Origin of the sequence: Pseudomonas rhizoryzae, from assembly GCF_005250615.1 — a bacterium.
GTDB lineage: Bacteria > Pseudomonadota > Gammaproteobacteria > Pseudomonadales > Pseudomonadaceae > Chryseomonas > Chryseomonas rhizoryzae.
This window is the reverse complement of the sequence record NZ_SULM01000008.1, coordinates 53,485-279,716: the sequence shown is the minus strand read 5'-3', so window position 1 is coordinate 279,716 and position 226,232 is coordinate 53,485. Positions and strand designations below refer to the sequence as shown.

Genomic DNA, 226,232 nt, shown 5'->3' with positions numbered 1-226,232 from the left:
TGTTCTTCAACCGCTATGTCTTCCTCGAACCGCGCCTGCCGTTGCGCCTGGGACGTAACCTGCGCACCTTCCTGGAATTCGCCGTGCCGGGGATGCTCACTGCCATCTGTGGACCCATCCTGATCTCGGGCGACGCCTCCCTGACCGCCACTCTGCTCAGTCCCTATCTGCTGGCCGGCCTGGCGGCCGTGGGGCTGATGCTCTGGACACGGCGAGTGCTGACCACGGTGGTGCTGAGCATGGGGGTGTTCTATCTGCTGCGTTGGTTGCTCTAGCGCGCTAAGGTGGAACCCGGCACGCTCGGTGCCTAGAGAGCCCCATGAACGGACAACAAGAAAACGCCCGCCTCTGGTCGGCCCGCGGTTTGGGCGGCGTCGAGCTGCTGCACGCCCGGTATCGCCACCAGCGCTTCGCGCCCCATGTGCACGAAGGCTACGTCTTCACCGTGATCGAGCGCGGCGCCCAACGCTTTCGCCACCGCGGCGCCGAGCACCTGGCGGCGACAGGCAGCATGGTGCTGATCAATCCGGACGAGTTGCACACTGGCGCCACGGCGGTGGCGGAGGGCTGGCAGTATCGCGGCTTCTATCCGACCCTGGCGCAACTGGCACCGGTATTCGCCGAGCTGGACCGCCCCCTGCACGCCACCCCGGCCTTCGCCACCAGCGTGCTGCACAATCCCCAGGTCAGCGCGGCCTTCAGCCAACTGCATCAATTGGCCGACCTTGGCGCCGAGGCGCTGGAGCAACAGAGCGCCTGGCGCGAGGCCTTGCTGCTGCTGTTCGGCCGTCACGCACGTCTCGGCGCCCTACCGGAAGCGGGGCGTGAGCCCCTCGCGGTGCAACGCGCCCGCGAATTGCTTGGCCAGCAGTTGCAACAACCGCCCAGTCTCGAAGAACTGGCCCAGGCGGTGGGGCTGTCGCCCTTTCATTTCCTGCGGGTGTTCCGCCGCGCGACCGGTCTGCCACCCCATGCCTGGCTCAAGCAACAACGCCTGACCCGCGCCCAGGGCCTGTTGCGTGCCGGCCGGGCGCCGTTGGAGGTGGCCTTGCACCTGGGCTTCGCCGACCAGAGCCATCTCAATCGCCAATTCAAGCAGGCCTACGGCGTGGCACCTGGTGCCTATCGACGCGCCTGGCACGGCTAGGCGGCTGCCGACGAACGGTCACCCGGCCAGAAGCCGCCATCCAGAGCCCAATAAGCGGCAGCGCCTGCTTGGCGCCCGCTGCCCACGGAGAAACTTTTGCCAACGCTGCCAGCCTAGTCAGGGTAGGAATGGCTCTACCGCCTATTCCCCTGAACTTTGTCTGGAGCCATTCGCCATGAGCCTCGAAGAACGTATCCGCCAACGCGCCTATGAAATCTGGGAACGCGAAGGCCGTCCGCACGGCCAGGATTTCGAACACTGGTTTCGCGCCAATCGCGAACTGGAAGACCAACCCGACGACAACCTGACCCAGGTCGGCGGCATCCAGAGCAGCGTCGCCCCGCCAGCGCCCAAGCCGCGCAGCCGCTCGCGCAAGAAGGCGACCTCAGACAACGCCTGAGGCCACATCCCGCTATTTGCGGATCATGTCGGCTGCGCGCTGCGTCGCCTCGGAAGTACGGGTCGCCAATTTCCGTACTTCGTCCGCCACCACGGCGAAACCCCGTCCTGCCTCGCCAGCCCGGGCCGCCTCGATGGCCGCGTTGAGTGCCAGCAGGTTGGTCTGGGCGGCGATACCCTGGATGGAGCCGACGATCTCGGTCACCTTGTGCAGGTTGTCTTCCATGGTGCGGTGCTGGGCTTCCTGGGCCTCACGCAGGGCTTCCTGCTCGTGGGTGGCGTGGACATCGGCGAGGGCACCCACCACCCGTAGCGGCGTGCCATCGGCGGCGCGCCGGGTCTGGCCGCGGGCGCGGAACCAGCGCACCTCGTTGCTCTTCAGCACCAGGCGATAGGTGACGTCGAAGCCGGTGCGGCCGGTCCGGTCGTTGAGGTGGGCGGCGAAGGCCTCCAGCACCCGTTCGCGGTCTTCCGGATAGAGGCGCGACGCCCAGCTGTCCAGCACATCGGGGAATTCCTGCAGGGTTTCGTAGCCGAGCAGCCGGCGGAATTGCGGCGACCACCAGAAGGGATTCTTGGGATTGATGGGATCGCCGGCGATTACCTCCATGTCCCAGAGGCCATCGTTGAGCATCTCCCGCGCCAGCTCGAACCGGGTCAGGGTGACGTCGAGTTCCTGGTCGCGCAGGCGCTGGTCATGGATGTCGCGCAGCGAACCGGCGACGCGCACGGGCACCCCACGCTCGTCGCGCAGGGTGGCACCCGTGGCCCTCACCCAACGGTACTCGCCGGATTTCAGGGCGATGCGGTATTGCACGTCGAAGGGCGTCTGGCCGGTGCGATCCTTCATGTGCGCGGCGAAGGCATCCAGTACCCAGGCACTGTCCTCGGGATGCAGGCGCTTGGCCCAGCTGCCCAGTTCGCTGGGGAAGTCGCTTTCATCGCGAAAGCCCAACATGGCGCGGAACTGATCCGACCACCAGAAGGCGTTGCGCGGATTGACCGGGTCGCCGGCCACTACTTCCATGTCCCACAGGCCCTCGCTGGAGCCCTGGCTGACCAGTTCGAAGCGGGTACCCAGCCTTCTGGCCTGGGCTTCGCTGTCGGCCACCCGGGCGGTCAGGGCCGCGTTGTCCTGGCTCAAGGCCTGCACCTGTTGCTCCAGTTCGTGCTGCTGCGCCAGCAATCCCTGGATACCGCTGGCCAGGCGCGCCAGCGTGGCGGTCCCCTGGTAGGCGCTGGTATTGGACAGCGGTGTGGCCTGCTCGGTGGCCTCGGCCAATACCCTCAGCGCACGCATGATCGAGTAGTGTTTGAGCAACGCCATGAAGGAATCCTCGGGAAGGGTGAGTCGCGGCAAGGACTGCACGCGACCGAGTGCAGCGTATCGGCCGCGCCGCTTCGCTCTTGAGTGCGTTCTAGAGCTTTTTTGGTCGCAGGAGGGCTCGCGCGATCAGCGCCAATCGTCCAGCAGCCAGACCTCGGGACGGTCGTAATGGGCATCGCCCCGGTGCAGGGTGATGCCAAGGATCTCGCTGCGAAAACCTGCGGCCAGCAGCCACTGGTAAGCACCCAGGCGTGCGGTGTTGACTCCGGCCAGCAGCCGCTGCTGGCCCTGCTGCCGCGCCAGGCCATCGCAGGCGGCGATCAGGCGGGCGAAGCGGTCTTCGACGCCAGGACCCGGCCGGACAGCTGCGCATTTCACATAGCACACCCCGGCCCCCGCCTCACTGCGCGGGCCGAAATGGCAGACGGCGAAGCCTTCCGCCCGCCCCTCTGCATCCCGCAGCACCAGACTCTCGCCCAGTTGTTGCTCCTGTACCGCCGCCATTTCGGCGGAGACGTCGAGGCCGGGGGCATTGGCCTGGCCCAGCTCCGCGCAGGCCGCCAAGAGCGCGGCAGGCTCGGCGGCCAGGGAAAATCTGTGGGCGGGTGGTAGCGCGCATGGCTGCACGGGGCGCGCCATCACCGCCGTCAGGGTACGTGGCCAAAAGCCGAAGCCCTGGTAGAGCCCCAGGTGGCGCGGGCTGTCGGGAAAGGTGAACAGGCCGGCATGGACCAACTGCCAGGCATCGAGTTGTGCCACCGCCGCGCCCATCAGCGCCTTGGCCACCTTGGCGTCCCAGTAGTCGGGATGCACCGCCAGCGGTCCGAGGATCCCGTGGCGGTCCCAGCGGGTCACGCAGACCACACCGACCAGCCGCTCACCGTCCCGCGCCTTGAACCAGGCGGTATGGGGCGCGGCGAAGCGACTGCGCACATAGTCCCGGTCGTTCCAGAACTCCCCCGGCTCGGCGGCGCCCATCCAGGTGGCGAAGGCCAGGCGGACCACCTCGGTGGCGGCGGGCAGGTCGGCGGCGGTGAGGGGGTCGAGACGAAAGGCGGGGACGGACATCGGCGGCTCCTTGGCAGTCCACTTTGGACCCACGCCGCCGCCGCTTTGCGCCCGCTCGGCAACGGTCGGTTACAGCCACAGCACCGCTGCCCAGCCGAACACCAGCATCGGCAGGCTGAAGTGCAGGAAGGACGGCACCACGGTGTCCCAGATGTGGCTGTGCTGGCCGTCCACATTGAGGCCGGAGGTGGGGCCAAGGGTGGAGTCCGAAGCCGGCGAGCCGGAGTCGCCCAGGGCGCCGGCGGTGCCGATCAGGCAGACGATGGCCAGGGGCGAGAAGCCCAGGTGCAGGCACAGCGGGCCGAGGATGGCGGCGAGGATGGGCACGCTGGAGAAGGACGAGCCGATCCCGAGAGTCACCAGCATGCCGAGCAGGAGCAGCAGCAAGGCGCCCAGGGCGCGGTTGTGGCCGATCAACCCGGCGGCGGTGGCGGCCAGGTCCTTGATCTGGCCGGTGGCGGTCAGCACCTCGGCGAAGCCGCCGGCGGTGAGCATGATGAAGCCGATCACCGCCATCATCTTCGCGCCCTCGCTGAACAGGTCGTCCGCCTCGCGCCAGCGCACCACTCCGGTGGCGGTGAAGACCACGAAGCCGACCAGGGCGCCGAGGATCATGGAATCCAGCCAGAGCTGCACGCCGAAGGCGGCGACCACGGCGATCAGCGCCACCGCCAGGGTGCGGCCGTTGTAGGGCCGGTCGGCGCGCTCGGTGCGGGCCACCAGGCTCAGGTCGTAGCGACGCGGCCGGCGATAGCTGACAGACACCGCCAGCAGCAGCCCGACCACCATGCCCAGCGCCGGCAGCAGCATGGCGCGACTGGGGTCCACGCCGCTGACGTCCACCCCGGCACGCGAAACGCTGACCAAGAGGATGTCGTGCAGATAGAGGCTGCCGAAGCCCACCGGCAGGAACATGTAGGGGGCGATCAGGCCGAAGGTCAGGACGCAGGACAGCCGTCGCCGGTCCAGCTCCAGGCGCGTCAGCACATAGAGCAGCGGCGACACCAGCAGCGGGATGAAGGCGATGTGGATGGGCAGGATGTTCTGCGAGGCGATGGACACCGCCAAGAGCAACCCGAGCAGGGCCCAGCGCAACGAACGGCCGTCCTGGGCGGCCTGCCGCTCCATCAGCGCCAGCGCCCGGTCGGCCAGCATGTGCGCTAGACCTGACTGGCTGATGGCCACGGCGAAGGCGCCCAGCAGCGCATAGGAAAGCGCCACCTTGGCACCGTTGCCGAGGCCGGCGTTGAAGGCCAGCAGGGTACCCTCCAGCCCGAGTCCGCCCACCAGCCCGCCGGCGACCGCTCCGGCGATCATCGCCACTACCACATGTACCCGGGCGAGACTCAGCACCAACATGAGCCCCACCGCTACCACCACCGCATTCATCACCGACTCCGCACCACAAAAGGGCGCGCACTCTGCCGCAGCCGGCTACGGGCGTCAAAGGCAAGGGATGGATGGGCGGTGGTGCGGCTTTATCCACAGCAGGCAGCGCGATGCGGGGGTGGAAAAGCTACTGACCCGTTGATGGGATGAACGCCTGAACGGGCCAGATTCCGGCTCACCCAGCGAGATCGCGACAAACTTCACTCACCGGCATGCAGAAATCGTCGCCTCTCAGCCAAGCGGCACTGAACCTTCCGGGTCGCGAAGGCGTCTGAGTCGGACATTTCACGGTCATGACAAGGATGACTTGCCCATGGAACATGCCATCGATGAGCTGATCACCGCCTTCAGCCCACATTCCTGCCTGGCCGTCCCCCGGCGCGCCGACCGGACCCTGTTGTTCACCATCACCGATACCGCCCGAGCGATCACGGTGACCAAGGCCATCCCCTGGTGCAACCTGCAATGCAAGACCTCTCTGGCCACGGTGATCAAGGACCTGCAACGCGACCTGGACCGGGCAGCAGGCACCCTGAGTAGCGAAAGCCTCGCCGACCTGCGCCAGCGCGGCCCACGGGTGCAGCGGTTCGATAACTGAAGGCGCTCTAGCGAAGGGTTGGGAAACGCGGTGGTTTTCTAGGGACAGGGTCTGATCGCGGCCATGGCGGTCCGCCGATGCGGCCGCTTCTAAAGGGCATTGTAGAAGCAACTGTCTTGATCGCGTATCGCGGCCATGGGCCGCTCCTACAGTGGCGTCCGTACCAATAGGAGCGGCCCATGGCCGCGATTGCCGCTGCTAGCCAGGCTCCCTCACCCCTGCCCTCCCCCAAAGGGAGAGGGGGCGGTCAGGAGCGGTGGATAGGTCCGATCAACGCCGGCCGGTTCGGGTGCTGACGTCCACCCACACGGCCAGGACCAGGATGCCGCCCTTGACGATCATCTGCCAGTAGCTGTCCACGTCGAGCATGGACATGCCGTTGTCGAGGCTGGCGATCACCAGGGCGCCGAGCAGGGCGCCGTAGACGGTGCCCGAACCGCCGCGCATGGAGGTGCCGCCGATGAAGCAGGCAGCGATGGCATCCAATTCACCCATGGTGCCGGCCGAGGGCGAACCGGCGGCCAGGCGGGCGGTGTTGACCAGACCGGCCAGGGCGCACATCACGCCCATGAGGCCGAAGATCCCAAGCTTGATCGCCTGGACGTTGATGCCCGACAGCCGGGTGGCTTCCAGGTTGCTGCCCACCGCATAGATGCGCCGGCCGAACACCGTCTGGCTGGTGATGTAGCTGAACACCCCGAGCAGCACCAAGAGGATCAGCACCGGCACCGGGATGCCGTCGTAGCGGTTGAGGGTAGTGATGAAGCCCGCCAGTACCGCCCCGATCACCGCCACCCGCAGCACGTCGCGCCACAGCGGTGCCAGGGCGAGGCCCAGGGCTTTACGCTTGCTGCGCTGGCGCCAGGTGAGGACGATGGCCAGGCCGAACAGCAGCACGCCCAGGACGCTGCCCACGGCCGGCGGCAGGTAGCCCTGGCCGAGGTAGACCAGCTCTGGCGACACCGGGGCAATGGTGACGCCGCCGGTTAGGCCGAGCAGCACACCGCGAAAGGCCAGCATGCCGCCGAGGCCGACGATGAAGGACGGTATCCCGCGATAGGCGCTGAGGTAGCCATTGATCAGGCCGATCAGCAGGCCACCGGCGGCCACCGCCAGCAGGGTGATCGGCAGGGGCACGTGGTAGGTCACGTCGAGCAGGGCCGCCACCCCGCCGAGCAGACCCAGTTGCGAACCCACCGAGAGGTCGATCTCGCCGGCGATGATCACCAGCACCATGCCGCAGGCGAGGATGCCGGTGATGGACATCTGCCGCAGCAGGTTGGACAGGTTGCGCGGGGTGACGAAGCCGCCTTCGGTCTGCCAGCTGAAGAACAGCCAGATCAGGGCCACGGCGATCAGCAGGGCGAGCATCTTGTAACGGGTGAACAGCTGTTTCACGGCGTGCATCAGAAGTGCTCCCGGGCTTGGGCGACCGCCCGTTCGGTGGTGCCCAGGGCGGCGGCCAGTACGCGCTCCTGGGTGAGGTTCTCATTGGGGAAATCGCCACGCAGCCGGCCTTCGCCGAGCACCAGCACCCGGTCGGAGACGCCGAGCACCTCGGCCAGCTCCGAGGAGACCATGACGATGGCCACGCCCTCGGCGGCCAGCAGGCCGATCAGGCGATAGATCTCGAACTTGGCGCCGACGTCGACGCCCCGGGTGGGCTCGTCGAGGATCAGCACCTTGGGCCGCGCCAGCAGCATCTTGGAGAGCACCGCCTTCTGCTGGTTACCCCCGGAGAGACCGGTGATGGGCAGGAAGGGGCTGCTGGTCTTGAGTTGCAGCCGGGCGATCTCGGTGTCGATGCAGGACAGTTCCGCCTCGCTGTCGATGCGGCTCAGGTGGGCGAATCTATCCAGCACCGTGAGGGTGATGTTCGAGCCGACGCCGAGGTCGGGAATGATGCCCTGGCGCTTGCGGTCCTCCGGCACCAGGCACAGCCCGGCGCGGATGGATTTCAGCGGCGTGCGGGTATCGATGCGCTGGCCATTGAGCCAGACCTCGCCCTCGTAGCGCCCTTCATAGGCGCCGAAGATGGCTGAGACCAGTTCGGTGCGCCCGGCGCCCACCAATCCGGCGATACCGAGGATCTCACCGCTGCGCACGGCGAAGGAGACGTCGTCGACGCGCTTGCGCTGGGGGTTGTCGACATCCAGGCAGGTGAAGTGGCGCGCCTCGAAGATCACCTCACCGATCTCGTGGGGGATCTGCGGATAGAGGTTGGTCATGGCGCGGCCGACCATCTGGGTGATGATGCGGTCGATGTCCATCTCGGCCATGGGCGTGGTGGCGATGTGCTTGCCGTCGCGGATCACCGTGATGGTGTCGCAGATGGCCGCCACCTCGTCGAGCTTGTGCGAGATGTAGACGCAGGCCACCCCTTGGGCCTTGAGGTCGCGGATGATGTCCAGCAGCACGGCGATCTCGGAGGTGGTGAGCGCCGAAGTGGGTTCGTCGAGGATCAGCAGCCGGGCATTCTTGTTCAGCGCCTTGGCGATCTCCACCAGTTGCTGCAGGCCGCCGCCGTACTGGGACACCGGCAGGGCCACGTTCATGTCCGGCACCTTGAGCCTGCGCATCAGCTCGGCCGAGCGCTGCAGCATGGTGGGATAATCCAGCCGCCCGCCGAAGCGGCGCGGTTCGTGGCCCATGAAGATGTTCTCGGCCACGGACAGATCGGGTACCAGGGTCAGTTCCTGGTGAATGATGACGATGCCGGCCGCCTCGGACTCGGCGATGGACTGGGCTTCCAGGGGGCGTCCATCCCAGCGGATCTCGCCTTCCCAGGTACCATGGGGGTAGACCGCCGAGAGCACCTTCATCAGGGTGGACTTGCCGGCGCCGTTTTCGCCGCACAGCCCTACGCATTCGCCCGGACGCACCTTGAGATCGATGCCGTCCAGCGCCCGCACCCCGCCGAAGCTCTTGGCGATGCCATGCATTTCAAGCAGATAGTCGGCCATGGCCGCTCCTTACCCAGGGGCCGCCCGACGCCAGGCGTCAGACGGCCAGCCGGTGGCCAGTGGTTATTTGCCGTCGATCTGGGCCTGGGTGTAGAAGCCGTCCTTGACCAGCACGTCGACGTTGTCCTTGGTCAGCTCGGTCGGCGTGAGCAGGATGGTGTCGACCTTCTTGGTGCCGTTGTCATAGCTGGAGTTGAAGGCCGGCTTCTCGCCGCGCACCAGGTCCACCGACAGCTTGGCCGCCTCGGAGGCGATCAGCTTGAGCGGCTTGTAGACGGTCATGGTCTGGGTGCCGGCGATCACCCGCTTGATGGCGGCGAGGTCGGCGTCCTGGCCGGACACGGCGACCTTGCCGGCCAGCTTCTGCGCCGCCAGGGCCTGGATGGCGCCGCCGGCGGTGGCGTCGTTGGAGGCGACGATGCCGTTGATCTTGTTGTCGTTGGCGGTCAGGGCGTTCTCGATGATGGCCAGGGCCTCGGTGGGGCTCCACTCCTTGACCCACTGCTGGCCGACGATCTTGACGTCACCCTTGTCGATGGCCGGCTGCAGGACCTTCATCTGGCCTTCGCGCAGGATCTTGGCGTTGTTGTCGGTGGGCGCGCCGCCGAGCAGGAAGAAGTTGCCCTTGGGCTGGGCCTTGAGCACCGCGCCCGCCTGCATCTCGCCGACCTTTTCGTTATCGAAGGAGATGTAGGCATCGATGTCGGCGTTGAGGATCAGGCGGTCATAGGAGATCACCTTGACCCCGGCCTTCTTGGCTTCGGCCACCACGTTGTTCAGCACCGTGGCGTTGAAGGGCACGATGACGATGGCATCCACGCCGCGGGAGATCAGGTTCTCGATCTGCGACAGCTGGCGCTGTTCGTTGGCGTCGGCGGATTGCACATAGACCTTGGCGCCGAGCTTCTCCGCGGCGGCGACGAAGTAGTCGCGGTCACGGGTCCAGCGCTCCAGGCGCAGGTCGTCGATGGAGAAACCGATTTTGGGGTGCTGGGCGTCGGCGTGGGCGAAACCGGTGGTGCAGAGGGCGAGCAGACCGGCGAGCAGGGTGGTCTTGAAGTTCATGGTGGCATCCTTGGTTATTTTTGTTGTGGAGCGATAGAACGGCTCTGAGTGTAACGATTCAGCTAGGTTGCACAAGCGGATCGGCACGCTTTTCTGCCGACCCGTTCGCGGCGATCAGCGGTACAGGTAACGGTTGACGACACCCTCGAGCAGTTCCTGACGACCGCTCACCGGCTGGGGCGCCAGACCGTGGCTGAAGGTGTGTTCGGCGAGTTGCTCAAGGTTCAGTTGGCCGCCGAGGATGCGCTGGCCCAGGGACTGCTCCCAGCCGGCGTAACGCTCGGCCTTGAACTTGCCCAGGGGGTCGTCCTGCAACAGCGCCGCGGCGCGCTCCAGGGACAGCGCCAAGGTGTCCATGGCGGCCACGTGGCCATGGAACAGGTCCACGTCGTCCAGGCTCTGCCGGCGCACCTTGGCGTCGAAGTTGAAGCCACCGCGGGTGAAGCCGCCGCCCTTGAGGATCTCGTAGATCGCCAGGGTCATTTCCTCGACGCTGTTGGGGAACTGGTCGGTGTCCCAGCCGTTCTGCGGATCGCCACGGTTGGCGTCGATGCTGCCGAAGATGCCCAGGGCCACGGCACTGGCGATCTCGTGCTGGAAGCTATGCCCGGCCAGGGTGGCGTGGTTGGCCTCGATGTTGACCTTGATCTCCTGCTCCAGCCCGAATTGCTGCAGGAAGCCGAAGACGGTGGCCACGTCGTAGTCGTACTGGTGCTTGGTCGGCTCCTGGGGCTTGGGCTCGATCAGCAGGTCGCCTTTGAAACCGATGCGATGCTTGTGCTCCACCACCATCTGCATGAAGCGGCCGAGTTGCGTCCGCTCGCGCTTGAGGTCGGTGTTGAGCAGGGTCTCGTAACCTTCGCGACCGCCCCAGAGCACATAGTTCTCGCCGCCCAGGCGGTGGGTGGCGTTCATCGCCGTGCACACCTGGGTGGCGGCGCAGGCGAAGATCTCGGGATTGGGATTGGTGGCGGCGCCGGCCGCGTAGCGCGGGTGGCTGAAGCAGTTGGCGGTGCCCCACAGGAGCTTGAGCCCGGTCTCGCTCTGGTGGCGTTCCAGCTCGTCCACCAGGCGGGCGAAGTTCTCGCGGTATTCGGCGAAGCTCGCACCCTCGGGGGCCACGTCGGTGTCGTGGAAGCAGTAGTAGTCCACGCCCAGCTTGCTGAAGAATTCGAAGGCGGCGGCGGCCTTGGCGCGGGCCTGCTCCAGCGGCGCGCCGGCGGCGTGCCAGGGGCGCTGGAAGGTACCCTGACCGAAGACGTCGCTGCCCGGCCAGACGAAGGTGTGCCAGTAGCAGACGGCCATGCGCAGGTGCTCGCGCATCGGCTTGCCCATGACCAGGCGATCGGCGTCGTAGTGGCGGAAGGCGAGCGGAGAGTCACTGTCGGGGCCGGCGTAGCGGACCTTTTCGACATTCGGGAAATAAGTCATCGCGTTGTCCTTGTTCTTATCTGTCGCACCCGGCACGGCGTGCCGGCTTGCCCTGATGGTAGCGCTGCCACCTGGGCTGCCTATTGTGAAAATCACCAGAGCCGAGTGCGATTTTGCCGCTTGAGGGACGCCCGTCGCGGTCGTAGTCTGGTCTCCTGCCCCGCACTTCCAGCCGAAACCCCGCCATGCCCAGCCAGCCGCCCGTCCACCGCGTCGCCCTGCTGTTCAACGGTAGCAAGATCTACGACCGCGGCATCCTCGCCGGCATCGGCAACTACTTGAGCGGCACCCGCGCCCGCTGGGACCTGTTCCTGGAAGAAGACTTCCTCTGCCGCCTCAAGGGCATCGAACGCTGGCAGGGCGACGGCATCATCGCCGACTTCGACGACCCGGCGGTGAGCGCCGCCCTGGCCGGCAGCGCCTTGCCGGTGGTGGCGGTGGGCGGCTCCTACGCGGAGGCGGCCCACTATCCGCCTGGCATTCCCTATGTGGCCACCGACAATGCCGCCCTGGTACGGCTGGCCTACGATCACCTCATCGAATCCGGGCTGACCCGCTTCGCCTGCTTCAGCCTGCCCGCCGCCGCCACCAATCGCTGGGCCGGCGAGCGCGAGACGGCCTTTGCCGACTTGCTGCGGCGCGATGGCCTGCCGGTGGAAATCTACCGCGGCCTGGAGACCAGCGCCCCGCTGTGGGACACCGCCGTGGAACAGTTGATCGCCTGGCTGCACGGCCTGCCCAAGCCAGTGGGCATCCTTGCCGTCACCGACGCCCGGGCACGGCAACTCCTGCAGGCCTGCCTCACCGCCGGCATCCCGGTGCCGGAACAGGTGGCGCTGGTGGGAATCGACAACGACCCCCTGGCCCGCACCCTGACCCGGGTACCCCTGACCTCGGTGATCCAGGGGACCGAGGCCATCGGCCGCGAAGCGGCACGGCTGCTGCACCAGCGCCTGCATGGCGTCGAGCTGGGCGCGCCGCGGGTACTGATGCCGCCGGAGGGGATCAATATCCAGGCCTCCAGTCGCCACCAGGCGGTCCACCACCCCCAGGTGATGCGCGCGCTGCACTTCATTCGCCAGTACGCCTGCCAGGGCATCAAGACTGACCAGGTGGCCAGCTACGTGGGTATTTCCCGCTCGGCGCTGGAAGGCTCTTTCCGCCGTGAGCTGGGCCGCAGCGTCCATGACGAGATCCTTGGCTTCAAGCTGGCCGCCGCGGCGGTCGCGCTGCAGGAAGAGGCGCCGAGCCTGGCGGAAGTCGCCCGACGCTGCGGCTTCACCTCGGCGCAATACCTGCACTCGGTGTTCCGCCGCGAATTCGGCTGCACCCCGCGCCAATATCAGCAGCAACCGCGCCCGCCGGCGAGCGTCCAGGAACAGGCGCGCGGAGAGACGGGCCAGGTACTCCTAGGTCAGGCGGCGACACGTCCGCATTGACGCTCCGTTTTGTGATGATGGACGCAAAGCCAGCCAGAAGCCTTGTCCCAGAGCCTTTCCTGCGGCATTTTTCCGGACCTGCAGTTACCGATAGGGAGATCGGTCATGTCCGGAAAACCCGCTGCGCGCCTGGGCGACGCCGTCGCCTGCCCAAAATGTGGGACCACCGCTTTGGTCCAGGGCTCGTCCAACGTCTTCTTCGATGGCCTACCCGCCGCCACCCTGGGCCACGCCTGTGGCTGCGGGGCGACCCTGAGCGGCGCCGTCATCCCCAATGTGTTCATCAACGGCCAACCAGCAGCGGTGCTCGGTAGCGTCAGCAGTCATGGCGGCGTGGTGATCGGCGGCTCGGGGAGCGTGATCATCGGTACGCACGGCGCTGGAGCCAGCACCGGAGTTGGCGCCTGCGCCTCCAGCGGAGAGACTATCCACCCAGCGCCGGGACGAGCCGCACCCCTTGGCCTGCGCGGCCGGGAGCGACCGGGGCCGGGTGGCTCTCCCCGTCGCCTGGTCGAGACTCCAGCAGATCAGGACAAGACGAGTGGCGAGCCTGAACGTCTGGTGGAGCAACGTATCACCCTGAGGATTGGCGTCTTCTTCGACGGTACCGGCAACAACCTCTTCAATGCCGCCACCGGCGACGCCTGCCGGGCGGCAGAACTGGGCTTTCGCCAGGATCAGGCAGAGAGCATCGCCCAGCACTGCGAGAAGTTCATGGGGAGTGCCGATAGTAGCTACGCCAATGCGGAGACGAATATTGCGCGGTTGTACCGGCTCTACCAGGACGATACTCAGCGTACCATCGAGAGGGACGAGAAGACGGCGGTGATTCCGGTCTATATCGAAGGCATCGGCACCCATGCTGGACAACCGGACAGCCGCTTTTCGATGGGCACCGGCCTAGGGAACAGTGGGGTCCTGGCCTGCGTTCGGACTTTTCCAGCTGCCTTCGCGGAACGCTACGATCAGTTCAAACGTGGTAATCCCGAGCTCATCATCGAAGCCATCGAATTCGATCTCTTCGGCTTCAGTCGAGGCGCGGCGGCGGCACGGCACTTCGCCAACGAGGTACTGAAAGCAGATGGTGGGATCGCGGCCACGGGGCTAGCGCCGTGCTTCCCTTGGCAGCGCGCCCGGGTAACGCTGAACTTCATCGGGCTGTTCGATACCGTGGCCGCGATAGCCGATCCCTTACGGGGCGACTTCAGCCCGGCCAATGCCGCCAATCCCGGCCTCAATCTCTATCTGCCGGCCGGATGCGCGCGCAAGGTGATACAGCTGGTCGCCCATGACGAACAGCGCCGCAACTTCGCCCTCACCAAGGTTGCGCCCCAGCACGAGGAGATCGCCCTGCCCGGTGCCCATGCCGATCTGGGTGGAGGCTATCCGGCCGAGATGACCGAACGCCTGCTACTGACGCAACCGCGCGTCTCACGGGAGCACTATGGCACCGACAGTCAGGCTGCCTGGAGCTATCGCCAGGCCCAGCTCGATCTGGCGCATTTCCAGCAAGAGCCTTGGGTCGATCCCGCCCATAGCCGACTCACCCTCGAAACCTGGCGCAACCGGCTGCCCCACCTCCGCGGCGAGCTGCCGGAATCCGATATCTTCGCGGCCGTACGCCTGGAGCGGCAGGTGCGGGGAGCACTGGCTCTGGTCTATCTACGGGTGATGCATCGCCTGGCCAGTGCCTATGGAGTGCCCTTCGCACCCATTCCCGGCACGCCCGACCTGGCCATTCCCGATGAGCTAGAGGGTATCGCCGCCAAGCTTCAGGCGCATGCTCAGGGCGCTCCGCTGGCGCTCGAAGACGCCGAGATTCGCCTGCTGTTCGGTCGCTACGTGCACCTCTCCGCTCACTGGAACGCCGTGCTGGGCAGTGGCCTAGGCAATCTGGAGGCGGTCTTCGTCAACGCCCCCACCGCTGATGGCCGGCGTAACGCCTATCCCAACCGTCCTCAGCCAGGGTATCCGCAATGAAGCGCTGGCTGCTATGCCTCCTTCTGCCCCTCTGTCTGGCAGGCTGCCAATCCAGGGCCGCGACCAAGCTGCCTTATGACGCCTGGTACCTGGGCTTTTTGGCACCCAACTACATGCAGGTCTGGTTGGAGCGGGCCGATATCAGCGACATCAATGGGCGTATCTTTCCCAATGCCATGGGCGGCGTGGTTGCCATGGGGCAACCGGCGAGTCTCTCGGCTACCGCCAAGGGCTGGCCCAAGAGAATCGGTTCTGGCAAAGGTATCTACATGACTGGTCTGGATCTACCCTACGTGGTCTCGCTGCGGTGGCAATCCTTGGTTGAACCCCAGACCTACCATGCGCTATTCACGATGCCGGACTGGGCACGCGCGAAGATGCTCGAACGCTTGCCCGCTGAATGTCCGGTCAGCGGTCGTACTTCGGATTATCGTAAAGATCTCACCATCGGCCTGGCACCCGGTGGCATCGTCAAGGTGTGGATCATGGGCCCTTGCCTGGACCCCATCGAAGTCATGACGCTTCAGGCCGAGATCGAACCCAAGGGGCCCTATCAGGGGCAGATGAAAGGGCAATACGCGCTGCCGTTAACCGAGGTCACCCAAGCCTATATCGCCAAGTACGGGGTGCCCTACGGCAGTTGGTGGGCGCCGATTCCCTACACCAAGGTCGGACCTTGATGTGGCCACGGGCACAGCCCGAGATTCTTCTGCTGTTCGGTCGCTACGTACACCTCTCCGCTTACTGGAACGCCGTGCTCGGCAGTGGCCTGGGCAATGTGGAGGCGGTCTTCGTCAACGCCCCCACCGCTGATGGCCGGCGTAACGCCTATCCCAACCGTCCTCAGCCAGGGTATCCGCAATGAAGCGCTGGCTGCTGTGCCTCCTCCTCCCCCTCTGTCTGGCAGGCTGCCAATCCAGGGCCGCGACCAAGCTGCCTTATGACGCCTGGTACCTGGGCTTTTTGGCACCCAACTACATGCAGGTCTGGCTGGAGCGGGCCAATATCAGCGACATCAATGGGCGTATCTTTCCCAATGCCATGGGCGGCGTGGTAGCCATGGGGCAACCGGCGAGTCTCTCGGCTACCGCCAAGGGCTGGCCCAAGAGAATCGGTTCTGGCGCTGGCCGCTACCTGACCGGCCTGGATCTGCCTTACGTGGTCTCGCTACGCTGGCAATCGCTGGTCGAACCCCAGACCTACCATGCGCTGTTCACGATGCCGGACTGGGCACGCGCGAAGATGCTCGAACGCATGCCCGCTGAATGTCCGGTCAGCGGTCGTACTTCGGATTATCGTAAAGATCTCACCATCGGCCTGGCACCCGGTGGCATCGTCAAGGTGTGGATCATGGGCCCCTGTCTGGACCCTATCGAAGTCATGACGCTGCAGGCCGAGATCGAACCCAAGGGGCCCTATCAGGGGCAGATGAAAGGGCAATACGCGCTGCCGTTAACCGAGGTCACCCAAGCCTATATCGCCAAGTACGGGGTGCCCTACGGCAGTTGGTGGGCGCCGATTCCCTATACCCAGGTAGGTCCTGGAAAGTGAACAGCACGGCAGATGCGTGAACCGTCGAGACGATGGTTGCCGGAAATTGGCGTCACTGCAGAAATGAAATGTCCGCCATGGACGTAATGCTGTTCATACAAACGTTGAGATTTGCCGGGAGCTCTTCAAGAAATCGCTGCCAGCCGCCCGGTTGTCCTCTCTGTAGGCTTTCGCCACTGAGCGGGCCTCTAGCGCCTAAAGTACCCCGCAGCGATGAAAGCAGTTCACGAAAAACGCCGCGGCTCTTATCGAGTCCGCGGCGTTTTTCTTGGTGAACAGCATTACGTCTAACGACGGGCTGCTCGATCTCGACTGCGGCTTATTTGCCGACGGTCTGACCCAGGAACCAGGCACGTTCTTCGGCCTGATCGATCCACTCTTCCAGCAGGCTGGTGGTGGAAACGTCGTTGGCGTCGTCGGTCAGGGTGTGGGTGGTGCGCATGTAGGCGGCCAGCGACTGGTTGTCGTCGTGCAGCTCGGTGAGCATCTGGTCGGCCGACAGGTCAGTGGCGTCGCTGCTGGCCAGGCGCTTGAGCTGCACCATCTGCTCCAGGGAGCGCACGGTGGGCTGGCCGATCTTACGGGCGCGCTCGGCGATCAGGTCGGTGATGCCGTACAGCTGGGTGGCTTGCTCTTCCAGCAGCAGATGGTAGTCGCGGAAATGCGAGCCCTTCATGTGCCAGTGGTAGTTCTTGGTCTTGATGTACAGCGCGAAGACATCGGACAGCAGCACGGCCAGGGCTTCGCCTACCGCCTGCTGGTTCTGCAGGGTGGCGTCCTCGCCCTGATGGGCCTTCTGCTTGACGCTGGAAACGGTCTTCAGTTCTTGCTTGGCATTGGCAACGGCCATGAGAAATCTCCTGTCATTCTGACGTGAGTTGAAGAGGTAGGTCCGCACTCGGCGAACGTCAACGTCTGTAGGAATCGACCGCACCGGACGAAAAAACGTTCATCGAATTTCCATATCGCCACCATGGGCAAGACGAATGGTCGCCAGCGTTGCGATTGCGTTTCATTGCCCGTCCTAGAGGCTGTGCCGGGTCAGGGCCGTCTCGCTTGTAGCTAACCCTGTAGGTAAAACCGTTTGTCAGTTCCAGCGGCAAACCGATGCCGCTGCCGAACCGTCGCTCGCTCACCTCGGTCACCTAAAAGGCAAGGCACACGAACGGTCGCCAAGAGTTCTCTGTCGGCCACGACAAGGTTCTGCACACAGGTACAAGCGTATGACGACGCCCATCGATCCCGCTCAGGGACATCCCTCGCAGACCAAGGACGGTTCCACGGCAAAGGCCCATCTGCACGATTTGAAAGAGGTCGCCCGGGATACGGTGCAAGACGCCAAGCAAGAAGGCGCCGCGCACTATGAACACTATCGCGACACCGCCGCCGACCAGCTCGGCGCCATCGCCCAGAGTGCCCAGGCGGCCGCCGACGAACTCGAGGACAAGGACACCCTGGGCCTGGCGCACTATGTCAGCGACATGGCGCAGAGCCTGACCGGGCTGGCCGAGGATTTGCGCGGCAAGAGCGCCGAACAGCTGCTGCACCAGGCCGGCACCCTGGCGCGGGATAACCCGGCCCTGTTCCTCACCGGCAGCATCGCCATCGGCTTCGGCCTGTCGCGCTTTCTCAAGGCGTCCAGCCAGGCGGATACCGGCAGTACCGCGCAGCACAGCGGTGCGGACGAGCTGCCCACGCTGACCACCCCCTCGGTGGCGGCGGAAAACGAATTAGTGGAGCCGGCGGCCGGGGCCGATGTCATCCATACCAGCGCCATCCCCAAGGGTCCGGACGTCCACGCACCGACCACCACCCGTAGCGGCGACCCCATCGGTGGCGCGGCGATCAATCCAGCCCGTAGCGACCGCGCCCTGAACACCGGCACCTCATCCAGCCAACTGGATCGACCCACCCTGAGCGGAGGCAAGCAGCCATGATCAACGAGAATCCCACTCCGCGTCCCAGCGAGAGCGATACTTCGGTCGTCGGCCTGGTCAAGCAGCTGGTCCACGAGGTACCGGCGCTGTTCACCAAGGAGCTGGCGCTGGCCAAGGCCGAACTGGGCGAATCCCTGCGCACCACCAAGGCCGGCGTTGCTGGCGTAGCGGCCGGCGCCATCGTGCTGCTGGCCGGCTTCATCGTGCTGCTGATGGGTGTCGTCTATTTCCTCTCCCAGTACCTCACGCCCTGGGCCGCCGCCCTGCTGGTAGGCGCCGTGGTCATGGTGATCGGCTTCATCATGCTGCAGTCCGGCAAGAAGCAGTTCGAGCCGTCCCACTTCACGCCCGACCGCACCGTCAACAGCCTGCAGAAGGACAAGGACGCCGTACGGAGAGCCGCACAATGAGCATCACCGATCAGATCGACGCGGAGTCCCGCAAGAATCCCGAAGAACTCGAGCGCGAAATCGACCAGAAGCGCGAGCGCATCGAAGACCTGGTGGGCGCGCTGGAAAGCCGCCTTTCTCCCGGCCAGCTGTTCGATCAGGCGCTCTCCTATACCAAGGGCCACAGTGGTGAATTCGCCCACAACCTGGGCACTACCCTCAAGGCCAATCCGGTGCCCGCGGTACTGACCTCGGTCGGCTTACTGTGGCTGGCACTCGGGCAGAATCGCACGCCGGCACCGGCCACGACGGGCACCCCGCTCAAGGACAAGCTGGCCGGCGCGATGGACTCGGTCGCCAACGGCGCAGACCATACCCGCGATTCCCTGAACCGTGGCAGCCACGATGTGCGCGACAAGGTGACCGGTCTGGGGGAAAGCGTATCGGCCAAGGCCGCCCAGACCGGAGAGCGGCTGAGCGATACCGCCGCTCACGCCAAGGACACCCTGGCTGACCAGGCGCAGCAGCTCAAGGGCTCCTTCGATACCCTGCTGCGCGAACAGCCGCTGGTGGTGGGTGCCCTGGGCATCGCCCTGGGTGCCCTGCTCGGCGCCGCGCTGCCGCGAACCCAGACGGAGGACCGTACCCTGGGCAAGCACAGCGACAAGCTGACCGCCAAGGTGAAACAGGCAGCCAGTGGCGGCTATGAGCAGGTCAGTGCCGCGGGCCGCGAGGTAGTGGACAAGGCCCGTACGGACAGCGCCGACAGGGGTCAGGAGCAGTCGCATGCGACCGGCTCGCCTGCCCGCGACCTGGGTAACGATCCCGATGCGGGCGTTGAGTCCATGGCCGGCTCGCCGCGGCAAGGCACCACCAGCACCCTGGGTGCCACCCAGGGCGCGGCGGGACTCAACGTCGGGCGGACGGCGGCAGTGGGTGGCACACCCGGCGCGGTCGGCGACGAAAGCGGCATGGCGACTCCGCGCAACCGCTGACGGCAGCCAGGCAAGCTAAAAAGGCGCAACGGTCCAGACCGTTGCGCCTTTTTCATCCAGGCCTTTCAGCTGTCAATAACCCGGGTCCGGATTCTCCTTGGGGTGTTCCGGACGTTTGTCGTTCTGCGGGCGCTGCTCTTCGCCGCCCTGGTTGAGTTCCTTGTGGGTCTCACCGACCTTGCCGGCATTTTCCGGCTTGTGGTCGAGATCGTCGCGCTTGGCCATGATCCTCACCTCTTGTGGCTGAATCCTTTAGGCAACGTAGCGGGGCCAGGGTGCCCCACCTGCCGGCATCAACGCAGAGGGGGCGCCATGAACTCCGGCCCCACCGGGTCCTTGACGTGTTCGGCGAGGATACCGTCGATGGCCGCCAGGTCGTCGGCAGACAGCCGCCAGCCGAAGGCCTCGTCCAGCCCTTGCAACTGCTCGGGCTTGCGTGCCCCCCAGAGGGCGATGGTCGGCCCCTGGTCGAGAATCCAGCGCACCGCCAGGGCCAGCACCGACTTGCCGTGCCGTTCGCGGGCAAAGGCGGTCAGGGCGTCCACCGCCGCCAGATACTGGGCGAAGCGCGGCGCCTGGAACTTGGGATCGCCCTGGCGCAGGTCGTCGCCCTCGAAGCGGGTATCGGCGTTCATCCGCCCGGACAGCAGCCCACGGCAGAGGGCGCCATAGGCCAGCACCACCAGGCCGTGACGCTGGGCATAGGGCAGCACATCGGCTTCGATGGCGCGCTCGAACAGATTGTAGGGCGGCTGCACGCTGGAGAGATTGGCGAACTGGCGGAAGACTTCCAATTGCTCGGGCGAGTAGTTGCTCACGCCGATGGCGAGAATCTTGCCCTCCTGCCGCAGTTGCTCCAGCGCGCGGGCGGTTTCTTCGTGGGGCACCTGGGGATCGGGCCAGTGCACCTGATAGAGGTCGATGCGATCGGTGCGCAGGCGGCGCAGGGAATCCTCCACCTCTTGGCGGATGCGCGCGGCGCTGGCGTTGCGGCGTACCTCTTCGTTCGGCCACTCCAGGGCGACCTTGGTGGCGATCACCGCCTGGTCGCGGATGCCTTCCAGGGCCTTGCCGACGATCTCCTCGGAACGACCGAAGCCGTATACCGGTGCGGTGTCGATGAGATTGATGCCGCCTTGCACGGCGCCGCGAATGGTCTCGATGGAGCGGGCTTCGTCGGTGCCGCCCCACATCCAGCCACCGATGGCCCAGGTGCCGAGGCCGATGCGGGAAACGGGGGTATCGATACCCGGAATGCGCAGGGTTTCACTCATAGGGGTCTCCAGGCTGGTAAGGGTTAGCCTTGTGAGGCTAATTCAAAAAGCGTTGAATAGGGCTCAACGAACGCTTGACTCCTAGAGCCTGTTCTAAGGCTCGCGAGCTAGAGCCAAACAAGGCCTAGGCGGCCCCGCGAAAACACCTGAGGAAGCGGATCGGACCCGCGCTCGGGTTTACGAGTGGTAAATGAGCATTCCGACGGGGCTGGCCTTCCAGGGCATTTTCAACGCCGTTTGGCCGACGCGTAGCAGACTTTGAACAGGCTCTTATCGCGCGAGGATTGTGCATGCCAACCCTGAATCGCGGCGAATTGGCCGATCTCAACGTCTTCGTCGCCCTGGTCCGGCGGCGCAGCTTTCGCCAGGCCGCTATCGAATTGGGCGTCACCACCTCGGCACTGAGCCATGCTCTGCGTCAGTTGGAGACCCGCCTTGGGGTCAAGCTGCTCAATCGCACCAGCCGCTCGGTGGTGCCGACCCTGGCCGGCGCGGCGCTGGCGGAAAAGCTCGAACAGGGCTTCGCCCTCATCGGCGAGGCGCTGGGCGAGCTGGACCAGCACCGCGACGCCCCGGTCGGGCGCCTGCGCCTGAGCGTACCGCGGGATGCGGCGCGGCTGCTGGTGACCCCCACCCTGCCCCGCCTGCTGGCCGACTACCCCCAGCTGCAACTGGACATCAGCGTCGAAGACCGCCCGGTGGATATCGTCGCTGATGGCCTCGATGCCGGCATCCGCTACGGCGATACCGTGCCCCAGGACATGGTCGCCCTGCCGCTCACCGACGAACTGCGCTGGGTGGTGGTGGGCGCCCCCGCCTACCTGGCCCGCCACGGGCGCCCGGAGCGACCGGAAGACCTGGCCCGCCATCATTGCATACGCCTGCGCCTGGGCAACGGCGCCCTCTATCGCTGGGAACTGGGCAGCGGCGTCGCGACCCGGGTGGTCGACGTGCCCGGCCCGCTCACCGTCAACGAGACCGAGACCTCGATCCAGGCGGCCCTGGATGGCCTGGGGTTGGCCTATTGCCTGGAGTGGCGGGTGGCCGAGGAGCTGCGCGACGGCCGTCTGGAACAGGTCTTGCCGGCCTGGGCGTCGCCCGGCGCGCCGCTGTGCATCTACTACCCTAGCCGGCGCCAGCCGCCGCCAGGCTTGCGCCAGCTGATCGAGGCCCTGCGCCAGAGCTGGGCGCAAGCGCAGCCCTGAGTCGGCGAACCAACCGGCGTACCTGTGGGTCCCCTGACGACGCCCGTCGTTTCCGTGACCGAGGAGCCGCTTTTGTCCGACGCCACCGTCGCCCCGTCCGCTCTGCCGCTACCCGTGGAGCGCGAACTCAGCCCCCGGGCGCTGTTCACCGGTGCCCTGCTGGGCATCCTGCTGACCCCGGCGAACGTCTATGCCGGCCTCAAGATCGGCTGGTCGTTCAATATGTCGATCATCGCCCTGCTGGTGAGCTACGGCCTCTGGCACCGCCTGGGCCGGCGGCTACGGCAGCCGGGCTGGACGTTGCACGAGAGCAATATCAACCAGACCGTGGCCTCGGCGGCGGCGAGCATCGTCTCCGGCGGCCTGGTGGCCCCCATCCCGGCCTATACCCTGTTGACCGGCCAGGAGCTGCCCACCCTGCCGCTGATGGGTTGGGTATTCGCCGTGAGCTTTCTTGGCATCTGGGTAGCCTGGTATCTCCGGCCGTTGCTGCTGGCCGATGCCAGCCTGACCTTTCCCGAGGGCCTGGCCACCCTGGAGGCGCTGCGCCAGGTCTATGCCAGCGGTGCCGAGGCCCTGGCCCGGCTGCGGGTGCTGCTCGGCGCCCTGGCGCTGTCGGCGATCGTCAAGCTGGTGGACAGCTTCGCCTGGGCGCTGCCACGGGTGGCACCCTCGCCGGCCCTGGAGCGGTTGACCTTCAGCTTCGACCCCTCGCTGCTGCTGCTCGGCTTCGGTGGCATCATCGGCCTGAGAGTCGGCCTCTCGCTGCTGCTCGGCACCCTGCTGGCCTGGGCTGGCCTGGCGCCCTGGTTGCTGGCCAGCGGTATCGCCCAACTGCCCGCGGATGCCAGCGGCCCGCAATACGGGGTGCTGGTGCAATGGCTGCTGTGGCCAGGGGTGAGCCTGATGGTCAGCGCCACCCTGGCCTCGCTGGCGGTGCGCCTGGCTAGCCAGCCGCGCGGTGAACGTCGCCGCCAGGGCTGGCGGCGACCACGTGCCTGGCCGCTGATCCTGCTGCTGGTGGCGAGCCTGTTGGTGGTGGTGCTGCAAGTACTCTTGTTCGGGATAGATCCCTGGCTCGCCCTGCTCGCCATCCCCCTGGCGATCTTTCTCGCCGCCATGGCCGCGCGGGTGGTCGGCGCCACCGGCATTCCGCCCATCGGCGCCATCGGCCAGCTCTCGCAGCTCGCCTTCGGCCTGGCCGCGCCGGGCCAGGTCAACATCAATCTGATGGGTGCCAATACCGCCGGCGGCGCGGCGGGTCAGAGCACCGACCTGATGAACGACTTCAAGGTCGGCAAGGCCATCGGCGCCACCCCGGCCAAGCAGGTGGTCGCCCAGTGCCTGGGCATCGCCCTGGGCGCGGTGACCGGGGTGCTCACCTACCGGTTGCTGATTCCCGATCCCCAGGCGCTCTTGCTCAGCGCCGCCTGGCCGGCCCCGGCGGTGGCCCAGTGGAAGGCGGTGGCGCAAACCCTGACCCAGGGCCTGGGAGCGCTGGACGCGGCGATGCGCCTGGGCATCGTCGGCGGCGCCCTGGCCGGTCTGCTGCTGGGGCTGGCCGAGGCGCTGCTGGCCCCGCGCCGGGCCCTCTGGCTGCCCAGTTCGGCTGCGTTGGGGCTCGCCTTCATCCTGCCGGCCTCGGTGTCCCTGATGATGACCCTGGGCGCCCTGCTCACCGCCCTGGTGCGCTGGCGTAGGCCACGCCTGGCCGAGCGCTTCGCCCTGGCCGCCGCCGCCGGGTTGATCGCCGGGGAAAGTCTGGCCGGGGTCGGGGCGGCGTTCTGGCAGATGCTCTCTTCCTGAACTGCGACATCTTGTCAACTGGACAATAATTTCCAGACGTAATGACGCGAACCTTTCACCAACCTTTCAAATCCAGTAATTTCGCGGGTTTTGGTCCGATTCAGCTTGCCAGCGTTGTTTTGCAACACATAAGGTTACAAATAGCGCGACCCACCCACAGAGGTCTGGGCGCCTTGCGCAAGCTGTCTCCATAACAAACCCAATCCGAGCTAGCACTGATGGCCACCACCTCGAAAGCCAAATCCATCTTCCGCGTCGTCAGCGGAAACTTCCTCGAAATGTACGACTTCATGGTGTATGGCTTCTATGCCACGGCCATCGCCAAGACGTTCTTTCCCGGTGACGACGCCTTCGCCTCCCTGATGCTGTCGCTGGCCACCTTCGGTGCCGGTTTCCTGATGCGCCCCCTGGGGGCGATCTTCCTCGGCGCCTACATCGACAAGCACGGTCGTCGCCACGGCCTGATCGTGACCCTGGCGCTGATGGCCATGGGTACCCTGCTGATCGCCGTGGTGCCCGGCTATGCCACCCTGGGCGTGGCCGCGCCGATCCTGGTGTTGATCGGTCGCCTGCTGCAAGGCTTCTCCGCCGGCGTCGAGCTGGGCGGGGTGTCCGTCTACCTGTCGGAAATCGCCACTCCTGGGCGCAAGGGTTTCTTCGTCTCCTGGCAATCCGCCAGCCAGCAGGTCGCGGTGGTCTTCGCCGGCGTACTGGGCGCCCTGCTCAACCACTGGCTGTCGCCCGCCGAGATGGGTGAATGGGGCTGGCGCGTCCCCTTCCTGATCGGCTGCCTGATCGTGCCCTTCCTGTTCATCATCCGCCGCTCCCTGGAAGAGAGCCCGGAGTTCGCCGCGCGCAAGCAGCGTCCGACCTTCCGCGAAACCATGGCCTCCATCGGCCAGAACTTCGGCACCGTACTGGCCGGCGTGGCCATGGTCTCCATGACCACCGCCTCCTTCTACCTGATCACCGCCTACACCCCCACCTTCGGCCGCCACGAACTGAACCTGACCGCCCTGGACAGCCTGATCGTCACCGCCTGCGTAGGCGTGTCCAACTTCATCTGGCTGCCGGTGATGGGCGCCCTGAGCGATCGCGTCGGCCGGCGCCCGCTGCTGATCTTCGCTACCGTCCTGGCCATTCTCAGTGCCTACCCGGCGATGATCTGGTTGACCAACGCGCCCAGCTTCGGTCGCCTGCTGCTGGTCGAGCTGTGGCTGTCGTTCCTCTATGGCACCTACAACGGCGGCATGGTGGTGGCCCTGACCGAGATCATGCCGGTGCAGGTCCGTACTACCGGCTTCTCCCTGGCCTACAGCCTGGCCACCGCGACCTTCGGCGGCTTCACCCCGATGATCTGCACCTGGCTGATCCAGGAAACCGGCAACAAGGCCGCCCCCGGCATGTGGCTGACCCTGGCCGCCGTGCTCGGCTTGGTCGCCACCCTGACCCTGTTCCGTGGCAAGAGCCACGGCCAGCTCAAGCCCGTCACCGCCTGACGGCAGGTCCCGGGGCGACCGCTCGTGCCGCCCCGGGAACACTCGAAGCCGCTTCCCAGACACATTTTGCAATCTTGCCTTGCTAGGGTCGCTGCGAACGTTCGCACCCCGCGGACGCCGTCGTAGGAATACGTCCCGTATGACCCTTCTTCCCCGTCGTCTGCTCGCCGGCCTCGTGCTCGGCGCCCTGTCCCTCAGCGCACTACCCCTCACCGCCCAGGCCACTGAACTCAAGCACTGGCCCAAGGCGGCGGCTGAGCAACTCGATGCCCTGATCGCCGCCAACGCCAACAAAGGCAACTACGCGGTGTTCGACATGGACAACACCACCTATCACTATGATCTGGAAGAGTCGCTGCTGCCTTTCCTGGAAATGAAGGGCGTGCTGACCCGCGAGACCATGGACCCCTCGCTCAAGCTGATCCCCTTCAAGGACGTCGGCGGTCACAAGGAAAGCCTCAACAGCTACTACTACCGGCTGTGCGAGATCGACGACATGGTCTGCTATCCCTGGATCGCCCAGGTGTTCTCCGGCTTCACCCTCAAGCAGCTCAAGGGTTATGTCGATGAACTGATGGCCTATGGCAAGCCGATCCCCGCTACCTACTATGGCAAGGACGACAAGGTCGAGACGGTGGAGATCCATGCGCCCCAGCTCTATACGGGCCAGCAGGAGCTCTATCACAAGCTGATGGAGAACGGCATCGAGGTCTATGTGGTCAGCGCTGCCCATGAGGAGCTGGTGCGCATGGTGGCCTCCGATCCGCGCTATGGCTACGACGTCAAGCCGCAGAACGTCATCGGTGTCACCACCCTGCTCAAGGACCCCGCCACCGGCGCCCTGACCACTGCCCGCAAGCAGATCGCCGAAGGCAAGTACGATCCCCAGGCCAACCTCAAGCTGCAGGTCACGCCCTACCTCTGGACTCCCGCCACCTGGTTCGCCGGCAAGTACGCGGCCATCCTCACCTACATCAGCCCCTGGAAGAAGCCGATCCTGGTGGCCGGTGACACCCCCAACAGTGACGGCCCCATGCTGTTCCAGGGCGTAGACGCCGCCAAGGGTGGTATCCACCTGTGGGTCAATCGCAAGGCCAAGTACCTGCCCCAGATCGAGGCGATGATGAAGAGCAACGCCGAAGGTCAGGCCGCGAATGGCGTACCGGTGAATGCCGACAAGAACTGGGTGATCGTCAAACCCGAGGACATCCAGTAGGCCAGTCCGTACCTGGCGGGCTAGACTGCAGGCAACCCTGCCTGCTTTGGAGCCCGCCATGGAACACCTGGTCCTGACCGTCATCGCCCCCGATCGCCCCGGCCTGGTGGAAGCCCTGGCCGACTGCGTGGCCGCCCAGGGCGGCAACTGGCTGGAAAGCCGCATGGCCCACCTGGCCGGCCAGTTCGCCGGGATCCTCTCGGTGGAAGTGGAACCGGAGCTGCGCAATGGCCTGGTGGAGGCCCTGCAGCAACTGGCCCTTCCCGGCCTGCGGATTCTGGTGGGCGAACCGGGTCAGCCGGCACCAGTGGGCGCCCCACTGGTGCAGCTCGACCTGCTGGGCAACGACCGCGTCGGCATCGTTCGCGACATCACCCGCGCGCTGCATCAGGTGGGCGTCAACGTCGAACGCCTGTCCACCGAGACCCGCCCGGCGCCCATGAGCAGCGAAGTGCTGTTCCACGCTACCGCCCTGCTGGCGCTACCGGCGGACCTCGAACTCGAAGCCCTGCAGGCGCATCTGGAAACCCTTACCGACGACCTGATGGTGGAGCTGAAGCTCTATCGGCATGGGCATGATTAACCCCGCCCCTTCTCCAATCGCCGCCTGATCCCCTCCGGTACATCCTCAGCCAGTGGCAGCCGGCCGTCCGCCGGCAGGGCCTCCAGGCCGGCTTCCTCCAGCAGCACCAGCACCTCCTCCTTGAGCCGACTCAGGGCGAAGGCCTGCCAGGCCTCGCGTACCGAGGGGAAGAGGTCCAGCTCGTAGTCGAAGGTGCGCAGCGGCCGCCGGCTCTCCAAGGCGGCGCGCAACAGCGGCTGGGCGTGGGGATGGCGCAGCTGGTGCAGGAAGGCTTCGCGCAGCTCCAGGCGATCCTCCTGGGTCAGCCGCGGCAGCGGCAGGTAGCGCTGGGGATCTTCCAGCTCTTCGCGCTCTTCCAGGCTGAGGTCGTCCGGATCGAGCAGGCGCAGGGCGCCGCTTTCGAGATCGATGAAGTGGGTGCCCCGCTCCCGGCTGTCGAGGGCGGCGGCCAGTTGATCGAGGTCGAGGGTGAGGGGGCGCATGGCAGGACTCCGGCACAGGCGAACAGAGGTGAAGACAACCACGTCCTCACCCCTGTTGCGACCCTAGCAATGAAGCCGGCGTTCAGCCCTTCCGCTGATAGGGAAAGAAGCGCCGCTCGCGCAGGTCGTGCTCGATCTGCTCCAGGCTCTTGCCCTTGGTCTCCGGCACCAGGCGCCAGATGAACAGCAGGGCCACCAGGGAAATCCCGGCGTAGAGCCAGAAGGTGTGGGCGGCGCCCAGCTGGGTCACCAGGCTCAGGGTGGTGAGGGTCACCAACAGGTCGAAGCCCCAGTGGCTGAAGGCACCGACGCTGGCGCCCTTGCCGCGCACGAACAGCGGATAGACCTCGGCGTTGATCAGCCAGATGCAGACGCCGAAGCCACCGCAGTTGAGCATCAGGTAGGCGGCCAGGCAGGCCACCACCGTCCAGCGCTCGACATCGGTCTGCGGACCGGCGCCCTGGAACAGGTAGCCCATGATGGCCAGGGCGATGATGGAGCCGGGAATCAGCGTCAGCAGATAGCGGCGGCGGCCGATGCGATCCACCAGGAAGCTGCCGACCACGGTCATGATCACCACCAGGATGGTGCTGCAGCCGGTGGCCAGCACCGCGGTCTGGTCGGAGAAACCGGCCTGGGTGAGGATGGTTGGCGCGTAGTAGATCAGCGCATTGTTGCCGGTGATCTGCGAGAACATGGCGATGCCCGCCCCCACCAGCAGCGCCGGGCGCACCCAAGGCGAGAACAGATCGCTCCAGCTACCCTCGGGCGCATTGCTCACGGTCTTGATTTCGGTCAGTTCGGCCTGGGCCGCTGCCGCGCCGCCCCGCACCCGTTCCAACACGGCCAGGGCGTCTTGTTCGCGGCCCTTGACCAGCAGCCAGCGCGGGCTTTCCGGCAACACCGCCATGCCGGCCAGCAGGATCACGGCCGGCACCAGGCCGAGACCGAACATCCAGCGCCAGTGTTCGTCCAGGGCGAAGCCGGTGAAGTAGGCCACGGTGATGCCGAACACCACCATGAACTGGAACAGCACCACCAGCTTGCCGCGGTGCTCCGGCGGCGCCACCTCGGCGATGTACACCGGGATGATCTGGGTGGAGCTGCCGGCCGACAGGCCGAGCAGGAAGCGCGAGAGGATCAAGAGGGTGACGTTGGGCGACAGCGCCGAGAGCACCGAGCCCAGGGCGAACACCAGGGCCACGCCGATGATGGTCTTGCGCCGGCCGAGGCGATCGGAGATCGGCCCGGTGCCCAGGCAGCCGAACAGGGCGCCGAAGATGATGGCACCGGTCACCAGCTGCTTGACGGTGTCGTCCATGGCGAACTCCCGGCCGAGGCCGAGCAGGGCGACGCCGATGATGCCGGTGTCGTAACCGAACAGCAGGCCACCGAGGGCGGCGATCACGGCGATGAGCACGACCAGCCCCTTGCGCGGGGTGGCCGCCACGGGTGCGGTGAGCGTGGGTGAGGAAGCGAGCATGGGAGGAAATCCTTTCTTGTTCTGCCAGGGCCAGGACTCGCGCTGACGAGTCGTGATCAGCATGACCCAGCGAAAACCCGCGGGGTCCTAGGCAAAGAAACGTTAGGTGAATCGTTTCACCTAACAGCGGTAGTTGTAACAGAACTTGTGAAGACCTTCACGAAAGCTCGCACCCCATCAACTGCCGATGGTCAGCTCCTGGAAACGCCGTTCGGGCAAGGCCGCGGCGCCCTGACCTCGGCGCAGCGCCTGGTCGCTCAGGCGTTCGACGAGAAAGTCGATGAACACCTTGAGCTTGGGCGGCAGATGGCGGGTCGCCGGATAGAGCAGCCAGGCGCCGCCGTAGTAGTGCGGCAGGAAGGTCCAGTCCGGCAGCACCTGGACGATCTCGCCCCGCGCCAGGGCGGCCTGGGCGGTGAAGAACGGCAGGCTGCCGATGCCGATGTGGTTGAGCACCGCGTCCAGTCGCACCCCGGTGTGGTTGGCGGCGTAGCGCCCGCGGACGTTGACGTGGACCACCTTGGCGCCCTGGCGGAATTTCCAGCGCGAATCGGCCGGCTCTTCGCCGAGATAGATGCAGCTGTGCTGGGCCAGATCACGCGGGTGCGCGGGGCTGCCGTACTCGGCCAGGTACTGCGGCGTGGCGCAAAGCAGGTGCTCGATGGTGAGCAACTGCCGACCGATCAGGCCGGGCGGTGGCCGATCGGTGATGCGGATGGCCAGGTCGACGTTGTCGTCGATCAGATCGACATAGCGGTCTTCCAGCAGCAGTTGCACATCCACCGCCGGGTAGCGCCGCAGGAACTCGGGCATGTGCGGATGGATCAGGGTGCTGCCCACCGCCTTGGGCACCGACAGCCGCACGATACCGGCCGGCGCCTGGTTGAACTGGCCGCTGACCTCCAGCACCGCTCGCGCGGCGCCGACCATGTCGCTGCAGCGCCGATATACCTCTTCCCCCGCTTCCGACAAGCGCAGCTTGCGAGTGCTGCGATTGAGCAAACGGGTGCCCAGGGCCTTCTCCAGGCGCGCCACGCTGCGACTGGTGGACGAGGGGGTCAAGCCTAGCTGACGGGCCGCCGCAGAGAAGCTGCCGCTCTCCACGACCCGCACGAAGATGGCCATCTCGCTCAGCAAAGGGAGGGGGAGATTTATGCTCACAGCGCAAAATTCCTTTGGAGGGAGGGTGGATTATCACCCTTCCACCCCCTCATTAGAATGACGATATATCTCGCTTTCCTGGTAGTAGCCGCATGACCGAACGCCTGTATTTCTTGAGCGACAGCTTGATCGCCGAGGTCGAGGTCATTGCCTGCAGCCCCGCCGAAGAGGGCTATCTGGTCGAATTACGGGCGACGCCCTTCCATCCCCAGGGCGGTGGCCAGCCCAGCGACACCGGCTGGATCGGGACCGCCGAGGTCAGCCGCGTGGTGCAGGACGGTGAACGCATCCTGCACCACACCCAGCGCGCCCTTCAACCGGGCACCATGCTGGCGCGGGTCGATGAAGAGCGGCGGCGGCTACATTCGCGGCTGCACTCGGCCGGCCACCTGCTCGGCCATATCGGCGAGACCTATGGCTGGCAACCGGTCAAGGCTCATCACTGGCCGGGCGAAGGCAAGATCGAATTCGTGCCGGGGCTGGAGCCGCGGCCCCTGGACGTCCAGGCCCTGCAAGCCCAGTTCGATTCCCTGGTGGAGGAAGACCTGCCACTACGGATCGAGGTCGATGCCGCGGGCCTGCGCCAGGTGAGCTTCGGCGACGGCGTGGCGCGCTATGCCTGCGGCGGCACCCATATGCGCTCTTCCCGCGCCGTCGGGTCGTTGAGTGCCCTGGGGCTCAAGGAAAAGAAAGGGCGTCTGCTGGTGAGCTACGACATGGCCGACGCCTGAGCAACCGCCCACCTCACCGCAGACAGGAAGCGCCATGCTGCTCGAACTCGACGCTCTCGACACCGAGAGCCTGCACCATCTCGCCACTGAACGCCTGTTGGCCGTGCGCATCCGGGGCTTCGTCCCCCGGCCGCTGGCCGACGACCTCGGCCAACAGATCCTCGGTAACGGCTTCGCCAGCTATGCCAACGCCCCCAGTATCGGCCGCATCGGCATGGCCTTCTACGAGGCGGAGAACCAGCGCGCCCAGATGGACGACTACTTCGCCAGTGTCGCCCGCAACCTGGAAGAACTGCGCCGCCGCTGCCGACCCTATCTCAATCCCATCGACCTGGTGCGCTGCACCCTCGACGAGGCCTGGCCCGCCGGCGCCCAGTTGCAGACCCTCTGGGGCCGCAAGATGTACGTCGGCCTGTCGCGGGTGGTGAAGCCCGGGGTGCGCTTTCTCGCCCACCACGACATCTTCGCCAAGGACGCCCCCGGTAGCACGGAGGCGGAGAGCGTGGTGACCCAGCTGGCCTGCAACGTCTACCTGACCATGCCCAGCGAGGGCGGCGAACTGCAACTCTGGTCGCGCGAGCTGTCGCCGGACGACTTCGATGCCCTGCGCGGCGACAGCTACGGCATCGAGCCCGACCAATTGGGCCCGCCCTGCTTGACGATCCGCCCCGAACCAGGCGATCTGATCCTGTTCAATTCTCGCCGCATGCACGCCGTGACCCCCGGCAACGATCAGCCCCGTCTGTCGCTGTCGTGTTTCGTCGGTTATCGCGGGGTCGCCGAACCCCTGACGTACTGGAGCTGACATGTCCCCCTACCTGAGCGAATTCCTCGCCTTGGCGACCATCCATTTCCTGGCGGTGTTGGCCCCGGGACCGGACTTCGCCGTGACCGTGCGCCAGAGCGTCAGGTTCGGCCGCCTGATCGGCCTCTGTACCGCCCTGGGCATCGGCGCCGGCATCTCGGTGCACGTGCTCTACACCCTGCTCGGCATCGGCGCCCTGATGCATGCCACGCCCTGGCTGCTGGACACCGCCAAGGTCCTGGGCGGCGCCTACATCCTCTGGTTGGGCTTCAACCTGATCCGCAGCAAGCCCACCGCCGCGCCGCTGGACGACAGCCAGTGGCAGGCCGCCGACCTGGAACGCCAGGCACCAGGCAAGGCCTTTCTCACCGGCTTCCTGACCAATGCCACCAACCCCAAGGCCACGCTGTTCTTCCTGGCGATCTTCACCACCGTGGTCAGCGCCGACACACCGCTGGCCATACAAGGCCTTTATGGTCTGTGGATGTGCGGGGTCAACGCCGGCTGGTTCGCCCTGGTCAGCCTGCTGTTTTCCAGCCCCCGTGTTCGCCAGACCTTCCTGCGCCTGGGCCACTGGTTCGAACGAACCATGGGCCTGGTGCTGGTTTTCTTCGCCGGTCGACTGCTGTTGTCGGCGCTTTGACGTCAGCCACCCCTGTTATCTGGAGGTCCGCCATGCCTTACGTCCACCGCGCTCCCGCTGGTATTCCCACGGAAAAGTTCGTCGTCCGCCTGCCCGATGGCATGCGTGAACGCATCGCCGCCGTGGCCCGTACCCATCGCCATAGCATGAACACCGAGATCGTCGCCTGGCTGGAACGCAGCCTGGTGCAGGACGGTGTGCTGGAGCCGGCCAGTCCCGACCAGGACGACGACCTGCTCAGCGCCAGCGAGCAACTGCTGTTGCAACGCTTCCGACTCCTCAACGAACGCCAGCAGAATGCGCTGATCTCGGTACTGGAGCTGGAATTGCCGGTGCCCTTGGCCAGCCACGAAACCGCCTGAGCGCGACCGGCCCTTCCCCTAAGGAGGGCCGGTCGTCGGCTGGCGGGTGCCTGACCGGTCAGTCGCTTTCAAGTCGCCAGCGAGACGGCCGATGAAGGGGTATCTCGAAGCTACCCCGGTGTTCCCATGTCCGTCTCGAAAGCCTCCTGGCTAAGCAACCTCGGCATTTCCAAGAAGCTGGCCCTGGGCTTTGGCGCCCTGCTGATCATGGTGGCGGTCGTGGCCCTGTTCGGCTACCTCACCGCCAACACCCTGCTTGAGCGCATCAACAAGACGCGCTACAGCGGTGAACTCAAGGCCGATATCCTCAATGTCCGGGTCGATGAAAAGAACTATCTGCTCGACCCGAGCGCCGCCAACGTCAGCCAGCAGCAGGCCGATCTGAGCGCCGTGGCGGAAGACATCACCAAGGGCATGTCCCTGCTGACCAACCCGGCCAACATCGCCATCCTGGACAACATCCAACAGGAGATGAAGACCTACCGCGAGCGCTTCGCCACCCTGCAGCAGGCCAACCAAAGCAGCGCCGAGGCGCAAAAGGAGCTGACCCAGGTCTCCGATAACGTCACCAAGACCTTCGACGAGCTGTTCGAGCGCTTCTTCGCCCCCGGTGGCAGCTACAGCACCGCCGACCTCAAGGCCGTGGCGGAGATGAAGGCGCAGATGGTCGGCGTCCGTCTGACCATCCGCCGCTTCCTCGGCGCCCCTGACGACAGCAAGTCCCAGGCGACGCTCAAGGCCATCGACGACCTGCTCAAGACCCTGGCCACGACCCAAGCGCAACTCGATGGCGACACCGCCGCGCGGCTCCACAGCGCGGCTCAGGACGTGACCCGCTATCGCAGCTTCTTCGAATCCATCGTCGTCCAGCATCGCCAGGCCCAGGCGGCCGTCACCAGTCTGCAGGAGCAGGGCAACAAGCTGGTGCAGTTGCTGGACAAGTTGAGCGAAGGTCAACTCAAGTCCGCCGCCGCCGAGCGCCAGGTGTCTCTGCTGAAGCTCCTGCTGAGCAGCCTGATCGCCTTGCTGATCGGCGTCGCCGCGGCCTGGGTGATCACCCGTCAGATCACCCAGCCGCTGGCGACCGCCATGGCCATGCTCAAGCGCGTCGCCGCGGGCGATCTCACCCTGCGCAGCGACGTCGCTCGCCGCGACGAAATGGGCGAACTGCAACGTACCACCCAGGCCATGGCCGACGACCTGCGGCAGCTGGTCGGCGGAATCGCTGGCGGCGTGAGCCAGCTCGCCAGCGCGGCGGAAGAACTGTCCGCCTTCGGCGTGCAGACCAGCCGCGGCGTGACCCAGCAGCGTGACGAGATGCACCAGGTGGCCACCGCCATGAACGAGATGGCCGCCACGGTGCAGAACGTGGCGCAGAACACCTCCACCGCCTCGAACGCCGCCCAGACCGCCGACGCCATGGCCCGTGACGGTAGCCAGACGGTCAAGCGCGCGGCCCAGGAAATCACCCTGGCCGCGGAAGAGGTTCAGTCCCTCGGCGCGGCCATGGAGCGGCTGGACGCCGCCAGCGGGCGTATCGGCAGTGTCATCGACGTGATCAAGGCCATCGCCGAGCAAACCAACCTGTTGGCGCTCAACGCCGCCATCGAAGCCGCCCGCGCCGGCGAGCAGGGCCGCGGTTTCGCCGTGGTGGCCGACGAGGTGCGCTCCCTGGCGCAGCGCACCCAGGAATCCACCCGCGAGATCGGCGAGCTGATCGCCACCCTGCAACAGGGCACCACGGAAGCGAGCGAGCGCATGCAGGCCAGTCGCGACCGCACCCTGGGCACCGTGACCCTGGCCCAGGACGCCGAACGCGCCCTGGACGCCATCTACCAGGCAGTGGCGGATATCCAGAATCTCAACCAGCAGATCGCCACTGCCGTGGAAGAACAGAGCCTGGTGGCCGAGGAAATCAACGCCAACGTGGTCAAGGTCAGCGGTCTCGCCGAGGAATCGGCCACCGCCAATGCCCACGCGGCGACCTCGGTCAACGAACTGGCCCGCCTGGGCGGCGATCTCCAGCAGATGGTCGCGCGCTTCCGCGTCTGAGTGCGGTTGCGGCTACGCCAGGACGGCTAGCGTAGCCGGGTTCAGGCGCGCGGCTCCAGCATCCGCCCCTGGATACCATCGCCGATCACCAGGAAATGGCCGCCCGCGACGTGGTGCAGGGTGCGCAGGCCATCCTGGCCGCTGAAGTCCCAGTGGCCGTCGCGGAACACGCGGGTATCGGCCTGGGCGGCGACCACCTCGCCGAGGAAGAGGTCGTAGCCCTGCTGGTTATGAGCCTCCGGCAGCAACCGGCACTCCAGCCAGGCCACGCAACCGGCGATCAGCGGTGCCGCGACCTGCTCGCCGGCGAGGGTCTCGATGCCATAGGCGGCGAACTTGTCCCGTTCGCGCCCCGTGGTGTTGCCCACCGTCTGCACCAGATCCACCTGGGCGGCGCAGGGTACGTTGAGCACGAAGCTGCCCTCGGCCTCCAGCAGCTCGCGGGTCCAGGTCTGTTTGTCCAGCACCACCGCCACCTTGCACGGCTCGAAATCCACCGCCATGGCCCAGGCCGCAGCCATGACGTTGCGTTGGTCCGCGTGAGCGGCGCTGACCAGTACCGTGGGACCGTGGTTGAGCAGGCGATAGGCCTTGGCCAGGGGGACGGGGGCGAGAATGGTGGTCATGTTTGGGCTCCTTGAAAACCGGCTGCCAGGGTAACGCCTGGACTGCCATTCGGCGCCCAATAGACAAAAAGTTGCCACTTTTTGCTCACGGCGCCAAACGCACCGGGTCATCCAGGGTCTATCGCCCACTCCCTGCCCGGGACCGACAAGAAAATCGTGTTAAGGATGACCTCCATGCCCTCTCGCCCGGCCTGCTTCGCTCTGCTGCTGTCCGCCTGCTGTCTCGGTTTGCCGCTGGCCCAGGCCCAGCCCACTCCGGCGGCAACTGCCCATAGCGCCCAGCCGCTGCTCTCCAGCTCCATCAACGACTTCAGCAACGAAGACTGGGATCGCGGCGTGCTGCGCCGGGTCGCAGGCCTGACCATTCCTGCCACTCCGGCCAACGTCGAGGGCTTCATCAGCGGTCGCCAGGTCCAGTTGGGTGACGGCCAGTGGCGCGCCATCACCGAGGTGCAGCGCGTCGGCGACAACCTGGCGGTGTTCGTCGAGGGCGAGCCGCTGGACGCCGAGACGGTCGGCTATCCGCGGCGCCTGGTGGTGGACGACGCCCCGGGGACCGGACGGCACCTGCAACGCCTGCCCGGACGCTTCAACACCCCGATCAACGACTTCACCAACCAGGACTGGCTCAAGGGCATCTACCGCAAGGCCGCCGGTGTCTCCATCCCGGTCACCGAGCGCAACCGCGAGGAATTCAAGCCCGGCGCCATCGTCCGTCTGGCCGACGGCCAGGACTACGCCGTCACCCACGTCAGCGAATTCGGCCGCAGCATGGGCGTGTTTCTCGACAGCCCGGCGCTGCCCGGCGAGAAGTACGGCTATCCGCGCCAGCTGACCTTCGTCGCGCCGGCGCCCAAGCCCTGAAGTCAGGGCGGACCGCCGCTGGTAGAATCCCTCGCCCAGCGTCGTCACCCCTCGGTCCGCCATGTCCAAGCTCAATCCCCGCCAGGCCGAAGCCGTGGCCTACATCAGCGGCCCCCTGCTGGTGCTGGCCGGCGCCGGCTCCGGCAAGACCAGCGTCATCACCCGCAAGATCGCCTACCTGGTGCAGCAGTGCGGCATCCGCGCCCAGTACATCTGCGCCGTGACCTTCACCAACAAGGCGGCGCGGGAGATGAAGGCGCGGGTGGCCAGCCTGCTCAAGGCCGGCGAAGGCCGCGGCCTGACCGTCTCCACCTTCCACAACCTCGGGCTGAACATCATCCGCCGCGAGTACGTGCACCTGGGCTACAAGCCGGGCTTCTCCATCTTCGACGAGGGCGACATCAAGGCGCTGCTCACCGACATCATGCAGAAGGAGTACCAGGGCGACGACGGCCTGGACGAGATCAAGAACTACATCGGCAACTGGAAGAACGACCTCATCCTGCCGGAAGAGGCCCTGGAAAAGGCGCGCACGCCCAAGGAGCAGACCGCTGCGGTGGTCTACCTGCACTACCAGCGCACCCTCAAGGCCTACAACGCGGTCGACTTCGACGACCTCATCCTGCTGCCGGTGAAGCTGTTCCAGGATCACCCGGAGGTGCTGGAGCGCTGGCGCAATCGCATCCGCTACATGCTGGTGGACGAATACCAGGACACCAACACCAGCCAGTACCTCTTGGTGAAGATGCTGGTGCAGGAACGCGCCCAGTTCACCGTGGTGGGCGACGACGACCAGTCGATCTACGCCTGGCGCGGCGCGCGGCCGGAAAACCTGATGCAGCTCAAGGACGACTTCCCCTCGCTGAAGGTGGTGATGCTGGAGCAGAACTACCGCTCCACCAGCCGTATCCTCAAGTGCGCCAACGTGCTCATCGCCAACAATCCCCACGTGTTCGAGAAGCAGCTGTGGAGCGAGATGGGCCACGGCGATCCGATCCGAGTGCTGCGCTGCAAGAACGAGGACGGCGAGGCCGAGCGCATCGCCCTGGAGATCCTCACCCTGCACCTCAAGACCCAGCGGCCCTACGCGGACTTCGCCATCCTCTATCGCGGCAACCACCAGGCCAAGCTGATGGAGCTGAAACTCCAGCACCACCAGATCCCCTACCGACTCTCCGGCGGCACCAGCTTCTTCGCCCGCCAGGAGGTCAAGGACGTGATGTCCTACCTGCGCCTGCTGGTCAATCCGGACGACGACAATGCCTTCCTGCGGGTGATCAACGTGCCACGCCGGGAGATCGGCTCCACCACCCTGGAAAAGCTCGGCAACTATGCCGGCAGCCGCGATCTCTCCATGTACGCCGCCGCCGACGAGATCGGCCTCGGTGAGCACCTGGACGCCCGCTTCACCGAGCGCCTGGCGCGCTTCAAGCGCTGGATGGACGGGGTGCGGCGGAACTGCGCCGGCGAAGACCCCATCGGCGCCCTGCGCAGCATGGTGATGGACATCGACTACGAGAACTGGATTCGCCAGAACGCCAGCTCCGACAAGGTCGCCGACTTCCGCATGGGTAACGTCTGGTTCCTCATGGATGCCTTGAAGAACATCCTGGAAAAGGATGAAGACGGCCAGATGACCATCGAGGACGCCATCGCCAAGCTGGTCCTGCGTGACATGCTCGAACGCCAGCAGGAGGAAGAGGAAGGCGCCGACGGGGTGCAGATGATGACCCTGCACGCCTCCAAGGGCCTGGAATTCCCCTATGTGTTCATCATGGGCATGGAGGAGGAGATCCTGCCGCACCGCTCCAGCATCGAGGCCGACACCATCGAGGAAGAGCGCCGCCTGGCCTATGTGGGCATCACCCGCGCCCGCCAGACCCTGGCCTTCACCTACGCCACCCGGCGCAAGCAATACGGCGAGTTGATCGACTGCACCCCCAGCCGCTTCCTCGACGAGTTGCCGCCGGAGGATCTGCAGTGGGAAGGCCTGGAAGAGGCGCCCCAGGAACAGAAGGCCGCCCGCGGCAACGACGCCCTGGCGGCGATGCGGGCGCTGTTGAAGAAGGGGTAAGGGCTGCTGCTGGCGGTTACCCTCACCCCAACCCTCTCCCTGAGGGAGAGGGGGCCAAGCGGGTGCAGCGTCGAGCTTAGGCACGCTACCCAAGCCCTGGAGCTGCACCCAACTGCTCCCTGCACTGGAGCAATCCCTCTCCCTCCGGGAGAGGGCTAGGGTGAGGGCCCGCCCCGCTCCGGTTTGACACCTCACCCCCAGAGGGAAAGGGGAGCAAACAGCGGCCCTTGCCAATTCAGGGTTTCAGGTACCAGCCAGCGCCTCCTACACCACTCCGCTCCATCCCCTCTCCCTCCGGGAGAGGGCCGGGGTGAGGGCCCGCCCAACACCCATATCCCCCAAAACGACACCGCCCCCACTCCCCATCAGGCAGCGGGGGCGGTGCAGTTGTCGCTCAGCCTTACTTGGCGAAACCCGTCACCATGTCGAAGATCGGCTTGGGTCGCTTGAGGTCATACATCATCCCGAAATGCCGCTCGTGGACCACCGGGTTGTTCGGCTCGTCGAGCAATTCGTAGACGTTGATCTCGGCCACCACGTCCTTGTAGCTGGTGTTGAGCACCGTAAGCATCTGCTTGACGCTGTCGTAGCAGGCCTGGTCACCGGCGCGACCGCCGTCGGTGTTGCCCTGGTAGACGTTGCCGCAGTTCATCTCGTTGAAGAACACCTTGGTCTTGTACTTGGTGGCCATGGCGCGCATCTGCCCCAGGTACATGTCCATCCAGTAGCCCTTGTCGTCGAAGTAAGGGTAGTAGTGGAAGCTCACGTAGTCGAAGTTGAAGCCCGACGCCTTGGCCTGGTCGAGGAACCACATGGCGCCGTTGCGATCACCCGGGCAGCGTGCGGTGCTGCTCTTGTCATCGGAGTTGCAGGCCATGACGTTGATGGTGGTCTTGAGATTGGCGCCCAGCTCGTCCGAGGCCTGCTTGATGCCGCGGTAGATGCCGACCAGGATGTTGATACGGTCCTGCGCACCGGCCTTGGCGTAGTCCTGCTCGTTGCCGATCTCCCAGATCTTGATGTCGTTGGCGTAGCGCTTGGCCAGGGTATAGGCCTGGGCCTGGCTCAGCTTGTGGGTGATCACCGGTCGCAGGGTGATCTTGTACTTGCGCGCCAGGGCCACCAGCCGATCCAGCCGGTCGAAGTTGGTCACCAGGTACTCGCCGGAGCGGTAGGTGCGCAGGTTGCGCGCCGCCAGCAATTGCAGACGGGCTTCCATCTCCGCATCCGGATAGGCGTCGCTGTTGTCGTGCCCCACCACCCCCAGCGGGATGTTGGCATAGCCGGTCAGCGGCGCCGAGGGAACGCTGCCGGTGGCGACCGGCTGCGTCACGTTCTGCACCGGTTGGGTGGTGGTCGCACCACCCTGGGCCAGAGCCGTGCTGACCTTCTTGTCGAAGGCGGTCTTGTCGTCGCCTACGCTGCTGCGCATGACCTCCAGCGGCAGATTGGCGCGCGAGGTGACGCCGTTGGCCAGGCGACTGGTCCAGTAGGCGCTGCCGCTGCTGTCGGCGCTGCGACCATAGAGGGTCTGGTAGACCTTGTTGACCAGGGCGGCGCCACTCAGAGAGCCATAGAGCGCATTGGATTCGCTGTTGGCAGCGAAGGTGGCTGCCAGTTGCTCGACGCTCATATCGCTGGCCAGGCGCGAGGCCCAGTAGTTCAGGCCCCCGGCATCGGCCGCCCGTCCGTAGTAGGCCAGGTAGAGCTGCTCGACGGTGGTGAGCTTGGACGAGGTCGACGCATTGGCGGCGGTTCCGGTGGTAGCCGTGGTGCCCCCCGTACTCGCGCCGGTCCCCGTGGTGCCCCCGGTAGTGCCGGTGCCGGTGGCAGGCGTTGCACCGGTGGTGGTGCCGGCATTGCCGGTAGTACCGGTAGCGCCCGTGCCGCCGGTGGTGCCCGTGGTCGCGCCGCCGGTGGCGGTCTCGGTCTTGGCCGGGGTGGTGGCGACTGGCGTCACCTGCGGGCCGATGCCGGCGCAGCTGTCCTTGTCGAGGTACTTGGCGAGCACCGCCCACTGCGGCCGCTCCTTGCCATTGATCGGCTCGACCGCCTGGTTGTAGGTGCCCCAACCCGGACCGGCAGCCCAGTAGGTGGCCGGAATGCAGTTCTGCTTCAGGTAGGCCAGCATGGCGTCGAGAATGGGCAACCAGCGCGCATCCGTGTCAGGTACGCCGAAGCCGCCGATGAAGCCGCGCTTGTTATTGGCCTTGAGCCAGGAGACGAAGGGCTTGAGCCGGTCGACGCCATAGCTCGGCGCCAGGCTGGCGACGTTCAGGTTGGTGTCGAAGAAGGCCTGGGCCATGAAGATCAGGTTGTTGGCCGGATCGGTCAGCTTGAGCAGGGCATCGTTCCACTGCGGCCAGCGGGTGGTGTCGGCCCAGCCGTTGCCCTCGATGAAGATCGGGTGGGTCGAATCGGCCACGCGCACGCCGTTGATGCCGTACTGGGCGGCGGTCGGCCAGTTGCTCACGGCGTCGTGGGGCTCGTTCATGATGTCGTAGCCATAGAGCGCCGGATGGGTGCCCCAGCGCTGGGCGACACGGGTCATGAGATTCTGGAAGGCCTCGTAGGGCACTTCGCCCGCGCCGATGACCTTGCCCTGGTAGCGGGCATAGTTGTGCAGATCGAGGATGACCTTGACGCCGTACTTCTGGGCATAGCCCAGGGTCCGATCGATCAGGCCGGCGTAGGTGGGATCGAGATTGACCCCCATGGACGGTTGCAGGCGCTCCCAGAGGATGGGGAAGCGCACCAGCTTCACGCCCTTGGCGCTCCACTGCTGGAAATGGCTCTCGGCCGGGAAGATGTAGTTGCGGTCGTTGACACCGGGCAGGATCTGGGCGGCGAAGGTGGCGCCGGAGAGGTTGAGACCGACCAGGTCAATGGCCTGGGCGGAGGTGGCGAGCGAAGCGGTGGCGAAAAGAGCAGGCAACAGCAACGCCTGACGCGGCAGGCGACGGGAAATGGAGCTAAGGATTGTCATGCAAAGGAACCAGATAGGCCGAGGTGCGCGATTCGATCCGTGCATCCCACCTCGGTACAGCAGGAAAACTGCCGGAGAAGATCGTTTCCCCGACACCTGCAAAGCCTAGTGCAAGCGCTAGACCAATAAGAACCCGTGCCATCATCAAGCAGGGGTGAACGCGACCTTTTGCCAGATGTACGGTGCCGATGATGGCACTTTCGCTACCGTTTATCGGTGACCGCCCAGTCACGAGAAGGGCCGATCTAAGCTTAAAGTCAGACTTGTCGGCTATCTGGCGTCTCGGGAGGCCCCGGCATAGCGGCGAATCAGCGCCATGACCGGTTTCGGCCGGTCCAGATCGTAGAACAAGCCGAAGTGCCGCTCGTGGGGGACCGGGTGGGTCGGCTCGTCGAGCAGTTCGTAGACGTTGATCTCGCGGACGACGTCGCGGTAGCGGCCATTGAGTTCGGAGAGGATGGATTCCAGGCTGTCGTAGCAGCCGCGATCGCCCGGCCGGCCGCCATCGGTGCTGCCGCTGTAGATCTCCCCGCAATTGACCTCGTTGAAGAAGATCCGCGTGCGGTACTTTTCCGCCATGGCGCGCATCTGGCCCAGGTAGAGGTCCATCCAGCGGCCGCGGTCATGGTAGTGCGGGTAGTAGTGGAAACTGATGTGGTCGAAGTCGAAGCCCGCCGCCTTGGCCTGGTCGAGAAACCACAGGGAGCCCAGTGGCTCCCCAGGGCAGCGCGCCTTGGGACTCCGGTCATGGGGATTGCAGGACATCACGTTGATGGTGGTCTCGAGTCCTGCGCCCAGCTCGTCGGACGCCCGCCGAATTCCCCGGTAGATGTCCACCAGCCGGCTGATGCGAATCCCGGCGCCGACGCGGGAAAAGTCCTGTTCGTTGCCGATCTCCCAGATCTTGATGTCCTGGGCATAGCGCTTGGCCAGGGCGTAGGCCTGGGCCTGGGTCAGTTGCTGGGTGATCACCGGTCGCAGGGTGATGCGGTACTGGCGGGCCAGGGCCACCAGGCGATCCATGCGGGGCAGGTCCAACAGCAGGAATTCGCCGGAGCGGTAGCTGCGCAGGTTGTAGCGGTCGAGCAATTGCAGCCGCCGCTCCATCTGCGCATCAGGATAGGCGGCGTTGTTGTCGTGCCCCACCACGCCCAGCGGGATATAGGGCAACTCGGGCAGGACCACCGGCTCGGCGGCCCGCGCCATACCGGCCAAGGCCAGGACCAGCGCCAGACCCAGGCCAAACTGTCGCGAACGACTGTGCATCGCAGGCTTCCTTGCAAGAGGTGAGAGCAGCGTCCGAGCATGGCAAAGCGCTGCCACCCCCTCAATGCCAGGGCTGGCCAGGCTGCGACCCCACGCACATCTGCTCGGGTTACAGTAGGTGTCCAAGCACTCGGCCGAGGAACCGCCCATGACCACCGCCCTGCTGCTGGCCCAGGCGTGCAACAATCGCTGGTCCAATCACCGGTTGCTCACGGCCTGCGCCACGCTGTCCCCCGAGGCCCTCAAGGCGCCACAGCCGGCCGCCTTCTTCGGCTCGCTTTGGGCCCTGCTCGGCCACCTGCTGGACGTGGATCTCTTCTACCTGGACGCCCTGCACGACCAGCCAAGGCCCTACCGCGATCATCCCTGGCCGGACCTGGCGACCTTGATGGAAGCCCAGGCCGCCAGCGACCGGCGCCTGATCGCCCTGTGCCGCGCGCTCGAACCGGCGCAACTGACCCAACTCATCACCCTTCCCCGCGCCACCGGCCCGGTGCGGGAGCGGATCGAACGGACCCTGCAGCATCTCTTCGTCCACCAGCTGCATCACCGCGGCCAGGCCCATGCCCTGCTGCTGGCGAGCGGCGTCGCCCCACCCCAGTTGGACGAATTCTTCCTTGCCCAGGACGAGCCCCTGCGCCGGGCGGAGTTGCAGGCGCTAGGGATAGATGAGGGGGAGTTGTGGGGTACCAACCTGTAGCAGCAGCTGTCTTATCCCAGCCATTTCGGCGATAGAGCGTAGGTTGGATTGATACGGCTCTATCGTCGAAGCCCAACATTGCCTGGGCCCCAAGACACTGTTGGGCTTCGCTGCGCTCAACCCAACCTACGGCGGCCTGGCGCCGATAAAGCCGAACCCCCGCTCGAACAGCCCCCTCTCCCTCCGGGAGAGGGCTGGGGTGAGGGCACCCTTGGCACCGACTTCAACGTGGAAAAGACAGCGTCGTTTTCCACCCTACGACCGCTATAGCGCAAGCGCTCAGAAATTCGCCGGCGTGGTCGCGCTGATCAGCCGCGCGGGGGCGTCGAAGGGATTGCGGAAGCGATGCGGCCGGCTGCTCTCGAAGTAGTAGCTGTCGCCGGGTTCGAGGATGTGCACCTCGCCGCCCACGGTCAGCTCCAGGCGGCCCTCCACCACCAGGCCGGCCTCCTCGCCCTCGTGGGCGTACATCTCTTCGCCGGTGTCGGCACCCGGCGGATAGGTCTCGTCGAGAAAGGCCAGGGCGCGGCTGGGATGGGCGCGGCCGACCAGGCGCATGCGCACGGTCTGGGCGCCGCTGGCGATGTCGATGAGTTCGTTGGCGCGATAGACCACCTGGGTGGGCGCATCCTGCTCCAGATCCAGGGAAAAGAATTCCACCAGCGACATGGGAATGCCGGCCAGGACCTTCTTCAGCGAGCTGATGGACGGGCTGACGCTGTTCTTCTCGATCATCGAGATGGTGCTGTTGGTCACTCCCGCGCGCTTGGCGAGTTCGCGCTGGGACAGGCCCTTGAGGGTGCGGATGGTTTGCAGGCGGGCACCGACGTCCAAGGTGGTGAACTCTCCTCGACAGGGCGGACGGACCGCAGGCTAGCGCCATGAAGGCAGGTGTTCGGCATCATGGCAACGCTGTTCGAGATTTACAACACGTAGCGCACAGGAGGGTGCCTCGCCAAAGACAGCGAACGGCGGCAGCCCTCAGCCCTGGTAGTGACGCGGCACCCGCTTGAGGTTGCACAGCAACTGGTAGGGAATGGTGCCGCAGCGTTCGGCCAGCGCGGCGACCGAGACCTGCCGGCCCCAGAATTCGACTTCGCTGCCTACCCCGGCCTGGGGATGGTCGCTGAGATCGACGGTGAGCATGTCCATGGACACCCGCCCAATCAACCGCCCGGGGCGGCCATCGATGGCCACCGGGGTGTCGTTGGGCGCATGGCGCGGATAGCCGTCGGCATAGCCCAGGGCGACCACGCCAACCCGCGTCGGCCGCTCGGTGACGAAGCGGGCGCCATAGCCCACCGGCTCGCCAGCCGGCAGTTCGCGCACGGCGATCACCCGCGAGGTCAGGGTCATCACCGGCTGCAGTCGTTCAGCGGCGGCCTGGGGCGCGGTGAAGGGCGAGACGCCATAGAGCATCAGCCCCGGTCGTACCCAGTCGCCGGCCGCCTGGGGCCAACCCAGGGTCGCCGGCGAGTTGCGCAGGCTGGTAGGGCCCGGCAGACCCTCGGTGGCCGCGCGGAAGGTGGCGATCTGCGCAGCGGTGGCCGGGCTGTCCGGTTCGTCAGCGCGGGCGAAGTGGGTCAGCTTGACGATGCCGCTGACCTTGCCGCTGGCCAGCAGCCGCCGGTAGGCAGCCGCGTAATCCTGGGGAAAGAAGCCGACCCGGTGCATACCGGAATCCAGCTTCAACCAGACCTGCAGCGGCCGCGCCAGGGCGGTCCGCTCCAGGGCTTCGAGTTGCCAGTCGGCATGGATCACCGTCCACAGATCGTGCTCGACGATCAGCGGCAACTCGTCGGCGGTAAAGAAGCCTTCCAGCAACAGGATGGGCGCGCGGATACCCGCGGCGCGCAGTTCCAGTGCCTCTTCGATGCAGGCCACGGCGAAGCCATCGGCCTCGGGCGCCAGGGCGCTGGCCACCGCCACCGCGCCATGCCCATAGGCATCGGCCTTGATCACCGCCAGCGCGCGGGCGTCGGAGAGTTCACGGGCCAGGCGGTAGTTGTGGCGCAGGGCGGCGAGGTCGATGAGGGCGCGGGCGGGACGCATGGGAGGTCTCGGCAGAGAGAGGGAAAGTTTGGGGGGCGTTGAAAACACCCTCACCCCGGCCCTCTCCCAGGGGGAGAGGGGGAATAGCGGTCTTAGGCTTTTACCGCGGCGATGACGTTCATCTCGACAAGAATGTCCGGCTTGGCCAGCTTGGCTTCCACGGTGGTGCGACCCGGCGTGGCGCCCTGGGCGACCCACTCGTCCCAGGCGCGATTCATGCCCTCGAAGTGCAGGGCGATGTCGCGCAGGAAGATGGTCACCACCAGGATGTGCTGCTTGTCGCTGCCGGCCTCGGCGAGGAATTTGTCGACGTTGGCCAGGGTCTCGCGGGTCTGCTGGTAGATGTCGCCGGAAAAGTCGTCGGCCAGTTGGCCGGCCAGGTAGACGGTGCCGTTGTGGATGTTGATCTCGCTCAGGCGGCGATCAGTGTGCAGACGCTGTACGGGCATTGCGCGGGGACTCCTGGGTAGCGGAATAACGGGAGATGTCGAGACCCTCGGCGCTGATCTGCGGCCGCTTGCGACCGATCAGGTCGGCCAGCAGGCGACCGGAGCCACAGGCCATGGTCCAGCCCAGCGTCCCGTGCCCAGTGTTGAGGAACAGGTTGCGATAGCGGGTGGCGCCGACGATGGGGGTCCCGTCCGGGGTGGTGGGTCGCAGGCCGGTCCAGAAACTGGCCCGGGCGAGGTCGCCGCCGCGAGGATAGAGATCCCCGGTGATCATTTCCAGGGTCGCCCGCCGCCGCGGGTCCAGGTTCAGATCGAAGCCACAGATCTCGGCCATGCCGCCGACGCGGATGCGGTCGTCGAAGCGGGTGATGGCGACCTTGTAGGTCTCGTCGAGGATGGTCGAGGTCGGCGCCATGCTGGCATCGACGATGGGCACCGTCAGCGAGTAGCCCTTGAGCGGATAGACCGGCGCGCGGATACCCAGGGGCGCCAGCAGTTGTGGCGAATAGCTGCCCAGGGCCAGGACGTAATGATCGGCGGTGAGCAGCTCGCCGTCGACCTTCACGCCGTCGATACGGTCGCCACTGGCGCTAAGTTGCTCGATCTGGGCGCCGAAACGGAATTCCACGCCCAGGCGGCGGGCTTCCTCGGCCAGGCGATTGGTGAACAGGAAGCAGTCACCGGTCTGGTCGTTGGGCAGGCGTAGGCCACCGGCCAGCTTGTGCTTGACCGCCGCCAGCGCCGGTTCGACCCGGGCCACGCCGTCGCGATCGAGCAATTCGAAGGGCACGCCGGAGCGCTCCAGCACGGCGATGTCCTTGGCCGCGGCCTCCACCTGCTGCTGGGTGCGGAAGAGCTGGGTGGTGCCCAGCTGGCGGCCTTCGTAGGCGATGCCGGTGTCCTGGCGCAGCTCGTCGAGGCAGTCACGGCTGTATTCGGACAGCCGCACCATGCGCTCCTTGTTCACCGCATAGCGCGCCGCGGTGCAGTTGCGCAGCATCTGCGCCATCCACAGGTACTGATTGGCATCGCCGGTCAGGCGGATGGCCAGGGGCGCATGCTTCTGGAACAGCCATTTCAGCGCCTTGAGCGGCACGCCGGGCGCGGCCCAGGGCGAGGCATAGCCAGGCGAGACCTGACCGGCATTGGCATGGCTGGTCTCCAGTGCCGGACCGGCCTGGCGATCGACCACCACCACTTCGAACCCCTGGCGGGCCAAATAGTAGGCGCTGGTGGTGCCGATGACGCCGCTACCCAAAACCAGTACACGCATTGCTAGCTCCTGACCAGCGAGAGGATTTCGCCGGCTTTCAACGGGATGAAGGCAGATACGGCAAGTATAGAAAGGCGCTGGCAGTGCTAATCACTGAAGAATTGCCTATATTCGGAGTAATTTTCCGGCAAAGCCCTCCTCGGCAGAGACCCCCTCGATGCGTACCCACCACCAGGCCAGACGCGAGCTGGACAAGATCGACCGCAACATCCTGCGCATCCTCCAGGAAGACGGGCGCATCTCCTTCACCGAACTGGGCGAGCGGGTGGGGCTGTCCACCACGCCCTGTACCGAGCGCGTCCGCCGGCTGGAGCGCGAGGGCATCATCCAGGGCTACAACGCCCGGCTGAATCCGCAGCACCTCAGGGCCGGCCTGCTGGTATTCGTCGAGCTGAGCCTGGACTACAAGTCCGGCGACACCTTCGAGGAATTCCGCCGCGCCGTGCTCAAGCTACCCCAGGTGCTGGAATGTCACCTGGTCTCGGGTGAGTTCGACTATCTGGTCAAGGCGCGTATCTCGGAGATGGCCTCCTACCGCAAGCTGCTCGGCGACATCCTGCTCAAGCTGCCCCATGTGCGCGAATCCAAGAGCTACATCGTGATGGAAGAGATCAAGGAGACCCTGAGTCTGCCGGTACCGGATTGACGGCTGTCTGGCCATCCCTGGAATTGGCGTCTAGGCTGCGGTCTTGCGCCTGAATGCCAAGGAGGCACGCCATGGACCCGCACGAACGCCAGCGCATCACCGCCGCCAACCGCCAGGCCTGGGAGCTGTCGGCTCCGCTCCATGCCCAGGGCGAGGAATGGGCGGATCTGCTGAGGCACGCCAGGCAACCGGGCTTCTCGGTGCTGGACGACTGCCTGACCCGCACCCTCACCGAACTGGATATCCACGGCCTGAGCTGCGCCCAGGTCGGCTGCAACAATGCCCGCGAATTGCTCTCCCTGGCCGCGCTGGGCGGGCAACCCGCCCTGGGTATCGATCAGTCGACAGCCTTTCTCGCCCAAGGCCAGCAACTGGCCGCGGCGGCGGGGCTCGCGCCAGCGCTGGTGGCGGCCGATATCTACGCCCTGCCCGAGGGCCTGGGGCAGCATGACCTGGTGCTGATCACCATCGGCGTGCTCGGCTGGATGCCCGACCTGCCGGCCTTCTTCGCTGCGGTACATGACCTGCTGGCGCCGGGTGGCCGTCTGGTGATCTACGAGACCCACCCCTTCCTGGAAATCTTTGAGCCGCAGGCGGATCAGCCCCTGCTGCCCCACTACAGCTATTTCCGCCGCGAGCCCCTGGTTCTTAACGACCTGATCGCCTACGACGGCCAGGATCATGGCCAAGGCGCATCCAGCTATTGGCACATCCACACCCTGGGCGCCATCGTCAGCGGCTGCCTGCAAGCAGGACTTGTCTTGCGCCGTCTGGAAGAACATCCGCACTCCAACCGCGAGGTGGATTACGACCTCTATGAAAACCAGGTCGCTCAATTACCGATGAGTTTCACCCTGGTTGCACAACGTCCGACGGCTTAGGATTGCCCCCTCACCCTGGTCAGTCAGACGCCTCCATGCAGCCCCACGCTCCATCCTATTACGCCGCCACCGCCAACCAGACGCTGACGTTTCCGCCCCTGGAGGGCGAGGTCCAGGCCGATGTCTGCGTGGTCGGCGGCGGTTTCTCCGGGCTCAATACCGCCCTGGAGCTGGCCGAGCGCGGGGCGCGGGTGGTGCTGCTGGAGGCCCGGCGCATCGGCTGGGGGGCCAGTGGTCGTAACGGCGGCCAGTTGATCCGCGGCGTCGGCCATGACGTCGAGCAGTTCGAGCCGGTGGTGGGCGCCGAGGGCGTACGGGAACTCAAGCGGCTGGGTTTCGTGGCGGTGGACCTCGTCCGGGAGCGCATTGCCCGCCACGGTATCCAGTGCGATCTCACCTGGGGCTTCGCCGACCTGGCCAACAAGCCGCGCCACTGGCAGCACCTGCAAGAGGAGCACGCCGCCCTCCAGGCGCTGGGCTATCCCCATCCGCTACGCCTGGTGCCCAAGACCCAACTGGCCGAGGTGATCGGCTCCGAGCACTACCAGGGCGCCCTGGTGGACGAGGGTTCCGGTCATCTGCATCCGCTCAACCTGGCCCTGGGCGAGGCCGCCGCGGCCCAGGCGCTGGGCGTACGACTCTTCGAAGACAGCCAGGTCACCCGCCTGGAATACGGCCCCAAGGTGCGCGTCCATACCGCCCGTGGCCGGGTGAGCGCCGACACCCTGGTGCTCTGCTGCAACGCCTATCTCGACGACCTGCAACCCGAGCTGTCCGCGCAGATATTGCCCGCCGGCAGTTACGTGATCGCCACCGAACCGCTGTCCGTCGATCGTGCCGCACGGCTGCTGCCGGGCAACCGCGCGGTCTGCGACCAGAACGTGGCGGTGGACTACTTCCGTCTCTCCGCCGACCGCCGCCTGCTGTTCGGCGGCGCCTGCCATTACTCCGGGCGCGATCCCCAGGACATCGCCGGCTACATGAGGCCGAAGATGCTGGCGGTCTTCCCGGAGTTGGCCGATGTCCGGGTGGACTATGCCTGGGGCGGCATGATCGGCATCGGCGCCAATCGCCTGCCGCAGATTGGCCGGCTGCGCGAGCATCCCAACGTCTTCCATGCCCAGGCCTATGCCGGCCACGGGGTCAATGCCACCCACCTGGCCGGTCATCTGCTGGCCGAGGCCATCCTGGCCCAGTCGGCCGGTTTCGACCTCTTCGCCCAGGTGCCCCATGCGCGCTTTCCCGGTGGTCGTCACCTACGCTCGCCGCTGCTGGCCCTGGGCATGCTCTGGTATCGCCTCAAGGACCTGCTGTGATCCGTCTGCTCGTCCCCCTGCTGCTGGCGCTGCTGGCCGGCTGCGCCACGCCGATTCCCCGTACGGCCTCCCAGGTGCTGCCCGCGGCGGGCACTGCGCTGGATACCGAGGTACGCGCGGCCGGCGCCAGTCACCCTGGCCTGTCGGGCCTGCGCCTGCTGGAAACCAGCACCGACGCCTTCACCGCCCGCGCCGAACTGATCCGCAAGGCCCAGCGCAGCCTGGACATCCAGTACTACATCGTCCACGACGGCCTGACCACGCGCCTGCTGGTCAACGAATTGCTCAAGGCGGCGGATCGCGGCGTGCGTATCCGCTTCCTGATCGATGACACCAGCAGCGACGGCAACGACTACCAGATCGCCGTGCTGGCCGCCCATCCCAACGTGCAGATCCGCGTCTTCAATCCGCTGCACCTGGGTCGCAGCACTGGGCCCACTCGGGCGCTGGGGCGACTGATGGATCTCAACCAGCAGCACCGGCGCATGCACAACAAGCTGTGGCTGGCCGATGACAGCGTGGCCATCGTCGGCGGCCGCAACCTGGGCGACGAGTATTTCGATGCCCGCCCGGAGATGAACTTCACCGACCTCGACCTGCTCGCCGCCGGTCCGGTGGCGCGCCAGCTGGGCACCAGCTTCGACCAGTACTGGAACAGCCCCCTGAGCCAACCGGCGCGCCGCCTGCGCTGGTTCAAACCGTCGGCCGGCGCCCTGGTGCGGCTGCGCGCGCGCTTGCATGACTATCTCGACAGCGAACGCACCCACAACCTGGCGCTGTACAACCGCCTGCGCCGCTACGCCACCGCCCCGCAACTCGACAACTGGCTGCGGGGACTGACCTGGGCCCCTGCCCAGGCCTTCTGGGATGCCCCGCGCAAGGTGCTGGCCGAGGACGAACCGGATTGGCAACTGTTGCTGACCCACCAACTGCAACCGGTCATGGATGGCGCCCAGCATGAGTTGCTGCTGATGTCCTCCTACTTCGTGCCCATGGACCAGGGCGTGAGCTACCTCGGCGGCCTGGCAGCCCGGGGCGTCGACGTACGGGTGCTGACCAATGCCCTGGAAGCCACCGACGTGCCGGCCGTGCATGCCGGCTACGCGCCCTATCGCACCGCGCTGCTGGCCGAGGGCGTCAAGCTCTATGAGCTGCGTGCCCGCCCGGACCAGCAGAGATCCGCCCTGCCCTACCGCTTCGGCGAATCCGAATCCAGCCTGCACAGCAAGGCGCTGGCCATCGATGGGCGCTGGTCCTTCATCGGCTCCTTCAACTTCGATCCGCGCTCGGTGCTGTGGAACACCGAGGTCGGCATCCTGGTGGACAGCCCGGTCCTCACCGGTCGCCTGCGCCAGCTGATGCTGCAGGGCATGGATCCGAGCGTGTCCTACACCGTGAAACGCGTCGAAGACCGGGGCCGGGCGCACCTGGAATGGGTCACCGAGCGCGACGGCCAACCGCGGGTGCTGCACCATGAACCCGGCAGCGCCTGGCGCCGCTTCAATGCCTGGGTGGTCAAGGCGGTGGGGCTGGAGCGGCTGCTCTAGGGGCCTCCCTCACCCCAGCCCTCTCCCAGGGGGAGAGGGGTTAGCTCGTAGGTTGGGTTGAGACGGCTTTATCGTCGAAGCCCAACAACTAGCGCCATGCCAACCCCGTTGGGCTTCGCTGGCGTTCAACCCAACCTACGCAACTCCTCGGCATCGTAGGTTGGGTTGATAAGGCCTCATCGTCGAAGCCCAACAACTAGCGCCATGCCAATCCTGTTGGGCTTCGCTGGCGCTCAACCCAACCTACGCACTTCCGCGGCACCGTAGGTTGGGTTGAGACGGCTTCACCGTCGAAGCCCAACAAGCGAGGTATCGCCCTGCCTGTTGGGCTTCGCGTGCGCTCAACCTAACCTACGACTCCGTCAATCCCCTGCAAAAAATCCGGCAATTGTTCAATTTATGAACAGTAGTCGACCAAGACTTCGGCTAAGGTCGACCGCATTCTATGGCCCCGCTCCGGCAACCGGCCGTTTTCCGTCTCGAGGATCTCCCATGAGCGCTACCGCCCTGCGTCACGACTGGACTCTCGCCGAAGTCCGCGCCCTGTTCCAGCAGCCCTTCAACGACCTGCTGTTCCAGGCCCAGAGCGTGCATCGCCAGCACTTCGATCCCAATCGCGTGCAGGTCTCCACCCTGCTCTCGATCAAGACCGGCGCCTGCCCGGAAGACTGCAAGTACTGCCCCCAGTCCGGCCACTACAACACCGGCCTAGAAAAGGAAAAGCTGATGGAGGTGCAGAAGGTGCTGGAGGCGGCCGCCGAGGCCAAGGCCATCGGCTCCACTCGCTTCTGCATGGGCGCCGCCTGGAAGCACCCGTCCGCCAAGGACATGCCCTACGTCCTGCAGATGGTCCAGGGCGTCAAGGCGCTGGGCCTGGAGACCTGCATGACCCTCGGCCGCCTGGACCAGGAGCAGACCCGCGCCCTGGCCGACGCCGGCCTGGACTACTACAACCACAACCTGGACACCTCGCCGGAGTTCTACGGCAACATCATCACCACCCGTACCTACGGCGAGCGCCTGCAGACTCTGGCCTACGTCCGCGAAGCCGGGATGAAGATCTGCTCCGGCGGCATCCTCGGCATGGGCGAGTCGGTGGATGACCGCGCCGGCCTGCTGATCCAGTTGGCCAACCTGCCCGAACACCCCGAGTCGGTGCCGATCAACATGCTGGTCAAGGTCCAGGGCACGCCGCTGGCCGAGGAAAAGGACGTCGATCCCTTCGACTTCATCCGCACCCTGGCGGTGGCGCGCATTCTCATGCCCAAGTCCCACGTGCGCCTGTCCGCCGGTCGCGAGCAGATGAACGAGCAGATGCAGTCCCTGGCCTTCCTGGCCGGCGCCAACTCCATCTTCTACGGCGAGAAGCTGCTGACCACCGGCAACCCCCAGGCCGACAAGGACATGCAGCTGTTCGCCCGCCTCGGCATCCAGCCCGAAGCCCGCGAAGAACACGCCGACGAGGTGCACCAGGCCGCCATCGAGCAGGCCCTGGTGGAACAACGCAACAGCGAACTCTTCTACGACGCCGCCACCGCCTGACCCCGCGCCAGATACCCCCTCTCTCCCTGGGAGAGGGCTGGAGTGAGGGGAAACCCTGCCGCCCACTCGTGCCCCGCTCTGCCCCCTCTCCCCCTGGGAGAGGGCCGGGGTGAGGGGCCGTTAAACGCCACCGAGACAGCCCAATGGCCTTCGACCTCGCCGCCCGCCTGGCCCAGCGTCACGCCGCGCACCTCTACCGGCGCCGCCCGCTGCTGGACGCGCCCCAGGGCCCCGCGGTGGTGGTGGATGGGGAAACCCTGCTGGCCTTCTGCAGCAACGATTACCTGGGGCTGGCCAACCACCCCGCGCTGATCGCCGCCCTGCGCGCCGGCGCCGAGCGCTGGGGCGTGGGCGGTGGCGCCTCGCATCTGGTGATCGGTCATAGCAGCCCCCATCACCAGGTGGAAGAAGCCCTGGCCGAACTCACCGGCCGTCCGCGCGCCCTGCTGTTCTCCACCGGCTACATGGCCAACCTGGCCGCCGTCACCGCCCTGGTCGGGCGCGGCGATACGGTGCTGGAAGACCGCCTCAACCACGCCTCCCTGCTCGACGCCGGCCTGCTCAGCGGCGCGCGCTTCGCCCGCTACCTGCACAACGATCCCGCCAGTCTGGCCACGCGTCTGGCCAAGGCCGAGGGCGACACCCTGGTGGTCACCGACGGCGTCTTCAGCATGGACGGCGATCTCGCCGATTTGCCCGAGCTCTGCGCGGTGGCCCAGCGCCACGGCGCCTGGACCCTGGTGGACGATGCCCACGGCATCGGCACCCTGGGTGCCACCGGTGGCGGCATCGCCGAGCACTTCGGCCTGGACCAGAGCCAGGTGCCGGTGCTGGTCGGCACCCTGGGCAAGGCCTGCGGCACCGCCGGGGCCTTCGTCGCCGGCAGCGAAGAGTTGATCGAGACGCTGATCCAGTTCGCCCGCCCCTACATCTACACCACCAGCCAGCCGCCGGCGGTGGCCTGCGCCACCCTCGCCGCCCTGCAGCTCGTCCGCGAAGAGGGCTGGCGCCGTGAGCTCCTGCACACTTTGATCCAGAGATTCCGCAGGGGCGCGACGGCCCTCGGCCTGGACCTTATGCTCAGCGCCACGCCGATCCAGCCCATCCTGGTCGGCGACAGCGCGCGCGCCCTCGCACTTTCCGCCGCCCTGCGCCGGCGCGGAATTCTGGTCACCGCCATCCGCCCGCCCACCGTACCGGCCGGCAGCGCCCGCCTGCGGGTGACCCTGACGGCGGTCCATCGCGAAGCGCACGTGGACCTCTTGCTCGACGCCCTGGCCCAGGCCATGGCCGAATTACCGCCCGACGCGGATAAGTGACCGACCGATGCGCGATACCCTGATCTTGCTGCCCGGCTGGGGCCTGGGCAGTGCCCCCTTGGAGCCCCTGCGTGACGAACTTGCCGAGCAGGCGCCCTTCCTCGACGTGCTGATCGAGCCCCTGCCGGCGCTGGCCGATACCCAGGACTGGTTCACCGACCTGGAAGCCCGTATCGCCGACGGCGTCTGGCTGGCCGGCTGGTCGCTGGGCGGCATGCTCGCCAGCGAATTCACCCTGCGCCGCCCGGAAGGCGTACATGGCCTGGTCACCCTGGCCAGCAACGCCTGCTTTGTCGCCCGCGCCGGCTGGCAGACCGCCATGGCGCGCAGCGTTTTCACCGACTTCTTCGAAGCCTGCTCGCTGGACGCCGATCAGACCCTCCGGCGCTTCACCCTGCTGGTGGCCCAGGGCGCCCGCGACAGCCGCACCCTCGCGCGCCAATTGCAGGTGACCCTGCCCGAGGTCGATCCCGAGGTGGTCCTGGCCGGCCTGGAGTTGCTCGCCCGCCTGGACACCCGCGCCGCCCTGCAAGCCTTCAGCGGCCCCCAGCTGCACCTGTTCGGCGCCCATGACGCCCTGGTCCCGGCCACGGCCGCCCAGGCCTTGCGCGACGAACTGCCCAGCGCCCAGGTCGAGGTCCTGGAGCACGCCAGTCATGGCCTGCCCCTGGAGCGCCCGGACGAGGTGGCCACCCGCATCCGTGAATTCATCTATGCAGGACGAGATGGCTGACGTATTGCCCGACAAGCGCCAGGTGGCGCTGTCCTTTTCCCGCGCCGCCACGCAGTACGACGGCGCCGCCCTGCTGCAACGCCGGGTCGCCGACGGCCTCCTCGCCCGGCTTCCGACCCTGGCCCCCCAGCGCTGGCTGGACCTGGGTAGCGGCACCGGCTATTGCAGCCGGGCCCTGGCCCAGCGTCATCCCCACAGTGAAGGCCTGGCCCTGGACCTGGCCACCGGCATGCTCCGCCACGCCCGCCAGCAAGGCGCCGGCGCCCAGCACTACCTGGCCGCCGACGCCGAGCACCTGCCGCTGCGCGACGACTGCTGCGACCTCATCCTTTCCAGCCTGGCCCTGCAGTGGTGCGCCGACTTGCCCGCCGTACTCGCCGAGGCGCGGCGTAGCCTACGACCGGGCGGTGTGCTGGCCTTCAGCAGCCTGGTCGCGGGCACCCTCGAGGAGTTGCGCCAGAGCTGGGCTAAGGTGGACGACCGGGTCCACGTCAATCGCTTCCGCTCCCAGGCCACCTATGCCGAGGCCGCGGCCGCCAGCGGGCTGCAGGTGCTGACGCTGGAGGTCGCGCCCGAGCGGCTGCACTTCCCCGATCTACGCGCCCTCACCCAGCACCTCAAGGCCATAGGCGCGCACAACCTCAACCAGGGGCGCCCCCAGGGGCTCACCGGTCGGCAGCGGCTGGCCGCCTTCACCCAGGCCTACGAGGGCCTGCGCCAGCCCGCCGGCCTGCCCGCCACCTACCAGGTGATCTACGTCCTGCTGCGCAAGGAATGACCGTCATGCCTGCCTACTTCGTCACCGGCACCGATACCGAGATCGGCAAGACCACCATCGCCGCCGGCCTGCTGCACCGCGCCCGCCAGCAGGGCCTCGCCACCGCCGGGGTCAAGCCGGTGGCCTCCGGCTGCGAACGCACCGCCGAGGGTCTGCGCAACGGCGACGCCTTGGCGCTGCTGGGCGAGACCTCGCTGCCGCTCGCCTATGCCGACATCAATCCCATCGCCCTGGAACCGGCCATCGCCCCGCACCTGGCGGCGCGCGAGGCCTGCATCGACCTCAGCGTCGCCAGCCTGGCCGCGCCGGTACGGCGCATCCTCGCCCTGGGCGCCGACTTCACCCTGGTGGAAGGCGCTGGCGGCTGGCGCGTGCCCCTGGCCGGCCACGAGTCGCTGTCCGATCTCGCCCGCGAATTGGGCCTGCCGGTGATTCTGGTGGTCGGGGTGCGTCTGGGCTGCATCAACCACGCCCTGCTCAGCGCCGAGGCCATTCTCGCCGATGGCCTGCCCCTGGCCGGCTGGGTAGCCAACCTGGTGGCCCCGGCCACCCTGCGCCTGGATGACAACCTCGCCACCCTGCACGAACGCCTGCCCGCGCCCTGCCTGGGCACGGTGCCGAACCTGGCCGTGGCCACGCCGGCCGCGGTCGCCGCGCACCTACGCCTGCCCGGCTGATATCAGTCTTTCGGACGATGGCCGCAGGGCCGGAGCGGCGGCAGACTGCCCTGTCTGCCGCCGCCGGATCGCCCCAGTGCCCATCCCCAAATTCCTCACCTGCCTGGGCCTGCTCGGCCTGACCAGCCCTGCCTGGGCACTGGACAACCAGACCCTCGTGGATCAGCGTGGCGACCAGTTGGGCGCCTTCCTGACCCAGGACGCCGACACCCGTCAGGGCAGGCTGGAGGTGGTCCAGAGCGGCCGCGCCAGCCAGGCCTATCTCACCCAGAGCGCCTCCCAGGGCGACCGCACCCGCGTCGAGCAAGGCGGCCTCGGCAACTTCGCCAACGTCACCCAGGCCGCGGGCGGCGCCCGCGAGGTCGCCATCGACCAGCGCGAGACCAGCCAGAGCCATGCCTACGTCTACCAGGGCCATGGCCAGCGCAACCAGGTGGAAATCGTCCAAGACGGTCTGCTCAACGAAACGCTGGTACGCCAGGGGGGCGACGACCAGCGAATGCTCATCGAGCAGGCCGGGGCGCGCAACGGTATCGAGCTGTTCCAGGACGGTCGCGACAGCGGCAGCCGCTCGCGCCTAAAACAGGTAGGCGACGATCATAGGCAGGACGTGCTGAGCCTGGGCGCGCGCAACGAGGTCGATCTGCTGCAGGGCGGTGCGGCCAACCAGGCTTTGGTCGAACAGCGCGGTGATGACAACTATGCCGGCGCCCGCCAGGGGGCGCGGCAACAGGAGCTCCGGCTGATCCAGACCGGTAATCGCAACGACGCCCGCGTCCAGCAGAACGGGCTCGGGGATCGGCCGCAACGCATTAGCGCTGTCCAGCGCGGCGATGACAATACCGCCGAGCTGCTCGTCACCGGCGTGGGCAATAGCCTAGATCTCCAGCAGCAGGGCAACCGCAACACCGCCGGGGTACTGATCGGTGGCGACGATGCACGCCTGACCCTCGTCAGCACGGGCAACGATAATGCGTTCAGGGCGAATGGGGACGGCGACGACATCGAACTCAGCGTCACCCAACTCGGCGATGGTCACGCCTTCTCCGCCAGCCTGCTGAGCGCCGCCCAGGTCGAGGCGAGCCAGCAGGGCTTCGGCCAGCGCGCCGTCATCAGCCAATTGAGCACAGGCAACAGCCTCAGCTTGCGCCAGAGTGGCCAGGGCAACCAGGCGACGATCCAGCAATAGCGGGATACAGGTGGTCCAGGAGAACGGTGGTTTGTTGGCGTCAAAGATGATTCAATAGCCCTTTGACATCACCGTCGAGGACGCTGTCCATGAACGTGACTTCAAGCAATCCGCTCTACGCGGGCATGCAGGCCTTCCAGAACGGTAGCCGCGCTGTCGACAAGGCCGGTACAGCCCTCGCCTCCCAGACCGCCCGCAATCAGGAACAAAGCCTGGATGCCACCACCAATAGCCAGGCCAAAATGGCCAGCGAACTGGTCAATCTGGATGTCGGCAAGTATCAGGCACTGGCCGGTAGCAAGGTCATGCAGACCGCCCAGGAGACCCTGGGCAGCCTGATCGATACCAAAGCCTAGCGCGCTAGCGCTTCGCCCGGGGCGCCCAAGGCGCCCCTTGGCGTTTCAGCCCAATCGAAAACGAGCCGTCGTGGCCGCCAGGGTCTTGCTGCCACGACCCAAGCCCTCGGCTGCCTGCTGCACCTGACGGGCATTGCCCAGCAAGCGATTGGCCGCCACATCCACTTGCTGGATGTTGCCACTGACCTGGTCGGCGGTGACCGCCTGCTCTTCGGCCGCCGTGGCGATCTGGGTCAGGGTGTCCGACACCCCTTCCACCGCCTGGGTGATCTCTTCCAGTTTCCGGCCCAGGCCGGTGACGGCCAAGGCGTCGTTCTCCGCCTGGCCACAGGCTTCACGCATCAGCGTCACCGCCTGGGTCACGGTCTCGCTGAGACTGCCGACCGTACCGGCGATCTGGGCGGTGGAAGCCTGGGTGCGTTGCGACAGCGAACGCACCTCGTCGGCCACCACGGCGAAGCCACGCCCCTGGTCGCCCGCGCGCGCCGCCTCGATGGCAGCGTTGAGCGCCAGCAGGTTGGTCTGCTCGGCGATGCCGCGGATGACGTCCACCACCTGGCGGATCTGCCCCGCCTGATCGCTGACCTGGCCCATGGCCGTCGCGGTTTCGCTCAAGCGGGTATTGAGTTGCTGGATGCTGGCGGTGGTCTGCCGACTGTCCTGCTGACTGCGCGCGGAGATGTCACGCATCTGCTCGGCGCGCCCGGCGGCCTGTTCGCAGCTCTGGGCGACGCCCTGGGCGGTGGCGGCCAGTTCGTTGGCCGCCGTGACGATCTGGGTGATCTGCTGTTGCTGGTCCTCGACCGCGACCAGCGCATCGCCGGACTGGACCCCGAGTTGCTGGGAGGCGACGCCGAGTTGCTGGGTTTCCCGGTCTACCCCTTGCAAGCTCTGGCGCAGCTGGACCACGGCCGTATTGAGCGAGCGGCTGATGGTGGCCAGCTCGTCGCGGCCCGCCACCTCGCTGGCCTGGGTCAGATCGCCGTCGCGCAGCGAGTCGGCCAGGGTGGTGATGCCTGCGGCACCGCGCCGGATGGAAACCTGCATGCAGAGCAGCATATAGCAGGTCAGCAGCAGCAAGCTGGCGAACAACACCAGGACCAGAGTGAAGTTGCGGACGGTCTGGTTGCCGTAGTAGTCCAGCCGGCTATCCAGCTGGGCCAGCACCTGGCTACGGAAGGTCGCCATCGCCCCGAGGGCACCGTCCAGGGTGCTCTCGAAGTCTGCGGGAGACAGGGTGATCCGCTCACCGAACACGCCGGCATCGAGGGTCTTGAGACTGGACTCCAGGGTAGCCTGCACCTTGCGATAGTCCTGAGCCCAGGACGCCAGTTCCGGCGGCAACTGGCTCTGCAGCAGGTTGCCGGACTTGGTCATGCTGACCAGGGAATCGCCGATCCGGGTGCGCAGGTCACGCAGCTCCAGGCGATTCTGCAGGGAGAGGTTGCCGGCGACCACGCTGGGCTCGCCGAAACTTTCCAGGCGACCCAGCCGCTCACTGAGATCGACGGCCTTGTCGGTGCCCAATTGCATCAGCAGATAGGTTTCCAGCCAGGGGTCCAGGATCAGGCCACTGTCGGTGGCGACCTTTTCCCGCAGGGCCTGGGCAGCACCCAGAGCGGCGGTGAAACGGTCATAGGTCTGTTGCGCATCGAGGCCGCGCAGGCTGGCGCTGTCCAGACCGGCGAGGGCCGTCTTGAGTTGCGCCAGCAGTTGCTCCCGCTCCCGCCCCGGCATCTCTTCGGCGAGCCGCTGGCTGAGGATCGCCATGGCTTTTTCACGCGGCGCCTGCCGGGCCTCCATGGCGGCCAGGGCCTGCTCGGCCGCGGTCGGATTCGTCGCGGCCCAGGCCTTCCAGCGCGCCGCCAGATTGCGCCGCGCCATGACCTCGGTCTCCACCGCATCCAGTGTCTGCAACACGTGCACGCCGGCCCGCTCGCCAGCCACGATGTCCAGCTTGGCCTTGAAATCCAGACCCAGCAGCCAGAGGCTGATCCCCATGGGCACCAGGAAGAGCACGAACAGCAACTGGAACTTGCGCGCGAAACTGAAGCGTCCGAGCAAGCCTATCCCTAGCGTCAGCAGGGCTCCCATTATTCTTCTCCTTGTCTGGTCATGGGCTGCAAGGGCGACCCTTGGAGCTGCCTATGACGCGGATTATCGGCAAATTACCGCCTTTCTTGACGGATAAGGCACAATTCGCGCCCTAACCCGCCCCCTCCGACCCTATGCCGTCGGGCAAGCCGTCAAAGGACCGCTCGCGTGGAACTCCTAAAAGCCAAGATCCGTACCGAAGGCCAGGTACTTTCCGAGCAGGTGCTCAAAGTCGATGCCTTCCTCAACCACCAGATCGACCCCCTGCTGATGCAAGCCATCGGTCGGGAATTCGCCCAACGCTTCGCCGCGGCCGGCATCACCAAGATCGTCACCATCGAGGCCTCGGGCATCGCCCCGGCGGTCCTGACCGGGCTCGAGCTCGGGGTGCCGGTGATCTTCGCCCGCAAGCATCAGTCGCTGACCCTCACCGACCATTTGCTAACCGCCTCCGTTTACTCCTTCACGAAGCAGACGGAAAGCACCATAGCCGTCTCTACCACGCACCTTTCAGCCGACGACCGGGTATTAATCATTGACGACTTCCTTGCCAACGGTAAGGCGGCCAAGGCACTGATTTCGATCATCAACCAGGCGGGTGCCCAGGTCGTGGGTCTGGGTATCGTCATCGAGAAGGCCTTCCAGGCCGGGCGTGCCGAACTGGACGCCCTGGGCTACCGGGTCGAATCCCTGGCTCGCGTCGCTTCCCTGGCCGATGGCCAGGTCACCTTCGCCGAGTAAGCCATGGCCCAGATACTGCGCATTCTCGGCGCCGATCTCGATCGCACCGAAACCTGGATCCGCTACGACAAGGCCATGTGCCTGGATTGCGTCTCCAGTTGCTGCACCCTGCCGGTGGAGGCCCGCCTGTCGGATCTGATCCGCATGGGCGTGGTGGACGAGTTCGAGAAGGGCGAGCCGCTCAAGGACATCGCCAAGCGACTCAAGAAGGATGGGATCGTCGAACGCCTGAACGCCAAGACCGGGTTGTTCACCCTGGTGCGGCTGTCCAACAACGACTGCCTGTACCTGCATCCGAAGACGCGGCTGTGCACCATCTACGATCAGCGGCCGGAGACCTGCCGCAACCATCCCAGGGTGGGACCGCGGCCAGGCTATTGCGCCTACAAGCCGCAGAAGCTGCGCTAGGTCCTGATCGCGGCCACGGGCCACCGTAGGTTGGGTTGAGCGCCAGCGAAGCCCAACAGGGTTGGCCTCGGTGTGCTGGCCATGTTGGGCTTCGACGATAGAGCCGTCTCAACCCCACCTAAGATCTCCTGCCGCCGCCTAGAACTCGCCACTCTCCATCGCCCGCGCCATGTCGGCCCGCTCCTCCAGGCACTCCGGGCCGGCCATGTCGAAAATCCGGCAGACCCAGGGCCGCACTTCGTAGATACTGCAGTTCATCTGCTCACGATCCAGGGCCGCGCACCAGCCGTCGTCGAGGCGCTTCATGCGGGTGCCGGTCCAGTCTTCCTCGATGAAGCGCGCCGGTACGCCCGGATCGTCGAACAGCAGCACTTCCTGGCGACAGCACCAGGCCTGACAACTGTCGCAGGTCACGTTGGGGGTGGTCAGATCGTGCAGCGGGATGTCACTCATGGGCGCAGTGTAGCGCCGTTGACCGCCCAGCGGTTTCCGGCCGATGGCTGGAGCAGTTACCATGCGCGTTTCTCGACGATTGTAACCAGTTGTGACCATGCCCAAGCCTCCTCCTCGCGCCGGAGCCGCCATGACGGCCGCACCCCGCTATCGCTTCTATGTCGTGGTCATCGTGCTGGTCCTGCTGACCTGCGTGGTCGCCGGTCGCATCACCTACCTGAAACTGTTCGACGCTGAATTCCTCGGCGACCAGGGTGATCGCCGCTCGGTGCGCCACATCCCCATCCCGGTCACCCGCGGCATGATCACCGACCGCAACGGCGCGCCCCTGGCGGTCTCCACCGAGGTGGTGACCATCTGGTGCAATCCGGCGGAGATGCAGGACAGCGCCGATCAGTTGGGGCGCCTGGCCCAGGCCATCCACAAGCCCGAGGCCGAGCTGCGCAACCTGATCCTCGAGCATCCGGAGAAGCACTTCCTCTACCTGGCTCGCGCCCTGTCGCCCATCGATGGCGAAAACATCATGGCGCTGGGCGTACCCGGCGTGCACCAGATCAGGGAATACAAGCGCTACTACCCAAGCTCCGACCTGGTGGCCCAGGTGATCGGCATGGTCAACATCGACGGCCACGGCCAAGAGGGCCTGGAGCTGGGCTTCGAGGACTGGCTGGCCGGACGCAGCGGCGTGCGCGAGGTGCTGATCAATCCGCGCGGGTCGGTGGTGAAGAACATCCGCGTGGTGCGCCAGCCGCAGCCAAGCAAGGACGTCGCCCTGTCCATCGACCTACGCCTGCAATTCATCGCCTACCGCGCGCTGCAGAACGCGGTGGAGAAGTTCGGTGCCCAATCCGGCTCCGCGGTGCTGGTCGATCCCAAGACCGGGCAGATCCTGGCGATGACCAACTTCCCGTCCTATAACCCCAACAACCGCGCCACCCTGCAGATTCCCAACATGCGCAACCGGACCCTGACCGACGCCTTCGAGCCCGGTTCGGTAATCAAGCCGTTCAGCATGTCGGCGGCCCTGGCCTCGGGCCGCTTCAACGAGAACAGCACCGTGGACGTGGCGCCCGGCTGGATGACCATCGACGGCCACACCATCCATGACGTGGCCAGGCGCGGCATCCTGACCATGACCGGAGTGCTGCTCAACTCCTCCAACATCGGCATGAGCAAGGTGGCCCTGCAGATCGGTCCCCAACCGATCTACGAACAGCTCGGCCGGGTCGGTTTCGGCACGCCCATGGCGCTGGGCTTCCCCGGCGAAAATGCCGGCTATCTGCCGATGCACACCAAGTGGTCGCAGATCGCCACCGCCAGTATGTCGTTCGGCTACAGCCTGGCGGTCAACGTCGCCGAGCTGGCCCAGGCCTATTCGGTGATCGCCAATGACGGCAAGCTCACCCCCCTGACGCTGCTCAAGGATCAGAAGCAGAAGTCGGTGCAGGCCATGGACCCGACCATCGCCCGGCGCATCCGCGCCATGCTCAACCACGTGGTGGAAGACGAGGGTGGCGTCTATCGCGCCCGGGTGCCCGGCTACCATGTAGCCGGCAAATCCGGTACGGCGCGCAAGGCCGGTTCCGGCAGCTATACCGAGCACGCCTATCGCTCGCTGTTCGTCGGCATGGCGCCGGCCGCCGATCCCAAGCTGGTCCTGGCGGTGATGCTCGACAGCCCGACCAAGGAAGGCTACTTCGGTGGCCTGGTCTCGGCGCCGACCTTCAGCGAGATCATGTCTGGCGCCCTGCGCGCCCTGGCCGTGCCGCCGGACAACCTGCCCGACACCAATACCGCCCAGCAGCCGAAAGCCGAATCCCACTCTCACGGCTAGGGTGGAGCAGCGGGCACAAAAAAGGGCGACCCAAGGTCGCCCTTTTTTGTGCCGCCTGAGCCGTCAGCGATGCAGCACGTACTGACCGGTAAAGCGCACGCCATCCTCGCCGCTCTCGGTGACGATGCGCGACTGCAGGGTGATGCGGGCCCGGCCACGGCGGCGGAAGGTGGTCTCGAAGCGCTCCCAGGCCCGCTCCTCGGGCGGCTCGCCGAAGGCCGTGGCATCGGCGGTGATAGGCCGCGGATAGCTGATCTGGCCTTCCTGGATGAGGATATGGCCTTCCTCGATGCCCGCTTCGCGCAGACGCAGGTACAGCCAGCCCCAGCCGGCGAGGACCGCTACGCAGTAGAGGCTGCCACCGAACATGGTGCTGGCGTGATTGATGTTCGCGTCCAGCGGCGCATGCAGTTGCAGGCGGTGTTCGCTCCAATCGCGGACCTGCAGGCCCAGGGCTTGGGTGATGGGGATGTCGTGGTGGAGCAGGGATTCGAGGTGACGGCAGTCGCGGCTCATGCCGGGGTCCTTACAGACAAAATTTCACTATCTGGAGCAGACGCAAGCCATGACCCGTGGGTCACGTCCTGGCGCCATTGTGCACCAAGGAAGGCCGCTCCGGGGAAATGGCGGCGGGCAGGCGGAAGCGGAAACGGGCGCCGCCCAGGCTCGATTCATCGATGGTCAAACTGCTGCGGTAGCCTTCGAGGATATCCTGCACCACGGCCAGGCCAATGCCTTGACCGGGGTGGCGGCTGTCCATGCGCATACCGCGGCGCAGCACGCTTTCGCGCCGCTCGGCCGGAATACCCGGGCCATCGTCCTCGATGTCGAGGATCCAGTGTTCGGTATGCCGCCGCGCACTGACCCTTACCTGGGTCAGGCAGAGGCGATAGGCGTTTTCCAGCAGGTTGCCGAAGACCTCCAGCATGGCGGCCTCCTCGGCCTGCACGCGCAGATTGGGCGGCAACTCCAGCTCGGCCTGGACGCGCTTTTCGGCATAGACCTTGTCCAGGGTGCTGAACAGCGACTCCAGCAGCGGCGCCAGCTCCAGCGGCCGGCTGAGTACCGCGCTGCCCTGGCGCGTGGCCCGCTGCAGCTGGTACATCACCTGCTGGTTCATGCGCTCGATCTGGGTCTGCAGGGTGCCGACCTCCTGATCCAGCTGCGAATGACGGCGCAATTCCTCGGTCACGCCCTGCAGCACCGCCAGGGGCGTCTTCAGGCTGTGGGCCAGGTCGCCCAGGGTGTCGCGATAGCGCTCGCGCTGCAGGCGCTCGTGGTCGAGCAGCCGGTTGAGCGAGCGGATCAGGCGGCTGATCTCGCTCGGCACGTTCTTTTCGTCGAGCAGGTCGCGCTGGTCGGTTTCCACGGCGTCGAGCTGTCGGCTCAGGCGACGCAACGGCCGCAGGCTCCACTGCATGACCAGGGCGAGCAGCAGCAGCAGGGCACCCAGCACCCCTACCAGCCAGAGGATCACCTGGTGAATGAAGGTGGCGCGCAGCCGTTCGTATTCCTCGGCGGGCTGCATGGTGACCACGCTGAAACCGGCCACTGGCGGATTGCCCAGCAGCACCTCGCGGTCGAAGACGAAGAAGCCGCGCCCCTGGTCATCGGTAGCCTTGACCAGCTTGACCCCGCCGCCATCGAAGGTCGGTCGGTAGTTGGGTTTTTCCTTCATCGCCGAGCGCGAGCGCCAGAGCAGCCGGCCGTTCTGGTCGTAGACGTAGCCGAGGATGGGCGAGCCGGGACGGTCGAAGACTTCCTCGGCGATCATCTCGGGCATCGCCAGGCGCCCGTCGATGGCCCGCGCGGCGCCGATCAGGGTGTTGGCGTTGGCCTCCAGCCGCGCGGCGACGAAGTTCTCCACGGTGCGGTCGAAGGCATTGCGGATCGCCGGCACCATCAGCGCCAGGCAGACGATCACCAGCAGCGCCGCGCTGAGCAGCAGCCGCACGCGGAAGGAACGGATCACTGGCAGCGCTCGGTGAACAGATACCCGCGCCCGCGGACCGTTTCGATGGGTTGCATCTGGCAGTTGGCCTCCAGCTTGCGCCGCAGGCGGCCCACCAGGACTTCGATGACGTTGCTGTCGTGCTCGCCGTCATCGTCGTAGAGCTGCTCCATGAGCCGCTCCTTGGTGATCACCTGCTGGTGGTTGCGCATCAGGTACTCCAGCAGGCGGTATTCGTAGGCGGTGAGCTGCAGCGGCTGCTCTTCGTTGAAGGCCTGCTGGCGGCCCAGGTCCAGCTTGAGCGAGCCGGCGCGGATGCTGGGCTGGACGAAGCCCGCCGAGCGCCGCAGCAGCACGTTCAGGCGCGCCTCCAGCTCTTCGAACTGGAACGGCTTGACCACATAGTCATCCGCCCCGGCGCCCAGGCCCTCGACCTTGTCCTGCCAGCTGCCGCGGGCAGTGAGGATGAGAATCGGCAGGGTGGCGCCCTGGTTGCGCAGCTGGCGGATCAGGTCGAGTCCGCTCATGCCGGGCAGGCCCAGATCGATGATGGCGAGGTCGTGATGGAATTCGCGGGCGCTGTAGAGCGCTTCTTCCGCATCGGCCACGGCATTGACGACATGACCGGCTTCACCCAGACGCACCTTGAGGTGGTGGCGCAGCAGGTTTTCGTCTTCGACGACGAGGATCTTCATGCAGACTCCTGAACAGCTAACGAGACTCTCTCTGGCCGCGACCGCACGTGTCGCACGCTTCGCGCAGCGGCGCCCGGGTACCGATTATGGCGCCTGCGGCGGGCTGACGGCGAGAGCGGAGGATGGATGGATAGGGTCACTCACTTTATTCCAGGCAAAAAAAACCTCTCCGGTTGGAGAGGTAAGGAGCACTTCATGGGGATCGGAAACTGCCGTTGGGGAACGGCTCCGTCGCGAGACGGTTGCAGGGGACCAGAGCTGACTTGGTGACCCTGCAAGGGGTTACAAGGATGAACACGCCAGGTCGGGTCGAAGTGTCCGGACGATCTGCCTTAGCGGGAGCTGCGCTAGGGTGAACATATCCGGGAGACCTCGGCGTTGCTGATCTGACAGTTGCAGATTAGGCCAATGGCCCTGAACGCTCCCTGAACTCGTCCTGAACGCAAGCTGAACAATGTCAAGGGTGGGTCAAGGACGACGGACGGTAGCTCCCCACGTCCATCGCCCAAGGACCTCAAGGTAGCTTGGCCAGGCAGCCGCTCAGGGTATTGGCCACGCTCTGCAACAGGGCCGTATAGCCCTGGCCGTCGACCGGGATGCGGGCGCCGAGCGGGTCCAGCTCCACCAGGGTCACCGGCAAGCCACTGCTCAGGGTGGTGGCGATCTTGGGTTGCAACGGCGGCTCGGTGAACACGCAGGTGGGCCCGGCGGCCTTGAGTTCGTCGCGCATGGCCGCCACGTGGCGCGCACCGGGCTGGACGTCGGCGCCCAGGGCGAAGACGCCGCGATGCCCCAGGCCATAGGCTTCCTCGAAATAGTCGAAAGCCTCGTGGAAGACGAAGTAGGGCTTGCCGGCGACCGGCGCCAGTTGCGCGCGCAGGGCCTGGTCCTTGGCGGTCAACTGCGCCTCGAAGGCCTTGAGGTTGGCGGCGTAGCGCGCCGCGTTGGCCGGATCGGCCTGGCTCAGGTCGGCGGCCACCCGCGCCGCGATGACCCGCGCATTGGCGGGAGCCAGCCAGAGGTGTGCATCCAGGCTGCCGGGGCGATGGTCATGGTCGTGGGCGTATTCGGGCTCGCCACCCTGCGCGTGGCCATGCTCGTCACCGTGCGCTGCGTCGTGGTCGTGGTCGTGGTCGTGGTCGTGGTCGTGGTCATCGTCGCCCTGCTCGTGCTCCGCGCCGAAGCGGCGCAGATGCAGGCCGGGCAGGTCCTGGACCGCCACGCTGGGGCCCTGGCGCTCCTTGAGCACGGCCGGCAGGAAGGCCTCCAGATCGGGACCGATCCAGTAGACCAGGGTAGCGTCGCGCACCTGGCGCAGGTCCGACGGGCGCAGGGCGTAATGGTGCGGCGAAGCGCCCGGCGGCAGCAGCACGGCAGGCTGGCCGGCGCCCTCCTGGATGGCGGCGACGATCAGTTGCAAGGGCTTGATGCTGGTCAGCACCTGCACCTCGGCCCGGGCCGGAAGCAGGACGCCGCTGAGCAGCAGGGAAACGACGAGGGGTAGGAAGCGCAGCACGTGAAAGTCCCGATTCTTAAGAGAGGTGCAATATAATAACGTCCTAGCTCCTAAGGTATCGCTCCATGTCCGACGCCCCCCTGGCCTTTCGACCCCATGATCATTCGCGCTGCGTCGCCCATGCACTGGCCGAGGCCGATGACCTCTGCCGCCGCGCCGGCGTGCGCCTCACCGACCTGCGCAAACGGGTACTGGAGCTGGTCTGGCAAAGCCACAAGCCACTCGGTGCCTACGACATCCTGGCCGTGCTCAGCGAGCAGGACGGCCGCCGGGCGGCACCGCCCACCGTCTACCGGGCGCTGGACTTCCTCGTCGAGAACGGCCTGGTGCACCGCATCGCCTCGCTCAACGCCTTCGTCGGCTGCAACCATCCCGGCGAAGCGCACCAAGGCCAGTTCCTGATCTGCCGCAGCTGCCAGGTGAGCATCGAGCTGGAACAACCGGCCGTGCACCAGGCCATCCTCGACGGCGCCAGCGCCGTGGGTTTCCAGGTGGAAGGCCAGACCGTGGAAGTCATCGGCCAATGCGCCGCCTGCCGGAAGCAGGCATGAGCGAGGCGCTGATCCGGCTGCAGGACGTCAGCGTGACCTTCGCCGGCCAGGCGGTACTCGATCAGGTGAGTCTCACCCTCGACCCCGGCCGCATCGTCACCCTCATCGGTCCCAATGGCGCCGGCAAGACCACCCTGGTGCGCAGCGTGCTCGGCCTGCTGACGCCGGAGCGCGGCAGCGTCTGGCGCCGGCCGCGGTTGCGCATCGGCTACATGCCGCAAAAGCTGCAGGTGGATGCCACCCTGCCGCTGTCGGTGCTGCGCTTCCTGCGTCTGGTACCGGGCGTGACTCGCGCCAGTGCCTTATCCGCGCTGGGCGAAGTGGGCGCCGAGGGGGTGATCGACAGCCCCCTGCAGAGCATTTCCGGCGGCGAGTTGCAGCGGGTGCTGCTGGCCCGCGCCCTGCTGCGCCAACCCGAATTGCTGGTGCTCGACGAACCCGTGCAGGGCGTCGACATCAACGGCCAGAGCGAGCTCTACCGCCTGATCGGCCAGTTGCGCGAACGCCATGGCTGCGGCGTGCTGATGGTGTCCCACGACCTGCACCTGGTGATGGGCGCCACCGATCAGGTGATCTGCCTCAATCGCCACGTCTGCTGCTCCGGCCATCCCGAGCAGGTCAGCGGCGATCCGGCCTACCAGGCGCTGTTCGGCCAGAGCGCGCGCAACCTGGCCATCTACCACCATCATCACGATCACGCCCACGACCTGCACGGCAGCGTGGTCAAGACGCCGCATGTCCATGGAGCCCACTGCAAGCATGGCTGATTTTCTGCTGTATGCCCTGCTCGCCGGTCTCGCTCTCGCCCTGGTCGCCGGTCCGCTCGGCTCCTTCGTGGTCTGGCGGCGCATGGCCTATTTTGGCGACACCCTGTCCCACGCCGCCCTGCTCGGAGTGGCGCTGGGCTTCCTGCTGGATGTCAGCCCGACGCTGACCGTCACCGTCGGCTGCCTGGCGCTGGCCGTGGTACTGGTGGTGCTGCAGCGGCGCCGGGGGCTGGCGGCGGACACCCTGCTCGGCATCCTCGCCCATAGCACCCTGTCGCTGGGGTTGGTGGCGCTGTCGTTCATGCACGAGGTGCGGGTCGACCTGATGAGCTATCTGTTCGGCGATCTGCTGGCAGTGGGTCCCAGCGATCTGCGTTGGATTCTCGGCGGCAGCGCCCTGGTGCTGGTGGCCCTGGCCTGGCTGTGGCGACCACTCCTGGCCATCACCGTGCACGAGGAACTGGCCCAGGTCGAAGGCCTGCCGGTGACCTGGATCCGCCTGGCGCTGATGCTGCTGGTGGCCATCGTCATCGCCGTGGCCATGAAGATCGTCGGGGTGCTGCTGATCACCTCGCTGCTGATCATCCCCGCCGCCACCGCTCAAAGACACGCCCGCAGCCCGGAGCAGATGGCTTGTGGCGCCAGCCTGCTGGGCATGGTGGCGGTGTGCCTGGGACTGACCCTGTCTTGGTACCAGGACACCCCGGCCGGCCCCTCGGTGGTAGTGGCCGCGGCCGGGATGTTTCTGCTGGGCTATCTGTTGCCGCGGCGCGCCTAGTAGCGACAGCTGAATCTAGCGCGGCGCGTGCCAGACCGCCCGGCTGACACCCACCTTGCGCGGAATCAGCCCCTGGTCATAGAAGACATCGGCGGTCTTCTGCTGGGTGGCGATGATCTCGGGGGTCAGCGGGGTGACGCCATAGCGGGTCCGCGCCTGCCAGGTGGCGATCACCGATTCCGGTAGACCGATCTGCTCGGCCAGGATGCGGCTCACCTCCGGCTTGTGGGTGTTGGCCCAGGCCCCGGCCTTGGCCAGCTCCGCCAGCAGCAGCTGGATCACCTGGGGGTGGGCATCGGCGAAACGCCGCGAACCTTCATAGAAACTATTGGGCTGCAGCAGACCTTTATAGTCCGCCAGGACGCGCACCGACTGGCTCTGCTGGATGGCGGCCAGATAGGGGTCCCAGATCGCCCAGGCAGCCACCGAGCCGTTGGCGAAGGCCGCGCGGGCATCGGCCGGTGCCAGGTAGACCGGCTGGATGTCCTTGAGGGTGAGACCGGCCTTGTTCAGGGCGGCGACCAGCAGGAAGTTGGCGCTCGAACCCTTCTGCACCGCTACCTGCTTGCCCTTGAGCTCGCTGACCGCACGGATCGCCGAGCCGCTCGGCACCACGATGGCCTCAACCGACTCGCTGGCCGGCTCGGCTCCCAGGTAGACCAGATCGACACCAGCGGCCTGGGCGAAGATCGGCGGCGGCGAACCGGTGTAGCCGATGTCGACGCTGCCCGCGTTGAGGGCCTCCAAGAGCTGCGGCCCGGCCTGGAATTCACGCCAGGTCACCTGGTAACCCTGGGCCCCCAGGGCCTTTTCCAAGGTCCCCTGGGCCTTGAGTACGGCCAGTAGACCACCGCCTTTCTGATAGCCGATGCGCAGCTGCTGCTCAGCCGCCTGCACCGGTGCCAATATGCCGAGCGCGACTGCCAGCACCACGAAGAGACGTGCGAGACGCCGGAAGGACAACCGCATGGGAACCTCCTTATATTCCATTAAAGAAGGCCAGGATGGATCTTTTATAAAAGAATGTTTAATACGTTTCTCTGCTATGGCTATGCCCAGGTGAAAGCAGCGGTCTGTCGTCCAACAGGCGATTGACGCTGCGCCCAGGATCGCGCCACCCTGCGCCGGCGGCGGCCGCTGGGGCCGCCATCCTTTTCGGAGCCTGCCATGCCTTTTCTGATCGAGACCTTCGACAAGCCGGACAGCCTGGCCCTGCGCCAAGAGCATCGCCCCGCGCACCTGGACTTCCTGCGGGAAAACGCCGCCGCCCTGCTGGCCTGCGGTGCCAAGCTCAGCGACGACGGCGCAACGCCCAGCGGCAGCGTCTACATCGTCGACGTGGAGACCCGCGCCGAAGCGGAAGCCTTCCTGGCCCAGGACCCGTTCAGCAAGGTCGGCCTGCCGAGCGAAGTTCGTATCACCCGTTGGCGCAAGGCCGTACTCGACGGCAAGGCCTTCGTCTAGGCAACCCGGCGGCCGCACTGGCCGCCATCGCTTGGCAACTTGGCTTAAGGAATCCTTAAAACTGGCTAAATGCCACCTTAATCGCCGGGGTTCGCTGCCGTTACGAGTTCACACTTTGAGGAATCACTTCACGGAAAAGTGATGCAGCGCAAGAAAAGCCGGGCTTTTCGGGGCAGCTCTGCAAGCAGGGGAGCGAACTAGCCTAAGCTCACCGGGCTCAGATGATCGATGCGCCGACACCTGTTCCCCGTCACCCTTCGAGGAATCGCTGTCCCGCTTTAGCCAGTACAGAGGACTCAGCATGACCAAGACCACGCCTGAGAAGGATCTGCGAATAGAGACCATTCGCGGACTGGCGCTGTTTCTGATGGTAGCGGGCCACGTGATTGGCAGTTCTTCCACCCTGGGCATGAAGGTGTCCGACGACTCCCTGCTGCGCTATCTCTACGACTCCCTCGTCTATATCCGAATGCCGCTGTTCACGGCGATTTCCGGTTACGTCTATGCGTTGCGTCCGGTGAACACCAACAGCGACCTGTCGCGTTTCTACCAAGGCAAGTTCAAGCGTATCGGCATTCCGCTGCTGGTGGTGTCGACGCTGTTCTTCGCCTTGCAGATGGCCGTGCCCAACACCAACTACAAACCCCAGCTGACCGATATCTTCAGCATCTACTTCTTCAGCTACGCGCACTTCTGGTTCCTGCAGTCGATCTTCTGCATCTTCGTGGTCATCGCCCTGCTGGAGAAAGCCGGCCTGCTGCTGACCCTGCGCAATTTCGGCCTGGTCTTCGCCGTGGCCCTGGCAGCCTCCTTCGCCTGGGAGAGCTTCCCGGACCTGTTCAGCCTGTACAAGGCGGTGCAGTTGTTCCCCTTCTTCCTGCTGGGCCTGGGCCTCTACCGCTTCGGCGAGCAGCTCATCACCCGCCGCAACGTGACCGCCATGGCGGTGGCGCTCGCCATCCTGGTGGCCATCGATCAGGCCTACCTGTTCGAATTGGTCGATCTCGACGAGACCGACATGGCGGTGATCGGCACTGCCCTGGGGCTGGCGGCCATCAGCCTGCTGATCGCCCGCCGCTTCTACTTCAAGCCATTGGCCTGGCTGGGCTACTTCTCCTTCGAGATCTACCTGTTCCACGTCTTCGGTACCGCCGGTGCCCGTATCGTGTTGAACAAGCTGCAGGTACACGACGTCTGGGTGGTCTTCAGCGTCAGCATGGTGATGGGCCTGTTCCTGCCCGTGGCGCTCAAGCTGGTGCTGGAGCGCATCAGCCCGCTGCATTTCCTCAGCGTGGCCTTCTTCGGTGCCAAGACGCGGGTGAACCGCGCTACCCCGCCCTTGCAGAAGAAGGCTACCGCCTAAGGCAACCAGCCATAAAAAACCCACGCCAAGGCGCGGGTTTTTTATGGCTGAGACGGCTAGTCGACGCTGATCACCACCCGTCCCCGGGTAGGGCACTGCTCCATGCAGCGATGGGCCTCGACGTACTGCTCGAAGGGAAAAACCTGCTTGATCTGCGCCTTGAGCAGGCGGTCGCGGGTCAGTTGGTCGAGGTGCTGCAAGGCTTCGCGCACCGCGGCGCAATCCGCTTCCAGGCCCATGTCCGGCTGGCCGGTGAAGTCCTGCACGCAGTGGATATAGAGCTTGAACTTCTTCTTGAAGGCCGCGCAGGCCGGCAGCGGGGTCTGGTTGCCGCCGTTGAGGCCATAGAGCAGCAGCCGACCGCGTGGCGCCATGGCCTCGCCGAGCAGGGCCAACTGCGGCCCGCCCAGGGCATCCAGGGCGACATGCACGCCAACGCCATCGGTGATGCTGGCGATACGGCTGACCAGATCCTCTTCCTCCGCGGCGATGACCTTTTCAGCGCCCAGTTCGCGCAGGTAGTCACGGTCAGCGGCGTCATGGGTGGTGGCGATGACCCGACCGCCCAAGGCCTTGGCCAGTTGGACGGACGCCGGGCCGCAGCAGCGACTGGCATCGGTGATCAGCACCCATTCGCCCGGTTGCAGCCGGGCCTGGTGCATCAGCGCGGTATAGACGGTGAGCAGCGGGTTGTAGTGCACCGCGGCTTCCGCCGGGGTGAGGACGTCCGGGTAGCGCACCAGGGAGGTGGCCGGATAGACCAGCTCATCGCCATAGGCCGGATAGCGATTGATGTCGTGGCCGAGGAAGCTGGCCACGCGATCACCGACCGCCAGGTCGGCGACGCCTTCGCCTAGGGCGGTGACCACGCCGGCGAGTTCACAGCCAAGACCCGCCGGCGGATTGGCCTGTTCGGGGGCCAGATTCTGCCGCCAGAGCACGTCATACCAGCTCACGCCGATGGCCTCTACCCGCACCAACACCTCGCCAGGCCCCGCCACGGGGGTGGGCCGATCGATGCAGGTGAGCACCTCCGGCGGGCCAAACTCGGTGAACTGGATCAGGCGGGACATGGGACTACCTCGCGTTGATGCCGACCCCGGAACGATTGCCGAGGCGGACTGCTTATGGCTAGGACTCTAACCAGCCTTGCCTTAGGATTCTATGCATCCCTATCGATAATGGACATCGGGGGTATCGATCCACTCCCTATCGGGGCCTGAATGAACCGTACCGATCTGCGCCGCGTCGACCTCAATCTGCTCATCGTGTTCGAGACCCTGATGCTCGAACGCAGCGTCACCCGTGCCGCGGAAAAGCTGTTTCTCGGCCAGCCGGCGATCAGCGCCGCCCTGGCCCGCCTGCGTACCCTGTTCGACGATCCGCTGTTCGTCCGCACCGGGCGCAGCATGGAACCCACCCCGCGCGCCCAGGAAATCGCCGCCCTGCTGTCACCGGCGCTGGACCAGATCTCCAGCGCGGTGAGCCGGACCCAGAGTTTCGAGCCGGCCAGCGCCGACCGGGTATTTCGCGTCGGCCTGTCCGATGACGTCGAATTCGCCCTGCTGCCGCCGCTGCTCCGACGCATCCGCATCGAGGCGCCAGGCACCACCCTGGTGGTACGGCGGATGAACTACCTGACCGCCGCCGGCATGCTGGCCTCCGGCGAGATCACCGTGGCGGTGGGCTATACCGAGGAATTGCCAGCCAATTCGAAGAGAAGGCCGGTGCGTCGCTTCGGCTTCAAGGTGCTGCGCGCCGACAGCAAGCCCGGGCGCCTGACCCTGGACGAATACTGCGCCCGGCCCCATGCCCTGGTGTCCTATGCCGGCGACCTCACCGGCTATGTCGACGAGTTGCTGGACAAGCTCGGCCGCCAGCGCCGGGTGGTGCTGGCGGTGCCCCAGTTCAACGGCCTGGGGTCGCTGCTGGCGGAAACCGACCTGCTGGTGATGGTGCCGGACTACACCGCCCGGCTGCTGGCCAGCGCCGGCGGCCTGAGATACGAAGACCCGCCCGAGGAACTGCGCGACGGCGGCCACGAACTGCCCATGGCCTGGAGCGGCGCCCAGGACCACGACCCCGGCGAGCGCTGGCTGAGGTCGCGGATCCAGATGTTCATCGGCGATCCGGACAGTCTCTAGCGACGTTCGCCGCTCACTACACAATAGTGTACGACCCTTTTTCGCCAGCCTTTCCATGACGACGGCTCGCGATAAGGAGCGGACGGCAGAACGGGAAAGCGGCGCCGTCGAACCCGGCTCGAACCGCACCCACGATCAGGCGAGCGGATAGCGCTTGAACAGATCGGTCTGTTCCAGGCGCGCCGCATGGGCTTCAAGGGCAGGGAAATCACCGGCCGGAACGACCTCGGGCACCATCAGTTGCATGAACGACCAGGCCACGGCGGTGGTAAGGGCCGCCTGATCCGGCCGCTCGCCTTGTACTGGCCGGGCGGACCACTGCCTGTCCAGTTCGACACAGGCGGCCCGCAACTGCTGGGTGACGCGCTCGACCCAGGGCAGATGAAGCTTTTCTGCCGGACGCAGCTTGCGCTCATAGACCAGTTGCACGCTTTTCTCGCACACGGCCAATGCGAGTCCCAGGATACGCAGGGCAGCGGCCAGGGCCTGGGGTTGTTGCGGCAACAACTTGTTGGCGGGAGCACTGAGGCTCTCGAAGTAGTCGATGATCAACGTCGAGTCCATCAGTACCGTGCCGTCATCCAACACCAGGGTCGGCGCCTTGACCACCGGATTGATCCGGGAGAACGCCTCGAAGCTACTGAAGACGGACAGGGGCTCATGCTCGAAGCCGACGCCCAGTAGATCCAGGGAAATCGCCACTCGGCGCACATAGGGTGAATCCAGCATGCCAATCAGTCTCATCCATCACTCTCCTGGGTTTGATAGCGATCTCCAACGCCTTTGCCCGACGCCTGAACCAAGGGTTCAGCCGCCATGGAAAAGCCCGGGTGTCATGCGTAGTGGCGGGCGCAAACTGCAGGACACCTTCACCCTCGATCAGGACTAGCCCGGCAGGTAATTTCACCTGTTCGCCAGGACTGATCGCCAGGTCGCCATCCGCGCTACTGAGCCAATGCCTGCCAGTGACGGCACGCGCCTGGATCTCCTGGGCATGGCGTACCGACAACAGCTGCGTGCGGGCCAAGGACACCTGTAGCCAGCGCCATTCATTTCCATAAAAGCTCTCCGCCCACCTCTGGCTTACCCCCGCCGCGATGTCCATGGCGCAATCCCCCTGCACGCCGTGTATTTACCGCTCCTTACATTAGTGAGAGTCTTTAGGCTTACCTATCGTTATTTTCTTGGAATAAACGCAAGAAAAACTTACATGGCGAACATTCCACCCCTCACCTGTCTGCGTAGTTTCGAAGCGGTTGCACGGCTGGGTAGCATCGTCGCCGCCGCCAAGGAGTTGCACGTTACCCACTCGGCCATCAGCCAGCAGATCAAGGTGCTGGAAGAGCTGATCGGCGTCACCCTGTTCATCCGCGAGGGGCGACGCAACCTACGCGTCAGCGAAGATGGGCGACTTTATGCGCTGCAGATCCGCGAATCGCTGGGCGATATCGCCGAAGCCACCCGCTTGATCAAGGCCCAGCCCAAGTCGACCGAATTGGTCGTCGCCGTACTCCCTTCGTTCGGCCTCAACTGGTTGCTGCCGCGCCTGCCGCGCTTCCAGCAGCTACACCCGCACATCAGCGTGCGGCTGCAAGCCAATCTGGCAGTGTCGAACCTGAGCCGAGAGTCGGTCGATGTCGGGATCCGCATGGGCAGCGGAGGCTGGGAGGGCGTGGAGCAGCGGCTGCTGTTCCACGACGAGACCCTGGTGATCGCCGCCCCGCACTTCAATGGCGGGGTCTTGCCCCAGACCCCGGAAGCCATCGTCGGCAGTCCCATCATCTCCAGCATGGAGTCCTGGCAGCCCTGGTGCCAAGCCGCGGGCCTGGCTAGCGAGGTGCCGCGCCTCGGGCTGTGCAGTAACGACTCCAACCTGGTGCTGCAAGCCGTGCGGCTTGGCCAGGGGATCGCCCTCGAACGTCGCAGCCTGGTGCACGACGCGCTCCAACGCGGCGAGTTCGTGCAATTGTCCCAGGTCACGGTCCCTTATCCCTATCCGTACTGGCTGGTGCTGCCCAACCGAAAGCCGTCGGAGGCCAAGCAACGCGTTTTCTCTAGTTGGCTGGCAGGGGAAGTATCCGAATATTTGGATGGACTGGATCAGGATCAGCCCAAAATGACGTGAGTCTGGCACCTGGTCGAGCAGTGCCCAAGAAAGTGCTGGCTTAGATCGCACACCCGATAATATCTAAGCCCGGATCAGCGCGGCTGGGCCAGGCGAATGGGAGCCATGGAAGCGCGGATTCCGCGACTCAGCGCAGCAAGCCAAGGTTCTCGTCAAGGCGGTCCTGGATGGTCGTCAGGGTATCTCGGGTGATGGTTCCAGGATATTCACGCTCGACGAGGGCGGTGAACTGGCTAGCGACCTCGCCGATGCGCTCGATGGTGTCACTCGCGATGGCGGGGGGGACTTCCGCCTCGTCCGCGAGACCGAGCAGCGCAGCTCGCTGGATATCCAAGGACTCGCCCAGCACATCCATCTGGTGATGGCCGTGCGGTCCCTCGCAGAAGGTCACGTCGTAGGCCGGGGCCAAGGTCCAAGTCCCCGTGGCGGACATGAGGTAGGCGAAGTTCTTCGGATGGTCGTCTCTATTGTTGAAGACGACATTGAACACGGCGCGTTCGAAGGCGATCGCCTTCTGACGTACGTCCTTGGTGCAGAGTTGCGTCGCCCGCAAGAAGTTGACGTAGTCCAGCGCCCCTGGTTCCTGATAGTTGGCGCCCGTGAAGGCGGCGAGACTTTGCATCGGCACACGTTGCCCAGCCACCCGGTCGAAACGACGAGTAGCGAAGGCTGCCTGACCGTCGGGCAAGCTAAAGTAGCGGGTGTCCGCCGCCTGGATGCCACAAAGACGCAAACAGTCGGCATAGGCCGCCTCCACGGCACATACTTCAGGATGCTCGTACCTCGCCGGGAACTTGATCAGCCAGGCCTCAAGGTCCGGGCTGGCCACGGTGGTGAAGGTACCCGTGCCTGGATCTCGATAGATCAGCGCCTTCGGTCGGGCCCCCTGGGGCGAGCCGCCCAGCTGCAGCAAGGTTTGCAAAAACTCCCCTCCCTCACCGGCAAGTACCTCCTGAACTTCGGCCAATAGCAGCTCCAAAGGTAGATGCTCCTGTACTGCCTCACCTTCAGGGGCAAGGGGTTCGAAGGTCATGGCACCCATGGCGTTGTCGCCTATGTAGGCCAGCCGTTGCAGTGGCCCGATGCGCGCCGCATTGAGTCCGCGGCGCTTGAACAAGCGATTCATCAACAGCATGCCCCAGCCATCCGGCAAGGCGTCATAGACCGGTCCCGGCAGCCCCAGTTGGTGGGCCGGAAACCCCTGGCGCAAGGCTGGCCCCGCCAAGGGCAACTGAAAAGCCGATAGCTCGAAACCGCGCTGTTTTGCCTGGGCACTATATTCGAACAGGATCTGTGAGCGACCGCCCAGGGCCGTCGTCGCCCTCAGCCGCCCCCACAACCAGCGCTCGCCCCAGCCTTCGTAATAGACGTCCACCTGTTCAGACATCGCTGGATTTCCTCTTGATACGCTGGCGCCTGGCGCTTTCTTCATAGCGGCGGGCATCCTCCAGGCTATTCAGCTGCGGCAGGAACAAACCTTCGAATTCCTGGCTGCGACCGAGCACCATGGCGATTCGTACCAGGCTCTCGAAGCCAACGTTACGACCTGCCTCGAGATTGGACACGGTGTTAGTGCCAAGCCCGGCACGGGCAGCGACCTCCGCCTGGGTCAGTCGCTGGGCCAGGCGCTCGGTGCGCAAGCGCTTGCACAGTTGCTTGACGATCTCACCTGGCTTGCTGAAGCCTAAATCCAACATAGCGTGTCTTATCCCGATAAATAGCATTTAACGCACAGTAAAAGATAATTACGTCATTTCCGAGATAATTCCTAGATGTGGGGCGTTACCCGTCAGAGACAGGCTTTAGTCACAAAATTATGGAATTAAGCGAGTGTTAGGCTTTGTACGAAAAGTCGCCGAGCGAAGGTCAGGCGAGGCCTAGGCGGCCCCGCGAAAAAGGCTGAGGAAGCGGAGTTTACGAGTGGTAAATGAGCATTCCGAATGCCTTTTTCAACGAAGCATCACCGAGCGTAGGCATTTTTCGTACAGAGCCTAGTGTATTCAGCCACTTTCTGTTCCGAACCCAAGGGTTAGCTCCGCCAAGCCTCCCCCGCCTGGGCGCAATCCTCCCGCCCCTTGCATCTTGTTCAGAAACCAGCGTTCCAGACAGTTTCCAATCACCACCAGCGATACCTACGGCGAAACCATCATCGCCATCGATAAATAAGTTCGAGCCCTTCGATTCGTCGCTGCCCGCGCGTGGCGGCAGACTCGCCTCCCTGACCTCTTTCCACCTCGGGCGGACTCGAACATGGATCTCTTCGCGAAAACCCTCGGCCCGCTGGCCCTGACCTCTACCCTGTTGCTCGCCGCCTGCGGCGATTCCCATCCCCAAGCCAGTGCCGCCCCGCCCGCGCCCAAGGTGAGCGCCGCCGAGGTGCTGCGCCAACCGGTGGTGGAATGGGACGAGGTGACCGGGCGCCTGGAAGCACCGGAATCCGTGGTGGTCCGCCCCCGCGTGTCCGGCTACGTCGACCGCGTGCTGTTCCACGAGGGTGCCCGGGTCAAGCGCGGCGACCTGCTGCTGCAGATCGATCCGCGGCCCTTCCAAGCCGAGGTCAAGCGCCTCGAAGCCGAGCTGCAACAGGCCCGCGCCAATGCCAGCCGCACCGCCGACGAAGCCGCCCGCGGCGAACGCCTGCGCAGCAGCAACGCGATCTCCGCGGAAATCGTCGAGGCCCGGCGCAGCGCCGCCCAGGAAGCCAAGGCCAGCGTCGCCGCCGCCCAGGCGCAACTCGACGCCGCCCGCCTGAATCTGGGCTTCACCGAGGTCCGCGCCGCCATCGACGGTCGCGTCGGCCGTGCCGAGGTGACCGCCGGCAACCTGGTCAACGCCGGTGACACCCGCCTCACCACCCTGGTCTCCACCGACAAGGTCTATGCCTATTTCGATGCCGACGAGCGGGTCTTCCTCAAGCAGCAGGCGCTCGCCCGCAAAGGTCAGCGCGGCGCGGCCAGCCCGGTCTATATGGCGCTGTCCGACGAGGACGACTTCTCCCATGAAGGCCACATGGACTTCATGGACAACCAGCTCGATCCGCGTACCGGCACCATCCACGGCCGCGCCGTGTTCGACAATGCCGACGGCCGCTTCACCCCAGGGCTCTACGCCCGGCTGCGGCTGGTGGGCAGCGGCACCTACGAAGGCACCCTGATCCAGGACGCCGCCGTCGGTACCGACCTGGGCAAGAAATTCGTGCTGGTGGTGGACGGCCAGAACAAGGCCGCCTATCGCACCGTCGACCTCGGCCCGCGTCTGGAAGGCCTGCGCATCGTGCGCAAGGGGCTGGAAGCCGGCGATCGCATCGTGGTCAACGGCCTGCAGCGGGTGCGCCCGGGCATGACCGTCGACGCCCAGTCGGTGCCCATGGCCGATGCCACCACCTTGGCCGCGCTCAAGCGCCAGCGCGATGCGGTCCTGGCCAGCCTGCCGGCGCCGACCCAGCCGCTCAAGGTGGGTAGTCGCTAGACCCCAGGCTCCACCCCGTCCCGTTTCAGACTTCTACCCGTCCAGGCATCGCGGTATCGCGGTCATGGACCGCTCCTACGACAGGACCCCCCGTAGGAGCGGCCCATGGCCGCGATGGCTGCGCCTCTGCACGCCTTTCGCTCAAGGACTGCTCCGATGAACTTCTCCCAGTTCTTCATCCGCCGGCCGATCTTCGCCGCCGTGCTCTCGCTGATCATCCTGATCGGCGGGGCCATCTCGCTGTTCCAGTTGCCGATCAGCGAATACCCCGAGGTGGTCCCGCCCACCGTGGTGGTGCGCGCCACCTTCCCCGGCGCCAACCCCAAGGTGATCGGCGAGACCGTGGCCGCGCCCCTGGAGCAGGCGATGAACGGCGTGGAGCAAATGCTCTATCTGTCGTCCCAGTCCACCGCCGACGGCAAGCTGACGCTGACCATCACCTTCGCCCTGGGCACCAACCTGGATACCGCCCAGGTGCAGGTGCAGAACCGTGTCACCCGCACCCTGCCCAAACTGCCGGAAGAGGTGCAGCGTCTGGGCGTGACCGCCGACAAGGCCTCGCCGGACCTGGCGATGGTGGTACACCTGACCTCGCCGGATCAGCGCTACGACATGCTCTACCTGTCCAACTACGCCCTGATCAACGTCAAGGACGAGCTGGCGCGGTTGGACGGCGTGGGCGACGTTCAGCTGTTCGGCATGGGCGACTATTCCCTGCGCGTCTGGCTCGATCCGGACAAAGTCGCCTCGCGCGGCCTGACCGCCAGCGACGTGGTCGCCGCCATCCGCGAGCAGAACCGCCAGGTCGCGGCCGGTGCCCTGGGCGCGCCGCCGGCACCGGGCAGCACCAGCTTCCAGCTGGCCATCAACACCCAGGGGCGCCTGGTGGACGAGGAAGAATTCGCCAACATCATCGTGCGCGCCGGCAGCGACGGCCAGATCACTCGGCTGCGCGACATCGCCCGCATCGAGCTGGGCTCCAACCAGTACGCCCTGAGATCCCTGCTGAACAACCAGCCGGCGGTGGCCATCCCGATCTTCCAGCGCCCCGGCAGCAACGCCATCGACCTGTCCAACCAGGTGCGCGCCAAGATGGCCGAGCTCAAGCAGAGCTTCCCCCAGGGCATGGACTACGAGATCGTCTACGACCCGACCATCTTCGTGCGCGGCTCCATCGAGGCCGTGGTGCACACCCTGTTCGAAGCCATCATCCTGGTGGTGCTGGTGGTGATCCTGTTCCTGCAGACCTGGCGCGCCTCCATCATTCCCCTGGCCGCGGTGCCGGTGTCGCTGATCGGCACCTTCGCGGTGATGCACGCCTTCGGCTTCTCGCTCAATGCGCTGTCGCTGTTCGGCCTGGTGCTGGCCATCGGCATCGTGGTGGACGACGCCATCGTGGTGGTGGAAAACGTCGAGCGGAACATAGGTCTCGGCCTCGACCCGGTGGCGGCCACCCGGCGCGCCATGGGCGAGGTGACCGGCCCGATCATCGCCACCGCCCTGGTACTGTGCGCGGTGTTCGTGCCCACGGCCTTCATCTCCGGCCTCACCGGGCAGTTCTACCGCCAGTTCGCCCTGACCATCGCCATCTCCACGGTGATCTCGGCCTTCAACTCCCTGACCCTGTCGCCGGCCCTGGCCGCCGTGCTGCTCAAGGGCCACGACGCGCCCAAGGACCGCTTCTCGCGGCTGCTCGACCGGCTGTTCGGCGGCTGGCTGTTCGCCCCCTTCAACCGTTTCTTCGACAAGGCCAGCCACGGCTACGTCGGCACCGTGCGCCGCGTGCTGCGCGGCGGTTCCATCGTGCTGGTGCTCTATGTGGTGCTGCTCGGCCTGACCGGCCTGGGTCTGATCAAGACCCCCACCGGCTTCGTGCCGCCCCAGGACAAGCAGTACCTGGTGGCCTTCGCCCAGTTGCCCGATGCCGCCACCCTGGATCGCAGCGAAGAGGTCATCCGCCGCATGTCGGCCATCGCCCTCAAGCATCCCGGCGTGGAAAGCACCGTGGCCTTCCCCGGCCTGTCCATCAACGGCTTCACCAACAGCCCCAACAGCGGCATCGTCTTCGTGACCCTGAAGCCCTTCGAGGAACGCCGCGATCCCTCGCTGTCGGCCGGCGCCATCGCCGCCCAGTTGAACGGTGAATTCGCCGCCATCCAGGAATCCATCATCGCCATCTTCCCGCCGCCGCCGGTACAGGGGCTGGGCAGCATCGGCGGCTTCCGCCTGCAGGTGGAGGACCGCGGCAACCTGGGCTACGAGGAACTCTACACCCAGACCCAGAACGTGCTGGCCAAAGCCCGGCAGTTGCCGGAGCTGGCGCCGGAGTCGCTGTTCACCAGCTACCAGGTCAACGTGCCGCAGATCGATGCCCACATCGACCGTGAGAAGGCCAAGACCCACGGGGTGCCCATCGACGCCATCTTCGACACCTTGCAGGCCTACCTGGGCTCGACCTACGCCAACGACTTCAATCGCTTCGGCCGCACCTTCCAGGTCAACGTCCAGGCCGACCAGCGCTTCCGCCTGGAGCCCGAGCAGATCGGCCAGCTCAAGGTGCGCAACGACCGCGGCGAGATGGTGCCCCTGTCCACCTTCGTCAAGATCAGCGACACCGCCGGCCCCGACCGGGTGATGCACTACAACGGCTTCCTCACCGCCGAGATCAACGGCGCGCCGGCGCCGGGCTACAGCTCCGGCCAGGCCCAGGCGGCCATCGAGCGGCTGCTCAAGCAGGAGCTGCCCAACGGCATGACCTTCGAGTGGACCGAGCTGACCTACCAGCAGATCCTCTCCGGCAATACCGCCCTGCTGGTGTTCCCGCTCTGCGTGCTGCTGGCCTTCCTGGTGCTGGCCGCCCAGTACGAGAGCTGGAGCCTGCCGCTGGCGGTGATCCTGATCGTGCCCATGACCCTGCTTTCGGCCATCACCGGGGTGATCCTGGCCGGCAGCGACAACAACATCTTCACCCAGATCGGCTTGATCGTACTGGTGGGCCTGGCGTGCAAGAACGCCATCCTCATCGTCGAGTTCGCCAAGGACCAGCAGGCCACCGGCAAGGACCGCGTCGCCGCGGTGCTGGAGGCCTGCCGCCTGCGCCTGCGACCCATCCTGATGACCAGCTTCGCCTTCATCATGGGTGTGGTGCCGCTGGTGACCTCCACCGGCGCCGGCGCCGAGATGCGCCACGCCATGGGCGTCGCGGTGTTCTCCGGGATGCTCGGGGTGACCTTCTTCGGCCTGCTGCTCACGCCGCTGTTCTATACCCTGGTGCGCGCCTTCGTGGAGCGTCGCCAGGCCCGTTCCGCCATCGCCCGGGAGGCCCAGGCATGAAGGTCTTCGCTCCCCTGCTGCTGGCGCTGGCGGTCTCCGCCTGCGCCGTCGGCCCGCACTACCAGGCGCCGCAGCCGGCGCCCGCCCAATTCCAGGCCAGCCAGCAGCCCAGCGTCTATGACCAGGGCCGCTTCGAGACCCTCTGGTGGCGCCAGTTCGAGGACCCGACCCTCAACGCCCTGGTCGCCAGCAGCCTGGACGGCAACCGCGAACTGCGCGCCGCCTTCGCCCGCCTGCGCGCCGCCCGCGCCCTGCGCGATGACGACGCCAACGATCTCTATCCGACGGTCACCAGCCGCGCCAGCAGCCAACTTGGCAAGGCCCAGCAACCCGGCTTCACCGAGGAGCGGGTCAACAGCGACCGCTACGACCTGGGCCTGGACATGGCCTGGGAAATCGATCTGTTCGGCCGGGTCCGCCATACCCTGGAAGGCAGCGATGCCCGCGCCGAGGCGGCGGCGTCCGACCTCGCCGCGCTGCAGGTCAGCCTGATCGCCGAACTGGTGGATGCCTATGGCGACCTGCGCGGCGCCCAGCTGCGCGAACGCATCGCCCGCGACAACCTGGGCAACCAGCGCGAGGCCCGCCGCCTGACCGTGACCCTGAGGGACGAAGGCATGGGCAGCGACCTGGACGTGCAGCGCAGCGAAGCGCGCCTGGCCGCCACCGAGGCCAGCCTGCCGGAATTCCAGGCCCAGGCCACCCGCGCGCGCAACCGCATCGCCACCCTGCTCGGCCAGCGCCCGGATGCCCTCAGCGTGGATCTCTCGCCCAAGGCCCTGCCGGCCATCGCCAAGCGCCTGCCCATCGGCGATCCCGGCGAGCTGCTGCGCCGCCGCCCGGACGTGACCGCTGCCGAGCGCCGCCTGGCCGCCGCCACCGCCGATGTTGGCGTGGCCACCGCCGATCTCTTCCCGCGGGTCAGCCTCTCCGGCTTTCTCGGCTTTACCGCCGGGCGCGGTTCGCAGATCGGCAGCAGCGCCGCCCGCGCCTGGGGCCTCGGCCCGAGCATCAGCTGGCCGGCCTTCGACCTGGGCAGTGTGCGCGCCCGCTTGCGCGGCGCCCGCGCCGGTTCCGACGAGGCCCTGGCCAACTACGAGCAGCAGGTACTGACCGCCCTGGAAGAGAGCGCCAACGCCTTCAGCGACTACGGCCGTCGCCAGGAGCGCCTGCAGGCGCTGATCCGCCAGTCGGTGGCCAGCCGCGCCGCCGCCGACCAGGCCGAGATCCGCTATCGCGAAGGTGGTACCGACTTCCTGGTGCTGCTCGACGCCCAGCGCGAGCGCCTGGCCGCCGAAGACCAGCAGGCCCAAGGCGAGATCGAGCTCTATCGCGGCATCGTCGCCCTCTACAAGGCCCTGGGTGGCGGCTGGGACATCCAGCCGGCCCGCTTCGCCCAGGCCCCCGCTTCCCCCGCGCCGGCGCTCTGACCGCCGGCGCTTACCCCCGGCACGCGTTTCTTGCTCCTTTGGCGTGTCGGGGCTTTTTCTTCCCCCTGCATCCGGCGCCCCGCCCAGGGCACGCCGGGTGTGTCTCTCCCGTGGACGTGAGCAAAAGCGCGTTCTAGAGGTCTCATTCAGGCCTGGCAGGCGTTCGCCCCGGCATGCACCCCGGCAAAGGCCGCGTGCGCCCTGTTTCCTAATATTTTGTAAGGGAGACAGGCCTTGGATTTCGTGGTCTCTCTTTTATTATCACCGAAGGTTATTAAACCGGCGGTTCTTGTACGAAACTCAGAGGTCGAATGTTCCACCCTCGTCAGCATGACGAGCCTCAGGTGGACACCTCGAATGCCGCTCGAGACCTCTAGGGAGCCCCCTCTACCAACCGCCGTGAGGCGGCTTAGCGACAGGATGCAGGCATGGTATTGGCGCTGATCATCGCATTGCCCTTGCTGGGAACCTGGCTCGCGTTGGCCACCGACCGCTTCGGTCGTCGCGCCTGCGCCCTGGGCACCGCCGTGGCCCCCGCCCTGGCCCTGGCTCTGCTGGCCACGCAACTGCCGGCGGTCCTGGACGGCGCCGTGCTGCTGCATCGGGTCGACTGGCTGCCCGCCCTGGGCCTAACGCTCAGCCTGCGGCTGGACGGCCTGGGGCTGATGTTCGCCCTGATGATCCTGGTCATCGGCCTGCTGGTGATCCTCTACGCCGCCTATTACCTGGGCAAGGACGAACCGGTCGGGCGCTTCTTCGCCTATCTGCTCTTGTTCATGGGCGCCATGCTGGGCGTGGTGCTGGCGGAAAACCTGCTCCTGCTGATGATGTTCTGGGAGCTGACCAGCCTGGCGTCCTTCCTGCTGATCGGCTTCTGGAGCCACAGCAAGGAAGCGCGCCAGGGCGCGCGCATGGCGCTCACCGTCACCGGCGGCGGCGGCCTGGCCCTGCTCGCCGGGGTGCTGCTGATCGGCCATATCGTCGGCAGCTTCGAGCTGACCGATGTCCTCGCCGCCGGGCCGCTGATCACCGGCCATGCGCTCTATCCGCTGGCGCTGATCCTGGTCTTGCTGGGCGTCTTCACCAAGTCCGCACAGTTTCCCTTCCATTTCTGGCTGCCCCAGGCCATGGCCGCGCCGACGCCGGTGTCGGCCTATCTGCACTCGGCGACCATGGTCAAGGCCGGGGTCTTCCTGCTGGCGCGGCTCTATCCGGCGCTGGCCGATTCGGACTGGTGGTTCTACATCGTCACCCTCACCGGCCTGGCCACCCTGGTGGTGGGTGCCATCCTGGCGCTGTTCCAGCATGACCTGAAAGGCCTGCTGGCCTATTCCACCATCAGCCACCTGGGGCTGATCACCCTGCTGTTCGGCCTCGACACCCAGCTCTCCACCGTGGCGGCGGTCTTCCACATCCTCAACCACGCCACCTTCAAGGCCTCGCTGTTCATGGCCGCCGGCATCATCGACCACGAGACCGGCAGCCGCGACCTGCGCCGCCTGGCCGGTCTCTGGCGCTACATGCCGCATACGGCGGTGCTGGCCATGGTCGCCGCCGCCGCCATGGGCGGGGTGCCCCTGCTCAACGGCTTCCTGAGCAAGGAGATGTTCTTCAACGAGACCCTCAACCACGGCCTGTTCGGCAGTTTCAGCTGGATAGTGCCGGCGCTGGCGGTGCTCTACGGCATCTTCTCGGTGGCCTATTCGCTGCGCTTCATCCACGACGTCTTCTTCAACGGCGAACCGCGCGACCTGCCCCACTATCCGCCCCACGAGCCGCCGCGCTACATGAAGATCCCGGTGGAGATCCTGGTGCTGCTCTGCCTGCTGGTGGGCATAGTGCCCGGCTACACCGTGGCGCCGCTGTTGGCCGTCGGTGCCAGCGCCGCCCTGGGCGGCAGCCTACCCGAATACAGCCTGGCCATCTGGCACGGCTTCAACACCGCCCTGATGATGAGCATCCTGGCCATGGTCGGCGGCGTGGTGGTCTACGCCTGCCGCCAGCCGCTGTTCCGCTGGCAGGCGGGCCTGCCGGACGTGGATGCCCGCCTGGTCTTCGAACACGCCCTCAACCGCCTGATCGGCTTCGCACGAGGTGTCACCCAGCGCCTGGAGAGCGGCTCGCTGCAGCGCTACATCGCGCTGATGCTGCTAGCCACCCTGGTGCTGCTGGTGACGGCGCTGTCCGGCTTGGATGCCCTCGGCGGCGAGGTCGAGCGCTCACCCATCGATCCGCTCACCGCCCTGGGCCTGGGTATCCTCATGCTGACCGCGGTGCTCACGGTGGTCTTCCATCGCAACCGCCTCAAGGCCTTGATGACCCTGAGCACCGTGGGCCTGATCGTGTCCCTGCTGTTCGCCCGCTATTCCGCGCCGGACCTGGCGCTGACCCAGCTGTCGGTGGAGGTGGTGACCATCATCCTGCTGGTGCTGGCGCTGTTCTTCATGCCGGATCGCACCCCCATCGAATCCAGCAGCCTGCGCGGCCTGCGCGATGTGCTGCTGGCCGGCGGCCTGGGGTTGATGGTGGCGCTGCTGGCCTATGCCGTGCTGACCCGGCCCTACACGGGCATCGGCGACTTCTTCCTGGCCAACTCGGTATCCGGTGGCGGTGGCTACAACGTGGTCAACGTCATCCTCGTGGACTTCCGCGGCTTCGACACCCTGGGCGAGATCACCGTGCTGGCCATCGCCGCCGCCGGCGTCTACGGCCTGCTCAAGCACCTGCACCTGCCGCACCCGCTGGTCGATCCCAAGGGCACGCCCTGGTCGCGCGACAGTCATCCGATGATCCTCAACAACGTGGCGCGGGTGCTGCTGCCGCTGGCGCTGCTGGTGTCGGCCTTCATCTTCGTGCGCGGCCACAACCTGCCCGGTGGTGGCTTCATCGCCGGCCTGATCACCGCCATCGCCCTGATCCTGCAATACGTGGCCCATGGCGTGACCTGGACCCAGCGCCGCCTGCCCGTCAGCTACCACACCCTGGCCGGACTCGGGGTGCTGATCGCCGCCCTCACCGGACTGGGCTCCCTGGCGTTCGGCCGGCCCTTCCTCACTACCGCCTTCGACTACTTCGCCATCCCGGCGATCGGCAAGACCGAATTGGCCACCGCCCTGATCTTCGACCTGGGCGTCTACCTCGCCGTCGTTGGCGCCACCCTGCTGATCCTCTCCAACCTCGGCCACGTCAGCCGGGACGAAACGGACACCGACGGTTCCAGCCAGGAGGTGCTCTAGCATGGAAATCCTGTTCTGCGCGGCCCTCGGCGTGCTCACTGCCAGCGGCGTCTACCTGCTGCTGCGGGCGCGGCTCTATCCGGTGGTGCTCGGCCTCACCCTGCTCTCCTATGCGGTCAATCTCTTCATCTTCGCCATGGGCCGGCTGCGTACCGGCGTGCCGGCGGTGATCGGCCAGGCCGCCGAACACGCCGATCCGGTGCCCCAGGCGCTGGTGCTCACCGCCATCGTCATCGGCTTCGCCATGACGGCCTTCGTGGTCGCCCTGTCGCTGCGCGCCCTGGGCGAGTTGCGCACCGATCACGTGGACGGCGAGGAACCGCGCCGATGAAGCACCTGATCATCCTGCCAATCCTCGTGCCGCTGTTCATGGGCGCCTTCCTGCTGATGCGTCCCCGGCTGGCCGCCCGCACCGCGCGCGGGCTATCGCTGTTGGCCACCTGGACGCTGCTGCCGCTGGCGCTGTGGCTGCTGCAGCGGGCCAGTAGCGGCCAGTTGGAGGTCTATGCCCTGGGCGACTGGCCGGCGCCCTTCGGCATCGTCCTGCTGCTGGATCGCCTGGCCGCGCTGATGCTGGTCACCGTGGCGGTGCTGGCCGGCTGCGCGGCGCTCTACGCCTGCCGCGGCGACGACGAACGCGGCCCGGATTTCCATGCGCTGTTCCAGTTCCAGTTGCTGGGCATAAACGGCGCCTTCCTCACCGGTGATCTGTTCAACCTCTTCGTCTTCTTCGAGATCCTGCTGATCGCCTCCTACGCCCTGCTGGTTCACGGTGCCGGTCCGGCCCGGGTGCGCGCCGGGCTGCACTACGTGGTGCTCAACCTGGTGGGCTCGGCGCTGTTCCTGATCGGCATCGGCCTGCTCTACGGCCTGCTCGGCACGCTCAACCTGGCGGACCTGGGCCTGCGGGTGGCCAACGCCGATCCGGCGCAGGCACCGCTGCTGGCCGCGGCAGGCTTCCTGCTGTTGGTGGTATTCGGCCTCAAGGGCGCCATCCTGCCGCTGTACTTCTGGTTGCCCGGCGCCTATTCGGCGGCCAGTGCGCCGGTCGCGGCGCTGTTCGCCATCATGACCAAGGTCGGGCTCTACGCCATCGTCCGCGTCTTTTTGCTGGTGTTCGGCAGCGCCGCCGGTTCCCTGGCGGGCTTCGTGCTGCCCTGGCTCTGGCCACTGGCGGCTCTTACCCTGGCCGCTGGCGTATTCGGCGCCCTCGCCGCGCACCACCTCAAGGCGCTGCTCGGTTATCTAGTGGTGATCTCGGTGGGCATGCTGCTCAGCGGCGTCGCCCTGGGCAGCGTCGCGGGTCTGGCCGCCGCGCTGTTCTACCTGGTGCACAGCACCTGGATCGCCGGCGCCCTGTTCCTGCTGGCGGATCTCGTCGCCCAGCAGCGCGGTCCCCAGGGCGATACCCTGAACAGCGGTCCGCAGCTGGCTAATCCACGCCTGCTCGGCGGGCTGTTCTTTCTCGGCGCGGTATCCGTCGCCGGGCTGCCACCCTTCCCCGGCTTCCTCGGCAAGGTGATGCTGCTGCAGGCCACCGGTACCACCTGGCCGGCGCTGATCATCTGGCCGGTGGTGCTGCTCGGCGGCCTGGGCATGCTCATCGCCCTGTCCCGCGCCGGTACCACGCTGTTCTGGCGCAGCAACAGCGCCGCCCTCGGCGTCCGCCTCGATCGCGTCCAACTCGCCGCCGTCCTCGGCCTGCTGGCGGGTAGTCCGCTGCTGATGGCGCTGGCAGCGCCGCTGCACGACTACGCCCTGGAAACCGCCCGGCAATTGCTGGACGTGGCGCCCTACTTCGCCATCGTCCGGGGAGTTGGCCCATGAAGCGCTGGCTACCGCATCCGCTGCTCACTGGGCTGCTGGTCCTCACCTGGCTGCTGCTCAACAACAGCCTGAGCCTGGGTCAGTTGCTGCTGGGCCTGCTGCTCGGCTGGGGCATTCCGCTGCTCTGCCAAGATTTCCTGCTCCCGGCGCCCCGGCTGCGCCGCCCCGGGCTGCTGCTGCGCTACATGCTGATGGTGGTGTACGACATCATCGTCGCCAATCTGCACGTCGCCCGCCTGGTGCTGGGGCCTACCCGGGACCTCAAGCCGGCCTTCATCGAGGTGCCCATCGATATCGAGGATGAATTTCTCCTCACCCTGCTCGCCTGCGTGGTCTCCCTCACCCCCGGCACCGTGTCGTCCGGCCTCAGCGGTGATCGCAAGACCCTGCTGCTGCACGGGCTCGATGTCGCGGACAAGGAGGCGGTGATCCACCAGGTCAAGACCCGCTATGAAGCCCCGCTCAAGGAGATCTTCGAATGCTCACCTACGTGACCCTGCTGTGTATGGGGATGATGGGCGTGGCCGCCGTGCTCAACGTCTATCGCCTGGTGAAGGGACCGGACATCCCGGATCGGGTGCTGGCCCTGGATACGCTCTACATCAACGTCCTGGCGATCATCATCCTGCTTGGCATCTGGCTGGCCACCGACGTCTTCTTCGAGGCGGCGCTGCTCATCGCCGTGACCGGCTTCGTCGGCACCGTGGCGCTGGGCAAGCATATGCTCCACGGCGAAATCATCGACTGACAGGGAGCTATCCCATGCCCTTCTGGCTCGAATTGCTGATCTGCACCCTGCTACTCATCGGCAGCGCCTTCGCCCTCATTGGCGCCATCGGCCTGTACCGACTGCCGGACTTCTTCATGCGCCTGCACGGTCCGACCAAGGCCACCACCCTGGGCGTGGGCAGCACCATCATCGCCTCGATGCTGTTCTTCAGCGTCCAGGGCGAGGGTCTCAGCCTGCACGAGTTGCTGATCGCCCTGTTCATCTTCATCACCGCGCCGGTCAGCGCCCACATGCTGGCCCGCGCCGCCATCCAGCAGAAGGTCAAGCAGGTGGAGCGTACTGACGGGCGCCCGTGGCAGTGAGGCCCTGAGCTAACCGAATCTGGCTGGCCGACAACCTTCGCATGCTCTAGGGTAGGGCTTTCATCCAGCCGGGATCCCACCCATGCGCGCCGTCACTCCCTGCCTGCTCACCACTGCCCTGTTCGGCAGCCTACTCTTGGCCGCCGGCTGTACCCGCGACGAGCGACCGGCGCACAACAGCTACCAGCTCGCCAACCCGGCGTCCGAATACTGCATCAGCCAGGGCGGCCGGGTGGACATCCGCCAGGACGCCATCGGCAATCAGTACGGTATGTGTCATTTCGCCGATGGGCATGAGGTCGAGGAGTGGGCGCTGTATCGCCGCGCCCACCCCTGAGAGGCTGCTCATAATCTGCTGCGCGTCGGCCAAGCGGCGTTGAAAAGACTTTCGGAATGCTCATTTACCACTCGTAAACTCCGCTTCCTCAAGCCTTTTCGCGGGGCCGCCCAGGCCTTGCTTGGCTCTAGCTCGCCAGATTATGAACAGCCTCTTGACTGCTGCGCGCTAGCGGCCGCCACTGACCTGGCTGAAATCCTGCCGCCCGAAGGGATTGGGCTGGTAACCCTGCACAGTGCTCTTGGCCAGTACCGTAACCGTCGGGTGCGCCAGCGGTAGCCACAGCGCCTGGTCGTGGATGATGCGTTGCGCCTGGTGGTAGACGGTGGCCCGGGCCATCTGGTCGGACAGGGTCTTGCCCTTGGCGATGGCGCCATCGAGGGTCTTGTCGCAATAGCGGGCGAAGTTGAGCCCCGACTGCACCGAGGCGCAGGAGAATTGCGGCGTCAGGTAGTTGTCCGGATCACCGTTGTCGCCGGCCCAGCCCATGAACAGCAGATCATGCTCGCCAGCCTTGGCACGGCGGATCAGTTCGCCCCATTCGATGACCTGGATCTGGGCATCGACACCGATCTTCTTCAGATCGGCCTGCAGCATCTGCGCGCCCAGTTGCGGATTGGGGTTGAGCAGGCTGCCGCTGGGGCGAGTCCAGATGGTGGTCTTGAAGCCGTCCTTGAAACCGGCCTGGGCCAGCATTGCCTTGGCCTTGGCCGGATCATAGGGATAGGCCGGCACGTCCTTGGCATAACCCCAGGTAGTGGGCGGATAGACATTGTCCGCCGCCACCGCCGTGTCCTGGAACACCGCCTTGAGATAGCTCTGCTTGTCGAACGCCAGGTTGATGGCCTGGCGCACCTTGATGTTGTCCAGCGGCGGGTGCGTGGTATTGAGGGCGACGAAGGCGGTCATGAAGGCCGGGGTCTGCAGCACCTGCAGACTCTTGTCCTCCCGGGCGCTCTGCAAGTCCTGCGGCTTGGGCGACAGGGCGATCTGGCATTCGCCGCGCTTGAGCCGCTGCAGGCGTACCGCCGAGTCCGGGGTGATGGCATAGATCAGACCATCCACCTTGGGCTTGCCACCGAAGTAATCCGGATTGGCGGCGTAGCGTATCGAGGCGTCCTTTTGATAGCGCTTGAACACGAAGGGCCCGGTCCCTATGGGTTCGTCATTGAGCTGGGCGGTCTTTCCGGCCTTGAGCAGCTGGTTGGCGTACTCGGCGGAATAAATAGAGGCGAAGCCCATGCTCAGGGTCGGCAGGAAGGTGGAATCCGGCGTGTTGAGCACGATGCGCACACCCAGGTCGCCGGTCTTTTCCACGCTCTTGATCAGCTTGGGCCACTGCATCGACTGCGCATGGGGATAGCCGCTCTTGGCCACCGCATGCCAGGGATTGTTCTTGTCCAGCATGCGCTGGAAGCTGAACACCACGTCGTCGGCGTTCAGGGTACGGCTGGGAGTGAAGTAGTCGGTCTGGTGAAACTTCACGTCCGGGCGCAGGGTGAAATCATAGGTCAGGCCGTCGCTCGACACCGTCCAGCTCTGCGCCAGGCTCGGCACCAGCTTGCCTTCGCGGGCGTCGTACTCCACCAGGCGATTCATCAACACATCGGCCGAGGCGTTGGTGGTGGTGAGCGAGTTGTACTGCACCACGTCGAATCCATCCGGGCTGGCTTCAGTGCATACGCTGAGCGTGGCAGCCTGGGCCAACAGAGGCGCGAAGAGCAGGGGCAAGGCGGCGAAACGCATGGACGATTCCTTGTAGACCTGAAGTGTATAGACGAGGTGCCAGCCGGATGCCGTGGCCGGAGACGTCGCCCGTGGCTGTCGGAGGGTATCCAGCGTACGCGGAGACTGGAGACGTCTGACGTTCAAGCACCCTGCACGCCCGTCCGGCGAACGCACAGCCGCAGTGTTTATTGCTCTAAACTAGACCACCCGCCTGCCCGTCACAATGCTTCCAACCGACGAACGGCAGGTCTTGTGGCTGGCACCGCAGGTATCGCTGTCCTCGGGGATTTCTATCCGTCGCCGCACCTTGTTATCTCGCGGTGCTTCTGGTATAAAACAGCGCTCTTTTTTCGGGGTACCGCCGCCTCAGGCTCCGGCTTCGCTGGCACACTCCCCGTCAAAACAGGAATCAATACAGTTACAAGCGGCCAACCCATGCCGGGTTTGGCATGAGGTTTATGAGGGCTGAGCCATGTCGAGAGTTTGCCAAGTAACCGGTAAGGGTCCGATTACTGGGAACAACGTTTCCCACGCTAACAACAAAACCCGTCGTCGTTTCCTGCCGAACCTGCAGCACCACCGTTTCTGGGTAGAATCCGAGAAGCGTTTCGTGCGTCTGCGCGTTTCTGCCAAGGGCATGCGTATCATCGACAAGCGTGGTATCGAAACCGTGCTGTCCGAGCTGCGTAGCCGCGGCGAAAAATTCTAAGGGGATTTGTCATGCGTGAATTGATCCGTTTGATTTCCAGTGCCGGTACCGGTCACTTCTACACCACTGACAAGAACAAGCGCACCAAGCCCGAAAAGATCGAAATCAAGAAATTCGATCCGGTCGTGCGCAAGCATGTCATGTACAAGGAAGGCAAGATCAAGTAATTGATCTGATCCTTGACGAAAAACCCGCTTCGGCGGGTTTTTTGTTGTCCGGCATTCAGCCAGCCCCCGAGCGCCCAGCCCTGGCTGGACCGGGCGCTCAGGCGGCCGTCACTTGAACTGGCCGGTCAGTTCGCGTAGGGCGGCTTCCGCGCCGAGGATCTTCTGCATGCACTCCTGGGCCTTGGCCGGATCGATGCTCAGGCGCGTATAGAGATCGTCTGGGATCGGCTGGGCCGGGTCGTTGCCGATACCCTCGCGGCGCAGCAACTGCACGGCCAGGAAGATCAGGTTCGGATAAACGGCCTGCGCACCGCGATAGTCCGGATCGCCCTGGAAACGCAGGGCGCTCACCACTTCCTCGGGCATTTCCCAGCAGCGCATCAGGGCCGCGCCGATCTGCTCGCGGGTGATACCCAGCAGGTGGTGCTCGATCACCTGGTGATCCAGCTGGCGGTTGGCCTCCAGATGGCGACAGATCAGCGAGAAGTGCGGCGGGAAGACGTGCGCCAGCACCAGGTAGCCGAAGTTGTGCAGCAGGCCGCCGAGGTAGGCCAGGCCCATCTCCGGGCGCTCGGCGCGCGGCATGGAGCGTGCCAGGCCCTCGATCAGGGCGGCGGTATAGATGGCCTGCTTCCAGTAGGGCGTTTCCTGTTGCGGCTGATCGCTGGGCAGGCTGAGGGTCTTGCCCAGGGCCAGGCCGAGCGCCAGGTTGATCACCAGATCGAAACCCAGCACCCGCACGATGGCGTCTTCCACCGAGCGGATCTTGCCGGGGGCGGCATAGTAGGGCGAGGCCGCCCAGCTGATCACCTGGGCGGCCAGGGCCGGATCGGTCTCTACCACGTTGGCCAGGTCGTCCACGGTGGCCTCGGGATCGACGCGCAGCTTGATGACCTTTTCCGCGGTCTTGGACAGCGGCGGGATTTCCAGGGTCTCCTCCAGGCGCTGGCGGATACGCCGTGCGGTGAAGGCGGTGGCGGCGTGGAGAATTTCTGCCTGGTCCCGTTCGGGATGGCGCAGGTTGGGTTGGATACCTACCGCAGGAATGCCGAACCGACCCGCGGTTGCCTGGCTCAGCAGACGGCGATAGTGGTCGGTTTCCACCTCCAGCAGCAACGAGCGCTCGCCAGACTCCAGCAAGAGTTGCGGCGCCTCCAACAGACGTTCGTCATACAGACAGGGCGAATTGGTCAGCGAAGGCAGCCCCGGCAAGACATCCAGCTCGTAGCGTTCGAGGGTGCGCATCAGCCGCTCCGGCGCTACCACCGTCAGCTCACGTCCGGTGAACTCCACCAGTCGCCGCAGATCCAGTAGCTGATCCTCGGGCAACAACACCAACAGCATGCCGACGCTATCGCTCAACAGCACCGTATGCACCCGATTTGCCTGCGGTTGTCGCCCCGTCACCGGTACCGGCCGATAGGCCAGGCCCAGTTGGGCGAGCAGTTGCTGGATCGAAGGGGGTACCTCGGGAAGGGGCGAAGCGAGCGCTACATCGGTCATGGCGTATTCATCCTCACGTACGCCAATGAGTATAACCATTCAGCCGTGCCTGTATCGTCGTCTGTATAAGCTTTGTCAAACTTGGCCGTATTGCTGCCCGTGGCGCAGCCAGCGTTCGAGCAAGGGACCGGCATGGCTCGGCCAGCGCGCCAGCAGCTCCTGGGCGGCATCGCGCACCGCTGGCAACCAGTGGGCGTCACGCATCAGATCGGCCACCTTGAATTGCAGCAGGCCGGTCTGGCGCGTGCCGAGCATCTCGCCGGGGCCACGCAGCTCCAGGTCCTTTTCGGCGATGATGAAGCCATCGTTGGTCTCACGCATGATGGCGAGGCGTTCGCGCCCGATCTGCGACAGCGGCGGATGGAACAGCAGCACGCAATGGCTGACCGCACTGCCCCGCCCGACCCGGCCGCGCAACTGGTGCAACTGGGCGAGGCCCAGGCGTTCGGGATTCTCGATGATCATCAGGCTGGCATTGGGCACGTCCACCCCCACCTCGATCACCGTGGTGGCCACCAGCAGCTGCAGGTGGCCGGCCTTGAACTCGGCCATCACTGCGGCCTTTTCCGCCGGCTTCATGCGCCCGTGGATCAACCCCACGCGCAACTCGGCCAGGGCCAGCTGCAATTCCTCGTAGGTGGTCTCGGCGGCCTGGCAGGTGAGCTCTTCCGACTCCTCGATCAGGGTACAGACCCAATAGGCCTGGCGCCCCTCGTGGCAGGCGGCGCGCACCCGCTCCACCACTTCCTCGCGGCGACTGTCGGTCACGCTCACGGTGTTGACCGGGGTGCGGCCTGGCGGTAGCTCGTCGAGCACCGAGGTATCCAGGTCGGCATAGGCGCTCATGGCCAGGGTGCGCGGGATGGGCGTGGCGGTCATGATCAACTGGTGCGGCGCCAGGCGGCCGTCGACGCCCTTCTGGCGCAGGGCCAGGCGCTGCTGCACGCCGAAGCGGTGTTGTTCATCGATCACTACCAGCGCCAGGCGGGCGAAGCGTACTTCATCCTGGAACAGCGCATGGGTCCCCACCACCATGGGCGCCCCGGCGGCGATGCGCTCGAGGGAGGCGGCGCGGGCCTTGCCCTTGAGCTTGCCGGCCAGCCAGGCCACCTCGATGTCCAGGGCGGCGAACCAGCGCTGGAAGTTGAGGAAGTGTTGCTCGGCGAGGATCTCGGTGGGCGCCATCAGCGCTACCTGGTAGCCCGCCTCGATGGCCTGCAGCGCGGCCAGGGCGGCGACCACCGTCTTGCCCGCGCCCACGTCACCCTGTACCAGCCGCAGCATGGGCTCGGCCTGGGCCAGGTCGTAGGCGATCTCGCGACCAACGCGCTGCTGGGCGCCGGTGGGGGTGAAACCGAGGTTGGCGAGGTACCGCTCCGGTAGCCGCCTGGCCGCCGGCAGGGGCACGGCGCGCTGGGCCCGTAGGGTCTCGCGCAGCCGCTGCAGGGACAGCTGGTGGGTCAGCAATTCCTCGAAGACCAGGCGTTCCTGGGCCCAATGGCGGCCTTCGGCGAGTTCTTCGAGATCGGCATCTGGCGGCGGCCGGTGCAGATAGCGCAAGGCATCGGCCAGTGGTCCGAGGCGATAGTGCTCGGCCATCTCCGGCGGCAGCCAGTCCGGCAGCGATTCGGGCCCCAGTCGTTCCAGTGCCTGGCCGCTGAGCTGGCGCAAGCGCAGCTGGGTGAGGCCTTCGGTGGTCGGGTAGATGGGCGTCAGCGTCTGCTCGACCGGCGCCGGGGCACTTTCATCCTGGGCGCGGTATTCGGGGTGGTAGATCTCCAGCCCCGAGGCGCCCGGGCGGACCTCACCGTAGCAGCGCAGCAGGGTGCCGCGCTTGAGGCCATCCTTCTGCGCCTGGCTGAAGTGGAAGAATCTCAGTGATAGGGTGCCGCTGCCGTCCTGCAGCCGTACCAGCAGGCTGCGCCGGCGGCCCATGATCACCTCGGCGGAGGCGACCATGCCCTCCACCACCGCATCCTGGCCGGGTCGCAAGGCGCCGATAGGCACGATGCGGGTCCGATCCTGGTAGCGCAGCGGCAGGTGGAAGAGCACGTCCTGCAAGGTTTCCAGGCCGACCCGCGCGAGCTTTTCCTGCAGGGCGGCGCCTACCCCCTTGAGGGCGGTGACCGGCGTCGCGGCCAGCTCGTTCATGCCGGCTGTACGACGCCCTTGGCCTCAGGCCGCGCCACCGAGCACAGCCGGACCGAGTCGGCCAGCACCTCGATGGCCTTGGGCCGCGGAAAGCTGGCGCGCCAGGCGATGGCCACGGTGCGATAGGGCACCGGCCGCTCGAAAGGCCGCACCTCGATGATCCCCGGCGCATAGTGGTGACTCTCCACCGCCGAGAACGGCAGTACCGAGACGCCGAGGCCCGAGGCGACCATGTGGCGAATGGTCTCCAGCGACGAGGATTCCACCGTGGAATTCTTGTTTTCCTCGTGCTTGCGCACCGTCGGGCAGGCTTCGAGGACCTGGTCGCGGAAGCAGTGACCCTCGCCCAGCAGCAGCAGGCTCTTGTCGCTGAGCTGGTTCTGCGGGATGGCCTTGAGCTTGGTCCAGGGGTGCCGCGCCGGCATCATCACGTAGAAGGGCTCGTCGTACAGCGGCATGGTCAGCACATCCGGCTCGCTGAACGGCAAGGCCAGGATGACGGCGTCCAGTTCACCCGTGCGCAGCTTGTCGCGCAGCAGATGGGTGAAGTTTTCCTCGATGTACAGCGGCATCTCCGGCGCCACCCGGTTGAGTTGCGGGATGAGATGCGGGAAGAGATAGGGCCCGATGGTATAGATGGCACCGATCTTCAGCGGGGCGCTGAGCTGGTTCTTGCCGGCCTGGGCCAGCTCGCGGATACCCTGGGCCTGTTCCAGCACCTTTTGCGCCTGGGCGACGATACCCTCGCCGGTGGGGGTCAGGCGTACGGCACTCTTGCTGCGCTCGAAGATCAGAATGCCCAGCTCGTCCTCGAGCTTCTTGACGCCGACCGACAGCGTCGGCTGGCTGACATGGCAACGCTCGGCGGCTCGGCCAAAGTGCTGTTCCTGGGCGAGCGTGACGATATAGCGCAGTTCAGTCAGGGTCATAGTCAAATTCCATGGGTTGCCTGCCAATCTTAGCGGCTGTCTCTATCAACGGCCAAGCGCGACGGGTACGGGTCCGGCCTATAAGTTGGACCCCGAGTCCGCCCAGGCTACCCTGGCCGTCTGTCCAGGCCTTTTCTAGAGAAGGAAACACCGATGAGCACCATCCTGATCGCCGGTTGTGGCGATGTCGGCAGCCGCCTCGGCCTGCAACTGGTCGCCCAGGGTCACCGCGTCTTTGGCCTGAGGCGCAATGCCGCCGCCCTGCCCGCCGAATTGCTAGCTGTCGCGGGCGACCTGGCCGATCCCGAGCCGCCAGCGGCCTGGCCGCGTGAGCCTATCGATCAGGTGGTCTACGCCACCGCCGCGACCGACCATGACGAAGCCGGCTATCGCGCCGCCTACGTCGAGGGTCTGCGCCATCTGCTGGGCTGGCTGGCCGCCTGCGACCAACGTCCGCAGCGCCTGCTGTTCGTCTCCAGCAGCGGTGTCTATGCCCAGCAGGACGGCGCCTGGATCGATGAAACCGCAGCGGCCGAACCCACGCGCTTCTCCGGCCGCATCCTGCGCGAGGCGGAAGAGCTGGCGCTCGGCAGCGGGATTCCCGCCAGCGTGGTGCGGCTGACCGGCATCTATGGTCCCGGGCGCGAGGCGCTGCTGCGCCAGGTCCGCGCAGGCGCCCGGGTGACTCGCCAGCCGCCGCTCTATGGCAATCGCATCCACGTCGAGGACGCCGCCGGCCTGCTGGCGCTGCTGCTGCAGCGGGATCGCGAAGGGGTCGCCCTGGAGGCTCTCTATCTGGGCGTGGACGACGATCCGGCCCCGCTGGACGAGGTGGTCGACTGGCTGCGTGCCCGCCTCGGCATCGACTTCTGGTCCGAGGACGCCGAGTTGCGCCGGGCCGGCAGCAAGAGATGCAGCAACGCCCGCGCCCGGGCCCTGGGCTGGGTGCCCCGCTACCCCAGCTATCGCGAGGGCTACGCGGCGATTCTCGCGGGCTGAAACGACAGAGCCCGGCACGGGGCCGGGCTCTGGATTCGACTCGCAGCTACCTAGTCACGCAAGGCTTCGCCGCGGGTGGCCTGGGGACGCTCCTCGACCTTGGCGCCACCGCTCTTGAGGTGCGGCAGGGCCGCCCAGTAGGCAGCGCCCTTGTCGGCGTCGTACAGGCCTTCCCACTTGGCGATGACCAGCGCGGCCAGGGCGTTGCCGATCACGTTGAGGGCGGTGCGCGCCATGTCCATGATGCGGTCCACCCCGGCGATGAAGGCCAGGCCTTCCAGCGGGATGCCGACGCTGCCCAGGGTGGCCAGCAGCACCACGAAGGAGACGCCCGGCACGCCGGCGATGCCCTTGGAGGTGACCATCAGGGTCAGCACCAGCAGCAGTTGCTGACTCAGCGACAGGTCGATGCCATAGAGCTGGGCGATGAACAGCGCTGCGATGCTCTGGTAGAGGGTGGAGCCGTCCAGGTTGAAGGAGTAGCCGGTGGGCACCACGAAGCTGGTGATGGACTTGGGTGCGCCGTAGGCCTCCATCTTCTCGATGATGCGCGGCAGCACGGTTTCCGAGCTGGCGGTGGAATAGGCCAGGATCAGCTCGTCCTTGAGGATGCGGATGATGCGGAAGATCGAGAAGCCGAACAGCTTGGCCACCAGCCCCAGCACGCCGAGGGCGAAGAAGCCGATGGCGACGTAGACCAGCACCACCAGCTTGGCCAACGGCAGCAGGGAGGCGAAGCCGAAGTTGGCCACGGTCACCGCGATCAGCGCGAAGACGCCGATGGGGGCGTAGTTCATGATCATGTGGGTGACCTTGAACATGGCCTCGGAGATGCCCTGGAACACGCGCACCACCGGCTCGCGGGTGGCTTCCGGCAGGGCGCCGAGGCCCAGGCCGAACATCACGGCGAAGAAGATGATCGGCAGCATCTCGCCGCGGGCGACGGCGGCGAAGACATTGGAGGGGATCAGGTTGAGGATGGTCGCGATGAAGGCGTGGTCATGCTGCACTTCCGCGGTGGTCTTCTGGTACTGGGAGATGTCGGTGGTGCCCAGGGTGCTCATGTCGATACCGGCACCGGGCTGCACGCTGTCGGCGAAGAACAGGCCGACGACGATGGCCAGGGTGGTGACGATCTCGAAATAGAGGATGGTCTTCAGGCCGATGCGACCCAGCTTCTTGGAGTCGCCGACACCGGCGATGCCGACCACCAGGGTGGCGATGACGATGGGCACCACGATCATCTTGATCAGCCGGATGAAGATGTCACCGGCGGGCTTGAGGACGTTCGAGATCCACCAGGCCTTCTCGGCACTGAAGTGGTTGAGCAGTGCGCCGACGGCGATCCCCAGCACGAGGCCGATGAGGATCTGCCAGGCGAGGCTGAGCTTGGGCTTGGTCATGTACCGACACCTTTGTTCTAGTTGCTTGAGTTCGGGACGAACGTCACCGTGCCGGCTCGTGATGCGCAACGCGCATGCGATGCCAGCGGGAGGTCTTCGTTCAGGCTGCGGAAACGGCGCTCAAAAAGGACGGGGAGCGCCAAAGCGCTACACCTTTTGCCAGAGCGTTACCGGACGTGTCTAATGCCGCTGTCGCCTGCCCTATGCCGATCCGGCATGGGGCGCCCCGCAAGGGCCGCGCAGCATACAGGCTCTGGCGCCTTGCGCGCCAGGCATACAGAGGCGCCGCTCATCGCGGCGCCGCGTGGAATCAGCCGTTGAAGGTGGCCGGATCCGGGCCTAGACGCTTGTCCTCGTTGAGCCCGGCGATCTGCCGCAGATCGTCATCGTCCAGGGCGAAGTCGAAGATCTGCATGTTCTCTTCGATGCGCTTGGGCGTCTTGGATTTGGGGAAGATGATGTTGCCGAGCTGGATATGCCAGCGCAGCACCACCTGGGCCGGCGTCTTGCCGTGCTTGGCCGCCAATTGCTGCAGTACCGGGCTACCCAACAATTCGCCGCCCTGGGCCAGCGGACTCCAGGCCTCGGTGGCGATGCCCTTGTAGGTATTGAACTCGCGTAGTTCCTGCTGCTGCAACAGCGGATGGCACTCGATCTGGTTGACCACCGGCACCACGCCGGTCTCGGTGAGCAGGGTCTCGATGTCATCCTGGCGGAAGTTGGACACGCCGATGGACTTCACCCGGCCCTGGTCGCGCAACTCGATCAGGGCTTTCCAGCTGTCGAGGAACAGGCCCTTTTCCGGCAACGGCCAGTGGATCAGGTAGAGATCGACATACTCCAGGCCCAGCTTGGCCAGGCTGGCGTCGAAGGCGCGCAAGGCGCTGTCGTAGCCTTGGTCGGCATTCCACAGCTTGGTGGTAATGAACAGCTCGTCACGCGGCAGCCCGGCCTGGGCGATGGCCTGGGCGATGGCCTGGCCGACGCCCTCTTCGTTGCCGTAGATGGCGGCGGTATCGATGTGGCGATAGCCCAGATCGAGGGCGGTCTTGACCACCTGGGCAGTCTCTTCGGCGGGGGTCTGCCAGACGCCCAGGCCAAATTGCGGAATGTGGTGACCGTCGTTGAGCTGAAGACGGGTGATCGCGGACATGCGTCGCTCCTCTGGAATGTATGGACGTCAGAGGTGTGACTGATGGAGATGGCCTTTTGCTCCCGAGTCGCTAGTCCAGCCGCATGGCTTCGGGCACCCGATAGCTTTCCACCCAGCCCAGTACGGTACGACCATCCTGCTGGAACTCCACGCGCTTCCAACGCTGGAAGGAACGGGTCTCGATCACCCGTATCTGAGTATCGCCGTCCAGACGCACCAGGGTGTTGCGCGCCCGTTCGCGATTGCGGTCGTAGACGAAGGGCCACTTGAGCACATCGACCGGCCCGCGCAGCAACCAGCCCTGCCCTTCTTCGGCGAAGCGAAAGGAGACGCCCCCCTCGGCGCGGACGACGTTACTGCCGAGCAGCAACAGCAGTGCCATGAGCAACGATGGGACGATGCGAGAGAGGGTGGAAAGGACATTCGGAGTCATGCAGGCCTCGTTCGTGGCACCGGGAAAAGCAGCGCCCGGACGGACGCTGCGGAGGTAGACCCTGCGGTGCGCGAAACGACTGCATGGCTCGCCCGAGAAATGCCAAATAGCCAGCATTCCGGGCGAAACAATTAGCGCAGTGCTTAAGCGGCGCTGAACAGCCGGTGCGGATCGATGACGAATTTCTTCGGTACGCCCGCATCGAACTCGCCGTAACCGCGCGGGGCGTCGTCCAGGCTGATCACCTGTACACCGACCACGTCGGCGATCTTGATGCGATCCCACATGATCGCCTGCATCAGCTGGCGGTTGTACTTCATCACCGGGGTCTGGCCGGTGTGGAAGCTGTGGGACTTGGCCCAGCCCAGGCCGAAGCGGATGCTCAGGGCGCCCTGCTTGGCGGCGGCGTCCACGGCACCCGGATCATCGGTGACGTACAGACCGGGGATACCGATCTTGCCAGCCACCCGCACGATGCCCATCAGCGAGTTCAGCACGGTGGCCGGCGCCTCGCTCTTGGCCCCTTCGTGACCATGACCACGGGCCTCGAAGCCGACGGCATCGACCGCGCAATCCACTTCCGGCGTGCCCAGCAGGGCAGCGATCTGCTCGTGCAGCGGGGTGTCCTGGGACAGGTCGGCGATCTCGAAGCCCTGGGCCTTGGCATGGGCCAGGCGCACCGGATTGACGTCACCGACGATGACCACGGCAGCCCCCAGCAAGCGGGCGGAAGCGGCAGCGGCCAGGCCGACGGGGCCGGCACCGGCGACGTAGACGCTGGTGCCCGGGCCGACGCCGGCGGTGACGGCGCCGTGGTAGCCGGTGGGCAGGATGTCGGACAGGCAGGTCAGGTCACGGATCTTCTCCATGGCCGCGTCGCGGTTCGGCAGCTTGAGCAGGTTGAAGTCGGCATAGGGGACCAGTACGTATTCGGCCTGGCCACCGACCCAACCGCCCATGTCGACGTAGCCGTAGGCACCGCCGGCACGCGAAGGGTTCACGGTCAGGCAGACGCCGGTGTCCTGCTCTTTACAGGTGCGGCAGCGACCGCAGGCGACGTTGAAGGGTACCGAGACCAGATCGCCGACCTTGAGGGTTTCGACGTCGCGACCCGCTTCGATCACCTCGCCGGTGATCTCGTGGCCGAGTACCAGGCCTTCGGGAGCCGTGGTCCGGCCGCGCACCATGTGCTGGTCGGAGCCGCAGATGTTGGTGGAGACCACGCGCAGGATGACGCCGTGGTCGATACGCTTGCCTTGCGGGGTTTCCATCTTCGGATAGGGGATGGTCTGCACCTCCACCTTGCCCGCACCCAGATAGACGACGCCACGATTGCCGGACATGTTGCACCTCGCTGTTATTGTTGGAATAGCCGTTCGAGACTAGTCCTCGTGAGGCGAGACGTCTGTGGGGATGGCGTTTTTGGCGAAGCCGATGTCGCCTTGGTAGAGCATGCCACGCCGCCAGGGTCGGCGGCGTGGCAACGGCGATCAGGCGGTCGCCAGGGCGGCGGCGCGGCGCTCGCGGCCGAGCAGGTAGAAGCCGATCCCCACGCCCAGCAGGGCCAGCCCCGTGACGTACCAGGCCGGCCCCAGCGGATGCTGCTTGAGCATCAGGGTGACGACCATGGGCGTCAGACCGCCGAAGATGGCGTAGGCGACGTTGTAGGAGAACGACAGCCCCGAGAAGCGCACCTTGGGCGGGAAGGCCAGCACCATCACCCGCGGCACGCCGCCGATGACCCCGACCGCGCCGCCGGCCAGGGCATAGAGCGGGAACAGCCACTCCGGATGGGTCTTCAGGCCCGCGTACAGGGCCCAACTGGCCACCGCCAGGATCAGGCCACCGACGATGAACACCGGACCGCTGCCGAAACGGTCGGACAGCGCCCCGGAGAGGATGCAACCGAGGGTCAGGAAGACGATGGCCAGGCTGTTGGCCTTGAGCGCCAGGGCTGCCGAGAAGCCGTACTGGGTCTGCAGCAGGGTCGGGGTCATGAGGATGACCACGACGATGCCAGCGGTGAGCATCCAGGTCAGCAGCATGGACAGCACCACGCTGCCGGGATGGTCGCGCAGCACGGCCTTGAGCGGTACCTCTTCGGCCAGCGACTTGTGGATCGCCAGTTCGGCGAACACCGGCGTCTCGTGCAGCCAGCGCCGCAGGTAGACCGAGAACAGGCCGAAGACGCCGCCGATCAGGAAGGGGAAGCGCCAGGCGTAGTCGGCCACTTCCAGCGGGGTGAAGAGGGTGTTGATCAGGGTCGCCATCAGCGAGCCGAGCAGGATGCCGAAGGTCAGCCCCGCGGTGAGGGTGCCGCAGGCATAGCCGACGTGCTTGCCGGGGACGTGCTCGGAGACGAACACCCAGGCCCCGGGTACCTCGCCGCCGATGGCCGCGCCCTGGATGATGCGCAGCACCAGCAGCAGGATGGGGGCGGCCACGCCGATCTGGGCGTAGGTGGGCATCAGGCCCATGCCCAGGGTCGGCAGCGCCATCATGAAGATACTCAGGGTGAACATCTTCTTGCGGCCGAGCAGGTCGCCGAAGTGCGCCATGACGATGCCGCCCAGGGGCCGCGCCAGGTAGCCGGCGGCGAAGATGCCGAAGGTCTGCATCTGCCGCAGCCACTCGGGCATGTCGGTGGGAAAGAACAGCTTTCCCACCACCGCGGCGAAGAAGACGAAGATGACGAAGTCGTAGAATTCCAGCGCACCGCCCAGGGCGGACAGCGAGAGGGTCTTGTAGTCGCTACGGCCCAGGGGGCGCGACGTGAGGGGCGCGGAGGCGGATTGCAGTTTCATCGGAGATCCCGGATAGAAAGAGAAGCGCAAAGGGAATTCGGCCTCTGGCATCCCTCCGGGTGTAGCGGACAAGACGCGGCCCCGAGTGACCTTCCGCTTGGGGCGGAAAGGTGAGGATCGGGCGGGTCGCTGGATAGGCGCCGGACCTGCGCTGCGCCGCACGCACTCTTGTGGAGCTATGTGGCAGCAGGTCGACCGATCGTTACCGGATCACCGGACGTGCGCGACCCTCTGGATTGCCTGGCCGGACACGGGCTCCACGATAGCAAATCCGTAAGGAAATTCCGCTATTCATTAAGTGCACGTTCAGCTGTTATCGATCAATTTCCCTATTTTTCTGGCTGCGAAAGCGGTCGAGTGGCTCTGCCGCTGACGTTATACTTTAGCCTCCTAACGATCCCGCCCCAGGGATTGGCAGCATTCTTGCGTCTGAATGCTGAACGTTACCTACCTATCCGGGCTCCCGAGGGCCCTGTCATGATCGAAGAGCTCGAACAAGAAGATCCCATCCCCCAGGGCGACCTGGCCATGCAGATCACCGCCCTGCCCCGGGAAACCAATGGTTTCGGCGATATCTACGGTGGCTGGCTGGTGGCCCAGATGGACCTCGCCGGCAGCGCCATGGCCAGTCGCCTGGCCGCCGGACGCGTTGCCACCGTGGCCATCGACCGCATGGCCTTCATGACCCCGGTGCCCGTGGGCGCACAGCTCTCCTTCTACACCAACACCCTGGAGATCGGCCGCAGCTCCATCCAGATCCTCATCGAGGTCTGGAGTGACGATCCGTTGTCCAGCGAGTGGCGCAAGGTGACCGAAGCGGTGTTCGTCTTCGTCGCCATCGACGGTAGCGGGCGCACCCGTCCGGTACCGGCGCGGCGCTAGGCGCACGCTAAGGACCTACGGACACCAGCGGCGTCTCCCTGACCTTCGTCGGCCGCCCGTGCTGGATGGCATCGACCTGGCTCAGCGCCTGCTGGACGGCCGCCGCGGTGGGCAACAGGCGGTATTCGAGGGTGAAGTCGCGGCTGCCACCGGCCTCGATACGGGGCACCAGGCCCAGGGCGCGCTGCTGGCTGCGGGGGTAGGAAAAGCTGGTGCCCGGCGCCAGGCCGGTGACGTAGCCCTGGGCCTTGCCGTCGGTATTCTTCCACAGGGTGAAGACCGGCAATTCGTGCACATTGAACGCCAGCGCCACGCCCTGGTGGGCACTGCGGTCATGCAGCACCGCCAGGCTGTGTCCTTGATCGTCGCTCCAGGGATAGAAGTTGTAGAGCGTCTCGCCATAGCCTGGCGTCGGCGCGCGATAGCCCTGCCATTCAGCCAGTTCGCCACGCGCCCGTGCGTCGAAGGGTGACACCTCGCGCACCGGGGCGGCGAAGCGTGCGCCCTCGCCGAGCAGTGGCGGCCCGAAGTTGCTGAGATAGAGCACCTGGTACTCGGCGGCGTGGTCGCCCTGGTTGGTCAGGCGGTCGTGCAGGGTGAAGCTGGTGGCCCCGGCATGGGTGACCAGTTCGGTGTCGATGCGGAAGTCGGCCTGCTTGAAGGCCTCTTCGTACAAGACGCCCTTGAGGCCGATGCGATGGGGCGGTTGCTCATCGATGGTGAGCACCACCTGGCTCGCCGGTAGGTAGCTGGCACGCCCCTGCAGGGTGAGCGGTTGGCCGCGGTCCAGGCCTGGCTGGCCGACCCACTCGAAACCGGCGCGGGCCACCCATTCGTTGAAGCCTTCCAGCCAGCCCCGGCCGCCACGGCTCTCCAGATTGACGAAGGCCGGGTTGACCACCTCGCGCACCGGCGAATCCCAACCTAGCCGCAGGGTCCCGGCCTGGGCGCGCAGGACATTCATGCCCCGGGTAGCGACCACGGTGATCTGCAAGGCCCCGGTGTCGATCTCGATCAGCACCGAGCCCTCCTGGCGTCCGCCGCTCAGGCGGTGCATCCCGACGGTGAAGGCCAGGCCGTCGCGAATACCCAGCCGATCGCTGCTGATGCTCCAGTTCTGTACCGGCTTGTCCGGGGCGATGAGGGTGTATTCCCAGGCCGAAGCCGTGGCGCTGACGAGGAACAGGAGACAGCCAGACAGCAGACGGGCATGGCGGATCATGGAGTCCCCTTGGCGCATCGGTCACCCTGAGTCTAGACCACTGCAACCGGGGTTGCAGCCCTTCGCCCAAGCGCCATGAATCGTGGATGACATGTCTTTCGCGTATAGGTTTCTTCAGCGAAATCAAAGGAATGAGTAAAGGCAACCTTTACCATTCAAACGACTGTTTGGTACTTGCCAGGGCAGCCGTTTTTGCCGAGGATCGGCTCGTCTCTACCACGGAGTGGACTCCATGAAACCTTCAGCCCTGTTCTTGTTGCTAGCCCTGGCGGGCATTGCCCCGGCTTACGCGGGCAATACCGAAGCCGGACTCGGTGGCGCCGTGGGCGGCGTGCTCGGTACGCTGGTCGGCCAACAGGTCGGCGGCAGCACCGGCGCGGCCATCGGTGCCGGCGTGGGGGGTGCAGCAGGTGGTGTACTGGGCGCTGACCGCCGCAATCGGACCGAGGCCGCCATCGGCGGTGGCCTGGGTGCGGCGGGCGGCAACGTGATCGGCAATAGAGTCGGTGGCAGCACCGGCGGCCTGGTGGGCGCGGCCCTGGGTGGCGGCGCCGGCAGCGCCCTGGGCAACAACCTGGGCGACAACGGTCGCGATGATCGCCGCTATCGTGGCGACCATCCCGGCAAGGGTTGGAAGCACGCCAAACACAGACACAAACATTGGGATCGTTGATGAAAACGCCCGGCATTGCCGGGCGTTTTCGTTTCTGAAAAGCGCCCTACACCAAGCCGTTGCCCTGCCTGGACAACAAGATTGCGCACGAATACTCGCGCCTCAAGGACCTACCATGGTGTAAGGGATCGGTGCCCACCAGCTACCGTAGGGCACGCCGTATTTGTCGACATAGGCCTTCACCACCGGTGACAGCGGGCGGTACTTGCCATTGGATTTGCCACCGTAAGGCCCCTTGGGCTCGACCTCGGCTTGGAGGGTCAGGACTTCGATAGGGTCTAGACATGGCCCTTTTATCCATACCTTGACGACGCCGCCGGGTGCCAGACCGATGGTGAGAGATTCGCGGTAATCGAATGCACGACCGCTAGGGCAGTTGGCCGATAGTCGTTCGACCATCTTGCGCCGCGCCCAGTCAGGAATGGTGAAGAGCGCATGATAAGTCTGGGGTTCGACCATAGACTGCCAGCGCAGTGAGACTACATAGGGCAGGTCGAGACCGGTCAGATAGCGGCCTTTGCCCGAGCCTATTCTTTTAGGCCAACCTTTGGCCGTAGCTGAAAGACTCTCTGGCTGGCCCATGGCGACTACCCCACCCATGGCATTGGGAAAAATTTGGCCACTGTTGTCACCGATGTTGACCTGTTCCAACCAGACCTCCATATAGTTGGGCGCCAGAAAGCCCAAATACCAGGCGTCATAGGGTAGCTTGGGCTTGGTGATGGCGCTGGACTGACAGCCCACCAGACCAAGCGTCAGAGCGAGCAACAGTAGCCAGCGACTCATCGCGAATACCCCGCTTGCGGGCGATTGGGATAGATGTTGCGGCGACCATCGAGCATGGGACCGTCGACGAAGACCGCCGCTACATTACCCAGACCGCTGCCGATCCGCGCATTCCAGTGCGCCGAGCGGTGTACGTAACGGCTTAATAGCAGGCGCGCTTCGGCGTGATCGACCTGCAGTGGCGCCCCTTGGGCGCGCGCCTGGAGCTTGGCGGCTATCGGTCGCAACTCATCGGGCAGGCGCAGTTCTGGATCCTCGTCATCGATCAGCGTGAGGGGAACGCCTTGGGCGCTGGCCAGGCGATGCATGACTCGCAGGTACACCAGAGACAATTCCCCGCGCACTTTACGCTCCAGGCGTATCGCGGCGAAGACGTCGATTTCCGCCAGGTCGCCACGAGTACGGGGCAGTTCGACGCGCCAGGTATCGATACTCAAGCGGGTATTGCTGGGATCGAACCAGGGCTCCCGTTGGAGCTGCGCCAGATCCGACTCGGCGTGGCGATAGCTCCAAGCATCATGACTATCAGTACCAAGGCGCTCACGCGAGACTTGCGGTCGGGTCAGCAATAGGCGCTCTTGCATGGCGGGCGGATAGCCTCCACCCAGGTCGGCATGGACACCGGGCAGGGTGATCTCCTCATGCTCGGGCGCCACGCTGATCAGGGCGAAATTGCGGCGGTATTCGTAGCCGGCGGCCAGTTGCACCACCTTGCGCGCGCAGCCTGCCGGCAGATAGAGGTTGAGTCCGGGGTTGTCGGCATTGGCCGGACTGAAGTCGCCCCGTAGGGGATTGGCCACTGCCGCCACGGTATCGAACAGCCCGATGAAATTGAGCGTGACCTTGGCGCGCCACCAGGCGAAGCAGGGTGCCAGGCCCGTCGCCGCGATACCGCCATCGGCCTTAAGCGCCTCATTGGCGAAGTGCCGCGCGGCCGCGGCACCCCGGCTAAAGCCGAAGAGATCGAACTCGACGGCGTCGACAATGACGTCCGGATTGCTTGAACGAAATTCGTCATACCGTTTGGAGAGGGCGGCTGGAAACGTCTGAACGCAGGCTAGAACGCCACTGGAACCTAACCCAGTTCCCATAGACAGGAGGCTATCCGGCTGGCCAGCACGAGTACCGATGCCCTCGATATAGACGGGAATGACCGCTGTCCTTTCGTCCTGCTCGATAGCCCGCTGAGTATCGTCTCGATAGAGCCGATACAACCGCGCAATGTTTGTCTCCGCATTGGCATAGCTGCTCTCGGTGTTCAACATGAACTTGTCGCAGTGCCGGGCGATGCTTTCTGCCTGATCTTCGCGAAAGCCCTGCTCTTCCGCCCGGCAGGCGGCGCCGGTGGCGGCATTGAAGAGGTTGTTGCCAGTGCCGTCGAAGAACACGCCGATGCGCAGGGTGATGCGCTGTTCCACTGGGCGTTCGGACTCGCCACTCGGCCCACTCTGCTCTGCCGAAGCCCTGACCGGACGACTGGACCCGCCACCCGGTCCCGGACGCTCCCGACCGCGCAAGCCAAGGGGCGCCGCCTGCCCCGGCGCCTGATGGGCAGTCGCTCCGCTAGAGGCGCAGGCGTCGGCCGCCACGTGACCAGTAGCCGCCCCGCCACCCGAAGTACCTATGATGACGGTCCCCGAGCCGCCGATCACCACGCCACCATGACTGGTCACGCTGCCGAGCACGGCCACGGGCTGGCCGTTGATGAAGACGTTGGGGATGACCGCGCCACTGATCGCCGCACCACAGCCACAGGCGTGCCCCAGGGTAGCGGCCGGCAGGCCATCGAAGAAGACGTTTGAGGAGCCCTGGACCAGGGCGGTGGTACCGCATTTGGGGCAGGCGACGGCGTCGCCTAGGCGTGCAGCAGGTTTTCCCGACATGACCGATCTCCCTATCGGCGATTGCAGGTGCTGGACGATGCCGAAGGAAAGGCTCTAGAACAAAGCTTTCAGCTAGATTTGCGCCCATCGTCACAAAAGAAGACCCTACCGCAGACGCATCGCCACCCCACATGAAAACGCCCGGCATTGCCGGGCGTTTTCGTTTCCGCTCGAGCCCTACTGACCGAGGTCGCGCAGGCGCTTGCCCTGCATCAGGTTACGCTCGATGCGCTCCAGGGTGACGCCCTTGGTTTCCGGCACCAGCAGGAACACCAGGAAGATGAACACCACGTTCAATCCGGCATAGATCCAGAAGGTGGTGCCCTGGCCCAGGGTGCCCAGCATGGTCAGGAAGGTGGCGCCGACGATCATGTTGGCGATCCAGTTGGTGAAGGTGGAGCAGCCGATGCCGAAGTCGCGCCCCTTGAGCGGCTGGACTTCCGAGCAGAGGGTCCAGATCAGCGGACCGGCCGACATGGCGAAGCCGACGATGAAGATCAGCAGCATGACCACGGTGAAGGTCTGCTGGCCGTGGCTCAGGTTGCCCATGCCGAGCATGGTGCCGACCACGCCCAGGCCCACGGCCATGACCACGAAACCGGTGTAGAGGATGGGTTTGCGGCCCCACTTGTCGACCAGGAAGATGGCGATGAAGGTGGCCAGCACGTTGGTCAGGCCGACGGCGGCGGTGAACCACATCTGGGCGGCGGTATCGTAGCCCATGCCTTCGAAGATGCGCGGCGCGTAGTACATCACCACGTTCATGCCGGTGAATTGCTGCACCACCTGCAAGAGCACGCCCAGCCCCACCGAGCGGCGGAAATTAGGGTTTTCCTTGAACAGCGACCAGCCCTTCTGCGGCACCTTGAGCTGCTCTTCGATCTCCTGGACCTCTTGCTGGATGACCTTTTCGTCACCGCGCAGCCGGTGCAGCACCTTGATGGCCTCCTCCTTGCGGCCGGCCATGATCAGCCAGCGCGGACTGTCGGGTAGGGCGAAGACGCCGAGCAGGAACAGCACGCCGGGGATGGCGATGATGCCGAGCATCCAGCGCCAGGCCTCGTAATAACTGAAGGCGGTGTTGGACAGGAAGGCGAGCAGGATGCCGGCGGTGATCATCAGCTGGTACAGCGAGATCATCGAGCCGCGGATGTTTTCTGGGGCGACCTCGGCCAGGTACAGCGGCGCGGTGAAGGAGGCGATGCCGATGGCCAGACCCAGCAGGAAGCGGGCGAAGATCAGCATGGTCGGCGAGGTGGCCAGACCGCAGAGTATCGAGCCAACCACGAACAGCACGGCGCCCAGCATCAGCGACTTCTTGCGGCCCAGCTTGGCCGACAGCGAACCCGCGCCCAGGGCACCCAGGGCAGCACCGGCCATCATGCTGGAGACGATCCATTCGATCACCTGGTCGGAGATCTGGAATTCCTTCTGGATGAACTGGGTGGCGCCGGAGATCACGCCGATGTCGAGGCCGAACATCAGACCGGCCAGGGCCGCCATCAGGCAGGCGAAGATGGCTTTTGGCTGAGCCTTTTCGGTGACATGGCCATCGGCCGTCGTAGTGGTACTGCTCATGGGAGACTCCTCTCTCGCCTCGTGGGCGATCTTGTTGTCGCGGTGGTTCCGTTGCCGTTTGTTACAGACCTAGCTAACGATTCTTGGTTCGCGGCAGGCCGCTTACCAGAGCCGTGCGGGTTGGGCATTCACATAGGTGGCATAGAGCGAACCGCCGCCGGTGATGAACAGACGGTTGCGCTTGAGCCCGCCGAATTCGACGTTGGAGACGGTTTCTGGCAGGTGCAGGGTTGCCAGCGGTTGGCCGTTCGGATTGAACACCCGCACGCTGTTCTGCTCGGCGCTGCCGGCCCAGCTGCACCAGAGATTGCCGTCGCTGTCGACGCGAAAACCATCGATCACGCCCTGGTCCTTGGCGTCGATCAGCACCTCGCCGCCACCCAGGGTGCCGTCGTCCTTCACGCTGAACGCCCGGACGTGATTGGGCTTGCCGGGATTGCCGCCACCGGCGGTGTCGCTGATGTAGAGGCGCTTGCCGTCGGGGGCGAAGGCCAGGCCATTGGGCCGGCCGAAGTCGCCCACCGCCACCGTGGCCTTGCCCTGGGGATCGATGCGGTAGACGTTGGTGGGCAGCTCGAAGTCGGCCTTGTGGCCTTCGTAGGCGCCGAGGATGCCGTAGCCCGGATCGGTGAACCAGATGGCGCCATCGGCGGAGACCACCACGTCGTTGGGCGCGTTGAGCGGTTTGCCGTCGAAGCGATCGAGCAGCACGGTGACGCTGCCGTCGTGCTCACGGCGGGTGACGCGGCGGGTGTCGTGCTCGCAGCTGAGCAGCCGGCCCTCGCGGTCACGGGTGTGGCCGTTGGCATTGTGCGACTGGTCGTCGTAGACGCTGACGTGGCCATCGTCGGCGCTCCAGCGCATCACCCGGGCATTGGGGATGTCGCTAAAAAGCAGGCAGCGCCAATCGGCCATCCACACCGGGCCCTCGGTCCACAGGCCGCCCGACCAGAGACGCTCGACGAAGGCATTGCCCAGGCGGCCCTTGAAGGCCGCATCGTGGATCTCCCAAGCGGGATCGGGCATGACGATAGGCGGCTTGCCCTCCCAGTTACGGGTGAGACCGAATTTGTCGTCGGCCAGGGCGCGACTGGCGACCAGACCGGCCGAGGCGGCCAGGGAAACACCGAGGAAGGTGCGACGGGCGAGGGGCATGGGGAGACTCCTTTGTTGTCGTTATGAGCACGGCAAGGCCGGTGGCAGAGCGCCGCAGACGGGCGCTCCTTTAGTCGCCCTTATTCGGGCAGACGTTCCACCTTACCCACCACCAGGCCGTAGCACAGCGCGCCGACCAGGGCGGTCACGCCGATGAAGACGATGGCCGGGGCGAAGCTGCCATCCTTGACCAGGAAACCAATGACGATGGGCACGCAGATGGCCGCCAGGTTGCCGATGAAGTTGAACATCCCGCCGGTGAGGCCGATCAGCCGCTCCGGGGCCATGGCCGAGACCAGCGACCAGGTGATGGACGCCAGGCCGTTGCCGAAGAAGGCCAAGGCCAGGCAGGCGATGATCAGCGCCGGGGAGTCGACGAAATTGGCGCCGACGATGCTGGTGGAGATCAGCAGGCCACCGATGATCGGCAACTTGCGCGCCAGGCCCACGGAGGCGCCGCGGCGGATCAGCCAGTCCGACAGCAGGCCCGAGCAGATCACCCCGAGGAAGGCGGCCAGGAACGGCAGCGAGGCGAGGAAGCCGGCCTTGATGAAGTCCATGCCGCGATATTTCACCAGGTAGGTGGGGAACCAGGTGAGGAAGAACCAGAGGGTGGAGTTGAGGCAGAACTGCCCAAGGTAGATACCCCACAGCTTGCGTTTGTTGAGCACGCTCCAGAGGTCGCGCCACTGGAAGGCGGCGCGACTGCGGTTCTTCTGCTCCAGGTCGACCAGACCACCGCCCTGCTGGATCAACTCGACCTCGGCGGCGTTGGCGCCGCGGAAGTCCTTGGGCTCGCGATAGACCAGGTACCAGATGGCCGCCCAGAGGATGCCGACGCCACCGGTGACGACGAAGACCATGTGCCAGCCAAAGGTCTGCTGCAGGTAGATCAGCACCGGGGTGAGAAACGCCAGGCCGACGAACTGGCCGGAGGTGTAGCAGCCGATGGCGGTGGCCCGCTCGCGCTCGGGGAACCAGGTGGTGACCACCCGGTTGTTGATCGGATAGGCCGGCGCTTCCAGGGCGCCCACGGCCAGGCGCAGGACGATCAGGCCGATGAAGCTGCCGACGAAGCCGAGGCCGATGGTGGCCAGCGACCAGAGCGCGATGGCCACCGGATAGAGGATGCGCGGGGCGACCTTGTCCACCAACCAGCCGCCGGGAATCTGCATGGCGGCGTAGGTCCAGCCGAAGGCCGAGAGGATCAGGCCCATGTGCACCGGCTCGATGCCCAGGTCCTGGGCCAGGTGTGGGGCGGCGATGGAGAGGTTGCTGCGGTCGAGGTAGTTGATCACTACGGTGACGAACAGCAGCACCATGATGAAGAAGCGCGCCCGGCTGGGCTTGGCCAGGGTCGGCGCGGCCTTGGCGGCTGCGGCGGCGGCCTGGGTGGGGATGGGCATGGCTCGGGTCCTGTAGTTGGCGTTGTGGCGAGCGTTGTGGGTGTCTGAGGGTCAGGGTGCTGGGGCGGCCCTCTCCCTAGCCCTCTCCCGGAGGGAGAGGGGATGGTTGGTGCGGGGGTCGGGGGCGTTGCTCCTGCAATAACCCCCGTGCCCAAGTGCTTCTACCCCCTCTCCCCCTGGGAGAGGGTTGGGGTGAGGGATCAGCGGTGCCCGGCTATCGAGCGTGCCGCCTTCCCTCTCCCTAGCCCTCTCCCAAAGGGAGAGGGGATGGTCGGTGCAGAGGTCAAAGTCGATGTTTCCGCCCTCACCACTCGGCGAAACTGCCGTCCTTATGCCGCCACACCGGGTTGCGCCAGCGATGGCCGATGGCCGCGCGCTCCTTGACGAACTCCTCGTTGACCTCGACGCCCAGCCCCGGCCCCTGGGGGATCTTCACGTGGCCGTCGCCGTAGTCGAACACCTCGGGATTCTTGATGTAGTCCAGCAGGTCGTTGCCCTGGTTGTAGTGGATGCCCAGGCTCTGCTCCTGGATGAAGGCGTTGTAGCAGTTGGCATCCAGCTGCAGGTTGACCGCCAAGGCGATGGGGCCGAGCGGGCAATGCAGCGCGATGGCGACGTCGTAGGCCTCGGCCATGTTGGCGATCTTGCGCGTCTCGGTGATGCCGCCGGCGTGGGACGGATCGGGCTGCAGGATGTCGACGTAGCCTTCCTGGAGGATGCGCTTGAAGTCCCAGCGCGAGTACAGCCGCTCGCCCAGGGCGATGGGCGTGTTGCTCATCAGGGCGATTTCCTTCAGTGCTTCATGGTGCTCGCTGAGCACCGGCTCCTCGATGAACATCAGGCGGAATTGCTCCAGCTCCTTGACCAGCACCTTGGCCATGGGCTTGTGCACCCGGCCATGGAAGTCCACGCCGATGCCGAAGTGCGGCCCGCAGGCCTCGCGGATGGCGGCGACGTTGGCGAGCACCTGGTCGACCTTGTCGTAGGTATCGACGAACTGCATCTCTTCGCTGGCGTTCATCTTGATCGCGGTGAAGCCCTTGGCCTGGCGCTCCAGCGCCTGGGCCGCGGTCTCCGCCGGGCGATCACCGCCGATCCAGGAATAGACGCGGATGCTCTCGCGCACCTGGCCGCCGAGCAGTTCATGCACCGGTACGCCCAGGGCCTTGCCCTTGATGTCCCACAGCGCCTGGTCGATACCGGCCAGGGCGCTCATGTGGATGCCGCCGCCGCGATAGAAGCCGCCGCGGTAGAGCACCGTCCAGTGGTCTTCGATGTTGCGCGGGTCCTTGCCGATCAGGTAGTCGGCCAGTTCGTCGACCGCCGCCGCCACGCTGTGGGCACGGCCCTCCAGCACGGGTTCGCCCCAGCCGTGGATGCCCTCATCGGTCTCGATCTTGAGGAAGCACCAGCGCGGCGGGACGACGTAGGTAGTGAGTTTGGTGATCTTCATGGTCAGGAATTCTCGATTTGAATTGTTGGATCGAGGAGATTGGATAAATCGCGGCCATGGGCCGCTCCTACGGAAGCATCGGGTGTCTGTAGGAGCGGTCCATGACCGCGATCAGATCAGGAAAGAGCGCGCCACCCCGCCGCGAACGCCTGGGCATTGGCGCTCACCTGGGCCGCGGTCAGGCCTGGCTTGTACAGTGCCGAGCCGAGGCCGAAGCCATTGGCGCCGGCGGCCACGTAGGGGCCCATGTTGTCCGGGGTGATGCCGCCCACCGGCAACAGCGCCAGTTCCTTGGGGAAGACCGCGCGCCAGGCCTTGACCACCGCCGGGCCGAGTTGCTCGGCGGGAAACAGCTTGAGGCTGTCGGCGCCGGCGTCGAGGGCGGCGAAGCCTTCCGAGGGGGTGGCCACGCCAGGGGCGCTGACCAGGCCAGCGGCCTTGCTGGCGCGGATCACCGCCAGGTTGGCGTTGGGCGAGACGATCAGTCGGCCACCAGCGGCATCCACCTCGGCCACCTGGGCTTCGGTGAGCACGGTGCCAGCGCCGATCAGGCAGTCCTCGCCCAGCTCGGCGGTGAGCCGGCGGATGCTGTCGAAGGGCTGCGGCGAATTGAGCGGGATCTCGATGACGCGAAAGCCGGCCTCGTAGAGGGCGCGACCGACCGGGACGATCTCGTCGGGGGTGACGCCGCGCAGGATGGCGATCAGCGGCAGGTCCTTGAGGTAGGTATCAAGCATGGGAGCCTCCAGAAATGGGCAGCAGGCCGGCGGCCTGGGCCAGGCGCCAGAGCCCGGCGCGGGTGGCCTGCTCCAGCAGGCGAACCTGGTGGATGTCGAATAGCGCCAGGGCGTCGCGGTAGCGCTGGCAGAGCGCCGGGTCGCCGATCAGCACCAGGGGTGGACAGGGAGCGCCCTCGAGCGCGGCGACCTGACTGCGTAGCTCTTCGCCGATCAGCAGGCCGGACAGATAATCCAGGCTATGCGCCGCGCCCAATTCGCCGGCCAGCACCCGGCTGCGGGCGGTGAAGAGGCGGCCGAACAGGCCCTCGGCACCGGCGTCGCGCGCCGTGGTGAGGCCCAGGCGAAAGGCCTCGGCGCTGGCTTCGGGGCCGGCCTCGGTGGCTGGGCGACCCAGGATGGAATGCTCGCGCAGCACGGCGAACAACTCGCCAGTCATATAGGTAGCGAAGTCGGTGAGGCGCCCGTCGCGTACCCGCACCCACTTGCTGTGGGTGCCGGGCAGGACCAGCAGGGCTTCGGCGGCCAGATCCGGCTCCAATTCCAGAGCACCGAACACCTGGGTCTCTTCGCCACGCAGGACATTGGGCAGGTCACCGCGCTGCATCACCCCGGGGACCAGATGGAGATCGCCGCAGCCCGTGTCCAGCCGCAGCAGGCCAGCGGCCAGGCTGTGCACATCCGCCGGGCAGTCGGCATAGGGCACCTCGCGCCAGCCGCCACGGCTGCCGACCATGCCGCAGGCGATGGCCGGCAGGTCTGGATGGGCCTCGCGCCAGTCGCCCACCAGGGTGCGATAGGCCGCGGCGAAGTCGCCATCGGGCACGTGCATGATGCCCCAGGGCCGGCTGCAGGTTTCCAGCACGGCGCCCTGGGCGTCGAACAGCTGGGCCCGCAGGGACGAGGTGCCCCAGTCGAGGCCGATGAGGTGCGGGGTGGCGGTCATGCGGGGCTCCAGCCGAGTTCGCGGGAAATAGCCCGGGCGCAGGCAGTGACCTCGGGCTGCAATTCGTGCAGCCGCGCCTCGGGCATGTAGGGGATGGCACTGGCCACGCTCAGTGCCGCGACGATGGCGCCATCGGCACCACGGATGGGCGCGGCCACGCAGCGGATACCCAGTTCGTTTTCTTCCAGGTCCAGGGCGTAGCCGTCGGTGGCATAGCGGCGCAACCGCGCCCGGTAGTCCGCCCAGGGCAGGAAGTCCTCGCGCAGCCCGGGCTGCCCGGCACGCCGCGCCACGCCTTCGCCGTAGAGGGCTTCCCACTCGCCCTCGGCGAGATCGAGCATCAGCGCCTTGCCGACCCCGGTCAGCGCCAGCGGCATGCGCAGGCCGACGCGGGATCTCATTTCCAGGCCACGACTGCCGGGCAGCTTGTCCAGGTAGAGCACGTCGCCGCCCTCGCGTACGCCGAGGTGCACGGTGTCGCCGCAGCGCTGGGCCAGGCGTTGCAGATGCGGCCGGGCCACACCGGTCAGCGGCAGTTGCTCGCGAGCCTGGTAGCCGAGGGCGATGAGGTGGCTGCCGAGGATCAGTCGCCCGCCATCGCTGCGCAGGTAGCCGGCCTGGGTCAGGGCGGCGACCAGGCGATGGGTGGTGCTGCGGGTGCAGCCGATGGCGGCGCCAACCTGCGCCAGGCTGTCGGCGCCGGCGGCCACGGCGTCGAGTACCGCCAGGCCGCGAAACAGCGCCTGGGCCCCGCTGGGCGCTTCGCCCTTGTTGGAATTGTTGTCGTTCATGGCCTTTACTCTAGGAGCATCGCTGGCAAATCTCAATATGTGACACGTAATCCCATATTGTGGGATTTATAAGAGATATGACAGCCTTGTCACATAGCTGCAATATTGGCGCTATCTAATGCACGGCACATTGCAAGGACTCGAGAGGCAGAGCGCTCCATGACGGGTAAATCCATCCTGATCGTCGACGACGAGGCCCCCATTCGCGAGATGATCGCCGTGGCCTTGGAAATGGCTGGCTATGAATGCCTGGAGGCGGACAACAGCAAGGACGCCCATGCCCTGATCGTCGACCGCAAGCCCGATCTCATCCTGCTCGACTGGATGCTGCCCGGCACCTCCGGCCTGGAGCTGGCGCGCCGCCTCAAGCGCGACGAGCTGACCGACGCCATCCCCATCATCATGCTCACGGCCAAGGGCGACGAGGACAACAAGGTCCAGGGCCTGGAGACCGGTGCCGACGACTACATCACCAAGCCCTTCTCGCCCCGCGAGCTGGTGGCGCGGCTCAAGGCCGTGCTGCGCCGCACCGGGCACCTGGAAAACGATGGCCCGCTGGAGGTCAACGGTCTGGTGCTGGACCCGGTCAGCCATCGCGTGACCATCGACGGCACCCCCGCCGAGATGGGCCCCACCGAATACCGCCTGCTACAGTTCTTCATGACCCACCAGGAGCGTGCCTACACCCGCGGCCAGTTGCTCGATCAGGTCTGGGGCGGCAACGTCTACGTCGAGGAACGCACCGTGGACGTGCACATCCGCCGCCTGCGCAAGGCCCTCGGCGAAACCTACGAGAACCTGGTACAGACGGTGCGCGGCACCGGGTATCGCTTTTCCACCAAACTCTGACCGCGCAGGCCATCGCCGCCGTGAATATCAACTGGCGCTCCCGTCTGGCCACCCAGCTGTCGATCGTGGTCGGCGGCTGTGCCCTGGCCGGCTGGCCGTTCGGCCATGTCGGCCTGGCGGTAGCGCTGGGCCTGGCGGTCTACCTGGCGATCACCCTGAAGCACCTGTTGCGCCTGCATGCCTGGCTGGCCAGCGAGGCCCCTGGCGAGCCGCCGGAAGCCGAGGGCCTGTGGGGTGACGTGCTGGATCGTCTCTACCGCCGCCAGCGCAACGAACAGCGTCAGCGCGAGGAGTTGCTCGCCGTGATCGGCCGCGCCCAGGCCTCCACCGAGGCGCTGCGCGACGCCATCATCCTGGTGGATCGCTACGGCAACCTGGAGTGGTGGAACCGCGCCGCGGAAACCCTGCTCGGCCTGCGCCAGCCCCAGGATCTCGGCCAGCCCATCACCAATCTGGTGCGCCATCCGCGCTTCGCCGACTACTTCGTCAGTGGCGACTACGGCGAGCCGCTGGAACTGGCCTCGCCGCTCAACGACGACCAGTACCTGCACATCCTGGTCACCCGCTTCGGCGAGGGCGATCGGCTGCTGCTGGTGCGCGACGTGACCCGCGTCCATCAGCTCGAGCAAATGCGCAAGGACTTCGTTGCCAACGTCTCCCATGAATTGCGTACCCCGCTGACGGTGATCACCGGCTACCTGGAAACCCTGCTGGACAACGCCGAGCACGCCACTCCGCGCTGGCGGCGGGCGCTGGGGCAGATGCAGCAGCAGGCCGGGCGCATGCAGCACACCATCGACGACTTGCTGCTGCTGGCACGCCTGGAAGCCACCGACTACCCCGCCGACAACCGCCCGGTGGCCCTGGCCCCGCTGCTCGGCTCCATCCTGCAGGACGGCCGCGCCCTGTCCGGCGCGGTCGGCCATCGCCTGAGCCTGGACTGCGAAGCGGACCTGGCGCTGCTGGGCAGCGAGACCGAGTTGCGCAGCTGCTTCTCCAACCTGGTGTTCAATGCGGTCAAGTACAGCCCCGAAGGCGGTGAGGTACGGGTGCGCGCCTGGCAGGATGCCAGCGGCGCCCATGTCGCCGTGCAGGACAACGGCCCCGGTATCGACGCCCGGCACCTGCCGCGGCTCACCGAGCGCTTCTATCGCCTCGATGCCAGCCGCGCCTCCAGCACCGGTGGCACCGGCCTGGGTCTGGCCATCGTCAAGCACGTGCTGATCCGTCACCGCGGCGCGCTGGACATCCACAGCGTGGTCGGCGAGGGCAGTTGCTTCACCTGCCACTTCCAGGCCGAGCAGATCGCCCGGCCGGCCGCCATCTCGGCCTGAGTCCTCTACCAGCGGCCATGCTATCGTCCGGCCACCCCCGCCTCGGTGCCCCTCGATGCCCCCTGCCCTACGCCTGCTGCCGGTCCTGTTGCTCGCCCTGCTCGGCGGCCTGCTGGTCAGCGGCCTGGCCTGGCAGCACGCCGAGCGGGCGACCCTGAACGAGGCCAGCCTGGTCGGCCAGGAGCAACTGCGCCTGCACGCCAGCGGCCTGCAGACCCTGATCGACCGCTTCCGCGCCCTGCCGGCGGTACTGGCCCAGGACCCCGAGCTGATCGCGGCCCTCAGTGCGCCGCCCGATGCGGCCACCACCGAGCGGCTCAATCTCAAGCTGGAACGGCTCAACGCCGCGGCCCAGTCCTCGACCCTGGAGCTGCTGGATCGCACCGGCCTGGCCATCGGCGCCAGCAACTGGCGGCTGCCCACCAGCTACGTCGGCCACAACTACGGCTTCCGGCCCTACTTCCGCGAAACCCTTGCCGGTGGCAGCGGGCGCTTCTACGCCGTGGGCGTCACCACCGGCATTCCCGGCTATTTCCTCTCCCACGCGGTGCTGGACGGCCAGGGGCGCTTTCTCGGCGCGGTGGTGGTAAAGCTGGAATTTCCCGCCATCGAAGCGCGCTGGGGCGAGCACCCCGAGGTGCTGCTGGTGAGCGACGCCCGCGGGGTGGTGTTCGCCGCCAATCGCCCCGACTGGCGCTATCGCCTGTTGCGCGAACTGACCCCGGCCGATCGCGCCGAACTGGCCACCACCCGACAATACGATCGCCGCCCCCTGCAGCCGCTGGTCCACCGCGAACGGCTGGCCCTGGGCGAGCAGCGCCAGGTCGCGTATATCGAAGCGCCGGAAGGCACCGAAGACTATCTCTGGGACAGCCTGCCGCTGCCCAGCGAAGGCTGGACCCTGCACCTGCTCCGGCCGACTCGGGATCTGCAAGGCGGCGGCCTGGGCGCCGCCCTGGCCGCCGGCTGCGCCTGGTTGCTGCTGGTCTGCGCCGCCCTGCTGCTGGTCCAGCGACGCCGGCTGCAGCGCCTGCGCCAGCGCAGCCGCCTGGAGCTGGAACGCCTGGTGGAAGCCCGCACCGCGGAACTCCGCACCGCCCAGGACGGCCTGGTGCAGGCCGCCAAGCTGGCCGCCCTGGGGCAGATGTCGGCCGCCCTGGTGCACGAACTCAATCAGCCACTCACCGCCCAGCGCATGCACCTGGCGAGTCTGCGCCTGTTGCTGGATCACGGCCGACTGGACGAGGCTCGCGCCGCGCTGGAGCGCCTCGATGGCTTGCTCACCCGCATGAGCGGCCTCACCGCCCATCTCAAGACCTATGCGCGCAAGACCCCCGCCGGCCTGCGCGAGCGGGTCGACCTGGCACTGGTGGTGGACCAGGCGCTGGAACTGCTAGACGCGCGCCGCACCGAGGTAGGCGCCGAACTGATCCTGGACCTGCCACGCCCGGCCTGGCTGCTGGGCGATCCGATCCGCCTGGAGCAGGTGCTGGTGAATCTGCTGCGCAACGCCCTGGACGCGGTGGCCGAACGACCGACGCCAAGGGTCACGGTCAGCCTGAGGCACGACGGCGACAGCTGGCAGCTGGAGGTGGCGGACAACGGCGGTGGGATCGCTGAGGAACACCTCGGTCAGGTGTTCGATCCCTTCTTCACCACCAAGCCGGTCGGCGAAGGCCTCGGCCTGGGGCTGGCGGTGTCCTCGGCCATCGTCCAGGCCCAGGGCGGCAGTCTGAGCGCCGCCAATGGCACCGAGGGGGCCGTCTTCAGGCTTCGCTTGCCCGCTGCCACCTAGTGCACGCAGAGCGTCACGAGCAGAGCGAAGCCCCACGCCAGCAGACCGCTCACCAGCAGGGTCGCCCCGTCCCAGGGCCCGTGCAGGGCGTCCAGCAGCGGCAATCCCACACCGCCGATGAGCACCCCGGCCAGGATACCGGCGAGGATCTTGACCAGCGGCCAGTGGCTGTCGACCGGCTCATCGAGGGCCGGGACGCGGGGTTCTTCTTCGGACATGGCAGCGCTCCGCCAGGGGGATACCGACTGGGACCCTAGAGGCGCAACCTGAAGCGGCGATGAAGGCGTACTTCAGATTGGCTTCAGTTTGATCGCCAAGACTGAGCGCCGTACTCCCCTGGAGCGGTCGCGATGTTCGACGTCACCTGGCACTCTTCCGCGAGCTTCACCCTGGCCGACCGTGGCGGTTCGCTCCTGGCCCGGCTGGAATCCCACGACGACCCCGCCCGCCCGGCCACCGAGGCCTTCATCGCCACACGCTTCGCCCTGGAACACGGCGCTCGCATCGCCCACTTCCTGCCGTTTCTGCTCACCCTGCGCACGGCCGATCAGAGCCTGCAGGCGGCGGTGGGGCTGCGCCCGGCCCGCGACCAGGCGCTGTTCCTGGAGACCTACCTGGCGCAACCGGTGGAAGCCTGCCTCGCGGCCGCGCTCGGTCAGGCCATCGACCGGAGCGAGGTGGTGGAGGTCGGCAATCTGGCCGCCCTGACTGCCGGCCAGGCACGCCTGCTGATCGTCGTCACCACCTGGCTGCTGGCCCGCAGCGGCCTGCGCTGGGTGACCTTCACCGGGGCGACGCGGCTGATCAACAGCTTCCACCGCCTTGGCCTGGCGCCGCAGATCCTCGCCGCGGCCGATCCGGCCCGCCTGGGCGCCGAGCGCGAGCGCTGGGGCTCCTATTACCGCAACGATCCCCAGGTCTGTGCCGGCGACATCCAGCAGGGTTACCGCCAGTTGCTGCACGCCGGCGTCTTCGCCCGCCTGGGCCTGCCCACACTCCCGGCGGAGGACTGCCATGTCGCCTGAAGCCAATCCCGTCGCCGACTTCTTCACCACCCTGGAACAGCACGCCTGGCACACCGCCCGCCCGGCGCTGGTCGGCAGTCACGAGACCTGGAGCTACGCCCGGCTGCTGCAGGAACTCACCGCCCGCGCCGCCTGGCTGCGCGAGCGGGAGGTGCAGCGCCTGGCGCTGGACCTGCCCAATGGCCCCGAGCTGCTGGCCTGGGACCTGGCCGCCCTGCGCGCCGGTATTCCCTGCGTGGTGCTGCCGGACTTCTTCAGCGCCGGGCAGCGCGCCCATGTGCTGGGTGACAGCGGCGCCGACCTGGTACTGGGCCGCGCCGAACGCAGCCCGGAATGGACCGCCGCCGGCTTCAGCCCGGTCGACGGCGCCTGGCGGCGGCCCGCCAGCGAGCGCCGCCCGCTGCCCGCGCGCACCGCCAAGCTCACCTACACCTCCGGCACCACCGGTACGCCCAAGGGCGTCTGCCTGCGGGCCACCGCCCTGCTGCGGGTGGCCGCCAGCCTGGAAGCCGCCAGCCGGCCCCTGGCGCCCCGGCGTCACCAGGTCCTGCTGTCGCTGGGCATCCTGCTGGAGAACCTCGGCGTCTACGCCGCCCTGCTGGCTGGCGCCGAGGTGCTGGTCCTGGACGGCGCCGAGCAGGGCATCACCGGCTCCACCGGTATCGACTGGGCACGCCTGGCCGGTTGTCTGCAGCAGCGCCAGGCGCACAGCCTGATCCTCATGCCGCAATTGCTGCAAGGCCTGGTGGAACTGGGCGAGCGCGGCCTGCTGCGGCTGGACGAGCTGAGCTTCGCCGCCGTGGGTGGGGCGCCGCTCAGTGAGGCCCTGCTGGCCCGCGCCGCCGCCCTCGACCTGCCGGTGTTCCAGGGCTACGGCCTGTCGGAGTGCGCTTCGGTGGTGGCCCTCAACCGCCCCGGTGCGACCCGTCTGGGCAGCGTCGGCCAACCCCTGCCCCACGTCCGCCTGCGCCTGGCCGCCGATGGCGAGGTGCTGGTCGGCGGCGCCGACTTCGCCGGCTACCTGGGTCAGCCCGACAGCGCCAGCGACGAGATCGCCACCGGTGACCTCGGCCACTTCGACGCCGACGGCTATCTGTACCTGCGCGGACGCAAGAAGCACCAGTTCAGCCTGGCCTCGGGCCGCAACGTCGACCCCGGCTGGATCGAGGCCGAACTCACCCAAGGTGGTCCCATCGCCCAGGCCTATGTCCAGGGCGAAGGCGCCCACCACCTGGTGGCGCTGCTCTGGCCGCGCCAGCCGGAGCTGCCCGACACCTTTCTCGCGGATCAGGTCGCCCGCCTCAACCAGCGGCTGCCCGACTATGCCCGCATCGGCGCCTGGCACCGGCTCGCCGAACCCTTCACCCCCGCCAACGGCCTGCTCACCGCGACCGGACGCCTACGCCGCGACGCCATCCAGGCGCACCACGCGGCCCTGCTCTCGGATCTTCTGGAGGTACACCCATGAGTTTCTTCGCCACCCTGCAAGCCGAAACCGCCGCGGAGCGCCAGGCGCTGTTCGAGGTGCCCATCATCCGCGCCGCCCTGGTCGGTGACGTCTCCCTGGAGAGCTACCTCGCCTTCCTCGGCCAGGCCTTTCACCACGTCCGCCACACCGCTCCCCTGATGATGGCCTGCGGCGCGCGGCTACCGGCGCGCCTGGAATGGCTGCGCGGCGCGGTCTGCGAATACATCGAAGAGGAATACGGCCACGACCAGTGGATCCTCAACGACATCGCCGCCTGCGGGGGCGACGCCGACGCCGTACGCCTCAGCCGCCCGGAGCTGCCCATCGAGTTGATGGTGGCCTATCTCTACGACTTCATCGCCCGCGACAATCCGGTCGGGCTGTTCGGCATGGTCAACGTGCTGGAAGGCACCAGCATCGCCCTGGCCACCCAGGCGGCCGGCGCCATCCGCAGCGGCCTGGGCCTGCCGGCCACGGCCTTCAGCTACCTGGATTCCCACGGCAGCCTCGACCAGGAACACATGGCGACCTATCGCCAGCTGATGGATCGCCTGGACGACCCGGCCGATCAGGCCGCGGTGATCCACGTCGCCAAAGTGGTCTATCGCCTCTATGCCGACATGTTCCGCGCCCTGCCCGGCGCCGGTCGGCAGCCGGAGCAGCACCATGCAGCTGCCTGAGTGCCGCATCCTGCTCACCGGCGCCAGCGGCGGCATCGGCCTGCCGCTGGTGGAGCAACTCTGCGCCGGCGGTGCCCAGGTGCTGGCGGTGGCGCGTGACACGAGCGTCCTGCAGCCGCTGGTCGAGCGCTTCGGCGCCCGGTTGCGCCTGTTCGATGCCGACCTCACCCAGCGCGCCGACCGCCAGGCGGTGCTGGCCGAGGCCAGTCGCGGCCAGGGCGTCAACGTGCTGCTCAACGCCGCGGGCAGCAACAGATTCGCCCTGCTCGAAGCCCTCGACGAAGACGCCATCGACGCCATGCTGGCGGTCAACCTCGGCGCCGCCATCCAGTTGACCCGCCTGCTGCTGCCGCTGCTGCGCCGCCAGCCGCGCGCGGTGATCGCCCATATCGGCTCCACCCTGGGCTCCATTGGTTATCCGGGTTATGCGCCCTATTGCGCCAGCAAGTTCGCCCTGCGCGGCTTCACCCAGGCGCTGCGCCGCGAACTGGCCGACACCCGGGTACGGGTGCTCTACGTCGCCCCGCGCGCCACCCGCACGGCGATGAACAGCCCGGCGGCCATGGCGCTGAACCAGGCGCTCAAGAGTTCGGTGGACGAACCCGCCGTGGTCGCCGGCGCGGTGCTCCGCGCCCTGGTCGAGGAGCGCCAGGAACTCTACTTGGGCTGGCCGGAAAAGCTCTTCGTGCGCCTCAACGGCCTGCTGCCCGGCCTGGTGGATCGCGCCCTGCGCCGTCAGCTGCCGGTCATCCGCCGCTTCACCGATACCCCCCTCGTCCCGGAGAAACGTCCATGAAGTCCCCCCGCCAGGCCCTTGGCCTGCTGCTCGCCGCCCTGCTCGCCAGCCCCTTCGCCCTGGCCGAGGACGCCCAGCGACTGGCGCAGATCCAGCAGCGCTGGGCCGAGATCCAGTACCGCCTGCCGGCGGGCGAGAAGACCGCCGCCTTCGAGCAACTGGCCGGTCAGGCCCGCGCCTTCACCCAGGCCGAGCCGCAGTCGGCACCGGCCTGGATCTGGCAGGGCATCGTGCTCAGCAGTTGGGCCGGTGCCCAGGGCGGCCTCGGCGCCCTCAGTAAGGTCAAGGAAGCCCGGACCGACCTGGAGCAGGCGCTCAAGCTCGACCCCAAGGCCCTGCAGGGCTCGGCCTACACCAGCCTCGCCGCCCTTTACGACCGGGTGCCCGGCTGGCCCATCGGCTTCGGCGACGCCAGCGAAGCCGATCGCCTGCTGCAACAGGCGCTCGTCCTCAACCCGAACGGCATCGATACCCTCTACTTCTGGGGCGACCACCTCTATCGCCAGAAGCGCTATGCTGAAGCCCGCGCCGCGCTACTCAAGGCCCAGCAGGCGGCGCCGCGTCCCGGACGAGAGCTGGCCGACCAGGGCCGCCGGGGCGAGATCGCCGCGTTGCTCAAGGACGTCGACCAGCAGCTGAAATAACGAGGGAGCCATGCGCGTCCTGCTCATCGAAGACGACCCCGACCTCGGCGCGGGCATCCGCTCCAGCCTGCGCGAAGAGGGCTACACCCTGGACTGGCTCAAGGACGGCGAGAGCGCCGTCCACGCCCTGCGCGAGGAAGGCTTCGACTTGGTGGTGCTGGATCTCGGCCTGCCGCGTCTCGACGGCATCCAGGTGCTGCGCCAGAGCCGGGCGAATGGTCTCACCACCCCGGTGCTGATCCTCACCGCCCGCGACGACACCGAGGATCGGGTCGCCGGCCTCGACGCCGGCGCTGACGACTATCTGGTCAAGCCCTTCGACATCAAGGAACTCAAGGCCCGCCTGCGCGCCCTGCTGCGCCGCCGCAACGGCCCCTCGCAGCTCCAGCTCGAAGGCGGCGGCATCGTGCTGGACCCGGCCACCCGGCGGGTCAGCTTCGAGGGCCAGCCGGTCAACCTCACGCCACGCGAATACCAGCTGCTGCACGAACTGCTGGCCAATCCCGGCAAGATCTTCAGCCGCGACCGCCTCATGGGGCTGCTCTACGGCTGGGACGAGGGCGTGGAGAGCAACACCCTGGAGGTGCACATCTACAACCTGCGCAAGAAACTGCGCGCCGACCTGATCCGCACCGTCCGGGGCATCGGCTACCGGCTCGAATGCCCATGACCTCCATCCGCCGCCGCACCGTCGGCCTGGTGCTCTCGCTGCTGCTGATCGGCACCCTGCTGATCGCCCTGACCAACATCCGCGACAGCCAGCGCGAGATCGGCGAGATCTACGACGCCCAACTGGCGCAGAGCGCGCGCATCCTCCAGGGCATGCTGCGGGCCGCGCCCCGCGCCGAGGGCCGCCAGGCCCTGTATGCCAGCATCACCGCCGCGCTCGCCGAAGTCACCGACAGCCCCTATGGCCACCGCTACGAAGCCAAGATGGCGTTCCAGGCCTGGAACGCCGGGGGTACTCCGCTGATGCGTTCGCCCAACGCGCCGGCCTTCGCCCTGCCGACTACTCCCGGCTTCACCGAACTGACCGTGGACGGCGCCGGCTGGTACGGCTTCCTGCTGCCCGATCCCGAGCATGACCTGATGCTCTGGGTCGGCGAGCGCGACGAGGTGCGCGCCGATCTGGTTCGCCGCATCCTGCGTCATACCCTCACCCCGCACCTAGTCGGCCTGGTGCTGCTCTCCCTGCTGGCCTGGCTGGCCATCGGCTGGGGCCTGCGACCCTTGCGGCGCATGGCGGCGCTGATCCGCCACCGCGATCCAGAATCCCTGCAACCGCTGCACCTCGAGCCGCTGCCGCGCGAGCTGGAACCCATGCAGGCCGCGCTGAATCGCCTGCTCTTGCAGATCGAACAACTGCTGCAACGCGAGCGCCGCTTCATCGCCGATGCCGCCCACGAGCTGCGCACCCCACTGGCGGTGCTGCGCCTGCACGCCCAGAACGCCCTGTCCGCCCAGACCGCGGCGGCCCGCGATGAGGCGCTGAAATTCGTCGTCAGCGGTACCGATCGCCTGACCCGGGTGGTCAACCAGCTGTTGATCCTCGCCCGCCTGGAACCCCGACCGAGCTGGAGCGACGAGCAGCGCTTCGAGCTGCGCACCGCCGTTGGCGCCACCCTGGAAGAACTGGGCCCCTGGATTCTCGACAAGGGTTTCGACCTCAGCTTCGAGGCACCGCCCACCGCGGCCCAGGTGCGGGGCGACAGCGCCATGCTCGGCATCGCCCTGCAGAATCTGCTGACCAACGCGGTCAACGTCTCGCCCCCTGGCGGTGAGATCCAGGTGCGGCTGGAAGTCGGCGCCGACTGGGCGGACCTCCTCATCCTCGACCAGGGGCCCGGCATCCCCGCCGAGGCCCTGCCCCGGCTGTTCGAGCGCTTCTACAGCAGCGGGGCGGCCAACGGCGCCGGCCTGGGCCTGTCCATCGTGCAGACCGTGGCCCAGCACCTGAACGGCCGCATCGAACTGGACAATCGACCGGACGGCGGCGCCTGCGCCCGCCTCGGCCTGCCGCTGCTATCCGCCGCCGATTGAGGACTCGACCGCCCCGCCGCCTTCGGGCAAGGTGACGGCGCACGGTCCGCGAGGGGCACCCATGGAACATCAGGTCTATCTGGTCGACGACGAAGCCAGCATCCGCGAGGCGGTACGCCAGTGGCTGGAGCTGTCCGGGCATCAGGTGCGGCTGTTCGCCCGCGCCGAAGACTGCCTGGCAGCGGTGACCCCGGACTTCGCCGGGGTGGTGGTCAGCGACGTGCGCATGCCCGGCATGGACGGCCTGGCCCTGCTGGACCGGCTGCAGGCGCTGGATCGCGACCTGCCGGTGATCCTGCTCACCGCCCACGGCGACGTCGCCCTGGCAGTGACCGCCATGCGCCAGGGCGCCTACGACTTCCTGGAAAAACCCTTCAGCCCCGGGGCCTTGCTGGGCGATCTCGGTCGGGCCCTGGAAAAGCGCCGGCTGGTGCTGGAGAACCGCCAGTTGCACCGCCGGGTGGACGACCAGAGTGCCCTCGCCCGTCGGCTGCTGGGGGTCTCGCCCGGTGTCGTCCGGCTGCGCCAGCAGATCCTCGACCTGGCGCCGACGCCGGTGAACGTCTTGCTGCGCGGCGAGACCGGCAGCGGCAAGGAACTGGTCGCCCGTTGCCTGCACGACTTCGGCCCGCGCGCCGGCAAGGCCTTCGTCGCCCTCAATTGCGCGGCCATTCCCGAGCAGTTGTTCGAGAGCGAATTGTTCGGCCACGAGAGCGGCGCCTTCACCGGCGCCCAGGGCAAGCGCATCGGCAAACTGGAATACGCCAACGGCGGCACCCTGTTCCTCGACGAGATCGAGAGCATGCCCCTGGCCCAGCAGGTCAAGCTCCTCCGGGTGCTGCAGGAACAGCGCCTGGAGCGCCTGGGCTCCAACCAGAGCATCGCCCTGGACCTGCGCATCGTCGCCGCCACCAAGCCGGATCTGCTCGAAGAAGCCCGCGCCGGCCGCTTCCGCGAAGACCTGGCCTACCGCCTCAACGTCGCCGAGTTGCACCTGCCGCCGCTGCGCGCCCGGCGCGAAGACATCCCGCTGCTGTTCGACCACTTCCTCGCCGAGGCCGGCGCGCGCCTGGGCCGCCCGGTCACCCCGCCCGGCGCCGCGCGCCTGGCCCAGTTGCTCGGCCATGGCTGGCCGGGCAACGTCCGCGAACTGGCCAACGCCGCCGAACGCGAGGTGCTGGGCCTGGGCGCACCCGCCAGCGCGGCCGCCAGCCACGCCCTCGCCGACCAGTTGGAAGCCTTCGAAGCCCAGTGCCTGCGCGCCGCCCTGGCCCGCCATGGTGGCGAGATCAAGGCGGTGATGGACGAACTGCAACTGCCCCGGCGCACCCTGAACGAGAAGATGCAGCGCCACGGCCTGCTCCGCGCCGACTTCCTCGACGGTCCCGAGGGCGACTGAGCGGCGATAGGCGGAAATCCGCTCATCGCCACGTATGTCCTGGCGGACTTCCGCTTACCAGGCCACCGAAAACCCAGCAAGAACGCCCCTTCACGGCTTGGCACGGCCGCTGCAATAGCCCTTGTCGACGCTCCGCGCGTACCTAATAACAACGACAAGAGGAACACCCTGTGGATAGCACCGCTACCCTCGCGGCCGGCCAGGCCGCGCCCAAGACCACCTCGCAACGCATCAAATCCATCTTCAGCGGTTCCGTCGGCAACCTGGTCGAGTGGTTCGACTGGTACGTCTACGCCGCCTTCTCGCTGTACTTCGCCAAGGCCTTCTTCCCCCAGGGCGACCAGACCGCCCAGTTGCTCAACGTCGCCGCCATCTTCGCCGTGGGCTTCCTGATGCGCCCGATCGGCGGCTGGCTGATGGGCCTCTACGCCGACAAGGCCGGACGCAAGGCCGCGCTGATGGTCTCGGTGATCATGATGTGCGCCGGCTCCCTGATCATCGCCCTCACCCCCAGCTACGCCAGCATCGGCGTGGCCGCGCCGATCATGCTGGTCTTGGCGCGCCTGCTGCAGGGGCTCTCGGTGGGCGGTGAATACGGCACCTCCGCCACCTACCTGAGCGAGATGGCCACCAAGGAAAGCCGCGGGTTCTATTCCAGCTTCCAGTACGTGACCCTGATCTCCGGTCAGTTGCTGGCCCTGGCCACCCTCATCGTGCTGCAGCAACTGCTCACCGTGCAGCAGCTGGAAAGCTGGGGCTGGCGCATCCCCTTCGTCATCGGCGCCGCCTGCGCCGTGACCGCCCTCTACCTGCGCCGCGGCATGGAAGAGACCAGCTCCTTCAAGAAGTCCGAAAAGCCCAAGGAATCCCTGATGCGCACCCTGGCGCGGCATCCCAAGGAATTCTTCACCGTGGTCGGATTGACCATGGGCGGCACCCTGGCCTTCTACACCTACACCACCTACATGCAGAAATACCTGGTCAACTCGGTGGGCATGAGCAAGACCGACGCCACCTCCATCTCGGCGGCCACCCTGTTCCTCTTCATGCTGCTGCAGCCCCTGGTCGGGGCGATCTCCGACAAGATCGGCCGGCGCCCGGTGCTGATCGCCTTCGGCGTGCTGGGCACCCTGTTCACCTATCCGATCCTCACCGCCCTGGGCAGCGTCACCTCCTGGTGGGGCGCCTTCTGGCTGATCATGGCGGCGCTGGTGATCGTCAGCTTCTACACCTCGATCAACGCCGTGGTGAAGGCCGAGCTGTTCCCCACCGAGATCCGCGCCCTCGGCGTCGGTCTGCCCTATGCCCTCACCGTGTCCATCTTCGGCGGCACCGCCGAGTACATGGCCCTGTGGTTCAAGAGCATCGGCATGGAGAGCGGCTACTACTGGTACGTAACCGGCTGCATCGCCTGCTCGCTGCTGGTCTACGTCTTCATGAAGGACACCCGCGACCACTCGCGCATCGTGCACGAATAACCGCTCGTCCGGGGTGCGGGCCTCTCGGTGGCAAGATTTGGCCGTCCGGCCCGCTCCCCTTCACCTGGGCTTTCCGGCACGCCATCGTAGTGTCACCGGCAGCCGTCGCATCGGCCGTTCCTCCGGCCAATGTGGCGAGTTCGCCCCCTCCTCCCAAGCCCCGGTTACACACTCATGGAAATCGACTACGGTCCCAGCTATGCCAAACTGGGTCTCCAGTTCCAATACCAATGGAGCACCCTGCTGCGTGATGCCCTGAAGAAACACGGCATCACCGACGCCCAGGCCAAGGCCATCTGCGGCGACTTCGCCTTCGACCTCTCCAAGCTCATCGACGAATCCGAGATCCAGGCGGATGGCGTCTCCTACCGCCCGGTGATCGCCTTCACCGAGGACGAGGAAACCCTGCTGGTCCAGTCGGCCGAGTTCGACTACCACGAAGCGGCCTACGCCACCGCGGCGGCGGCGTTCGAGAAGAAGTAAGCCGGGCGGGGGCTTGTGCGCCCCCTCACCCAAACCCTCTCCCGGAGGGAGAGGGAGTTGTCTGGAGCGGGAGGCGGGTCTCCCCTCCAGATCACGCTCCACAGATGTTCTCAGAGTTGCCGCGATAGCGATTTCTGCGATCTGGACGAGTCCAGGTACCAGGCGATACTCAGCAGTAGCCCATCGCACCTTGTTACCCCCTCTCCCTCCGGGAGAGGGCTGGGGTGAGGGCAAACCCAACGCCATAGCGCCTTCAGTCCCTAGCTATTTCCTACTCAGAAAGCCCAGACTGGAAACCCGCAAAACCCTCGCGTCAGAGCCATCGCCAAGCCAAAATCCTCAGGCGATACTTCATAACATCACCCTCGCTCCACACCGCCCCCTCTCCCTCCGGTGTATGGCCCGGGGACATAGTGAACACCTGTTCGGAGACAGGGTGGACACTTCACGCTGTGGCATTTGGCAGGTGGGAGCAGGCCGATGCTGTGGCAGGAGAGGTCCACGATGGAGCTACGCGAAGAATTTGTTGGCTTGGCCCAACAGACGGGAGCGAACGTACGCCTACTGTGTCGCCGCTTCGGGATTAGTCCGACGACGGGATACAAGTGGCTGGCGCGTGCCAGGGCCGGTGAGGCGCTGACGGATCGCTCGCGCCGTCCAGCGACGTCGCCAAGCCGCTGTGCAGCGGAACAGGAGGCGCAGGTCATGGCCTTGCGCGCGCAGCACCCGGCTTGGGGAGCACGTAAGCTGGCGCGTCGGCTGGAGGATCAGGGCGTGCCGATGCCGGCTATCAGTACGGTACATGCGATCCTGGTCCGCCACGGCGCGGTGAGCGCGGCTGCTTCAGCGGCGGCCAAGCCCTGGCAGCGCTTTGAACACCCGCACGCCAACGATCTGTGGCAGATGGACTTCAAGGGGCATGTACCCCTGTTGCGGGGACGCTGTCATCCGTTGACCGTATTGGACGACCATTCGCGCTACGCAGTGGTGTTGCAGGCCTGCGGCGACGAGCGGGAAAGCACCGTGCGTCAGTGCCTGATCGCCGCCTTCGAGCGCTATGGCCTGCCGGCGCGAATGACCATGGACAACGGCAGCCCCTGGGGCACGGACGGCCAGCATTACACTCGGTTGGACGTCTGGCTGATGGCCCAGGGCATCCGGGTCAGCCATTCGCGCCCCTATCATCCGCAGACGCAGGGCAAGGACGAACGCTTCCACCGCACGCTCAAGGCCGAAGTCCTGCAAGGCCCGCCGTGGGCAGACCTGGACAAGGCGCAGCGGGCCTTCGACCACTGGCGACAGCTTTACAATGCCCAGCGGCCGCATCAGGCGCTGGGCATGCAGTTGCCCCAGACACGCATCAACCCAGCCCCCGCGCCTATTGCCACACGCCATCCGCGCCGTTGTACGCTGAAGGCGGTATCGTCCGCACGGTACGCGATCAGGGGCTCATCAACTGGCGAGGCCAGCAGTGGCACGTGGGCAAGGCCTTCATCGGCGAGCCCGTGCTGATCCGTGCTGAGAGCGTGGACGGCCAGTACGACGTGTTCTGGCGCACCTGGCGCATCGCGTGTTTGAACGCACACACCCGGACGGCGACGACGGGACGTTCCGTCGCCTGACACCTGTCCACCTTGTCCTCGAACAGGTGTCCACCATGTCTCCGGGCTATACACTCCGGGAGAGGGCTGGGGTGAGGGCAAACCCGCCCCCAAGCGCCTTCAGTCCCTAGCTATTTCCTACCCAGCAAGCCCAAACTGAGAACCCGCAGAACCCTCACGCCAGAGCCATCACCAAGCCAAAATCCTCAGGCGATACTCCACCGCATCCGCCCACTCCATACCGCCCCCTCTCCCTCCGGGAGAGGGCTGGGGTGAGGGCAAACCCAACACCAAAAACCCAAGGGAACGGATTCCCATGCCCCTCATCACCCACGCCCGCAGCCTGCGCCGCAACCAGACCGATGCCGAACGCGCCCTCTGGCAGCACCTGCGTGGCAAGCGTCTGCAAGGACTCAAGTTCCGCCGCCAGCATCCCCATGGCCGCTACATCCTGGACTTCGTCTGCCTGGAAGCCCGCCTGGTGATCGAGCTGGACGGCGGCCAGCATCAGGACAGCCCGGCCGACCGCGAGCGCGATGCCTGGCTGCGAGCCCAAGGCTTCCAGATCCTGCGCTTCTGGAACCACGACGTCCTGACCCAGCCCGAAGCCGTACTCGAACGCCTCTTCGCCACCCTCAGCCCGGCTTGACCCTCGGCTTGCGTGCCCGCGGCGGAGCGCCAGCCGTCTTCGCCGTCGCCTTGGCCTTGCTCCCACCGGTGCGCCGCTTCTTCTTCCAGGGCGCGCCCTTGCCGGCAGGTGGCGGGCCGCTGATGGTCAGGGTCAGGCCGAGACAGCGCTCCACCTGCTTGCCCATCCAGGCCGATTGCTTGGCGACGAATTCGGCCAGGCTCAGTTCGCCCTCCTGCACCCGATCCAGCGCCTGCTCCCAGAGCGCCGTGGTCCCCGGATCGGCGATGGCGCGGGGTACGGCGTCGATCAGGCCGAAGGCCGCCGGCGTCGCCGCCAGGGCCTTGCCCTGCTTGACCAGGTAGCCGCGGTCCAGCAGGCCCTGGATGATGCTGGCGCGGGTCGCTTCGGTGCCGATGCCGGTGGTGTCCTTGAGCTTCTGCTTGAGCGCCGGGTCTTCCACCAGCTTGGCGACGTTCTTCATCGCCTTGATCAGATCGCCCTCGGTGAAGGGTTTGGGCGGCTGGGTCAGTTGATCCTTGCAGCGCACCTCGACCACCGGATAGTCCGCGCCCTCATGCAAGGTGGGCAGCGCCTGGGGCGGCGGCGCCTCGCGGCCTTTCGGTGGCGTCAGGGCCTCGGGCAGGGCGCGGCGCCAGCCCGGTTCCACCAGCCGCTTGCCGGTGGCGCGCAGCCGTTCGCCGCCGGCTGCGAAGTCGGCCTGGGTGCGGTCGAATTCATGATGCGGCAGGAACTGCGCTAGATAGCGCGCGCGGATCAGGCCGTAGACGTTGCGCTCCTGGGGACTCAGGCGGCCCAGATCGCGCGTCACCAGGGTCGGGATGATGCCGTGGTGGGCGCTGACCTTGGCGTCGTTCCAGGCCCGCGAACGACGGCTGGCGTCCAGGTGCTCGCGCAGCGGCGCGAGACTGCTATCGGCGCCCAGCAAGGCCGCCAGCAGCGCCGCTGCCTCGGCGTGCTGGGACAGCGGCAGGTAGCCGCAATCGCTGCGCGGATAGGTGATCAGCTTGTGGGTTTCGTAGAGCGCCTGGGCGATGTCGAGGGTCTGCTGGGCACCCAGGTTGAAGCGCTTGGAGCAGACCTCCTGCAGGGTACCCAGATCGAAGGGCAAGGGCGCCGCTTCACGGATGCGCTCGGTCTTGAGCCTGACCAGCCGTGCCTGGCCGGCCGCTTCGATAGCCTGGGCTGCCGCCTGGGCGACGTCCGGCTTCAAGCACCGGCCCTGGTCGTCGCAGACGTCCTCCGGGGGCTGCCACTGGGCCTGGAAGCGACTGCCCGAGGCGTCCAGCGTGGCTTCCACGGTCCAGAAGGGCACCGGCACGAAAGCCGCGATGGCGCGATCGCGATCCACCACCAGGCGCAGGGTCGGGGTCTGCACTCGCCCGACCGAGAGCACGCCCTGGTAGCCCGAGCGCCGTCCCAGCAGGGTGAACAGCCGACTCATGTTCATGCCGATCAGCCAGTCGGCCCGCGAACGCCCCAAGGCCGACTGGTAAAGCCCGTAGGTGTCGGCGCCGGGCTTGAGCGCGGCCAGGGCGCGGCGGATGGAAACATCGTCCAGCGCCGACAACCACAGCCGGCGGATCGGCCCGCGATAGCGACAGTGGTCCACCAGCTCGCGGGCGATCATCTCGCCCTCGCGGTCGGCGTCGGTGGCGATCACCAATTCGCTGGCCTCGCCCAGCAGGCGCTTGACCGCCTTGAACTGGCTGCCGGTGGTCTTCTTGACCTGCAGCTTCCATTGCTCGGGGACGATGGGCAGATCATCCAGTGACCAGCGCTTGTAGCGGGCGTCATAGGCATCTGGCGGCGCCGTTTCCAGCAGATGGCCGATGCACCAGGTCACGGTCACGCCCTGCCCCTGCAGGCAGCCCTCGCCGCGCCGGGTGGCGCCAAGGACACGGGCGATGTCCTTGGCCTGGGAGGGTTTTTCGCAGAGATACAGCTGCATGGTCGGCGTCGCGCGAAGGGAATCGCCACAGGATGCAAAGCCTGCGCGAGCGGCGCAAGGACTAATCTGTATATCCGTACAGAAGGCAGCCTTTGCGCCAATACGCTCAACAGGCCACAACATGCTCAGGACGTGGATCACAGCTTGAACGGTGACCGCCGCGGACGCGGAATCTTGCCGGTGCGGGACAGTCTTTGGGCTACGGCACTTTCGCCGTCTATAGCCGAGCTCGGGGAGGCGTCAATGAACACTGTAGCTATGGAGCGCGCCAAGGCCGAGAGCAACGGCGCCGGTAACCTCGTTGATACCGCCAGCAGCCAGGCGCTGCGGGCCGCCATCAGTACCATGAGACGCACCACCAGCCAGGTGCAGCGCATCAACGATCAACTCTGGGAAGTCTGGCCGGACGGCCGTCGCAAGCTGCTGCTGCGCTGAGCCTCTGGACTGGCCGCCTCAGGCCGTCGCCGAGGTGGCCAGCCCCTCCAGATAGATCGCTGCCTCGGCGTGCAGCCAGGCGCCGAAGCGTTCCTGCTTTTCCGCCGACTCCGCCCGCTCCGGCCAGACCAGCCAGTAGGCGTACGGATAGGGCGCCACCACCGGGCTGAGCTGGACCAGACGACCCTCGTCCAGCGCCGCCTGCACCAGACTGCGTCTTTCCAGTGCCAGCGCCTGGCCCAGGCGGAGCGCCTCCAGCACCAGGTTGGAATCGTTCATGCTGATGGTGCACGAGGCGGCCGCCCGGTCGATGCCAGCCGCTTCACCCCAAGGCCGCCAGGTCTCTTCCGTATGCATAAGCGGCTGCGCCAGGGCCTCCTCCAAAGTGCGCGGCAGGCGGCCGCCATCGTAGTCGGGCGCGGCCACCAGCAGGACATCGTCCTGGAACAGCCATTGCGCCGTCAGGCCATCCCACTGCCCTTCGCCCATGCGTACCCCGATGTCCACCATGCCTTGGCGCAGGTCCTGGAAGTCCAGACTGGTCTGCAGGCGGATGCGGTACTCCGGGTACAGGGCGCGAAAGCGGGGCAACCGCGGCAGCAACCAGTGCGCGGCGAAAGAAGGAAAGGTAGCCAATACCAGCTCGTTGCGCCGCGGGCGGGCCTGCAGGCGCCGGGTCGCCTCGCCCAGGTCGTCGAGCAGTTGGCGGACCTGCTCGGCATAGACCCGACCGTCGCCCGTGACCTCGATACCGCGTCCCTGGCGTTCGAACAGCACCATGCCCAGTTGGTGCTCCAGGCCCTTCACCTGCTGACTGACCGCGGCGTGGGTGAGGTGCAACTCGCTGGCGGCGCGGGTCACGCTGCCCAGGCGGGCAACCGCTTCGAAGCAGCGCAGGGCATTCAACGGCGGCACGCGCGACATGTAAGACTTCCTTAACGATTCCGTCAGATTTTCTCGCTGGAAGCAGCTTCACCGAATCCTTAATGTCTTGTCCAGAGCGGCACCTGGCGTGAAACGCGCAGTAAGGGTGACGTTCCACGTGAAACAGGATTCACTCTTTCTGACAGGACGCCTCCCATGCAACTCATCGGCATGCTCGACTCCCCCTATGTGCGGCGGGTCGCGATCTCCCTTCGTCTGCTGGCGTTGCCCTTCGAGCTGCGCCAGCTCTCGGTCTTCCGTGACGTCGAGCGCTTTCGTACCTTCAACCCGGTGGTCAAGGCGCCGACCCTGATCTGCCTGGATGGTCAGCGGCTGATGGATTCGTCGTTGATCCTCGACTATGCCCAGCACCTCGCCTGCGGTAGCCGGCAGTTGCTACCTCACGGCCAGGCCGCCCGGGCGACCGCCTTGAGTCGGATCGGCCTGGCCCTGGCCCTATGCGAGAAGGCGGTGCAGCTGGTGTACGAGCGTGACCTGCGACCGGAAGAGAAGCGCCACGAACCCTGGCGGCAACGGGTGGAAGGCCAGCTGCGCGCGGCCTGCGGCGCGCTGGACAAGGCCTGGCTGGGTCCGCGCCCGCCGCTGAGCGAAGGCGCTATCGGTCAGGATGCCATCGATGCGGCGGTGGCCTGGAGCTTCCTGCATTACGCCCTGCCGGGGCTGATTGAGCGGCGTAACTATCCGACGCTGGAAGCGCTCGCTATCGAGGCGGAAGGAATATCGGTGTTTCGGGATTATCCGGTGGTGTGAGGCGCTGTTGGGCTTCGCTTGCGCTCAACCCAACCTACGGGGTCACGCTCCTGTAGGTTGGGTTGAGCAGCGCGAAGCCCAACACTCAAGGACTCAGATCAACCGCGGTAATACCGCTGCGGCACGAAGGGCGTCTTGGCGACCTTGACCGGGACCTGCTTGCCGCGCACCACGGCGAACAGCTCGGTATCCAGGGCAGCGAAGGCGCTGTCGACATAACCCATGGCCACCGGCGCGCCCAGGGTCGGGCCGAAGCCGCCGCTGGTGACGCGACCGATGCTGGCGCCATTGGCATCCACCAGTTCCGCGCCTTCGCGTACCGGCACCCGCTCCTGTACCAGCAGGCCGACGCGCTTGCGGCTCACACCGTCGCGCTGTTCGGCGAAGATGCGCTCGGCACCGGGGAAGCCACCGGCGCGGCCGTTACCTTCGCGACGAACCTTGGACAGCGCCCAGCCGAGGTTGGCCATCACCGGCGTGGTACCGGCGTCCATGTCATGGCCATAGAGGCAGAGACCGGCTTCCAGGCGCAGGGAGTCGCGGGCACCCAAGCCGATGGCCTCGACTTCCGGCTCGGCCAGCAGGCGGCGCGCCAGGGTCTCGGCGGCGGCGCTGGGCACCGAGATCTCGTAGCCATCCTCACCGGTGTAGCCGCTGCGGCTGACGATGCAGGGTTGGTCCAGCAGCTTCACGCGGCGTACCTGCATGAAGGTCATCTCGGCCACTTCCGGCGCCAGGCGCGACAGGACAGCGGCGGCGGCCGGGCCCTGCAGAGCCAGCAGGGCCCGATCGAATTGCGGCAGCACCTGGCAGCGATCGCCGAGGTGCTTTTCCAGGTGGGCGAGGTCAGCTTCCTTGCAGGCGGCGTTGACCACCAGGTAGAGGCAATCGCCGAGGTTGGCGACCATGAGGTCGTCGAGGATGCCGCCGTTGTCGTCGGTCAGCAGGGCATAGCGCTGCATGCCGCTGGGCAGGTCGATGATGTCGACCGGCACCAGGGATTCCAGGGCCTCGGCGGCCGCGTCGCCTTCGAGCAGTACCTGCCCCATGTGGGACACGTCGAACAGCCCGGCCTGAGCGCGGGTGTGCTGGTGCTCCTTGAGCACGCCGAGCGGGTATTGCACCGGCATCTCGTAGCCGGCGAAGGGCACCATGCGGGCGCCGAGTTCCAGGTGCAGCGCGTGGAGCGAAGTCTTGAGCAGGGACATGGTGGGGCTCCGTGTCGGGTGGCGGTTTCCGCGCTCCGGTCCTCCAGAGCAAGGAAGCTGTGATCTGAATGGGCTCGCCTGATGAGCGAGGCGCGACCTCGGTGCTTCGGGACTTCCCTCACCCCGGCCCTCTCCCTGGGGGAGAGGGGGAAGAGCGGTGCTTCACCTGGACATCCTGCGCAACTGCGCAGACCTGGCAAAGTGCTGCAGCGCTACTCCCCTCTTCCCCAGGGAGAGGGGCCGGGGGTGAGGGCTCAGGCCTCGCCGTACGCCTCGATGGGCGGGCAGGAGCAGACCAGGTTGCGATCGCCATAGACGTTGTCGATACGGGCCACCGGCGGCCAGTACTTGCCGTCCACCAGGCTCGGCAGCGGGAACACCGCCTGCTCGCGGCTGTAGGGGTGAGTCCACTCCCCGGCCAGTTCGCGCGCAGTATGGGGCGCGTTCTTCAGCGGGTTGTCCTGGGGGTCCAGGGTGCCGCTTTCCAGGGCGCTGATCTCTTCACGGATGGCGATCATGGCGTCGCAGAAGCGATCCAGTTCCTGCTTGGACTCGCTCTCGGTGGGCTCGATCATCAGGGTGCCGGCCACCGGGAAGGACATGGTCGGGGCATGGAAGCCGAAGTCGATCAGGCGCTTGGCCACGTCGTCCACGGTCACGCCGCTGCTGTCCTTGAGCGGCCGCAGGTCGAGGATGCACTCGTGGGCCACCAGGCCGCTGGTGCCGGTGTAGAGCACCGGATAGTGCTCTTCCAGGCGGCGGGCAATGTAGTTGGCGCTGAGGATGGCCACCTGGGAGGCACGGGTGAGACCGGCGCTACCCATCATCTTCAGGTACATCCAGGAGATCGGCAGGATGCTGGCGCTGCCGTAGGGCGCCGCGCAGACCGCGCCTTCCTTGCGTTCCAGGTGGGCATGGCCGGGCAGGAAGGGCGCCAGGTGCGCCTTGACGCCGATGGGGCCGACGCCCGGACCGCCGCCGCCATGGGGGATGCAGAAGGTCTTGTGCAGGTTGAGGTGGGAGACGTCGCCGCCGAATTGGCCCGGGGCGCAGAGGCCGACCATGGCGTTCATGTTGGCGCCGTCGATGTAGACCTGGCCGCCGTGGTCGTGGATCACCTGGCAGATCTCGCGAATGGCTTCCTCGAATACCCCGTGGGTGGACGGATAGGTGATCATCAGCGCGGCCAGGCGGTCGCTGTGCTGTTCGGCCTTGGCGCGCAGGTCGTCGAGGTCGACGTTGCCGCGCTTGTCGCAGGCCACCACCACCACGCGCATGTCGACCATGCTGGCGGTGGCCGGATTGGTGCCGTGGGCCGAGGCCGGGATCAGGCAGACGTCACGCTCGCCCTGGCCGCGGCTCTGGTGATAGGCGCGGATGGCCAGGAGGCCGGCGTACTCACCCTGGGAGCCGGCGTTGGGCTGCAGGGAGACGGCATCGTAGCCGGTGGCGGCGCAGAGCATGGCCTCCAGCTCGGCGGTGAGCTGGGCGTAGCCCTGGGTCTGGTCGGCCGGCGCGAAGGGGTGGATACCGCCGAATTCCGCCCAGGTGACCGGGATCATCTCGCTGGCGGCGTTGAGCTTCATGGTGCAGGAGCCCAGCGGGATCATGGTGCGATCCAGTGCCAGGTCCTTGTCCGCAAGCTTGCGCAGATAGCGCATCAGCTCGGTCTCGGAACGATAACTGGCGAACACCGGGTGGGTCAGGAAGGCCGACTGGCGACGCAGTGCTTCCGGCAACTCCACGCCGCTGACGTCGCCCAGCTCGGTGATCTGGGGGGCGGCCTGGCCATCGGCGAGGATCTCCAGCAGGGCCTGGACGTCGGCCAGGGTGCTGGTCTCGTCCAGGGACACGCCCAGGGCTTCCGCGCTGACGTCGCGCAGGTTATAGCCACGGGCGCGGGCGGCCTCGTGCAGGGCGGCGGTGCGCGCGCCGAACACCAGGGTCAGGGTGTCGAAGGCGGTGTTCTGGGTCTGGTGGCCCATACGCTGCAGGCCGGCGGCCAGCAGGCCGGTCAGGCGCTGTACCCGGGTGGCGATGCGGGTCAGGCCTTCGGGACCGTGGTAGACCGCGTACATGCTGGCGATGTTGGCCAACAGCACCTGGGCGGTGCAGATGTTGCTGGTGGCCTTCTCGCGGCGGATGTGCTGCTCGCGGGTCTGCAGGGCCAGGCGATAGGCTGGGTTGCCGTGGCGGTCGATGGACACACCGACCACGCGCCCGGGCATGTCGCGCTTGTACTTGTCTTGCGTCGCGAAGTAGGCCGCGTGGGGGCCGCCGAAGCCGAGCGGTACGCCGAAGCGCTGGGCGGTACCGATGGCCACGTCAGCGCCCAGTTCGCCGGGCGGGGTGAGCAGGGTCAGGGCCAGCAGGTCGGCGGCCATGGCCACCAGGGCACCGGCGGCCTGGAAGGCCTGGATGCTCTCGCGGTAGTCACGGATCTCGCCGGTGGTCATCGGATACTGGAACAGCGCGCCGAAGAAGCGGCCGTGGTCCTCGATCTCGGTTTCCACGCCCACCACCACCTCGATGCCCAGGGGCTCAGCGCGGGTGCGCAAGACGTCCAGGGTCTGCGGATGGCAGTGCACGGAGGCGAAGAAGGCATTGGCCTTGTTCTTCGCCAGGCGCTTGCAGAAGGTCATGGCCTCGGCGGCGGCGGTGCCCTCGTCCAGCAGCGAGGCGTTGGCCACCGGCATGCCGGTGAGGTCGCCGATCAGCGTCTGGAAGTTGAGCAGGGCTTCCAGGCGACCCTGGGAGATCTCCGGCTGGTAGGGGGTGTAGGCGGTGTACCAGGCCGGATTTTCCAGCAGGTTGCGCAGGATCGGCGCCGGGGTATGGGTGTTGTAGTAGCCCTGGCCGATGAGGCTCTTGAGCAGGTGATTCTTGCCGGCGATGGTGCGCAGTTCGGCCAGGGCATCGGCTTCGGACAGCCCGGCGGGCAGGTCCAGCACGCTGGTGCCCTTGATGGTCTCGGGGATCACCTGGGCGGTCATGGCGTCCAGGGACTCGTAGCCGAGCAGGTCGAGCATGGCGATCTCGTCCAGCTCGCGCGGACCGATGTGGCGCGGGACGAATTCGTCGGCGGTGCTGAGGGTGTCGTGCAGCGACATGGCGGTCTTACCCCTTGATCAGTTGCTGATAGGCGGCTTCGTCGAGCAGCGCGGCGAAGGCCTCGGCATTGGCGGGCTGGAAGCGGAAGAACCAGCCGGCCTGCAGCGGATCGCTATTGATGGTCTCGGGCGCATCATTCAGCGCCTCGTTGACGGCCAGGACCTCGCCGTCCAGCGGCATGGTGATGTTGCTGGCGGCCTTGACCGATTCGAGTACCGCGACTTCATCGCCCTGGGCATAGCTGCGCAGCTCCGGCAGTTGCACGAAGACCAGATCGCCGAGCGAATCCTGAGCATAGTCGGTGATGCCGACGGTGATGCTGCCATCGGCTTCCTGACGCAGCCATTCGTGTTCTTCGGTGTAGCGCAGACCCATTGCAGACTCCTGCGGACGTTCGTCCCGGTGGATAGATGGGTCTGAGTAGTGCAAGCCGAGTGCCAGGAGCGGAACCCCGGTTTACCTGGGCTTCTTTGGGCTAACCATTCTGAGGTGTAGCGAAAGCGTTACAAGCGAGCCAGGTGAGGCGAATGCGCGTAACGCTTTAGAAACACCGTATTGAATTCGATACGGTTTTAGTCCAGCTCCTGGGTCCGACAGCCCTGCTGCATGACTTCGCTGCTTCCGGCCTCAGTCGAGGATGAAATGCGGCAAGAAGCGCGAGCTGTCCTGGGTGATCAGTGAGCTATCCTCGCGAATGCCCAGACCGCAGGCCCTATCGCCCACCACCCAACTGCCCAGCACCGGATAGTGCCCGTCGAAACACGGCAAGGGCTGGCAGGCCTGGCGGATGGTCGGCCCGCCATAGGGGCCGGGCACCGCTGCCCGGCGGCCGTCACGGGCGTGCAGGCTGACATTGGCGCCCTCGCGGGAGAACAGCGGCTTGCGCACCCAGCCCGGTGCCAGAGCGGCGCTGGGTCGGGCATCGAAATAGGTGGGCAACAGATTGGGGTGCCCCGGGTGCTGCTCCCAGAGCAACGCCAGGATGCCCTTGTTGCTCAGCAGCGCCTTCCACGGCGGCTCGACGAAGCGGGTGCCACTGGCGGGGATGGCCGTGCCGAAGGCGTCTTCCAGCAGGTGTTCCCAGGGATAGAGCTTGAACAGGCTGAAGATGGAGTGGCCATTGAGGTCGACGAAGGTGCCCGAGCGTTCCAGGCCGATGTCCTCGATGGCCAGGAAACGGGTATCCAGGCCAGCCTGGACGGCGCAGTCGCGCAGGTAGTCGACAGTGCCGCGATCCTCCAGGGAGTCGCGCACCGCGGCCAGGTACAGCGGCTGCGGCAACCCCAGGTCGGCCAGGGTCTCGATCAGCCGCTCCTGGATCAGGTTGTACTGGTCGGCGGCGGGCGGCAGGGCGCCGCGCTCACGCTGCTGCTCCAGCCACAGCCACTGGAAATAGGCCGCCTCGTAGAGCGAGGTGGGGGTGTCGTAATTGAGTTCGAACAACTTGGCCGGGCCCTGGCCGCTGTAGCAGAAGTCCATCCGGCCATAGAGCGAGGGCTCGCGCCGGCGCCAACTGATGCGCAGGTGCTCCCAGAAGAAGCGCGGGATGTGCAGTCGTTCCAGCAGCTCTTCGCGCTCGACGATCCTGTCCACCAAGTCCAGACACAACTCGTGTAGCTCGGCGGTGGGCGCCTCGATGTCGTCTTCGATCTGCCGCAGGCTGAAGCGGTAGGCGGCGGTCTCGTCCCAATAGGGTTCGCCGTCGAAAGTATGGAAGGCGAAGCCCAAGGCCTCGGCCTGCGGGCGCCAGTCGGGGCGTTCGGCGAAGGAGATGCGCTGCATGGCCTAGCCTCCCTGGGAGCAGAGCGCCGAGGCTTTGAGCCCGAAGCCGCCGCGTTGGACGACGGGAGCCGGCCTGATCCGGGTCAGGGCGGTGCTGACCAGCAGCGGCCCGGAGCGACGCCCGACGTATTCGTTGCAGTTGCTGCGCAAATGGTCGTCACCCAACGCCTGGTAGAGCGGCTCGCTGGGAAAGTGCTGTTCCAGCCACTCCAGCCGCTGCCCCTGAGAACCGGTGGCGGTGACCGGCACCGTACCCAGCAGATAGCCCGCGAGCGGCGGCGCATAGGCACTGAACGTTTGATCGACCGCCTGACAGCGCCCGGCGCCGAAATCGGCCTCGCAATCGACTTGGGAGCGATAGCGCGGGGCGATCTGCCCGTGCAGGGCCAGCACCCGGGCGTATTCCTGCTCGCACAGCCCGGCCTTGAATACCCCGGCGCTCTGACAGTCGAGCGGGTCCCGATAGAGATAGCCCGTCTCCGGTTTGTCGCTGCAGCCCGTCACGAGCAGGGGTGTGGCGCCCAGCAGTACCAGGCGCAGGCGTTTGCTGCGTTTCATGGCCTGCCCTCAACCGGTGATGGCGGCCGCATTGAGCACGCCCACGGCGAGGGCGAAGCAGGCGGCGAGGATGCCGCTGGCCATCTCGTTGGCCGCCAGTCGCTGCGGCAGCCCGGGCAGGCCCAGGCGCAGCAGCTGGAAGGCCAGCAACTGGGTGACCAGGGCGATCACCGCCCAGATCAGAAAGTCGGTCAGGCTCACCGCCACCCGCATGGCGCCGGCCAGGGGCAGCACGAAACCGAGCAGGCTGCCGCCGAAGGCCAGGGCCGCGGCGGGCACGTTGGCGCGGATCAACTGCCACTCCCGGTGCGGCGTGAGCCAGGCGTAGAGCACGCAGAACAGCCCGAGCATGGCCAAGGCCAACAGCAGGTAGAGCAGGAAGGCGGAAAACCCGCCGAGGTAGGCGTAGAGCACGAGGGACGGTCCTTGTCGCGGGAGAGTCGAGCACGATTATCGCCGCCCACGTGACGGGCGCGCCGACCGTTCACCGGGCGAAACGGCGAGACGGTCGCGAACTTACACCCCGCTTCGCCGGCCCAAGGGAACACAACAAGACCTCTGCCAAGCGGCTCTGCCCTCTTCCACCCCTTGCCTGGAGTCTCTGTCATGGCTGTAAAAACCGTCGCCGATCTGCTCGTCGCCACCCTCGAAGCCGCCGGGGTGGAGACCATCTGGGGCCTGCCGGGCGATTCGCTCAACGGCCTCACCGACAGCCTGCGCAAGCGCGACCGTATTCGCTGGCGCGGGGTGCGGCATGAAGAAGCCGCGGCCTTCGCCGCCAGCGCCGCCGCCGACATCAGCGGCCGGCTCACCGTCTGCGCCGGCTCCTGCGGCCCGGGCAATCTGCACCTGATCAACGGCCTGTTCGACGCCCAGCGCAGCGGCGCACCGGTCCTGGCCATCGCTGCCCAGATTCCCTCCAGCGAGATCGGCCTGGGCTACTTCCAGGAGACCCACCCGGAGCGGCTGTTCCGCGATTGCAGCGACTTCTGCGAAGTGGTCAGCCATCCCGAGCAGTTGCCGCGCATCCTCGAGACCGCCATGCGCTCGGCCATCCTCAACCGTTCGGTGTCGGTGGTGGTGATCTCCGGCGACGTGGCCCTGGCCGAGGCGCCCACCCAGCAGGTCCAGTGGAGCGAGCCGGTGCGCCCAGTGGTGGTGCCGCCAGAGGCCGAACTGGACGCCCTGGCCAAATTGCTGGCCGGCGAGAAACGCATCACCCTGCTGTGCGGTGCCGGTTGCGCCGGCGCCCATGCCCAGGTGGTGGCCCTGGCCGAGCGCCTGCAGGCGCCGGTGGTGCACGCCCTGCGTGGCAAGGCTCATATCGAGTATGCGAATCCCTACGGCGTGGGCATGACCGGGCTGATCGGCTTTTCCTCCGGCTATCACGCGCTCAAGGAGTGCGACCTGCTGCTGATGCTGGGCAGTAACTTCCCCTATCGCAACTTCTTCCCGGATCACGGGCGGGTGGTGCAGATCGACCTGCGCGGTGCCCACCTGGGCGTACGTACCCCGCTGCTCAAGGGCCTGGTGGGCGATGTCCGCGCCACCCTCGACGCCCTGCTGCCGAAACTCCAGCCCAACGGCCACAGCCGCTTCCTGGAAAAGGCCCAGCAGCACTACCGCAAGACCCGCGCCGAACTGGATGACCTGGCCACCGCCACCGCCGATGGCGAGCCGTTGCACCCTCAGTACCTCACCACCCGGGTGAGCGAACTGGCCGCGCCGGACGCCCTCTTCACCTGCGACGTGGGCACCCCCACCGTCTGGGCGGCGCGCTACCTGGCGATGAACTTCGAGCGCAAGCTGGCCGGCTCCTTCAGCCATGGCTCCATGGCCAACGCCCTGCCCCAGGCCATGGGCCTGCAGGCGGCCTTCCCGGATCGCCAGGTGGTGGCCCTGGCCGGTGACGGCGGCCTGTCCATGCTGCTCGGCGAACTGGCGACCCTGGCCAGCGAAAAGCTGCCGGTCAAGGTGATCGTCTACGACAACGCCACCCTGGGCTTCGTCGCCATGGAGATGAAGGCCGCGGGCATGCTCGACGAGACCACCGATCTCGCCGCCGTCGACTTCGCCCGGGTCGCCGAAGCCTGCGGTGTACGCGGCTGGAAGGTGGAGTCGGCCAGCCGGCTCGACGCCACCCTGGCGGAAGCCTTCGCCCACCCCGGTCCGGCCCTGGTGGACGTGCGCATCGCCAAGCAGGAGCTGTCGCTACCGCCGAAGATCGAGGCCGCCCAGGCCAAGGGCTTCAGCCTCTACATGCTGCGCGCGGTGATGAGCGGCCGCGGCAGCGAGGTGCTGGACCTGGCCAAGACCAACGTGCTGCGTTGACGGCCGGGGGTCGCTCGGCTATTCCAGCAGCCGAGCGACCTCGCCACTGGCCTTGAGCTGCGCGAACGCCGTGCGCAGCCGCTCCACCAGCGGCGCCGGTGTGGCCGCGCTGAACGCCATGTACAGCGGGGTATCGAGCTCCTCCAGCACCGCCAGGCGTTGCAACCCTGGGCAGGCGCTGCCCGCCGCCTGGCAGAAGTGGGCGGCATCTCGCTCCGGTAGCAACAGGGCATCCACCTGGCCGCTGAGCAGGCGGTTGAAATTGTCCTGTTGCTGGCCCGACACCACCAACCGCTGGAAGCCGAGCTGCTGCAGATACTGGTGGCGCACGTCGTCGCGCATCACGCCCAGGCGATAGGCGCGCGCCTCGTCGAGCTGCTCGATCCGGACGTCGTTTCGACTCGCCAGCCGATAGAAGTAGTAACGCAGGCGCGTGATCTCCCCCACCCAGTGGAATTGAGCTTCGCGGGCCGGGGTTCGGGCGATCAGATAGATCAGTACCGCCGGCTCGTGCAGTGCCAGGTCATAGGCGCGGGCCCAGGGATAGAGCTCCAGGCTATAGTCATCGATACCCGCCACTGCCAGGGTGCGTTCCACCACGGCGGTCGCCGGTCCACTCACCCGGCCATCGACGATCCAGGTAAAGGCGGTGTCTTCGGTCACGGCGCGTAGCGTGGCGGCCTCCAAAGGCCGCCACGCCAGGATCAGCAGGGCCAGCAGCAGATACCTCATGGGGAGAAGTCCTCCGGTAACTGACAACTGCGATTACGGCCCAGGCTCTTGGCCCGGTAGAGCGCCCGGTCGGCCTGGCCCATGAGCGCGGCGAAATCGAGAGTTGCGGCGTTCAGCGAGGCATAGCCGATGCTCAGGGTGACGTGATCGGCGACCTCGGAGCCGACGTGGGCAATCGCCAACGCAGCCACGGCCCGGCGCAGACGCTCGGCCAGCTCTCCCGCGCCGGCGAGGTCGGTCGCAGGCAGCAAGACCGCGAATTCCTCGCCGCCGATCCGCGCCAGCAGGTCGCCCGGGCGGACCACGACCTGCTGCATGGCGGTCGCCACCTGTTGCAGGCAAAGGTCGCCCTGGGTATGGCCATAGGTATCGTTATAGCGCTTGAAGAAGTCGACATCGCAGAGCAGCAGCGAGAGCGGTAGCCCCGAGCGCTGGGCGCGCCGAAATTCCAGGTGCTCGGCCTCGTCGAAGCAGCGCCGATTGGCCAGCCCGGTGAGCGGGTCGCTGCGCGACAGCTGCTCCAGCCGCGCGTTGGCGCTGCGCAATGCCTCCTGGGACGCCAGCAGATCGCGCAGTTGCAGCTGGTGATGGGAGGCATGCAAGAGCAGTTGGGTGGTCATGTTGATCAGGGCACGTTCGTCGGTGCGCCAATCGCCGCCCAGCCCACAGCCAAAGAGCAGCAAGCCGTATTCGTCTTCGGCGATCTGCAGATGGACCAGTGCCAGGGCTTCGTTGCCCAGGGCCAGCAGCGGCTCAGCCGCCTCACCGAGCACGCTGACGAGGGCACTCGGTGAGGCGAAGGTCTGCGGCACCTCCGGCTCCAACAGGACCTCCAGGGCCTGGGCGCAGGAGATCGGCAGGCTCAAGCCCAGGGTCATCGGCTCAATCTCGCCGAACCAACCCTGGTACAGGCGATAGGTCGATTCCGGGGCGCGGCGCTTGAACCAGAAGGCCTGACGCGCACGCAGGCGTTGCGCCACCTCTTGCAGGCAGACCTGGCAACGCCGGTCGAACTGCTCGTAAGGCGCATGGATCAGTTGGTTGGACAGCCCCAGGATGGTTTGCTGCGCCGTCGCCAGCGCCTCGAGCTCCGCCGTGCGCTCCTGTACCCGTTCCGCCAGGCGATCGCGATGCGCGGCCAATTCCTCTTCATGTCGATGCTGTTGGGCCAGGTAGCCCGCTAGATTGCCTTGCAGGGCATTGATGCCGCTCACCAGCAGGTCCAGTTCGTCCTGCCGGGCGGGCCGCTGCAGGCGGAGAGGCTTGTCGAGGGTGGCGGCCGACAGCAACGACAGGTGCCGGGCGATGCGGCGGACGTGCAGGGTCACCAGCCGATTGAAGGCCAGGCTGACCAGGCCGGCGAGCAGCAGGGCGAGCAGGAGCTGGGTCAGCAGGGTACCCGCCACGCTGTCGCGCAACTCGTGCCAGAGCAAGCTCTCATTGCCCTGGATGAACAATTCGCCCAGCACCTCGTGACCGCCAGGATAGGGACTGTAGACCAGCTCGCCTTGCCGGCTGGGCGCCAGGCTCGAGGGGGACCAGTCGGCGCGCTGACGGAATTGGACCTCGGGCTCCTGGCCGCGACCGACCAGACGCAATTCGATGCGGCCGACCGACGCGATGCGCAGCGCGCCATCCAGGTGCGCCTGCACCGAGGGCGTGTCCATCTCCCAGATGGCCTTGGCTAGCGTCGATTGGTAGACCTGTTGCAAGAGTTGCAACTCCGCATCCATGCCGACGCGATTCTGCTGCCAGATGTTCCAGGTGCGCAGCCCAGCCGTGAACGCGGAAAACAGCAGGCAGCACACCACCGTCAGCAGGGCCAGGCGATTGCCCAGCGAGCGGTGCGTACGGACGCCCTTCATAGCCAGCGCCGCTGAAGTGTGGCCAGCGTGCCGTCCTGCTGCAGGGCGACGAAGGCGGCCCGCAGCCGCGTCACGACCTCGGGAGCGGTATTCAGGCTAGCCGCCAGGTACACGGGATAGGACGGCAAGCAATAGGCCGGCACCAGATCCCGCCGAGGATCGTAGCCGGCCTGGCGGGCCAGATGATCGACCACGGCCCGATTGGCGACCCACAGATCGACCCGCCCGGCCTTCAATTTCTCCAGGTTGAGACTGTAATGCGCGCCGGACTGCAGCTCCCGTCCGACGGTGAAGCCCCGCTCCAGCAGGATGCGTTCCCCCGCATCGCCGTTGACCGTGGCGATTTGCAGGCCGTGGGCCGCCTCCAGGCTGGCCAAGGGGCGCACGCGGCCCTGCCAGCTGAACAGGCAGAGGTTGGTCTCGGTCAGGGGTACCACCCACTCGAACAGCGCCTCCCGCTCTGGGATGCGCGCCAGGGAAAAGATCAGGACCCCGGGTCGTCCCTGGGCCTGGGCGAAGGCACGTGCCCAGGGCATGACCTGGGGCTCGGCGACGAGCTCGGCACGGGCCAACAGCAGCCGCACCAGCTCGACCGAGAAGCCGGTCACCCGGCCATCCGCCTGGACCAGGCTGAAGGGTGGATAGTCCTCGGTCACCACCTCCAACGCGTCCGCACGAACGCCGGTGCAGACCAGCGCCAGGCCGAGAAGTAAGCACTGCAAGAATTTGCTCGTCACGACGCCCTCCCCGTTCGAGCACGACGTGGTCTGAGCGTTATCGGGCAGCGCTGATGAAACTTGAAGCGACGGCGCTAGTCTCGCCGTGGAATGCCATAGCGCCGTAGACGCATGGCGATCGCCGAATGAGAGGTTTGCAAGCGCGCGGCCAACTGGCGGCTGGACGGGTATTGCGGATAGAGCCGCTCCAGCAGCGCGGCCTCGAAGCCCTGCATGGCCGCTTCCAGGGTACTGACCTCGGTCGTCACCTGCCCGGCCACCGCCGTCCCGGCCAGATCCAGATCGTCGACATCGATCTGGCCGCTTTCGCTGATCGCCGCGGCGCGAAAGAGGATGTTCTGCAACTGGCGCACGTTGCCCGGCCAGGCGTTGCCCAGCAGCACGCCGTAGGTGGACGGTGCCAGGCGGCACGGCGGGCGACCGATCTGGGCGCAGGCCTGCTGCAGGAAGTGCCGTGCCAGCAGCAGGATGTCCTGGCCGCGCTCGCGCAACGCCGGCACCTGCAGGCTGAGCACGTTGAGGCGATAGAAGAGGTCCTCGCGAAAGGTGCCGGCCGCCACCATGGCCTGGAGGTCGCGATGGGTGGCGGCGAGGATGCGCACATTGACCCGCGTCTCGTGGGCGCCACCGACCCGGCGGAAGCTGCCATCGGAGAGGAATCTCAGCAGCTTGGCCTGCAGATAGGGCGACATCTCGCCGACCTCGTCGAGAAACACCGTGCCCTGGTCGGCCAACTCCAGCAGCCCCGGCTTGCCACCCCGCTGGGCACCGGTGAAGGCACCCGGGGCATAGCCGAACAACTCGCTCTCGGCCAGGCTCTCCGGCAGGGCGGCGCAGTTGAGCGCCAGGAAGGGCGCGTCGCGACGGGCACTGGCGGCGTGGCAAGCACGGGCCACCAATTCTTTACCAGTGCCGGTCTCGCCGAGGATCAACAGCGGTGCCTCCAGGGCCGCCAGGCGCTGGGCCCGGGCCTTGAGGGTGCGAATGGCGGCGCAATCGCCAAGCAGGGAATCGAAGCCCTCGGGAGTGTCGTGGCGCAGCGCCGACAGGCGTCCACCGATACGGCTGGGTGCATAGAGGGTCAAGAGGCCACCGGCCAGGCCGCCCACCGGTTCGCCGATGGGGGTGGCGTCCAGCAACAATGCCTGGCCGCGCAACACCACTTCGCGCAGCGGCAGGCGAAAGCCCTGGGCCAACAGCTCGACCGGTAGCTCAGTGTCGTTGAAGAGCTCCGCCAGGGTGCTGCCGGCGTCCTCACCGGCCAGGGCGGCGAAGGCCGGATTGGCCAGCAGGATGCGGCCTTCGCCATCTACCGCCAGCACCGGATCGGCCATGGCGGCGAGCAGCGCATCGAGCTGCAGGCTGCGCCGCTGGCCGGGCAGGATGTCCACCACCCGTACCGCCTCGACCCCCACCACGGTGAGCAGGGCGTCGCGCAATTCTTCCAGCACCGCTGCGCTCAGGGTTGGCGCGTCGATATAGACGTTAGGCGGCACCATCTCCACGGCATCCAGGTTGAGATTGCGCGCACCGAGCAGCGCCAGCACTTCCTGAGTGATGCCGACACGATCGATGAAGGAAACATGGATACGCATGAAAACCGCGGAGTCTGATGGTGAAAGGCTATGCTACCCAAATGCCCAGGGTAGAATCATTTCTCATTTGCCGTCGCGAGACCTCCATGACCAGTAAAGACCCTCTCCTTCTCGATCAGCAGCTGTGCTTTGCGTTGTACTCCACTTCTTTGGCCATGACCAAGGTGTACAAGCCGCTGCTCGAAGAGGTGGGGCTGACCTACCCGCAGTATCTATTGATGCTGGTGCTCTGGGAGAACGACCGCCTCCCGCTCAAGGAGCTGGCCCGCCGGCTGCACCAGGATTCCGGTGCCCTGACCCCGGTACTCAAGCGCCTGGAAGCCGAAGGCTACGTGACCCGCCAGCGCAACGCCGAGGACGAGCGCAACCTGTCCGTCGAGCTTACCGAGCAGGGGCGTACCCTGCGTAAGAAAGCCCAGGACATCAATGGCACCATCGGCAGCTACTGCGCCCTGGGCGACCGGGAGATGAGCGAACTGCGCGAAAGCCTCACCGCGCTGCGCGCCAAGCTGGAACGATAACGCCGGCATACCGTCCGTCGGCAAGCCACGAGAATAGATTTGCGCGATAACTAATATCGCGATAACTTAAATCCGTGCCCAGGCCGCTTCAGCGTCTCGGTCCAGCGAATTAATTATCGCGATACTTAATTAGGAGTCCGCCATGAACATTCTCTACACCGCTTCTGCCACCAGCACCGGTGGCCGTGATGGCCGTTCCATCAGCAGCGACAAAGCCCTGGACGTGCAGCTGTCCACGCCCAAGGAACTCGGCGGCGCTGGCGGTGCGGGCACCAACCCCGAGCAACTCTTCGCGGCTGGCTACTCCGCCTGCTTCATCGGCGCCCTGAAGTTCGTCGGTGCCAAGGAAAAGATCGCCGTTCCGGCTGATGTCAGCGTGACCGCCCAGGTCGGCATTGGCCCGATCCCCACCGGCTTCGCCATCGACGTCGAGCTGACCATCAGCCTGCCGGGCCTGGACCGCGCCGTGGCCGAAGACCTGATCGAGAAAGCCCACCAGGTCTGCCCCTACTCCAATGCCACCCGCGGCAACGTGGACGTGCGCCTGACCCTGGCGTGATACGGCCGCCGGTACCACCGGGCGTCTCGCCCCGAGACGCTCTGCCCTTGACGCTTCGAGGAGTCCTCATCATGCGTACCTTCGCTCGCCTGCTCGGTCTTTCCACCCTCACCCTGGCCATGGGCAGCGCCTTCGCCGCGCCCCAGCCCGATCCGCACCTGGAGCGCACCACCCAGGCCTTCGTCGACAGCCTGAACTCCAGTGGCGGCAAGCCCTTGGAAACCCTGTCGCCGAAAGACGCCCGTGCCGTTCTGGTCGGTGCCCAGGCCAGCGTCAAGGTCGACCTGTCCGGCGTCAAGACCAGTGAGAAGACCATCCAGGTCGATGGCAAGCCGCTGCTGCTGACCATCGTCCGCCCGGAGCACGCCAAGGGCGCAACCCCGGCCTTCATGTTCTTCCACGGCGGCGGCTGGGTGCTGGGCGACTTCCCCACCCACCAGCGGCTGGTGCGTGACCTAGTGGTGGCCTCGGGCGCCACGGCGGTGTTCGTCAACTACACCCCGAGTCCGGAAGCCCACTTCCCGGTGGCCATCAACCAGGCCTATGCCGCGACCAAGTGGGTCGCCGAGCACGGCAAGGAAATCGATGTCGACGGCAGTCGCCTGGCCGTGGCCGGCAACAGCGTCGGCGGCAACATGGCCGCGGTGGTCAGCCTGATGGCCAAGGACAAGGGCACGCCCAAGCTGCGCTACCAGGGCCTGCTGTGGCCGGTGACCGACGCCAACTTCGACACCCCGTCCTACAAGGAGTACGCCGAAGGCCGCTTCCTGACCCGCAATATGATGAAGTGGTTCTGGGACAGCTACACCACCCGCGAAGCCGACCGCGCCAACATCTACGCCTCGCCGCTGCGCGCCACTCTGGAGCAGCTCAAAGGCCTGCCGCCGGCGCTGGTACAGACCGCCGAGAACGACGTGCTGCGTGACGAGGGCGAGGCCTATGCCCGCAAGCTCAACGCCGCTGGTGTCGACGTGGTACAGGTGCAGTACGACGGCATGATCCACGACTACGGCCTGCTCAACGCCCTGTCCAAGGTTTCCGAGGTCCAGGCCGCCCTGACCCAGGCTGGCCAGTTGCTGAAAGAACACCTGCAATAAGCTCGACGCGGCACCCAGGGGGTGACTTCCACACGGAAGCCACCCCTTTTTATTCGGGCTGCGCACCCAGCGCCGCGAAGCGCTCGACCAGCCAGCCGTGCAACTGCCTGACCGCGGGCGAGAACTGCCGGCGATGCGGACAAAAGAGTTGCAGCGGTAGCGGCTCGCCGGGCTGCCCGGGCAACACCCGCACCAGCCGCCCCTTGGCGAGATCGTCCCTCATGTCCAGCCAGGACTTGTAGACGATGCCCGCCCCGGCCACCGCCCAGCGCCTGACCACCTCGGCGTCGTCGCTCTGCAACGGCCCGCTCACCGCCACCTGGCGCAGGCCGCCGTCGGCCAGGGGAAAGCTCCATTTGTCATAGGTGCGGCCATGCAGCTGATAGAGCAGGCAGGCGTGACTGGCCAGCTCGTCCAGGCTGCGTGGCGTACCGTGGCGCGCCAGATAGCTCGGCGCCGCCGCCAACAGTCGGCGATTGTCCGCGACCAGCGGCAGAGCCACCAGGCTGTCGTCCTGGCTGCGCCCGTAGCGAATGGCGATATCCACCGGATCGCGATAGACATCGGCCTGCTGATCCGACACGTACAGCCGTAGCGTCAGCCCTGGATGGCGCTGGCGAAAGTCCGCCAGCCAGGGCAACAGCAGGTTGCGCCCCAGGTCCGAGGGCGCCGCCACCTGCAGCACGCCGCGCAGTTCCGGACTCTCGCCCTGCAACCGCTCGCGGCCCTCGCGCAGGGTCTCCAGCACCTCCCGGGCATAGGGCAGATAGGCTTCGCCCTCGGCGGTGAGTCTCAGGCTGCGGGTCGAGCGAGCGAACAGGCGGATGCCCAGCTCGCGCTCCAGCCGGCCGATGGCGGCGCTCACCTGGCCCGGCAGCAGGTCTATCTCGCGGGCCGCACGGGAAAAACTGCCCAGGGCGGCAGAGCGCACGAAGAGACCGAGATCGTCGAAGCGGATCATTTTCACTCCTATAGTGAAGGTGCTATCCGATTCTGCCGCTTTTTCCGGCCGAGAATGAAGACGACCATGACTCCACGTCTTCTCATCGTACAAGGAACCCTGTCCATGAAAGCCATCGTCCACGGCGACACCAGTCTCGCCGCCACCGATCCCCGTGCCCTGCAGGATGTCGAATTGCCCGATCCCACGCCGGACGCCCACGATTTGCTGGTAGAAGTCCATGCGGTCTCGGTCAATCCGGTGGACACCAAGGTGCGCCAGGGTCTGGTGGAGCGCGAATCCAAGGTGCTGGGCTGGGACGTCTCCGGCGTGGTGCGTGAGGTGGGCAGTGCGGTCAGCCGCTTCGCCGTGGGCGACGAGGTCTATTACGCCGGCGAACTGTTCCGCCCCGGCTGCAACAGCGAACTGCACCTGGTGGACGAACACCTGGCCGGCCACAAGCCCAACAGCCTGGACCACGCCCAGGCCGCCGCCCTGCCGCTCACCGCCGTGACCGCCTGGGAATTGCTGTTCGATCGCCTCGGCGTCACCGAAGGCGGCGGCGCCGGCCAGCAACTGCTGGTGATGGGCGCGGCCGGCGGGGTCGGCTCCGTGCTGATCCAACTGGCCCGCCAGCTCACCGAGCTGACCGTGATCGGCACCGCCTCCCGCGCCGAGACCCAGGACTGGGTCCGCGAACTCGGCGCCCACCACGTCATCGACCATCACCAGCCGCTGCGGCCGCAACTGGAAGCCCTCGGCCTGGACGGCGTGACGCTGGTGGCCAGCCTCACCCACACCGAGCAGCATTACGCTCAGCTCGTCGAGGTGCTGCGGCCCCAGGGACGCCTGGCGGTGATCGACGATCCCGAGCAGCTCGATGCCGTGCCGATGAAACTCAAGTCGCTGTCGCTGCACTGGGAGCTGATGTTCACCCGCTCGCTGTTCCAGACCCCGGACAAGGTGCGCCAGCACGAGATCCTCGAGCGCGTCGCCCAACTGGTCGACCAGGGCACCCTCAAGACCACCCTGGGCGAACACCTGGGCCGCATCGACGCCGCCAACCTGCGCCGCGCCCACGCCCTGTTGGAAAGCCATCAGGCGCGCGGCAAGCTGGTGCTGGAAGGCTTCTAAGCGCCTGCCCGAAGGCTCCCCGTTACCGCCGCGCCCCACCCGTGGGGCGTGGCTCTACTCTTTCCATCCCTCGATCAGGAATCGACCCATGCAGCTGTCCCAGATCGCTCGTACCCGCTACACCACCAAGGCCTTCGACGGCTCCCGCAGCATCCCCGCCGAACAGGTCGAGGAACTGCTCGAATTGCTGCGCCAGGCACCCTCCTCGGTCAACTCCCAGCCCTGGCATTTCGTGGTGGCCGCCAGCTCCGAGGCCAAGGCGCGCATCGCCCAGGGCATGCAGAGCCCCTACAACGAACCCAAGGTGCTGCCGGCCTCCCACGTCATCGTGCTGTGCACCCGCCTGGAGATGACCGAGGACCATCTGGCCCAGGTACTGGAACAGGAAGCCCAGGACGGCCGCTTCGCCAAGCCCGAGGCGCGCGCCGCCCAGGACGGCACCCGTCGTCACTTCGTCGACCTGCATCGCCATGAGCGCAAGGACGTCCAGCATTGGATGGAGAAGCAGACCTACCTAGCTCTGGGCACCCTGCTACTGGGCACCGCCGCGCTGGGCATCGACGCCACCCCCATGGAAGGCTTCGACGCCAACAGCTTGGACAAGGAATTGGGCCTGCGCGAGCAGGGCTACACCGCTCTGGTGGTGGTCGGCCTCGGCTACCGCGGCGAAAGCGACTTCAACGCCGCCCTACCCAAGTCCCGCCTGACCCGCGAGCAGGTATTCACCTTCCTGTAAAACGCGCGGCTCCCGTAGCGTGGATAACGCGGCGCACGTTGTAGGTTGGGTTGAGCGCAGCGAAGCCCAACAAAGGCGGCAGAGCCGCCTCGCTACCGACATGAAAAAGCCGACCGCTACAAAACGGTCGGCTTTTGCGTTTGGACCTGTTGGGCTTCGACGATGAACCCGACTCAGCCCCACTAGGTTCGCGTAGGTTGGGCCGAGCGCAGCGCCCCAATACCCACTAACCGCCCTTCAGATCCGCCAGGATCGAAAACGCCTGCAAGCGATCCGCCTGCTCATAGACGTCGCAAGTGAAGATCAACTCGTCGGCGTCGGTCTTCTCAAGCAGCAACTCCAGACGCTCGCGCACCTTGTCCGGTCCGCCGATCACCGCCATGCCGAGGAAGCTCGACACCGATTCCTTCTCATGGGGCAACCAGACGCCCTCCATGCTACGCACCGGCGGCTTGAGCCTCAGGCTGTCGCCGCGGAACAGGGCGAGGATGCGCTGATAGACAGTGGTGGCCAGGTAGTTGGCCTCGTCATCGCTACCGGCGGCCACCAGGGGCACGCCAAGCATCACATAGGGGCGATCAAGCGTCTTGGACGGCTGGAAATTCTCCCGATACAGGCGGATCGCCTCGTGCACATAGCGCGGCGCGAAGTGCGAGGCGAAGGCATAGGGCAGGCCCTTGGCCGCCGCCAACTGGGCGCTGAACAGACTGGACCCCAGCAGCCAGATCGGCACCTCGGTGCCCACGCCCGGCATGGCGATCACGCCCTGCCCCGGTTGCTGCGGTCCGAAGTAATGCTGCAGTTCTTCCACATCCCGCGGGAAGTCGTCGGAGCTGCCCAACCGATCACGCCGTAGGGCATAGGCGGTGCGCTGGTCCGACCCCGGTGCTCGGCCCAGGCCGAGTTCGATCCGTCCCGGGTACAGCGAGGCCAGGGTGCCGAACTGCTCGGCCACCACCAGCGGTGCATGGTTGGGCAGCATGATGCCGCCCGAGCCCAGGCGCAAGGTACTGGTGCCGGCGGCCAGATAGCCCAGTAACACGGCCGTCGCCGAACTGGCGATACCATCCATGTTGTGGTGCTCGGCCACCCAGTAGCGGGAAAAGCCGAGCTGCTCGACATGGCGCGCCAGGGCCAGGGCGTTGTGCAACGCCTGGGCCGCGTCGCCATCGTCACGGATGGGCGCAAGGTCGAGGACCGACAGGGCGGTCTTAGCGAGACGAGTCATCAGGGATCTCCTCGGCGGCCTGATCATAGGCCGCCCTGTGGCGCTGAATGAGAGGCTGCTTCGCGGAGGCCCAGGCAGTCAGGGCGCCTACCGGCACCATCAGGCTCTGGCCCAATTCGGTGAGGGCGTACTCCACCTGGGGCGGCTTGGTCGGCGTCACCGTGCGCGAGACCAGGCCATCGCGCTCCAGTTGGCGCAGAGTGACGCTGAGCATGCGCTGGGAAATGCCGTCGACGCGGCGGCGCAATTCGTTGAAGCGCAGCGGACCGGCCTCCAGGGTGAAGAGCGTCAGCAGGGACCAGGCATCGCCGATGCGATCCAGCACATCCCGGATCGGACAAGCATGGGCATGCAGACGGCGGCGACTGGAGATACGACTGACCACGGCGTCCATGGCGATCCTCGAAGCAGAACTGACTCCAGCCTACGCCTTCCGGGCGGTTATTAAAAGTAACCACCCGTCAGGACTGGTACTGCCCCCAACACCCAGGCACAATCCAAGAGGCCGTGACATTTTTTATTGATTGAACGTTCAATAAAAAATAGTTACCCTCGGAGGCTTCTTCCGCCTTCCCAGGAGATGCCCGTGCCCAAGGTCGGGATGCAACCCATCCGCCGCTCGCAGCTCATCGCCGCGACCCTCGAAGCCGTCGACGAAGTCGGCATGGGCGACGCCAGTATCGCCTTCATCGCCCGCAAGGCCGGCGTCTCCAATGGCATCATCAGCCACTACTTCCAAGACAAGAACGGCCTGCTCGAAGCCACCATGCGGCATCTGATGAACGCCCTGCGCCAGGCCGTGCGCGAACGCCGGGCGCTGCTGCCCAACGACGATCCCGCCGCCAACCTGCGCGCCATCATCCAGGGCAACTTCGACGACACCCAGGTCAGCGGCCCGGCCATGAAGACCTGGCTGGCCTTCTGGGCCACCAGCATGCACCAGCCCAATCTGCGGCGCCTGCAGCGCATCAACGACCTGCGCCTGTATTCCAACCTCTGCTGGCAATTCCGTCGCCTGCTGCCCCGCGATCAGGCGCGCGCCGCCGCCCGCGGCCTGGCCGCCATCATCGACGGCCTCTGGCTGCGCGGCGCCCTGTCCGGCGATGCCTTCAATACCCAGCAGGCCCTGCAGATCGCCTACGACTACCTGGATCTGCAACTGGCCAAGGCCTGATCCACCCCGCCCCTGGCTACTCCGACCAGGGGCTTCTCCGCGTCACCTCCCCTCCCGAACCGCTCTAGACCGCCTATTGGCCGGACTCGATTTCGCCACGCATTTTTCATTGATTGAACGTTCAATAAAAATTAAGTAGACTGGTCTCATCGCTGGAGCAGAAAGCCTCGTCTTTCGCTCCCTGTGTTCCTTGCGGGCGCAACGGCGCCCGCCCAGCCTGGGAGACCCGTCATGGCCCGTTTCGCCGAACAGCAGCTCTACATCGGTGGTCGTTACGTCGCCGCCACCAGTGGCGCCACCTTCGAAACCCTCAACCCGGCTACCGGTGAGGTGCTCGCCAAGGTCCAGCGCGCCAGCCGCGCCGACGTGGACAAGGCCGTCGAAGCAGCCGCCGCCGGCCAGAAGGTGTGGGCAGCCATGACCGCCATGCAGCGTTCGCGCATCCTGCGCAAGGCGGTGGATATCCTGCGCGAGCGCAACGACGAACTCGCCCTGCTGGAAACCCTGGACACCGGCAAGGCCCTGTCCGAAACCCAGGCCGTGGACATCGTCACCGGCGCCGACGTGCTCGAGTACTACGCCGGCCTGATCCCGGCCCTGGAAGGCGAGCAGATCCCCCTGCGCGAGACCTCCTTCGTCTATACCCGTCGCGAGCCGCTGGGCGTGGTCGCCGGCATCGGCGCCTGGAACTACCCGATCCAGATCGCCCTGTGGAAATCCGCACCCGCCCTGGCCGCCGGCAACGCCATGATCTTCAAGCCCAGCGAGGTGACCTCCCTCACCGCATTGAAACTGGCCGAGATCTACACCGAAGCCGGCCTGCCCGATGGCGTCTTCAACGTCCTCACCGGTAGCGGTCGCGAAGTGGGCCAGTGGCTGAGCGAGCACCCCGGCATCGAGAAGATCTCCTTCACCGGCGGTACCACCACCGGCAAGAAGGTCATGGCCAGCGCCTCCAGCTCCACGCTCAAGGAAGTCACCATGGAACTGGGCGGCAAGTCGCCGCTGATCGTCTTCGAGGATGCCGATCTGGATCGCGCGGCCGACATCGCCGTGATGGCCAACTTCTTCAGCACCGGCCAGGTCTGCACCAACGGCACCCGGGTCTTCGTACCCAAGACGCTGGCTGCAGCCTTCGAGGCCAAGGTCGTCGAGCGCGTCAAGCGCATCCGCCTGGGCAATCCCGAAGACCTGAACACCAACTTCGGCCCGCTCACCAGCCTCGGCCATATGGAAAGCGTGCTCGAGTACATCGAAGCGGGCCGCCGCGAAGGGGCACGTCTGGTGATCGGCGGTGAGCGCGTCACCACCGGCGAATTCGCCAAGGGCGCCTACGTCGCCGCCACCGTCTTCGCCGACTGCCGCGACGACATGACCATCGTGCGCGAAGAGATCTTCGGGCCGGTCATGAGCATCCTTACCTACGACAGCGAAGACGAAGTGATCCATCGCGCCAACGACAGCGAATACGGCCTGGCCGCCGGCATCGTCACCCGCGACCTGGCGCGCGCGCACCGGGTGATCCATCGCCTGGAAGCCGGTATCTGCTGGATCAACACCTGGGGCGAATCCCCGGCGGAAATGCCCGTCGGCGGCTACAAGCAGTCCGGTGTGGGCCGCGAGAACGGCATCTCCACCCTGGGTCACTACACCCGCATCAAGTCCGTGCAGGTCGAGCTGGGCGACTACGCCTCGGTGTTCTGAGCATATCGCTAGCCTGCCCCCCTCCCGCCGCCGTGGAGGGGTCGCTTTCTCCCCTCTTCGCCCGAAGAGGGGCCGGGGGCCAGGGACCCGAGGTCCGCGCCCACAGCTAAGAGGAGAACCTTCATGGCCCAAGAATTCGATTACATCGTCATTGGCGCCGGCTCGGCCGGTAACGTCTTGGCAACCCGCCTGACCGAGGATAAGGACGTAACCGTCCTGCTGCTGGAAGCCGGTGGCCCCGACTATCGCCTGGACTTCCGCACCCAGATGCCGGCAGCCCTGGCCTATCCGCTGCAGGGCAAGAGATACAACTGGGCCTACCAGACCGAGCCCGAGCCGCACATGGACAACCGCCGGATGGAATGCGGCCGCGGCAAGGGCCTGGGTGGCTCCTCGCTGATCAACGGCATGTGCTATATCCGCGGCAACGCCCTGGACTACGACCAGTGGGCGCAGCTCGATGGCCTGGAAGACTGGACCTACCTGGACTGCCTGCCCTACTTCCGCAAGGCCGAGAAACGCGACGCCGGTGCCAACGACTGGCATGGCGGCGACGGTCCGGTCTCGGTGACCACCGCCAAGCCAAACGCCAATCCGCTGTTCGAAGCCATGGTCGAGGCCGGCGTCCAGGCCGGCTACCCGCGCACCACCGATCTCAACGGCTACCAGCAGGAAGGCTTCGGTCCGATGGACCGTTTCGTCACCCCGGACGGCCGTCGCTCCAGCACCGCCCGCGGCTACCTAGACCAGGCCAAGGGTCGCCCGAACCTGACCATCGTCACCCACGCCACCACCGACCGCATCCTCTTCGACGGCAAGCGCGCCTCTGGCGTGGCCTACCTGAAGGGCGATGCGCTGGAAGCCATCACCGTGCGCGCCCGCCGCGAGGTACTGCTCTGCGCCGGCGCCATCGCCTCACCGCAGATCCTGCAGCGCTCCGGTGTCGGCCCCGCGCCGCTGCTGCGTCGCTTCGACATCCCACTGGTACTGGACCTGCCCGGCGTCGGCCAGAATCTGCAGGATCACCTGGAGATGTACCTGCAGTACGAATGCAAGCAGCCGGTCTCCCTCTATCCGGCGCTGAAGTGGTACAACCAGCCGCAGATCGGTCTGGAATGGATGCTCAAGGGCACCGGCCTGGGCGCCACCAACCACTTCGAGGCGGGCGGCTTCATCCGCTCCAGCGAAGAGTTCGACTGGCCCAACATCCAGTACCACTTCCTGCCGATCGCCATCAATTACAACGGCAGCAACGCCATCGAAGCCCATGGCTTCCAGGCCCACGTCGGCTCCATGAGATCGCCCAGCCGCGGCCGTATCGAGTTGACCTCGCGCGATCCGCGCCAGCACCCGAGCATCCTGTTCAACTACATGAGCACCGAGCAGGACTGGCGCGAATTCCGCGACGGCATCCGCCTGACCCGCGAGATCATGCACCAGCCGGCGCTGGACCCCTACCGCGGCGAAGAGATCAACCCGGGCCGCGATTGCGTGACCGATGCCCAGTTGGACGCCTTCGTGCGCTCCCATGCCGAGACCGCCTACCACCCCTCCTGCTCCAACAAGATGGGGACCGACGACATGGCCGTGGTCGACGGCGCCGGTCGCGTGCACGGCCTGGAAGGCCTGCGCGTGGTGGACGCCTCCATCATGCCGATCATAGCGACGGGCAACCTCAATGCCCCGACCATCATGATCGCCGAGAAGATCGCCGACAAAATCCGCGGCCGCACCCCGCTGCCGCGCAGCAACGCCGCCTACTACGTCGCCAACGGCGCGCCGGTACGCGGTACCCCGCTGCGTAATGTGAGCGCTCAGGGCACTGCTGCACCGCAACGCCGCGACCAACCCGCTGCCTGATCGCAGTGGTATAACGCAAGAAGGGCGCCAATTGGCGCCCTTCTCGTATCTGACTTTCGGTGTACCAAGTTACCTGTCGGGTGGGCCGTTCCTTCCCCTCTCCCTCCGGGAGAGAGCCGGGGTGAGGACAGCCTCACCTCACAGACAATCCTTCACCGCCGTCAAGATGGTTCGCGGCCGCAGCGGATTGTTCGCCATCTGCTCACGCAACTGAATCCGCGTCCCCCGTGACGCCGATCCAATATCGATGATCGCCGCGGTCGCCCCAGGCACCTTGCTGTCCACCAGCACCCGCTGGCTGTTTCCCTGCGGCTGGACCACCACATGGCGACCGTCCTTCTCCAGCCCGGCGACCAGGCAGCCGCGATAGTCTTCGGCACTCTTGCCCGTACGCAACTCCATCGGCGGATTGCGCTCAAGGTTCGCCTGACTGGTACAGCCAGCCAGAGCAGCGGCCAGCAAGGCCAGGGTCTTCGTTCTCATCAGCGGCTCCTCGCAAGCTCTTTGCCCCATTCTACCGGTTCGGCGCTTACACGAGGCTTAATGAACGCACATCCTTGGTTTACAAGGGCTTTTCCATGGCTATAATGGCGTCCCCCTTGCCGGTATAGCTCAGCTGGTAGAGCAACTGACTTGTAATCAGTAGGTCCCGGGTTCGACTCCTGGTGCCGGCACCATCTTTTCAAGACGCAAGCAGGGGGAAGCCACCGCAGTGGCTTCCCCCTGCTTGCAGCGCTCGATCACCTTCATTGTGACCAAAGCAAACCCTCAAGCCTAGGTAGTCGGCGCTCATCTGCCGTTATGGTTTCGTGCTGGTGACAGAACCGACAGCGGAGGCAACGCTAAAGACGTGTCACCGCCCTGTCGGCACTTCGTGGCTAAAGACCCAGCCTAGAGGCGTACATACGGGAAAGGGCTGCCAGAGAATAGTTTGTGCTCATGAATTCCAGCGAGTTCGTTGCTCGTCGCTGGGCCTCCCCGCTGTCTTGGTAGACCCTGCGCATTTGGATCGCCGCCGCGTCCACGGAGGGCATACCCCAGACTGCTCCGGCAACCACAGAGGGCATCTCGCTCTCTTCAACGAGAACTTCCTCGACCTCAACCAAGAAACTGGTCGCGTCGCTGCAAAAATCCTTAGACCCCGAGTAATCAGACACGATGGTGGGTTTCCCCAGCAACATCGCATGGGCGATGCCGTAGCCGAAGCCCTCCGATTTGTGCAACGAAACGAAGGCGTCACAGCTGTCCATTAACCCCCAATAGTGAGAGGCGGACAGATCATGGTCGAGGATAGTGATACGTTCATCTCCACCGATGGCCTCCAGCACCCTGTTCCAATATCCGCCCTGATTACACCAGTGATCGAAGTCTACGTTCCTGATCTTCAAGACCAGCTTTACGTTCTCTCCAGATGAAAACGCTGCCTTGAAGGCTTGCACCACGGAGAGCGGGTTTTTCCTGGGTATCGAGCTGTGAAAGTCGCCAATCGACAGAAATACGAAATCCTCGTCAGACAGGCCGATATCCTTGCGCTCGAAAGCCTCGAAGGAAGTTGGCAGGGAGATCCCTTTCCGCACATTGACTATCGGCGTAGTGGTGATTCGGGAATAGATGTCTTGCAGGTAAGTCGTGGGAACCCAGACCTCATTCATCAGCTCGAGACCCAGCCTATGACTGGCGGGCGGACTGGACGTCTCCCAGAGGAAGAAGCCGATTTTATGGGCCTTTTCCAGCAAGTCCGCTGGAAGTCTCGAACATTCGTAGGGAATTCGGTCCGCATTGACATGAAAGATGATCACCGGCCGTTCGACATCTGTAGCCTCTCGGCACTGCTCCTCACCGAGTTCGAGCTCACCCTTATCGACAGAAACGATAGCCGGCCTGATATTGATACCTTTGAGTGCCTCTACCGTCATGCGCAAGTTGGCGCCTAGTCCGGTCTGCGAGGTATGACCTACCACGAAGACCTTGTTTTCAATCTGCCGTACCCCCTCAATCAAGGCTCTCATGCGACCTGACAGCCGACCGGTCCTTTCATCGCTCTCCACAGGCTTCAGTATCTGGAGCTGCGGATAGCGTCTATACAAAACCTCCGCCAACCACTGTTTCGCCACCTCGAGACGAGGCTCGTAGCCCAGTAAGGCCTTAGCCATGACTAGTTCGGCTCTGCCCAGGCCATCACCGATATCGTCCCTCCAATAGTCGAGCCAGGCAGCAGGGAGTAGATCGACATGAAAGCCCGAGGCACAACAGAAAAAAACCTTGTTGAAGGTGAATTCTACGTATCTGGCGGCCGAGAATTCCCCTGTACCGACTTCCTGAAGCTCCTCGGCCAACGCAATTCGCCAGTACCAGTTGATATCGAATGGCAAACGGGAAGAATCAGGATGGCGGGCCTGCAGTGGCTGGATCAAGCGCTCACCGCACAATCTCAGGAAAGCGACAGATCCTGCATTGGGCGAAGAAACCAGGCGATACAGCAGATGCATGTATTTCAACCTGGAAAACAGACTGTCCTTTTCCACTTCATGCTTCTTCCAGAACAGGAATAGCAGCCTCGATACGAACAGCTCGGTTACCTCATCGTTGAAGCAGCCTTCCTGCATGTGTTCGGCGAAACCTGCAGAAACCGGAAAGACCGTGTTGCCCTGCCACTGCTCACGAAACTCATTGACATACCAGCTGACCAGCTCAGATCGTCCCTTGAGTGATTGCACATTCGCAGCCTTGCCAAAGCGCTCATGATAGACATGCTCCATATACTTGGAAATGTAGGAATGACTGCCATCACCCTGCAGACTCAAGATAGAGTCCTGCCTCAGCACAGCGGACGCATTCGAGCGAATCAGTGCATCCCACATGACCGTGTGATAGAGAGTGACCTTTTTTAGGAGCAGCTCGAAAGGCGTTATCGTTGTCTTCAGGAATTGAAGCGGACATCCATTCGCCACGATCGCCGGAAGTTTGGACGGACTCGCACCAGCCAACTGCGGAAAATGGAAAGCGAGACTATAAGGCGCACCGGCTGTTTCCGTATGGCGAATCTCGCCACCGAACTCCAGGCTCAAGGAGACTGCCAAGTAGGGATTCCTGACATCTATGGCCCAACCGACGACGTCATTGGCCTCATTTAGCGTAAAGCAGCCCAGCACAGGGGCGGTTGCCCAGTCCTGAAGCAACTGGCTTAGCTGTTGCGAGTCACCCAGATTGGCAGTGCGTGACAAGCAATAAAGGAGGCGTTCCCAATTGGCGGTCAACCCATCGGCTGCCAGCGCCAGACTAACCAACGCCTGGGGAAGCTTGCCGAAGTCGCGCTTGCGGCTCAAAAATTCTTCGGAGTAGAGAATGGACAGGACCAGCTCGAATACGCTTTTCTCCACTAGAAAGGCAATGGCGTTCTTGGCCTCTTCAGCGCTGGGCAAACGTCCTAGTAACTGCGCATAAGAGTTTCTAATCGTGGTGATCTTGCGCAGCTCCTCAGGTAGCACGTCACTTCCAGACAACTCATAGAGACCCGAGTCCTGCATGCAGGTCAAGGCATCTTCGAGATTGGCTATTACCGGACTATTGGTCAGCTCGTATTGGCTATCCTGAACCAGGACGCTGATCGGTTCGAAAGATTTCAAACTCGGCAGTTCGAGGCTGAATCCCTGACAACCATCGCTATCCAGGATGCTCTTCAAATCAGCCCTGAATTTGTTTGCCACCGTAGCGGCCAGAACTTTTCCGGACTGGACGGCGAGAACCCTTACACGCTCAAGAGGGGCGCTCCTGTCATAGGCCCACCCCTCTATACGTTTCGTTGCGCTGGTGTCGACGCACCCGATGAACTTACTTTCCATTTGGCCTTATCGCCTCTGCTGCTCCAGCTCCAAAAATCTCGTTGCATATCGGCTACCAACCGTTCCGGGGGAAAATCCGACCAACTTCTTACACCGATCAGCAAGATGTTCTGTTTTGCACACGCTGTTTTGCAGAGCCCTTACCGCGTCGAGGTGAGAAGGCTCTCCCCAGCAATTGGCAGCGCCTTCGAGATAGTCCATCGCGCTCGTTTCCACCATCTGGCAAGGGATGAGTTCTATTCCTGCGACAGCCGTGCAGAAGTCGACGTTGCCGCCCGCTGCAGAGGCCACCACATCCAGGCCCAGCAGCATGGCTTCAGCGATGCCACGGCCAAAGCCTTCCGCACGATGGAGCGAAACGAAGCAGTTGCAGGCGGAATAAAGTGCCAAGACATCGTCTTTGGCGAGAACCCGGTCAATCAGGACGACACGGTCATCGCCCGCCACGAGATCCTGCAGCTCGTCCCAGGCAGCCAGGTCTTTAGCCGCCCTCATGCACTTCACGACCAAGCCGACGGAGGCATCATGCCTAGCGAAGGCCTCCTGAAAGGCGCTTATGACGGCGATAGGGTTCTTGCGCTTGAACGAAGATCCGCCATCAAAAGAAAACACGAAGTAATAACGTCCTGGCTCCAGGCCAAAACGGCTGCGCACGATATCCCGAGGCTCGCTATTCGGTACCTCGACGGCCATGGGCATCCAGCAAATCGGAATGTCCGCAGCGGCCAACAGAGCGGTCTCGATATACTTGCTCGAAGCCCAGACTTCGTCGACCAGGGCAAAACAGTGCTTCCAGGCGGCCGGCCAGCGTTGCAGTTCCCAGGGCCAATAACCGATGTTGTAGCGCCCGGCAAACAGGCTGCTGCCCTGCTCCAGATAGACCCTGGCATGCTCGAGGGCGGTCAGGCAGATCAGGTTGTATCGAAAGCGGGGCTTCGAAGTCACCCAGTGTGAGACGCTATGGTCGCCTTCGTCGGTATCAGCGCCCGGACTCACATTGATTACCAGAAAGGGAATGCCGGCGGCCTCAAGGGACCTCGCGGCCATCCGCAGGTCCTCTCCGATACCCAGTTCGCCATAGGCGTAACCAATCAGATTCACTCCAAACGGCTGAGGGTCGCCGCCCTTTTCGGCAGGCCAGGCAAGGCGGCTGGCGTCGAAGAAGGAGTCGAGTGGAGTTTCCTGTCTGCCGCTATGGCGCAGCCAGTTTCTGTATCCTGCTCTGCCCTGCTCCGTCGCCAGGTTGAAGGCCTGTTGCAGATCACACCGAGCCGAATGCAGAAGTCTGGCAAACCGGGTGTTCTCCAGCTCAGCAGAGTCAATGAAGAAGCTCTTCTGCCAAAAGGGAATCTCCAGGCATTCGGGCGTTATCTCGCGATAGCCGCCACTGAAGAAAAACCAGACCAGCGCCGCCCACTGCTCCCGCTCTTGCGCCAGGCCGGCCGAGATTCCCAGATCCTCGCGCTGGCGGATCAAGGCGACGATTACCCGTGACAGACCACCCGACCAAGGCGTATCAGGCAAAGAGGCGCGCCCGGAGAGTTCGGCCCAGAACTCTTCCAGTTCTCGTAGCGCGGTGTATTCCCGACCGCCCGAGGTAATCAACCACCCAAGATAGGCGCCTCTGGCCTCGTCATCGTGCAAGGGGAAGCGGAGCTGGAGGTCTAGCGACCGTGTTTGCCAGATGAGCAGGAACAGCCGATAGAACGATGCCACGCCCGCTACTGCCAGGCGATCGATGCGAGTTCGATAGTAATCCTTGCCGCTCAGCTCCTGAGGTCCAGCCTGCCAGAGCTCAGCCAGGTCCATGGTCATGCCCGCCCGAGCGCCAGGTTGAGGCCGCCATAAGGTCCAAGGGCCCAGTCCTGATTCAGCGACGGACTGTAGAACCTGTCCGCCAAGACCTGCGACGAGAACGTTTCATACAGGGCCCGCTGCTCTCGCTGTGCTCGGGCGGCCTTTTCGGATGAGGTGTCTTTTCCACGCGTCGCCGATTCGGCATGAATCAGTTCGGCAAAGGGAGTCCAGAGTACTTTCAGCCCCAATGCATCGATACGCAGGCACAAATCGACGTCATTGAAGGCCACTGGATAGCGCTGAGCATCCATCCCTTCTAGTCCGAGATAGAGGTCGCGCCTCATCAACAGACAGGCCGTGGTACAGGCACTCTGCTGACGGGTCAGTTGGTTGAAACCCAGGTAGCCGGCATCTTCGCGCAACCAATGGTTTCCCGTATGGGCAGCCAGACCATTGATGCCAACCACTACCCCCGCATGCTGCACCATTCCATTCTTCCACAGCAGCTTGGCGCCGACAGCCCCCACATCGGGCCGCGCAGCCAGACTCACCATTTCCTTCAGCCAGTCTGGAGAGAGCACTTCGATGTCGTTGTTGATGAAGCCGACATACTCCCCCGTGGCGATCTCCACACCACGATTGTTAAGGGTGGCGTAATTGAAGGGATAGGGATGCTCCAAAACCCTTACGCCGCGTGTTTTCAGCGTTTCGAAGTAGTCCAGCGTCGCGGGATCGTCACTCTGGTTGTCGATGACGATCAACTCAAGGGCGGGATAGTCCGTACCTTCCAATAACCCCTCCATGCACGCCTGCAACAGGATGTGAGCGTTCCGGGTGGGCACGATGAGGCTCACCTTGGGTAATCGTGCGGGTAAGGGCCAATGAGCCCGCAGAGCCCCGGTGAGTCCGTGCTGACGGCTCAGGTAACTGCCAGGTTGCAACCGCTCCAGCAGCCAGTTCATACGCTCCAGACGCTCGGGCTTCTGGGCATCGCACTCGGCAGGGGTCGCCGGACACAGGGCACTGCGGTGGCTGAGCACCTGGGACACTCGAGCGACGGATAAGTCGCCCTTTACGGTCTCCCAGACCAAGGCAGCAAGGACCGCCTCGCGGTCACGGTGTTTACCAGCCGTTTGCTCCAGTGTCGCCAACGCCTGCAGGATGACGGTCCGGCCGAACAGGGCGGCCTCGCAGAACAAATCCGTGCCCAGATAGAGATCCAGATCCCAACTGGGTTTGAACCAGGGATTGCCGTGGCTGCCATCGGGCTGATCCTGATCGCAATCGGCAAACGCCCAGGCGGCGGGCGGATCGTCGTTGCGGCCCAATAAGCCCAACGCCAGTTGATCGAGTGCCTGGGGTAGCAGTCTTGAGGTAAAGGGCAACAGCAAAACAGCATCCGCCCCCTCCTCGACCAACTGCCGGAGCGATCCGGCGAAATCGGTGGTGGCGATCTTCTGGCCGCTAGGCGCCAGCCGTTGGGCACTCAAGCTATCCAGGCAGGCATGTCGCTCGTAATCCTGAGCCTCACCATAGAGCAATACGGCGATCTGTCGGCTCGCCACCTGAGCAGGAAACGCAGGCAAACGTTGATGCAGGGCGAACCAGTAGGGATAGTGACCAAAGCCTGCGCTGCGCGGACAACGCTGTCCGTAGTCTTGCGCGAGACGCAGGGCAAGCTCGCGCAACTCGGGTGCCGCCTGTTCCGGCCAGCCGGCCTCGAGCAAGGCACCGAGTCCCTCCGCCTGGCAGCAGACGCTAATGGGACTGCCTTTCAGCGCTACGCCCTGATCGTCCTCGATATGGATTTCGTGGCGCTCGCCATGGCCGAGCGTCCAAGGCAGCTCCAACCGAAAACCATGATCGGCGTCGGGTCGATAGCTGAGCGCGGGATGCCAGAGATCGGCCCTGCATCGCGCGATGATCCTATCTCCCAGACGTGCTCTGACTTCCTTGTGTAGCCCCGGCGCGGCCGCGGACCAAAGCCAGCCAGTGACCAACAGACCACCGCCATACCAAACTTGGCTACCCGGTAGCGAGGGCTCGCACGCGGGGGAAAGCGGCAGTTCTAGAGGATGCCCCACGATCGCTCCACCATTGGCCACCCGCACGCTGATCTGTCGAGCATCGGCCAACCAGGTCTCGCGAAGCTGGATGGCAAAGCCATGGAAGCCGTCGCCCACACAGGGCCCGCTTTGATATTCGTCGGCGCGTACCAAGGCTACGATGGCGCCATCGATCATAACCTCGAGTGCGAGCCTGAGGTCCGGTTGGGCTAAGTCACAGGCCCAGCCCTGCAGCACACCACCATGCAGGCTTTCGATACGGCCATCAGGAATAGCAGGACGAGGTTGGCTGAAATCATTCATGCAGAAAACCGAGAGGAAATACGTCGTTCAACAAGGCCACCAGCGCCGACGGCAGTAACCCCAGCACCTGGGCACCCGCTTCAAGAGCTACCTTTCCTGCCGGTGCATGCAAGATCAGCCCAGAGCCCTGGGCTATACGAGGTGCCCACCAGGTGGTGGTTGGCGCCGGGTCCAGGCTGAGGACGAGAGTGCAACCCGCCAACCTAGGAAGCTGATGACGCGGAATGCCAGGGACGTCAGGTAGCTGTCGGACGTTGCCCACTGGCAGCAATCTGGTCGTCCAAGGTGACGAATCGCCAAGTAGGAACTGACATTGCAATCCTCGGCGCCGGCTGAGGCGCAGAACGTCGAGCCAGCGCTGAGCAAGTTCTGGAGTATCCAGCACATCGCCAATCAAGACGTTGCCCATTTCCGTGCAGAGCGATGACGGCGAGGCCCTCACCTGGGCAGTCTGGAGCACGGGCATCTCTGGACAGCGCAGGCAAAGCGAAGCGGTCAAGGTCGCGTAAGGGGTCAAGAGAGTACTGGCATTGCGCAGAAAAACATCATCTGCCTCGGAAAGTGGCGAAGGACATTCATCGACGCCGTACAGCGCATAGGGAATACCTAACTGGACGGGTAGCGTCTGTAGGGCGGCAGGACAGTCCCTCGCCTGCAGATAGTGCAGTCTTGCCGGAGCCAGACGACCTAGATCGCCCAGCAACTGGTCGGCCTGGGCGGGCAATTGATAATTCAGCAGCAAGGGCAGGCCATAGCCGCTCACACGCAGTTCGACGCTCAGTTGGCCATCGTTCTGCCGATAGGCAATCACGAAGGATGGCACCTGCTCACCCCAGTGCACCATTCGCTCGAAGTAGCGGGTAGAGGCGAGACGAGCCGTGATGCCCGCCGTCGCCAATTGGGGCCCCAGCGTCATGAGCCGCTCACGTTGCAGACGGTTTCGATAAGGCCTGAGCGGATCATGACGCCGATACCGCTCGAAGGCCCTATCGGCAGCGGGATAACGTTGACGAAGAAGCGCATTATTGAAGGCGACCCGTTCCAGTTTTTCGCTGCCAAAGGAAACGCCACCGCAATGGGCGACGACTACGCGATGGGCCGCGAGGTGCACCCAGCCTCGCTCCTTGGCCCGCAGGCACCAGTCGGTCTCCTCGCCATAGCCACGCTTGAGGTGCAACTCGTCGAGCGGCCCGACATCGGCCAAGGCCGAGCGCTTGATGTACAGGCAGAAACCGCAGCCAACCTCGACCTCGGGTGACGACTCGGCACTAGCTGACGCCTGAGCATTGAGGATCTCAAGCTCGTCCTGCGTCGGCATTGGATAGCTTTCGCAGGGCATCGGAAAACTCAGCAGCTCGCCATTGTTACTGAAGGGCGTGGCGGTCGCGGCAGAGGGATTTTGATAGGCGGTCTCACGCAAGAGGTCCAGCCAGTCACCAGCTACCAGGGTATCGGCGTTCAGCCACAGGACATCCCGCTGAGCGTGCAGCGCCATCCCGCGATTCATGTTCCGAATGAAGCCCAGATTGATCGGACGACGATGCAGCTCGATGCTTCCGGCCGCTGCCAGCGTTTCCAGCGCCTGCCCTAATGCCGGATCCGTACTGGCGTCATCCAGCACGATGATGTTCATCGGCGTGCGATTGGCCACGCGACTGCCAAGCACACTGTCGATACAAGCGAGGGCGGCTTTTCGCCCCTCATAGACCGGTATTAGCACATCGACGACCCTGTCCAGCGGCTGCCCGGCCATGACCTCTGGAGTAGCGGCCAGGGGCGCCACGGTCGCCAAGGGACTCCCAGTCACAGCCGTGCCACTCGGCCAGTAAAGGCGCACGCTGTCGATATCGGCGGCCAACCGGAGGCGAATGCCGCCATGGCAGCCGGCAGTGCCGGTCTCAGCCAACAACGGACAAGGCAGATCGGCCAATAGGGATTTCCGTGGCTGCCTGCCCATCTCCAGGCTCAGGCTGGCCGGTCGGTGAGGATGCCGGGTATCCAGCGCCCAGCCCTGGATCTCCCGATGTACCGGATCGAATTCGACATGACCCCAGCAACCCGGTGGCAGATGCTTGAGGAGCAGTCCTACTTCCGCGGCGCTGCTGGCATAGGGAAGTTGCGCCACCCACTGATCGACTGCCAGTCCGGGCAAGGCTATCAGCGCGCGCAAGCGCAAAAGACGCACTGCAGCGGTATTACGTGCCGGGTTGGCTGGTGCCGATAACAGATCGTAGGCCCTTTGATATTCGCCCTTTTCCAGTAGTACGTGACCGAGCAGCGCCCAGACTTCACCCTGTTGCGGCAACTGCGTGGCAGCCTCGGCCAACGCCAGGAAAGCCTCGTCGAGCAAACCTCGCTGCAGCGCTTCCAATCCCGCGGATACGAGAGCCACCGGACGCTGCTCGGTAATCCGCAAGGCCAGCGCAAGACGCTCGGCAGCGCAGGCCAATCGACCGGCCTGCTTGAGAGCCTGATAGTCCTCCATGAGCGATAGCGAGCTCATGCCCGAATCTCCACTACGGTAGCCAGAAAGAGCGACCGAACACTTCCGGCGCCGGAAGTGTTCGGTCAAGGTTGAAGAATCAGACTTGGCCGGTGATGACCAACACCCCGGTATCGTGGTGCTGCGCCTCCGCCGATCCAACGATGCTCACCACTACCGAGGCTCGGGAGGCGCCTTCGGAAAGGGTGTTAGTCCAGTACGCCAACCCCGAGGCATCGGCGCTGCGGCCAAGCATGTTCTGGTAAAGGGACTGCACGAAGGTCGCGTCAGAGGCATTCCCCATCTTGTTCTGGTACTCGCTGGAGTTCATGAATGCCGTAGCGACTGCAGTCACGTTTCCACCATTGGCGGAGACGTTATCCAACCAGTACTGAGCACCAGCCTGATCGGCCGTCCGGCCAAGCAAGGCTTCGTACATCCGGACCGCGCTCGCATGAGTCACATCGGATGTCACGGTCAGGGAGTTCTTGCCATCGGCGTCAGTGAAGAAGCTGACATCTTTCGCGATGACCGTACCTGGCGCCGTGCTCGACGTACTGCTCAAGGTCACGCTGCCGTCGGTTCCGACCTTGACCGTGTAATCGGCCAGCTTGCCGTTCACCACGACAACGTCGTAGCCCTGACCACCTTGAACCGTGTCCTTACCGTTACCGGTATAGATCACGTCATTCCCGGAGCCCGTATTGACGGTGTTGACGCCACCATGAAGCACGATGGTGTCGTTGCCGCCATTGGTAGTGATGGTGTCATTGCCCGCACCGCCATCAATGTAGGTGCTCACGTTATCGTTGACGGTGAGCGTGTTACCGCCAGAACCGCCCACGATCACCCGGCCGAAGTTGGCCGTATTGACTGGCGCATCCTTGACGACCTGCTCGGCTTGCGCGGTTTGACTGGTGGAGGCACCGAAGGTCGCGGTAATGGTGGCTTTGGTATCGAAAACGAAGGCATGGGCATTGGCGAGGGAAGTCGGGATGTTCAAGGTCACCTGACTGCCGCTGGATCCCAGGTTATTGAGCAGGACCATCTGCGGCGCGACGACGGCGCCGCTGCTGTCGTGGACCGTATTCACGGTGCCGCCGTTGTAGCTGACCACCGCTACCTGGGCGTTGGTGCTGGTCGTACTACCCAGGCCGAGCACCGAGGAAATGGCCGCCAAGGTATTGGAGCTCAGCGAGCTGGACGACAGGGAACTCTGTACGGACTGAGCGCTAAGGGGCTGATCGTATTGCATGTCTAAGTCTCCTGGAGCGCTTCTTCATGAAAGGCGCTATGTGAACGGTGGTGGACAGGACCATCCCAGGGAGACTGGTAGCGACAAGCGTTCATCTCGACGCCAGGGTTGATCGATACGTGCAGCGCGGTCAGGAAGCCGTTTGCTGGAGCAACGCACTCCTGGCCGGGCAAAAGAGGTTGTGGAGCTAGACCGGCGAAGGCGGCCCAGGCGTTTAGCTGGTAGTCGGCCCGCCGGGGACCGATCAAGGCCATCGCGATCGCGGTGATGGGCAGGCTCTTGCCGACCGTGCCAAGAAAATTTCCGGTCGTGACCGCCGGCTGGAGAGCGCCCGCAATATGGCAGCTGTAGGCGAGATCGACGCCTTCAGGACGCCCTGGCCATTCGATACAGAAGCCCTCCAGGCGTTGCTCTGCCTGTGGCTCGCCGAGTGAGCCGCCCTGGGCGACCGCGCTGCCCTGTTGGAAGTGGCCGCTTATCTTGAGGGGAACGGCTGAAGACCGGGTCCTCTCGCTATCTGTGACAGGGCTATTCGCGGAGCGCCGCAAGATAGCCTCTGAGGTGTCGATCCTATCGATCCTGAGATCGACGGTGTGAGCCTTGGCACCTTCGAGCTGATACTCGGTAACGAGCAATGTCCCGCTGCCATTTTTCACCCGGATGATCAGGGTGTCGCCTAGCTGCGCCAAGGTATTGCGTACCACGCTCTCACCCGGGAAGAAGTCGACCGAGCTTTTCCCGATCAGGGCAGGTTGGAAGCTAACCAGGCAGGGCTGCTCGGGCACAGGCAAGGAAGCATAGCGAGCGATGTACATACCTGGCTCTAGGCTTAGCAAGCGGGTCTTGAAGGTAAAACCCCTCTGCTCCAACCCTTGCATAGCGCTCTCCACAGGCCAATGCCGATTTCAGAGCGGCCATTATGGCGCCATAAATGTGACACACATCACATTAATCACAACAGCAAGACTATCGGGCAACAATTAGTTACGAATGGTCATTTTTATTAAGACTTCCTTAGCTTCCGGCCTTGAAAGTACCGTCTTAGACGCCTAAAGAGACAGTTCAAGCATTCCTTTCGCGTGATAGGAACGCTCCAGAAATGGTGTTCTTCCACCATTGTCGTCGGCATAAAGAGGAGAGGACTTGACCGCTTGAGAATTCGGCCAGAGATAGCTCCGCTGAGCGTCAGGTGCAGAATTTACTGCCACCGCTTACTGCCGCCTGCCTGATCGCTCAGGTATCGCGACATCGCTCAGCAGATGCCAAGGAGGGAGGAAAAGAAAAACGGCCGATCCATCGCCATGATCGGCGCAAACGAGGCGAAGGCGCCAGGATGACGCCTTGTGAGGTAACGGACTTTAGCCCTGCTTGGCCTCTTCCGGCTTCAACCCGGTTTTACGCGTCTCATCCGGCTTGGGTACGCTCAACCAGGCATTGATCCGCTGGATATCGGCATCCTTGAAATCACCGCTCCACCGCAGCAGGACCAGTTGATTGGTGATGAAGTCATATTGAGCCCGAAGATAGTCGCGACGAGCACTGTATTCCTGGCGGACCGCATTGAGCACGTCTACCGCGGTAGACACGCCCAGAGAGAAGGACTTCTCGCTCGCTTCGCGTGACTTGATCGCCGAGTTCAGGGCATTACGCGAGGACTCGATCTTGCTCAGATTGGCAAAGCTTTTCAGGTAGGCGGTCTTGGTTTCCTTTACCACCTGCCGACGTACCGCTTCGTAGTCATCTTCTGCGGAATCGCGCGAACCATACAGACTGCGCGTCCGAGCGCTCACCGAGCCACCGCTGTAGAGGGGGATCTGCAGATTGAGGCTGGCCGAGTAGGTATCGACGACATTCGCAGCGATCACGTTCTCATAGGCAAAGTCACTGCGTTGGGCGCCGAATTGCAGGCTCAAGGTCGGCAAGTGGCCTGCCTTGGCTTCACTGACCGCATACTCAGCGGAGTTCAGCGCTTCCTGCTTGGCCTGCAACGCCGGATTGTGGACGACTGCCGACTGCACCCAGTCGGTTTCCGAACCCGGCAGCGCCGTGAACAGGGTGCGATCATCGATACGCTTGAGGGGCTGATAGATCTCATGCCCAACCAGTTCGGCCAAGGCCTCGCGCGTCACCTGGATCTGATTCTTGGCCTCGATCTCAGCGGTCTTCAGGCTGTCCACCCGCGCGGACAGTTGGAGCTTGTCGGTAATCGTTGCCAGTTGCCGATCGAACAGCGCCGAAACGCTATCGAGATTTCGCTGAGTCGCCTTGCGCTCGGCGGTGGCCAGCTCCAGCTCGTCTTCCGCCGCCAGGGCGGCGAAATAACGCTGGACCAGATCGGCGGCGGACTGGATACGGGTATCCTCCGCCAGCGAATGGTATTGCTTGGTCATTTCGGCGTATTTCTTAAAGCCGCGCCAGGCCGCCGGGTTGTACAACGCCTGGGTCAGACTCAGGTTGTAGGTCTGACCGTCGTAGAACAGCGTCTGGGGACCCTCTGTCCGCTTGATGCGACTGGTGGAAGCCCCCCCGCTCAGTTGCGGCAGCATCTGGCCGAAGGCGCTATCCTGCTGGCCCTGGCTGGCCTTGACCTGCGCATCCGCACCGCCGATCCGTGGATCGGATTCCATGGTCTGCCGATACAGTTGCCACAGGTCCAGATAGGCACCGGGGTCAGGCGAAGCGCCAGACGCAGCCTGGCCAACCAGTGGCCAGGCCAGAGCCAGCGCGAGGAGCAGCTTGGCGGGTTTACGCATCGCCTTACTCCTCGATCATCGAACGCGCCATGGCGTTGCGGGCGGGCTTGAGCAGATAGTTGAGCAACGTACGGGCGCCCGTATTGATCAGCACTTCGGCCGGCATGCCCGGTACCAGCTCACGTCGACCCAGGTCTTGCACACCCTTTTCGGTCAGGGCTACCCGAGCCAGATAGTAAGGCGCACCGGTTCGCTCATTGGTGAAACGGTCGGCGGAAATATAGACGACCTTACCTTCGAGGATCGGCGTGGTAGCGTTCTTGAAGGCGCTAAAGCGCACTTCGGCCAGCTTGCCCACTTCGATACGGTCGATGTCGTTCGGCTGTACCTCGACCTCGACCAGCAAGTCGGCACCGATCGGCACGATGTCCAGCAAATGGGTACCCGGAGCCACTACGCCGCCGATGGTATGCACGGCCAGGCCCATGACCATGCCGTCCACGGGTGCCCGGATCACCATACGGTTGACGAGATCCTGCAAGGCCCCTACCCGCTCGCGCAATTCATAGATACGCGATTGGGTCTCGGCCAACTTGTTGGCGACATCAGATTTGAATTTCTGGGTCGTCTGCAGGATCTGCAGTTTGGTTTCGCCAATCTGTACCTTGGCGCGAGCGATGGCGGATTGCTGATCGGCGATCTCCCCCTGCAAGCGCGAAAGGTTGCGCTCCTGGTCGCGCAGGCGCTCGTTATTGACGTAGCCCTGCTTGAGCAGCTCGCTCAGATCCTTGATTTCACTGCCGTAGGATTTCGAAAGGCCCTGCTTGCTCTGCATGATCGCCTCGAAACCACGGATCTGCTGCTCCAGCTCGGCGCTCTTGTTCTTGAGCACGTCAATCTCACCCAGGCGCGCATTGCGCTGCGCGATGAAGATCTGCCGCTCACTGTTGCGGGCTTCCTGGACACGCTTGTCGTCTTCGGGGAAGTCGCTGGGACCGAAGGTCACTTCATTGCGATCGTCGCGCTCGGCGATCAGCCGCGCCTCAAGGGCCTGGGCAGCGATCAGCTGACTGCGCGCCGCCTCCAACTGAGCCTTGGCCTGGGTATCGTCGAGGCGCATCAGCACATCACCGGCGTGCACGTGGTCACCGTCGTGAACCAGCAATTCCTTGACGATACCGCCCTCCAGGTGCTGGACAGTCTTGCGCGAACTCTTGACCGTGACGTAACCCTGGGCGAGCACGGCGCTGTCCAGCGGGGCGAAGCCAGCCCAGAGGCCACCCAGGCCAAACACGACGATCAGGATGATGAAACCGAGTCGACGGACCGGCTTGTCGGAAACCTTCAGGCCCTGGGCCTCGGCTTCAGCGAGATACAGGGGTTTCATCAGGCCATACCTCCCGATTGCTCATCGGCGCCATCAGTCTTGGGCAGGGATTCGGTTTCGGCAGCCGCCACAGGTGGCGTGGCGGGACGTCCCTGCAGTTGCGCCAGTACCTGGTCGCGCTGGCCGGACATGACGATCTGCCCCTCGTTCATCACGATGAGGTTGTCCACATAGGCCAGCACGCTGACCCGGTGCGTAACGATGAAGAGGGTCGCACCCGTCTGCTTCAAGCGCAGCAGCGCGGCGCCCAGCGCCTTTTCGCCCGCCTCGTCCAGATTGGAGTTCGGCTCGTCCAGGACCACGAGGCGCGGGTTGCCATAGACGGCGCGGGCGAGACCGATGCGCTGGCGCTGGCCACCCGAAAGCGCGCCGCTGTTGGCACCGATCATGGTGTCGTAACCCTGCGGCAGGCGCAGGATCATGTCATGCACGCCGGCCAGCTCAGCCGCCTCGACCACGGCCTTGGCATCCACCTGACCGAAACGGGCGATATTGTCGCTGATGGTGCCATCGAACAACTCGATGTCCTGGGGCAGGTAACCGATATAGGGCCCCAGTTCTTCACGCTTCCATTGGGCGATATCGGCGCCATCCAGCCGTACCTTGCCGCTTTGCGCTGGCCAGATACCGAGCAGAGCCCGCGCCAGGGTCGATTTACCGGCCGCACTAGCGCCCAGGATGCCGACCGAGGCACCGGCGGTGACATTGAAGGTGATGCCCTTGAGCACCGGCTGGAAGGCGCCAGGGGGCGTGAGAATCAGTTGCTCTACCGAGATATTGCCTTTCGGAACCGGCAAGGACATGCGCGGCGGCTCAGCCGGGACCTGACGCATCATCTCGTTCAGCCGTGAATACTGGCCACGCGCGGTGATGAAGCCCTTCCAGCTGCCGATCATCAGATCGATAGGTGCCAGCGCCCGACCCAGCAGCAAGGAGCCGGCGGTCATCAGACCCGGGGTGATCTGGTGGTCGATGACCAACCAGGCGCCCAGGCCGAGGATCAGCGACTGCAGCACCATCCGCATCGTCTTGGATAGGTTGCTCAGGGCACCGCCGTGCTCGCTGGCACGTGCCTGCAGGGCCAGAACGCTGGTGTTGCGCTGCCGCCACTGCTTGAAGAGGCTGGGCAGCATCCCCATGGACGCCACGACTTCGGCGTTGCGCAGGCTCTTGCTGGTGAACTGGGTCGCGCGGGCGTTTTCCTGGTTGGCCTCGGCCAGCCGCTTGCCGGTGAGCTTCTCGTTGGCATAGGCCAGGATCACCAGCAGGATGGCGCCGACCACGGTCAGCACCCCGAACAGGGGGTGGAAGAAATACATCACCGCGATGTAGATCGGCAGCCAGGGCGCATCGAAGAAGGCGAACAACCCCTGCCCGGTCAGGAATTGGCGCAGGCCGGTCAGATCATTGAGCGGCTGGGCCGAGGCATGGACGCCCCCGGTATAGAGTGCCTGCTTGAAACTGGCGTCATAGAGGCGCTCGTTGAGCATCAGATCCAGACGGGTCGATACCCGCACGAGAATGCGTGAGCGAATCCACTCCAGGGCACCGTAGGTCGCCATCAACAGCAGCATGATGAGCGTGAGCATCACGAGGGTGGTGATGCTGCTGCTGCTAAGGACCCGGTCATACACCTGGAGCATGTAGAAGGACGGGACCAACAGCAGCAGATTGATGAAGAGGCTGAAGAAGCCGACCGTCAGAAAGCTGCTCTTGCAGGCGATCAGTGCCTGCTCGAGATCTGTCTTGGGGGTGGATTGCATGCAGATACCAGCGAGAGGAACAGAGGGAACGAAACCGCAGGGTGCGGACTCTATCACAGGTTGTAGAGGGGTGTTTCCCTTGCCCGTGGAGTCCGCGATCCTACCCGATGACTGGAGGCGAAGCCTTAAGCCTGCCTTATCTCTGGCGTGGCGACGGCATCTGTCTCCAGCCGCTGCTGTTGCTGCAGGATGCCCTGTCGAGTGCGCTCCACCAGTTGCAGGGAAGCCTCATGCCAACCGACCCATGACCAGTCCTGCAACGGACGAGCGGCCGGAAAGAGATCCGCGGATTCGTAACGCTCCACCTGAGCCGCCAGCGATGCCGGATCGTCCAGGTCGAAATAGGCCATGAAATCACCGCCCACCTCGCGGAAAACGGGAATATCGCTGGCCATCGCCGGTAAGCCACGCTGCATGGCCTCTACCAGCGGCAGACCGAAACCTTCGACGTAGGAAGGAAAGACCAGCGAGCGGGCATGGGCATAGGCGTACTGGAGACTGGTGTCGTTGGCGCCGTTGAACATGAACAGCTGCCGCTGATACTGCGGATGGGTCTTGATCCGTTCGATCAGCGCTTCGGTCTTCCAGCCGACCTTGCCAATGATGCACAGCCTGACCTTCGCACCCTTGGCCCACAGCAGATCGAAGGCATCCAGCAGATAGCTGTGATTCTTGCGCGGTTCGATGGTACTGACCATCAGATAGACCGGCTCAGCGCCGTCGAACAGCTTTTTGACCTGAGGATCGCATTCGGCTCCGCTGCTGGTCAGATCGAGCTCGGAACCCAACTGGAAGTAGCCATGCCACTGACGCTCGGCGGCGGTCCCCAAACGCCGGCGTAACTCGGCCTCGACCTGCTGGCTGATGGTCTGGGAGATGGCCATGAAGCCATCCGCAGTACGGGCGATCCAATCGAACCACTCATCGAAGACCTTGACGAGATGGTTATCGCAGAACTGCGGATGCGTCAGGGGAATCAGGTCGTACATCACCGAAATGATGCCGACGCCACGCGCCTTGAGCGATTCGGCAAGGGCGAAGAAATCGGCATGCCATGACGAATCCAGCAGCACCAGTTGGTCACCGGGCTCGATGTCCAAGGGGACGGCGCGCTCGGGCTCTTCGCCTGCGCGGTAATCCCGCTCGCGCAGCATATTCAGTGGCCACTGGATGACCTTGCTGGTCGCGCGGCACGGCCAGTACCACAGGCGGCGCAGCAACAAGGAACGCTCGGCGAAGGGCAGTCTCTGTTCGACCCGGTCGTGCCAGCGCCAAAAACGATCTTGCAGGCGATCCAGACGACCGATCCAGTGCCGCCGACGGATACGTCCCTGATCGACCTCCAGCGGCTCCAGGCTGTTCACCCGATAAAGCTGATCGTGCTTCATCATCACAGGGATACATTCGACCGAAGGCTCCAGATGCGGAAGCTGCTTGATGACGTTCCGCACTACCCGCTGAATACCCGAATTATCGGAAGGGTGCTCGTAGACGTAGGTGCATTCGATCAATAGACGCATGGCAACTCGCAAATCCTCGCTAGACCCGCAGGGCAGGCTCGCCAGTGAAGGGCCGATAGCTGGCCGGATGAATGGTCGCCGAACCGAAGCGGCAGCGATGGCTGGCATTGCGGCCAGTAGGTACGAAATTGGCGGGCGATTATAAGGCGCATGGCACGGGACGCCCAGTCCGGTCGTCTCGGCAGCGCTAGGATGGCTCATAAAACCGCTACCAGACGTGGACTAATCGTGGTCAGCCCGGATAATGCCTGCCTTTGCATGAGGGCCAGGCCACCGGTACGTGCCGGCCACGCCATCCTGGCGAACGTCGCTGCTCATCAGCGATGCCTGCGTTCAACCAGAAGCTGTCGAGCAAACATGAAGGTCTTCGTCTCCATCAACGTCCTCAAGCCACCCATGACCGGCATTGGGCGCTATACGCTGCATTTGCTGGAACAGCTCATCGAGCACCCGGCGATTGAGGACATCAAGGCCTATGGTGACAACGGCCTTATGGATCGCGATGCCTTGCGCGAGAAGCTCAAGCAACTGGCTACCGGGGAGGCGCCGTCATCCACTCGATTGCGCTACGGCAGGCTGCGCCGGTGGCTCGGCTATCGTCCCTGGCTGCGGCGGCTTTATCGGGCGCGTTTGAACAGAGCCTTTCGCTCTTGGGGCGCGCAGTTGGATGGCTACATCTATTGGGAGCCAGGCTATTTCCTGCTGCCTTTTGACGGCCCCAGCGTCGCCACGCTCTATGACCTTTCGCACCTTCGTCATCCCGAACTGCATCCCCCCGCTCGCATCGACGAAATGCGGCGATTGATCCCCCATACCATCGCGACCGCCAGGCGATTGATCACGATCTCGGAGTTCATCCGTGATGACCTGGTCGATACCCTTCAGCTGAAAAAACCGGTCGATCTGGTAAGTCCCGGCATCGCCGCCGAGTTCTTCGCCATCACCGAGACCCAGCGCCGTGAGTGCCGTGAGCAACTGGGGCTTCCCCCGCAGTTCATTCTTTCCGTTGCAACGCTTGAGCCGCGCAAGAATCTCGCTCGATTGCTCAGGGCCTTCGAAAGCCTGCACTCGACGCTACGCCAGCGTTATCCCCTGGTCCTGGCCGGTGCACCCGGTTGGCACAACTCAGAGCTAGCCGAGCTAATGACCAGGCTGCAAGCCGCGGGTGAGTTGCTGTTCCTGGGCTATGTGGATCAACGCCATATCCCGGCCCTCTATGCCAACGCGACCCTCTTGGCTTATCCCTCTCTCTATGAGGGCTACGGCATGCCCATCGCCGAAGCCATGGCCTCCGGCTGCCCAGTCCTTACCTCGAAGGTCAGTTCGATGCCCGAGGTTGCAGGGGACGCCGCAGTACTGGTCGATCCGCTGGATGAATCGTCGATCGCCGCCGGGCTCAAGCGTCTGCTTGAGGATACAGACCTGCGCCACCAGCTGACCTTGGCGGGCAAAACCCGCACGCAGGGAATGACCTGGGCCAGTCGGACCGAGGACCTCGTTACCAGCCTTGCCGCGGCCACGTCTTGACTGCCCGCTCACCAGCGGCAATGCCGATACGAGAGGATGTGATGCCTGTTTTTCTGAAACGCAGCGACGTTTGGTACCTGCTGGGCTTCATCGCGCTATCCATAGTCTATGCCTGCTTCGCGACTCAGGTTCCGCTCAACTCCGATGCCGCCTCGGCGCTGCTCGAGGCCCGCGATATCGCGGCCGGCAACCTGCTGCTAAGTGGCTGGAACCTCTCCACGGTGTCCTTCTACTTCACCGAAGTCCTGCCCTATGCTGTCTTGATCAAAGTCTTCGGCTGGCATCTCGGCTGGGCCTATGTGGTCCCCGGCATGCTGTTGGCCGCCGTGGTCGTGGTTGCGGCGCGTCTCATCGTTCGCAAGCGTGGTCTCGCGGGCCTGCCATCCCTGGTGATCGTCGCCGCACCCGGCTTTTTCGCCAGTAATCTGCTGCTGGTGCCTTGCATCCACATGGGCGCCTATCTGGTGACCTTGCTGTCCTGGTGGCTGGTGGAGACCTACGAGGAGCACCAGGGTCGCTGGCGCCTCGTCCTGCTCACACTGTGCCTGGGGCTCGCCCTGTTCAGTGATGACATCGTTCGCTATGTCCTGCTCCTGCCGCTAGGCGCCGCGGTCCTGATCAAGGTGCGTCGTAACCCAAGGTTGTGGTGGGTCATCGCCAGCTGTATGGCGGCGGTACTCATGGCCAAACTCTTGGCCTTGCTCGTCAAAACCTTGGGTGGCTTTACCACACCGGGTTTGCCACCGTTACGCTTCGCCAGCTACACCACGTTTTGGCAGAACCTGGAGCTGACCTTGCAAGGCGTTCTGGCGTATTTCGACGCCGAGTTTTTCGATCAGCGTATCTTCTCCCGTGGCGGAATTACCAAGGTCTTCCATGCGGTAGTCGCCTTCGGTTTCTTCGGCTCGCTTTACTGGATCGCGAAGCAGCGGCGCGCAACGGACACGCTGAGCCTGGGTTGTCTGCTGGGCACCGCCATTCTGCTGGGCGCCTATGTGCTGAGTAATCTGCCGGTGAATTTGATGACTACCCGCTATCTGGTACCGGTCTTCATCCTCGGCGCCGTGGTACTGGGTCGTCACCTGCTGTCCCAGGGCAGTGTGGTCGCCCTGGGTAGCGGCGTCGCACTCGCCTACGCAGCCACCATTCTCGCGGTACCGAAGTGGGACTACGCGACAACCAATCGCAACTTTCCTCTTGCCCAGGCCTTGCTCGAGAATAACTTGAAAGACGGTTACGCCACGTTCTGGAATGCCGGCCTCAACGCCGTGGTTTCCAACATCGAAATATCCCCCGTCACCATCGGCGCGGAAGGCGCCAAGCCCTTCGACTGGCTATCCAAACCGGCCTGGGCCCACAACGGCGGGAGCTTTCTCATCTGCGATACCGAACAGCAGGTCATCCACGCCATTCATCAACTCGGTGTACCCGAACACCAGGAGAAGATCGATGGAAAATTCCTGTTGATCTGGAAGGGTCCCGTCAGCCTCCACTAGCCTTGGCGAAGCCACAGCGCCCTGCAGAAGACCGTAGCAGCTCGATCAGCCGTGCGGTATGTAGCTGCCGGGCTTCGGCCGTCAGGTGGTAGTTGGTATCGAAGAAATCATCGGTCGGATACATGAAGTCCAGCGGTCGTCCCAGGTAATTCAACCCGTGAGCACGAGCCTCCGCGGGTAGTCCTTCGTAGAAGGCCCGTTCGGCCGGGTCATCATGATAAGCCTGGCGATCCAGCATTGCGGGCGGCACGAACACGGCGCAGCCACCGGCCTTTTCCACCTCCTGTGCAAAGGCCTGCCAGAGTTTCCAGCTGCCGTTCAGGGCCGTCGCCTGGGCGCCGTAATGCTGGACCGGAGAATGGATAGCGCCCGCGAAAAGGTCCGGACTGCGCTCCTCCCGCCGACTCAGGGTCTGGTCGCCCCGCTCATCCAGGTGTTGCGCGCCGTAGAGGCCGGCCACCTGAAAACCTTGAGGCACGCCTCGATAGCCCTGTACCACACGCTCCAGCGGCGTCAGCGCCAGAAGCTTGGTCAACCGCCAGGGATTCAAGCCATAAATGACCGGATGGCTCAGCCAGTACTCCAGGTAAACCTGATTCACCTCGAACCGGTCGTGGTACAACGGATACTCCAGTGGCAGCACTACCCAGTCGCCTGGTTTTACCGCCTGCCGGGCGTAGATCAGCAGATAGGGGCTCAGGATGCCGGCATTGACCCCGAGATTGACCACTGGCCGGCCGAAGGCCTGCTCGAGCTGCGCTGAATCGATGCCGAACATGGCGCCTGACCCGGCGACCACCACAAGCTTGGGCTCCGGCAAGCTGGCAGCCCGGGCCAGCTTCTTGGCATAGGCCCCCTCTACCCAGAGGTTGTTGACGAACGGATGGCCGAGCTGGCCCGCGACCAGGGCCACCCAGGCCATGCCGAAGCCTAGACAGCCAAGCAGCACCCCCAGGAAGAAGCGACGGGAACGGCGCATGATGATCCCTAGAAGTTGAAGTAGAGAAAGGCCCGATCAGGGCGTGCCAGCATGGCCTTGGCCACAATCAGGAGCAGCAGGGCACACACCAGACCGCGCCAGAACGGTGACAACCGCAAGGCAAGATTCAGCGCTCGCGGTGCCACCACGCACACGCCCAGCAGCAGAGGCGCCGCCAGCCAGAGCGACTGATCGAGGTGCAGCGCGGAGGCTTCGACCAACAGCACACTCGGGCCGGGCAGACGTGGCCAGCTCCAGTGCGTCAGGGCGTCGAACATGGCCAAGGCATGCGTGAGGTCGATGGCGCGGAAGGGAATCCACACTAGCATCACCGCCACGAGCGTCAGAGCCCAGGCCAGGGGCGGCGGCAGGCGCCAGGGTGACAGCCAGCGCCAGGCGTGATTGAGGCAGAGCATGCCACCATGGGCGGCGCCCCACAGGACGAATTGCCAGCCCGCACCGTGCCAGAGGCCACCCAAGAGCATGGTGATCAACAGGCTCAGCCACTGCCGGCCGCGCCCATGGCGGCTACCCCCCAGGGGAATGTAGAGATAGTCGCGCAAGAAGCGCGACAGCGAGATGTGCCAGCGCCGCCAGAACTCGATGATCGAACGACTGCGATACGGGGAGCGAAAGTTGATGGGCAGGCGGATGCCAAACATCAACCCCAGCCCCACCGCCATGTCGGCATAGCCGGAGAAGTCGAAGTACAGTTGCAGGCCATAGCCGAAGGCGGCCAGCACAACCTGGGGCGCCGTCGGCTGAGTCAAGCCGAACAGGCCATCCACTCCGGGGGCCAGGCTATCGGCGAGCAACACCTTCTTGGCCAGGCCGAGCACGAACAGGGTCATCCCCAGCTGCCAGTGCCAGGGCCGAGTGGCGAAACCGCGCTCGATCTGTGGCAGCAGGCTGCTTGGACGACAGATGGGGCCGGCGATCAAATGCGGAAAGAAACTCACGCATAGCATGAAATCGAACAGCCGACCCGGCGCCGCCAGCCGTCCGCGATAGAGATCCACCTGCCAGGCGATCTGCTGGAAGGTATAGAAGGAAATCGCCAGGGGCAGCACCCAGTGGCCGGGCAGACTCCACCCCGCCATGCCCGCGAAGAACCCCAGGTACTTGTAGTAGGCCAGTAGTCCGAGGTTGAACGCCAAGGCCCCTACCAGCCAACGCCTGCTACGGTGCCGCCATACCTGCACGCCCAAGGCGTAATTGACCAGCAGGGAGACCAGCAGCAGAAAGAGGTAGCGCCAGTCCCAGACGGCATAGAACAACCAGGAGGCGCCCAGCAGAAAGAGCACCGTGCTCTGCCGTCGCTGCTGGCGCATCCAGAGAAAGCCCAGGAAGGCGAGCGGCAGGAAGATCAGCAAGAAGGCGAAGGAGCTGAAGACCATGGCGAAGGTGACGGCAGTTGGACGATGGCCGGACGGCGCTGGCGTGAAGCCGCGCACTCTAGCATGAAGCCAGCGCCGGTATGCGTCGGGGAGGCAAGCTGAACCCCATGTTAGACTGCGCGCCCCTCAGGCTGCCGTGGCGCAGGATCCGCATGCGTGTCCTCCATGTATTCAAAACCTACCTTCCCGATACCCATGGCGGTATCGAGCAGGTGATACGCCAGATGTGCGGTGCCACGCGCACGCTGGGGGTGAGCAATCGGATCCTGACGCTGAGCGAGCAGCCCTCCCCTGAGTTCATCGAGGTCGAGGGCATTCCGGTGCAACGGGTGCGCCAGGACGCCAATATCGCCTCCACCGGGCTGTCGCGGGCGGCCTTTGGCGCCTTTGCCAAGGCAGCGCGCGAGTGCGATGTCGTCCACTATCATTTCCCCTGGCCGTTCATGGACGTGCTGCAACTGGCGGTCCGGCCTGGCAAGCCCTATGTGGTCAGCTATCACTCCGATATCGTCAAGCAACGCCACCTGCTACGGCTCTATCGCCCCCTGCAACGCCACTTCCTGAGCCGGGCCAATCGGATCATCGTGGCTACCGAACCCTATCGCCGCAGCAGTCTCGAACTGCGCGGACTGGAGCCACGCACCGAGGTCATTCCCTACGGCCTCGATGAGGCCAGCTACCCACAGCCATCGGCGTCACGTCTCGAGCACTGGCGTGAGAGGCTGGGCACGCGCTTCCTGCTGTTCGTCGGCGTGTTGCGCTATTACAAGGGCCTGCATCTACTGCTCGAGGCACTGGCAGGATTGGACCAGCCCCTGGCCATCGTCGGCGATGGTCCGGAGCGCGCCGCTCTCGAGGCGCAGGCCCGCCGTCTGGGCTTGCACAATTGCCACTTCCTCGGGCGACTACCGCAGGAGGACGTCGCGGCGCTTTATACGCTGGCCGAGACCTTCGTCTTCCCCTCCCATCTGCGCTCGGAAGCCTTTGGCATGGCCTTGCTGGAAGCCGCCATGTATGGCAAACCACTGATCAGCTGCGACATAGGCTCAGGCATGAGCGAAATCAACCGGCATGAACTCACCGGGCTCGATGTAGCGCCCACCCCGGCCGCGTTACGCGAAGCGCTGCTGCGTCTTTGGCAAGCGCCAGAGGAACGGGCCCGCTTCGGTGCCGCCGCCCGAGCCCATTTCGAACAGCATTTCCAGGCCGACTCATTGGGCCAGCGGCTGGTCGCCGTGTACCGCCAGATAGCACCTGGGGTACAACCTGATGCTAATGACGTGTCCAGGTAGAAGCTGCCACCCACTCATCCTGTCGTCTATCCGAGGTGCTGGACTCTGATGTCTCTGCTGCAATTGCTCAACGATGATCGGCTACGTCCGCTGCGCTTCATCCTGGTAGGCGGGCTGGCTACCCTGGTCCATATCCTGGTGGCCGGAGCCCTGCTGGCCACCTTTTCACTCCAGCCCTACATCACCAATCTCGGCGCCTTTCTCGTGGCCTTCGGCGTGTCCTATTGTGGGCATCGCTACCTGACCTTCGCGCGCCAAGGCTCCATCGCAAGATTCTTCATCGTGGCGATCGCCGGCTTCGCGCTCAACAATCTGTTGCTGACCGGCTTACTCGCCCTGGGCCTATCCGCCTTCCTGGCGATCGTGGTGGCCACGGCGCTGGTTCCCGTCTTCAGCTATCTGGCATCTTCGCTTTGGGCTTTCCGATGAATACGACGCCGCAGCTTTCCCTGGTCATTCCGGTCTACAACGAGGAACTGGCCATCGGCCTGTTTCACGAGGCGGTCTGCCGCCATCCTGAACTCAGCCAGTTGGATCTGGAACTGGTCTTCGTCAACGATGGCAGCCGTGACGCCACGGCACAGCAGCTCGACCTGTTGCAGGCCCGTGACGAGCGCGTGGTGGTCCTGCATCTCTCGCGCAATTTCGGCAAGGAGGCAGCGCTCTTCGCTGGCATCGAGCATGCCCGCGGAGAGGCCGTGGTCCCCATCGATGTGGATCTGCAAGACCCCCTTGATGTGATACCACGACTGCTGGAACAGTGGCACGACGGCGCCGAGGTGGTGCTGGCCAAGCGTATCGACCGGAGCAGCGACAGCACCCTCAAGCGCTTTACCGCCGAATGCTTCTATCGCTTGCACAACCAGATCACCCACACGCCGATCGAAGAGAACGTCGGTGATTTCCGCTTGATGAGCCGCGAAGTCGTGGAGGCGATCAAGGAGATGCCCGAGCGCAACCTCTTCATGAAGGGCATCCTGTCTTGGGTGGGCTTCGAAACGCGCATCGTCGAGTACCAGCGCGCTGAACGCAGCGCCGGCACCAGCAAGTTCAACGGTTGGAAGTTGTGGAACCTGGCCTTGGAAGGCATCACGTCCTTCAGCACCCTACCCTTGCGGCTCTGGACCTATCTGGGTGGCGCCGTGGCACTCTTTGCCCTGGCCTATGCCGCGCTGATGGTCTTCGAAAAGCTGCTGTACGGTAACCCCGTGCCGGGCTATCCCTCGCTCATGACCGCCATCCTCTTCATTGGTGGCGTGCAATTGATCGGCATTGGCGTGCTTGGCGAGTACATCGGTCGCATCTATATCGAAAGCAAGCGTCGACCACGCTATGTGATCAAAAAAACGAAGTCGCGGGAAAACGATCCAGCAGAACGGTCACGGGATTGATCACCTCGGCCCGTCACCCGCTGGATTGAGCATTAGAGCGCCGGAGAGCGGGTCGATAATCAAGAGGCATGCCGGTTTCCCGGCCTTGCCGTCACTGTACCGATAGCTGTTCCAGACCGATGCCCAAGACCCGGCTATCGGTGCTCATACCGGCATCCCGGGGGGAGTGGGCATCCGGCAATTCGATCGTCAGCCGCGAGACCGGTTCGCCTGCCGGCGCGGCCCATTGCAACGAAACCTCGCCATTGCCATTGGCAGAGACCTCTCTCAGCACTCGGCCATCGACCTTGAAGATGAAGCGCTGCTGCGGTGTCTTCGCCGATAGAAACGTCCGGTAGCGCAGCTGTACCTGGGTGCTGGGCCCTTGGTTCCTGATCAACAGGGTACTGCGCTTGCCTGAACTCCAGACGCCGAAGTCTTCCGGGACCGACCACCCACCGATCAGGGCATAGCGACGCTTCGAGCCTTGGTCGAGCGGCAGCGGCGTGCAGCCCTCACAGCCTTGCAAACCCGGCGCGAGGACGTTCAGGCCATCGATCTTGAACAATCTGTCGCCTGGCCTCGGGCTGACCATGCCCAGCAATCCATCCTTGACGACATAGAGCGTATCGCTGGCATAGCGCCCTGCGGCCAAGGCCTCCATGTCGCTCAGATTCATGGCATCGACCTTGCTCTTGCTGACGCGGGCCAGGCACACGGAGTTGGTCGCCAGATCAGCCTGGTCGGCCTCGAAACCCAGGGCCAGGCGTTGATCGCAGTCATTAGTGAAAGGGACGTATCTCAGCGTCTTATAGGCGTGCAGCCCGTCTCGCCAGAAGCTGTTGGTAAGTCGCGCCGTCACGTCCGGCATATGGAAGAAATAGAATCTATCCCTGGCAAACCCTTTACTGATGTCAGCTACTTGCAGGACGACTGCCACCGACAGAATGGCAATGGCCATGTTCTTGCTGCGGGATTTCAGGGTCAGATAAATCAGCCCTATTACGACCAGATAGGTGATGGGCCAATAGAAACGAGATGATCCCCGGAAGATGGACAGGGCATCCAGCACACGCCCCGGCAGAGGCAGTACCCAGTGCTTATCGCCCCACTGAATATTGTAGGTAGTCGCAATGGCGAAGCAGGCGCCCACGGCAATAAGAAGGCAGATCGATACCGTACTCCAACGGACTGTACCTAGTCGCCGAAATAGCTCTACCGCGTTGATGGCAATCAGGAAAAAAACGCCGAGTCCCCAATAGTTCAAGGTCTCGAAATTTCCTGCCCCCAGATTGAATCGGTCGAAGAGATAGGACCACCCGCCCGACATGAAAGGGCTGAGCAGACTCGAGTTGTAGGTACCGTAACCACCGGCGATCGACACGTCTTTGACCGTGAAATAGCCGAAGACGTACAGGACTCCATAGGTTCCAGCCAGAATGCAAATAGCCTCCAGTGCTGCCGCTCGATAGCCAGTCTTTCGGGTCCAGACCCTGGAAAACAGCTGAGCGCCCCAGAAGATCAACACCATCATCGCCAGATAGAAGTGGATGACGCAGGCCAGAGCAATGAGTCCGCCCCATTTAATGGCGATTCTTCGACAATCCTTGGCGAGGCAGAGGTAGATGGCCAACAGGATGAGGAAATGGGCCATGAGATTGATATGGCCGACCCGGTTCAGCCAGGCCGGGCAGAACAGGATCAGGCAGATACCCAGCGTTCTTAATACAAGGCTGTCCGTATAGAGCGACAGGATCTTCCAGGACACCACCGCACTGAGCATGCAGCAGGCCAATAGCCATAGCCCAAAGTACTGAAAATTTTGGGGCAACAGCGCAGAGAAGACCTTGAATACCACGGCGAGCAGTGGATTGGCATCTGCATAGACGATGGAACCTGCTATCTCCAGACCATAGCGTGGGTTCAGTCCTATGATGGGGAAGGTCCACGGCGAGTCGCGAAAGTAATCCCAACCCAGATAGCTTTGCAGCATATCTCCATGGCTGAGCCATTCGAGCTGCAGCGGATTGGCCACGTTCAAGCCAAAGATGGCCCAGAAAAAGCCGAAGCCCAGCAATGCCGGGAGTAAATAGCCGATCCGTTCCTGATACCTGTTCATGCCTTCACTGTCCCTGACTTTACGGTTATCTGCGTCCTGACAGCTTTGCCAAGGTCCCTTGGAGCACCGAACACCAGCCATCCAGGCAGATGGCTAGTTACATCAAGACTTACCGATCATACACACGGTGCCTATGTCTTCCTCGTGACACCATTGAGCATAGTGCCCATGCATGGCTTGCTCGATGCGCTCGCGCGAGTAGGCGTTCTCGCTACGGCCGAACACGAACAACTGGCCAGGATGTAGCGGCTGGTCCAGCACCGCTGCCTTGACCGAGCAGTCGCCGACCACCCGGGCGATGAAGCCGGTATTCAGCGGCACGGCGTGCAAGGCGGTGAAGTACTGCAGGAACAGGGCGTCGAAAGGCTTGCCGCCACAGCCATAGTTGGGCAGCAGATACACCTCGCGAGCCGCCGCCACGCGGGCATCCCACAGCGTGCGGTCATAGTCGAAATGCGGCTGACGGTTGGCCGCCTCGACCAGATAGCCGCGGTGATGACGGGTATCGGCGTACTGGACGACGATCAGCGCCAGCAGCGCCACGCGCCAGCCCGGATGGGCGCGAGTGAGATAGAACCCCAGTGCCAGGATCAACAGGCCATAGCCCACCGGCCAGAAGAAGCGTCCCGAACCCCGAAAGATCCGCGCCAGTTGCTCGACGCCGGGTAGCAAGGGGTACTCGAAGAGCACCGTCCCGCCCAGGTAGACGCGATTGGACAGCGCATAGAGGGTCAGCCCGACGAACACCAGGAGCATGACCCAGTGCCGCCGGCATTGCCCGAGCAGCCAACGCGGCGCCAGCAGCAGGATACTCAGGAGCATCGCCAGCAGTCCTACCCCCAGGTAGTTATGGCCATCGATCTGCAGGCCGGTGGCATCCAGGATCAAGCCCTTGGACGGCAGGAAGACGCTCGGTGCCAACTGGGTGCCTAGCAGCGGCGACAGGAGATTCATCGAAGACTCGATGTAGCCCACCTCGGCCGGCGGCAGACCCTGACGCACGCTCAGATAACCGATCACATAGAGCAGCAGAGCGATCAGCGGCAACGGGCTGAGCAAACCGACCAATACCTGGGACCAGCGCGCCGTGCGCTGCAAGCCCTGGCTCAGCCAGGCGGCGATGTACAGCGGATAGAGCATGGCGATCAGATAGGGGTGGATGGTCGCCGCGAGCGCCAACAACAAGGTGCCATTGCGCCAGAAACGCTCTGGCGACTGCTGGCCCAGTTGCAGCCGGGCATAGCAGCCGAGCAGCAGGATCAGCAGGAACTGGGCGTTCAGTGCCGCATGGGGGATGCGAATCATCAAGGCCGGCATCATCAGCGCGAACAGGCAGCCGCCGAGCAGGGCCGCTGGCGTGCGCCCACGGAAGCTGGCGGCGGCATAGGCCCCGGCCATTCCCTGCAATACATAGCAGCCCAGGGTCCAGACGCCGAAATAGTGGCTGCCGGCCGGCAGCCACGGATAGATCAGCTTGAAGAATACCGCTGCCAGCGGAATGCTGTCGGTATAGGCCACCGACAGCCCCTCCGGGGCGTTCAGCAGCTGCGTGTAGAGCAGCGGGAAGCGCCAGCGATCCTGGACGAAGGCCCACATCCCGGTGATGTGCTGGGTGGGATCGGTGCGGTTATCGAAGAAGAAGCCCGAATGACCGGTGAGAAAGTCCAGCGGGAAGATCCGCGCCACGTACAAGACGCCCAGCAGCAAGGCGAGCCCGTAGTAGAGGGTACGGCCCAGCGGTCGATCGAGAACGGCCAGGCGGCCGGTATAGACGTTCATGTCTGCTCCCATGGGCGCGAAAGGCCCACACCTTCATCCGTTGCTAGGGATTGTCCTGATAGCCCAGGGCGGTGAATAGCCCGCTGACCCGGCTCGAAATGGCTGGCCAGGCATGGCTTTCCAGCCAGGCGCCTTGGCGCGCCGGGCGCGGCGTGAGCAACTGCTCGCGCAACCCGGCAGCGATGGCCTGGGCATCGGTGCCGGGCAGGCGGTACACGGCTTCGTCCACGTCCTCGAAGATGTCCAGCGGCGTACAGAGTACCGGCTTGTTGGCGAGCAAACCCCAACGTACCGCGGCGCTGGAAGACTCCTGGGTGTGCTGGTAAGGAAAAACCACCACCTCGGCCAGACTGAGCCAGGCCAGGGATTCACGGTCGTCGAGGAAGCGGTCGATCAGCCGAGCACGCTCGCTCAGCCCCAGGTCAGCGATACGCTGGCGACACTCGGCCGCCAAGGCGGCGCTCTCGGGTACCGGATACTGGGCGTTCACCAGTAGCAGGTAGAGGCTGTCGTCCAGCGCCGCAACCTCGGCGAAGGCCTCGATCAACTGCAGGATGCCCTTGGGCGGCAGCAGGAAGCCGTAGCTGGCCACCACACGCCGCCCTTCCAGATCCGCGGCCTCCGCGGGCAAGGCAAGTGCCTTGGGTGGTGGCATCACGCCATGGGGGAACAGCATCAGGTTGTCGGCCAGGCCGAAAGCCTTGAGGCGATTAAGGTCATGGCTACTATGCACCAGCAGCCGACTGCACTCGCTCAGTGCCAGGCGTAATTGCCTCAGGCTGCGATGATCGCCCGGCCGATCCAGGTCGGCCGTGGAGTGAAAGGTCACCAGGGTGCGGATGCCGCGGCGATGCGCCTCGTTGAGCAGGCGCGCGAAGGGCAGCAGGCCGAAGAAACCGAAGTTGAACTGGATCAGCAGGATGTCCACCCGCTGCCGCTCGATGGCTTGCAGCAACTCGGCGAGGGCGTCGTGCCCCCCTTGCTCCCACACGCGGCGCACCTGGGTCTGGTCAGGATTGATCAGCTCGACATGGCGATTGGCGAAAACCAGGGTCGCCGCCAGCGGACCGGCGATCAGCTGCTGGCTGTAGCCGGCGATACCGCAGGCACTGTTCCAGGTGGTGACGGTCCCGACCACGGGCTGCGGCTTGAGTGCGGGACCCGCCGCGACGCGGCGCAGCGCTTCGCGGGTGCGTTCGGCCACCGCGTCCCAGGTGTACTCGGCGCGGATCAGCCGCGCGGCGCGGGTCCGGCGAGCGTGGGTGAAGGCTTCCCAGGCCCCCTCGCGGCGCGCCTGCAGGAAGTCGCGCAACAAGCGGGCAAGGTGTTCGCCGTCGGGCTCAGCCCAGAGCGAGCCCGATAGCTGCATGTGGGTGCGGGCCCTGACGAAGCGATAGTCGATCAGCCAGCTGGTGTCGGGGGTACAGAAGTCGCGCTGGCCACCATGACCGGTGGTGATCACCGCACAGTCGTGCAGCATCGCCTCCGCCAGCGGCAGGCCGAAGCCCTCCCCACGGCTCGGCGCCACCAGCACGTCAGCCCATTCGTACAACGCGCGAACCGCACCTTCGGACACGTCCTGGTTGATCAGCTCCACGGCAGGCGCCGCCGGATAACGGCTGCGCCAGGCCGCTAGGTCCTGTTCGATGTCGTGGTGCGGATTGGGGAAGGTCTTGAGCAGCAGGACTACGTCGTCAGCCGCACTGAACGCCTGGGCATAGGCTTCCAGCAAGACGTCGGCGCCCTTGCGTGGAAAACAGGACGACAGGTGCAGCAGCTTGAGGGTGGTCGCCGAGCCGGGCAGCGCGATGGGCAGCGCCGCGGCGTCCACCGGGGTCCGCAGCACATGGTCGACCCCTAGGCCAACGGTGACCACCGGTACATCGACGCCATTGTCCTGCAAGACGCGGGTGACATAGGCGGACATGCTGGTGATCAGATCCAGCTGGCGATTGAAGCCGACCACCGCCTCGGCGGGCAGCAGCGATTCCTCCCAGCCGTAGCAGGACAGCACGTTCAGCTGCCCCTCCATGTCGCTCACCCGGGGCGGATAGAGCAGCCGCAACACGGCAGCCGCCGGCTCGTCCGCACGGCTCAGGGCCTGGCCGAGATCGGGATGGGTGGCGAGGAAGTCATCCGCTACGGCGATGGGCCCTGGTCCTTCGGTGAACCTCAGGCCGAGCCGGGCACCGCTACGCTCCAGGGCAGCGGCCAGTTCGCGATTGACCAGCGCCAGGCTGTAGCTGCCGGCGAAGGGACCTTCCAGGCGGATATCCACGCGCGGCGGCGTCAGGGCGGGCAGGCTCAGGCCACGTGCGGCGAATAGCCCCTGTAGCCAGTCGTGCAGACCGCTCAAGGTTCGCCGACGCGCCTGCGCCAGGGTGCGTTGACGCAGCCGCGTACGCAGCGTGGGATTGTCCATCAGCCGGGCCAGGCAATCTGCAGTGGCCACCGGTGCGGTGCCCGCGAGACGTTCGTAGCCGTCACCGAGGACTTCCAGGGCCGCGCGGCTCTGCGGATGAGCCACCAGCGGAATGCCCAGGGCCAGCAGCCGGAGCAACCAAGCAGGGTCCGGTGCCGGGTCCAGGCTGAAGGCCAGGTCGGCGACCGGCAGTGGGTCGGCAGCGGCCAGCGCCAGCAGGCTTACCTCGGTGCCCAGGGTAGCCGTGTCCAGGCTGGCACCGGGCAGGGCATCGCCATAGAGGCACAGCCGCCAGGGTCGGGCGGTGCTCGCCGCAGCGAGGCGCTGCAAGGCCTGGCGGGCCTCTTCGTGGACGGCGTCCTGGACATGCATCAACAGGGTGAAGGGGCGCGGCCGGTCGAAGTCCGGTGGGACGGGTACCGGTGGCAGTTGGGGAAGATAGCGGATCGGCAAGGTGATATCGGCAGCGAATAACCACTCGCGCAGCTCCGGTCGCAGCACGACGATGCCGGCGAGGGCCGGTTGCTCGCGGCACCAGCGCCGTAACGTGCTCAGCTCGGGAGCGGCGTCCAGCACAAGCACCAATTGGCCCCGCGTGCAACGCAGGCGTCGGCGCAAGGTGGCGTCCGGCAGACCGAACAGCACCAGCAGGCTATCCGCGGTGAGGGGCAGCTCTGCCTCCGGACCACGCTCTGCCTGCCACTCAGGCGGTACCTCGCCCAGGACCTCGCTGCGCAATCCGGCCTGGCGCGCCAGCTGGCGCCAATTCAGCAGCTCCTGCCAGGCCAGGTCTAGACTAGGTTGCGCCAGATGGAAGTCCAGCCGCTGCAGCGGCGCTTGCCGTTCGCCCGTCATAGGGCCGCTCGATAACCGATGACCGCATAGGGTTGCCAGTGCGGCGCCGCGGGATCCGCTGCGGCGTGGCAGGCCGGTGGCGTTTCCACCACGACCCGGGTGAAGCCCTTGTACTCATAGAGGAAGGCCAGCAGCGCGGGCGGCAGCGGGCGGCCATGGCGTGGATCGATCCAGAAGGCGCTAGCACCGTCGGTTGCGCCCGGGTCCATGGCCTGCAGCAGCAGCAGGCCGCCGGGCGCCAGCACCCGCTGCGCCTCGTCCAGCAGCAGGGACAGCCGCGCCGGTTCGAGACGGTCGGCCAACAGCCGCGAACAGAGGGCGCCCAGACTGCCATCGGCCTGCTGCTGCAGCCAGGCAAGGCTGTCCTGGCAAACCACTGCGAGGCCCCGCTCTGCCGCCAGCGCGGCCGGCGCGGCCAGGCTTTCCACACCCTGGACCTTGAAGGCGGCTGGCAAGCTGGCCAACCACTCACCAGCGCCGCATTCCAACTCGACCAGCGGCAGCCCTTCGCGGAGTGCCCTGCACTCCTTGAGCAGCGGCAGATAGTGGCCGTGCAGCCCCTGCGCTGCCTGGGCATCCAAGGCAAAACGCTCATCCAGAGCAAGCAGCAGACCCGCCGGTAGATTCGCGACCTGCGACTCCCCCGCCACCGGAACTGCTGGCGCCGCCGTTTCCAGCAGACTCAGACGCCGGCGCAGATCCTGGGCAATCTGCCGTTGTTCGGCCAGTTCGGCCTGCAGGTCGGGCAGCGTCTGCTCCAGCTCACCCAGACGCGCTTCGGGCGCCTGATCCTGCAAGATCTGCCAGCGGTGCTGATGCCACTCCAGCAGATTGCTCTGCTGCTGCAGCAGGATCGCCTGTAACGCCAGTTGGTTCTGCCAGCGGTAGTAGCGGGCGTTGTCGCGCTGCTGCCGCGCGGGCAGGCCGACGATCTCAAGCATGAGCGCCAGCAAACGGCCGAGGACGGGCACCCGCCGCACCTTGCGCTTGAGCAGGGCGCGCCGCAACCCGGGCGCTGGTGCGGCGTGGCGTTGGCCTTCAGGACTGACCTGGATGGCGGCGAGCAGGTCGTAGCGATCCTCCCCCCCGCGCAGGCGGGACAGGTAATGGTCCAGCCGCTCCGGCTCGATGGGATGGCCCGTCAGGTAGCGATAGGCGGCCCGTATCAGGGCCTCGTCGTCCAGATCGGCCAGGGCTTCCCAGCTCACCTCGGCCGGCTCGGCGGCCGGCTGCAGCGCGCGGGTGCGCTGGCGGATGTCTTCGATCAGGGTGGCGACATGCACATCGAGGCGGGAAAGATCCAGGTCGGGGCCAGCGGTAGACATCGAAAGAGCGCTCGGTCGGACAGGGGGATGATGGCCAGGCCATCGCCAGAAGACGGCAAGGATACCCGCTCAAGCGCCCAGGATGAACGCCCGCGCCGTTCCCGGTGCTGGACGCCTCGTCGGGACACTGACGATTGGCCGTCAAGAAACGCCGGACAGCGCCGATGCAGCTGGGGATGACGAATCGCCCAGGCCCTGGCACAGGAGTTGAAAAGGGCCGGTACGCGTCAAGAAAGCGCCAAACCTTGGCTGAGGACAGTCGCCAGAATCCAGTAGTCGGCAGGCCGGGCAGGAGCCCGGCGGGCAGCAAAATCCTCCGGTACCTCCATGACCCTTCGCAAGACGTTCGCCGCCTTGGGCGGCCTCCTGACCCTGACCACCCTGCTGGGCGTCGCCCCGGCTGCGCGCGCCGTCGAACTGGTCGGCCTCAACCTATCCGGTGCCGGCTTCGCCAGCCAGGTACTGCCCGGCCTCAACGAGCGCAACTACATCTTCCCGGTGGAAGCCTACTTCCAGCAGTGGCGGGCACGGGGCGTCAAGCTGATCCGCTTCCCGATCATCTGGGAACGGCTGCAACCCACCCTGGGCGGCGCCTTCGACCCGACCTATGCCGCGCTCATCGACCGTACCTTTGGCTACGCGCAGAACAATGGCATGCAGATCATCCTCGACCTGCACAACTACATGAGGTACCGCGGCACGGTGATCGGCACCGGCAGCGTAACCTATGGTCATTACCAGGATGTCTTGACCCGCATCGCCCAGCGCTGGAGCAGCCAGGCCTCGCTCTATGGCTACGACATCATGAACGAGCCCCACGATGCCACCGCCCAGTGGCCCATCGCCGCCCAATACGGCATCAATGGCGTGCGCAGCGTGGACAACGTGCGACCCATCTTCATCGAGGGAAACGGCTGGGCCGAAGCCACGCGCTGGCCGCAGTGGAACGACGTGCTGCTGGGTCTGCAGGACCCGGCCAACAACCTGATCTTCGAAGCCCATACCTATTTCGACGGTGACGGCGGTGGCGGCAACTATGCCAACACCAGTGCCGCTGCCTACCCGGACGACTATGGTGTACAGCGGGTGCGGCCCTTCGTGGAATGGCTGAAAAAGAACGGCAAACGCGGCTTCATCGGCGAATTCGGCGTGCCCGACAGCGATCCGCGCTGGAACGTGATCATGGACAACGTGCTCGCCTACCTAAAGCAGAACTGCATCCCGGCCACCTACTGGGCCGCAGGCCCCGGTTGGGCCAACTACAACCTGTCGGTGGAACCGGTGAACGGCCAAACGCGCCCGCAATGGCCGACCCTGGCCAAGTATCTGGACAGCAACAGTTGCAGTGGCTTCGGCCCCGGCGCGCAAACGGCCAAGACCGCCAGCCAAGCGGATCTCAATGGCATCCAGCAGCTGTACCTGGCCTATATGGGCCGCGCCTCGGATCTGGCCGGCCTACAGTACTGGGCCAACCGGGTGGCATCCGGCGAGATGAACGTGGCCCAGATCGCCGCCAGCTTCACCGAAAGCCCCGAGTACCGCGGCCAGTACCAAGGCCTGGACAACGCGGCGCTGGTCAGCAAGGTCTACACCAACGTCATCGGCCGCAGCGCCGAGCCGGCGGGGCTCAGCTACTGGGTCGGCGAGCTGAACAACGGCAACGTCAAGCCACAGACCCTGGTCCTGGCCATGGTGCGCGGCCTGGGCGATAGCGACCGAACCAACTTCGACGCCCGCACCTCGGCGGCCTTCAACAATATGAAGTGAGGTTTCTTCCATAGCGGCATGGACGCCGCGAGCGGAAAGCGGCAGGCGCAGCAGCGCGCGACAGGCAACCGGTAGCGCCGGCTGAACCTTTGCCCGGCGCTGGGGCTCTACCCTTTCCCCGTTGCACGCCGCTGATTCAAGGAGGATCCCGCATGCAAGACGCCATCGAGCGCCTGGTCACCGCCCTCGAACCCCACCACTGCCAGGTCACTCAGCGCCCCGCCGACCATAGCCTGCTGCTCACCGTCGAGGACAGCCAGGGCGGCAATTCCATGACCAAGGTCATCCCGCTGGCCGAATTGAGTTGCGAAGAGCGCCTGGCCACGGTCATCAAAGACGTGCGCCGCGATCTGGCCAACTGTGGTGGCTCCCTGGACGCCGCCTGCACCTCGGATCTGCAACGACGCGGCGCCCGTATCCGGCGTTACGGCGACTAGGCATCGCGAAGCTGCATTCGGGCAATGCCTGAGTGCAGCAGGCCTGAGACTCACACCTGGTACTCGATCCCCTGGGCGATCTGCCCAGACACCAGGACGCGATTTTCCGCCGACTCAGACAGACTGGCGAGCAAGCCCGCCGCATCCAGCGCGCCGCTCTGCAACTGCGAAGTCCAGTAATCCAGCCCGGCCTGCTCCGCGGTACGACCCAGCACATGGCCGTAGAGGCTGGCAACCAGCGCTTGTGGGGCGGGCGCGTTGCCGTTGAGCGCCTTGAACTCGGAACTCGCGACGAACCCCGCAGCTACCTCGTACAGGCTGGCACCCGCATCCATCTTTCCGAGCCAATACCCCAGGCCGCTCTTGTCCGGCGTACGGTCGAAGGCCGCCTGGTAGAGTCGATAGGCCTGGCCCGCTACACCCTCGGTATCCAGCGCCAGGCTGCGATCACTGAAATGCACCCGCTCGACGTTCTGCAAGTAGACCGCGCCGAAATTGCCACCGTCCTTGTTGTAAAGCACCGAGGTCTGCCCGGACGTTATGGATACGCCCTTGTAGGGGGCGTTGATCGTCAGCTCATCATGCCCCGTCAGCCCGTTTACCAGCGGTGCATAAGGGCCGGCGTAACCGCGCCAGTCGAAGCTGATGGCGTCGTTGAAATGGCTGCCATAATTGGTGCCTTGGCTCACCGTCAACTGGGTAGGAACGACAGGGTTCCCTGGCGCTCCGTACAGGTACTGCAGCGTCAATATATCGAAGGCGCCAAGATGCTGAGCGCCCCCTGTGTTGTAGGCCATGGCCGTGTTGGATGCAGTGGCCAGCGCAATGGGCAGATAGGGCCCTTTATCGTATTGGCTGTATTCCCCAGGATGCTTGAGACCCAATGCATGTCCGGTTTCGTGTACCAGCAGCTGAGCGCCTGCGCGACTGCTGAGATTGGCGACTTCGGGTACCGTCCAGTTGAACCACACCACGCTGCCGCCATCGCGGGTATAGGATTCCGCCTTGAAATCAGGCGACTTAGGCACACCAGGGCGCCCGGAATAGAGGCCATACTGCAATAAACCGCCCTGCGCCACCTCCTGAAAGGTCACGCCGATCTGACTGGAGATCTCTTTGAGCATTGACCGTACTGCAGCCTGCTGCCCCGCATCGAGCATTCGAAAATCTTCTACTTGGTAATCACTCGGCCCCTGACGAAGGAAGCTGTAACTGATCACCGCGCCCGTACCGGGCTGGTGGTTATAGGCCAGACTGCTACGCCCTAGCTCCAGCAGCGCGTCTATTCGAATGTCCCCAGTAGCCATTGTCGTCCCTCCCTGGAGTAGCTGCCCTTATGGCGGCCACCGCTAAGCCTGCCTGTATACCAAGCTGGCCGAAGAAACGATACGGAGATCACATTTTGACAGACAAAAGAAAAGGCCGCGCCGCGTCCGGGTTGGCCTCTAGGAGATGCAAGGAAGGTCAAGGGCTCTTGGGCACCTCGTTATCGGCGATAGGAAACCGAAAATTGGTCATGCGTTCAATCCGAAAACGTCGCCCATGCAAAGGTTTGCTATCGATTTAACGAATTTATTAAAAACTGAGGGCTAAGAGATTAAATTGCAATGACACCCGACGAAATGCGGGACGTTGTCAATCGTCAGGATGCCGCAGCTGGAGGGCTGCAGTCCGCAGCTGGCGCGGCTTTGAAGCGGATGATGCTCAGGTTTCTCGCAACATTGGGAAAGCATTCAGCATCGCAAGATTTTTGCTGCCATCGTGCTTGCTCAAGGCTTGGATCAACCATGGCCGTGCAGGCTAACGGTAGCCTGGCCTTTTACCTTGGCCCTGATTTGATGCCTAGGCGCAATGAAGCGAAACCGAAGATGCACTTGGGTGACTGCTATCGCTGTCAGCGCAAAATTGGATGGATGACTTTCTCGGGCACATAAAACCCAAAAACTGCATGGTCTATCGACTGTACATCCTTTCTAACAGGCGATGTAAGATTTGCATTGTGGACAAAACGGTAGAGTGAATTTTTAGACGCCTTTCCTTTTATGGGGCAAAAAAAACGGAGAGCCGAAGCTCTCCGTTTTTCGAACCAATCAGCGTTAGCCGATGGTCAGGTTGGTGCCTTGAGTCAGAGTGCCAGTGAAACCGGTCAGCTCGATCAGGCCGTCGCCAGAGTTCAGGCTACCACCAGCGGAAGCGTCGAGCGCTACGTAGGTGTTGCCGCCGAAGGCGAAGGAGGTAGCGGTGGCGTTAGCGTTGTTACCGTGAGCAGCCTGGATAGCAGCGTTAGCAGCTTCAGCCAGCGAAGCAGAACCACTCACGTTAGCAGCTTGGGTGTTGTTCAACACGGTGTAGACGCTGTTAGCAACCAGATGCAGTACGTCACCGGTAGCGCTGAAGTCCGTGACCTTAACGGTATTGGCGGCCAGGCTGGCATTGGCGGCAGTGATGCCGGCAGCGCTACCCAGGTTTACAGTACCAACGTTGGTCAGGGTATTCAGGTTCACGGTGTCGTTGCCGGCACCCAGAGTGATCTGCAGGCCATGAGTAGCGGTAGCCGAGCTGAAAGCATCAACGACGTTGATGATATCGTTGCCGTCGCCAGCATTGATGGTCAGCACAGCAGCGCTGGTGGAGGTAACGTTGGCAGTAATGGTGTCAACGCCAGCACCGCCATTGATGGTCAGAGCAGCAGTACCAACGGTAGCGCCAATGGTATCGTTGCCAGCACCGGAATTAACGGTCTGAGCAACAGCATTGGTAGCAGTGGTGGCAACGGTCAGAACGTCAGCGCCCGAGCCAGTGGTCACATTAGCCAGATTGGCCAGGCCAGTGCTGTTAATAGTCAGACCAGTGGTGGAGTTGGCGCCATCAATGGTGGTCAAAGAAGTCAGACCGGAAACGTCGAAACCGGTGGAGGTGTTGGCCACAGCGGAGTCGGAAACGTTCAGGTGCAGAGTGTTGACGATCTTGGTGCTGGACGCCTCGGTCAGAGTGAGCACAGCATTCCCAGCGGTACCGCCAGTAGCGACGCCACTGGTGCCGGACAGGGTCAGGTCAGTAGCTTTGTTAGCGGAGGCCAGGCTAACCGCGATCGGGTTAGTAGTACCGTTGGTTACGGTGCTCTGAACATTGTTCAGGCTGATAACGCCCGAAGTTGCATCCTTGAAGTTTGCACCACCAGAGATTGCAACACCGTTACCATCGGCAAACAGAGCGCCGTTAACGGCAACCTTGCTCTGATTGGCAACCTGAACAGCGACCTGCTGATAGAAGTTAGCAGCGGTGTTGGAGGTGCTGGCAGCCAAATAAGCCGACAGACTTTGAGTGGTAGCAGAACCAGTGTTCGAAACAGCGGTAATGATTTGAGCGCCGGTCAAAGCTGCCTTGGCATCCGAAGCGGTAGCCGTGGAGGACAGGTTGGCAGTAGCAGCAGTAGCAAACTGAGTTTTGCCGTCCAGCAGCAGACGATCGGTACCAGTGGCGCCGTTGGTCAGGGCCAGGGCCATACGATCAACAGTAATATCGGTGCTGTTCTGCCAGTAGGTCAGTTCGGTGCTGGAAGCGGTGCGACCAAACAGGTTCTGATACAGCTGGTTGATAGTTTGAGCACGAGTCAGGCCACCATAAACGCTGGTGTATTCGGGCTGCTGAGCGAAGGAGGCGCTAATCTGATCAACAGTGGCGTTGGTCTGGGAAGTCCAGTAAGCCAAACCAGCCGGCTCGGCAGGGCGACCGAAATAGGCCAGGTACAGACTTTCAACTTGGGTAGAGGTAACAGCCATTTCCTTGCATCTCCTAAGATTTGTCGAATTCGACTCCAGGCCTTCCGTCACTGGATGGGTGCCCGTCGGCCCCGGCCTGTCGCCTCACCCCAACTACTGGGGCGAAGCCCCCATGATGGGTTTCGTTTCGATGGCGACTTTGCCTAGAGGTTCACATCCTGGATGTGCAGCTCATCGACAAAGTGACGACATCGGCGGCAATCCTACACAGACCTTCGTGACGGGAACAAGCCTTTCTTCAGAGCCTTTCACGCTTTGCACAGAACGAAACCGCGTGACGAGACCTAGCGGGTCGACATGACGCCGTACGCGCTGTTAAAGAGACTCAAGTTCCGGATATGTCGGTATAGGCCGTGGAATCGCCGCTCAACGGACCCGAAACCGGGGATAAAAGCCATAAATCTGGCGCCACGGGTTTTTCCGCCAGCAGGCTGAACGAGACCATTCAATCCGCGTTTACGACCGCTTGCGATCAGAGCGGGATTAGCCGCTCAACCAATGGTCGTGCAGGGTTGCGGACGAACGGTCGTTCGAGCGCAAGGCCGGGACCACGAAAACCGCGCTATCCGCTCAAGGCTGGCCAGTTGCCGCCATTCGCAAGCGTCAACGTCATCGGCCAGCAGGCTATCGTGAGATAGACACCTATCTCGTGTTCGTGCGTATCCCTTGCTTGTCGTTCCGATCAGCTCTAGCCCAGCAGCCTCTTGCGCCTGTCTTTATAGATGAGCATCGCCTGGAGCTACCTCCAACGAAGCCGAGCCTGGCTAACCAGGCTATTTGTCAGTGCATATCCATGAGCTGATGGCCTTTCAATAGTGCACATCATCGATACCGTCGAAATAGACAACCCGGTCTTTACTAGAAAGTCTCGACTTCGTCAGCGTCGTTTCATTTCGCGCAATAATCATGAATCGTATGCCTATTTAGCCGTGATAGGTTTCACAGTCCCTGGGCTTTGCGCCCATATTTTAGAGGGATGGAAACGATGGCCGCTTCGGATTACACGAACCAAATACAACAAATCTATCTCGCCTACCTGGGTCGCCCTGCCGATCCGGCGGGCCTCGCCTACTGGGCCGATCAGGTCGACAGCCAGGGTGGTGATCTGTCGCTGGTGTTGTCGGGCTTTTCCGCTTCGGCAGAGTCCGCTGCCCTCTACGGCGAGATGAGTACCCAGCAAACCATCAGCGCCATCTACAGCACCCTGTTCAAGCGCGATGCCGACGATGCCGGTGTCGCCTACTGGCAGGAACAGCTCGAAAGTGGCGCCGTCGATCCGGCCCAGGCTGCCCTGGCCATTCTCCTGGGTGCCCAGGACAGCGACATCACCGCTGCCAATAACAAGCTCATCGCCGCCAATGCCTTTACCGCCAGCGTGGAAGCCAGTGGTGCCACGGGTTATAGCGAGGCCGACGCGCTCGCCGTAGGGCGTGACTTCCTGAACAGCATCGATGCCAGCGATGAATCCATCGCTGACCTCGATACGGCGGTCGCCGCTGCCGTGGCCCAGGCCACGGGGATGGATACCCCTACTACTCCCGAGCCAGAACCGACTCCGGCATTCACCGCTACGTTGGACGACAATGGCGCCGTCACCTTCACCAATGAAGGCACCAACCTGACGGCCACCGCGCAGAGCGGCGGCTTGCTCTTCAGCAGCGATGGCCCCTATGCCGGCACGGCGACGGTAACTGGCGCCATCACCAGCATTGCCGTACCGTCCGGCACCACCCTAAGGATCACCGGTGCCGATGCCGCCACCATCCAGTTCCCGGGCGAAGGCACCATTGCCCTGACCGATACCGGCGCCCTGACGGCAGCGGTGCTGGAGGACCTGGATAACGCCACCGCCGGCGTGCTCGATGCCTCGGGGGTCACCACCATTACCGAGGCGAGCGTCGATCAGGCCAAGGCATTGCTGAGCGCAGCCCCCACCGATCTGGTTCATGCGGGCAATGTTGCCGTCGAGCTGACCAGCACCAGCGCCAACGCTGCCGATCTGGTCGCTGTCGATGGCGCCACCACCGGCACGGTCAGCGCCAGCGCCCTGACCGCGCTCAGTGGCGGTCTAAGCGATGTCCAGAGCGTTCTGGAAGCCATCACCACGGGTACGGAGCTGGCGGCTGGCAATCTGAACAGCGTGACGCTGACCGACGCCATCACCAGCAGCGCGCTGGACAATGTGGTGCTGGCGAACGACACCACCCTGATCTTGGCAGACGTCACGGGTAACCAGTTGACGCTGGCGGACGGTACCCTAGGTGCAGGCAAGACCCTGACCGTCGATGCCTCCGCAGTCACCAGCGCGGTGACCATCGATGGTGCCGCTGAAACCGATGGGGCCTTGATCCTGAAGGGCGGCGCGGGTGGTAACAGCCTGAGCGGTGGCGCGGGCGCCGATACCCTGGTTGCGGGTGCCGGTGTGGACTCGCTGACTGGCAGCGCAGGGGTCGATAACTTCGTCTTTACCGCCAACAACCACTCGACGCTAAGCGCCCTGGATACCATCGCCGACTATCGGGCGGCGAACGGGGCCAATGCCGGGGCGCTGGACACCATCACCCTGGAGGGTATGCAGGTGGTGGCGTCCAATCAGAACACCGTGCAGGACCTGTCGAGCGAAGCGACCCTCACGGCAGCCCTAGACGCCGCTGCCAACGGTGCCACGACCGATAACGGCCTGAGCGTCTTTCTCTTCGGTGGCGATACCTATGCCTACGTGGAGAGCACCGGTAGCGGCACTACTTATACAGGGAGCGATACGCTGATCAAGCTGGCGGGGACGCCGTTCGCGGCCGGCACCAGCCTCGCCGACGTGGGTATCGCCGAGGTCGTCTAACGTCTCGGTAACGAAAAGCCCCTGCTCCAGAGGTGGAGCAGGGGCTTTTTCATGGATACCAAAAGAGCAGAGGCGCGCCGCTAGGGCCGCAACGCGATCACCGCATAGTCCTGCGGGCCATAGAACCAGCGGTCGCAGTGGCGGGCCACTTCGCTGTCTTCGTGCAGGCGGTGCTCGGGCTCCACGGCGTTGATCTTGTGGATCTCCACCTGGGCATAGCCCTTGAACTGCACCAGGAATTCGGTGAAGGCCGGCGGCAGCGGATGGATATGGGTGGGATCGGTCCAGAAGTAGTTGGCCGAGGTGACGATGTTTTCGGGGTTGGGCGTCTCGAAGAGAATCATGCCACCTGGCGCCAGGGCGTGCAGGCAGACGTCGAGCAGTTGGTTGAGCCGCTCGAAACCCAGGTGTTCGATGACGTGGAAGGCGGAGACGGCGCCGATACTGCCGGCCGGCTGGGCGGCCAGCCAGGCGATGGCGTCGGTGTGCTCGGCGGGCAGGCCACGGGCGCGGCACAGCTCGACATTGGTCGCGTTGAGGTCGATGCCCAGGCGCTGCACCTCGGGCGGTAGCAGTGCCAGCCACTCACCACGACCACAGCCGATGTCCACCAAGGGCAAGCCCTTGGCCAGCGCCGGGTTAGCGGCAATGGTGGGCAGGTAGTAGGACAGCCGGGCGTTGATGGTCTCGGCGCTGCCGCGGAAGCGGTCTTCGAAGGCCAGGTAGAAGCTATCGGGGACGGTGCCGCTGGGCAGGTTACTGGCAGGCGCTTCGGCAGTTTCCACCGTCGGGACGCTGGCATCGACCAAGTCCACCGATTGGGGTCTAGCACTACGCGGCGCGCTTTCCAGGGCGGTGAGGCGGGCGCGGAGTTCCTGGTTGAGGTTCTCGGCCAGGCGCAGGCGTTCGCGCAATTCGGCCAGGGCTGGATCGGGCGTGGCCTGCCGGGCGGCAAGCACCTGCTGTTCGGCGGTCAACACCCGGTGGCGCTGTTCCTGGCGCTGGATATGGGACTCCAGCCGCTCGTAGAGAGCCAGATGGCGAGCGGCCTCGCGCTGCTGGCGCTGGGCCGCCGGGCAGCGGCGGAGCAGGCCACCGAGCAGCGGCAACTGGCGGCAGCGCCTACGCAGGCGGGCCGCGCGCAGCCCCGCCACGGGGGCGCCGTGGACACGACCCTCAGCGGAGTCACGCAGACCGGCCAGCAGTTCAAGCTTGTCTTCACCGGCGCGCAGGCGCTGCAGATGATGCGCCAGCCCCTCGGAGTCTATCTCGCGACCCAGCAGATAGGGGTAGGCCGCGCGCAGCAGCGGCTCGCCCTCCAGGCTCAGCAGCGCGTACCAGGAGACGAGATCGGGACGGGAAGCGGACATGACGAGGCCTAGGCGGGCTGGGAAACGGGGGTTACGTCGTGCAACCCGGCGGAGAGATCGCACAGCCCACCGAAGACCGAACCGACGATGCCGGCCACCTCGAAGCGGATGCAGTTGTCGCGCCAGTGGTAGCAGTGGCGGGTATGGTCGGGCCCTTCGTGCAGAGCCAGGGTCAGGGTGTACTTGCCAGGCGCGAGGCGCATGGGAAATTCGTAGCGCAGCACGCGCTCCTCGCCAGCGAACAGCACCAGGGGCACGCCGAGCAGGAAGCTGTTGGTGCCATAAATGTCCTGGCCGAAACGGTCACGAATCATCATGCCCAGGGTCGCCTCGGGCAGATGCTCACGAGCGCTGACGCGGACGTCCAGGTGGGCTACGTCACCACAGGCCAGGGTGGCGCTGCCGGAGCCGACGCCTTTCAGCACGGCGGATTCGATGCGGGCCTCGCCGGTCCCGTAACCGCTCTCCTCGGCTTCAACTTCCACTTCTTCGCGGTCGGCGCCGAGCAGCTGGTTGTAGCGGTTGACGGCGGCCTCGGGGGTGTCGTCGGCCACCACCCGTCCTTCGCTGAGGACGATGCAGCGGTCGCAGAGCATCTTCATGGCGTTGAGGTCATGGGAGATGAAGATGATGGAACCACCGGAGGCACGGAAGGCCTTGATGCGCCTCATGCACTTCTGCTGGAAGTGACCGTCGCCCACCGACAGGGCCTCGTCGACCAGGAAGATGTCCGGGTCGGCGTGGATGGCGATGGAGAAGGCCAGGCGCATGACCATGCCGGACGAGTAGGTGCGGATGGGCTCGTTTATGAAGCGACCCAGTTCGGAGAATTCGATGATGGCGTCGCGCTTGGCTTCGATCTCTTCGCGGGTCATACCCAGCAGCAGGCCATTACCGAGGATGTTCTGCACCCCGGTGAGGTTGCCATCGAAGCCGGTGCCCAACTCCAGCAGGCCAGTGACGCGACCTTTTATATCGATCTCGCCGCCGTCGGGCAGCAGCACGCCGTTGAGGATCTTGAGCAGGGTGGACTTACCGGCGCCATTACGGCCGAGGATGCCCAGGGTCTCGCCACTGCGGACCTCGAAGCTGATGTCTTCTAGCGCCACGTGGCGGGTGTGGTAGCTGCGGCGGAAGAGGATTTCCTTCAAGCGTAGCGCGGGACGGCTATAGAGCTTGAATTCCTTGCGTACATGGGAAACGCGGAGCATGACGAAGGCCTGCTAGATGAAGTCGCGGATGTCGCGTTCGAGCTTGCGGCCCAGAACGATGCCCAAGCCCAGCAACAAGGCGCTCGCCAGCATCAGGACACCGAGCGCCAGCAGATCCGGCCGACTCGCCTGGATAAGGGCAGCGCGGTAGGCCTCGACCACATAGTAGAAGGGGTTGGCGGCGAACCAGGGGTGCCAGCGCTCGGGCATGATGGTGATGACGTAGACCACCGGGGTGAGCCAGAACCAGAGTTGCATGACCACGCCGACGATCTGGCCGATGTCGCGTAGAAAGACGCTGAGAATGGCGAAGATCAGCCCGAGGGCATAGGCCAGGAGTTGCTGGCAGAGAAAGATTACCGGCCACCACAGGACGGTAGAGGGGAAGTGGAAGCCGATGATCGCCAGGAAGGCGACGAAGAAGCCCATGGAGATGGCGTAGAGCACCGTCTCGCTGAGCAGGATGTACAGCGGCAGCGACCAGAGCGACAGCCTTACCTTGCCCAGCAGGTGGGCCTTCTCGTGGAACACCTGGGTGATACGGGTCAGGGTGTTGGAGAAGCAATTCCAGGCCAGCAACCCGGTGACCAGGTAGACGCTGTAGCTGTATTGACCGAGGGACTGCATCCCCAGGGCATCCAGACGCATGCCCATGATGTTGGAGAACACCAGGGTGAAGATGAGGATGTTGACCAACGGCAGGATGAAGGTCCAGGCCGCACCGAGAACCGATGCGGAATGGCGATCGATCAGATCCTGCCGGGTGAAGTTGAGGATCAGCGAGTAGTTCATGGCGGAGATCAGGAACCGGATTGGCGCCAGTCCGCGAGGACCTGGGCGACGAGGGCGGCAGGCTCGACTTGGGGCTGCCAGCCGGTGAGACGGCGCAGTTCGCCGGCATCGCCGACGGCGCGGGCGATATCGCTCGGCCGTAGCCGGGCCGGGTCCTGCTCGACCTGAATCGGGCAGTTGGCCTGGGCAACCAGGGCGTCGAGCAGCTCCTGGACGCGCAATGGCTGACCAGAGGCGATGTTGAGCGCGGTGCCGCTGGGGATACCTTCGCTGTGTCGCAACAGCGCTACGTAGGCGGCGACGACATCCTGTACGGCGAGGAAGTCGCGCTGGGCACTGAGGTCCCCTACGCGCAGCACGGGGGATTGCTCGCCCCGCTCGATGGCGGCGACCTGGCTGGCGAAGTCGGTCAGCACATAGCCCTTGCCCTGCCCGGAACCACTGTGATTGAAGGGCCGGGCCCGAATCACCCGCACCTTGGTGGTAGCGGCGAACTGGGCGGCAGCAAGATCGGCAGAGGCCTTGCTCGCGGAATAGGGATTGAGCGGATGTAGAGGCACCTGCTCGTCGACCTCGGGATAACGCTTGAAACTGGCGCCGTACATGTCACCGGAGCCGATCTGCAGAAAGACCGGTGGCTGCTCGAGGGCGGCAGCGGCAGTCAACAGATTGAGGGTGCCGTGCAGGTTGACCTGCCAGCAACGCTCGGGCTGGGCGAAACTGCCGGACACACTGGCGAAGGCCGCCAGGTTGACGATGGCAGCAGGCCGCAGTTGCTGCACCAAGGCGAGCGTCGCCGCTGCGTCGGTCAGGTCGAGGGCATGGCCCACGACCTGGGCCTGGCTTGGCAGCGAGCCGTCACGGCAGGTGCCGTGCAACTCGGCGCCAGGAAAGGCCGCGGCCAGCGCCGGCAACAGATGGCTGCCAACGAAGCCGCTGGCGCCAGTAACCAGGACCGGCTGACCGGCGAAATCACGCACGGGCGAGGGGCTTCAGGCGCGCCAGATCGGCTTCCACCATCTCGGTGATCATGTCTTCGAGGCTGGTGGTGGCCTGCCAGCCCAGCTTGGCGCGGGCCTTGGACGGATCGCCCAGCAGGACGTCGACCTCGGCGGGACGGAAGAAGGCCGGATCAATAACCAGGTGCTTGTCCATGTCCATGCCAACGACGTCGAAGGCGATGCGGCACATGTCGCGTACGGTCGTGGTACGACCGGTGGCGATGACGTAGTCGTCGGCAACGTCCTGCTGCAGCATCAGCCACATGGCCTGGACGTAGTCGCGAGCATGGCCCCAGTCACGCTTGGCGTCGATGTTGCCCAGGCGCAGTTCGTCCTGCAGACCGAGCTTGATGCGGGCAACGGCGTCGGTGACTTTGCGGGTCACGAACTCCAGGCCACGCAGGGGGGATTCGTGGTTGAACAGGATGCCGCTGCAGCAGAAGAGGTCGAAGCTCTCGCGGTAGTTGACGGTCATCCAGTGGGCGTAGAGCTTGGCGGCCGCATAGGGCGAGCGTGGGTAAAACGGGGTGGTCTCGCGCTGCTCCGGCTCCTGGATCAGGCCGTACATTTCGGAGGTGGAGGCCTGGTAGCAACGAGCATCGGGCTTGATCAGGCGGGCCGCTTCGAGCACGTTGACCGCACCGATGCCGCTCACCTGGCCGGTCAGCAACGGCTGATTCCAGGAGGTCTTGACGAAGGACTGGGCGCCCAGGTTGAACACCTCGTCGGGCTGGTATTGCTGGAACAGGCGGATCAGGCCGGACAGATCGAGCAGGTCGCCATCGATCAGTTCAACGTCCTTGGCAATACCCAACCACTCCAAACGTGCCAGGTTGACGTCCGAGGTGCTACGCCGAGGATTGAGGCCTAGGACCTTGTATCCCTTGCCGAGCAGAAACTGCGCCAGGTAGGCGCCATCCTGGCCAGTGATACCGGTGATCAGAGCAGTTTTTTGGGCCATCACGATACGGTTCCGAAAGTTATGAGACGAGGTGCGAGCGACTCACACAAAAAAGACCGGCGATGCTACCACAGATGTGCGACGGGAAGCGTGTGCTGCTCGGCAGGCACCCATGGCAAAACCTTGGCGCCAGACGGCCGTCTTGGCCGACGAACGCCCTGGAACGCTATGCCAGCTCTTTTAAAATGGTTCTGCCCATACCATACAAGGAGGTTTTCCCAGCATGCACGAAGTCACCAGTCGTTCAGCGCCCTATAGCAGCATCGTCTACATCGAGTCGGTCTTCCCGGACGGCTCTATCTTTCGTGGCTCAGGCAGCGTGGTAGGCAACAATGATGTCCTGACCGCCGACCATATGGTCTATGACGCTGATCACGGTGGCGCCGCCGTCCAGGTGATGGTAGCCCCAGGCGCCTTCGTCAACGATGCCACGGGTGCCTGGTCGGCTCCATTGGGCACGTACCTGGCTACCAACTGGTCAACCCGCGTGGGCAATTGGGACGCCAATGGAGATGGCTATGTATCGACCTCGGAAGCTCAATACGACTTGGCGCTGCTAGGCTTCAACGTCAACCTAGGGTCGGTGACCGGTACCCTCAACCCAACGCTAGGCGGTAGCTCTTCGTTCACCGGTACGGTGCTAGGTTATCCAGGACGCGGTACGGGCCTCATGGAAGACTCCGGCACTGCAACCCTCTATAACGGCTACGGTGTCTACCAGTTCTCTACGGGACTGGGCAGTGGCGCCTCGGGTGGGCCGCTGCTGGACTCCAGCGGTAACCTGCGCGGCGTCCTCTCTTCGGGCAACGCCGACGACACGCTTTCCAACTATGCCAGCCTTGGCGACGTCAGCAACTGGCAGTGGTATCTGAGGGCGAGCAGCAACAACGACAGCATGGCACTGAATGCCGGGTCCAATCCCGTAGGTCTGGGCGTCAACAGCGGCAGCCAGGATGGCGAGTTCTTCTTCCAGGATCGCCTGTCACTGAATAGCGATCATCGCGGTAGCCTGTATGGCTATGGTGGCGGCGACATACTCCGTCTGGACAATGCCGCGAGCGCCTACAAGTGGCAATCCGCAGGCAATGTGGTCTCCTTGACCAGCAACAGCGGTGATCTATCGCTGAACCTGCATGACGTCAGCATGCTCAACTTCAGCGATCGCAATCTGTACATACTGACCGCTGACCAAGCGCAGATCGCTCGCCTCTACAATGCAGCCTTCCACCGGGTACCGGACTATTCGGGGCTCGATTATTGGATGCACGACCACGCCAAGGGCACAACCAGCCAGACCATCGCTCAGTCGTTCACCGCCTCCAGCGAATTCAAAGGCCTGTTCTCGGGAGCGGATGACCGTACCTATGTGACCCAGTTGTACGCCAACGTCCTGGGTCGTACTGGCGAGACCGCTGGTATCGATTACTGGCTGCATGATTTGGGGACCGGACTGAGCCGCGCCAATGTGCTGCAGTCCTTTTCCGACTCGGCGGAAAACCAGGCGCTGACCACGGGCACCAATGGTTTCATCCTGCTGGTCGGGCAAAACGAGTGGGCCTAGCAGAACGGGGCTGGGTACCAGCCCCTTCGATCAGGGCCGTTGGGCTTTCGGCCAGCCTGCTGTAGAAGTCACTCAGTATTTGCCGTCCCCTTAAAGCGTCCTTGCCGCTTGGCTTCAGGTCGAACGGCGCCGATCAATCTTCCGATTCAGAATGATCGACGTCTGCGTCTGCTTCACCCCTTCGAGATTGCCGATGCGGTCGAGTAGCTCGTCGAGCTTTTCGTGGGTGGTGCAGCGCAGGAAGGCCAGGTAGTCGAACTGGCCGCTGACGGAGGAGACCTCCTCGACTTCGATCATCTTTTCCAGGGCGCGGATGACGCCCGCCGTGCTGCGCGGCAGGACGCTGATGGCGCAGTAGGCGCGCACGGCGGCCTGTTCCAGTTCGGAGCCCAGGCGCAGGCCGTAGCCCTGGATGATGCCTTCGCGTTCCAGGCGCGCCAGGCGGGTGACCACGGTGGTGCGGGCCAGGCCCAGTTGACGGGCCAGGGTGGCATTGGAGGCGCGGGCGTTCTGTTGCAGCAGGTGGATGAGCTGCCAGTCGGTCGGATCGAGTTTGGTGAACATCGTGGCTGCCTGCCGGAGACGAGCGTCGGCGGCTGGCCGCCGACGCGGGAGCCGTCATTCTAGGCGGGGCGGCCGAGGGCAGCCAGGGCGGCGCCCAGGGATTCGCGTTGCTGCCGCTCGTACAACGCCATCTCATCGAGCACCGGTGCGCCCAGGGCCGCCTCGAAGGCCGCGCGATTGCCGCCGCTTTGGTATTCCTGCTGGCTGCCAGCGCCCAGGTTGGACTGGAAAATGCCAGCGGCGCTGACCGGCAGGAAATCTTCGTAGGTGATGGGGTCAGCGATGAGCTGGCCGGCGGCGATCAGGGCGTCGGGATCTGTCGTATCGAGACCGGTACGGCTGCCTGCAGCGACGCGATAGCGGAACCAGGCCAGGCCCTGGCGGCGCAGCTCGTCCCAGCTATCCGGCAGGGCTTGGAATACCTCATGCAGCACGCTGGCGTAATCGCTACCCGCGATCTTGCTGCGCTGGCGCACCTCCTGCAGGAGTTCATCGTAGCGCTGGCGACCGGCTGGCGTCAGGGCCACGCCACGCTGTTCGATCTCGCCGAAGCGCGCCGTGTGCGAACCCTGGACCTCACCCTGGAAAAGAATGGGCTCTTCCAAGGCCTTGAAGCTGGTCTGGCGCAGCAGGATGGGGCACTGACGGCGCGGCGGGCCTTCGATGGTTTCCTTGGGGGCGATGCCGCGGGCGGGCATCTTGGCCTGGACGGCGTCGATGTCCAGGGTACGCGGCGTCAGGTGGTTGATGTGCGGGCCCTTGAAGCAGACCACGTCGGCGATCAGCCGGTGGGCATCGTGCAGGCGCTGGTACAGGCCCGCGTCGACGTTGGCCTCGCGGTGCCAGCGGAAGGTTTCCAGGGCTTCCTGGACGAAGGCATCGGCCTCGGCATCACTGAGGCCACCCTGGGCTTCGGCGCGCTCGATCAGCTCCAGCGCGCCAGGGGTGAAGATACGGCGGGCGGCGAGGACCTCTTCGGCCAGCTGGCGCAGCTCGGCGTCCTCGATCAGCTCCAGGCGCAGCAGCGAGGTGAAGACGCGGAAGGGATTGGCCTGCAGGGCCTCAGGCGCTACGGGGCGGAAAGCGGTGGAGTGCACGGGTACGCCGGCCACGCTCAGATCGTAGTAGCCGACCGGCTGCATGCCCATCACGGCGAACAGTCGACGCAGGGTGGCCAGTTCGGCGGCCGTCCCGACGCGAATGGCCCCATGGCGCTCCAGGTCCAGGCGCTCCGCGGAATCCTGGGCGAATCCCGGCTGTCCGGCATTCACCTCGGCGACCAGCTCCAGCAGGGTGCCGTACTGGGGGACTTCCTGACGGTACATCGCCGACATGGCTTGGGAAAAGCGGGTCCGGATGAGGTCCGGAGAAAGCAGCGGCGCGGCGGTCATGGGAGCGGCTCCAGGTTCAGGCTAGAAGCCGATTTCGACACGCCGGCCGGCACCACTCAAGCGATCTTTGTTCATCGGATCATTCCCCGGGGGAATGCGCGCTCCTAGTGATCCTGGTGCTTGGTCTTGGGCTTCCTCACATGGTCGCTCCCGGTATCACTGCCCGAACCGGCGCTGGCGCCGTTGTCGGCGGCGCCCACACCGGTGCTCGGCGCCTTTTCCGTGCCGTGGGTACTGCTGTGATCGGGGTGGGTCGGCGTAGCGGGGGGATTGGTCGGACTGACCTGGGCCAGGGCCGCGGCGGACAGGCCAACACCAAGAATCAGGGTAGGCAACAGCAGGATCTTGCGCATGGGAGGTCTCCTCGACAGCGGATTCACTCCCCTTTGGGCACCTCCCACCCCGGGAGGTGCCGCACCGTGGGTCAGCTACCGCTGCTGCTGGCCTTGTGCGCCTTCTTGTGGGCGACCTTCTTGTGGTGGGTCGTCGCCTGCTTGCCGGTCTTGGCGGGACTGCTCGTGGTGGCGCCCGCTGTCGGCGCAGGATCGACCGGCGCTGTCTGGGCGAAGGCGGCAGAGGTGGTCAGGAGGCCGGCAAGGGTCAGGCAGAGGGTGGTGCTTTTCATCGAAGTCACTCCTTCGTTGGCTGATTGCCAGGCCAGTTAGCCGGCTTTCGCGGGAGAAAACCGTGTCCTTTTCCACAGCCAAGCCCATTGGTAACAAGATATTTCAGTCCACTGCCAACGCGTTAACAGTCGGCAAGGCCTTCGCCGGCACCCGGCCTTGGGCATAATGCGGCAAGTCTCCCTACCGTACCCGCGCATGCCCAAGAGTCCCGATCTCCCCAAGCGACCCCGCTGGAGTAGCCTGCTGCTTCTGGCCATGGGCCTGACGCTGCTGCTGGTCCCGCTGCGCTACGCCGCCCAGCACTACTACGAGGCGCAATTGGCCGAGCAGAACGGTCAGACCCTGGACCTGTACGTCGCCAACCTGCTGGGTACCCTCAGACGCTACGAGGTGCTGCCGGACCTGCTCGGCGATCTGCCGGTGCTGCGCAATGCCCTGGAGCAGCCGGGCGATCGCGCGGCCCAGGACGCCGCCAGCCGGATGCTCGAAGACATCCGCCAGCGCACCGGGGCGGATGTCATCTACCTGATGCAGGACGACGGCATCTGCCTGTCCAGCTCCAACTTCCGGCAGCCGGACAGCTTCATCGGCCGCGACTTCTCCTTCCGCCCCTATTTCAAGGCCGCCATGCAGGGCCAGCCGGGACGCTTCTTCGGCCTCGGTACCACCTCGAGCAAGCGCGGCTACTACTTCGCCGCGGCCGTGCGCGATGGTGAGCGCGCCACCGGCGTAGTGGTGGTCAAGGTAGACCTGGATAGCGCGGAAAAGCTCTGGGGCAATGCACCCGAGCAGCTCTTGGTCACCGACGACCTGGGCGTGGTCATCCTCACCTCCCACGACGCCTGGCGTTTCCGCGCCACCCATCCGCTGGACGAGCGCCAGCGCGCACAGGTCAACGCCAACCGTCCCTACCCGACCACCGACCCGGCACCTCTGACCCTGGTGCCGAGCAACTGGCTGACCCAGACCCGCGACCTGGACGAGGTGGGCTGGATCGCGCAGATCCTGGCACCGCGGGAAATCGTCGAGCGCCAGGTGCGCAGCGCCCTCTACGTCGGCGCGGCGACCCTGCTGGCCCTGCTCCTGCTGCTGGTGGTGATGACCCTGAGACGGCGCCACTTCATCGAGCGCCTGGCGCTGGATGCCCGGGCCAAGCGTGACCTGGAGCTGAGCGTGGAGGAGCGCACCCGCGACCTGCAGACGCTCAATGCGCGCCTGCAGCAGGAGGTGCATGATCGCGAACAGGCCCAACGCGAGTTGATGCGCGCCCAGGACGAAGCCGTGCAGGCCGGCAAGCTGTCGGCGCTGGGGACCATGTCGGCCAGCATCAGCCACGAACTCAACCAGCCGCTGGCGGCCATCCGCAGCTACACGGAAAACGCCGCCGTGCTGCTCGATCACGACCGGCTGGACGATGCCCGCGGCAATCTCAAGCTGATCGGCGAGTTGACCACGCGCATGGCCAACATCATCGCCCACCTCAAGGCCTACGCCCGCGGCGCCCGGCGCGCACCGGAAAGCGTAGTGCTGCAAGGTGCCCTGGAAGATGCTCTAGCCCTGGTCGCCGCGCGGCGCCGCGCCATGCAGGTGGAGTTGATCCGCGACCTGCCCGATGCGCCGCTATGGGTGCAGGCCGGGGAAACCCGCTTGCGGCAGATCATCAGCAATCTGCTCAGCAACGCCCTCGATGCCCTGGCGGAAAAGACCAGCACCCGGCGACTCTGGCTGACCACCAGTCTCGACGAGCGCGGCGTGACCCTGATCCTGAGGGACAACGGTCCGGGCTTCTCCAGCGAGGCACTGGCCCGCGCCCACGAACCCTTCTTCACCACCAAGGCCACCGCCCAGGGCCTCGGCCTGGGCCTGGCGATCTGCGATAACCTGTTACGCACCCTGGGCGGCCACTTGCACCTGTCCAACCATGTCGATGGCGGTGCCGAGGTGCGCCTCTATCTGCTGCATGGCAAGCCGGGTGTCGCCGCCGTGCCCCAGGAAGAAGTCCGCGGTTGACCGCGCAGCCCATCAATCTAGGTTTCTTGTCATGAGCGCCCCCCCCCCCTTCGACCCCGCCAGCCAGATCCTGCTGATCGATGATGATGCCCATTTGCGCCTGGCCCTGAGCCAGACCCTGGATCTGGCCGGCTTCAAGGTGACGGCCCTGGCCGACGCCCGCGAGCTGGAAATGGCCAGGGTGCGCGACTGGCCGGGGGTGGTGGTGAGCGACATCCGCATGCCCGGCATCGATGGCCTGGAGTTGCTGGCCCAGCTGCACCAGCGCGATGCCGAGTTGCCGGTGGTGCTCATTACCGGCCATGGCGACGTGCCCCTGGCGGTGCAGGCCATGCGCGCCGGGGCCTATGATTTCCTCGAAAAGCCCTTCGCCAACGACGCCCTGATCGACAGCGTGCGGCGCGCCCTGGGCGCCCGCCATCTGGTGCTGGAAAACCGCAGCCTGCGCCTGGCCCTGGCCGAGCGGCAGGAACTGCAGACCCGCCTGATCGGCCAGACCCCGGGCATCGCCCGCCTGCGCGACCAGATCGGCGCCCTGGCCGCGACCCAGGCCGACGTACTCATCCACGGCGAAACCGGGGCCGGCAAGGAGGTGGTGGCCCGCGCGCTGCACGACCTGTCGAACCGCCGCGACGGCCCCTTCGTCGCCATCAACGCCGGCGCCCTCGCCGAATCCGTGGTGGAAAGCGAACTCTTCGGCCACGAGCAGGGCGCCTTCACCGGGGCCCAGAAGAGACGCATCGGCAAGTTCGAATACGCCAGCGGCGGCACCCTCTTCCTCGACGAGATCGAGAGCATGAGCCTGGATGTCCAGGTCAAGCTGCTGCGCCTCTTGCAAGAGCGCAAGGTCGAGCGCCTGGGTTCCAATCAGCAGATCCCCCTGGACATCCGGGTGGTCGCCGCCACCAAGGAAGACCTGCGCCAGGCCGCCGATCAGGGTCGCTTCCGCGCCGACCTCTACTACCGACTCAATGTCGCCACCCTGCGCATCCCCGCCCTGCGCGAGCGCAGCGAAGATATCCTGCCGCTGTTCCGTCACTTCGCCCTGGCCGCCGCCGAACGCCACGGCACGCCGGTGCGCGAACCCGATGCCGAACAGCGCGCGGCCCTGATCGCCCATAGCTGGCCGGGCAACGTACGCGAATTGCAGAACGCCGCCGAGCGCTTCGCCCTGGGCCTGGAGCTGGCCCTGGACCACAGTGCCTATGCGCCGTTGGCGCCCATGAGTTCGCCGTCACCAGCGGCGTCTGCGGTAGCACCCGCAGCCCCGGCGGCGGCCATGGCCGGCCTGGGCGAGCAGGTGGAAGCCTTCGAGCGCGATCTCATCCAGCGCGAACTAGCCAAGCCCCACGCCTCCCTGCGCAGTCTCGCCGAGGCCCTGGGCCTGCCGCGCAAGACGCTGTCGGACAAGCTGCGCAAGCATGACCTGCACTTCACCGGTGGGGCGGCGGACGAAGCCGACTGATCCCAGGGGCGACTGCCGCTCGACCAAGGTTCGCTGGTCGGTAGCGGGTAGGAATGGCAGAGTGGGAGCCATCAGGCGCTATCCGCAGGAGCCCCCTTTGACTTCGCTCATGCTTGCAGAAGCCGCCGCCAGCGGTGCGGCGGTCACTCGCCAACTGGCAACCATCGACCAGGCCCTGGCGGAGCTGGCCGCCGACCTCAGGGCCCAGCCACCGCAGCTGGCGCTTACGGTAGCGCGCGGCAGTTCCGACCATGCGGCCAGCTACTTCGCCTACCTCGCCATGGCCCACCTGGGCTTGCCGGTGCTGTCCCTGCCGCCCTCGCTGGTCACCCTGCGGCAGGCGCCGTTGCGCGTCGAAGGCCAGCTCGCCCTGGGCTTTTCCCAATCCGGGCGTAGCCCTGACCTGATCGAGACGCTAACCGCGCTGGATCGCTACGGCGCCCGTACCGCGGCCCTGGTCAACGAAATCGACTCGCCCCTGGCCCAGGCCTGCCGCCATGCCATCGGCGTGCAGGCGGGGCCTGAGCGCAGCGTCGCCGCCACCAAGAGCTTCATCGCCACCCTGGCCGCCGCTGCCCGATTGATCGGCCATTGGCAGCAAGACGAAACCCTGCTCGCCGCCGGCGCGGCCCTACCAGACGCCCTGGATGGCGCCGCTGAGCTCAGCTGGGCCTCGGCGCTGCCGGTGCTGCGTGACGCCGAGCGCTGCATGGTGGTCGGTCGAGGGCCGGGCTTCGCCATCGCCCAGGAGGCCGCGCTCAAGCTCAAGGAAACCTCGGCCTTGCAAGGCGAGGCCTTCAGTGGCGCCGAGTTGCAGCATGGTCCGCTGGCCTTGGTGGAGCGTGGCTATCCGCTGCTGATCTTCGCCCTGCGCGGCCCCGAGCAGCCCGGCCTGCTGCAACTGGCGCAGGATCTGCGTGGGCGCGGTGCCAGGGTCCTGCTGGCCGCCCCGGACGATATCGCCGAGCGCGATCTGCCACTCGCCACCGCGGGGCACCCTGACCTGGACGGCCTGCTGGCGATCCAGAGTTTCTACCGCATGGCCGCACTGCTGGCCGAAGCACGCGGCCAGGACCCGGACCAGCCGCGTCACCTGCGCAAGGTCACCCTGACGCGCTGAGCGTTCCAAGTGCCCCGCCACCTGGGGCACCAATCCTTGGAGCTAATCCCTTGGATCTAATAGCGAAGCGCCAATCCGACGGCAATCTGCCAAGCGGTCCACAGAGCCGTTAAGCCGCGGGAAATCGGTCAGTTTTCTCTTGTCGCCCCGCGCGATTTGTCTCAGCGTTCGCGCAACGGACGATGAGGCAGCACATATGGACATGCGCACGGAACCTGCGAAAAAGGTTCGCCTGACGACGGCAAACGTCCTCCTGGCGGAACTGCTCAAACCCTTTCTGGAAGAACGGCACGGCATCGAACTCTGCTGTGTCAGCGAACTGACCGAGGTCGGCGACGCCAGCCTGGTCCTGGTCGACCTCGGCAGTGTGCCGGAAGCAGCACTCGAGCGCTGGCTGGAAGGCCTGGTGCCGGCGGTCACCGTGGCCTTTCTCAATGCCACCTTCGAACAGGCCCTGCCTTGGGTCGAACGCTTTCCCGCCATCCAGGGTGTGTTCGCGCCCCAGGCCAGCCGGGAGCAGCTGCTGCAGGGCCTGGGCGCCCTGCTGGCTGGCGAGGATTGGCTGCCGCGCGGCATCCTCGCCCACCTGCTGCGCCGCTCCCGCGAACGGCCCAGCATCGCCGCCGATGGCCTGACCCGCCGCGAACGGGAGATCCTGCGCCTGGTAGGCCGCGGTCTGTCCAACGCCGCCATCGGCCAGGCACTGTGCCTGAGCACCCATACCGTCAAGAGCCATATGCACAACCTGCTGCGCAAGACCGGCGCCGCCAATAGAGCCGAGGCGGCGCTGCGCTTTCACGCCGGCCAGGATCTACCGTGATGAAAGCGGCCTGGTTGCTGCTCGGCCTGCTGGCGACCAGAGCGGTCTACGCCGAGGGCGACATCATCCAAGGCCTACTGGTGGACAACACCATTTCCCGCTTCGGTCACGAGTTCTATCGCCAGTTCGCCGACCGCCTCACCGACACCACCGAGCTGGATTTCAACCTGGTGGTGCGCGAGCGGCCCTCGGCGCGCTGGGGCAGCCTGGTGTGGGTCGAGTACGAACAGCGGCTGCTCTATCGGCAGTTCATTCCCCCGGGCAACAGCGACCTCAAGGAGGCCGCCTACGTCGCTGCGGACCAGGTCCGCGAGGGCATCACCCGGCAGCGCTTGGAAAACCTGCTGCAGGACAACTTCGACATGGAAAAGGACGAGTTATGAAGGCGCACGCTTGGAGGGCCCTGCCCCTTGCCTGGATGCTGGGCACGCTGCCGGCGTGGGCGACCGAACTGGTCTATACCCCGGTGAATCCGTCCTTTGGCGGCAATCCGCTCAACGGCACCTACCTACTGAACAACGCCACCGCCCAGGATCGCCACAAGGACCCGGACCTGCGCAGCAGCAGCAACAGCCAGTCGGCCCTGGAGCGCTTCACCAGCCAGCTGGAATCGCGGCTGCTGTCCCAGGTGCTGACCGACATCAAGGACGGCAACTCCGGCTCGCTCTCCACCGACCAGTTCATCGTCAACATCATCGACGACTCCGGCAACCTCACCGTGCAGATCACCGATCGCGGCACCGGCGAGATTTCGGAAATCTCCGTCAACGGCTTCAATCAACCCTGAGCACGGATGCCTCCCATGAACGCCTTTTCCCTGGCGACGGTGCTGACCGCCGCCCTCGTACTGGCCGGCTGCGTACACGATCCCATACCCGCCGAACAGCACGCCGCCCCGACCCTGACACCACGCGCCTCGACCTACTACGACCTGCTGGCCCTGCCGCCGCCCAAGGGCCCACTGGTGGCGGCCGTCTATGGCTTTCGCGACCAGACCGGGCAATACAAGCCCAATCCGGCCAGCTCCTTTTCCACCGCGGTCACCCAGGGCGCCGGCAGCATGCTGGTGGATGCCCTGCAGGCCAGCGGCTGGTTCGTGGTGCTCGAACGCGAAGGCCTGCAGAACCTGCTGACCGAGCGCAAGATCATCCGCGCCACCCAGAACAAGCCGGACCTGCCGGAAAATCTGCAGCAGGCGCTGCCCTCGCTGCAGGCCGCCAACCTGCTCCTGGAAGGCGGCGTGGTGGCCTACGACACCAACGTCCGCAGCGGTGGCGAAGGGGCGCGCTACCTGGGTATCGGCCTTTCCGAGGAATACCGGGTGGATCAGGTCACGGTCAATCTGCGCGCCATCGACACCCGTAGCGGTCGGGTGCTGGCCAATGTCATGACCTCCAAGACCATCTACTCCATCGGTCGCCAGGCCGGCGTCTTCAAGTTCATCGAATTCAAGCGGCTGCTCGAAGCCGAGTCCGGCTACACCACCAACGAGCCGGCGCAGCTGTGCGTGCTCTCGGCCATCGAAGCGGCGGTCGCCCACCTGATCGCCCAGGGCGTGGAGCGGCGTCTGTGGCTGGTGGCCGACGGTCGCGACGCCCGCGATCCGGCCCTGACCAAGTATCTGGAACCGACCCGACGCTAGGGCTTAAGTCCCTGGCCAGCCTGGATTCGCTCCCCGGAGCGATACCGGCAGGGCGGACGGCTCCGGACAATGCCAGGCGCAGAATCCACGCAATGACGGTGATAGCCATGCGCAGCCCCCTCAGCGGCCCCGCCGTGATCCTCGCCCTGGCCCTGGGCCTGAGCGCCACGGTGTCGGCCGCCGACCTGATGGAAACCGGCGATCTGGGCCAGGCGCCCGCCGCGCAACGCGCCGCCACCATCCTGCAGCTCGGTGCCGGCAACCAGGCGCTCATCGACCAGCGTGGCACTGCACTCAGCGGCCATATCGCCCAGCGCGGCGCCGCCCAGGAAGCCAGCATCCTGCAGGACGGCAGTGAGTTGACCGCCGTGATCCAGCAGGCTGGCTACGGCAATGTCGCGACCATCGAGCAGGTCGGCAGCGGCAACCTGGCGGACATCCGCCAGCTGGGCGTCCAGGGCAACGCCCGCATCGAACAGTACGGCTCGGGGCTATCCAGCCGCATCGTCCAGTACGGAAGCAACCAGAACATGGTGGTACGGCAGTACCGCTGATGGCATTCAAGGAGATCGACCCGATGTTTCCACTCAGGCCCCTGGCCGTCCTGACGCTGACCCTGATCGCCGGCACCGCGCTCGCCGCGAACAGCTCTGCCACC

The 226,232-nt window shown here is 65.3% G+C and carries 198 protein-coding genes, 1 tRNA gene and 2 pseudogenes (2 of these 201 only partly in view); 107 read left to right on the top strand and 94 right to left on the bottom strand.

Annotation, left to right across the window (positions count from 1 at the left end; genetic code table 11):
* The 3 genes from FAZ11_RS15280 to FAZ11_RS15270 form a co-directional block, all read left to right on the top strand.
* Positions 1–275, top strand: partial view of an AzlD domain-containing protein gene (locus tag FAZ11_RS15280; protein WP_058768668.1) — the 3' portion only. The gene continues 37 nt to the left of window position 1, outside the view; 275 of the gene's 312 nt are visible here — the last part of the coding sequence; its start codon lies beyond the left edge, outside the window; the stop codon is at positions 273–275.
* A 44-nt stretch (positions 276–319) separates the two neighbouring features.
* A complete protein-coding gene (locus tag FAZ11_RS15275; protein ID WP_137279411.1) occupies positions 320–1,147 on the top strand; it encodes an AraC family transcriptional regulator in 828 nt (275 codons plus the stop codon).
* A 175-nt stretch (positions 1,148–1,322) separates the two neighbouring features.
* Positions 1,323–1,547, top strand: coding sequence for a DUF2934 domain-containing protein (locus FAZ11_RS15270; protein ID WP_058768666.1), 225 nt, complete (start codon positions 1,323–1,325; stop codon positions 1,545–1,547).
* Between the two features lie 12 nt (positions 1,548–1,559).
* Here the strand turns inward: FAZ11_RS15270 and FAZ11_RS25215 are convergent, their stop codons facing one another.
* The 3 genes from FAZ11_RS25215 to FAZ11_RS15255 all read right to left on the bottom strand — a co-directional run bounded on the left by FAZ11_RS25215 (position 1,560) and on the right by FAZ11_RS15255 (position 5,330).
* Positions 1,560–2,873 carry a methyl-accepting chemotaxis protein gene (locus FAZ11_RS25215; protein WP_058768665.1) on the bottom strand — a complete coding sequence of 438 codons (1,314 nt, stop codon included), beginning with the start codon at positions 2,871–2,873 and terminating at the stop codon, positions 1,560–1,562.
* A gap of 126 nt (positions 2,874–2,999) precedes the next feature.
* Positions 3,000–3,941, bottom strand: coding sequence for a GNAT family N-acetyltransferase (locus FAZ11_RS15260; RefSeq protein WP_137279412.1), 942 nt, complete (start codon positions 3,939–3,941; stop codon positions 3,000–3,002).
* Positions 3,942–4,010: 69 nt separating this feature from the next.
* The gene (locus tag FAZ11_RS15255; RefSeq protein WP_058783190.1) at positions 4,011–5,330 is read right to left on the bottom strand and encodes a Na+/H+ antiporter family protein; all 1,320 of its coding nucleotides are present in this window, start codon (positions 5,328–5,330) and stop codon (positions 4,011–4,013) included.
* Between the two features lie 313 nt (positions 5,331–5,643).
* Between FAZ11_RS15255 and FAZ11_RS15250 the strand changes: the two genes are divergently transcribed.
* A complete protein-coding gene (locus FAZ11_RS15250; protein ID WP_058761414.1) occupies positions 5,644–5,928 on the top strand; it encodes a hypothetical protein in 285 nt (94 codons plus the stop codon).
* Between the two features lie 270 nt (positions 5,929–6,198).
* On the opposite strand, the gene FAZ11_RS15245 is transcribed toward FAZ11_RS15250, so the two are convergent.
* The 4 genes from FAZ11_RS15245 to xylA form a co-directional block, all read right to left on the bottom strand.
* The gene (locus tag FAZ11_RS15245) at positions 6,199–7,335 is read right to left on the bottom strand and encodes a sugar ABC transporter permease (RefSeq protein WP_058761413.1); all 1,137 of its coding nucleotides are present in this window, start codon (positions 7,333–7,335) and stop codon (positions 6,199–6,201) included.
* The gene (xylG, locus tag FAZ11_RS15240) at positions 7,335–8,891 is read right to left on the bottom strand and encodes a D-xylose ABC transporter ATP-binding protein (protein ID WP_058767195.1); all 1,557 of its coding nucleotides are present in this window, start codon (positions 8,889–8,891) and stop codon (positions 7,335–7,337) included. The genes FAZ11_RS15245 and xylG overlap by 1 nt, the downstream gene beginning before the upstream one ends.
* A 63-nt stretch (positions 8,892–8,954) precedes the next feature.
* The gene (gene xylF, locus FAZ11_RS15235; RefSeq protein WP_058761411.1) at positions 8,955–9,956 is read right to left on the bottom strand and encodes a D-xylose ABC transporter substrate-binding protein; all 1,002 of its coding nucleotides are present in this window, start codon (positions 9,954–9,956) and stop codon (positions 8,955–8,957) included.
* Positions 9,957–10,070: 114 nt separating this feature from the next.
* Entirely contained in the window at positions 10,071–11,387 is a 1,317-nt protein-coding gene (gene xylA, locus FAZ11_RS15230; protein ID WP_058772534.1) for a xylose isomerase, read from the bottom strand.
* Positions 11,388–11,572: 185 nt separating this feature from the next.
* Between xylA and FAZ11_RS15225 the strand changes: the two genes are divergently transcribed.
* The 5 genes from FAZ11_RS15225 (at position 11,573) to FAZ11_RS15205 (ending at position 16,357) form a co-directional block, all read left to right on the top strand.
* Positions 11,573–12,826, top strand: a complete 1,254-nt coding sequence (locus FAZ11_RS15225; protein ID WP_058783189.1) for a XylR family transcriptional regulator — start codon at positions 11,573–11,575, stop codon at positions 12,824–12,826.
* Between the two features lie 105 nt (positions 12,827–12,931).
* A complete protein-coding gene (locus tag FAZ11_RS15220; RefSeq protein ID WP_081323452.1) occupies positions 12,932–14,806 on the top strand; it encodes a PAAR domain-containing protein in 1,875 nt (624 codons plus the stop codon).
* Positions 14,803–15,486: a DUF2931 family protein gene (locus FAZ11_RS15215; RefSeq protein ID WP_058783187.1), complete on the top strand. Its 684-nt coding sequence runs from the start codon at positions 14,803–14,805 to the stop codon at positions 15,484–15,486. The genes FAZ11_RS15220 and FAZ11_RS15215 overlap by 4 nt, the downstream gene beginning before the upstream one ends.
* A complete protein-coding gene (locus FAZ11_RS15210; RefSeq protein WP_058783186.1) occupies positions 15,486–15,671 on the top strand; it encodes a hypothetical protein in 186 nt (61 codons plus the stop codon). The genes FAZ11_RS15215 and FAZ11_RS15210 overlap by 1 nt, the downstream gene beginning before the upstream one ends.
* The gene (locus FAZ11_RS15205; RefSeq protein ID WP_137279413.1) at positions 15,668–16,357 is read left to right on the top strand and encodes a DUF2931 family protein; all 690 of its coding nucleotides are present in this window, start codon (positions 15,668–15,670) and stop codon (positions 16,355–16,357) included. The genes FAZ11_RS15210 and FAZ11_RS15205 overlap by 4 nt, the downstream gene beginning before the upstream one ends.
* 319 nt (positions 16,358–16,676) lie before the next feature.
* Here the strand turns inward: FAZ11_RS15205 and FAZ11_RS15200 are convergent, their stop codons facing one another.
* Positions 16,677–17,207, bottom strand: a complete 531-nt coding sequence (locus FAZ11_RS15200; protein ID WP_017639603.1) for a Dps family protein — start codon at positions 17,205–17,207, stop codon at positions 16,677–16,679.
* Between the two features lie 373 nt (positions 17,208–17,580).
* Here FAZ11_RS15200 and FAZ11_RS15195 point away from each other — a divergent pair, with 373 nt between their 5' ends.
* The 3 genes from FAZ11_RS15195 to FAZ11_RS15185 are packed head-to-tail and all read left to right on the top strand — an operon-like array spanning position 17,581 to position 19,678.
* Positions 17,581–18,294, top strand: a complete 714-nt coding sequence (locus tag FAZ11_RS15195) for a hypothetical protein (RefSeq protein ID WP_237141869.1) — start codon at positions 17,581–17,583, stop codon at positions 18,292–18,294.
* Positions 18,291–18,704: a phage holin family protein gene (locus FAZ11_RS15190; protein ID WP_058761404.1), complete on the top strand. Its 414-nt coding sequence runs from the start codon at positions 18,291–18,293 to the stop codon at positions 18,702–18,704. The genes FAZ11_RS15195 and FAZ11_RS15190 overlap by 4 nt, the downstream gene beginning before the upstream one ends.
* On the top strand, positions 18,701–19,678 hold the full coding sequence (locus tag FAZ11_RS15185) for a DUF3618 domain-containing protein (RefSeq protein WP_137279414.1): 978 nt from the start codon (positions 18,701–18,703) through the stop codon (positions 19,676–19,678). Before FAZ11_RS15190 ends, FAZ11_RS15185 begins: the two co-directional genes overlap by 4 nt.
* A gap of 72 nt (positions 19,679–19,750) precedes the next feature.
* Here FAZ11_RS15185 and FAZ11_RS24790 read toward each other — a convergent pair whose 3' ends face one another.
* On the bottom strand, positions 19,751–19,903 hold the full coding sequence (locus FAZ11_RS24790; RefSeq protein ID WP_099049427.1) for a hypothetical protein: 153 nt from the start codon (positions 19,901–19,903) through the stop codon (positions 19,751–19,753).
* A 68-nt stretch (positions 19,904–19,971) separates the two neighbouring features.
* Positions 19,972–20,952: an aldo/keto reductase gene (locus FAZ11_RS15180; protein WP_058777325.1), complete on the bottom strand. Its 981-nt coding sequence runs from the start codon at positions 20,950–20,952 to the stop codon at positions 19,972–19,974.
* Between the two features lie 290 nt (positions 20,953–21,242).
* On the opposite strand from FAZ11_RS15180, the gene FAZ11_RS15175 reads away from it, so the two are divergent.
* The 5 genes from FAZ11_RS15175 (at position 21,243) to FAZ11_RS15155 (ending at position 27,261) form a co-directional block, all read left to right on the top strand.
* Complete coding sequence (locus FAZ11_RS15175) at positions 21,243–22,157, top strand: LysR family transcriptional regulator (RefSeq protein ID WP_058767201.1); 915 nt, start codon at positions 21,243–21,245, stop codon at positions 22,155–22,157.
* A 72-nt stretch (positions 22,158–22,229) separates the two neighbouring features.
* Complete coding sequence (locus FAZ11_RS15170; RefSeq protein ID WP_137279415.1) at positions 22,230–23,963, top strand: OPT/YSL family transporter; 1,734 nt, start codon at positions 22,230–22,232, stop codon at positions 23,961–23,963.
* A gap of 218 nt (positions 23,964–24,181) precedes the next feature.
* Positions 24,182–25,462: an MFS transporter gene (gene tcuC, locus FAZ11_RS15165; protein ID WP_058761605.1), complete on the top strand. Its 1,281-nt coding sequence runs from the start codon at positions 24,182–24,184 to the stop codon at positions 25,460–25,462.
* Positions 25,463–25,601: 139 nt separating this feature from the next.
* Positions 25,602–26,678 carry an HAD family hydrolase gene (locus FAZ11_RS15160; protein ID WP_058767203.1) on the top strand — a complete coding sequence of 359 codons (1,077 nt, stop codon included), beginning with the start codon at positions 25,602–25,604 and terminating at the stop codon, positions 26,676–26,678.
* Between the two features lie 58 nt (positions 26,679–26,736).
* A complete protein-coding gene (locus tag FAZ11_RS15155) occupies positions 26,737–27,261 on the top strand; it encodes a glycine cleavage system transcriptional repressor (protein ID WP_058788056.1) in 525 nt (174 codons plus the stop codon).
* Here FAZ11_RS15155 and FAZ11_RS15150 read toward each other — a convergent pair.
* The 3 genes from FAZ11_RS15150 to FAZ11_RS15140 form a co-directional block, all read right to left on the bottom strand.
* Positions 27,258–27,743, bottom strand: coding sequence for a UPF0158 family protein (locus FAZ11_RS15150; RefSeq protein ID WP_137279416.1), 486 nt, complete (start codon positions 27,741–27,743; stop codon positions 27,258–27,260). The genes FAZ11_RS15155 and FAZ11_RS15150 overlap by 4 nt on opposite strands.
* An 82-nt stretch (positions 27,744–27,825) precedes the next feature.
* Positions 27,826–29,226, bottom strand: a complete 1,401-nt coding sequence (locus FAZ11_RS15145) for a sugar porter family MFS transporter (RefSeq protein ID WP_058761609.1) — start codon at positions 29,224–29,226, stop codon at positions 27,826–27,828.
* 177 nt (positions 29,227–29,403) lie between these two features.
* Entirely contained in the window at positions 29,404–30,387 is a 984-nt protein-coding gene (locus tag FAZ11_RS15140) for a LysR family transcriptional regulator (protein WP_058767206.1), read from the bottom strand.
* Positions 30,388–30,479: 92 nt separating this feature from the next.
* On the opposite strand from FAZ11_RS15140, the gene FAZ11_RS15135 reads away from it, so the two are divergent.
* From FAZ11_RS15135 to FAZ11_RS25530, 6 genes and pseudogenes are all read left to right on the top strand, one after another.
* A complete protein-coding gene (locus FAZ11_RS15135) occupies positions 30,480–31,118 on the top strand; it encodes an alanyl-tRNA editing protein (protein ID WP_058767207.1) in 639 nt (212 codons plus the stop codon).
* Between the two features lie 34 nt (positions 31,119–31,152).
* Positions 31,153–31,923, top strand: coding sequence for a 2OG-Fe(II) oxygenase family protein (locus FAZ11_RS15130; protein ID WP_058772523.1), 771 nt, complete (start codon positions 31,153–31,155; stop codon positions 31,921–31,923).
* A 1-nt stretch (position 31,924) separates the two neighbouring features.
* On the top strand, positions 31,925–32,566 hold the full coding sequence (locus FAZ11_RS15125) for a LysE family translocator (RefSeq protein ID WP_058761613.1): 642 nt from the start codon (positions 31,925–31,927) through the stop codon (positions 32,564–32,566).
* 32 nt (positions 32,567–32,598) lie between these two features.
* Complete coding sequence (locus FAZ11_RS15120; RefSeq protein ID WP_058761614.1) at positions 32,599–32,928, top strand: Arc family DNA-binding protein; 330 nt, start codon at positions 32,599–32,601, stop codon at positions 32,926–32,928.
* A 126-nt stretch (positions 32,929–33,054) separates the two neighbouring features.
* Positions 33,055–34,125 (top strand): annotated as a pseudogene (locus tag FAZ11_RS25535) (methyl-accepting chemotaxis protein); the annotation flags it as partial.
* Positions 34,117–34,980 (top strand): methyl-accepting chemotaxis protein, encoded by an 864-nt coding sequence (locus FAZ11_RS25530; RefSeq protein WP_421958174.1) that lies wholly within the window; start codon positions 34,117–34,119, stop codon positions 34,978–34,980. The pseudogene FAZ11_RS25535 and the gene FAZ11_RS25530, both read left to right, overlap by 9 nt.
* A 41-nt stretch (positions 34,981–35,021) precedes the next feature.
* On the opposite strand, the gene FAZ11_RS15110 is transcribed toward FAZ11_RS25530, so the two are convergent.
* Positions 35,022–35,606, bottom strand: coding sequence for a flavin reductase family protein (locus tag FAZ11_RS15110; protein ID WP_137279417.1), 585 nt, complete (start codon positions 35,604–35,606; stop codon positions 35,022–35,024).
* Between the two features lie 174 nt (positions 35,607–35,780).
* Between FAZ11_RS15110 and FAZ11_RS15105 the strand changes: the two genes are divergently transcribed.
* Positions 35,781–36,470, top strand: a complete 690-nt coding sequence (locus tag FAZ11_RS15105) for a hypothetical protein (protein WP_058761617.1) — start codon at positions 35,781–35,783, stop codon at positions 36,468–36,470.
* Positions 36,471–36,531: 61 nt separating this feature from the next.
* On the top strand, positions 36,532–38,544 hold the full coding sequence (gene rep, locus FAZ11_RS15100) for a DNA helicase Rep (protein WP_058772520.1): 2,013 nt from the start codon (positions 36,532–36,534) through the stop codon (positions 38,542–38,544).
* 400 nt (positions 38,545–38,944) lie between these two features.
* On the opposite strand, the gene FAZ11_RS15095 is transcribed toward rep, so the two are convergent.
* Entirely contained in the window at positions 38,945–41,530 is a 2,586-nt protein-coding gene (locus FAZ11_RS15095) for a cellulase family glycosylhydrolase (RefSeq protein ID WP_058772519.1), read from the bottom strand.
* A gap of 270 nt (positions 41,531–41,800) precedes the next feature.
* Positions 41,801–42,796, bottom strand: coding sequence for a glycosyl hydrolase 53 family protein (locus tag FAZ11_RS15090; protein ID WP_058772518.1), 996 nt, complete (start codon positions 42,794–42,796; stop codon positions 41,801–41,803).
* Positions 42,797–42,944: 148 nt separating this feature from the next.
* Between FAZ11_RS15090 and FAZ11_RS15085 the strand changes: the two genes are divergently transcribed.
* Positions 42,945–43,496, top strand: coding sequence for a DinB family protein (locus FAZ11_RS15085; protein ID WP_058772517.1), 552 nt, complete (start codon positions 42,945–42,947; stop codon positions 43,494–43,496).
* A gap of 279 nt (positions 43,497–43,775) precedes the next feature.
* Here FAZ11_RS15085 and FAZ11_RS15080 read toward each other — a convergent pair whose 3' ends face one another.
* From FAZ11_RS15080 to dadA, 4 genes are all read right to left on the bottom strand, one after another.
* Positions 43,776–44,330, bottom strand: a complete 555-nt coding sequence (locus FAZ11_RS15080) for a cupin domain-containing protein (RefSeq protein ID WP_058772516.1) — start codon at positions 44,328–44,330, stop codon at positions 43,776–43,778.
* 147 nt (positions 44,331–44,477) lie between these two features.
* Positions 44,478–45,548: an alanine racemase gene (gene alr, locus FAZ11_RS15075; protein WP_058772515.1), complete on the bottom strand. Its 1,071-nt coding sequence runs from the start codon at positions 45,546–45,548 to the stop codon at positions 44,478–44,480.
* Positions 45,549–45,640: 92 nt separating this feature from the next.
* A complete protein-coding gene (locus tag FAZ11_RS15070; RefSeq protein ID WP_058761624.1) occupies positions 45,641–45,997 on the bottom strand; it encodes a RidA family protein in 357 nt (118 codons plus the stop codon).
* Entirely contained in the window at positions 45,972–47,270 is a 1,299-nt protein-coding gene (gene dadA, locus FAZ11_RS15065; RefSeq protein ID WP_058772514.1) for a D-amino acid dehydrogenase, read from the bottom strand. The genes FAZ11_RS15070 and dadA overlap by 26 nt, the downstream gene beginning before the upstream one ends.
* Before the next feature lie 157 nt (positions 47,271–47,427).
* Here dadA and FAZ11_RS15060 point away from each other — a divergent pair, with 157 nt between their 5' ends.
* The 11 genes from FAZ11_RS15060 to FAZ11_RS15010 all read left to right on the top strand — a co-directional run bounded on the left by FAZ11_RS15060 (position 47,428) and on the right by FAZ11_RS15010 (position 58,254).
* The gene (locus FAZ11_RS15060; RefSeq protein ID WP_058761626.1) at positions 47,428–47,916 is read left to right on the top strand and encodes a winged helix-turn-helix transcriptional regulator; all 489 of its coding nucleotides are present in this window, start codon (positions 47,428–47,430) and stop codon (positions 47,914–47,916) included.
* A 71-nt stretch (positions 47,917–47,987) separates the two neighbouring features.
* A complete protein-coding gene (locus FAZ11_RS15055; RefSeq protein ID WP_058761627.1) occupies positions 47,988–48,797 on the top strand; it encodes a class I SAM-dependent methyltransferase in 810 nt (269 codons plus the stop codon).
* A 35-nt stretch (positions 48,798–48,832) separates the two neighbouring features.
* Positions 48,833–50,113, top strand: coding sequence for an NAD(P)/FAD-dependent oxidoreductase (locus FAZ11_RS15050; RefSeq protein WP_058761628.1), 1,281 nt, complete (start codon positions 48,833–48,835; stop codon positions 50,111–50,113).
* Positions 50,110–51,660, top strand: a complete 1,551-nt coding sequence (locus FAZ11_RS15045; RefSeq protein ID WP_058761629.1) for a phospholipase D family protein — start codon at positions 50,110–50,112, stop codon at positions 51,658–51,660. The genes FAZ11_RS15050 and FAZ11_RS15045 overlap by 4 nt, the downstream gene beginning before the upstream one ends.
* Before the next feature lie 492 nt (positions 51,661–52,152).
* On the top strand, positions 52,153–53,202 hold the full coding sequence (gene bioB, locus FAZ11_RS15040) for a biotin synthase BioB (RefSeq protein ID WP_058761630.1): 1,050 nt from the start codon (positions 52,153–52,155) through the stop codon (positions 53,200–53,202).
* Positions 53,203–53,345: 143 nt separating this feature from the next.
* Positions 53,346–54,521, top strand: a complete 1,176-nt coding sequence (gene bioF, locus FAZ11_RS15035; RefSeq protein WP_137279418.1) for an 8-amino-7-oxononanoate synthase — start codon at positions 53,346–53,348, stop codon at positions 54,519–54,521.
* A gap of 7 nt (positions 54,522–54,528) precedes the next feature.
* Complete coding sequence (locus FAZ11_RS15030; RefSeq protein ID WP_058761632.1) at positions 54,529–55,254, top strand: alpha/beta fold hydrolase; 726 nt, start codon at positions 54,529–54,531, stop codon at positions 55,252–55,254.
* Positions 55,235–56,032: a malonyl-ACP O-methyltransferase BioC gene (gene bioC / locus FAZ11_RS15025; RefSeq protein ID WP_058772512.1), complete on the top strand. Its 798-nt coding sequence runs from the start codon at positions 55,235–55,237 to the stop codon at positions 56,030–56,032. The genes FAZ11_RS15030 and bioC overlap by 20 nt, the downstream gene beginning before the upstream one ends.
* 5 nt (positions 56,033–56,037) lie before the next feature.
* Positions 56,038–56,709, top strand: a complete 672-nt coding sequence (gene bioD / locus FAZ11_RS15020; protein WP_058772511.1) for a dethiobiotin synthase — start codon at positions 56,038–56,040, stop codon at positions 56,707–56,709.
* A 76-nt stretch (positions 56,710–56,785) separates the two neighbouring features.
* The gene (locus FAZ11_RS15015) at positions 56,786–57,898 is read left to right on the top strand and encodes a curlin (RefSeq protein WP_058772510.1); all 1,113 of its coding nucleotides are present in this window, start codon (positions 56,786–56,788) and stop codon (positions 57,896–57,898) included.
* Between the two features lie 89 nt (positions 57,899–57,987).
* Positions 57,988–58,254 (top strand): hypothetical protein, encoded by a 267-nt coding sequence (locus FAZ11_RS15010; RefSeq protein ID WP_058761636.1) that lies wholly within the window; start codon positions 57,988–57,990, stop codon positions 58,252–58,254.
* 45 nt (positions 58,255–58,299) lie between these two features.
* On the opposite strand, the gene FAZ11_RS25705 is transcribed toward FAZ11_RS15010, so the two are convergent.
* The gene (locus FAZ11_RS25705) at positions 58,300–60,348 is read right to left on the bottom strand and encodes a methyl-accepting chemotaxis protein (RefSeq protein ID WP_058782284.1); all 2,049 of its coding nucleotides are present in this window, start codon (positions 60,346–60,348) and stop codon (positions 58,300–58,302) included.
* Positions 60,349–60,516: 168 nt separating this feature from the next.
* Here FAZ11_RS25705 and FAZ11_RS15000 point away from each other — a divergent pair, with 168 nt between their 5' ends.
* Entirely contained in the window at positions 60,517–61,089 is a 573-nt protein-coding gene (locus FAZ11_RS15000; protein WP_058761638.1) for a xanthine phosphoribosyltransferase, read from the top strand.
* Positions 61,090–61,092: 3 nt separating this feature from the next.
* On the top strand, positions 61,093–61,497 hold the full coding sequence (locus tag FAZ11_RS14995; protein WP_058761639.1) for a YkgJ family cysteine cluster protein: 405 nt from the start codon (positions 61,093–61,095) through the stop codon (positions 61,495–61,497).
* Positions 61,498–61,635: 138 nt separating this feature from the next.
* Here the strand turns inward: FAZ11_RS14995 and FAZ11_RS14990 are convergent, their stop codons facing one another.
* Positions 61,636–61,950 carry a YkgJ family cysteine cluster protein gene (locus FAZ11_RS14990; protein WP_058761640.1) on the bottom strand — a complete coding sequence of 105 codons (315 nt, stop codon included), beginning with the start codon at positions 61,948–61,950 and terminating at the stop codon, positions 61,636–61,638.
* A gap of 130 nt (positions 61,951–62,080) precedes the next feature.
* On the opposite strand from FAZ11_RS14990, the gene FAZ11_RS14985 reads away from it, so the two are divergent.
* On the top strand, positions 62,081–63,784 hold the full coding sequence (locus tag FAZ11_RS14985) for a peptidoglycan D,D-transpeptidase FtsI family protein (protein WP_058761641.1): 1,704 nt from the start codon (positions 62,081–62,083) through the stop codon (positions 63,782–63,784).
* A gap of 63 nt (positions 63,785–63,847) precedes the next feature.
* Here FAZ11_RS14985 and FAZ11_RS14980 read toward each other — a convergent pair whose 3' ends face one another.
* The 4 genes from FAZ11_RS14980 to znuA all read right to left on the bottom strand — a co-directional run bounded on the left by FAZ11_RS14980 (position 63,848) and on the right by znuA (position 67,946).
* Positions 63,848–64,300 carry a thioesterase domain-containing protein gene (locus FAZ11_RS14980; protein WP_058761642.1) on the bottom strand — a complete coding sequence of 151 codons (453 nt, stop codon included), beginning with the start codon at positions 64,298–64,300 and terminating at the stop codon, positions 63,848–63,850.
* A 61-nt stretch (positions 64,301–64,361) separates the two neighbouring features.
* On the bottom strand, positions 64,362–65,756 hold the full coding sequence (locus tag FAZ11_RS14975; protein WP_058761643.1) for an ATP-binding protein: 1,395 nt from the start codon (positions 65,754–65,756) through the stop codon (positions 64,362–64,364).
* Positions 65,753–66,430 (bottom strand): response regulator transcription factor, encoded by a 678-nt coding sequence (locus tag FAZ11_RS14970; protein WP_058761644.1) that lies wholly within the window; start codon positions 66,428–66,430, stop codon positions 65,753–65,755. The genes FAZ11_RS14975 and FAZ11_RS14970 overlap by 4 nt, the downstream gene beginning before the upstream one ends.
* A gap of 514 nt (positions 66,431–66,944) precedes the next feature.
* Positions 66,945–67,946, bottom strand: coding sequence for a zinc ABC transporter substrate-binding protein ZnuA (gene znuA / locus FAZ11_RS14965; RefSeq protein WP_137279419.1), 1,002 nt, complete (start codon positions 67,944–67,946; stop codon positions 66,945–66,947).
* Positions 67,947–68,011: 65 nt separating this feature from the next.
* Between znuA and FAZ11_RS14960 the strand changes: the two genes are divergently transcribed.
* Genes FAZ11_RS14960 through znuB form a run of 3 tightly spaced genes read left to right on the top strand, consistent with a single transcriptional unit; the run spans position 68,012 to position 70,042 of the window.
* The gene (locus FAZ11_RS14960) at positions 68,012–68,497 is read left to right on the top strand and encodes a Fur family transcriptional regulator (protein ID WP_058761646.1); all 486 of its coding nucleotides are present in this window, start codon (positions 68,012–68,014) and stop codon (positions 68,495–68,497) included.
* Complete coding sequence (gene znuC, locus FAZ11_RS14955; protein ID WP_058761819.1) at positions 68,494–69,264, top strand: zinc ABC transporter ATP-binding protein ZnuC; 771 nt, start codon at positions 68,494–68,496, stop codon at positions 69,262–69,264. The genes FAZ11_RS14960 and znuC overlap by 4 nt, the downstream gene beginning before the upstream one ends.
* Positions 69,257–70,042, top strand: a complete 786-nt coding sequence (znuB, locus tag FAZ11_RS14950; protein WP_058769095.1) for a zinc ABC transporter permease subunit ZnuB — start codon at positions 69,257–69,259, stop codon at positions 70,040–70,042. Before znuC ends, znuB begins: the two co-directional genes overlap by 8 nt.
* 15 nt (positions 70,043–70,057) lie before the next feature.
* On the opposite strand, the gene FAZ11_RS14945 is transcribed toward znuB, so the two are convergent.
* Complete coding sequence (locus FAZ11_RS14945; protein ID WP_058769094.1) at positions 70,058–71,011, bottom strand: aliphatic sulfonate ABC transporter substrate-binding protein; 954 nt, start codon at positions 71,009–71,011, stop codon at positions 70,058–70,060.
* A 198-nt stretch (positions 71,012–71,209) separates the two neighbouring features.
* Here FAZ11_RS14945 and FAZ11_RS14940 point away from each other — a divergent pair, with 198 nt between their 5' ends.
* The gene (locus FAZ11_RS14940; RefSeq protein ID WP_058761649.1) at positions 71,210–71,506 is read left to right on the top strand and encodes a YciI family protein; all 297 of its coding nucleotides are present in this window, start codon (positions 71,210–71,212) and stop codon (positions 71,504–71,506) included.
* A gap of 301 nt (positions 71,507–71,807) precedes the next feature.
* Positions 71,808–72,869: an acyltransferase family protein gene (locus FAZ11_RS14935; protein WP_058774330.1), complete on the top strand. Its 1,062-nt coding sequence runs from the start codon at positions 71,808–71,810 to the stop codon at positions 72,867–72,869.
* Positions 72,870–72,925: 56 nt separating this feature from the next.
* On the opposite strand, the gene FAZ11_RS14930 is transcribed toward FAZ11_RS14935, so the two are convergent.
* The gene (locus tag FAZ11_RS14930; RefSeq protein ID WP_058769093.1) at positions 72,926–73,942 is read right to left on the bottom strand and encodes a zinc-dependent alcohol dehydrogenase family protein; all 1,017 of its coding nucleotides are present in this window, start codon (positions 73,940–73,942) and stop codon (positions 72,926–72,928) included.
* Between the two features lie 150 nt (positions 73,943–74,092).
* Between FAZ11_RS14930 and FAZ11_RS14925 the strand changes: the two genes are divergently transcribed.
* The gene (locus tag FAZ11_RS14925; protein WP_058761652.1) at positions 74,093–75,013 is read left to right on the top strand and encodes a LysR family transcriptional regulator; all 921 of its coding nucleotides are present in this window, start codon (positions 74,093–74,095) and stop codon (positions 75,011–75,013) included.
* Positions 75,014–75,148: 135 nt separating this feature from the next.
* Here FAZ11_RS14925 and FAZ11_RS14920 read toward each other — a convergent pair whose 3' ends face one another.
* Complete coding sequence (locus FAZ11_RS14920) at positions 75,149–75,757, bottom strand: glutathione S-transferase (RefSeq protein ID WP_058774329.1); 609 nt, start codon at positions 75,755–75,757, stop codon at positions 75,149–75,151.
* Positions 75,758–76,223: 466 nt separating this feature from the next.
* Between FAZ11_RS14920 and FAZ11_RS14915 the strand changes: the two genes are divergently transcribed.
* Positions 76,224–77,138, top strand: a complete 915-nt coding sequence (locus tag FAZ11_RS14915) for a LysR substrate-binding domain-containing protein (protein WP_058774328.1) — start codon at positions 76,224–76,226, stop codon at positions 77,136–77,138.
* 127 nt (positions 77,139–77,265) lie between these two features.
* Here FAZ11_RS14915 and FAZ11_RS14910 read toward each other — a convergent pair whose 3' ends face one another.
* Together FAZ11_RS14910 and FAZ11_RS14905 are read right to left on the bottom strand one after the other, a co-directional pair.
* Positions 77,266–78,525: a type II toxin-antitoxin system HipA family toxin gene (locus FAZ11_RS14910; RefSeq protein WP_058774327.1), complete on the bottom strand. Its 1,260-nt coding sequence runs from the start codon at positions 78,523–78,525 to the stop codon at positions 77,266–77,268.
* Positions 78,518–78,835: a helix-turn-helix domain-containing protein gene (locus FAZ11_RS14905; RefSeq protein ID WP_058769089.1), complete on the bottom strand. Its 318-nt coding sequence runs from the start codon at positions 78,833–78,835 to the stop codon at positions 78,518–78,520. Before FAZ11_RS14905 ends, FAZ11_RS14910 begins: the two co-directional genes overlap by 8 nt.
* 553 nt (positions 78,836–79,388) lie before the next feature.
* On the opposite strand from FAZ11_RS14905, the gene FAZ11_RS14900 reads away from it, so the two are divergent.
* The 10 genes from FAZ11_RS14900 to FAZ11_RS14855 all read left to right on the top strand — a co-directional run bounded on the left by FAZ11_RS14900 (position 79,389) and on the right by FAZ11_RS14855 (position 91,861).
* A complete protein-coding gene (locus FAZ11_RS14900) occupies positions 79,389–80,606 on the top strand; it encodes an efflux RND transporter periplasmic adaptor subunit (RefSeq protein ID WP_058761657.1) in 1,218 nt (405 codons plus the stop codon).
* 156 nt (positions 80,607–80,762) lie between these two features.
* Entirely contained in the window at positions 80,763–83,939 is a 3,177-nt protein-coding gene (locus tag FAZ11_RS14895; protein ID WP_058782286.1) for an efflux RND transporter permease subunit, read from the top strand.
* Entirely contained in the window at positions 83,936–85,369 is a 1,434-nt protein-coding gene (locus FAZ11_RS14890) for an efflux transporter outer membrane subunit (protein WP_058779727.1), read from the top strand. Before FAZ11_RS14895 ends, FAZ11_RS14890 begins: the two co-directional genes overlap by 4 nt.
* Before the next feature lie 428 nt (positions 85,370–85,797).
* The gene (locus FAZ11_RS14885; protein ID WP_058772130.1) at positions 85,798–88,605 is read left to right on the top strand and encodes a monovalent cation/H+ antiporter subunit A; all 2,808 of its coding nucleotides are present in this window, start codon (positions 85,798–85,800) and stop codon (positions 88,603–88,605) included.
* Between the two features lies 1 nt (position 88,606).
* The gene (locus FAZ11_RS14880) at positions 88,607–88,936 is read left to right on the top strand and encodes a Na+/H+ antiporter subunit C (RefSeq protein WP_058772129.1); all 330 of its coding nucleotides are present in this window, start codon (positions 88,607–88,609) and stop codon (positions 88,934–88,936) included.
* Complete coding sequence (locus FAZ11_RS14875; protein WP_058772128.1) at positions 88,933–90,432, top strand: monovalent cation/H+ antiporter subunit D; 1,500 nt, start codon at positions 88,933–88,935, stop codon at positions 90,430–90,432. The genes FAZ11_RS14880 and FAZ11_RS14875 overlap by 4 nt, the downstream gene beginning before the upstream one ends.
* Positions 90,429–90,926: a Na+/H+ antiporter subunit E gene (locus tag FAZ11_RS14870; protein WP_058766599.1), complete on the top strand. Its 498-nt coding sequence runs from the start codon at positions 90,429–90,431 to the stop codon at positions 90,924–90,926. Before FAZ11_RS14875 ends, FAZ11_RS14870 begins: the two co-directional genes overlap by 4 nt.
* Complete coding sequence (locus tag FAZ11_RS14865; RefSeq protein WP_058761664.1) at positions 90,911–91,180, top strand: K+/H+ antiporter subunit F; 270 nt, start codon at positions 90,911–90,913, stop codon at positions 91,178–91,180. Before FAZ11_RS14870 ends, FAZ11_RS14865 begins: the two co-directional genes overlap by 16 nt.
* Positions 91,181–91,194: 14 nt before the next feature.
* Positions 91,195–91,524, top strand: a complete 330-nt coding sequence (locus FAZ11_RS14860) for a Na+/H+ antiporter subunit G (RefSeq protein ID WP_058761665.1) — start codon at positions 91,195–91,197, stop codon at positions 91,522–91,524.
* An 82-nt stretch (positions 91,525–91,606) separates the two neighbouring features.
* A complete protein-coding gene (locus FAZ11_RS14855; protein ID WP_058766598.1) occupies positions 91,607–91,861 on the top strand; it encodes a putative hemolysin in 255 nt (84 codons plus the stop codon).
* A 168-nt stretch (positions 91,862–92,029) separates the two neighbouring features.
* Here FAZ11_RS14855 and FAZ11_RS14850 read toward each other — a convergent pair whose 3' ends face one another.
* On the bottom strand, positions 92,030–93,607 hold the full coding sequence (locus tag FAZ11_RS14850; protein ID WP_058766597.1) for an ABC transporter substrate-binding protein: 1,578 nt from the start codon (positions 93,605–93,607) through the stop codon (positions 92,030–92,032).
* Between the two features lie 454 nt (positions 93,608–94,061).
* On the opposite strand from FAZ11_RS14850, the gene rpmB reads away from it, so the two are divergent.
* Both rpmB and rpmG read left to right on the top strand, forming a co-directional pair.
* Entirely contained in the window at positions 94,062–94,298 is a 237-nt protein-coding gene (gene rpmB, locus FAZ11_RS14845; RefSeq protein ID WP_007159903.1) for a 50S ribosomal protein L28, read from the top strand.
* A gap of 11 nt (positions 94,299–94,309) precedes the next feature.
* A complete protein-coding gene (gene rpmG / locus FAZ11_RS14840; protein WP_007159904.1) occupies positions 94,310–94,465 on the top strand; it encodes a 50S ribosomal protein L33 in 156 nt (51 codons plus the stop codon).
* A 108-nt stretch (positions 94,466–94,573) separates the two neighbouring features.
* Here rpmG and FAZ11_RS14835 read toward each other — a convergent pair whose 3' ends face one another.
* From FAZ11_RS14835 to FAZ11_RS14825, 3 genes are all read right to left on the bottom strand, one after another.
* Complete coding sequence (locus tag FAZ11_RS14835) at positions 94,574–95,968, bottom strand: aminoacyl-tRNA deacylase and HDOD domain-containing protein (protein WP_058772127.1); 1,395 nt, start codon at positions 95,966–95,968, stop codon at positions 94,574–94,576.
* 75 nt (positions 95,969–96,043) lie between these two features.
* Positions 96,044–98,119, bottom strand: a complete 2,076-nt coding sequence (gene recG, locus FAZ11_RS14830) for an ATP-dependent DNA helicase RecG (protein WP_058761669.1) — start codon at positions 98,117–98,119, stop codon at positions 96,044–96,046.
* Positions 98,116–99,048, bottom strand: a complete 933-nt coding sequence (locus tag FAZ11_RS14825) for a hydrogen peroxide-inducible genes activator (protein WP_058761670.1) — start codon at positions 99,046–99,048, stop codon at positions 98,116–98,118. The genes recG and FAZ11_RS14825 overlap by 4 nt, the downstream gene beginning before the upstream one ends.
* A gap of 153 nt (positions 99,049–99,201) precedes the next feature.
* On the opposite strand from FAZ11_RS14825, the gene FAZ11_RS14820 reads away from it, so the two are divergent.
* Complete coding sequence (locus FAZ11_RS14820; protein WP_058772126.1) at positions 99,202–100,047, top strand: NAD-dependent epimerase/dehydratase family protein; 846 nt, start codon at positions 99,202–99,204, stop codon at positions 100,045–100,047.
* A 50-nt stretch (positions 100,048–100,097) separates the two neighbouring features.
* On the opposite strand, the gene gltP is transcribed toward FAZ11_RS14820, so the two are convergent.
* The 5 genes from gltP to FAZ11_RS14795 all read right to left on the bottom strand — a co-directional run bounded on the left by gltP (position 100,098) and on the right by FAZ11_RS14795 (position 105,840).
* A complete protein-coding gene (gltP, locus tag FAZ11_RS14815) occupies positions 100,098–101,450 on the bottom strand; it encodes a glutamate/aspartate:proton symporter GltP (protein ID WP_058766594.1) in 1,353 nt (450 codons plus the stop codon).
* A gap of 310 nt (positions 101,451–101,760) precedes the next feature.
* On the bottom strand, positions 101,761–102,603 hold the full coding sequence (locus FAZ11_RS14810) for an aldo/keto reductase (protein WP_058772125.1): 843 nt from the start codon (positions 102,601–102,603) through the stop codon (positions 101,761–101,763).
* Positions 102,604–102,673: 70 nt separating this feature from the next.
* A complete protein-coding gene (locus FAZ11_RS14805; protein WP_237141870.1) occupies positions 102,674–103,036 on the bottom strand; it encodes a hypothetical protein in 363 nt (120 codons plus the stop codon).
* 143 nt (positions 103,037–103,179) lie between these two features.
* Positions 103,180–104,379 (bottom strand): formaldehyde dehydrogenase, glutathione-independent, encoded by a 1,200-nt coding sequence (gene fdhA / locus FAZ11_RS14800; protein ID WP_058761674.1) that lies wholly within the window; start codon positions 104,377–104,379, stop codon positions 103,180–103,182.
* A 147-nt stretch (positions 104,380–104,526) separates the two neighbouring features.
* Positions 104,527–105,840: an MFS transporter gene (locus FAZ11_RS14795; protein WP_058766592.1), complete on the bottom strand. Its 1,314-nt coding sequence runs from the start codon at positions 105,838–105,840 to the stop codon at positions 104,527–104,529.
* A 480-nt stretch (positions 105,841–106,320) separates the two neighbouring features.
* Between FAZ11_RS14795 and FAZ11_RS14790 the strand changes: the two genes are divergently transcribed.
* On the top strand, positions 106,321–106,722 hold the full coding sequence (locus tag FAZ11_RS14790) for an acyl-CoA thioesterase (protein WP_058761821.1): 402 nt from the start codon (positions 106,321–106,323) through the stop codon (positions 106,720–106,722).
* A gap of 7 nt (positions 106,723–106,729) precedes the next feature.
* Here FAZ11_RS14790 and FAZ11_RS14785 read toward each other — a convergent pair whose 3' ends face one another.
* A complete protein-coding gene (locus FAZ11_RS14785) occupies positions 106,730–107,941 on the bottom strand; it encodes an aldose 1-epimerase family protein (protein WP_240043614.1) in 1,212 nt (403 codons plus the stop codon).
* Positions 107,942–108,176: 235 nt separating this feature from the next.
* On the opposite strand from FAZ11_RS14785, the gene FAZ11_RS14780 reads away from it, so the two are divergent.
* Positions 108,177–108,617, top strand: a complete 441-nt coding sequence (locus FAZ11_RS14780) for a hypothetical protein (protein WP_058766590.1) — start codon at positions 108,177–108,179, stop codon at positions 108,615–108,617.
* A 102-nt stretch (positions 108,618–108,719) separates the two neighbouring features.
* On the opposite strand, the gene FAZ11_RS14775 is transcribed toward FAZ11_RS14780, so the two are convergent.
* The 9 genes from FAZ11_RS14775 to FAZ11_RS14735 all read right to left on the bottom strand — a co-directional run bounded on the left by FAZ11_RS14775 (position 108,720) and on the right by FAZ11_RS14735 (position 119,352).
* Positions 108,720–109,403: a DUF2931 family protein gene (locus tag FAZ11_RS14775; RefSeq protein WP_058772124.1), complete on the bottom strand. Its 684-nt coding sequence runs from the start codon at positions 109,401–109,403 to the stop codon at positions 108,720–108,722.
* The gene (locus FAZ11_RS14770; protein WP_081319955.1) at positions 109,400–111,286 is read right to left on the bottom strand and encodes a PAAR domain-containing protein; all 1,887 of its coding nucleotides are present in this window, start codon (positions 111,284–111,286) and stop codon (positions 109,400–109,402) included. The genes FAZ11_RS14775 and FAZ11_RS14770 overlap by 4 nt, the downstream gene beginning before the upstream one ends.
* Positions 111,287–111,463: 177 nt before the next feature.
* Positions 111,464–112,864 (bottom strand): sugar porter family MFS transporter, encoded by a 1,401-nt coding sequence (locus FAZ11_RS14765; protein WP_058766588.1) that lies wholly within the window; start codon positions 112,862–112,864, stop codon positions 111,464–111,466.
* 102 nt (positions 112,865–112,966) lie between these two features.
* Positions 112,967–114,019, bottom strand: coding sequence for an SMP-30/gluconolactonase/LRE family protein (locus FAZ11_RS14760; RefSeq protein WP_058766587.1), 1,053 nt, complete (start codon positions 114,017–114,019; stop codon positions 112,967–112,969).
* An 80-nt stretch (positions 114,020–114,099) separates the two neighbouring features.
* Entirely contained in the window at positions 114,100–115,425 is a 1,326-nt protein-coding gene (locus FAZ11_RS14755; protein WP_058766586.1) for an MFS transporter, read from the bottom strand.
* Positions 115,426–115,729: 304 nt separating this feature from the next.
* On the bottom strand, positions 115,730–116,878 hold the full coding sequence (dgoD, locus tag FAZ11_RS14750) for a galactonate dehydratase (protein WP_058766585.1): 1,149 nt from the start codon (positions 116,876–116,878) through the stop codon (positions 115,730–115,732).
* 116 nt (positions 116,879–116,994) lie between these two features.
* Complete coding sequence (locus tag FAZ11_RS14745; protein ID WP_058766584.1) at positions 116,995–117,615, bottom strand: 2-dehydro-3-deoxy-6-phosphogalactonate aldolase; 621 nt, start codon at positions 117,613–117,615, stop codon at positions 116,995–116,997.
* Positions 117,608–118,561: a 2-dehydro-3-deoxygalactonokinase gene (locus FAZ11_RS14740; protein WP_058766583.1), complete on the bottom strand. Its 954-nt coding sequence runs from the start codon at positions 118,559–118,561 to the stop codon at positions 117,608–117,610. The genes FAZ11_RS14745 and FAZ11_RS14740 overlap by 8 nt, the downstream gene beginning before the upstream one ends.
* Positions 118,558–119,352: an IclR family transcriptional regulator gene (locus tag FAZ11_RS14735; protein WP_058766582.1), complete on the bottom strand. Its 795-nt coding sequence runs from the start codon at positions 119,350–119,352 to the stop codon at positions 118,558–118,560. Before FAZ11_RS14735 ends, FAZ11_RS14740 begins: the two co-directional genes overlap by 4 nt.
* Positions 119,353–119,511: 159 nt before the next feature.
* Between FAZ11_RS14735 and phoB the strand changes: the two genes are divergently transcribed.
* Genes phoB through FAZ11_RS14720 form a run of 3 tightly spaced genes read left to right on the top strand, consistent with a single transcriptional unit; the run spans position 119,512 to position 123,330 of the window.
* Positions 119,512–120,201: a phosphate regulon transcriptional regulator PhoB gene (phoB, locus tag FAZ11_RS14730; RefSeq protein WP_058761685.1), complete on the top strand. Its 690-nt coding sequence runs from the start codon at positions 119,512–119,514 to the stop codon at positions 120,199–120,201.
* Between the two features lie 20 nt (positions 120,202–120,221).
* A complete protein-coding gene (gene phoR, locus FAZ11_RS14725; RefSeq protein ID WP_058761686.1) occupies positions 120,222–121,535 on the top strand; it encodes a phosphate regulon sensor histidine kinase PhoR in 1,314 nt (437 codons plus the stop codon).
* A 55-nt stretch (positions 121,536–121,590) separates the two neighbouring features.
* On the top strand, positions 121,591–123,330 hold the full coding sequence (locus tag FAZ11_RS14720; protein ID WP_058772123.1) for a sensor histidine kinase: 1,740 nt from the start codon (positions 121,591–121,593) through the stop codon (positions 123,328–123,330).
* Here FAZ11_RS14720 and FAZ11_RS14715 read toward each other — a convergent pair.
* Complete coding sequence (locus FAZ11_RS14715; protein ID WP_058761688.1) at positions 123,327–123,548, bottom strand: hypothetical protein; 222 nt, start codon at positions 123,546–123,548, stop codon at positions 123,327–123,329. The genes FAZ11_RS14720 and FAZ11_RS14715 overlap by 4 nt on opposite strands.
* Positions 123,549–123,680: 132 nt before the next feature.
* On the opposite strand from FAZ11_RS14715, the gene FAZ11_RS14710 reads away from it, so the two are divergent.
* From FAZ11_RS14710 to FAZ11_RS14655, 12 genes and pseudogenes are all read left to right on the top strand, one after another.
* The gene (locus tag FAZ11_RS14710; protein WP_058772122.1) at positions 123,681–124,355 is read left to right on the top strand and encodes a thermostable hemolysin; all 675 of its coding nucleotides are present in this window, start codon (positions 123,681–123,683) and stop codon (positions 124,353–124,355) included.
* Positions 124,345–125,823, top strand: a complete 1,479-nt coding sequence (locus FAZ11_RS14705) for an AMP-binding protein (protein WP_058772121.1) — start codon at positions 124,345–124,347, stop codon at positions 125,821–125,823. Before FAZ11_RS14710 ends, FAZ11_RS14705 begins: the two co-directional genes overlap by 11 nt.
* Positions 125,820–126,503, top strand: coding sequence for an iron-containing redox enzyme family protein (locus FAZ11_RS14700; RefSeq protein ID WP_058772120.1), 684 nt, complete (start codon positions 125,820–125,822; stop codon positions 126,501–126,503). Before FAZ11_RS14705 ends, FAZ11_RS14700 begins: the two co-directional genes overlap by 4 nt.
* Positions 126,490–127,299, top strand: coding sequence for an SDR family oxidoreductase (locus tag FAZ11_RS14695; RefSeq protein WP_058772119.1), 810 nt, complete (start codon positions 126,490–126,492; stop codon positions 127,297–127,299). Before FAZ11_RS14700 ends, FAZ11_RS14695 begins: the two co-directional genes overlap by 14 nt.
* On the top strand, positions 127,296–127,943 hold the full coding sequence (locus tag FAZ11_RS14690; RefSeq protein ID WP_058772118.1) for a tetratricopeptide repeat protein: 648 nt from the start codon (positions 127,296–127,298) through the stop codon (positions 127,941–127,943). Before FAZ11_RS14695 ends, FAZ11_RS14690 begins: the two co-directional genes overlap by 4 nt.
* 10 nt (positions 127,944–127,953) lie before the next feature.
* Entirely contained in the window at positions 127,954–128,613 is a 660-nt protein-coding gene (locus FAZ11_RS14685; protein WP_058761694.1) for a response regulator transcription factor, read from the top strand.
* Positions 128,610–129,983: a sensor histidine kinase gene (locus tag FAZ11_RS14680; protein ID WP_058772117.1), complete on the top strand. Its 1,374-nt coding sequence runs from the start codon at positions 128,610–128,612 to the stop codon at positions 129,981–129,983. Before FAZ11_RS14685 ends, FAZ11_RS14680 begins: the two co-directional genes overlap by 4 nt.
* A 61-nt stretch (positions 129,984–130,044) precedes the next feature.
* Positions 130,045–131,382 (top strand): sigma-54-dependent transcriptional regulator, encoded by a 1,338-nt coding sequence (locus FAZ11_RS14675; RefSeq protein ID WP_058772116.1) that lies wholly within the window; start codon positions 130,045–130,047, stop codon positions 131,380–131,382.
* Between the two features lie 170 nt (positions 131,383–131,552).
* The gene (locus FAZ11_RS14670; RefSeq protein ID WP_058766574.1) at positions 131,553–132,860 is read left to right on the top strand and encodes an MFS transporter; all 1,308 of its coding nucleotides are present in this window, start codon (positions 131,553–131,555) and stop codon (positions 132,858–132,860) included.
* A 174-nt stretch (positions 132,861–133,034) separates the two neighbouring features.
* Positions 133,035–133,343: a hypothetical protein gene (locus FAZ11_RS14665; protein WP_058761698.1), complete on the top strand. Its 309-nt coding sequence runs from the start codon at positions 133,035–133,037 to the stop codon at positions 133,341–133,343.
* 480 nt (positions 133,344–133,823) lie between these two features.
* Positions 133,824–134,914 (top strand): annotated as a pseudogene (locus tag FAZ11_RS14660) (IS481 family transposase); the annotation flags it as partial.
* Between the two features lie 346 nt (positions 134,915–135,260).
* Positions 135,261–135,593, top strand: a complete 333-nt coding sequence (locus FAZ11_RS14655) for an endonuclease domain-containing protein (RefSeq protein ID WP_058772115.1) — start codon at positions 135,261–135,263, stop codon at positions 135,591–135,593.
* Here FAZ11_RS14655 and FAZ11_RS14650 read toward each other — a convergent pair.
* Positions 135,580–137,544: a DNA topoisomerase III gene (locus FAZ11_RS14650; protein WP_058772114.1), complete on the bottom strand. Its 1,965-nt coding sequence runs from the start codon at positions 137,542–137,544 to the stop codon at positions 135,580–135,582. The two genes, FAZ11_RS14655 and FAZ11_RS14650, sit on opposite strands and share 14 nt — an antisense overlap.
* A 243-nt stretch (positions 137,545–137,787) precedes the next feature.
* Here FAZ11_RS14650 and FAZ11_RS14645 point away from each other — a divergent pair, with 243 nt between their 5' ends.
* Positions 137,788–137,979: a hypothetical protein gene (locus tag FAZ11_RS14645; protein ID WP_137279516.1), complete on the top strand. Its 192-nt coding sequence runs from the start codon at positions 137,788–137,790 to the stop codon at positions 137,977–137,979.
* Between the two features lie 18 nt (positions 137,980–137,997).
* On the opposite strand, the gene FAZ11_RS14640 is transcribed toward FAZ11_RS14645, so the two are convergent.
* Entirely contained in the window at positions 137,998–138,903 is a 906-nt protein-coding gene (locus FAZ11_RS14640) for a LysR substrate-binding domain-containing protein (protein ID WP_058772113.1), read from the bottom strand.
* Positions 138,904–139,059: 156 nt separating this feature from the next.
* Between FAZ11_RS14640 and FAZ11_RS14635 the strand changes: the two genes are divergently transcribed.
* The gene (locus FAZ11_RS14635) at positions 139,060–139,674 is read left to right on the top strand and encodes a glutathione S-transferase (protein WP_058772112.1); all 615 of its coding nucleotides are present in this window, start codon (positions 139,060–139,062) and stop codon (positions 139,672–139,674) included.
* 98 nt (positions 139,675–139,772) lie between these two features.
* Here the strand turns inward: FAZ11_RS14635 and gcvT are convergent, their stop codons facing one another.
* From gcvT to FAZ11_RS14600, 6 genes are all read right to left on the bottom strand, one after another.
* The gene (gene gcvT / locus FAZ11_RS14625) at positions 139,773–140,882 is read right to left on the bottom strand and encodes a glycine cleavage system aminomethyltransferase GcvT (RefSeq protein ID WP_058772111.1); all 1,110 of its coding nucleotides are present in this window, start codon (positions 140,880–140,882) and stop codon (positions 139,773–139,775) included.
* Between the two features lie 254 nt (positions 140,883–141,136).
* Positions 141,137–143,992 (bottom strand): aminomethyl-transferring glycine dehydrogenase, encoded by a 2,856-nt coding sequence (gene gcvP / locus FAZ11_RS14620; RefSeq protein WP_058772110.1) that lies wholly within the window; start codon positions 143,990–143,992, stop codon positions 141,137–141,139.
* Positions 143,993–143,999: 7 nt separating this feature from the next.
* Entirely contained in the window at positions 144,000–144,368 is a 369-nt protein-coding gene (gcvH, locus tag FAZ11_RS14615; protein ID WP_058772109.1) for a glycine cleavage system protein GcvH, read from the bottom strand.
* A 252-nt stretch (positions 144,369–144,620) separates the two neighbouring features.
* Positions 144,621–145,775 carry a glutathionylspermidine synthase family protein gene (locus FAZ11_RS14610; protein WP_058772108.1) on the bottom strand — a complete coding sequence of 385 codons (1,155 nt, stop codon included), beginning with the start codon at positions 145,773–145,775 and terminating at the stop codon, positions 144,621–144,623.
* A 3-nt stretch (positions 145,776–145,778) separates the two neighbouring features.
* Entirely contained in the window at positions 145,779–146,333 is a 555-nt protein-coding gene (locus FAZ11_RS14605; protein ID WP_058772107.1) for a DUF1190 domain-containing protein, read from the bottom strand.
* A gap of 9 nt (positions 146,334–146,342) precedes the next feature.
* Positions 146,343–146,747, bottom strand: a complete 405-nt coding sequence (locus FAZ11_RS14600; RefSeq protein WP_058761708.1) for a DUF350 domain-containing protein — start codon at positions 146,745–146,747, stop codon at positions 146,343–146,345.
* Positions 146,748–146,939: 192 nt separating this feature from the next.
* On the opposite strand from FAZ11_RS14600, the gene poxB reads away from it, so the two are divergent.
* Positions 146,940–148,664 carry a ubiquinone-dependent pyruvate dehydrogenase gene (gene poxB / locus FAZ11_RS14595; protein WP_058772106.1) on the top strand — a complete coding sequence of 575 codons (1,725 nt, stop codon included), beginning with the start codon at positions 146,940–146,942 and terminating at the stop codon, positions 148,662–148,664.
* A gap of 18 nt (positions 148,665–148,682) precedes the next feature.
* Here poxB and FAZ11_RS14590 read toward each other — a convergent pair whose 3' ends face one another.
* The 4 genes from FAZ11_RS14590 to FAZ11_RS14575 form a co-directional block, all read right to left on the bottom strand.
* Entirely contained in the window at positions 148,683–149,396 is a 714-nt protein-coding gene (locus FAZ11_RS14590) for a substrate-binding periplasmic protein (RefSeq protein WP_058772105.1), read from the bottom strand.
* On the bottom strand, positions 149,393–151,261 hold the full coding sequence (locus FAZ11_RS14585) for a GGDEF domain-containing protein (protein ID WP_058772104.1): 1,869 nt from the start codon (positions 151,259–151,261) through the stop codon (positions 149,393–149,395). Before FAZ11_RS14585 ends, FAZ11_RS14590 begins: the two co-directional genes overlap by 4 nt.
* Positions 151,258–151,998 carry a substrate-binding periplasmic protein gene (locus tag FAZ11_RS24685; RefSeq protein ID WP_058772103.1) on the bottom strand — a complete coding sequence of 247 codons (741 nt, stop codon included), beginning with the start codon at positions 151,996–151,998 and terminating at the stop codon, positions 151,258–151,260. Before FAZ11_RS24685 ends, FAZ11_RS14585 begins: the two co-directional genes overlap by 4 nt.
* Positions 151,999–152,072: 74 nt before the next feature.
* Complete coding sequence (locus tag FAZ11_RS14575) at positions 152,073–153,593, bottom strand: sigma-54-dependent transcriptional regulator (protein WP_058761713.1); 1,521 nt, start codon at positions 153,591–153,593, stop codon at positions 152,073–152,075.
* An 86-nt stretch (positions 153,594–153,679) separates the two neighbouring features.
* Here FAZ11_RS14575 and FAZ11_RS14570 point away from each other — a divergent pair, with 86 nt between their 5' ends.
* From FAZ11_RS14570 to FAZ11_RS14560, 3 genes are all read left to right on the top strand, one after another.
* Positions 153,680–154,114, top strand: a complete 435-nt coding sequence (locus tag FAZ11_RS14570) for a MarR family winged helix-turn-helix transcriptional regulator (RefSeq protein ID WP_058761714.1) — start codon at positions 153,680–153,682, stop codon at positions 154,112–154,114.
* A 142-nt stretch (positions 154,115–154,256) separates the two neighbouring features.
* Positions 154,257–154,673: an organic hydroperoxide resistance protein gene (locus FAZ11_RS14565; protein WP_058772102.1), complete on the top strand. Its 417-nt coding sequence runs from the start codon at positions 154,257–154,259 to the stop codon at positions 154,671–154,673.
* A 71-nt stretch (positions 154,674–154,744) separates the two neighbouring features.
* Positions 154,745–155,770 (top strand): alpha/beta hydrolase, encoded by a 1,026-nt coding sequence (locus tag FAZ11_RS14560; protein WP_058772101.1) that lies wholly within the window; start codon positions 154,745–154,747, stop codon positions 155,768–155,770.
* 49 nt (positions 155,771–155,819) lie between these two features.
* Here FAZ11_RS14560 and FAZ11_RS14555 read toward each other — a convergent pair whose 3' ends face one another.
* Positions 155,820–156,731 carry a LysR family transcriptional regulator gene (locus FAZ11_RS14555; RefSeq protein ID WP_058772100.1) on the bottom strand — a complete coding sequence of 304 codons (912 nt, stop codon included), beginning with the start codon at positions 156,729–156,731 and terminating at the stop codon, positions 155,820–155,822.
* Between the two features lie 105 nt (positions 156,732–156,836).
* Here FAZ11_RS14555 and FAZ11_RS14550 point away from each other — a divergent pair, with 105 nt between their 5' ends.
* The gene (locus FAZ11_RS14550) at positions 156,837–157,844 is read left to right on the top strand and encodes a zinc-binding alcohol dehydrogenase family protein (RefSeq protein ID WP_058772099.1); all 1,008 of its coding nucleotides are present in this window, start codon (positions 156,837–156,839) and stop codon (positions 157,842–157,844) included.
* Between the two features lie 88 nt (positions 157,845–157,932).
* Positions 157,933–158,580, top strand: coding sequence for an oxygen-insensitive NAD(P)H nitroreductase (nfsB, locus tag FAZ11_RS14545; protein WP_058772098.1), 648 nt, complete (start codon positions 157,933–157,935; stop codon positions 158,578–158,580).
* 226 nt (positions 158,581–158,806) lie between these two features.
* Here nfsB and FAZ11_RS14540 read toward each other — a convergent pair whose 3' ends face one another.
* On the bottom strand, positions 158,807–159,808 hold the full coding sequence (locus FAZ11_RS14540) for an LLM class flavin-dependent oxidoreductase (protein WP_058772097.1): 1,002 nt from the start codon (positions 159,806–159,808) through the stop codon (positions 158,807–158,809).
* Positions 159,792–160,202 (bottom strand): winged helix-turn-helix transcriptional regulator, encoded by a 411-nt coding sequence (locus FAZ11_RS14535; protein ID WP_058761721.1) that lies wholly within the window; start codon positions 160,200–160,202, stop codon positions 159,792–159,794. Before FAZ11_RS14535 ends, FAZ11_RS14540 begins: the two co-directional genes overlap by 17 nt.
* A gap of 192 nt (positions 160,203–160,394) precedes the next feature.
* Between FAZ11_RS14535 and betI the strand changes: the two genes are divergently transcribed.
* From betI to betA, 3 genes are all read left to right on the top strand, one after another.
* The gene (betI, locus tag FAZ11_RS14530) at positions 160,395–160,982 is read left to right on the top strand and encodes a transcriptional regulator BetI (protein WP_058761722.1); all 588 of its coding nucleotides are present in this window, start codon (positions 160,395–160,397) and stop codon (positions 160,980–160,982) included.
* 231 nt (positions 160,983–161,213) lie between these two features.
* The gene (gene betB / locus FAZ11_RS14525; protein WP_137279518.1) at positions 161,214–162,686 is read left to right on the top strand and encodes a betaine-aldehyde dehydrogenase; all 1,473 of its coding nucleotides are present in this window, start codon (positions 161,214–161,216) and stop codon (positions 162,684–162,686) included.
* A 123-nt stretch (positions 162,687–162,809) separates the two neighbouring features.
* Positions 162,810–164,546: a choline dehydrogenase gene (gene betA, locus FAZ11_RS14520; RefSeq protein ID WP_058772096.1), complete on the top strand. Its 1,737-nt coding sequence runs from the start codon at positions 162,810–162,812 to the stop codon at positions 164,544–164,546.
* A 138-nt stretch (positions 164,547–164,684) separates the two neighbouring features.
* On the opposite strand, the gene FAZ11_RS14515 is transcribed toward betA, so the two are convergent.
* The gene (locus FAZ11_RS14515; RefSeq protein WP_058766553.1) at positions 164,685–165,029 is read right to left on the bottom strand and encodes a hypothetical protein; all 345 of its coding nucleotides are present in this window, start codon (positions 165,027–165,029) and stop codon (positions 164,685–164,687) included.
* 118 nt (positions 165,030–165,147) lie between these two features.
* On the opposite strand from FAZ11_RS14515, the gene FAZ11_RS14510 reads away from it, so the two are divergent.
* Positions 165,148–165,223 (top strand) — tRNA-Thr (locus FAZ11_RS14510).
* Positions 165,224–165,424: 201 nt separating this feature from the next.
* On the opposite strand, the gene FAZ11_RS14505 is transcribed toward FAZ11_RS14510, so the two are convergent.
* The 10 genes from FAZ11_RS14505 to FAZ11_RS14460 all read right to left on the bottom strand — a co-directional run bounded on the left by FAZ11_RS14505 (position 165,425) and on the right by FAZ11_RS14460 (position 183,654).
* Entirely contained in the window at positions 165,425–168,388 is a 2,964-nt protein-coding gene (locus FAZ11_RS14505) for a glycosyltransferase family protein (protein WP_058772095.1), read from the bottom strand.
* A gap of 6 nt (positions 168,389–168,394) precedes the next feature.
* Entirely contained in the window at positions 168,395–170,203 is a 1,809-nt protein-coding gene (locus FAZ11_RS14500; protein WP_058772094.1) for a glycosyltransferase, read from the bottom strand.
* Entirely contained in the window at positions 170,200–172,554 is a 2,355-nt protein-coding gene (locus FAZ11_RS14495; RefSeq protein WP_240043630.1) for a glycosyltransferase family 2 protein, read from the bottom strand. The genes FAZ11_RS14500 and FAZ11_RS14495 overlap by 4 nt, the downstream gene beginning before the upstream one ends.
* Positions 172,547–175,057 carry a glycosyltransferase family 2 protein gene (locus FAZ11_RS14490; RefSeq protein WP_058772092.1) on the bottom strand — a complete coding sequence of 837 codons (2,511 nt, stop codon included), beginning with the start codon at positions 175,055–175,057 and terminating at the stop codon, positions 172,547–172,549. The genes FAZ11_RS14495 and FAZ11_RS14490 overlap by 8 nt, the downstream gene beginning before the upstream one ends.
* A gap of 79 nt (positions 175,058–175,136) precedes the next feature.
* Complete coding sequence (locus FAZ11_RS14485) at positions 175,137–176,291, bottom strand: DUF4214 domain-containing protein (RefSeq protein WP_058772091.1); 1,155 nt, start codon at positions 176,289–176,291, stop codon at positions 175,137–175,139.
* Positions 176,292–176,293: 2 nt separating this feature from the next.
* Positions 176,294–177,106 (bottom strand): cell wall-binding repeat 2 family protein, encoded by an 813-nt coding sequence (locus FAZ11_RS14480; protein ID WP_240043631.1) that lies wholly within the window; start codon positions 177,104–177,106, stop codon positions 176,294–176,296.
* A 543-nt stretch (positions 177,107–177,649) separates the two neighbouring features.
* Entirely contained in the window at positions 177,650–179,044 is a 1,395-nt protein-coding gene (locus tag FAZ11_RS14475) for a TolC family outer membrane protein (protein ID WP_058772089.1), read from the bottom strand.
* A gap of 4 nt (positions 179,045–179,048) precedes the next feature.
* Positions 179,049–180,371 (bottom strand): HlyD family type I secretion periplasmic adaptor subunit, encoded by a 1,323-nt coding sequence (locus tag FAZ11_RS14470; protein WP_058766545.1) that lies wholly within the window; start codon positions 180,369–180,371, stop codon positions 179,049–179,051.
* On the bottom strand, positions 180,371–182,134 hold the full coding sequence (locus FAZ11_RS14465) for a type I secretion system permease/ATPase (RefSeq protein ID WP_058766544.1): 1,764 nt from the start codon (positions 182,132–182,134) through the stop codon (positions 180,371–180,373). Before FAZ11_RS14465 ends, FAZ11_RS14470 begins: the two co-directional genes overlap by 1 nt.
* Before the next feature lie 125 nt (positions 182,135–182,259).
* A complete protein-coding gene (locus FAZ11_RS14460) occupies positions 182,260–183,654 on the bottom strand; it encodes a glycosyltransferase family 4 protein (RefSeq protein ID WP_058772088.1) in 1,395 nt (464 codons plus the stop codon).
* A 357-nt stretch (positions 183,655–184,011) separates the two neighbouring features.
* Here FAZ11_RS14460 and FAZ11_RS14455 point away from each other — a divergent pair, with 357 nt between their 5' ends.
* Both FAZ11_RS14455 and FAZ11_RS14450 read left to right on the top strand, forming a co-directional pair.
* Complete coding sequence (locus FAZ11_RS14455) at positions 184,012–185,181, top strand: glycosyltransferase family 4 protein (RefSeq protein ID WP_058766542.1); 1,170 nt, start codon at positions 184,012–184,014, stop codon at positions 185,179–185,181.
* The gene (locus tag FAZ11_RS14450) at positions 185,178–186,677 is read left to right on the top strand and encodes a hypothetical protein (RefSeq protein WP_137279519.1); all 1,500 of its coding nucleotides are present in this window, start codon (positions 185,178–185,180) and stop codon (positions 186,675–186,677) included. Before FAZ11_RS14455 ends, FAZ11_RS14450 begins: the two co-directional genes overlap by 4 nt.
* On the opposite strand, the gene FAZ11_RS14445 is transcribed toward FAZ11_RS14450, so the two are convergent.
* Positions 186,664–187,656 carry a hypothetical protein gene (locus FAZ11_RS14445; protein WP_058772086.1) on the bottom strand — a complete coding sequence of 331 codons (993 nt, stop codon included), beginning with the start codon at positions 187,654–187,656 and terminating at the stop codon, positions 186,664–186,666. The genes FAZ11_RS14450 and FAZ11_RS14445 overlap by 14 nt on opposite strands.
* An 8-nt stretch (positions 187,657–187,664) precedes the next feature.
* Positions 187,665–189,110 carry an MBOAT family O-acyltransferase gene (locus tag FAZ11_RS14440; protein WP_241667483.1) on the bottom strand — a complete coding sequence of 482 codons (1,446 nt, stop codon included), beginning with the start codon at positions 189,108–189,110 and terminating at the stop codon, positions 187,665–187,667.
* A 95-nt stretch (positions 189,111–189,205) separates the two neighbouring features.
* On the opposite strand from FAZ11_RS14440, the gene FAZ11_RS14435 reads away from it, so the two are divergent.
* Genes FAZ11_RS14435 through FAZ11_RS14425 form a run of 3 tightly spaced genes read left to right on the top strand, consistent with a single transcriptional unit; the run spans position 189,206 to position 191,736 of the window.
* On the top strand, positions 189,206–190,345 hold the full coding sequence (locus tag FAZ11_RS14435; protein ID WP_058772084.1) for a glycosyltransferase: 1,140 nt from the start codon (positions 189,206–189,208) through the stop codon (positions 190,343–190,345).
* A gap of 48 nt (positions 190,346–190,393) precedes the next feature.
* Entirely contained in the window at positions 190,394–190,774 is a 381-nt protein-coding gene (locus FAZ11_RS14430; RefSeq protein ID WP_058772083.1) for a GtrA family protein, read from the top strand.
* Complete coding sequence (locus tag FAZ11_RS14425; RefSeq protein WP_058772082.1) at positions 190,771–191,736, top strand: glycosyltransferase family 2 protein; 966 nt, start codon at positions 190,771–190,773, stop codon at positions 191,734–191,736. Before FAZ11_RS14430 ends, FAZ11_RS14425 begins: the two co-directional genes overlap by 4 nt.
* A 91-nt stretch (positions 191,737–191,827) precedes the next feature.
* Here the strand turns inward: FAZ11_RS14425 and FAZ11_RS14420 are convergent, their stop codons facing one another.
* The 4 genes from FAZ11_RS14420 to FAZ11_RS14405 form a co-directional block, all read right to left on the bottom strand.
* On the bottom strand, positions 191,828–193,834 hold the full coding sequence (locus FAZ11_RS14420) for a DUF6311 domain-containing protein (RefSeq protein WP_058772081.1): 2,007 nt from the start codon (positions 193,832–193,834) through the stop codon (positions 191,828–191,830).
* Positions 193,835–193,936: 102 nt separating this feature from the next.
* Positions 193,937–195,613, bottom strand: coding sequence for a DUF6311 domain-containing protein (locus tag FAZ11_RS14415; RefSeq protein WP_058772080.1), 1,677 nt, complete (start codon positions 195,611–195,613; stop codon positions 193,937–193,939).
* A 43-nt stretch (positions 195,614–195,656) separates the two neighbouring features.
* On the bottom strand, positions 195,657–198,890 hold the full coding sequence (locus FAZ11_RS14410) for a glycosyltransferase family 4 protein (protein ID WP_240043632.1): 3,234 nt from the start codon (positions 198,888–198,890) through the stop codon (positions 195,657–195,659).
* Entirely contained in the window at positions 198,887–200,215 is a 1,329-nt protein-coding gene (locus tag FAZ11_RS14405; protein WP_058772079.1) for a coiled-coil domain-containing protein, read from the bottom strand. The genes FAZ11_RS14410 and FAZ11_RS14405 overlap by 4 nt, the downstream gene beginning before the upstream one ends.
* 327 nt (positions 200,216–200,542) lie before the next feature.
* Between FAZ11_RS14405 and FAZ11_RS14400 the strand changes: the two genes are divergently transcribed.
* Both FAZ11_RS14400 and FAZ11_RS14395 read left to right on the top strand, forming a co-directional pair.
* A complete protein-coding gene (locus FAZ11_RS14400; protein ID WP_137279520.1) occupies positions 200,543–201,982 on the top strand; it encodes a cellulase family glycosylhydrolase in 1,440 nt (479 codons plus the stop codon).
* A 152-nt stretch (positions 201,983–202,134) separates the two neighbouring features.
* On the top strand, positions 202,135–202,419 hold the full coding sequence (locus tag FAZ11_RS14395) for a DUF3509 domain-containing protein (RefSeq protein ID WP_137279521.1): 285 nt from the start codon (positions 202,135–202,137) through the stop codon (positions 202,417–202,419).
* 50 nt (positions 202,420–202,469) lie between these two features.
* Here FAZ11_RS14395 and FAZ11_RS14390 read toward each other — a convergent pair whose 3' ends face one another.
* Both FAZ11_RS14390 and FAZ11_RS14385 read right to left on the bottom strand, forming a co-directional pair.
* Positions 202,470–203,726, bottom strand: coding sequence for a DUF4214 domain-containing protein (locus tag FAZ11_RS14390; protein WP_137279522.1), 1,257 nt, complete (start codon positions 203,724–203,726; stop codon positions 202,470–202,472).
* 789 nt (positions 203,727–204,515) lie between these two features.
* A complete protein-coding gene (locus tag FAZ11_RS14385; RefSeq protein WP_137279523.1) occupies positions 204,516–206,201 on the bottom strand; it encodes a beta strand repeat-containing protein in 1,686 nt (561 codons plus the stop codon).
* A gap of 985 nt (positions 206,202–207,186) precedes the next feature.
* On the opposite strand from FAZ11_RS14385, the gene FAZ11_RS14380 reads away from it, so the two are divergent.
* Positions 207,187–209,040: a DUF4214 domain-containing protein gene (locus FAZ11_RS14380; protein WP_058772074.1), complete on the top strand. Its 1,854-nt coding sequence runs from the start codon at positions 207,187–207,189 to the stop codon at positions 209,038–209,040.
* Between the two features lie 80 nt (positions 209,041–209,120).
* On the opposite strand, the gene FAZ11_RS14375 is transcribed toward FAZ11_RS14380, so the two are convergent.
* From FAZ11_RS14375 to FAZ11_RS14355, 5 genes are read right to left on the bottom strand one after another with little or no spacing between them, the layout of a single operon-like run.
* Positions 209,121–210,410, bottom strand: coding sequence for a class I SAM-dependent methyltransferase (locus tag FAZ11_RS14375; protein WP_058772073.1), 1,290 nt, complete (start codon positions 210,408–210,410; stop codon positions 209,121–209,123).
* An 8-nt stretch (positions 210,411–210,418) separates the two neighbouring features.
* Positions 210,419–211,621 carry an ABC transporter ATP-binding protein gene (locus FAZ11_RS14370; protein WP_058772072.1) on the bottom strand — a complete coding sequence of 401 codons (1,203 nt, stop codon included), beginning with the start codon at positions 211,619–211,621 and terminating at the stop codon, positions 210,419–210,421.
* A 12-nt stretch (positions 211,622–211,633) separates the two neighbouring features.
* Positions 211,634–212,413 (bottom strand): ABC transporter permease, encoded by a 780-nt coding sequence (locus FAZ11_RS14365; RefSeq protein ID WP_058772071.1) that lies wholly within the window; start codon positions 212,411–212,413, stop codon positions 211,634–211,636.
* Between the two features lie 8 nt (positions 212,414–212,421).
* A complete protein-coding gene (locus FAZ11_RS14360; protein WP_058772070.1) occupies positions 212,422–213,393 on the bottom strand; it encodes a GDP-mannose 4,6-dehydratase in 972 nt (323 codons plus the stop codon).
* Positions 213,386–214,375, bottom strand: a complete 990-nt coding sequence (locus tag FAZ11_RS14355; protein ID WP_058772069.1) for a GDP-mannose 4,6-dehydratase — start codon at positions 214,373–214,375, stop codon at positions 213,386–213,388. The genes FAZ11_RS14360 and FAZ11_RS14355 overlap by 8 nt, the downstream gene beginning before the upstream one ends.
* Before the next feature lie 223 nt (positions 214,376–214,598).
* Here FAZ11_RS14355 and FAZ11_RS14350 point away from each other — a divergent pair, with 223 nt between their 5' ends.
* A complete protein-coding gene (locus FAZ11_RS14350) occupies positions 214,599–215,936 on the top strand; it encodes a DUF4214 domain-containing protein (protein WP_058772068.1) in 1,338 nt (445 codons plus the stop codon).
* A gap of 114 nt (positions 215,937–216,050) precedes the next feature.
* Here the strand turns inward: FAZ11_RS14350 and FAZ11_RS14345 are convergent, their stop codons facing one another.
* The 4 genes from FAZ11_RS14345 to FAZ11_RS14330 all read right to left on the bottom strand — a co-directional run bounded on the left by FAZ11_RS14345 (position 216,051) and on the right by FAZ11_RS14330 (position 218,516).
* On the bottom strand, positions 216,051–216,500 hold the full coding sequence (locus tag FAZ11_RS14345) for an Lrp/AsnC family transcriptional regulator (RefSeq protein ID WP_058772067.1): 450 nt from the start codon (positions 216,498–216,500) through the stop codon (positions 216,051–216,053).
* A gap of 59 nt (positions 216,501–216,559) precedes the next feature.
* Positions 216,560–217,891 carry a 2-oxoadipate dioxygenase/decarboxylase HglS gene (hglS, locus tag FAZ11_RS14340; protein ID WP_058772066.1) on the bottom strand — a complete coding sequence of 444 codons (1,332 nt, stop codon included), beginning with the start codon at positions 217,889–217,891 and terminating at the stop codon, positions 216,560–216,562.
* 104 nt (positions 217,892–217,995) lie between these two features.
* Positions 217,996–218,244: a hypothetical protein gene (locus FAZ11_RS14335; RefSeq protein ID WP_058772065.1), complete on the bottom strand. Its 249-nt coding sequence runs from the start codon at positions 218,242–218,244 to the stop codon at positions 217,996–217,998.
* Between the two features lie 71 nt (positions 218,245–218,315).
* Positions 218,316–218,516, bottom strand: a complete 201-nt coding sequence (locus FAZ11_RS14330) for a hypothetical protein (RefSeq protein WP_058772064.1) — start codon at positions 218,514–218,516, stop codon at positions 218,316–218,318.
* A gap of 196 nt (positions 218,517–218,712) precedes the next feature.
* On the opposite strand from FAZ11_RS14330, the gene FAZ11_RS14325 reads away from it, so the two are divergent.
* The 9 genes from FAZ11_RS14325 to FAZ11_RS14285 all read left to right on the top strand — a co-directional run.
* Positions 218,713–220,527, top strand: a complete 1,815-nt coding sequence (locus FAZ11_RS14325; protein ID WP_058772063.1) for a sensor histidine kinase — start codon at positions 218,713–218,715, stop codon at positions 220,525–220,527.
* A 31-nt stretch (positions 220,528–220,558) separates the two neighbouring features.
* Positions 220,559–221,992, top strand: a complete 1,434-nt coding sequence (locus FAZ11_RS14320; protein ID WP_058772062.1) for a sigma-54-dependent transcriptional regulator — start codon at positions 220,559–220,561, stop codon at positions 221,990–221,992.
* 109 nt (positions 221,993–222,101) lie between these two features.
* Complete coding sequence (locus FAZ11_RS14315) at positions 222,102–223,112, top strand: SIS domain-containing protein (RefSeq protein ID WP_058761740.1); 1,011 nt, start codon at positions 222,102–222,104, stop codon at positions 223,110–223,112.
* Positions 223,113–223,314: 202 nt separating this feature from the next.
* Positions 223,315–223,932, top strand: a complete 618-nt coding sequence (locus FAZ11_RS14310) for a helix-turn-helix transcriptional regulator (protein WP_240043633.1) — start codon at positions 223,315–223,317, stop codon at positions 223,930–223,932.
* Positions 223,932–224,315: a curli production assembly/transport protein CsgE gene (csgE, locus tag FAZ11_RS14305; protein ID WP_058772060.1), complete on the top strand. Its 384-nt coding sequence runs from the start codon at positions 223,932–223,934 to the stop codon at positions 224,313–224,315. Before FAZ11_RS14310 ends, csgE begins: the two co-directional genes overlap by 1 nt.
* Positions 224,312–224,719, top strand: a complete 408-nt coding sequence (locus FAZ11_RS14300; RefSeq protein ID WP_058761743.1) for a curli assembly protein CsgF — start codon at positions 224,312–224,314, stop codon at positions 224,717–224,719. The genes csgE and FAZ11_RS14300 overlap by 4 nt, the downstream gene beginning before the upstream one ends.
* Before the next feature lie 15 nt (positions 224,720–224,734).
* Entirely contained in the window at positions 224,735–225,574 is an 840-nt protein-coding gene (locus FAZ11_RS14295; RefSeq protein ID WP_058772059.1) for a CsgG/HfaB family protein, read from the top strand.
* Between the two features lie 107 nt (positions 225,575–225,681).
* The gene (locus FAZ11_RS14290; RefSeq protein WP_081319952.1) at positions 225,682–226,128 is read left to right on the top strand and encodes a curli fiber surface-exposed nucleator CsgB; all 447 of its coding nucleotides are present in this window, start codon (positions 225,682–225,684) and stop codon (positions 226,126–226,128) included.
* A 23-nt stretch (positions 226,129–226,151) separates the two neighbouring features.
* A protein-coding gene (locus tag FAZ11_RS14285) for a hypothetical protein (protein WP_240043634.1) crosses the window boundary here: on the top strand, positions 226,152–226,232 show its start. 840 nt of this gene lie beyond the right edge of the window; 81 of the gene's 921 nt are visible here — the first part of the coding sequence; its start codon is at positions 226,152–226,154; its stop codon lies beyond the right edge, outside the window.

What these genes read in the sequence shown, in the direction of transcription:
- FAZ11_RS15275 (WP_137279411.1), top strand. Translation starts at nt 320, where the DNA reads ATGAACGGACAACAAGAAAACGCCCGCCTCTGGTCGGCCCGCGGTTTG.
- FAZ11_RS15270 (WP_058768666.1), top strand. Translation starts at nt 1,323, where the DNA reads ATGAGCCTCGAAGAACGTATCCGCCAACGCGCCTATGAAATCTGGGAA.
- FAZ11_RS25215 (WP_058768665.1), bottom strand. Translation starts at nt 2,873, where the DNA reads ATGGCGTTGCTCAAACACTACTCGATCATGCGTGCGCTGAGGGTATTG.
- FAZ11_RS15260 (WP_137279412.1), bottom strand. Translation starts at nt 3,941, where the DNA reads ATGTCCGTCCCCGCCTTTCGTCTCGACCCCCTCACCGCCGCCGACCTG.
- FAZ11_RS15255 (WP_058783190.1), bottom strand. Translation starts at nt 5,330, where the DNA reads ATGAATGCGGTGGTGGTAGCGGTGGGGCTCATGTTGGTGCTGAGTCTC.
- FAZ11_RS15250 (WP_058761414.1), top strand. Translation starts at nt 5,644, where the DNA reads ATGGAACATGCCATCGATGAGCTGATCACCGCCTTCAGCCCACATTCC.
- FAZ11_RS15245 (WP_058761413.1), bottom strand. Translation starts at nt 7,335, where the DNA reads ATGCACGCCGTGAAACAGCTGTTCACCCGTTACAAGATGCTCGCCCTG.
- xylG (WP_058767195.1), bottom strand. Translation starts at nt 8,891, where the DNA reads ATGGCCGACTATCTGCTTGAAATGCATGGCATCGCCAAGAGCTTCGGC.
- xylF (WP_058761411.1), bottom strand. Translation starts at nt 9,956, where the DNA reads ATGAACTTCAAGACCACCCTGCTCGCCGGTCTGCTCGCCCTCTGCACC.
- xylA (WP_058772534.1), bottom strand. Translation starts at nt 11,387, where the DNA reads ATGACTTATTTCCCGAATGTCGAAAAGGTCCGCTACGCCGGCCCCGAC.
- FAZ11_RS15225 (WP_058783189.1), top strand. Translation starts at nt 11,573, where the DNA reads ATGCCCAGCCAGCCGCCCGTCCACCGCGTCGCCCTGCTGTTCAACGGT.
- FAZ11_RS15220 (WP_081323452.1), top strand. Translation starts at nt 12,932, where the DNA reads ATGTCCGGAAAACCCGCTGCGCGCCTGGGCGACGCCGTCGCCTGCCCA.
- FAZ11_RS15215 (WP_058783187.1), top strand. Translation starts at nt 14,803, where the DNA reads ATGAAGCGCTGGCTGCTATGCCTCCTTCTGCCCCTCTGTCTGGCAGGC.
- FAZ11_RS15210 (WP_058783186.1), top strand. Translation starts at nt 15,486, where the DNA reads ATGTGGCCACGGGCACAGCCCGAGATTCTTCTGCTGTTCGGTCGCTAC.
- FAZ11_RS15205 (WP_137279413.1), top strand. Translation starts at nt 15,668, where the DNA reads ATGAAGCGCTGGCTGCTGTGCCTCCTCCTCCCCCTCTGTCTGGCAGGC.
- FAZ11_RS15200 (WP_017639603.1), bottom strand. Translation starts at nt 17,207, where the DNA reads ATGGCCGTTGCCAATGCCAAGCAAGAACTGAAGACCGTTTCCAGCGTC.
- FAZ11_RS15195 (WP_237141869.1), top strand. Translation starts at nt 17,581, where the DNA reads ATGACGACGCCCATCGATCCCGCTCAGGGACATCCCTCGCAGACCAAG.
- FAZ11_RS15190 (WP_058761404.1), top strand. Translation starts at nt 18,291, where the DNA reads ATGATCAACGAGAATCCCACTCCGCGTCCCAGCGAGAGCGATACTTCG.
- FAZ11_RS15185 (WP_137279414.1), top strand. Translation starts at nt 18,701, where the DNA reads ATGAGCATCACCGATCAGATCGACGCGGAGTCCCGCAAGAATCCCGAA.
- FAZ11_RS24790 (WP_099049427.1), bottom strand. Translation starts at nt 19,903, where the DNA reads ATGGCCAAGCGCGACGATCTCGACCACAAGCCGGAAAATGCCGGCAAG.
- FAZ11_RS15180 (WP_058777325.1), bottom strand. Translation starts at nt 20,952, where the DNA reads ATGAGTGAAACCCTGCGCATTCCGGGTATCGATACCCCCGTTTCCCGC.
- FAZ11_RS15175 (WP_058767201.1), top strand. Translation starts at nt 21,243, where the DNA reads ATGCCAACCCTGAATCGCGGCGAATTGGCCGATCTCAACGTCTTCGTC.
- tcuC (WP_058761605.1), top strand. Translation starts at nt 24,182, where the DNA reads ATGGCCACCACCTCGAAAGCCAAATCCATCTTCCGCGTCGTCAGCGGA.
- FAZ11_RS15160 (WP_058767203.1), top strand. Translation starts at nt 25,602, where the DNA reads ATGACCCTTCTTCCCCGTCGTCTGCTCGCCGGCCTCGTGCTCGGCGCC.
- FAZ11_RS15155 (WP_058788056.1), top strand. Translation starts at nt 26,737, where the DNA reads ATGGAACACCTGGTCCTGACCGTCATCGCCCCCGATCGCCCCGGCCTG.
- FAZ11_RS15150 (WP_137279416.1), bottom strand. Translation starts at nt 27,743, where the DNA reads ATGCGCCCCCTCACCCTCGACCTCGATCAACTGGCCGCCGCCCTCGAC.
- FAZ11_RS15145 (WP_058761609.1), bottom strand. Translation starts at nt 29,226, where the DNA reads ATGCTCGCTTCCTCACCCACGCTCACCGCACCCGTGGCGGCCACCCCG.
- FAZ11_RS15135 (WP_058767207.1), top strand. Translation starts at nt 30,480, where the DNA reads ATGACCGAACGCCTGTATTTCTTGAGCGACAGCTTGATCGCCGAGGTC.
- FAZ11_RS15130 (WP_058772523.1), top strand. Translation starts at nt 31,153, where the DNA reads ATGCTGCTCGAACTCGACGCTCTCGACACCGAGAGCCTGCACCATCTC.
- FAZ11_RS15125 (WP_058761613.1), top strand. Translation starts at nt 31,925, where the DNA reads ATGTCCCCCTACCTGAGCGAATTCCTCGCCTTGGCGACCATCCATTTC.
- FAZ11_RS15120 (WP_058761614.1), top strand. Translation starts at nt 32,599, where the DNA reads ATGCCTTACGTCCACCGCGCTCCCGCTGGTATTCCCACGGAAAAGTTC.
- FAZ11_RS25530 (WP_421958174.1), top strand. Translation starts at nt 34,117, where the DNA reads ATGGCCGACGACCTGCGGCAGCTGGTCGGCGGAATCGCTGGCGGCGTG.
- FAZ11_RS15110 (WP_137279417.1), bottom strand. Translation starts at nt 35,606, where the DNA reads ATGACCACCATTCTCGCCCCCGTCCCCCTGGCCAAGGCCTATCGCCTG.
- FAZ11_RS15105 (WP_058761617.1), top strand. Translation starts at nt 35,781, where the DNA reads ATGCCCTCTCGCCCGGCCTGCTTCGCTCTGCTGCTGTCCGCCTGCTGT.
- rep (WP_058772520.1), top strand. Translation starts at nt 36,532, where the DNA reads ATGTCCAAGCTCAATCCCCGCCAGGCCGAAGCCGTGGCCTACATCAGC.
- FAZ11_RS15095 (WP_058772519.1), bottom strand. Translation starts at nt 41,530, where the DNA reads ATGACAATCCTTAGCTCCATTTCCCGTCGCCTGCCGCGTCAGGCGTTG.
- FAZ11_RS15090 (WP_058772518.1), bottom strand. Translation starts at nt 42,796, where the DNA reads ATGCACAGTCGTTCGCGACAGTTTGGCCTGGGTCTGGCGCTGGTCCTG.
- FAZ11_RS15085 (WP_058772517.1), top strand. Translation starts at nt 42,945, where the DNA reads ATGACCACCGCCCTGCTGCTGGCCCAGGCGTGCAACAATCGCTGGTCC.
- alr (WP_058772515.1), bottom strand. Translation starts at nt 45,548, where the DNA reads ATGCGTCCCGCCCGCGCCCTCATCGACCTCGCCGCCCTGCGCCACAAC.
- FAZ11_RS15070 (WP_058761624.1), bottom strand. Translation starts at nt 45,997, where the DNA reads ATGCCCGTACAGCGTCTGCACACTGATCGCCGCCTGAGCGAGATCAAC.
- dadA (WP_058772514.1), bottom strand. Translation starts at nt 47,270, where the DNA reads ATGCGTGTACTGGTTTTGGGTAGCGGCGTCATCGGCACCACCAGCGCC.
- FAZ11_RS15060 (WP_058761626.1), top strand. Translation starts at nt 47,428, where the DNA reads ATGCGTACCCACCACCAGGCCAGACGCGAGCTGGACAAGATCGACCGC.
- FAZ11_RS15055 (WP_058761627.1), top strand. Translation starts at nt 47,988, where the DNA reads ATGGACCCGCACGAACGCCAGCGCATCACCGCCGCCAACCGCCAGGCC.
- FAZ11_RS15050 (WP_058761628.1), top strand. Translation starts at nt 48,833, where the DNA reads ATGCAGCCCCACGCTCCATCCTATTACGCCGCCACCGCCAACCAGACG.
- bioB (WP_058761630.1), top strand. Translation starts at nt 52,153, where the DNA reads ATGAGCGCTACCGCCCTGCGTCACGACTGGACTCTCGCCGAAGTCCGC.
- bioF (WP_137279418.1), top strand. Translation starts at nt 53,346, where the DNA reads ATGGCCTTCGACCTCGCCGCCCGCCTGGCCCAGCGTCACGCCGCGCAC.
- FAZ11_RS15030 (WP_058761632.1), top strand. Translation starts at nt 54,529, where the DNA reads ATGCGCGATACCCTGATCTTGCTGCCCGGCTGGGGCCTGGGCAGTGCC.
- bioC (WP_058772512.1), top strand. Translation starts at nt 55,235, where the DNA reads ATGCAGGACGAGATGGCTGACGTATTGCCCGACAAGCGCCAGGTGGCG.
- bioD (WP_058772511.1), top strand. Translation starts at nt 56,038, where the DNA reads ATGCCTGCCTACTTCGTCACCGGCACCGATACCGAGATCGGCAAGACC.
- FAZ11_RS15010 (WP_058761636.1), top strand. Translation starts at nt 57,988, where the DNA reads ATGAACGTGACTTCAAGCAATCCGCTCTACGCGGGCATGCAGGCCTTC.
- FAZ11_RS25705 (WP_058782284.1), bottom strand. Translation starts at nt 60,348, where the DNA reads ATGGGAGCCCTGCTGACGCTAGGGATAGGCTTGCTCGGACGCTTCAGT.
- FAZ11_RS14995 (WP_058761639.1), top strand. Translation starts at nt 61,093, where the DNA reads ATGGCCCAGATACTGCGCATTCTCGGCGCCGATCTCGATCGCACCGAA.
- FAZ11_RS14990 (WP_058761640.1), bottom strand. Translation starts at nt 61,950, where the DNA reads ATGAGTGACATCCCGCTGCACGATCTGACCACCCCCAACGTGACCTGC.
- FAZ11_RS14985 (WP_058761641.1), top strand. Translation starts at nt 62,081, where the DNA reads ATGACGGCCGCACCCCGCTATCGCTTCTATGTCGTGGTCATCGTGCTG.
- FAZ11_RS14980 (WP_058761642.1), bottom strand. Translation starts at nt 64,300, where the DNA reads ATGAGCCGCGACTGCCGTCACCTCGAATCCCTGCTCCACCACGACATC.
- FAZ11_RS14970 (WP_058761644.1), bottom strand. Translation starts at nt 66,430, where the DNA reads ATGAAGATCCTCGTCGTCGAAGACGAAAACCTGCTGCGCCACCACCTC.
- FAZ11_RS14960 (WP_058761646.1), top strand. Translation starts at nt 68,012, where the DNA reads ATGTCCGACGCCCCCCTGGCCTTTCGACCCCATGATCATTCGCGCTGC.
- znuC (WP_058761819.1), top strand. Translation starts at nt 68,494, where the DNA reads ATGAGCGAGGCGCTGATCCGGCTGCAGGACGTCAGCGTGACCTTCGCC.
- znuB (WP_058769095.1), top strand. Translation starts at nt 69,257, where the DNA reads ATGGCTGATTTTCTGCTGTATGCCCTGCTCGCCGGTCTCGCTCTCGCC.
- FAZ11_RS14945 (WP_058769094.1), bottom strand. Translation starts at nt 71,011, where the DNA reads ATGCGGTTGTCCTTCCGGCGTCTCGCACGTCTCTTCGTGGTGCTGGCA.
- FAZ11_RS14940 (WP_058761649.1), top strand. Translation starts at nt 71,210, where the DNA reads ATGCCTTTTCTGATCGAGACCTTCGACAAGCCGGACAGCCTGGCCCTG.
- FAZ11_RS14935 (WP_058774330.1), top strand. Translation starts at nt 71,808, where the DNA reads ATGACCAAGACCACGCCTGAGAAGGATCTGCGAATAGAGACCATTCGC.
- FAZ11_RS14930 (WP_058769093.1), bottom strand. Translation starts at nt 73,942, where the DNA reads ATGTCCCGCCTGATCCAGTTCACCGAGTTTGGCCCGCCGGAGGTGCTC.
- FAZ11_RS14925 (WP_058761652.1), top strand. Translation starts at nt 74,093, where the DNA reads ATGAACCGTACCGATCTGCGCCGCGTCGACCTCAATCTGCTCATCGTG.
- FAZ11_RS14920 (WP_058774329.1), bottom strand. Translation starts at nt 75,757, where the DNA reads ATGAGACTGATTGGCATGCTGGATTCACCCTATGTGCGCCGAGTGGCG.
- FAZ11_RS14915 (WP_058774328.1), top strand. Translation starts at nt 76,224, where the DNA reads ATGGCGAACATTCCACCCCTCACCTGTCTGCGTAGTTTCGAAGCGGTT.
- FAZ11_RS14910 (WP_058774327.1), bottom strand. Translation starts at nt 78,525, where the DNA reads ATGTCTGAACAGGTGGACGTCTATTACGAAGGCTGGGGCGAGCGCTGG.
- FAZ11_RS14905 (WP_058769089.1), bottom strand. Translation starts at nt 78,835, where the DNA reads ATGTTGGATTTAGGCTTCAGCAAGCCAGGTGAGATCGTCAAGCAACTG.
- FAZ11_RS14900 (WP_058761657.1), top strand. Translation starts at nt 79,389, where the DNA reads ATGGATCTCTTCGCGAAAACCCTCGGCCCGCTGGCCCTGACCTCTACC.
- FAZ11_RS14895 (WP_058782286.1), top strand. Translation starts at nt 80,763, where the DNA reads ATGAACTTCTCCCAGTTCTTCATCCGCCGGCCGATCTTCGCCGCCGTG.
- FAZ11_RS14890 (WP_058779727.1), top strand. Translation starts at nt 83,936, where the DNA reads ATGAAGGTCTTCGCTCCCCTGCTGCTGGCGCTGGCGGTCTCCGCCTGC.
- FAZ11_RS14885 (WP_058772130.1), top strand. Translation starts at nt 85,798, where the DNA reads ATGGTATTGGCGCTGATCATCGCATTGCCCTTGCTGGGAACCTGGCTC.
- FAZ11_RS14880 (WP_058772129.1), top strand. Translation starts at nt 88,607, where the DNA reads ATGGAAATCCTGTTCTGCGCGGCCCTCGGCGTGCTCACTGCCAGCGGC.
- FAZ11_RS14875 (WP_058772128.1), top strand. Translation starts at nt 88,933, where the DNA reads ATGAAGCACCTGATCATCCTGCCAATCCTCGTGCCGCTGTTCATGGGC.
- FAZ11_RS14870 (WP_058766599.1), top strand. Translation starts at nt 90,429, where the DNA reads ATGAAGCGCTGGCTACCGCATCCGCTGCTCACTGGGCTGCTGGTCCTC.
- FAZ11_RS14865 (WP_058761664.1), top strand. Translation starts at nt 90,911, where the DNA reads ATGCTCACCTACGTGACCCTGCTGTGTATGGGGATGATGGGCGTGGCC.
- FAZ11_RS14860 (WP_058761665.1), top strand. Translation starts at nt 91,195, where the DNA reads ATGCCCTTCTGGCTCGAATTGCTGATCTGCACCCTGCTACTCATCGGC.
- FAZ11_RS14855 (WP_058766598.1), top strand. Translation starts at nt 91,607, where the DNA reads ATGCGCGCCGTCACTCCCTGCCTGCTCACCACTGCCCTGTTCGGCAGC.
- FAZ11_RS14850 (WP_058766597.1), bottom strand. Translation starts at nt 93,607, where the DNA reads ATGCGTTTCGCCGCCTTGCCCCTGCTCTTCGCGCCTCTGTTGGCCCAG.
- rpmB (WP_007159903.1), top strand. Translation starts at nt 94,062, where the DNA reads ATGTCGAGAGTTTGCCAAGTAACCGGTAAGGGTCCGATTACTGGGAAC.
- rpmG (WP_007159904.1), top strand. Translation starts at nt 94,310, where the DNA reads ATGCGTGAATTGATCCGTTTGATTTCCAGTGCCGGTACCGGTCACTTC.
- FAZ11_RS14835 (WP_058772127.1), bottom strand. Translation starts at nt 95,968, where the DNA reads ATGACCGATGTAGCGCTCGCTTCGCCCCTTCCCGAGGTACCCCCTTCG.
- recG (WP_058761669.1), bottom strand. Translation starts at nt 98,119, where the DNA reads ATGAACGAGCTGGCCGCGACGCCGGTCACCGCCCTCAAGGGGGTAGGC.
- FAZ11_RS14825 (WP_058761670.1), bottom strand. Translation starts at nt 99,048, where the DNA reads ATGACCCTGACTGAACTGCGCTATATCGTCACGCTCGCCCAGGAACAG.
- FAZ11_RS14820 (WP_058772126.1), top strand. Translation starts at nt 99,202, where the DNA reads ATGAGCACCATCCTGATCGCCGGTTGTGGCGATGTCGGCAGCCGCCTC.
- gltP (WP_058766594.1), bottom strand. Translation starts at nt 101,450, where the DNA reads ATGACCAAGCCCAAGCTCAGCCTCGCCTGGCAGATCCTCATCGGCCTC.
- FAZ11_RS14810 (WP_058772125.1), bottom strand. Translation starts at nt 102,603, where the DNA reads ATGTCCGCGATCACCCGTCTTCAGCTCAACGACGGTCACCACATTCCG.
- FAZ11_RS14805 (WP_237141870.1), bottom strand. Translation starts at nt 103,036, where the DNA reads ATGACTCCGAATGTCCTTTCCACCCTCTCTCGCATCGTCCCATCGTTG.
- fdhA (WP_058761674.1), bottom strand. Translation starts at nt 104,379, where the DNA reads ATGTCCGGCAATCGTGGCGTCGTCTATCTGGGTGCGGGCAAGGTGGAG.
- FAZ11_RS14795 (WP_058766592.1), bottom strand. Translation starts at nt 105,840, where the DNA reads ATGAAACTGCAATCCGCCTCCGCGCCCCTCACGTCGCGCCCCCTGGGC.
- FAZ11_RS14780 (WP_058766590.1), top strand. Translation starts at nt 108,177, where the DNA reads ATGAAACCTTCAGCCCTGTTCTTGTTGCTAGCCCTGGCGGGCATTGCC.
- FAZ11_RS14775 (WP_058772124.1), bottom strand. Translation starts at nt 109,403, where the DNA reads ATGAGTCGCTGGCTACTGTTGCTCGCTCTGACGCTTGGTCTGGTGGGC.
- FAZ11_RS14770 (WP_081319955.1), bottom strand. Translation starts at nt 111,286, where the DNA reads ATGTCGGGAAAACCTGCTGCACGCCTAGGCGACGCCGTCGCCTGCCCC.
- FAZ11_RS14765 (WP_058766588.1), bottom strand. Translation starts at nt 112,864, where the DNA reads ATGAGCAGTACCACTACGACGGCCGATGGCCATGTCACCGAAAAGGCT.
- FAZ11_RS14760 (WP_058766587.1), bottom strand. Translation starts at nt 114,019, where the DNA reads ATGCCCCTCGCCCGTCGCACCTTCCTCGGTGTTTCCCTGGCCGCCTCG.
- FAZ11_RS14755 (WP_058766586.1), bottom strand. Translation starts at nt 115,425, where the DNA reads ATGCCCATCCCCACCCAGGCCGCCGCCGCAGCCGCCAAGGCCGCGCCG.
- dgoD (WP_058766585.1), bottom strand. Translation starts at nt 116,878, where the DNA reads ATGAAGATCACCAAACTCACTACCTACGTCGTCCCGCCGCGCTGGTGC.
- FAZ11_RS14745 (WP_058766584.1), bottom strand. Translation starts at nt 117,615, where the DNA reads ATGCTTGATACCTACCTCAAGGACCTGCCGCTGATCGCCATCCTGCGC.
- FAZ11_RS14740 (WP_058766583.1), bottom strand. Translation starts at nt 118,561, where the DNA reads ATGACCGCCACCCCGCACCTCATCGGCCTCGACTGGGGCACCTCGTCC.
- FAZ11_RS14735 (WP_058766582.1), bottom strand. Translation starts at nt 119,352, where the DNA reads ATGAACGACAACAATTCCAACAAGGGCGAAGCGCCCAGCGGGGCCCAG.
- phoB (WP_058761685.1), top strand. Translation starts at nt 119,512, where the DNA reads ATGACGGGTAAATCCATCCTGATCGTCGACGACGAGGCCCCCATTCGC.
- FAZ11_RS14720 (WP_058772123.1), top strand. Translation starts at nt 121,591, where the DNA reads ATGCCCCCTGCCCTACGCCTGCTGCCGGTCCTGTTGCTCGCCCTGCTC.
- FAZ11_RS14715 (WP_058761688.1), bottom strand. Translation starts at nt 123,548, where the DNA reads ATGTCCGAAGAAGAACCCCGCGTCCCGGCCCTCGATGAGCCGGTCGAC.
- FAZ11_RS14710 (WP_058772122.1), top strand. Translation starts at nt 123,681, where the DNA reads ATGTTCGACGTCACCTGGCACTCTTCCGCGAGCTTCACCCTGGCCGAC.
- FAZ11_RS14705 (WP_058772121.1), top strand. Translation starts at nt 124,345, where the DNA reads ATGTCGCCTGAAGCCAATCCCGTCGCCGACTTCTTCACCACCCTGGAA.
- FAZ11_RS14700 (WP_058772120.1), top strand. Translation starts at nt 125,820, where the DNA reads ATGAGTTTCTTCGCCACCCTGCAAGCCGAAACCGCCGCGGAGCGCCAG.
- FAZ11_RS14695 (WP_058772119.1), top strand. Translation starts at nt 126,490, where the DNA reads ATGCAGCTGCCTGAGTGCCGCATCCTGCTCACCGGCGCCAGCGGCGGC.
- FAZ11_RS14690 (WP_058772118.1), top strand. Translation starts at nt 127,296, where the DNA reads ATGAAGTCCCCCCGCCAGGCCCTTGGCCTGCTGCTCGCCGCCCTGCTC.
- FAZ11_RS14685 (WP_058761694.1), top strand. Translation starts at nt 127,954, where the DNA reads ATGCGCGTCCTGCTCATCGAAGACGACCCCGACCTCGGCGCGGGCATC.
- FAZ11_RS14680 (WP_058772117.1), top strand. Translation starts at nt 128,610, where the DNA reads ATGACCTCCATCCGCCGCCGCACCGTCGGCCTGGTGCTCTCGCTGCTG.
- FAZ11_RS14675 (WP_058772116.1), top strand. Translation starts at nt 130,045, where the DNA reads ATGGAACATCAGGTCTATCTGGTCGACGACGAAGCCAGCATCCGCGAG.
- FAZ11_RS14665 (WP_058761698.1), top strand. Translation starts at nt 133,035, where the DNA reads ATGGAAATCGACTACGGTCCCAGCTATGCCAAACTGGGTCTCCAGTTC.
- FAZ11_RS14655 (WP_058772115.1), top strand. Translation starts at nt 135,261, where the DNA reads ATGCCCCTCATCACCCACGCCCGCAGCCTGCGCCGCAACCAGACCGAT.
- FAZ11_RS14650 (WP_058772114.1), bottom strand. Translation starts at nt 137,544, where the DNA reads ATGCAGCTGTATCTCTGCGAAAAACCCTCCCAGGCCAAGGACATCGCC.
- FAZ11_RS14645 (WP_137279516.1), top strand. Translation starts at nt 137,788, where the DNA reads ATGAACACTGTAGCTATGGAGCGCGCCAAGGCCGAGAGCAACGGCGCC.
- FAZ11_RS14640 (WP_058772113.1), bottom strand. Translation starts at nt 138,903, where the DNA reads ATGTCGCGCGTGCCGCCGTTGAATGCCCTGCGCTGCTTCGAAGCGGTT.
- FAZ11_RS14635 (WP_058772112.1), top strand. Translation starts at nt 139,060, where the DNA reads ATGCAACTCATCGGCATGCTCGACTCCCCCTATGTGCGGCGGGTCGCG.
- gcvT (WP_058772111.1), bottom strand. Translation starts at nt 140,882, where the DNA reads ATGTCCCTGCTCAAGACTTCGCTCCACGCGCTGCACCTGGAACTCGGC.
- gcvP (WP_058772110.1), bottom strand. Translation starts at nt 143,992, where the DNA reads ATGTCGCTGCACGACACCCTCAGCACCGCCGACGAATTCGTCCCGCGC.
- gcvH (WP_058772109.1), bottom strand. Translation starts at nt 144,368, where the DNA reads ATGGGTCTGCGCTACACCGAAGAACACGAATGGCTGCGTCAGGAAGCC.
- FAZ11_RS14610 (WP_058772108.1), bottom strand. Translation starts at nt 145,775, where the DNA reads ATGCAGCGCATCTCCTTCGCCGAACGCCCCGACTGGCGCCCGCAGGCC.
- FAZ11_RS14605 (WP_058772107.1), bottom strand. Translation starts at nt 146,333, where the DNA reads ATGAAACGCAGCAAACGCCTGCGCCTGGTACTGCTGGGCGCCACACCC.
- poxB (WP_058772106.1), top strand. Translation starts at nt 146,940, where the DNA reads ATGGCTGTAAAAACCGTCGCCGATCTGCTCGTCGCCACCCTCGAAGCC.
- FAZ11_RS14590 (WP_058772105.1), bottom strand. Translation starts at nt 149,396, where the DNA reads ATGAGGTATCTGCTGCTGGCCCTGCTGATCCTGGCGTGGCGGCCTTTG.
- FAZ11_RS14585 (WP_058772104.1), bottom strand. Translation starts at nt 151,261, where the DNA reads ATGAAGGGCGTCCGTACGCACCGCTCGCTGGGCAATCGCCTGGCCCTG.
- FAZ11_RS14575 (WP_058761713.1), bottom strand. Translation starts at nt 153,593, where the DNA reads ATGCGTATCCATGTTTCCTTCATCGATCGTGTCGGCATCACTCAGGAA.
- FAZ11_RS14570 (WP_058761714.1), top strand. Translation starts at nt 153,680, where the DNA reads ATGACCAGTAAAGACCCTCTCCTTCTCGATCAGCAGCTGTGCTTTGCG.
- FAZ11_RS14565 (WP_058772102.1), top strand. Translation starts at nt 154,257, where the DNA reads ATGAACATTCTCTACACCGCTTCTGCCACCAGCACCGGTGGCCGTGAT.
- FAZ11_RS14560 (WP_058772101.1), top strand. Translation starts at nt 154,745, where the DNA reads ATGCGTACCTTCGCTCGCCTGCTCGGTCTTTCCACCCTCACCCTGGCC.
- FAZ11_RS14555 (WP_058772100.1), bottom strand. Translation starts at nt 156,731, where the DNA reads ATGATCCGCTTCGACGATCTCGGTCTCTTCGTGCGCTCTGCCGCCCTG.
- FAZ11_RS14550 (WP_058772099.1), top strand. Translation starts at nt 156,837, where the DNA reads ATGAAAGCCATCGTCCACGGCGACACCAGTCTCGCCGCCACCGATCCC.
- nfsB (WP_058772098.1), top strand. Translation starts at nt 157,933, where the DNA reads ATGCAGCTGTCCCAGATCGCTCGTACCCGCTACACCACCAAGGCCTTC.
- FAZ11_RS14540 (WP_058772097.1), bottom strand. Translation starts at nt 159,808, where the DNA reads ATGACTCGTCTCGCTAAGACCGCCCTGTCGGTCCTCGACCTTGCGCCC.
- FAZ11_RS14535 (WP_058761721.1), bottom strand. Translation starts at nt 160,202, where the DNA reads ATGGACGCCGTGGTCAGTCGTATCTCCAGTCGCCGCCGTCTGCATGCC.
- betB (WP_137279518.1), top strand. Translation starts at nt 161,214, where the DNA reads ATGGCCCGTTTCGCCGAACAGCAGCTCTACATCGGTGGTCGTTACGTC.
- betA (WP_058772096.1), top strand. Translation starts at nt 162,810, where the DNA reads ATGGCCCAAGAATTCGATTACATCGTCATTGGCGCCGGCTCGGCCGGT.
- FAZ11_RS14515 (WP_058766553.1), bottom strand. Translation starts at nt 165,029, where the DNA reads ATGAGAACGAAGACCCTGGCCTTGCTGGCCGCTGCTCTGGCTGGCTGT.
- FAZ11_RS14505 (WP_058772095.1), bottom strand. Translation starts at nt 168,388, where the DNA reads ATGGAAAGTAAGTTCATCGGGTGCGTCGACACCAGCGCAACGAAACGT.
- FAZ11_RS14500 (WP_058772094.1), bottom strand. Translation starts at nt 170,203, where the DNA reads ATGACCATGGACCTGGCTGAGCTCTGGCAGGCTGGACCTCAGGAGCTG.
- FAZ11_RS14495 (WP_240043630.1), bottom strand. Translation starts at nt 172,554, where the DNA reads ATGAATGATTTCAGCCAACCTCGTCCTGCTATTCCTGATGGCCGTATC.
- FAZ11_RS14490 (WP_058772092.1), bottom strand. Translation starts at nt 175,057, where the DNA reads ATGAGCTCGCTATCGCTCATGGAGGACTATCAGGCTCTCAAGCAGGCC.
- FAZ11_RS14485 (WP_058772091.1), bottom strand. Translation starts at nt 176,291, where the DNA reads ATGCAATACGATCAGCCCCTTAGCGCTCAGTCCGTACAGAGTTCCCTG.
- FAZ11_RS14480 (WP_240043631.1), bottom strand. Translation starts at nt 177,106, where the DNA reads ATGTACATCGCTCGCTATGCTTCCTTGCCTGTGCCCGAGCAGCCCTGC.
- FAZ11_RS14475 (WP_058772089.1), bottom strand. Translation starts at nt 179,044, where the DNA reads ATGCGTAAACCCGCCAAGCTGCTCCTCGCGCTGGCTCTGGCCTGGCCA.
- FAZ11_RS14470 (WP_058766545.1), bottom strand. Translation starts at nt 180,371, where the DNA reads ATGAAACCCCTGTATCTCGCTGAAGCCGAGGCCCAGGGCCTGAAGGTT.
- FAZ11_RS14465 (WP_058766544.1), bottom strand. Translation starts at nt 182,134, where the DNA reads ATGCAATCCACCCCCAAGACAGATCTCGAGCAGGCACTGATCGCCTGC.
- FAZ11_RS14460 (WP_058772088.1), bottom strand. Translation starts at nt 183,654, where the DNA reads ATGCGTCTATTGATCGAATGCACCTACGTCTACGAGCACCCTTCCGAT.
- FAZ11_RS14455 (WP_058766542.1), top strand. Translation starts at nt 184,012, where the DNA reads ATGAAGGTCTTCGTCTCCATCAACGTCCTCAAGCCACCCATGACCGGC.
- FAZ11_RS14445 (WP_058772086.1), bottom strand. Translation starts at nt 187,656, where the DNA reads ATGCGCCGTTCCCGTCGCTTCTTCCTGGGGGTGCTGCTTGGCTGTCTA.
- FAZ11_RS14435 (WP_058772084.1), top strand. Translation starts at nt 189,206, where the DNA reads ATGCGTGTCCTCCATGTATTCAAAACCTACCTTCCCGATACCCATGGC.
- FAZ11_RS14430 (WP_058772083.1), top strand. Translation starts at nt 190,394, where the DNA reads ATGTCTCTGCTGCAATTGCTCAACGATGATCGGCTACGTCCGCTGCGC.
- FAZ11_RS14425 (WP_058772082.1), top strand. Translation starts at nt 190,771, where the DNA reads ATGAATACGACGCCGCAGCTTTCCCTGGTCATTCCGGTCTACAACGAG.
- FAZ11_RS14420 (WP_058772081.1), bottom strand. Translation starts at nt 193,834, where the DNA reads ATGAACAGGTATCAGGAACGGATCGGCTATTTACTCCCGGCATTGCTG.
- FAZ11_RS14415 (WP_058772080.1), bottom strand. Translation starts at nt 195,613, where the DNA reads ATGAACGTCTATACCGGCCGCCTGGCCGTTCTCGATCGACCGCTGGGC.
- FAZ11_RS14410 (WP_240043632.1), bottom strand. Translation starts at nt 198,890, where the DNA reads ATGACGGGCGAACGGCAAGCGCCGCTGCAGCGGCTGGACTTCCATCTG.
- FAZ11_RS14405 (WP_058772079.1), bottom strand. Translation starts at nt 200,215, where the DNA reads ATGTCTACCGCTGGCCCCGACCTGGATCTTTCCCGCCTCGATGTGCAT.
- FAZ11_RS14400 (WP_137279520.1), top strand. Translation starts at nt 200,543, where the DNA reads ATGACCCTTCGCAAGACGTTCGCCGCCTTGGGCGGCCTCCTGACCCTG.
- FAZ11_RS14395 (WP_137279521.1), top strand. Translation starts at nt 202,135, where the DNA reads ATGCAAGACGCCATCGAGCGCCTGGTCACCGCCCTCGAACCCCACCAC.
- FAZ11_RS14390 (WP_137279522.1), bottom strand. Translation starts at nt 203,726, where the DNA reads ATGGCTACTGGGGACATTCGAATAGACGCGCTGCTGGAGCTAGGGCGT.
- FAZ11_RS14385 (WP_137279523.1), bottom strand. Translation starts at nt 206,201, where the DNA reads ATGGCTGTTACCTCTACCCAAGTTGAAAGTCTGTACCTGGCCTATTTC.
- FAZ11_RS14380 (WP_058772074.1), top strand. Translation starts at nt 207,187, where the DNA reads ATGGCCGCTTCGGATTACACGAACCAAATACAACAAATCTATCTCGCC.
- FAZ11_RS14375 (WP_058772073.1), bottom strand. Translation starts at nt 210,410, where the DNA reads ATGTCCGCTTCCCGTCCCGATCTCGTCTCCTGGTACGCGCTGCTGAGC.
- FAZ11_RS14370 (WP_058772072.1), bottom strand. Translation starts at nt 211,621, where the DNA reads ATGCTCCGCGTTTCCCATGTACGCAAGGAATTCAAGCTCTATAGCCGT.
- FAZ11_RS14365 (WP_058772071.1), bottom strand. Translation starts at nt 212,413, where the DNA reads ATGAACTACTCGCTGATCCTCAACTTCACCCGGCAGGATCTGATCGAT.
- FAZ11_RS14355 (WP_058772069.1), bottom strand. Translation starts at nt 214,375, where the DNA reads ATGGCCCAAAAAACTGCTCTGATCACCGGTATCACTGGCCAGGATGGC.
- FAZ11_RS14350 (WP_058772068.1), top strand. Translation starts at nt 214,599, where the DNA reads ATGCACGAAGTCACCAGTCGTTCAGCGCCCTATAGCAGCATCGTCTAC.
- FAZ11_RS14345 (WP_058772067.1), bottom strand. Translation starts at nt 216,500, where the DNA reads ATGTTCACCAAACTCGATCCGACCGACTGGCAGCTCATCCACCTGCTG.
- hglS (WP_058772066.1), bottom strand. Translation starts at nt 217,891, where the DNA reads ATGACCGCCGCGCCGCTGCTTTCTCCGGACCTCATCCGGACCCGCTTT.
- FAZ11_RS14335 (WP_058772065.1), bottom strand. Translation starts at nt 218,244, where the DNA reads ATGCGCAAGATCCTGCTGTTGCCTACCCTGATTCTTGGTGTTGGCCTG.
- FAZ11_RS14330 (WP_058772064.1), bottom strand. Translation starts at nt 218,516, where the DNA reads ATGAAAAGCACCACCCTCTGCCTGACCCTTGCCGGCCTCCTGACCACC.
- FAZ11_RS14325 (WP_058772063.1), top strand. Translation starts at nt 218,713, where the DNA reads ATGCCCAAGAGTCCCGATCTCCCCAAGCGACCCCGCTGGAGTAGCCTG.
- FAZ11_RS14320 (WP_058772062.1), top strand. Translation starts at nt 220,559, where the DNA reads ATGAGCGCCCCCCCCCCCTTCGACCCCGCCAGCCAGATCCTGCTGATC.
- FAZ11_RS14315 (WP_058761740.1), top strand. Translation starts at nt 222,102, where the DNA reads ATGCTTGCAGAAGCCGCCGCCAGCGGTGCGGCGGTCACTCGCCAACTG.
- FAZ11_RS14310 (WP_240043633.1), top strand. Translation starts at nt 223,315, where the DNA reads ATGCGCACGGAACCTGCGAAAAAGGTTCGCCTGACGACGGCAAACGTC.
- csgE (WP_058772060.1), top strand. Translation starts at nt 223,932, where the DNA reads ATGAAAGCGGCCTGGTTGCTGCTCGGCCTGCTGGCGACCAGAGCGGTC.
- FAZ11_RS14300 (WP_058761743.1), top strand. Translation starts at nt 224,312, where the DNA reads ATGAAGGCGCACGCTTGGAGGGCCCTGCCCCTTGCCTGGATGCTGGGC.
- FAZ11_RS14295 (WP_058772059.1), top strand. Translation starts at nt 224,735, where the DNA reads ATGAACGCCTTTTCCCTGGCGACGGTGCTGACCGCCGCCCTCGTACTG.
- FAZ11_RS14290 (WP_081319952.1), top strand. Translation starts at nt 225,682, where the DNA reads ATGCGCAGCCCCCTCAGCGGCCCCGCCGTGATCCTCGCCCTGGCCCTG.